The 228806-nt window shown below is 64.9% G+C and carries 215 protein-coding genes, 2 tRNA genes and 4 pseudogenes (1 of these 221 only partly in view); 128 read left to right on the top strand and 93 right to left on the bottom strand.

Translation table 11 applies throughout. The features are described 5' to 3' along the window. A protein-coding gene (gene hflK / locus H5V43_RS00235) for an FtsH protease activity modulator HflK (RefSeq protein WP_025548756.1) crosses the window boundary here: on the bottom strand, nt 1–488 show its start. The gene continues 640 nt to the left of window position 1, outside the view; 488 of the gene's 1128 nt are visible here — the first part of the coding sequence; its start codon is at nt 486–488; the stop codon falls past the left edge of the window. A gap of 334 nt (nt 489–822) precedes the next feature. Between hflK and H5V43_RS00240 the strand changes: the two genes are divergently transcribed. The 9 genes from H5V43_RS00240 (at nt 823) to H5V43_RS00280 (ending at nt 10846) form a co-directional block, all read left to right on the top strand. Next, nucleotides 823–1590: an Mrp/NBP35 family ATP-binding protein gene (locus H5V43_RS00240; protein ID WP_226869663.1), complete on the top strand. Its 768-nt coding sequence runs from the start codon at nt 823–825 to the stop codon at nt 1588–1590. Between the two features lie 171 nt (nt 1591–1761). After that, complete coding sequence (locus H5V43_RS00245) at nt 1762–2190, top strand: CoA-binding protein (protein WP_025548752.1); 429 nt, start codon at nt 1762–1764, stop codon at nt 2188–2190. Nucleotides 2191–2246: 56 nt separating this feature from the next. Next, the gene (locus H5V43_RS00250) at nt 2247–4514 is read left to right on the top strand and encodes a molybdopterin cofactor-binding domain-containing protein (RefSeq protein WP_193666718.1); all 2268 of its coding nucleotides are present in this window, start codon (nt 2247–2249) and stop codon (nt 4512–4514) included. 5 nt (nt 4515–4519) lie between these two features. Then, entirely contained in the window at nt 4520–5491 is a 972-nt protein-coding gene (hemH, locus tag H5V43_RS00255; protein WP_025548751.1) for a ferrochelatase, read from the top strand. Between the two features lie 36 nt (nt 5492–5527). Further along, nucleotides 5528–6250 (top strand): acetoacetyl-CoA reductase, encoded by a 723-nt coding sequence (gene phbB / locus H5V43_RS00260; RefSeq protein ID WP_025548750.1) that lies wholly within the window; start codon nt 5528–5530, stop codon nt 6248–6250. Further along, nucleotides 6250–6525, top strand: coding sequence for a ribbon-helix-helix domain-containing protein (locus H5V43_RS00265; protein ID WP_025548748.1), 276 nt, complete (start codon nt 6250–6252; stop codon nt 6523–6525). Before phbB ends, H5V43_RS00265 begins: the two co-directional genes overlap by 1 nt. Nucleotides 6526–6611: 86 nt before the next feature. Continuing rightward, on the top strand, nt 6612–9173 hold the full coding sequence (locus H5V43_RS00270; protein ID WP_025548747.1) for a TonB-dependent receptor: 2562 nt from the start codon (nt 6612–6614) through the stop codon (nt 9171–9173). A 175-nt stretch (nt 9174–9348) separates the two neighbouring features. Beyond that, entirely contained in the window at nt 9349–10113 is a 765-nt protein-coding gene (locus H5V43_RS00275; RefSeq protein ID WP_025548745.1) for an energy transducer TonB, read from the top strand. A gap of 49 nt (nt 10114–10162) precedes the next feature. Next, the gene (locus H5V43_RS00280; RefSeq protein WP_025548744.1) at nt 10163–10846 is read left to right on the top strand and encodes a Fe2+-dependent dioxygenase; all 684 of its coding nucleotides are present in this window, start codon (nt 10163–10165) and stop codon (nt 10844–10846) included. 175 nt (nt 10847–11021) lie between these two features. On the opposite strand, the gene H5V43_RS00285 is transcribed toward H5V43_RS00280, so the two are convergent. From H5V43_RS00285 to H5V43_RS00295, 3 genes are read right to left on the bottom strand one after another with little or no spacing between them, the layout of a single operon-like run. Beyond that, on the bottom strand, nt 11022–11669 hold the full coding sequence (locus H5V43_RS00285; RefSeq protein WP_048577144.1) for a heme exporter protein CcmB: 648 nt from the start codon (nt 11667–11669) through the stop codon (nt 11022–11024). Next, the gene (gene ccmA / locus H5V43_RS00290; protein WP_061940251.1) at nt 11666–12271 is read right to left on the bottom strand and encodes a heme ABC exporter ATP-binding protein CcmA; all 606 of its coding nucleotides are present in this window, start codon (nt 12269–12271) and stop codon (nt 11666–11668) included. Before ccmA ends, H5V43_RS00285 begins: the two co-directional genes overlap by 4 nt. Beyond that, on the bottom strand, nt 12268–12693 hold the full coding sequence (locus H5V43_RS00295) for a metallopeptidase family protein (protein WP_044663047.1): 426 nt from the start codon (nt 12691–12693) through the stop codon (nt 12268–12270). Before H5V43_RS00295 ends, ccmA begins: the two co-directional genes overlap by 4 nt. 86 nt (nt 12694–12779) lie before the next feature. On the opposite strand from H5V43_RS00295, the gene H5V43_RS00300 reads away from it, so the two are divergent. After that, on the top strand, nt 12780–13067 hold the full coding sequence (locus tag H5V43_RS00300) for a 4a-hydroxytetrahydrobiopterin dehydratase (RefSeq protein WP_099186206.1): 288 nt from the start codon (nt 12780–12782) through the stop codon (nt 13065–13067). Between the two features lie 4 nt (nt 13068–13071). Here the strand turns inward: H5V43_RS00300 and H5V43_RS00305 are convergent, their stop codons facing one another. From H5V43_RS00305 to H5V43_RS00315, 3 genes are all read right to left on the bottom strand, one after another. Further along, nucleotides 13072–13680 (bottom strand): hypothetical protein, encoded by a 609-nt coding sequence (locus tag H5V43_RS00305; protein WP_099186205.1) that lies wholly within the window; start codon nt 13678–13680, stop codon nt 13072–13074. Next, on the bottom strand, nt 13677–16010 hold the full coding sequence (locus tag H5V43_RS00310; RefSeq protein WP_099186204.1) for a patatin-like protein: 2334 nt from the start codon (nt 16008–16010) through the stop codon (nt 13677–13679). Before H5V43_RS00310 ends, H5V43_RS00305 begins: the two co-directional genes overlap by 4 nt. A gap of 115 nt (nt 16011–16125) precedes the next feature. Then, nucleotides 16126–16824 carry an endonuclease/exonuclease/phosphatase family protein gene (locus tag H5V43_RS00315; protein WP_171009986.1) on the bottom strand — a complete coding sequence of 233 codons (699 nt, stop codon included), beginning with the start codon at nt 16822–16824 and terminating at the stop codon, nt 16126–16128. 89 nt (nt 16825–16913) lie between these two features. Here H5V43_RS00315 and radA point away from each other — a divergent pair, with 89 nt between their 5' ends. The 4 genes from radA to H5V43_RS00335 all read left to right on the top strand — a co-directional run bounded on the left by radA (nt 16914) and on the right by H5V43_RS00335 (nt 20702). After that, on the top strand, nt 16914–18281 hold the full coding sequence (gene radA, locus H5V43_RS00320) for a DNA repair protein RadA (protein ID WP_044661660.1): 1368 nt from the start codon (nt 16914–16916) through the stop codon (nt 18279–18281). An 11-nt stretch (nt 18282–18292) separates the two neighbouring features. Further along, nucleotides 18293–18808, top strand: a complete 516-nt coding sequence (locus tag H5V43_RS00325; RefSeq protein ID WP_044661661.1) for a CvpA family protein — start codon at nt 18293–18295, stop codon at nt 18806–18808. 269 nt (nt 18809–19077) lie between these two features. After that, nucleotides 19078–19260, top strand: a complete 183-nt coding sequence (locus H5V43_RS00330) for a general stress protein CsbD (protein WP_025551144.1) — start codon at nt 19078–19080, stop codon at nt 19258–19260. Nucleotides 19261–19379: 119 nt separating this feature from the next. Continuing rightward, entirely contained in the window at nt 19380–20702 is a 1323-nt protein-coding gene (locus H5V43_RS00335) for an aminopeptidase P family protein (RefSeq protein WP_025551143.1), read from the top strand. Nucleotides 20703–21097: 395 nt separating this feature from the next. On the opposite strand, the gene H5V43_RS00340 is transcribed toward H5V43_RS00335, so the two are convergent. Then, nucleotides 21098–22471: an alanine/glycine:cation symporter family protein gene (locus tag H5V43_RS00340; RefSeq protein ID WP_025551141.1), complete on the bottom strand. Its 1374-nt coding sequence runs from the start codon at nt 22469–22471 to the stop codon at nt 21098–21100. Nucleotides 22472–22560: 89 nt separating this feature from the next. Here H5V43_RS00340 and glmM point away from each other — a divergent pair, with 89 nt between their 5' ends. The 5 genes from glmM (at nt 22561) to H5V43_RS00365 (ending at nt 26333) form a co-directional block, all read left to right on the top strand. Further along, nucleotides 22561–23901 carry a phosphoglucosamine mutase gene (glmM, locus tag H5V43_RS00345; RefSeq protein ID WP_025551139.1) on the top strand — a complete coding sequence of 447 codons (1341 nt, stop codon included), beginning with the start codon at nt 22561–22563 and terminating at the stop codon, nt 23899–23901. Between the two features lie 123 nt (nt 23902–24024). Beyond that, a complete protein-coding gene (locus tag H5V43_RS00350; protein ID WP_025551137.1) occupies nt 24025–24249 on the top strand; it encodes a DUF1272 domain-containing protein in 225 nt (74 codons plus the stop codon). Continuing rightward, entirely contained in the window at nt 24246–25007 is a 762-nt protein-coding gene (thiD, locus tag H5V43_RS00355; RefSeq protein WP_025551135.1) for a bifunctional hydroxymethylpyrimidine kinase/phosphomethylpyrimidine kinase, read from the top strand. The genes H5V43_RS00350 and thiD overlap by 4 nt, the downstream gene beginning before the upstream one ends. Continuing rightward, nucleotides 25000–25599, top strand: a complete 600-nt coding sequence (locus H5V43_RS00360; protein ID WP_025551133.1) for a ribonuclease HII — start codon at nt 25000–25002, stop codon at nt 25597–25599. The genes thiD and H5V43_RS00360 overlap by 8 nt, the downstream gene beginning before the upstream one ends. Nucleotides 25600–25691: 92 nt before the next feature. Continuing rightward, a complete protein-coding gene (locus H5V43_RS00365) occupies nt 25692–26333 on the top strand; it encodes a L,D-transpeptidase family protein (RefSeq protein ID WP_200887657.1) in 642 nt (213 codons plus the stop codon). 75 nt (nt 26334–26408) lie between these two features. Here the strand turns inward: H5V43_RS00365 and ahpF are convergent, their stop codons facing one another. The 3 genes and pseudogenes from ahpF to betI form a co-directional block, all read right to left on the bottom strand. Further along, complete coding sequence (gene ahpF, locus H5V43_RS00370; RefSeq protein WP_025551129.1) at nt 26409–27989, bottom strand: alkyl hydroperoxide reductase subunit F; 1581 nt, start codon at nt 27987–27989, stop codon at nt 26409–26411. A 204-nt stretch (nt 27990–28193) separates the two neighbouring features. Then, nucleotides 28194–28757: an alkyl hydroperoxide reductase subunit C gene (gene ahpC / locus H5V43_RS00375; RefSeq protein WP_013040906.1), complete on the bottom strand. Its 564-nt coding sequence runs from the start codon at nt 28755–28757 to the stop codon at nt 28194–28196. A 131-nt stretch (nt 28758–28888) separates the two neighbouring features. Further along, nucleotides 28889–29526: pseudogene (betI, locus tag H5V43_RS00380) on the bottom strand (transcriptional regulator BetI). 128 nt (nt 29527–29654) lie between these two features. Between betI and H5V43_RS00385 the strand changes: the two are divergent. After that, nucleotides 29655–30122 carry a hypothetical protein gene (locus H5V43_RS00385; RefSeq protein WP_025551127.1) on the top strand — a complete coding sequence of 156 codons (468 nt, stop codon included), beginning with the start codon at nt 29655–29657 and terminating at the stop codon, nt 30120–30122. 71 nt (nt 30123–30193) lie between these two features. Continuing rightward, on the top strand, nt 30194–30433 hold the full coding sequence (locus H5V43_RS00390; RefSeq protein ID WP_025551125.1) for a hypothetical protein: 240 nt from the start codon (nt 30194–30196) through the stop codon (nt 30431–30433). Between the two features lie 116 nt (nt 30434–30549). On the opposite strand, the gene H5V43_RS00395 is transcribed toward H5V43_RS00390, so the two are convergent. The 4 genes from H5V43_RS00395 to H5V43_RS00410 form a co-directional block, all read right to left on the bottom strand. After that, nucleotides 30550–31077 carry a CarD family transcriptional regulator gene (locus tag H5V43_RS00395; RefSeq protein ID WP_025551124.1) on the bottom strand — a complete coding sequence of 176 codons (528 nt, stop codon included), beginning with the start codon at nt 31075–31077 and terminating at the stop codon, nt 30550–30552. A gap of 279 nt (nt 31078–31356) precedes the next feature. After that, complete coding sequence (gene fdxA / locus H5V43_RS00400; RefSeq protein ID WP_025551122.1) at nt 31357–31695, bottom strand: ferredoxin FdxA; 339 nt, start codon at nt 31693–31695, stop codon at nt 31357–31359. 208 nt (nt 31696–31903) lie between these two features. Beyond that, nucleotides 31904–32200 (bottom strand): RNA-binding S4 domain-containing protein, encoded by a 297-nt coding sequence (locus H5V43_RS00405; protein WP_044661669.1) that lies wholly within the window; start codon nt 32198–32200, stop codon nt 31904–31906. Continuing rightward, on the bottom strand, nt 32193–34838 hold the full coding sequence (locus H5V43_RS00410) for a helicase-related protein (RefSeq protein ID WP_244968637.1): 2646 nt from the start codon (nt 34836–34838) through the stop codon (nt 32193–32195). Before H5V43_RS00410 ends, H5V43_RS00405 begins: the two co-directional genes overlap by 8 nt. A 379-nt stretch (nt 34839–35217) precedes the next feature. Here H5V43_RS00410 and H5V43_RS00415 point away from each other — a divergent pair, with 379 nt between their 5' ends. Together H5V43_RS00415 and H5V43_RS00420 are read left to right on the top strand one after the other, a co-directional pair. Then, entirely contained in the window at nt 35218–36747 is a 1530-nt protein-coding gene (locus H5V43_RS00415) for a M23 family metallopeptidase (protein ID WP_025551597.1), read from the top strand. Between the two features lie 36 nt (nt 36748–36783). Then, nucleotides 36784–37581, top strand: a complete 798-nt coding sequence (locus tag H5V43_RS00420; protein WP_025551598.1) for a nucleotidyltransferase family protein — start codon at nt 36784–36786, stop codon at nt 37579–37581. Between the two features lie 68 nt (nt 37582–37649). On the opposite strand, the gene H5V43_RS00425 is transcribed toward H5V43_RS00420, so the two are convergent. Further along, entirely contained in the window at nt 37650–37991 is a 342-nt protein-coding gene (locus H5V43_RS00425) for an ArsR/SmtB family transcription factor (protein ID WP_025551600.1), read from the bottom strand. Nucleotides 37992–38281: 290 nt separating this feature from the next. Between H5V43_RS00425 and H5V43_RS00430 the strand changes: the two genes are divergently transcribed. Both H5V43_RS00430 and folP read left to right on the top strand, forming a co-directional pair. Beyond that, entirely contained in the window at nt 38282–39406 is a 1125-nt protein-coding gene (locus H5V43_RS00430; RefSeq protein WP_025551601.1) for a site-specific DNA-methyltransferase, read from the top strand. A 44-nt stretch (nt 39407–39450) separates the two neighbouring features. After that, nucleotides 39451–40572, top strand: coding sequence for a dihydropteroate synthase (gene folP / locus H5V43_RS00435; RefSeq protein ID WP_099186199.1), 1122 nt, complete (start codon nt 39451–39453; stop codon nt 40570–40572). 80 nt (nt 40573–40652) lie between these two features. Here folP and H5V43_RS00440 read toward each other — a convergent pair whose 3' ends face one another. The 6 genes from H5V43_RS00440 to rplU all read right to left on the bottom strand — a co-directional run bounded on the left by H5V43_RS00440 (nt 40653) and on the right by rplU (nt 45507). After that, nucleotides 40653–41573 (bottom strand): NAD-dependent epimerase/dehydratase family protein, encoded by a 921-nt coding sequence (locus H5V43_RS00440; RefSeq protein ID WP_025551603.1) that lies wholly within the window; start codon nt 41571–41573, stop codon nt 40653–40655. 4 nt (nt 41574–41577) lie between these two features. Further along, the gene (gene proB, locus H5V43_RS00445; protein ID WP_025551605.1) at nt 41578–42708 is read right to left on the bottom strand and encodes a glutamate 5-kinase; all 1131 of its coding nucleotides are present in this window, start codon (nt 42706–42708) and stop codon (nt 41578–41580) included. A gap of 121 nt (nt 42709–42829) precedes the next feature. After that, nucleotides 42830–43924 carry a GTPase ObgE gene (obgE, locus tag H5V43_RS00450; RefSeq protein WP_025551607.1) on the bottom strand — a complete coding sequence of 365 codons (1095 nt, stop codon included), beginning with the start codon at nt 43922–43924 and terminating at the stop codon, nt 42830–42832. A gap of 122 nt (nt 43925–44046) precedes the next feature. Next, on the bottom strand, nt 44047–44637 hold the full coding sequence (locus tag H5V43_RS00455; protein WP_025551609.1) for a GNAT family N-acetyltransferase: 591 nt from the start codon (nt 44635–44637) through the stop codon (nt 44047–44049). Nucleotides 44638–44910: 273 nt separating this feature from the next. Then, nucleotides 44911–45180 carry a 50S ribosomal protein L27 gene (gene rpmA / locus H5V43_RS00460; protein WP_022683124.1) on the bottom strand — a complete coding sequence of 90 codons (270 nt, stop codon included), beginning with the start codon at nt 45178–45180 and terminating at the stop codon, nt 44911–44913. Between the two features lie 30 nt (nt 45181–45210). After that, on the bottom strand, nt 45211–45507 hold the full coding sequence (gene rplU / locus H5V43_RS00465) for a 50S ribosomal protein L21 (RefSeq protein WP_007683601.1): 297 nt from the start codon (nt 45505–45507) through the stop codon (nt 45211–45213). 188 nt (nt 45508–45695) lie between these two features. On the opposite strand from rplU, the gene H5V43_RS00470 reads away from it, so the two are divergent. The 3 genes from H5V43_RS00470 to ybaL are packed head-to-tail and all read left to right on the top strand — an operon-like array spanning nt 45696 to nt 47996. Further along, entirely contained in the window at nt 45696–46094 is a 399-nt protein-coding gene (locus tag H5V43_RS00470; protein ID WP_244968638.1) for a hypothetical protein, read from the top strand. A gap of 56 nt (nt 46095–46150) precedes the next feature. Further along, nucleotides 46151–46291, top strand: coding sequence for a hypothetical protein (locus H5V43_RS00475; RefSeq protein WP_173676453.1), 141 nt, complete (start codon nt 46151–46153; stop codon nt 46289–46291). A 58-nt stretch (nt 46292–46349) separates the two neighbouring features. Further along, nucleotides 46350–47996, top strand: a complete 1647-nt coding sequence (ybaL, locus tag H5V43_RS00480; RefSeq protein ID WP_025551612.1) for a YbaL family putative K(+) efflux transporter — start codon at nt 46350–46352, stop codon at nt 47994–47996. 145 nt (nt 47997–48141) lie between these two features. Here ybaL and H5V43_RS00485 read toward each other — a convergent pair whose 3' ends face one another. The 13 genes from H5V43_RS00485 to H5V43_RS00545 all read right to left on the bottom strand — a co-directional run bounded on the left by H5V43_RS00485 (nt 48142) and on the right by H5V43_RS00545 (nt 61169). Then, nucleotides 48142–49683 carry a cryptochrome/photolyase family protein gene (locus tag H5V43_RS00485; RefSeq protein ID WP_025550854.1) on the bottom strand — a complete coding sequence of 514 codons (1542 nt, stop codon included), beginning with the start codon at nt 49681–49683 and terminating at the stop codon, nt 48142–48144. A gap of 40 nt (nt 49684–49723) precedes the next feature. Next, nucleotides 49724–51472 (bottom strand): DEAD/DEAH box helicase, encoded by a 1749-nt coding sequence (locus tag H5V43_RS00490; protein ID WP_025550852.1) that lies wholly within the window; start codon nt 51470–51472, stop codon nt 49724–49726. Nucleotides 51473–51832: 360 nt separating this feature from the next. Then, nucleotides 51833–52531 (bottom strand): 50S ribosomal protein L1, encoded by a 699-nt coding sequence (rplA, locus tag H5V43_RS00495; protein ID WP_044661677.1) that lies wholly within the window; start codon nt 52529–52531, stop codon nt 51833–51835. Between the two features lie 4 nt (nt 52532–52535). Next, nucleotides 52536–52967 carry a 50S ribosomal protein L11 gene (gene rplK / locus H5V43_RS00500; protein WP_013040886.1) on the bottom strand — a complete coding sequence of 144 codons (432 nt, stop codon included), beginning with the start codon at nt 52965–52967 and terminating at the stop codon, nt 52536–52538. Nucleotides 52968–53154: 187 nt separating this feature from the next. Next, on the bottom strand, nt 53155–53691 hold the full coding sequence (nusG, locus tag H5V43_RS00505; protein ID WP_007683610.1) for a transcription termination/antitermination protein NusG: 537 nt from the start codon (nt 53689–53691) through the stop codon (nt 53155–53157). 29 nt (nt 53692–53720) lie between these two features. Then, complete coding sequence (gene secE / locus H5V43_RS00510; RefSeq protein ID WP_025550848.1) at nt 53721–53927, bottom strand: preprotein translocase subunit SecE; 207 nt, start codon at nt 53925–53927, stop codon at nt 53721–53723. A gap of 170 nt (nt 53928–54097) precedes the next feature. Continuing rightward, nucleotides 54098–54173, bottom strand: a tRNA-Trp gene (locus H5V43_RS00515). Nucleotides 54174–54342: 169 nt separating this feature from the next. Further along, a complete protein-coding gene (locus H5V43_RS00520) occupies nt 54343–55566 on the bottom strand; it encodes a dihydroorotase (protein WP_099186198.1) in 1224 nt (407 codons plus the stop codon). Between the two features lie 169 nt (nt 55567–55735). Further along, nucleotides 55736–56746, bottom strand: a complete 1011-nt coding sequence (locus H5V43_RS00525; RefSeq protein ID WP_025550847.1) for an aspartate carbamoyltransferase catalytic subunit — start codon at nt 56744–56746, stop codon at nt 55736–55738. Between the two features lie 64 nt (nt 56747–56810). Further along, nucleotides 56811–58421: a phytoene desaturase family protein gene (locus H5V43_RS00530; protein WP_025550846.1), complete on the bottom strand. Its 1611-nt coding sequence runs from the start codon at nt 58419–58421 to the stop codon at nt 56811–56813. Beyond that, nucleotides 58418–59590, bottom strand: coding sequence for an aromatic ring-hydroxylating oxygenase subunit alpha (locus H5V43_RS00535; RefSeq protein ID WP_373886285.1), 1173 nt, complete (start codon nt 59588–59590; stop codon nt 58418–58420). Before H5V43_RS00535 ends, H5V43_RS00530 begins: the two co-directional genes overlap by 4 nt. A 69-nt stretch (nt 59591–59659) precedes the next feature. Continuing rightward, on the bottom strand, nt 59660–60175 hold the full coding sequence (locus H5V43_RS00540) for a phosphoribosyltransferase (RefSeq protein WP_025550842.1): 516 nt from the start codon (nt 60173–60175) through the stop codon (nt 59660–59662). A 4-nt stretch (nt 60176–60179) separates the two neighbouring features. Continuing rightward, nucleotides 60180–61169 (bottom strand): bile acid:sodium symporter family protein, encoded by a 990-nt coding sequence (locus H5V43_RS00545; protein WP_025550840.1) that lies wholly within the window; start codon nt 61167–61169, stop codon nt 60180–60182. A gap of 138 nt (nt 61170–61307) precedes the next feature. Here H5V43_RS00545 and H5V43_RS00550 point away from each other — a divergent pair, with 138 nt between their 5' ends. After that, a complete protein-coding gene (locus H5V43_RS00550; protein WP_025550838.1) occupies nt 61308–62063 on the top strand; it encodes an enoyl-CoA hydratase-related protein in 756 nt (251 codons plus the stop codon). A 171-nt stretch (nt 62064–62234) separates the two neighbouring features. Here H5V43_RS00550 and H5V43_RS00555 read toward each other — a convergent pair whose 3' ends face one another. From H5V43_RS00555 to H5V43_RS00565, 3 genes are all read right to left on the bottom strand, one after another. Continuing rightward, nucleotides 62235–63119 (bottom strand): DMT family transporter, encoded by an 885-nt coding sequence (locus tag H5V43_RS00555; RefSeq protein ID WP_025550836.1) that lies wholly within the window; start codon nt 63117–63119, stop codon nt 62235–62237. Between the two features lie 106 nt (nt 63120–63225). Further along, nucleotides 63226–63540, bottom strand: coding sequence for a hypothetical protein (locus tag H5V43_RS00560; RefSeq protein ID WP_099186197.1), 315 nt, complete (start codon nt 63538–63540; stop codon nt 63226–63228). A gap of 74 nt (nt 63541–63614) precedes the next feature. Further along, nucleotides 63615–64136, bottom strand: coding sequence for a MarR family winged helix-turn-helix transcriptional regulator (locus H5V43_RS00565; protein ID WP_025550834.1), 522 nt, complete (start codon nt 64134–64136; stop codon nt 63615–63617). Nucleotides 64137–64264: 128 nt separating this feature from the next. On the opposite strand from H5V43_RS00565, the gene H5V43_RS00570 reads away from it, so the two are divergent. The 3 genes from H5V43_RS00570 (at nt 64265) to H5V43_RS00580 (ending at nt 66749) form a co-directional block, all read left to right on the top strand. Next, a tRNA-Gln gene (locus H5V43_RS00570) sits at nt 64265–64339 on the top strand. 163 nt (nt 64340–64502) lie between these two features. Further along, nucleotides 64503–65744 (top strand): tyrosine-type recombinase/integrase, encoded by a 1242-nt coding sequence (locus H5V43_RS00575; protein WP_128830839.1) that lies wholly within the window; start codon nt 64503–64505, stop codon nt 65742–65744. A 696-nt stretch (nt 65745–66440) separates the two neighbouring features. Next, nucleotides 66441–66749 carry a helix-turn-helix transcriptional regulator gene (locus H5V43_RS00580; protein WP_193666720.1) on the top strand — a complete coding sequence of 103 codons (309 nt, stop codon included), beginning with the start codon at nt 66441–66443 and terminating at the stop codon, nt 66747–66749. On the opposite strand, the gene H5V43_RS00585 is transcribed toward H5V43_RS00580, so the two are convergent. Together H5V43_RS00585 and H5V43_RS00590 are read right to left on the bottom strand one after the other, a co-directional pair. Next, the gene (locus tag H5V43_RS00585; protein WP_025552325.1) at nt 66700–67779 is read right to left on the bottom strand and encodes an IS630 family transposase; all 1080 of its coding nucleotides are present in this window, start codon (nt 67777–67779) and stop codon (nt 66700–66702) included. The genes H5V43_RS00580 and H5V43_RS00585 overlap by 50 nt on opposite strands. A gap of 335 nt (nt 67780–68114) precedes the next feature. Next, nucleotides 68115–68333: a hypothetical protein gene (locus H5V43_RS00590; RefSeq protein WP_025552276.1), complete on the bottom strand. Its 219-nt coding sequence runs from the start codon at nt 68331–68333 to the stop codon at nt 68115–68117. A gap of 309 nt (nt 68334–68642) precedes the next feature. Between H5V43_RS00590 and H5V43_RS00595 the strand changes: the two genes are divergently transcribed. From H5V43_RS00595 to H5V43_RS00605, 3 genes are all read left to right on the top strand, one after another. Further along, nucleotides 68643–69647 (top strand): HWE histidine kinase domain-containing protein, encoded by a 1005-nt coding sequence (locus tag H5V43_RS00595; protein ID WP_025552278.1) that lies wholly within the window; start codon nt 68643–68645, stop codon nt 69645–69647. A 6-nt stretch (nt 69648–69653) separates the two neighbouring features. Then, nucleotides 69654–70022, top strand: a complete 369-nt coding sequence (locus H5V43_RS00600) for a response regulator (protein WP_200887666.1) — start codon at nt 69654–69656, stop codon at nt 70020–70022. Nucleotides 70023–71006: 984 nt separating this feature from the next. Further along, on the top strand, nt 71007–72104 hold the full coding sequence (locus H5V43_RS00605) for a DUF2279 domain-containing protein (RefSeq protein ID WP_244968639.1): 1098 nt from the start codon (nt 71007–71009) through the stop codon (nt 72102–72104). A gap of 270 nt (nt 72105–72374) precedes the next feature. On the opposite strand, the gene H5V43_RS00610 is transcribed toward H5V43_RS00605, so the two are convergent. Together H5V43_RS00610 and H5V43_RS00615 are read right to left on the bottom strand one after the other, a co-directional pair. Beyond that, nucleotides 72375–72842 (bottom strand): PIN domain-containing protein, encoded by a 468-nt coding sequence (locus H5V43_RS00610; RefSeq protein WP_025551503.1) that lies wholly within the window; start codon nt 72840–72842, stop codon nt 72375–72377. Further along, nucleotides 72839–73069, bottom strand: a complete 231-nt coding sequence (locus H5V43_RS00615) for a type II toxin-antitoxin system Phd/YefM family antitoxin (RefSeq protein ID WP_025551504.1) — start codon at nt 73067–73069, stop codon at nt 72839–72841. Before H5V43_RS00615 ends, H5V43_RS00610 begins: the two co-directional genes overlap by 4 nt. 612 nt (nt 73070–73681) lie before the next feature. Between H5V43_RS00615 and H5V43_RS00620 the strand changes: the two genes are divergently transcribed. From H5V43_RS00620 to H5V43_RS00630, 3 genes are all read left to right on the top strand, one after another. Next, nucleotides 73682–74650: an ArdC family protein gene (locus H5V43_RS00620; protein ID WP_025551506.1), complete on the top strand. Its 969-nt coding sequence runs from the start codon at nt 73682–73684 to the stop codon at nt 74648–74650. Then, a complete protein-coding gene (locus H5V43_RS00625) occupies nt 74647–75087 on the top strand; it encodes a DUF2958 domain-containing protein (protein WP_193666721.1) in 441 nt (146 codons plus the stop codon). Before H5V43_RS00620 ends, H5V43_RS00625 begins: the two co-directional genes overlap by 4 nt. A 659-nt stretch (nt 75088–75746) precedes the next feature. Then, a complete protein-coding gene (locus H5V43_RS00630) occupies nt 75747–75962 on the top strand; it encodes a hypothetical protein (RefSeq protein ID WP_025551509.1) in 216 nt (71 codons plus the stop codon). Between the two features lie 104 nt (nt 75963–76066). On the opposite strand, the gene H5V43_RS00635 is transcribed toward H5V43_RS00630, so the two are convergent. Next, the gene (locus H5V43_RS00635) at nt 76067–76306 is read right to left on the bottom strand and encodes a hypothetical protein (protein ID WP_025551511.1); all 240 of its coding nucleotides are present in this window, start codon (nt 76304–76306) and stop codon (nt 76067–76069) included. Nucleotides 76307–76802: 496 nt separating this feature from the next. Here H5V43_RS00635 and H5V43_RS00640 point away from each other — a divergent pair, with 496 nt between their 5' ends. The 7 genes from H5V43_RS00640 to H5V43_RS00670 all read left to right on the top strand — a co-directional run bounded on the left by H5V43_RS00640 (nt 76803) and on the right by H5V43_RS00670 (nt 85142). Continuing rightward, a complete protein-coding gene (locus H5V43_RS00640) occupies nt 76803–77105 on the top strand; it encodes a hypothetical protein (protein WP_025551513.1) in 303 nt (100 codons plus the stop codon). Beyond that, a complete protein-coding gene (locus H5V43_RS00645) occupies nt 77102–79141 on the top strand; it encodes a type IV secretion system DNA-binding domain-containing protein (RefSeq protein WP_193666722.1) in 2040 nt (679 codons plus the stop codon). The genes H5V43_RS00640 and H5V43_RS00645 overlap by 4 nt, the downstream gene beginning before the upstream one ends. After that, on the top strand, nt 79138–82107 hold the full coding sequence (gene mobF, locus H5V43_RS00650) for a MobF family relaxase (protein ID WP_025551514.1): 2970 nt from the start codon (nt 79138–79140) through the stop codon (nt 82105–82107). Before H5V43_RS00645 ends, mobF begins: the two co-directional genes overlap by 4 nt. Before the next feature lie 918 nt (nt 82108–83025). Next, nucleotides 83026–83334, top strand: a complete 309-nt coding sequence (locus H5V43_RS00655) for a type II toxin-antitoxin system TacA family antitoxin (protein ID WP_025551515.1) — start codon at nt 83026–83028, stop codon at nt 83332–83334. Between the two features lie 20 nt (nt 83335–83354). Continuing rightward, nucleotides 83355–83870 carry a GNAT family N-acetyltransferase gene (locus tag H5V43_RS00660; RefSeq protein WP_193666723.1) on the top strand — a complete coding sequence of 172 codons (516 nt, stop codon included), beginning with the start codon at nt 83355–83357 and terminating at the stop codon, nt 83868–83870. 127 nt (nt 83871–83997) lie between these two features. Then, nucleotides 83998–84345, top strand: coding sequence for a transposase (locus tag H5V43_RS00665; protein ID WP_037484504.1), 348 nt, complete (start codon nt 83998–84000; stop codon nt 84343–84345). After that, nucleotides 84318–85142 carry an IS3 family transposase gene (locus tag H5V43_RS00670; RefSeq protein ID WP_242495903.1) on the top strand — a complete coding sequence of 275 codons (825 nt, stop codon included), beginning with the start codon at nt 84318–84320 and terminating at the stop codon, nt 85140–85142. The genes H5V43_RS00665 and H5V43_RS00670 overlap by 28 nt, the downstream gene beginning before the upstream one ends. A gap of 216 nt (nt 85143–85358) precedes the next feature. Here H5V43_RS00670 and istB read toward each other — a convergent pair whose 3' ends face one another. Then, nucleotides 85359–86087: an IS21-like element helper ATPase IstB gene (istB, locus tag H5V43_RS00675; RefSeq protein WP_025552238.1), complete on the bottom strand. Its 729-nt coding sequence runs from the start codon at nt 86085–86087 to the stop codon at nt 85359–85361. Beyond that, nucleotides 86074–86241, bottom strand: a pseudogene (locus H5V43_RS00680) (IS21 family transposase); the annotation flags it as partial. The gene istB and the pseudogene H5V43_RS00680, both read right to left, overlap by 14 nt. Nucleotides 86242–86425: 184 nt before the next feature. On the opposite strand from H5V43_RS00680, the gene H5V43_RS00685 reads away from it, so the two are divergent. The 3 genes and pseudogenes from H5V43_RS00685 (at nt 86426) to H5V43_RS00695 (ending at nt 88100) form a co-directional block, all read left to right on the top strand. Next, nucleotides 86426–86842, top strand: coding sequence for a hypothetical protein (locus H5V43_RS00685; protein ID WP_025552235.1), 417 nt, complete (start codon nt 86426–86428; stop codon nt 86840–86842). 177 nt (nt 86843–87019) lie between these two features. Beyond that, nucleotides 87020–87214: pseudogene (locus H5V43_RS23835) on the top strand (glycosyl hydrolase 108 family protein); the annotation flags it as partial. Nucleotides 87215–87551: 337 nt separating this feature from the next. Beyond that, complete coding sequence (locus tag H5V43_RS00695; protein ID WP_025552231.1) at nt 87552–88100, top strand: hypothetical protein; 549 nt, start codon at nt 87552–87554, stop codon at nt 88098–88100. A gap of 417 nt (nt 88101–88517) precedes the next feature. On the opposite strand, the gene H5V43_RS00700 is transcribed toward H5V43_RS00695, so the two are convergent. Together H5V43_RS00700 and H5V43_RS00705 are read right to left on the bottom strand one after the other, a co-directional pair. Continuing rightward, on the bottom strand, nt 88518–89366 hold the full coding sequence (locus H5V43_RS00700) for an IS3 family transposase (RefSeq protein ID WP_146032627.1): 849 nt from the start codon (nt 89364–89366) through the stop codon (nt 88518–88520). Continuing rightward, complete coding sequence (locus H5V43_RS00705) at nt 89315–89662, bottom strand: transposase (protein WP_037484504.1); 348 nt, start codon at nt 89660–89662, stop codon at nt 89315–89317. The genes H5V43_RS00700 and H5V43_RS00705 overlap by 52 nt, the downstream gene beginning before the upstream one ends. Nucleotides 89663–89750: 88 nt before the next feature. Between H5V43_RS00705 and H5V43_RS00710 the strand changes: the two genes are divergently transcribed. Further along, complete coding sequence (locus H5V43_RS00710; protein ID WP_162195971.1) at nt 89751–90050, top strand: DUF6894 family protein; 300 nt, start codon at nt 89751–89753, stop codon at nt 90048–90050. A gap of 46 nt (nt 90051–90096) precedes the next feature. Here H5V43_RS00710 and H5V43_RS00715 read toward each other — a convergent pair whose 3' ends face one another. Beyond that, nucleotides 90097–90489 (bottom strand): type II toxin-antitoxin system HicB family antitoxin, encoded by a 393-nt coding sequence (locus H5V43_RS00715; RefSeq protein WP_025547157.1) that lies wholly within the window; start codon nt 90487–90489, stop codon nt 90097–90099. Nucleotides 90490–90511: 22 nt separating this feature from the next. Beyond that, nucleotides 90512–90694: a type II toxin-antitoxin system HicA family toxin gene (locus H5V43_RS00720; protein ID WP_025547159.1), complete on the bottom strand. Its 183-nt coding sequence runs from the start codon at nt 90692–90694 to the stop codon at nt 90512–90514. A gap of 111 nt (nt 90695–90805) precedes the next feature. On the opposite strand from H5V43_RS00720, the gene H5V43_RS00725 reads away from it, so the two are divergent. Together H5V43_RS00725 and H5V43_RS00730 are read left to right on the top strand one after the other, a co-directional pair. Next, nucleotides 90806–91225, top strand: a complete 420-nt coding sequence (locus H5V43_RS00725) for an HIRAN domain-containing protein (protein WP_025547160.1) — start codon at nt 90806–90808, stop codon at nt 91223–91225. 6 nt (nt 91226–91231) lie between these two features. After that, nucleotides 91232–91963, top strand: a complete 732-nt coding sequence (locus H5V43_RS00730; RefSeq protein WP_025547162.1) for a Crp/Fnr family transcriptional regulator — start codon at nt 91232–91234, stop codon at nt 91961–91963. 139 nt (nt 91964–92102) lie between these two features. On the opposite strand, the gene H5V43_RS23515 is transcribed toward H5V43_RS00730, so the two are convergent. Beyond that, nucleotides 92103–92384, bottom strand: coding sequence for a DUF3363 domain-containing protein (locus H5V43_RS23515; RefSeq protein WP_025547164.1), 282 nt, complete (start codon nt 92382–92384; stop codon nt 92103–92105). Between the two features lie 561 nt (nt 92385–92945). On the opposite strand from H5V43_RS23515, the pseudogene H5V43_RS23885 reads away from it, so the two are divergent. Together H5V43_RS23885 and H5V43_RS23520 are read left to right on the top strand one after the other, a co-directional pair. Next, nucleotides 92946–93194 (top strand): annotated as a pseudogene (locus tag H5V43_RS23885) (integrase arm-type DNA-binding domain-containing protein); the annotation flags it as partial. Nucleotides 93195–93253: 59 nt separating this feature from the next. Beyond that, nucleotides 93254–93565 carry a hypothetical protein gene (locus H5V43_RS23520; protein ID WP_025547166.1) on the top strand — a complete coding sequence of 104 codons (312 nt, stop codon included), beginning with the start codon at nt 93254–93256 and terminating at the stop codon, nt 93563–93565. 679 nt (nt 93566–94244) lie between these two features. On the opposite strand, the gene H5V43_RS00745 is transcribed toward H5V43_RS23520, so the two are convergent. The 7 genes from H5V43_RS00745 to cofH form a co-directional block, all read right to left on the bottom strand. After that, entirely contained in the window at nt 94245–94877 is a 633-nt protein-coding gene (locus H5V43_RS00745; RefSeq protein WP_025547168.1) for a VOC family protein, read from the bottom strand. Between the two features lie 73 nt (nt 94878–94950). Then, nucleotides 94951–95535 (bottom strand): hypothetical protein, encoded by a 585-nt coding sequence (locus H5V43_RS00750; protein ID WP_025547170.1) that lies wholly within the window; start codon nt 95533–95535, stop codon nt 94951–94953. A 111-nt stretch (nt 95536–95646) separates the two neighbouring features. After that, nucleotides 95647–96438 (bottom strand): hypothetical protein, encoded by a 792-nt coding sequence (locus H5V43_RS00755; protein ID WP_025547172.1) that lies wholly within the window; start codon nt 96436–96438, stop codon nt 95647–95649. A gap of 56 nt (nt 96439–96494) precedes the next feature. Next, nucleotides 96495–97916 (bottom strand): phenylacetate--CoA ligase family protein, encoded by a 1422-nt coding sequence (locus H5V43_RS00760; RefSeq protein ID WP_025547173.1) that lies wholly within the window; start codon nt 97914–97916, stop codon nt 96495–96497. A 106-nt stretch (nt 97917–98022) separates the two neighbouring features. Beyond that, nucleotides 98023–99651, bottom strand: coding sequence for a spinster family MFS transporter (locus tag H5V43_RS00765; RefSeq protein WP_099186192.1), 1629 nt, complete (start codon nt 99649–99651; stop codon nt 98023–98025). Nucleotides 99652–99737: 86 nt separating this feature from the next. Further along, entirely contained in the window at nt 99738–100415 is a 678-nt protein-coding gene (gene npdG / locus H5V43_RS00770; RefSeq protein ID WP_025547176.1) for an NADPH-dependent F420 reductase, read from the bottom strand. After that, nucleotides 100412–102853 carry a 5-amino-6-(D-ribitylamino)uracil--L-tyrosine 4-hydroxyphenyl transferase CofH gene (gene cofH, locus H5V43_RS00775; RefSeq protein WP_099186988.1) on the bottom strand — a complete coding sequence of 814 codons (2442 nt, stop codon included), beginning with the start codon at nt 102851–102853 and terminating at the stop codon, nt 100412–100414. The genes npdG and cofH overlap by 4 nt, the downstream gene beginning before the upstream one ends. Before the next feature lie 242 nt (nt 102854–103095). Here cofH and H5V43_RS00780 point away from each other — a divergent pair, with 242 nt between their 5' ends. Further along, the gene (locus tag H5V43_RS00780; RefSeq protein WP_025547178.1) at nt 103096–103863 is read left to right on the top strand and encodes an SDR family NAD(P)-dependent oxidoreductase; all 768 of its coding nucleotides are present in this window, start codon (nt 103096–103098) and stop codon (nt 103861–103863) included. Between the two features lie 61 nt (nt 103864–103924). On the opposite strand, the gene H5V43_RS00785 is transcribed toward H5V43_RS00780, so the two are convergent. Continuing rightward, the gene (locus tag H5V43_RS00785) at nt 103925–105010 is read right to left on the bottom strand and encodes a LacI family DNA-binding transcriptional regulator (protein ID WP_200887603.1); all 1086 of its coding nucleotides are present in this window, start codon (nt 105008–105010) and stop codon (nt 103925–103927) included. Between the two features lie 291 nt (nt 105011–105301). Here H5V43_RS00785 and H5V43_RS00790 point away from each other — a divergent pair, with 291 nt between their 5' ends. The 4 genes from H5V43_RS00790 to H5V43_RS00805 all read left to right on the top strand — a co-directional run bounded on the left by H5V43_RS00790 (nt 105302) and on the right by H5V43_RS00805 (nt 110901). Then, nucleotides 105302–107473, top strand: coding sequence for a TonB-dependent receptor (locus H5V43_RS00790; RefSeq protein ID WP_257555680.1), 2172 nt, complete (start codon nt 105302–105304; stop codon nt 107471–107473). Between the two features lie 105 nt (nt 107474–107578). Beyond that, on the top strand, nt 107579–108082 hold the full coding sequence (locus H5V43_RS00795; protein ID WP_025547183.1) for a hypothetical protein: 504 nt from the start codon (nt 107579–107581) through the stop codon (nt 108080–108082). A gap of 237 nt (nt 108083–108319) precedes the next feature. Continuing rightward, entirely contained in the window at nt 108320–110446 is a 2127-nt protein-coding gene (locus H5V43_RS00800) for a PQQ-dependent dehydrogenase, methanol/ethanol family (RefSeq protein ID WP_099186189.1), read from the top strand. Nucleotides 110447–110490: 44 nt separating this feature from the next. Next, on the top strand, nt 110491–110901 hold the full coding sequence (locus H5V43_RS00805) for a nuclear transport factor 2 family protein (protein ID WP_025547189.1): 411 nt from the start codon (nt 110491–110493) through the stop codon (nt 110899–110901). A gap of 59 nt (nt 110902–110960) precedes the next feature. Here H5V43_RS00805 and H5V43_RS00810 read toward each other — a convergent pair whose 3' ends face one another. Continuing rightward, on the bottom strand, nt 110961–111713 hold the full coding sequence (locus H5V43_RS00810; RefSeq protein ID WP_025547191.1) for an SDR family NAD(P)-dependent oxidoreductase: 753 nt from the start codon (nt 111711–111713) through the stop codon (nt 110961–110963). Between the two features lie 505 nt (nt 111714–112218). Here H5V43_RS00810 and H5V43_RS00815 point away from each other — a divergent pair. The 16 genes from H5V43_RS00815 (at nt 112219) to H5V43_RS23525 (ending at nt 132782) form a co-directional block, all read left to right on the top strand. After that, nucleotides 112219–114264: a hydantoinase/oxoprolinase family protein gene (locus H5V43_RS00815; protein ID WP_099186188.1), complete on the top strand. Its 2046-nt coding sequence runs from the start codon at nt 112219–112221 to the stop codon at nt 114262–114264. 5 nt (nt 114265–114269) lie between these two features. After that, complete coding sequence (locus tag H5V43_RS00820; protein ID WP_025547193.1) at nt 114270–116003, top strand: hydantoinase B/oxoprolinase family protein; 1734 nt, start codon at nt 114270–114272, stop codon at nt 116001–116003. 14 nt (nt 116004–116017) lie between these two features. Further along, the gene (locus tag H5V43_RS00825) at nt 116018–117169 is read left to right on the top strand and encodes a CaiB/BaiF CoA transferase family protein (protein WP_025547195.1); all 1152 of its coding nucleotides are present in this window, start codon (nt 116018–116020) and stop codon (nt 117167–117169) included. Beyond that, nucleotides 117159–117968: an enoyl-CoA hydratase/isomerase family protein gene (locus H5V43_RS00830; protein WP_025547197.1), complete on the top strand. Its 810-nt coding sequence runs from the start codon at nt 117159–117161 to the stop codon at nt 117966–117968. The genes H5V43_RS00825 and H5V43_RS00830 overlap by 11 nt, the downstream gene beginning before the upstream one ends. Nucleotides 117969–117973: 5 nt before the next feature. Continuing rightward, entirely contained in the window at nt 117974–118912 is a 939-nt protein-coding gene (locus H5V43_RS00835) for a hydroxymethylglutaryl-CoA lyase (protein WP_025547199.1), read from the top strand. 85 nt (nt 118913–118997) lie between these two features. After that, nucleotides 118998–119450: a nuclear transport factor 2 family protein gene (locus tag H5V43_RS00840; RefSeq protein ID WP_025547200.1), complete on the top strand. Its 453-nt coding sequence runs from the start codon at nt 118998–119000 to the stop codon at nt 119448–119450. 50 nt (nt 119451–119500) lie between these two features. Continuing rightward, on the top strand, nt 119501–120178 hold the full coding sequence (locus H5V43_RS00845; protein WP_099186187.1) for a nitroreductase: 678 nt from the start codon (nt 119501–119503) through the stop codon (nt 120176–120178). Nucleotides 120179–120592: 414 nt separating this feature from the next. Then, nucleotides 120593–122953: a TonB-dependent receptor gene (locus H5V43_RS00850; protein ID WP_025547202.1), complete on the top strand. Its 2361-nt coding sequence runs from the start codon at nt 120593–120595 to the stop codon at nt 122951–122953. Next, nucleotides 122950–124698, top strand: coding sequence for a spinster family MFS transporter (locus H5V43_RS00855; protein ID WP_193666724.1), 1749 nt, complete (start codon nt 122950–122952; stop codon nt 124696–124698). The genes H5V43_RS00850 and H5V43_RS00855 overlap by 4 nt, the downstream gene beginning before the upstream one ends. After that, nucleotides 124695–126221, top strand: a complete 1527-nt coding sequence (locus H5V43_RS00860) for a class I adenylate-forming enzyme family protein (protein WP_025547205.1) — start codon at nt 124695–124697, stop codon at nt 126219–126221. The genes H5V43_RS00855 and H5V43_RS00860 overlap by 4 nt, the downstream gene beginning before the upstream one ends. A 30-nt stretch (nt 126222–126251) precedes the next feature. Then, entirely contained in the window at nt 126252–127040 is a 789-nt protein-coding gene (locus H5V43_RS00865) for an SDR family NAD(P)-dependent oxidoreductase (RefSeq protein ID WP_025547207.1), read from the top strand. A 156-nt stretch (nt 127041–127196) separates the two neighbouring features. After that, nucleotides 127197–128105 carry a TIGR03620 family F420-dependent LLM class oxidoreductase gene (locus tag H5V43_RS00870; protein ID WP_025547208.1) on the top strand — a complete coding sequence of 303 codons (909 nt, stop codon included), beginning with the start codon at nt 127197–127199 and terminating at the stop codon, nt 128103–128105. A gap of 133 nt (nt 128106–128238) precedes the next feature. Beyond that, complete coding sequence (locus H5V43_RS00875) at nt 128239–129846, top strand: long-chain fatty acid--CoA ligase (protein ID WP_025547209.1); 1608 nt, start codon at nt 128239–128241, stop codon at nt 129844–129846. Between the two features lie 1009 nt (nt 129847–130855). Then, entirely contained in the window at nt 130856–131722 is an 867-nt protein-coding gene (locus H5V43_RS00880; RefSeq protein WP_128830685.1) for a hypothetical protein, read from the top strand. After that, nucleotides 131719–132549 carry a transferrin-binding protein-like solute binding protein gene (locus H5V43_RS00885; RefSeq protein WP_025547211.1) on the top strand — a complete coding sequence of 277 codons (831 nt, stop codon included), beginning with the start codon at nt 131719–131721 and terminating at the stop codon, nt 132547–132549. The genes H5V43_RS00880 and H5V43_RS00885 overlap by 4 nt, the downstream gene beginning before the upstream one ends. Beyond that, on the top strand, nt 132546–132782 hold the full coding sequence (locus H5V43_RS23525; protein WP_025547213.1) for a hypothetical protein: 237 nt from the start codon (nt 132546–132548) through the stop codon (nt 132780–132782). Before H5V43_RS00885 ends, H5V43_RS23525 begins: the two co-directional genes overlap by 4 nt. A 311-nt stretch (nt 132783–133093) precedes the next feature. On the opposite strand, the gene H5V43_RS23530 is transcribed toward H5V43_RS23525, so the two are convergent. Continuing rightward, a complete protein-coding gene (locus tag H5V43_RS23530) occupies nt 133094–133279 on the bottom strand; it encodes a hypothetical protein (RefSeq protein WP_244968641.1) in 186 nt (61 codons plus the stop codon). Between the two features lie 78 nt (nt 133280–133357). On the opposite strand from H5V43_RS23530, the gene H5V43_RS23535 reads away from it, so the two are divergent. Next, nucleotides 133358–133855, top strand: a complete 498-nt coding sequence (locus H5V43_RS23535) for a surface lipoprotein assembly modifier (protein ID WP_244968642.1) — start codon at nt 133358–133360, stop codon at nt 133853–133855. A gap of 173 nt (nt 133856–134028) precedes the next feature. Here the strand turns inward: H5V43_RS23535 and H5V43_RS00895 are convergent, their stop codons facing one another. The 4 genes from H5V43_RS00895 to H5V43_RS00910 form a co-directional block, all read right to left on the bottom strand. Next, nucleotides 134029–135663 carry a saccharopine dehydrogenase family protein gene (locus H5V43_RS00895; protein WP_025547217.1) on the bottom strand — a complete coding sequence of 545 codons (1635 nt, stop codon included), beginning with the start codon at nt 135661–135663 and terminating at the stop codon, nt 134029–134031. Then, entirely contained in the window at nt 135660–136076 is a 417-nt protein-coding gene (locus tag H5V43_RS00900) for a thiol-disulfide oxidoreductase DCC family protein (protein WP_025547219.1), read from the bottom strand. Before H5V43_RS00900 ends, H5V43_RS00895 begins: the two co-directional genes overlap by 4 nt. After that, a complete protein-coding gene (locus tag H5V43_RS00905; RefSeq protein WP_025547221.1) occupies nt 136073–137305 on the bottom strand; it encodes an FAD-dependent oxidoreductase in 1233 nt (410 codons plus the stop codon). Before H5V43_RS00905 ends, H5V43_RS00900 begins: the two co-directional genes overlap by 4 nt. A gap of 88 nt (nt 137306–137393) precedes the next feature. After that, the gene (locus H5V43_RS00910) at nt 137394–139112 is read right to left on the bottom strand and encodes a histidine kinase famiy protein (RefSeq protein ID WP_037481508.1); all 1719 of its coding nucleotides are present in this window, start codon (nt 139110–139112) and stop codon (nt 137394–137396) included. Nucleotides 139113–139279: 167 nt separating this feature from the next. Here H5V43_RS00910 and H5V43_RS00915 point away from each other — a divergent pair, with 167 nt between their 5' ends. Then, on the top strand, nt 139280–141877 hold the full coding sequence (locus H5V43_RS00915) for a PAS domain S-box protein (RefSeq protein WP_025547223.1): 2598 nt from the start codon (nt 139280–139282) through the stop codon (nt 141875–141877). Nucleotides 141878–142006: 129 nt separating this feature from the next. Here H5V43_RS00915 and H5V43_RS00920 read toward each other — a convergent pair whose 3' ends face one another. After that, entirely contained in the window at nt 142007–142351 is a 345-nt protein-coding gene (locus tag H5V43_RS00920) for a DUF2332 family protein (RefSeq protein WP_099186184.1), read from the bottom strand. A 75-nt stretch (nt 142352–142426) separates the two neighbouring features. After that, nucleotides 142427–143614: a Na+/H+ antiporter NhaA gene (gene nhaA, locus H5V43_RS00925; RefSeq protein ID WP_025547225.1), complete on the bottom strand. Its 1188-nt coding sequence runs from the start codon at nt 143612–143614 to the stop codon at nt 142427–142429. Nucleotides 143615–143996: 382 nt separating this feature from the next. Here nhaA and H5V43_RS00930 point away from each other — a divergent pair, with 382 nt between their 5' ends. The 3 genes from H5V43_RS00930 (at nt 143997) to H5V43_RS00940 (ending at nt 147832) form a co-directional block, all read left to right on the top strand. Continuing rightward, nucleotides 143997–144515 carry an RNA polymerase sigma factor gene (locus tag H5V43_RS00930; protein WP_025547227.1) on the top strand — a complete coding sequence of 173 codons (519 nt, stop codon included), beginning with the start codon at nt 143997–143999 and terminating at the stop codon, nt 144513–144515. A 106-nt stretch (nt 144516–144621) separates the two neighbouring features. Further along, on the top strand, nt 144622–145569 hold the full coding sequence (locus tag H5V43_RS00935) for a FecR family protein (RefSeq protein WP_158230055.1): 948 nt from the start codon (nt 144622–144624) through the stop codon (nt 145567–145569). Then, nucleotides 145487–147832, top strand: a complete 2346-nt coding sequence (locus H5V43_RS00940) for a TonB-dependent receptor (protein ID WP_025547229.1) — start codon at nt 145487–145489, stop codon at nt 147830–147832. The genes H5V43_RS00935 and H5V43_RS00940 overlap by 83 nt, the downstream gene beginning before the upstream one ends. A gap of 131 nt (nt 147833–147963) precedes the next feature. Here the strand turns inward: H5V43_RS00940 and H5V43_RS00945 are convergent, their stop codons facing one another. After that, nucleotides 147964–149001 carry an endonuclease/exonuclease/phosphatase family protein gene (locus H5V43_RS00945; RefSeq protein ID WP_037481511.1) on the bottom strand — a complete coding sequence of 346 codons (1038 nt, stop codon included), beginning with the start codon at nt 148999–149001 and terminating at the stop codon, nt 147964–147966. Nucleotides 149002–149222: 221 nt separating this feature from the next. Here H5V43_RS00945 and H5V43_RS00950 point away from each other — a divergent pair, with 221 nt between their 5' ends. The 9 genes from H5V43_RS00950 to H5V43_RS00990 all read left to right on the top strand — a co-directional run bounded on the left by H5V43_RS00950 (nt 149223) and on the right by H5V43_RS00990 (nt 158262). Further along, nucleotides 149223–149960 (top strand): DUF2334 domain-containing protein, encoded by a 738-nt coding sequence (locus H5V43_RS00950; protein ID WP_025547232.1) that lies wholly within the window; start codon nt 149223–149225, stop codon nt 149958–149960. A gap of 1 nt (nt 149961) precedes the next feature. Further along, nucleotides 149962–151131, top strand: coding sequence for a glycosyltransferase (locus tag H5V43_RS00955; RefSeq protein ID WP_158230054.1), 1170 nt, complete (start codon nt 149962–149964; stop codon nt 151129–151131). Beyond that, entirely contained in the window at nt 151128–152072 is a 945-nt protein-coding gene (locus H5V43_RS00960; RefSeq protein ID WP_025547234.1) for a hypothetical protein, read from the top strand. The genes H5V43_RS00955 and H5V43_RS00960 overlap by 4 nt, the downstream gene beginning before the upstream one ends. Next, nucleotides 152069–152569: a DUF2141 domain-containing protein gene (locus H5V43_RS00965; protein WP_025547235.1), complete on the top strand. Its 501-nt coding sequence runs from the start codon at nt 152069–152071 to the stop codon at nt 152567–152569. The genes H5V43_RS00960 and H5V43_RS00965 overlap by 4 nt, the downstream gene beginning before the upstream one ends. Nucleotides 152570–152572: 3 nt before the next feature. Beyond that, nucleotides 152573–153745, top strand: coding sequence for a glycosyltransferase (locus tag H5V43_RS00970; protein WP_025547237.1), 1173 nt, complete (start codon nt 152573–152575; stop codon nt 153743–153745). A gap of 474 nt (nt 153746–154219) precedes the next feature. Then, entirely contained in the window at nt 154220–154651 is a 432-nt protein-coding gene (locus H5V43_RS00975; protein WP_226869815.1) for a Csu type fimbrial protein, read from the top strand. 14 nt (nt 154652–154665) lie between these two features. After that, nucleotides 154666–155403, top strand: a complete 738-nt coding sequence (locus tag H5V43_RS00980; protein WP_128830689.1) for a fimbrial biogenesis chaperone — start codon at nt 154666–154668, stop codon at nt 155401–155403. Between the two features lie 13 nt (nt 155404–155416). Further along, nucleotides 155417–157792 carry a fimbria/pilus outer membrane usher protein gene (locus tag H5V43_RS00985; RefSeq protein ID WP_193666725.1) on the top strand — a complete coding sequence of 792 codons (2376 nt, stop codon included), beginning with the start codon at nt 155417–155419 and terminating at the stop codon, nt 157790–157792. Continuing rightward, nucleotides 157789–158262 carry a Csu type fimbrial protein gene (locus H5V43_RS00990; protein ID WP_025547243.1) on the top strand — a complete coding sequence of 158 codons (474 nt, stop codon included), beginning with the start codon at nt 157789–157791 and terminating at the stop codon, nt 158260–158262. Before H5V43_RS00985 ends, H5V43_RS00990 begins: the two co-directional genes overlap by 4 nt. Here H5V43_RS00990 and H5V43_RS00995 read toward each other — a convergent pair. Continuing rightward, a complete protein-coding gene (locus H5V43_RS00995; protein WP_025547245.1) occupies nt 158252–159157 on the bottom strand; it encodes a PAS domain-containing protein in 906 nt (301 codons plus the stop codon). The two genes, H5V43_RS00990 and H5V43_RS00995, sit on opposite strands and share 11 nt — an antisense overlap. 407 nt (nt 159158–159564) lie before the next feature. Between H5V43_RS00995 and H5V43_RS01000 the strand changes: the two genes are divergently transcribed. Together H5V43_RS01000 and H5V43_RS01005 are read left to right on the top strand one after the other, a co-directional pair. Beyond that, nucleotides 159565–161454 (top strand): YadA family autotransporter adhesin, encoded by a 1890-nt coding sequence (locus H5V43_RS01000; protein WP_193666726.1) that lies wholly within the window; start codon nt 159565–159567, stop codon nt 161452–161454. Next, on the top strand, nt 161429–162232 hold the full coding sequence (locus H5V43_RS01005; protein WP_025552263.1) for an OmpA family protein: 804 nt from the start codon (nt 161429–161431) through the stop codon (nt 162230–162232). Before H5V43_RS01000 ends, H5V43_RS01005 begins: the two co-directional genes overlap by 26 nt. A 233-nt stretch (nt 162233–162465) precedes the next feature. On the opposite strand, the gene H5V43_RS01010 is transcribed toward H5V43_RS01005, so the two are convergent. Then, nucleotides 162466–162780, bottom strand: a complete 315-nt coding sequence (locus H5V43_RS01010; protein ID WP_128830812.1) for a hypothetical protein — start codon at nt 162778–162780, stop codon at nt 162466–162468. A gap of 101 nt (nt 162781–162881) precedes the next feature. Then, a complete protein-coding gene (locus H5V43_RS01015) occupies nt 162882–163721 on the bottom strand; it encodes a GntR family transcriptional regulator (protein WP_210769460.1) in 840 nt (279 codons plus the stop codon). Nucleotides 163722–163963: 242 nt separating this feature from the next. Between H5V43_RS01015 and H5V43_RS01020 the strand changes: the two genes are divergently transcribed. The 5 genes from H5V43_RS01020 to H5V43_RS01040 all read left to right on the top strand — a co-directional run bounded on the left by H5V43_RS01020 (nt 163964) and on the right by H5V43_RS01040 (nt 171052). Continuing rightward, nucleotides 163964–165223, top strand: a complete 1260-nt coding sequence (locus tag H5V43_RS01020) for an MFS transporter (protein WP_025550353.1) — start codon at nt 163964–163966, stop codon at nt 165221–165223. Between the two features lie 11 nt (nt 165224–165234). Beyond that, the gene (locus tag H5V43_RS01025; RefSeq protein WP_158230052.1) at nt 165235–165975 is read left to right on the top strand and encodes an HpcH/HpaI aldolase family protein; all 741 of its coding nucleotides are present in this window, start codon (nt 165235–165237) and stop codon (nt 165973–165975) included. Nucleotides 165976–166031: 56 nt separating this feature from the next. Next, the gene (locus H5V43_RS01030; RefSeq protein WP_128830815.1) at nt 166032–168287 is read left to right on the top strand and encodes a TonB-dependent receptor; all 2256 of its coding nucleotides are present in this window, start codon (nt 166032–166034) and stop codon (nt 168285–168287) included. An 88-nt stretch (nt 168288–168375) separates the two neighbouring features. Continuing rightward, a complete protein-coding gene (locus H5V43_RS01035; RefSeq protein ID WP_037483410.1) occupies nt 168376–169773 on the top strand; it encodes an FAD-binding oxidoreductase in 1398 nt (465 codons plus the stop codon). 76 nt (nt 169774–169849) lie between these two features. Continuing rightward, the gene (locus tag H5V43_RS01040) at nt 169850–171052 is read left to right on the top strand and encodes an alpha-hydroxy acid oxidase (RefSeq protein WP_025550359.1); all 1203 of its coding nucleotides are present in this window, start codon (nt 169850–169852) and stop codon (nt 171050–171052) included. A gap of 102 nt (nt 171053–171154) precedes the next feature. On the opposite strand, the gene H5V43_RS01045 is transcribed toward H5V43_RS01040, so the two are convergent. Continuing rightward, nucleotides 171155–171523 (bottom strand): YciI family protein, encoded by a 369-nt coding sequence (locus H5V43_RS01045; protein WP_025550361.1) that lies wholly within the window; start codon nt 171521–171523, stop codon nt 171155–171157. Nucleotides 171524–171814: 291 nt separating this feature from the next. Here H5V43_RS01045 and H5V43_RS01050 point away from each other — a divergent pair, with 291 nt between their 5' ends. Further along, nucleotides 171815–172333: a CYTH domain-containing protein gene (locus H5V43_RS01050; protein ID WP_229742455.1), complete on the top strand. Its 519-nt coding sequence runs from the start codon at nt 171815–171817 to the stop codon at nt 172331–172333. Nucleotides 172334–172376: 43 nt separating this feature from the next. Here the strand turns inward: H5V43_RS01050 and H5V43_RS01055 are convergent, their stop codons facing one another. The 5 genes from H5V43_RS01055 to H5V43_RS01075 all read right to left on the bottom strand — a co-directional run bounded on the left by H5V43_RS01055 (nt 172377) and on the right by H5V43_RS01075 (nt 180554). After that, on the bottom strand, nt 172377–173717 hold the full coding sequence (locus tag H5V43_RS01055) for an alkaline phosphatase family protein (RefSeq protein ID WP_099186169.1): 1341 nt from the start codon (nt 173715–173717) through the stop codon (nt 172377–172379). 4 nt (nt 173718–173721) lie between these two features. Further along, the gene (locus H5V43_RS01060; protein WP_025550365.1) at nt 173722–176040 is read right to left on the bottom strand and encodes a TonB-dependent receptor; all 2319 of its coding nucleotides are present in this window, start codon (nt 176038–176040) and stop codon (nt 173722–173724) included. 242 nt (nt 176041–176282) lie between these two features. Then, nucleotides 176283–177032: an SDR family NAD(P)-dependent oxidoreductase gene (locus H5V43_RS01065; protein WP_025550367.1), complete on the bottom strand. Its 750-nt coding sequence runs from the start codon at nt 177030–177032 to the stop codon at nt 176283–176285. Between the two features lie 70 nt (nt 177033–177102). Then, nucleotides 177103–179352, bottom strand: a complete 2250-nt coding sequence (locus H5V43_RS01070) for an amylo-alpha-1,6-glucosidase (protein ID WP_025550369.1) — start codon at nt 179350–179352, stop codon at nt 177103–177105. Nucleotides 179353–179459: 107 nt separating this feature from the next. After that, the gene (locus H5V43_RS01075; protein ID WP_025550370.1) at nt 179460–180554 is read right to left on the bottom strand and encodes a glycosyltransferase family 4 protein; all 1095 of its coding nucleotides are present in this window, start codon (nt 180552–180554) and stop codon (nt 179460–179462) included. A 288-nt stretch (nt 180555–180842) separates the two neighbouring features. Here H5V43_RS01075 and H5V43_RS01080 point away from each other — a divergent pair, with 288 nt between their 5' ends. The 9 genes from H5V43_RS01080 to epsC all read left to right on the top strand — a co-directional run bounded on the left by H5V43_RS01080 (nt 180843) and on the right by epsC (nt 189520). After that, nucleotides 180843–181367, top strand: coding sequence for a 3'-5' exonuclease (locus H5V43_RS01080; protein WP_025550372.1), 525 nt, complete (start codon nt 180843–180845; stop codon nt 181365–181367). 154 nt (nt 181368–181521) lie between these two features. Further along, nucleotides 181522–181974: a hypothetical protein gene (locus H5V43_RS01085; protein ID WP_025550374.1), complete on the top strand. Its 453-nt coding sequence runs from the start codon at nt 181522–181524 to the stop codon at nt 181972–181974. After that, nucleotides 181971–182681 (top strand): response regulator transcription factor, encoded by a 711-nt coding sequence (locus tag H5V43_RS01090; protein WP_025550376.1) that lies wholly within the window; start codon nt 181971–181973, stop codon nt 182679–182681. Before H5V43_RS01085 ends, H5V43_RS01090 begins: the two co-directional genes overlap by 4 nt. Before the next feature lie 206 nt (nt 182682–182887). Next, nucleotides 182888–183586: a carbonic anhydrase gene (locus H5V43_RS01095; protein WP_025550378.1), complete on the top strand. Its 699-nt coding sequence runs from the start codon at nt 182888–182890 to the stop codon at nt 183584–183586. A 4-nt stretch (nt 183587–183590) separates the two neighbouring features. Further along, on the top strand, nt 183591–185087 hold the full coding sequence (locus H5V43_RS01100) for a SulP family inorganic anion transporter (protein WP_061936878.1): 1497 nt from the start codon (nt 183591–183593) through the stop codon (nt 185085–185087). A 297-nt stretch (nt 185088–185384) separates the two neighbouring features. Then, nucleotides 185385–186230 (top strand): TorF family putative porin, encoded by an 846-nt coding sequence (locus tag H5V43_RS01105; RefSeq protein WP_025549718.1) that lies wholly within the window; start codon nt 185385–185387, stop codon nt 186228–186230. Between the two features lie 166 nt (nt 186231–186396). After that, on the top strand, nt 186397–187107 hold the full coding sequence (locus H5V43_RS01110; protein ID WP_025549717.1) for a response regulator: 711 nt from the start codon (nt 186397–186399) through the stop codon (nt 187105–187107). Then, nucleotides 187104–188423, top strand: a complete 1320-nt coding sequence (locus tag H5V43_RS01115) for an ATP-binding protein (protein WP_025549716.1) — start codon at nt 187104–187106, stop codon at nt 188421–188423. Before H5V43_RS01110 ends, H5V43_RS01115 begins: the two co-directional genes overlap by 4 nt. A 92-nt stretch (nt 188424–188515) precedes the next feature. Beyond that, a complete protein-coding gene (gene epsC, locus H5V43_RS01120; protein ID WP_025549715.1) occupies nt 188516–189520 on the top strand; it encodes a serine O-acetyltransferase EpsC in 1005 nt (334 codons plus the stop codon). A gap of 64 nt (nt 189521–189584) precedes the next feature. On the opposite strand, the gene H5V43_RS01125 is transcribed toward epsC, so the two are convergent. Continuing rightward, on the bottom strand, nt 189585–191237 hold the full coding sequence (locus H5V43_RS01125; RefSeq protein WP_025549714.1) for an alkaline phosphatase family protein: 1653 nt from the start codon (nt 191235–191237) through the stop codon (nt 189585–189587). 79 nt (nt 191238–191316) lie between these two features. Here H5V43_RS01125 and H5V43_RS01130 point away from each other — a divergent pair, with 79 nt between their 5' ends. The 9 genes from H5V43_RS01130 (at nt 191317) to H5V43_RS01170 (ending at nt 201251) form a co-directional block, all read left to right on the top strand. Beyond that, nucleotides 191317–193350, top strand: a complete 2034-nt coding sequence (locus tag H5V43_RS01130) for a protein-disulfide reductase DsbD family protein (protein WP_099186165.1) — start codon at nt 191317–191319, stop codon at nt 193348–193350. Beyond that, the gene (locus tag H5V43_RS01135; RefSeq protein WP_025549713.1) at nt 193350–194087 is read left to right on the top strand and encodes a TlyA family RNA methyltransferase; all 738 of its coding nucleotides are present in this window, start codon (nt 193350–193352) and stop codon (nt 194085–194087) included. The genes H5V43_RS01130 and H5V43_RS01135 overlap by 1 nt, the downstream gene beginning before the upstream one ends. Before the next feature lie 87 nt (nt 194088–194174). Beyond that, nucleotides 194175–195233, top strand: coding sequence for an efflux RND transporter periplasmic adaptor subunit (locus tag H5V43_RS01140; RefSeq protein WP_025549712.1), 1059 nt, complete (start codon nt 194175–194177; stop codon nt 195231–195233). A 12-nt stretch (nt 195234–195245) separates the two neighbouring features. Further along, entirely contained in the window at nt 195246–198350 is a 3105-nt protein-coding gene (locus H5V43_RS01145; RefSeq protein ID WP_025549711.1) for an efflux RND transporter permease subunit, read from the top strand. A 20-nt stretch (nt 198351–198370) separates the two neighbouring features. Further along, nucleotides 198371–198919 (top strand): TspO/MBR family protein, encoded by a 549-nt coding sequence (locus H5V43_RS01150; RefSeq protein ID WP_025549710.1) that lies wholly within the window; start codon nt 198371–198373, stop codon nt 198917–198919. Between the two features lie 45 nt (nt 198920–198964). Beyond that, on the top strand, nt 198965–199255 hold the full coding sequence (locus H5V43_RS01155) for an accessory factor UbiK family protein (RefSeq protein ID WP_007683948.1): 291 nt from the start codon (nt 198965–198967) through the stop codon (nt 199253–199255). A gap of 91 nt (nt 199256–199346) precedes the next feature. Then, nucleotides 199347–199853, top strand: a complete 507-nt coding sequence (locus tag H5V43_RS01160; RefSeq protein ID WP_025549709.1) for a type III secretion system chaperone family protein — start codon at nt 199347–199349, stop codon at nt 199851–199853. An 11-nt stretch (nt 199854–199864) separates the two neighbouring features. Then, nucleotides 199865–200677 carry a pyrroline-5-carboxylate reductase family protein gene (locus H5V43_RS01165; RefSeq protein WP_025549708.1) on the top strand — a complete coding sequence of 271 codons (813 nt, stop codon included), beginning with the start codon at nt 199865–199867 and terminating at the stop codon, nt 200675–200677. Between the two features lie 70 nt (nt 200678–200747). After that, nucleotides 200748–201251, top strand: coding sequence for an asparaginase domain-containing protein (locus H5V43_RS01170; protein ID WP_025549707.1), 504 nt, complete (start codon nt 200748–200750; stop codon nt 201249–201251). Nucleotides 201252–201327: 76 nt separating this feature from the next. Here H5V43_RS01170 and H5V43_RS01175 read toward each other — a convergent pair whose 3' ends face one another. Then, nucleotides 201328–201954, bottom strand: a complete 627-nt coding sequence (locus H5V43_RS01175; RefSeq protein ID WP_025549706.1) for a hypothetical protein — start codon at nt 201952–201954, stop codon at nt 201328–201330. A gap of 104 nt (nt 201955–202058) precedes the next feature. Further along, nucleotides 202059–203504, bottom strand: coding sequence for a sigma-54-dependent transcriptional regulator (locus tag H5V43_RS01180; RefSeq protein ID WP_044661720.1), 1446 nt, complete (start codon nt 203502–203504; stop codon nt 202059–202061). A gap of 151 nt (nt 203505–203655) precedes the next feature. Here H5V43_RS01180 and H5V43_RS01185 point away from each other — a divergent pair, with 151 nt between their 5' ends. From H5V43_RS01185 to H5V43_RS01215, 7 genes are all read left to right on the top strand, one after another. Next, nucleotides 203656–203781 (top strand): aa3-type cytochrome c oxidase subunit IV, encoded by a 126-nt coding sequence (locus H5V43_RS01185; protein WP_025549705.1) that lies wholly within the window; start codon nt 203656–203658, stop codon nt 203779–203781. Between the two features lie 29 nt (nt 203782–203810). Continuing rightward, a complete protein-coding gene (locus H5V43_RS01190) occupies nt 203811–204080 on the top strand; it encodes a proton-translocating transhydrogenase family protein (RefSeq protein WP_048577391.1) in 270 nt (89 codons plus the stop codon). Then, nucleotides 204080–204889: an NAD(P)(+) transhydrogenase (Re/Si-specific) subunit beta gene (locus H5V43_RS01195; RefSeq protein ID WP_025549703.1), complete on the top strand. Its 810-nt coding sequence runs from the start codon at nt 204080–204082 to the stop codon at nt 204887–204889. Before H5V43_RS01190 ends, H5V43_RS01195 begins: the two co-directional genes overlap by 1 nt. A gap of 59 nt (nt 204890–204948) precedes the next feature. Next, nucleotides 204949–205641, top strand: a complete 693-nt coding sequence (locus H5V43_RS01200) for an aspartate/glutamate racemase family protein (protein WP_025549702.1) — start codon at nt 204949–204951, stop codon at nt 205639–205641. Between the two features lie 305 nt (nt 205642–205946). Then, a complete protein-coding gene (gene guaB / locus H5V43_RS01205; RefSeq protein WP_025549701.1) occupies nt 205947–207404 on the top strand; it encodes an IMP dehydrogenase in 1458 nt (485 codons plus the stop codon). A gap of 46 nt (nt 207405–207450) precedes the next feature. Further along, on the top strand, nt 207451–208626 hold the full coding sequence (locus H5V43_RS01210) for an RsmB/NOP family class I SAM-dependent RNA methyltransferase (protein WP_025549700.1): 1176 nt from the start codon (nt 207451–207453) through the stop codon (nt 208624–208626). A 77-nt stretch (nt 208627–208703) separates the two neighbouring features. After that, a complete protein-coding gene (locus H5V43_RS01215; RefSeq protein ID WP_044663058.1) occupies nt 208704–209222 on the top strand; it encodes a tetratricopeptide repeat protein in 519 nt (172 codons plus the stop codon). Between the two features lie 370 nt (nt 209223–209592). Here H5V43_RS01215 and ndk read toward each other — a convergent pair whose 3' ends face one another. The 3 genes from ndk to H5V43_RS01230 form a co-directional block, all read right to left on the bottom strand. Next, nucleotides 209593–210015, bottom strand: coding sequence for a nucleoside-diphosphate kinase (gene ndk / locus H5V43_RS01220; protein WP_007684133.1), 423 nt, complete (start codon nt 210013–210015; stop codon nt 209593–209595). Nucleotides 210016–210108: 93 nt separating this feature from the next. After that, nucleotides 210109–210558: a DNA polymerase III subunit chi gene (locus H5V43_RS01225; protein ID WP_025549699.1), complete on the bottom strand. Its 450-nt coding sequence runs from the start codon at nt 210556–210558 to the stop codon at nt 210109–210111. A gap of 151 nt (nt 210559–210709) precedes the next feature. After that, the gene (locus tag H5V43_RS01230) at nt 210710–212155 is read right to left on the bottom strand and encodes a leucyl aminopeptidase (protein ID WP_025549698.1); all 1446 of its coding nucleotides are present in this window, start codon (nt 212153–212155) and stop codon (nt 210710–210712) included. 180 nt (nt 212156–212335) lie between these two features. Between H5V43_RS01230 and H5V43_RS01235 the strand changes: the two genes are divergently transcribed. The 4 genes from H5V43_RS01235 (at nt 212336) to rsmA (ending at nt 217938) form a co-directional block, all read left to right on the top strand. Further along, nucleotides 212336–214600 carry an LPS-assembly protein LptD gene (locus H5V43_RS01235; protein ID WP_061936928.1) on the top strand — a complete coding sequence of 755 codons (2265 nt, stop codon included), beginning with the start codon at nt 212336–212338 and terminating at the stop codon, nt 214598–214600. Nucleotides 214601–214686: 86 nt separating this feature from the next. Then, nucleotides 214687–216072 carry a peptidylprolyl isomerase gene (locus tag H5V43_RS01240; RefSeq protein WP_048578597.1) on the top strand — a complete coding sequence of 462 codons (1386 nt, stop codon included), beginning with the start codon at nt 214687–214689 and terminating at the stop codon, nt 216070–216072. After that, nucleotides 216050–217075: a 4-hydroxythreonine-4-phosphate dehydrogenase PdxA gene (gene pdxA, locus H5V43_RS01245; protein WP_025549697.1), complete on the top strand. Its 1026-nt coding sequence runs from the start codon at nt 216050–216052 to the stop codon at nt 217073–217075. The genes H5V43_RS01240 and pdxA overlap by 23 nt, the downstream gene beginning before the upstream one ends. Nucleotides 217076–217080: 5 nt before the next feature. Beyond that, nucleotides 217081–217938, top strand: coding sequence for a 16S rRNA (adenine(1518)-N(6)/adenine(1519)-N(6))-dimethyltransferase RsmA (gene rsmA, locus H5V43_RS01250; protein WP_025549696.1), 858 nt, complete (start codon nt 217081–217083; stop codon nt 217936–217938). Nucleotides 217939–218126: 188 nt separating this feature from the next. On the opposite strand, the gene H5V43_RS01255 is transcribed toward rsmA, so the two are convergent. Further along, nucleotides 218127–218801 carry a glutathione S-transferase family protein gene (locus H5V43_RS01255; protein WP_025549127.1) on the bottom strand — a complete coding sequence of 225 codons (675 nt, stop codon included), beginning with the start codon at nt 218799–218801 and terminating at the stop codon, nt 218127–218129. A gap of 331 nt (nt 218802–219132) precedes the next feature. Between H5V43_RS01255 and H5V43_RS01260 the strand changes: the two genes are divergently transcribed. Then, nucleotides 219133–219924 carry a sulfite exporter TauE/SafE family protein gene (locus tag H5V43_RS01260; protein ID WP_025549126.1) on the top strand — a complete coding sequence of 264 codons (792 nt, stop codon included), beginning with the start codon at nt 219133–219135 and terminating at the stop codon, nt 219922–219924. Between the two features lie 174 nt (nt 219925–220098). On the opposite strand, the gene H5V43_RS01265 is transcribed toward H5V43_RS01260, so the two are convergent. The 3 genes from H5V43_RS01265 to H5V43_RS01275 are packed head-to-tail and all read right to left on the bottom strand — an operon-like array spanning nt 220099 to nt 221740. Beyond that, nucleotides 220099–220674 (bottom strand): RNA polymerase sigma factor, encoded by a 576-nt coding sequence (locus H5V43_RS01265; protein ID WP_025549125.1) that lies wholly within the window; start codon nt 220672–220674, stop codon nt 220099–220101. Then, entirely contained in the window at nt 220668–221177 is a 510-nt protein-coding gene (locus tag H5V43_RS01270) for a sigma-70 family RNA polymerase sigma factor (RefSeq protein ID WP_128830743.1), read from the bottom strand. The genes H5V43_RS01265 and H5V43_RS01270 overlap by 7 nt, the downstream gene beginning before the upstream one ends. Then, nucleotides 221174–221740 (bottom strand): hypothetical protein, encoded by a 567-nt coding sequence (locus H5V43_RS01275; protein WP_244968643.1) that lies wholly within the window; start codon nt 221738–221740, stop codon nt 221174–221176. The genes H5V43_RS01270 and H5V43_RS01275 overlap by 4 nt, the downstream gene beginning before the upstream one ends. 204 nt (nt 221741–221944) lie before the next feature. Here H5V43_RS01275 and H5V43_RS01280 point away from each other — a divergent pair, with 204 nt between their 5' ends. Next, complete coding sequence (locus H5V43_RS01280) at nt 221945–223066, top strand: P63C domain-containing protein (protein ID WP_025549120.1); 1122 nt, start codon at nt 221945–221947, stop codon at nt 223064–223066. 1 nt (nt 223067) lies between these two features. Here the strand turns inward: H5V43_RS01280 and H5V43_RS01285 are convergent, their stop codons facing one another. The 6 genes from H5V43_RS01285 to H5V43_RS01310 all read right to left on the bottom strand — a co-directional run bounded on the left by H5V43_RS01285 (nt 223068) and on the right by H5V43_RS01310 (nt 227423). After that, on the bottom strand, nt 223068–223988 hold the full coding sequence (locus tag H5V43_RS01285) for a nucleotidyltransferase and HEPN domain-containing protein (protein WP_025549119.1): 921 nt from the start codon (nt 223986–223988) through the stop codon (nt 223068–223070). A gap of 148 nt (nt 223989–224136) precedes the next feature. Next, a complete protein-coding gene (locus H5V43_RS01290) occupies nt 224137–224391 on the bottom strand; it encodes a zincin-like metallopeptidase domain-containing protein (protein WP_025549117.1) in 255 nt (84 codons plus the stop codon). 335 nt (nt 224392–224726) lie between these two features. After that, nucleotides 224727–226073 carry a dihydrolipoyl dehydrogenase family protein gene (locus H5V43_RS01295; RefSeq protein WP_025549116.1) on the bottom strand — a complete coding sequence of 449 codons (1347 nt, stop codon included), beginning with the start codon at nt 226071–226073 and terminating at the stop codon, nt 224727–224729. Beyond that, the gene (merB, locus tag H5V43_RS01300) at nt 226055–226834 is read right to left on the bottom strand and encodes a mercuric reductase (protein WP_025549114.1); all 780 of its coding nucleotides are present in this window, start codon (nt 226832–226834) and stop codon (nt 226055–226057) included. Before merB ends, H5V43_RS01295 begins: the two co-directional genes overlap by 19 nt. A gap of 9 nt (nt 226835–226843) precedes the next feature. Then, a complete protein-coding gene (locus H5V43_RS01305; protein WP_025549113.1) occupies nt 226844–227071 on the bottom strand; it encodes a GDCCVxC domain-containing (seleno)protein in 228 nt (75 codons plus the stop codon). Next, nucleotides 227064–227423: a mercuric reductase gene (locus H5V43_RS01310; protein ID WP_025549111.1), complete on the bottom strand. Its 360-nt coding sequence runs from the start codon at nt 227421–227423 to the stop codon at nt 227064–227066. Before H5V43_RS01310 ends, H5V43_RS01305 begins: the two co-directional genes overlap by 8 nt. Nucleotides 227424–227497: 74 nt before the next feature. Here H5V43_RS01310 and H5V43_RS01315 point away from each other — a divergent pair, with 74 nt between their 5' ends. Continuing rightward, complete coding sequence (locus H5V43_RS01315; protein ID WP_025549110.1) at nt 227498–227914, top strand: MerR family transcriptional regulator; 417 nt, start codon at nt 227498–227500, stop codon at nt 227912–227914. A gap of 3 nt (nt 227915–227917) precedes the next feature. On the opposite strand, the gene H5V43_RS01320 is transcribed toward H5V43_RS01315, so the two are convergent. After that, on the bottom strand, nt 227918–228787 hold the full coding sequence (locus H5V43_RS01320; RefSeq protein WP_025549108.1) for an ArdC family protein: 870 nt from the start codon (nt 228785–228787) through the stop codon (nt 227918–227920). Nucleotides 228788–228806: the final 19 nt, after the last annotated feature.

The following is a 228806-nucleotide window of genomic DNA, read 5'->3' on the forward strand; positions in this document are numbered from 1 at the left end:
GTCGAGCCGATGTCGATGGTGCGGATTTCCTCGACGTCGACGGTCGTCACATTTTCCAGCGGGGCAGGCAGCGTCAGGCTGATGCCGGGGGACAGGGTGCGGCTGTATTTGCCCAGCAGGGTGACGACGCCGCGTTCCTGCGGGCCGACCCGGTGGAAGCAGGTCAGGACCAGCCACAGCACCACCAATATGCCGATGGCGGCCGGCCACAGCGCCTTGCCGGATGGGCGGGGCGGCAGATTGCCGAAGCCGCCACCCCCCTGGCCGAAGCTTTCCTTGCTGCGGCGGAGCAGTTCCTCGATCGCGGAAGGGCCCTTGGCGCCGGGGCGTCCCGGCTGGGTCCACGGGTTGCGCGGCCCGTCGCTGCCCTTGCCTTCGCCGCCCTTGCCCTGGCCGTCATTGCCGTCCGGACCGTCGCTCTTGCCGCCCCACGGACCCTGGGCCATGGCGCTCGCTATGCCCGGCATCCACCCGAAAAATCTCTTCATGCCTTCTCTATAGGTAGGCTCTCCGGCGAAAAACAGTGCCCTTCGCAACGATTATTGTTTCGAATGATGTCGATGGCCAAGAAAAACGGCGGCCTGCCGGTTTCGCCGGACGGGGAAAGTCCCTAGATGGCCTGCCATGACCCAGCTTGAAGATTTCGCCGCTCGACTCAAAACGCTGACCGACGGCCGCGCCAGCGCGCCGCGCCTCAAGGACGGGGTGATGTCGCTGGTGCTGGACGTGGCGGGCCTGTCGTCCGATCAGCGCGAAGCCGTGGCCGCCGCGATCCGGGAGGGCGCGCTGACCGTGCCCGGTGTCGAGGATGTGCGCATCGCCATGACGGCCGAGCGCAGGCCGCTGAAGATCGTCGCCGTCGCATCGGGCAAGGGCGGGGTGGGCAAATCCACGCTGTCGGCCAATCTCGCCGTCGCGCTGCAAAGGCTGGGGGTGAAGGTCGGGCTGGTCGACGCCGATATTTACGGCCCGTCGCAGGCGCGGCTGATGGCCAGCGAGGACAGGAAGCCGCAGGCGAAGGACAAGCAGCTCATCCCGGTGCAGAGCCCCTTTGGCGTTCCGATGCTTTCCATGGGCCATCTGGTCGAGCCGGGCAAGGCGCTCGCCTGGCGCGGGCCGATGGCGGGCAATGCGCTGGCCCAGCTGATCGAGGCGGATTGGGGCGATGCGGAGCTGCTGATCGTCGACATGCCGCCGGGCACGGGCGATGTGCAGCTGTCGATGGTGCAGAAGCACAAGCCGGCCGGCGCCGTCATCGTCTCCACGCCGCAGGACCTGGCGCTGATCGACGCGGTACGCGCGGTGAGCCTGTTCGAGCAGACGCAGGTGCCGATGATCGGCCTGGTCGAGAATATGGCGGGCTATGCCTGCCCCCATTGCGGGGAAGTGTCGGACCCCTTCGGTCAGGGCGGCGCGGAAGCGGCCGCCGGGGAAATGGGGATGCCCTTCCTTGGCCGGATACCGCTCGCCATCGACATTCGCCGCCGGTCCGATGCGGGCGATCCTCCGGCGGCGGGGGACGACGCGCATGGTGTGGCTTTCCGCACGATTGCGGAGAAGGTCGTTGCGTGGCTGCGGGGTGGGCGCTGACGTCTTCACCCTGTTCCTTCTTTCGTCGTCCCGGCGATAGCCGGACCTCGTGAGACTACTCCATGCCCTATCGCCTGAGATCCCGGCTTCCGTGGGGATGAAGGGGTTGGAGGGAACGGCTTGCGCCTCTCCAGCGTCCTTCCCATGTCTCGCGAATATGGAGGACCCCTCATGCCGCTTACCGATGCGCAGGATATAGCCGATCTGTTGAACGAAACCCGCACCATAGCGCTGGTCGGCATTTCCGACCGGCCCGACCGGCCGAGCTATGGCGTGATGAAGACCCTTCAGGATCACGGCTATCGCGTGCTGCCCGTCAATCCGCAGATCGCGGGCGAGCATGTCCATGGCGAATTCGTCTGGGCCAGCCTGTCCGACATCGGCGTGCCGATCGACATGGTCGACATCTTCCGCCGCAGCGACGCCGCGGGGGAGGTCGTGGACGATGCCATAGCGGCAGGGGCCAAGGCGGTCTGGATGCAGTTGGCCGTGGTCGATGAGGCCGCGGCGGCCCGGGCTGAGGCGGCCGGGCTCAAGGTGGTGATGGATCGCTGCCCCGCCATCGAGATACGCCGGCTCCAGCTCAGGCCCGTCGCCTGAACCTTCGGGCGCAATAGGGCTTTGCAGAGCTTCCAAGCCCCTCTATCAGCGATGGCATGGGGCGCGCACCGCGGAAGCAGGGTCAGCAGACGAAAAAGGGTTTGGACCGGCGCACCCTGCTGGTCGGCGGGGGCGCCACGGTGGGGCTGCTGCTGGCATGGGCCATATGGCCGCGCTCCTATCGCGCCAGTCTCAACACCGCGCCGGGCGAGACCGCGTTCAACGCTTTCCTGAAGATTGACCGGTCGGGCCAGGTCGTCGTCATCGTGCCCCAGACCGAGATGGGGCAGGGGGTCACGACCCTTCTGCCGCAGATACTGGCCGACGAACTGGGCGCGGACTGGCGGACCGTCGGCGTGCAGAGCGCGCCGATCGGGCCGCTCTACGCCAATATCCTGCTGGCGCGAGAATGGCTGGCCAATGACTGGAGCCGGCTGGCGGGCGAGGCGGGCGAATGGACCATCGATCAATATGCGACCCGCCGCGCCCTGATGCTGACGGGCGCGGGCACGTCGGTGCCGATGTTCCACCAGCCCTATCGGGAGGCGGGCGCGGCGGCGCGGGTGCTGCTGTGCAAGGCGGCGGCGGCGCGCTGGGACGTCGCCTGGGAAAGCTGCGACATCCAGAACGGCATCATTTCCGACGGCGGGCAGCGCCGGTTGAAGCTGGGCGAGGTGGTGGAGGATGCCGTGACCTTCGACCTGCCCGAGATATTGCCCTTCCGCCAGGCGGAGGTGGACCGGCTGGCGGGGCAGGAGCTTCCCCGGCTGGACACCCCGTCCAAGATCGACGGCAGCCATAATTTCGCCGCCGACATCCGCCTGCCCGACATGGTCTTCGCCTCCATCCGGCAGGGGCCGATCGGGGATGCCGTGCTGAAAAGCGTCAACGAGGGCGCGGCGAAATCCGTCACCGGCTTCCTGAAGCTGGTGCGGCGGGACCGGTGGGTCGCGGCGGTCGCCAGCAACTGGTGGGCGGCGAACAAGGCGCTCGATCTGGCCGATCCGGTCTTTACGCTTTCCGGCAGGCCGGTGGACAGCGCCGGGATGGAGGCGGCGCTGGAGCAGGCCTTTTCCGGCTCCGGCGAACGGCTTTATGCGCAGGGCGATCCGCAGCCGCTGTTCGGGGATGCGACCATCCTTGCCAGCGAATATCGGGTGCGGCCGGGCCTGCATCTGGCGCTGGAGCCGATGTGCGCCACCGCCCGGATCGGCGAGGACAGCGCGGAAATATGGATGGCGACGCAGGCGCCCGGCCTGGCCCGCGCCGCCATCGCCCGCGCGCTGGGGCTGTCGGCGGAAGCGGTGACGCTCTACCCGCTGCATGCCGGCGGAGGCTATGGCCGCCGCATGGATTTCGAGGCCGGCGTGCAGGCCGCGCTCCTCTCGCGCGAGATGGGGCGGCCGGTGCAACTGCTCTGGTCGCGGCTGGAGGATGTGATCCAGGACAGGCCCAGCGCCCCCGCCCATGCGCGCATGGCGGGCAAGCTGGGCCGCAACGGCGCGATCGAGGGCTGGTCGGCGAAGGTCGCCGCCCCCTGCGCCCTGACCCAGACATGGGCGCGCATCGCCCATGGCAAGCTGCCGCACGAGGCCGGCGCCGATGCGTCCGGCACGTCCACCCGGCTGGCGGTGGCGGGCATGGAGCTGCCCTATGCGGTGCCCAACTGGGCGGTCGATCACTTCCCCGCCGATGTCGGCCTGCCGCTGGGGTTCGCACGTGGCAACGCGCATCTGCACGGCGCCTTCTTCACCGAAAGTTTCATGGACGAGCTGGCGCATCAGGCGCAGATGGAGGCGATGTCCTTTCGTATCCAGATGCTGGGCGGCAATCCCCGGCTGGCGCATTGCCTGACCACCGTCGGCGCCATGGGCGGCTGGCAGGGCGGCATAGAAGGAAGCGGGCAGGGACTGGCGGCGCATGTGATGAACGGCGCCTTCATCGCCGTGATGGTGGAGGCGGGCATGGCCGAGGGCAAGTTGCAGGTCTCACGGATCGTCGCCGCGGTGGACGGCGGGGATCAGGTCAATCCGGACATTGCCCGGCAGCAGGTCGAAAGCGGCCTGATCCATGGGCTGGCATTCGCCATGGGGGCGTCCGTCCCCTATGCGAAGGGCATGCCGACGCGGGCGATGCTGGGCCGCATGGGTCTGCCGCGGCTGGGCGATGTCGGGGAAGTGACGGTCGAACTGATCCGCAGCACCGCGCCTCCCGCCGGGCTGACAGACCTGGGCGCGCCGCTGGTGGCGCCCGCCGTCGCCAATGCGCTGTTCACCACGGCGGGGCGGCGTTTCCGCACCCTGCCCCTGCTGATGGAAGGGTGAAATTCTTGGGCAAGATCGGCCTTCTCATCATCAATCTGGGCACGCCCGACGGTCCCGACCCGGCATCGGTGCGGCGCTATCTGGCCGAATTCCTTTCCGACCGGCGCGTCGTGGAAATTCCGCAACTGCTGTGGCAGCCGATCCTGCGCGGCCCGATCCTGCTGACCCGTCCGAAGAAATCCGCCCATGCCTATCGGCAGGTGTGGATGAAGGAGGGATCGCCGCTCGCCGTCTATACGCGCGACGCCGCCCGCGGGCTTCAGGAGCGGATGGGCGCTGGCGTTATGGTCGATTGGGCGATGCGCTATGGCAATCCGGCGATCGGCGCGCGGCTGGCGGCGATGGTCGCCGCAGGGTGCGACCGCATCCTGCTGGCTCCGCTCTATCCCCAATATTGCGCGGCGACGACGGCCACCGCGCTCGATGCCGCCTATGCGGCGCTGGCGAAGATGCGGGCGCAGCCGGCGATCCGCACGCTGCCGCCCTATCATGCCGATCCCGCCTATATCGAGGCGCTGCGCGCATCGACTCAGGCCCAGCTCGCCACGCTGGATTTCGCGCCGGACCTGCTGATCGCCAGCTTCCACGGCATGCCGGAGCGAACGCGGCAATTGGGCGATCCCTATCGCGACCAGTGCGTCGAAAGCGCAAGGCTGCTGGGCGAGGCGCTGGGGCGGGAGGTCCGGGTCACCTTCCAATCGCGTTTCGGCCCCGCGAAATGGCTGGGCCCGGCAACCGATGCGGTGCTGCGGCAGCTCCCTTCGGAAAATGTCCGGAATGTTGCCGTCCTGACCCCCGGCTTCTCGGCGGATTGCCTGGAAACCCTAGAGGAAATCGCCATTCGCGGCAAAGAGGATTTTATCGCTTCCGGTGGCAATAATTTTGTCCATTTGAGTTGTTTGAACGCCTCCCCGGACGCTATGAATCTGTGCGAGACTCTGGCCCGTCGCGAACTGGCTGGCTGGTTGGAGAGGTAAGTTTCGTCCCGTCAATATTCTTTGAGGAGAGCCACTATGAGCAAGGTTGCAGTCGTCACGGGCGGAACGCGTGGAATTGGCGAGGCGATCAGCCTGGCGCTCAAGGAGATGGGGTTCACGGTCGCCGCCAACTATGCCGGCAACGACGCCAAGGCGCAGGCCTTTTCGGACAAGACGGGCATAGCGTCCTTCAAATGGGACGTGGGCGATCACCAGGCCTGTCTGGACGGTTGCGCGCAGGTGGCCGAGGCGCTGGGGCCGATCGACGTCGTCGTCAACAATGCGGGCATCACCCGCGACGGCGTGCTGGCGAAGATGAGCTTCGACGACTGGAACGAGGTGATGCGTATCAATCTGGGCGGTTGCTTCAACATGGCCAAGGCGACCTTCGGCGGGATGCGGGAGCGCGGCTGGGGCCGTTTCGTCAATATCGGATCGATCAACGGGCAGGCGGGCCAATATGGCCAGGTCAACTATGCGGCCGCCAAGTCCGGCATCCATGGCTTCACCAAGGCGCTGGCACAGGAAGGCGCGAAATATGGCGTCACCGTCAATGCGATCGCGCCGGGCTATATCGACACCGACATGGTCGCGGCGGTGCCGCAGGCGGTGCTGGAGAAGATCGTCGCCAAGATACCGGTCGGCCGTCTGGGCCATGCCGATGAGATCGCCCGCGGCGTCGCCTTCTTCTGCAGCGAGGAGGCGGGCTTCGTGACCGGCAGCACGCTGTCGATCAACGGCGGCCAGCATATGTACTGATGGAAGGCGAGGGGCCTTCCATTGACGCTTCGGCGCCGGCGGCATCGCCCTTCGCTCCGCCCGTCAAGCGCAGCGTGACGATTGCGGGCCATCAGACCGCGATCAGCCTGGAACCGATATTCTGGCAAGCCCTGCGCGCGGCCGCCCTGCGGGAAGGTTTGCCCGTCAACGCCTTGATCGCGCGCATCGATGTCGCGCGCATGGCGGCGGCCGATCCGCCCAATCTGGCGAGCGCGATAAGATGCTGGCTTTTCAACGATAATATACAATCATAAAATAATAATTACTCGCAATAGCGTTGACTCTGCGAACAAGTCGCAATAGCAGACCCCTCAAGGTTCAAGAAAGGGGTTCTGTTTCCATGTCCAAAGCACTGTCACGACCGTCCTTCCTGGCGCTGAGTTGCGTCGGCGCGATCGCCTTTGCCTCGTCCGCGCAGGCGCAGGATGCAGCGCAGGGCGCCAAGCTTGGCGGGATGACGGTCACCGACACGGCGATCGACGAATCGCCCGTCAAGGTCGAAAAGGCGGAATCGCCCAAATATACCCGGCCGCTGCTCGATACGCCGCAGACCATCACGGTGATCGGCAAGGAAACCATCCAGCAGCAGAACCTGCTGACCCTGCGCGACGTGCTGTCGACCGTTCCCGGCATCACCTTCGGCGCGGGCGAGGGCGGCTTCGGCTATGGCGACCGCATCATCCTGCGCGGGCAGGACGCGAAGAACGACGTCACGGTCGACGGCGTGCGTTCCGGCGCGTTCCTGAACCGCAACGAAGTCTATAATATCGAGCAGGTCGAAGTCACCAACGGCGCCAATTCGGTCATGAACGGCGGCGGTTCGGTCGCTGGCACGATCAACCTGGTGACGAAGCGTCCGCTGGCCGACGACAAGACGATCCTGAACGCCGGGATCGGCACGGACAATTATTATCGGGCGACCATCGACGCGAACAAGCGCGTCAACGACCTGATCGCCGTGCGCCTCAACGCCGTCTATCACCGCAACGATGTGCCGGGCCGCGATGTCGAGGATTATGAGCGCTGGGGCGTGGCGCCCGCGATCACCATCGGCATCGACAGCCCCACCAGCCTGACGCTGCAGGGCGAATATCTGGATGACAAGGCGATGCCGCAATATGGCATCCGCTACTTCCCGGCGCTGGGGGGCATCGTCGACCAGTTCGACCGGTCGGGCTATTACGGCTTCGCCAATCTCGACCGCCAGGACAGCAAGACCAAGTCGCTGCAGGCGATCTTCAGCCATGCCTTCAGCGATACGGTCAAGGTCCGCAACCTGACGCGGTACGAACATATCCGCCAGGATACGGTGACCAGCCAGCCGAACGGCGTCTTCTGCCTCGACAACGGAACGGCGGGCGGCTTCAATCCGGACACCGGCGGCGCATGCACCCAGCGCATCGGCACGACCGCCGCCGGCGAAACGCTCACCATTCCAGTCGGCTATTACCTGCCGATCGGCGGCCGCGGCAACCAGCGCTTCATCACCAATGAAACCGCCTATAACCAGATCGACCTCAGCGCCGATTTCGACACCGGCGGCATCGGCCATACGCTGGTCGTCGGCGGTTCGGCCCTGTGGGAGCGCTACGATCAGTTGCAGGGCAGCCTGGGCCGCAGCGCCAACGGCTTCGATCCCTATGCCGCGCCTTTCACCGCGCCTGCCACCGGCGCCGGCGCCGCCAATCCGGCCTATAGCGCCGCCGCCAGCCTTGGTTTCTACCTGCCGCTGGTGAACATTGCCGATCCGTCGTCCGGCATCGTCGGCCCGGCGGCCACCACCGGCCTGGCCCGCGTCTATGGCAGCAACAATTATGTCGGGCCGGTCAACTTCATCCTGGGCACGCATAATGTCGGGGAACAGACCAGCTATGCCGCCTATCTGTTCGATACGATGAAGTTCACCGACTGGTTCGAGATCAACGGCGGCGTCCGCTATGAGAAGGTCAAGGGCTTCAACCGCACCTTCACCTACAACACGACGGGCGGTTCGGCGCAGCTTGGCCAGATCAGCACGGTCGGCACTCGGCTGGAGGTGGACGACAATCTCTTTTCCTTCCGCATCGGCGCGGTCGTGAAGCCGACGCCGGACACCAGCCTTTATGTCGCTTTCGGCAACTCCAAGCTGCCGTCCAAATCGTCGGTCGACGGAAGCTGCACCGCGGACAATGCCGCGGGCGGCAGCGGCACCTGCAATGTCAGGCCGGAAACCACGAAGAATTACGAGATCGGCGCCAAGGCCGACCTGTTCGACAAGCAGTTGCTGCTGACACTCGCGCTGTTCCGCAACGACCGCAACCAGATCAAGGTGGTGTCGGGCGATCCGCTGCTGCCCGATCAGGCGACGGATGGCCGCCAGCGGGTGGAGGGCGTGTCCTTCGGCGCGTCGGGCAACATCACCAGCAACTGGACGATTTCCGCCAATTACATGTACCTCAAGAGCAAGATCAAGCAGGGCGTTTCCGACTATTGCCTCGCCCATCCGGGCGCGACCGACCCGGCGGCCGGAACCTGCGCCAACAGCACGACCTTCCTTGATCCGACGGCTGGTTACGCGCTGACCAATACCCCGAAGCATTCGGGCAGCCTGTTTACCACCTACCGCTTCGGCTTCGGCCTGGAACTGGGCTATGGCCTGACCTATCAGGGCAGCTTCCTGTTGAACCAGCCGTCGCTCGCCCAACTGGTCGCCAACAGCTATGTCGGCTACCGGGTGCCAAGCTACACCATCCACCGTTTCATGGCCTCCTACCCGATCACGGAGAATCTGAAGGCGCAGGTGAATGTGCAGAACTTCACCAATGAGAAATATGTGACGACGGTGCGCAACAACATCAATAACAGTTGGGCGCAGCCTGCCCCGACCCGGTCGGCGGTGTTCAGCCTCAACTATATGTTCTGACCGATCCCTATCCCCCGGCACTCGTCCCTTGCCGGGGGAAGCGGGCGGGTGGCGATGCACTCCTATCCTCCTCGGGTCGCCACCCGTCCGGTCCCATGGCAAAGATGCGATTGAGTAGCATTAGGATTCGCGTTATGGACCGGTTTCGCCGGCAGGGCGGCAAAGGGGATCTGGCATGCTTCGCGTAGCAGATGGATATGTTGAAGAGGCGGCGGATGACGCGATCGTCCCATCCCCCGCCGTTCCGCTCTCCGTCCCCAGCGTAACCGTTCGATTCGAGGATGCTCCCGCCCGCTACGGCGCGCGGCGTGGGCCGAACGTTCCAGCCATTCTTGTCATCGTCCTGCTTCATGCCGTCCTTATCGCCGCGCTGGTCCAGGTCCGGCATCATGCGCAGCGCGTGCGGGAGGCGCGCCTGTCGGTCGTGAACCTCATGCCACCGCCTCCTCCGCCTCCATCCGCGGAGGCCCCGCCACCCCCGCCGCAGACCAAGATCGTCGCGCCGCCGCCACTGGTGAAAGTGCCCCAGCCGCCGGCGCCGGCCGTGGCGACCACGCCCGAGATCGTGCCGCCTGCGCCGCCTGCTCCTCCCGTCGCGCTTTCCTCACCCCCCGCGCCGCCCGCCGCATCCATGGGATCGAGCCTGGTCCAGGGCGGCGACCTGGGCGCGCAGATGATCGCCGGCAAGCCGCCCCGCTATCCGGTGGAGAGCCGTCGCAGGCGCGAACAGGGGACCGTCGTTCTGGCTCTGACGCTGGGTCTGGATGGCGCGGTGGAGAATCTCTCCATCGCGCAGAGCAGCGGTTTTCCCCGGCTCGACAATGCGGCGCGCGACGCGGTGCGCGGCTGGCGCTGGAAACCCGTGATGCGCGATGGCCAGGCGGTTCGGGTCAAGGGCGTGGTCGAAATTCCCTTCGTCCTGCGCGGCGGGGCGGCGTGACGGCAATGGGCCGCTTGCGCTTCATCCGTGCCTGTCCAGGTTCATCGGCATGCTGACTGTCATTCCCGAACTGCTGGATGGCCAGGCCGTCGCCCGGGTCCGCGCGCTGATCGACGCGGCGCAGTGGGTCGACGGCAATGTCACCTCCGGCCACCAGTCCGCGCTCGCCAAGCGCAACCTGCAACTGCCGGAGGATTGCGGCGAAGCGAAGCAGGCAGGGCAGATCGTGCTGGATGCTCTGGGCCGCTCGCCCCTGTTCATTGCCGCCGCGTTGCCGCTCAAGGTCTTCCCGCCGCTGTTCAACAGCTATGCAGGCGGTCAGGCCTTCGGCACCCATGTCGACAATGCAGTGCGGATGCAGGCCGGCACCGGCTTTCGCGTGCGCTCGGACCTGTCGATCACCGTCTTCCTGGAGGAGCCCGGCAGCTATGACGGCGGCGAACTGACGGTCGAGACCAATTTCGGCGTGCAGCAGGTGAAGCTGCCGGCCGGCCATGCGGTGCTCTATCCGTCATCGTCGCTGCATCGGGTGGAACCGGTGACGCGGGGGCGTCGGGTGGCCAGCTTCTTCTGGCTACAATCCATGGTGCGGGACGATGCCGCGCGGCAGATGCTATTCGATCTCGACAGCAGCGTTCAGGCGCTGGCGGGCGAACTGGGCCATGACAATGCGCAGGTCATCCGGTTGACCGGCGTGTATCACAATCTGCTGCGGCGATGGGCCGACGCGTGATCTGGTGGGAATTGGGCAATGGCGGACGTCAATGCTTCCCCTCCCCTTCAGGGGAGGGGACTGAGGGGTGGGGGCGTGCCCCACGGGAAAAGTTGACCTGTAAAGGCACGCCCCCACCCCAACCCCTCCCCTGAAGGGGAGGGGCTTAATGGCAAGAAACCACCCAACCCGTCTTTCACTCCCGCCCGGCGCGGATTGCCGCGCCGCCGGCAAAGGGGGTGATCGCGACCAGCAGCAGGGACGCTGCGCCCAGGAACTTGAGCGCTGCGCCGCTTCCGTCCCCCAGCGTCCCGGCGCCGAAGATCAGCAGCGGCACGGCGAGCGGCAGGGCCAGTAGTCCGGCGAGCGCCCCGCTGGAGCGCAGGCCTGCCGTCAGCGTCGCCACCAGCAGCCCCAGCGCCGCAAGGGCGGGCGTGCCGATCAGCAATCCGGCTTCCAGCAAGCCTATGGTCGCCCCGTCCAGCTTCAACAGTGCGGCGGCGGGCAGGGTGGCGATCATCAGCGCCGGGCCGAAGCCCAGCCAATGGGCGATCAGCCGGGCGAGCACGACCGTCTCCTCCCCGATCCCGCGCAGGGCTATCTGATCGAGAACGCCCGCATCCCGATCCGGCGCCACCAGCCGGTCCACGGGCAAAAGACTGGCCAGCAACGCCGCGATCCACAGCATGCCGCCGCCGCTCCGCTGCAGCAGCGCCGCGTCCGGCCCCACGGCAAAGGGATAGAGGCTGGCCACCAGCAACAGGAAGGCGACCGGCAGCCACAGCCCGGCGGATTGCCAGGACTGCCGCAAATCCCGCGCCGCGAGCGTCAGGAGGATGGTCATGCCTCCTCCTCCGCCCATGCATGGTCCTGCATCGCCACAATCACCGGCGTCGCCAGCGGCAGCGGCTGGTGCGACGCCGCCACGACGATCCCGCCCTTGGCCAGATGCCCCGCAACCGCCGTTCCGAGCAGGTCCAGTGCCGCTTCGTCCAGCCCGTTGCCCGGCTCGTCCAGCAGCCAGATCGGCGCGCCGCTGGCGATCACCCGTGCCAGCGCAGCCCGCTTGCGCTGCCCGGTCGACAGCATGCGCACCGGCACCTGGCGGAGGGGCTCCAGCGCCATTGCCGCCATCGCCGCGTCCAGTGCGTCCGACGCCACTGCATCCAACCGCGTCCAGAAACGGAGCGCCGCTTCGAGCGGTTGCTCCATGTCCAACGCCAGCCGCTCGTCCGCCAGCGCGATCCGGCCATGGCGATCGACCGTCCCCGCCGTTGCCCGCAGCAGCCCGGCGCAAATCCGCATCAGGCTGGACTTGCCGATGCCGTTCGGCCCCTTCAGCAAGGCGCTGCCGCCCGGCTCCATCGCCAGGTCGACGCCGCGGAACAGCAGCCGCCCGCCGCGCGCGCAGGCGACGCCCGACAGGTGCAATCCCGCCCGGCTCATAAAGTGACCATGTCCTCCAGCACATGCATGTCGAGATCGGACAGGCCGAAATGATGGCCGATCTCATGCACGACGACATGGGTGATCAGCATGTCGAGCGGCACGCCGGTTTCCACCCATTCGTCCAGCAGCGGGCGGCGGAAAAGATGGACCGTCGGCGGCAGGTCTCCGCTTTGCGCCGCTTCCCCGACGGGCCGGCCGGTGTAAAGGCCGGTCAGGCCGAAGGGATCGTCGATCTCCATTTCCTTGAGCACCTGCGGATCGGCAAATTCCTCGACAAACAGCACGACATTCGACAGGTGCGAACGAAACGGTTCCGGCAGGCGCGACAGGGCCGCCAGCGCCAGGCTTTCTATATCCTCGCGCGTCGGCGCAAATCGGGGCTGTTGACCGGCATCGTCCATGGGAGAGACATAAAGCATGTTCCGAATCGTCTGCAAACCGCCGACGCTTGGGAAAATGAGTTAACGCCGCCAGGAATCGGCCGGGCAAGGGACGGGAAAGACAAATGATCGCGAAACTGGATGGGGAGGAACGCGCGCTGGCGCTGAGGAATCTGCCGGAATGGGCGCCGGTGCAGGATCCAGACGGCATCCGCCGCCTTTTCACCTTTAAGGATTTCAACGCCGCCTTCGGCTTCATGACGCAGGTGGCGCTGCTTGCGGAAAAGGCGGATCATCATCCCGAATGGTCGAATGTCTACAACCGCGTCGACATCCTGCTCACCACCCATGATGCCGGCGGCCTGTCGCGCCGGGACATCGAACTCGCCGCCCAGATCGACGCCCTTTTATAAGGCCCTATTGCGACGCATTTCCTTCGATCCGGTCATCATAGCCGCTGAGCGCCGAGATGACCGCCGGGACATGGGCATAGCGGTGGCGCAGCAGCGCCAGCCGCGCATCGGTGCCGGTGCAGAGCGCCGCGATATTGTCCTGCAAATAGGCCAGCCGCTCCGGATCATAGGCTTCCTCGCCCCGGAAATGGTCGCAACTGTCGCGGTCGACCATGTAGCGCGTCACCTCATCGGGAAAGGGCTGGATGTCGGCCGCGCCGTCCGATGGCGGCAGGTCGGGGACATAGGGGGGCGGCGGGATGTTGACCACCGAAGGCTTCATCGGCAGCAGCCGCAATGGCACGGCGCTCGTCGGGTCGGCGTCTGCCTGCCGTCGGGCGTCTTGTCCGCCGGGGCGCGAAGGCGCGGCAGCGAGGGCGGAAGATGCGGGAAGCGTCTCCGCCGCCTCTTCCCGGCGCAAAGGCATGTCGGGTAGCGCGAGGGAACCGAGGGCGTCACGCGGCTCGCCGGGCCGTTCCCCCGCCTTTGCGCTCGTCTGTCCATCGGAGCCAGGAGAACAACCGGCGGCCAGTGCCAGCACCAGCATCGGAAACAGCGTCTTGCCTGCGTTCACCCGATCTCCTCTCTCAAGCTGGCGATCAGGTCGGCGGCATGGTCCAGCCGCTCCTCCTCCTCATCCAGAATCGCCATGAAAGCGGTTCGCCTATATTGATGCACCGCTTCCTGGGAAAGACGGCTTGCCGCGGGACATGCAGAAATCACGATGTCCAGCAGCCGCTCCACCCCATGAAGCCGCCCCCACAGATAGTCGTTCTCCCGATAGGCGCGGCTGAAGAAGGCGCCGAAATTATTGAATTCTACGCCTTTCAGCGTCGCTTCCGCCCCGCCGGAGCGGATCGCGCTGCAATCCTCCGGCGAGATGCGGTCGACCTTGACCGGATCATATTCGTCCATCCCATGCCCTTGCAGCAGCGGCAGGGTGGCGATGTCGTAGAAGGGGAAGCCGAGATAGGCGAGCAGCATGGTCCGACGCGCCGCCCTGGGCAGCGCCGCCAGGGCATCGGCCAGCATCATGTCCGCCGCTTCGTCCCGTTCGCGCAGGCCACGTAGCTGCGCCACCGCCTCTAGCGCTGCGCCGGGATCATTGGGGACTTCGCGCGCCGCCGCCTTGATTTCCCCATTGTAGAAGTCGGCGCCCTCGCATTCGGTATAGTGCGACAGGGCGGCGTAGATGGCGTCGTGCATCTTCTGGATGACGGCGTCGTCCGCGGCGCCCTCCACCTCCAGCGTTTCGGCCAGACGCCGGGCGAGGAAGCGCAGGCGGCGAATGCGGAAGGGCAGGTCATGCTGGCGGAAGAAGCCGACCGGGGCGGATGCCGGTCCGACATCCTCCGTCAACTGGTCCGCACCGATCGACCTGACATGGCCCCATAGCGCCTGGCGGTAGCTTTCGCGCATCAGCGCGCTTTCCTCCCCGCTCAGGTGGAACAGCAGGTCGGCCAGGTCCTCGACGATGCCGGACAGCTTGAGGTGGCCGTAAGCGGGGAAGGCGAAGCCGGCGGAACTGGCGGCCCGTTGCTGGGCCTTGCTGCGCCAGGCGGACAGCCGCGCCGGCGTCGGGCGATCCAGGAACAGCATGCCGCCGATGGCGCTTTCGACCTCCGCCTCTATGCCGGGCCGCAGAGCGGTCAATATGCGCGCCATGCGCCGGATGCGGGCGCTGTGCCGGTCTATGGCGTCCAGATTGTCGCGGATCGGCTGTTCGCGGGGAATGTCGCTGAGCGCGCCGAAAATGGTGCGGAAGAAGCCCGGCAGCGGCGCATCCTCGCCCGATGAGGCTTCCTCCGCCTCGCCGTGGCGGTTGAGCTGGATCGAGCGATGGCCGGGCTTGGGATCGATATAGACGAAGCGCCGGTCGACCTCCCGCCGGGAGGGGCGGTTCCTGAGCGCGCCGATGGCCTGGGCGAACGGGGCGTTGGCCAGCACCGAGCCGTCGATCAGCACCGCGTCCTCGGCGCGTCCGCGCGCCGCATGGCGGGGAAGGGCGCGCGCCAGAAAGGCGTCCCGCGTCGGCCAGGCGCGATAGCGGCGTTTCAGCACCCGGTCCAGCTCGCGCACGGTGAAGGGCGGAAAGGCGCCGGGAAAGCTGGCCGTGGCGCGGGCGGCGAAGACCAGTTCGGCGGGATCGGCAAGGTTGCGCTGTCCATGTCCGCGGGCGCGAAAGCCGATGGAGAGCCGATGTTCCGTCTCCACCACCTGTGGGGGGCTGTTGAGGTTCAGGCTCTGCGGATGCCCTTCGAAATCCGTGACGGTGACGAACAGGTCCAGCGGATGGCCGGGCGGCAGCAGCGCCGGGCCGCGCCCGGTCGCCTCCATCGCGTCGAAGGCGTCCAGGATCATGGCCGTGAAGATTTCCCCGCCGAAGGGAGGCTCGAACCAGCGGGAGCGGATGAAGTGCGACAGCTTGTGCCGAACCTCCTCCCGCGTATCGGGGGCGACGGTGCGCTCGACCGTATCTCCCGGATGCCGCGCCGCCATCCACACAAGCGGCGTCGCCCAGAATTTGGTGATCCGCCGGGCGGGGCGGGCATCGGGATCGAGCAGCTTTTCGACATCGGCATTGTCGAGCCACATATCGGTCAGCGGGTCCAGCGACTGGCCAGTCTCTATCGCCTGCGCCAGGAAGATGCCGTTGATGCCGCCGGCGCTGGCCCCGGCGATGATGTCGGGCATCACCCGCAATTTGACGCCGCAGGCCGTTTCCAGATCCTCCAGCAGCTTGCGATAGACCGCCTCGCTGCTGTTGCCGGACGGCACGCCGTCATGGAACGCCCGGCTGGCCCGGGCCAGATGCCAGATCTCCTTGGTGATGCCGTGCATGTAGACGGCCAGGCTGATCCCACCATAGCAGACCAGTGCGAGCCTGAGTTCCCGCTCTTTCATGGGGTTGAGAGTTGCAGAGCAAGGGGGGCTTGTCGAGGGGGCGCAGATGGACAGGCGCGTTTGCCCAAAGGGTTCGGTGCTCCCGCCTTCGCAGGAACATGATGGAGCTTCGCCGTCACCCCAGCTTGAATTCCGCCCAGATGGGCAGATGGTCGGACGCCTTTCGCGCTCCCGCGCTTTCATGCACGCCGCAATCGACCAGCTTCAACTGCCCGCAATGCATGATCCGGTCGAGCCGCGCCACCGGCCGTCGCGCATGGAAGGAACGGCCGCAGGGCGCGAAGCTGTAATGCCGTGCGAAATCCGCCAGGCACCCCCGTTCCGCGCTCCATTCGTTGAGGTCGCCCATCAGCACCGTCGGCATGGCGTCGCGCTGCCCTGCCGCGTGGATCACGGCGGCGGCCTGCTTGCGCCGCCAGAGCCCGGACAGGTCCAGATGCATGCCGAAGATGCGAAGATGCGTCTTGCCCAACGTGACCTCCGCCATGGTCGCGCCGCGCGGCTCCAGGCAGGGGAGGTGCAGAACGTCGTGCGCGCCGATCTCCACATCCTTGCGCACCAATATGGCGTTGCCGTGCCAGCCCATCGAATCGACCTGCACGTTGAGCGGCACCGGCTTATAGGGGCTGATGCTCTCCAGCAGCCAGGGCGGCAGCGCCGCCGAGCGGACGCCGAAGCGCCGGTCGGCCTCCTGCAGGGCGATGATGTCGGCGTCCAGTTCGTTCAGCACGTCGATCACCCGCTCGGGAACCCGGCGGCGGTCGGTGCCTATGGCCTTGCGGATATTGTAGCTCGCGACGCGAATGGTCTTCATGGCGAAACAATGCGCCACAGTGCGCCCGGTTTCCATGGCAAGATGCAAAGAGGATTTGTGTTCCGCATATGTTCTGATATGCGTGCCGGATGGCCAAGGCAAAGCGAAAATTCGTCTGTCAGCAATGCGGCACCGTCTCGGGCCGGTGGCAGGGGCAGTGCGACGATTGCGGCGAATGGAACAGCATTGTCGAGGAAGCGGCCGAAACGGTCTTTTCCGCCCGCCACGACCTGCATAGCGGCGGCAGGGCGCTGACGCTGGTGGGGCTGGACGACAAGGTCGAACTGCCGCCCCGCACCACCACCGGCATTGCGGAGTTCGATCGGGCGCTGGGCGGCGGCATCGTGTCCGGTTCCGCCACGCTGATCGGCGGCGATCCGGGCATAGGCAAGTCGACCCTGCTGTTGCAGGCGGCCGCGCGCATTGCGTCGGCCGGGCACAGCGTCGCCTATATCAGCGGCGAGGAAGCGTCGGATCAGGTGCGCCTGCGCGCGCAGCGGCTGGGGCTTGGCAATGCGCCCGTGCAGCTTGCCAGCGCCACTTCGGTGCGCGACATACTGACGACGCTGGGGGAGGGCGCGCCGCCCGCGCTGCTGATCATCGATTCGATCCAGACGATGCACAGCGACCTGATCGAGGGCGCGCCCGGCACGGTGAGCCAGGTGCGCGCGTCCAGCCAGGAACTGATCCGCTTCGCCAAGCAGCGCGGCACCGCCCTGATCCTTGTCGGTCATGTGACCAAGGACGGCAGCATCGCGGGCCCCCGCGTGCTGGAGCATATGGTCGATACGGTGCTGAGCTTCGAGGGAGAGCGCAGCCACCAATATCGCATCCTGCGCGCGATCAAGAACCGCTTCGGCGGCACGGACGAGATCGGCGTGTTCGCGATGGTGGCCGAGGGGCTGGAGGAGGTCGCCAATCCGTCCGCCCTGTTCCTGACCCATCGCGACGAGAATGTGACCGGCGCCACCGTCTTTCCGGCGCTGGAAGGGACGCGCCCGGTGCTGGTGGAGATCCAGGCGCTGGTCGTCCGCCTTTCGAGCGGGGCCACGCCCCGCCGGGCTGTCGTGGGTTGGGACAGCGGGCGGCTGGCCATGGTGCTGGCCGTGCTGGAGGCGCGCTGCGGCCTCAGCTTTTCGACCTGCGAAGTCTATCTGAACGTCGCGGGCGGCTATCGCCTGTCGGACCCGGCGGCCGACCTGGCGGTCGCGGCCGCGCTGATGTCGGCGCTGTCGGAGCGGCCGGTGCCCGCCGATGTCGTCCTGTTCGGGGAAATCGCCTTGTCCGGCGAAATCCGCCCGGTGGCCCATGCCCCGTTGCGGTTGCGCGAGGCGGCCAAGCTCGGTTTCAACCGCGCTTTCGTTCCCGCCGCCGTGGCCGATGGGGTCAAGGGCATTTCGGTCAGCGGTTATCGCGCCCTTGCGCAACTTGTTGACCAGATGCTCGGCCGCGGATAGCCAACAGCGCGATGAACGCGATCGACATTCTCGTCCTGCTGCTGATCGGCGGCTGCGCCATTTTCGGCCTGATGCGCGGTTTCGTGCAGGAAACCCTGTCGCTGATCGCCTGGGTGCTGGCGATCTTCGCGATCCGCCTTTTTCACGCTTCGGCGACGGAACTGGCGGCGCCCTTCGTCGGCAGCACCAGCGGCGCGGCGGTGCTTGCCTTCGCCTTGGTGTTCGGCATCACCTTCGGCGCGGGCAAGCTGCTGGCTCACGCCATCGGCCGGCGCACGCGGCAGTCGGTGCTGGGTCCCGTCGATCGGGTGCTGGGCGCGGGCTTCGGCGCGGTCAAGGGGCTGATCGGCGCGACGCTGGTCTTTCTGGCGTTCAGCCTGGTTTACGACACTTTCTACGGCAGCGGTGCGCGGCGGCCGGATTGGCTGTCCGATGCGCGGACCTATCCGCTGCTGAACGCCAGCGGTCAGGCGATCAGCGAATTCGTGGCGGAACGGCGGGCGCGCAAGCCATCCGAGACGGACTAGAGCCAATCGACATTCAGAAGATGACGAGCCGAAAATGATGGTTTTCCGTGACCCGGAGCGCAGCCTACTCATGGTAGGTGAGCACCGGAAGCAGGGAAAAGCATCATTTGCAGGCCCTCAGGGCTGAATGTCGATTGGCTCTAGCGGGCGATCCCCCGAGTCCGCCTGTCACCCTGTTTCCTCTTCCGTCCGTTCCGCCTGCGTATTGGAGGCAACTTTCGGTTCTGCCCATCCGTTTATCGGGCAACAGCAACTGAAGGAGACAACCGATGGGCGAGATGACCGACAAGGTGAAGGCGGCCGGCAACAAGGCGGCCGGTGCGATCAAGGAAGCGGCTGGGCGCAACCAGCGCGATCCCGATCTGGTCGCGGAGGGCAAGGCGCAGAAGGCCAAGGGCACGGCGCAGGACGTCAAGGGTTCGGTCAAGGGCGCGCTTGGCGACAAGATCTGAGCCCAAGTCCAAGAAGCTTCCATAGAATGGCCTCGCCTTTTTGGCGGGGCCTTTTACTGTATTATTGACATCATACGCCTCTTGCTGTTCCAATCCTTTCAGCAAGGGAGTTCAGGGACATGTGGGATCGACGGTCGATAATCGCGGGCGGGGCGGCTTCGTTCCTGTGCGCCGCCGGGTTGCGGGCGCAGGTCCTGCCGCCGCAGGGCTTTGCGACGCCTTCGGGCACCGTTCCCTTCGCGCCCGATGTGTTTCGCGAGCGCCGCCGCCGGGTGATGGAGGCGTTGAAGGACGGCGTCGCCGTCGTCCATGGCGCGGGGCCGGTGGAAAGCAGCGCGGCGGTGGCGCCGCCCTTCGTGCAGGATGGCGATTTCGCATGGCTCACCGGCATTGTCGACGAGCCGGACGCCGTGCTTGTCATGGCGCCCGCCGAACGCACGGTCAGGGAATGGCTGCTGCTGCCGTCGCGCGATGTGGAGTCGGAGCGGTGGGAGGTCGAGCGCCTGCCGCTGGGCACCGAAGTGGAGCGGCGCACGGGCTTTTCCCGGGTGGCGCGCACCGGCGGGCTGGGGAGCCTTGTCACCGCTTTGACCGAGCGGTCCAAGACCCTGCATTTCCTGGGGCCGATCGTCAGCGCGTCCGCGCCCGTGCCCAGGGCGCTGGAGCTTTACGGCAAGGTGATGCAGCGGGTGCCGGGCGTATCCCTGAAGGACGACAGCGGCCTTCTGCCCGCGCTGCGCATCGTCAAGGAGGCGCGCGAACTGGAGCTGATGCGCAAGGCGATGGCGGCGACGGCGCGCGGCCATCTCGCCGCGATGAAGCAGGTGCGGCCCGGCATGACCGAAAGGCAGTTGAAGGCGATATTGGAGGATGGTTTCCGCGCCGGGGGCGGCGACGGGCTGGCCTATGACAGCATCGTCGCCACCGGGCGCAACGCGGCGTCGCTGCACTATACCGGCGGCGGCGGGGTGATCGGGGAGAAGGACCTGATCCTGATCGACGCGGCGGCCTCCGTCGGGGGATATGCCTGCGACGTGACGCGCACCTTCCCCGCCGGCGGCAGGTTCACCGACGAACAGCGGGCATCCTATGAACTGGTCCTCGCCGCGCAGGCGGCGGCCGTCGCCAGGCTGAAGGCCGGGGTCTATTATGAGGATCTGGTCGAGGCGGCGAAGGACGTGTTCCGCAAGGCCGGGCGGGTGGACGACTTCACCCATGGGCTGGGGCATCTGGTCGGGCTGGACGTCCATGATGTGGGCGACATGTCGAAGCCGCTGCCGCCGGGCGCGGTGATCACCGTGGAGCCGGGGCTGTACGTCCAGTCCGCCAATTACGGCATCCGGATCGAGGATCTGTACCTGATCACGCCGACCGGTTCGCAGCGGCTGAGCGAAGCCGTGCCGCGCACCGTCGCGGAGATCGAGGCTGCGATGGGGCGGTAGGCTTGCTTTCCGGGCGGATGGAATCATCTGCTGACTTGGAAAAGGCGACAAAACGGAAACTTGAAGCAGTCGAGCCGATGCAGTCGGATTGGGATCTGCTCTGGGGTGTGTGGGCAAGTTCAAGACCTTCCTTCTCCCTTGAGGGAAGGATGGGAAGCGTTGGCGACGGAGGAGACGGGGCGGGGTTGGATGAGGGGGAGCGGGCCTGCGGCCCGCGCGATCCGTTGGATCGCAACCCCCTCACCCAGCTGCGACTAGGCAGCAAGCTGCCAAGTCTGCGCAGCCCTCTCCCTCGAGGGAGAGGGGTAAGGTGGGTGTCCGATTCCTTCCCACATCATGCGGGCTGGCGAGACTTGAACTTGTCCGTGCAGGAGCGCGGTTTGCTGAAATCGATTTTAATCCTCTTCGGGCGCGGCGAGATAGGCCCGCACGTCGCGTCGCAGTTCGCCCGCGCAGAGGTAGAGGGCGATGACATTGGGGATCGCCATCAGGAAGAAGCTGCTGTCGACGATGCCGACCACCCGGCCGAGGTCGATGGCGGCGGCGGGGGGCAAGGCGACGATATAGAGGATCTTGTAGGTCCATTGCGCCCGGGGACCGTTGCCGAACAGATAGCCCCAGGCCTGAAGCCCGTAAAAGCCCCACGCCACCAGCGTCGAATAGGCGAACAGCACCACGACCACCGCCAGCAGCCAGGGGAAGGAGGGCGAAACCTGCGCGAAGGCGGCGGAGGTGATGGCGATCCCCTCCAGCCCGCCATTCCATGTGCCCGCCACGACCAGCGCCAGCCCGCCCAGCGCGCAGACGATCATCGTGCCGAGCAGCGGTTCCAGCAGGGCGACCAGCCCCTCCGACACCGGGTGCCGCACCCGCGCCAGGCTGTGCGCCATCACCGCCGATCCCACGCCCGCCTCGCTGGCGAAAACGGCGCGCCGCATGCCCGCGACGAAGGCGCCCACCGCGCCGCCGGTCGCGGCCTGCCCGTTCCATGCGCCGTGCCAGATGTCCGCCAGCGCGCCCGGAATGGCGGCGGCGTGAAGGATCAGCACGGTCGCGACGCCGATCAGATAGACCGCGACCTTGAGCGGCGTCAGCCGCTTCGCCACCTCGCCCAGCCAGGCCGCGCCGCCCAGCGTCACCAGCGCCACCGCGCCGGCCAGCATCGTGCCATAGGCCCAGCCATTGGCGAAGCCGGTCACCACCTTCACCTGCGCGAAGCTCTGGTTGACCTGCACCATGGGGATGGCCCCGAACAGCGCGAAAAAGGCGTAGAAGCCGCCCAATATCAGCCCGATCTTCGGCCAGCCGCGCGCCGCGCCCACCGCCTTCAGCACATACATCGGCCCGCCATGCACATGGCCCTGCGCGTCGAAGACGCGATATTTGAGGCCCAGCGTCACTTCCGCCATCTTCACCGTCATGGCGAACCAGCCGATGATGAACATCCAGAGGATCGCGCCCGGCCCGCCCATCGTCAGCGCGACCGCGACGCCCGCGATGTTGCCGAGGCCGATGGTGCCCGACAGCGCCGTCGACAGCGCGCCCCACTGGCTGACGTCGCCCTTCGCCTCGCCCGCATGCGGCTGCGCCCTGAGGATGCGGAGCGCCCGGCCCACCGCGGTCAGGTTGGGAAAGCCGAGCCAGAGGGTGAAGAACAGCATCGGCAGCGCCAGATAGAGCACGATCAGCTCGATCTGCGCGCCGAGCACCGGCACCTTCATGAAGACCGCGCCGGAAAGGGCGTCGACCGCTGCATTGAATCCGTCCATTCGCAAGGGGATGGCCGGTCCTTGCTGGAAAGTCGAACAAAGATTGCTATGGGAAGCATGAGAGCTTCACCGCGGGGCGGGCAGGGACGATGAGCAGGAAATATTTCGGTACGGACGGCATTCGCGGGCGCACCAACCAATGGCCGATGACCGCCGAACTGGCGATGAAGGTCGGCATGGCGGCGGGCAAGCATTTCCAGCGCGGCACCCATCGCCATCGCGTGGTGATCGGCAAGGATACGCGGCTGTCGGGCTATATGGTCGAAAATGCGCTGGTCGCCGGGTTCACGGCGGTCGGCATGGACGTGGTACAGTTCGGGCCGATCCCGACGCCCGCCGTGGCGTTGCTGGCCCATTCGATGCGCGCCGACCTGGGCGTGATGATTTCGGCCAGCCACAATCCCTATTTCGACAATGGCATAAAATTATTCGGCCCGGACGGCTACAAGCTGTCGGACGAGGATGAGCTGAAGATCGAGGCGATGCTGGACCAGCAGATCCCGCTGGCCGCGTCGCAGGACATCGGCCGCGCCCGCCGCGTGGAGGATGCGCGCGGCCGCTATATCCATGCGGTCAAGTCCAGCTTTCCCGCCGATCTGCGGCTGGACGGGCTGAAGATCGTGGTCGATTGCGCCAATGGCGCGGCCTATCAGGTCGCCCCTTCCGCCCTGTGGGAATTGGGGGCGGAGGTGGTGGCGATCGGCGTCACGCCCAACGGCATCAACATCAACGACCAGTGCGGATCGACCGCGCCGCTGCTGTTGCAGGAAACGGTGGTGTCGTCGGGCGCCGACATCGGCATCGCGCTGGACGGCGATGCCGACCGGCTGATCGTGGTGGACGAGCATGGCGCGATCGTCGACGGCGACCAGATCATGGCCCTGATCGCGGGCAATTTCGCGAAGGCGGGGATGCTGCGCGGCGGCGGGCTGGTGGCGACGGTGATGTCGAACCTGGGGCTGGAGCGGTTTCTGGCCGGGCAGGGCATGGCGCTGGAGCGGACCAAGGTGGGCGACCGTTATGTGCTGGAGCGGATGCGCGAGGGCGGCTTCAATGTCGGGGGCGAGCAGTCGGGGCACATGATCCTGTCCGACTATGCGACGACCGGCGACGGCACGATGGCGGCGCTGCAGGTGCTGGCGGCGCTGGTGCGGTCCGGCAAGCCGGCGAGCGAGGTGCTGCACCAGTTCGATCCGGTGCCGCAATTGCTGAAGAATGTGCGCTTTTCCGGCGGCAGGCCGCTGGAGCATGAGGATGTGCGGAAGGTGATCGCGCAGGCGGAGGCGGAGCTGAACGGGTGCGGGCGGCTGGTGATCCGTCCGTCCGGCACGGAGCCGGTGATCCGGGTGATGGCGGAAGGCGACCGCGAGGAGCAGGTCAGGGACGTGGTGGAGCGCATCTGCGACGCCGTGGCGAAGGCGGCGGCGTGACGGCGTTGCGTTGCGGTTGTCCTTGCCGATATGGCGCTGCCTTTCCAGCGCGTCCGGGCCGGGGGAGGCGGCGGGAGATGGGTTCCCGCCTGCGCGCGAACGACGGACGGAGGGCGATCGTCCATGCTTGAGATGCGGCCCGATTGCGAACGCTGCGGCGTCGATCTGCCCGCCGACCAGCCGGGGGCGTTCATCTGTTCCTTCGAATGCAGCTTTTGCGCGCCCTGCGCGGAGGCGCTGGACGACCGCTGCCCCAATTGCGGCGGGGAGTTGATGGACCGGCCGACGCGGGTGGGGGATGCGTTGAAGCGGCATCCGGCTTCGGCGGAGCGGCGTTTCGGGGGATGAGCATCGCCCGCATCCTGATCGTCGCCGGGTCCGACAGCGGCGGCGGTGCCGGCATCCAGGCCGACATCCGCACCGTGACGCTGTTGGGCGGCCATGCCATGACGGCGATCACCGCGATCACCGCGCAGAACACGCTGGGCGTGCAGGGCGTCCATCCGGTGCCGGCCGACATGGTGATCGCGCAGATGGAAAGCGTGATCGGCGACATCGGGGTCGACGCGGTGAAGATCGGCATGATCGGATCGGCGGAGACGGCGGCGGCGGTGGCCGAGCGGCTGGCGGCGCTGGAAGGCGTGCCCATCGTCTTCGATCCGGTGATGGTGGCGACCAGCGGTTCGGCGCTGGCCGATGAGGCGACGGTGGCGGCGTTCGAGCGGCTGATGGCGCTGGCGGCGCTGGTGACGCCCAATATTCCGGAGCTGGACGCGCTGGGCGGGGAGGAGATCGCGGTCCGCTTCGCGACGCATGTGCTGGCCAAGGGCGGCCATGGCGAGGGGCCGATGCTGACCGACCGGCTGATCGGGCCGGGCGGCGTGGTGAAGGCCTGGAGCAATGCGCGGATCGACACGCGGCACAGCCATGGCACGGGCTGCACGCTGGCCAGCGCGATCGCGACCGGGCTGGGGCAGGGATGGGACATGATCGACGCGATCGAGCGGGCGCGCAAATATGTGCGGGAGGCGCTGGCGCTGGCGCCCGGCCTTGGCGGCGGACATGGGCCGATGGGCGCGCCGTTCGGATTTCATGACCATGCCTGATTTCGCCCATGAATTGCGGCATCATCCGGGGCTGGTCGCCGGGGTGGACGAGGCCGGGCGGGGGCCGCTGGCCGGGCCGGTGGTGGCGGCTGCGGTGATCCTGCGGCGGGAGGATTGCCCGGACGGGCTCAACGACAGCAAGCAGCTCAGCGCGGCGAAGCGGGCCGTGCTGGAGGGGGAGATCAAGGCGCGGGCGCTGTGCTGGGGCCTGGGGGTCGCTTCGGTCGAGGAGATCGACAGCCTCAACATCCTCTGGGCGACGATGCTGGCGATGACGCGGGCGGTGGAGGCGCTGACCCATGACTGCGCGCATGTGCTGGTGGATGGCAATCGCTGTCCGCAATGGCGCTGGGCGTCGACGGCGGTGGTCGAGGGCGACGCCAAATGCCTGTCCATCGCGGCGGCATCCATATTGGCGAAGGAGGCGCGCGACCGGATGATGATTGAGGCGGCGGCGGCGCACCCGCATTATGGCTGGGAAAGCAACAAGGGCTATGGCAGCGCCCGGCATCTGGCCGCGCTGCGCGAGCATGGGCCGACGCCGCTGCACCGCAGGAGCTTTGCGCCGGTCGCGCAGTTGAGCCTGCTTTAGGGACGCGCCGGGGCGGCGACCGTCCCGATCCGATACCGATGCGAGTCCGCCGGGGGCTGGCGCTGCGCCGTCTTATGGTTAAGAAGGTGTTTATGCGCGCCTTTCTGACCTTCCTGCTGTTGCTGACCTGTGCGGTGGCGCCGCCGGCCGGGGCGCAGGAGGCGCTGGGGCCGGGGGGCTATCGCTGGCTGGAGGAGGGGCCCTTTGCCGGGCCGCTCTATCTGGTCATCAGCATCGAGCGGCAGAGGGTGCATGTCTATGACGGCGACCGGCTGGTCGGGGTCGCCAGCGTGTCGACCGGCATGAAGGGGCATCGCACGCCCACCGGCGAGTTTCCGGTGTTGCAGAAGCGGGAATGGCATCGGTCGAACCTCTATTCCAACGCGCCCATGCCCTTCATGCAGCGGCTGACCTGGGACGGGATCGCGCTGCATGCCGGGCATAATCCCGGCTATCCGGCGAGCCATGGGTGCATTCGCCTGCCCCAGGCCTTCGCCCGCAAGCTGTTCGGGATGACGCAGATCGGCACGCTGGTCAGCGTGACGTCGGACCGGCTGAGCCCCGCGCTGATGGTGGATGCGTTGGTGGTGGGCGATCCGGGGAGCGCGGTCGCCACCTTCACGCCGCAGGCGCCGGTCGTGCTGGCGCAGCGCGACGATGCGGGGGTGGGAGCGGGCGCGCCGATGCTGGAGGTCGATCCGGGGATATTCCGGCTGAGGTTGATGCGGCGTTAGGGGCCCTTCGGACGGGGCAGGAAGGCGGCGGGTTCCTGCTAGATCCCGCCGCCTTCCTGTTTTCCGGCATTCCGATCAGGCCGCTTCCGCGGTTTCCTCCGTCGCGGGGAGGCGGATGAGATAGTCGAAGGCGGACAGCGCCGCCGTCGATCCGGCTCCCATGGCGATCACGATCTGCTTATAGGGCACGGTCGTGCAGTCGCCTGCCGCGAAGATGCCCGGCTGGCTGGTTTCGCCGCGCGCGTCGATCTCTATCTCTCCGCGCGGGGAGAGGGCGATCGCGTCCTTCAGCCATTCGGTGTTGGGGACGAGGCCGATCTGGACGAAAATGCCCTCCAGCTCGACATCATGCTCCGTGCCGCCGTTGCGGTCCTTGTAGCTGAGGCCGGTCACTTTCTCGCCATTGCCGTCGACCCTGGTCGTCAGGGCCGAGGTGATGATCCTGACATTGGGCAGGCTGGCGAGCTTGCGCTGGAGCACGGCGTCGGCGCGGAGCTGGCTGTCATATTCGATCAGCGTCACATGGGCGACGATGCCGGCGAGGTCGATCGCCGCCTCCACGCCGCTGTTGCCGCCGCCGATCACCGCGACGCGCTTGCCCTTGAACAGCGGACCGTCGCAATGGGGGCAGTAGGCGACGCCCTTGTTGCGATATTCATCCTCGCCGGGCACGCCCATCTGCCGCCAGCGGGCGCCGGTGGAGAGGATGACGGTGCGGCCCTTGAGCGACGCGCCATTTTCGAGGACGACTTCGTGATAGCCGCCTTCGGCCCTGGCCGGGATCAGTTTCGCCGCCTTCTGGAGGTTCATGATCTCGACATCATAGTCCTTCACATGCGCTTCCAGCGCGGAGGCGAGCTTGGGCCCTTCGGTGCGGCTGACCGAGATGAAATTCTCTATGTCCATGGTGTCGAGCACCTGGCCGCCGAAGCGTTCCGCCGCGACGCCGGTGCGGATGCCCTTGCGCGCCGCGTAGATGGCCGCCGCCGCGCCGGCGGGGCCGCCGCCCACCACCAGCACCTCGAACGGGTCCTGGGCCTTGATCTTCTCCGCCGCGCGGGCCGCCGCGCCGCTGTCGATCCTGGCGACGATCTGCTCCAGCTCCATGCGGCCGCTGGCGAAGGGTTCGCCGTTCAGGAAGACGGTGGGGACGGCCATGACCTTGCGCGCGTCGACCTCTTCCTTGAACAGCGCGCCGTCGATGGCGGTGTGGCTGATGCGCGGGTTGAGCACGCTCATCAGGTTCAGCGCCTGCACCACGTCGGGGCAGTTCTGGCAGGAGAGCGAGAAATAGGTTTCGAAGGCGAAGTCGCCGTCAATATCCCTGATCTGCTGGATCAGGTCCTGCGCCGCCTTCGACGGATGGCCGCCGACCTGGAGCAGCGCCAGCACGAGCGAGGTGAATTCATGCCCCATGGGCAGGCCGGCGAAGGTGACGCCGATGTCCGTGCCGGTGCGGCGGATCATGAAGCTGGGGACGCGGCTGGCGTTACCGGCGGCGATCGTCACCTTGTCCGACAGTTCGGCGATCTCATCCAGCAGCGTCTTGAGTTCGCGGCTCTTGGGGCTGTCGTCCAGCGATGCGACCAGCTCGATCGGCTGGGTGATGTTCGCCATATAGGCCTTGAGCTGGGCCTTCAGATTTGCGTCCAACATCTTCGGTCTCCTTGGGTTGGGCGCGCCTATCCGGGGCGCGGCTACATGTTCGCCGGAACGGTGCGACCCGAAGGTCCGGCGGTGTTTGCGATGATGCGATTTGACTTCGTCGTGCTCCTGCGAAGGCAGGAGCACGCGGCATGCAGAGGCGCTGCCGGATCAGGGAGGAACTCGACCCGATCCGGCAGACGCCCTTTCAGGTCTTCAGATCTTGCCGACCAGGTCGAGCGACGGAGCAAGGGTCGCTTCGCCTTCTTCCCACTTGGCCGGGCAGACTTCGCCGGGATTGGCGGCGACATATTGCGCGGCCTTGACCTTGCGGAGCAGTTCGGTCGCGTTGCGGCCGACGCCTTCCGAGGTGATTTCCATGAACTGGATCACGCCTTCGGGATCGACCAGGAAGGTCGCGCGGTCGGCAAGGCCCACGCCCGGGCGCATCACGTCGAAATTATTGGTGATCTGGCCCGACTGGTCGCCCAGCATATAATAGTTGATCTTGCCGATGGCCGGCGAGGTGTCGTGCCAGGCCTTGTGGCTGAAATGCGTGTCGGTCGACACCGAGTACACCTCTACGTTCAGCTTCTGCAGCGTCGGGTAGATGTCGGCCAGATCCTCCAGCTCCGTCGGGCAGACGAAGGTGAAGTCGGCGGGGTAGAAGAAGAAGACGGCCCACTTGCCCTTCACGTCGGCGTCGGTCACGTCGACGAACTTGCCTTCCTTGTAAGCGGTGGCCTTGAACGGCTTGATGGTCGTGTTGATAAGCGCCATGGGCTTTCCAGTTCCTTTTTAGGGGGTTGCTGTTGCCCGACCCATGTAGGGAAAGCGCAGGGCGCCGTGAAATTGGTTTTATCGACAAGGTTGATTGATAAAAACGATCACCGCCAGCTTCATTAATCGATCTAGCCGTTTCTCGGCTTTTGCAGGACGTAGTTCATCGCCTCCTCCAGCATGCCCAGCGCTTCCTCTATGGTGAAGGTGGAGGAGTCGAGGCACAGTTCCAGCCACAGGCCGTCGATCATCGCGGTAAGCCCGATGGCGGCGATGCGCGCGTCGGGACGGGGAATCTGGGGCGCCGCCTCGCGCAGCAGCACCTCCATGCGTTCGCGCCCGCCGCCATAGGTTTCGGCATGGGTGGCGGCGATGGCGGGATTGGTCTTGTTGAGGCTCCAGAAGGAAATCCAGGTCGCCAGCAGATCGGGGTCCAGCACGGGCGGCTGGAAGTTGGAGCGCAGATAGGCCCAGAGCCGTGCGCGGGGGCAGGAGCCGGCCTCCGCCACGGCGCGTTCCATGGCGGCGGCGACCTTTTCACCGACATCGCGATAGGTGGCCAGGATCAGCGCGTCGACGCCGTCGAAATAATGGGTGAGCAAACCGGCCGAAACGCCGGCATAGGCGCAGATCGCGCGGACGGAGGTGCCGCCCCGCCCTTTTCCGAAAGACAGCGCGCCGTCGCCTCGATCAGGGCCTGCCGCCGGACATCGGCGGATTCGCGAACGAACCGCGCCCTTTCCGGGCGCCCCTCAACCTTGTTCTCCATCTCTTTTCCCCGCCCATGATCCTGCCTTCCCGCCGCAGCCGCTGGCAAGCGGCTCCGCCCCCTGTCGGGAAATGGATCGAAGCCCCGCGTTCAGCGGTTTATCGGGTCAATTGCAAGGAGAAAGATGGATGAATCGTCGCAATCTGGGCCTGATTCTCCCGCTGATGGCGATGGGAGCGCTAACTTCCGGTTGCGCCAGGAGCGCCGACGAGGGCGGGGCCGCGAACAATGCCGCGCAGCCGGCCGATGTGGAGGCGATTGCCGAGCCCGATGCCGTCAATGCCGCCGCCAACGGGGCGGCGGGCCTGCCCACCGACGAGTGGGTCGGGCGGTGGAATGGGCCGGAGGGGCTGTTCCTGGACATCCAGCCGTCGCCCGATGGCCGGCCCGGACATTATGCCATCGCCAATCAGGACAATCTGGACCGGCAGGGAGACTATCCCGGCGTGGCCGAAGGGGCGACGATCCGCTTCGTGCGCGACGGCAGGGACCTGAGCATTCGTCCGGGCACGGGCGCGGAAACCGGGTTCAAGGATCTTGCCGGCCGGCAGGATTGCCTGATCGTGCTGCCGGGCCGGGAGGGCTATTGCCGCTGATCCGGTCAGGAACCCGCCCGCTCGCTTGCGCATTTATGCCGCCGGGTGGCGTGAAGACGAGGAGGATTTCTATGGCGGATTATCAGGATCGTCCGGCGACGACCACGATCATCGAGAAGCGTGGCGGCGGCGGAACCATGGTGGCGGTTCTCCTGCTGGTCGTGGTCGTGGCGATTGCCGCCTTCTTCCTGATCAGCAGCCAGAGCCGGAAGGACAGCGCAGTCGAGAGCGCGGCCACGCAGGTCGGCCAGGCGGCGAGCGATGTCGGAGATGCGGCGAAGGACGCGGCGGGCGCTGCGAAGGGCGAATAGGCCCGGCGCCGCACCGGCGGTCTCCCGCCGTTCGTCCGGTTGGATTGCAAAAAAAGGGCGCCCTGTTCGGGGCGCCCTTAATTCTGGCCTGCCGTTGTCGGCTCAGCCGGATGTCGTCAGCCTTCCACCTTCGCATGCCGGGGTGCGGCTTCGTTGAGGATGCGCAGGATCTTCTTGAGCGCGCTCGGTTCGTCCGTTTCCTCCATCGCCGCGAGTTCGCGGGCGAGGCGGCTGGACGCGGCTTCAAAGATCTGCCGTTCGGAATAGCTCTGTTCCGGCTGATCGTCGGCGCGGAACAGGTCGCGGGTCACTTCGGCGATCGACACCAGATCGCCCGAATTGATCTTCGCTTCATATTCCTGCGCGCGGCGCGACCACATGGTGCGCTTCACCTTGGGCTTGCCCTTCAGGGTTTCGACCGCTTCCTCCAGCGTCTTGTTGGAGGACAGCTTGCGCATGCCGACGCCCTCGGCCTTGTTCGTGGGCACGCGGAGCGTCATCCGCTCCTTTTCGAAGCGCAGGACATAGAGTTCCAGCTCCATGCCCGCAATCTGCTCCTTCTGCAGTTCTATGACGCGGCCAACGCCATGCTTGGGGTAAACAACATAATCACCTACGTCAAAGGACAGCGCCTTGGCAGCCATTTGAAACCTTTCCATGTCTTCGGGGGAGCGGTGGCATTCGCGTTGCAGGTGCGAAAAGGTGCACGAGCCAGGGAAGCGCGGCGCCACCATCATAACATCAGGCATTTGTCTCCGTAGTGGACGCGACCATGTCCACCTGTTGGCGCCTATTTAGCAGATTCGTAACAAAATTGCCACCCCCGGACACAAAATCCGGGAGTGGCGGTGCAAATTAAACGCAACAGCTAGTCTTCATGAGGATGCCGGCGGCGGTTCGCGACAGCCTTGCGGCGCGGCGCTTCAGCTGCCCGCGCCGGGCTCCGGCGAGAAGAATTTCTCCAGCTTGTTTTCGATGCCCTTCATCTCGTCGGCGTCGGCGGGGGCTTCACCCTTGACGGTGATGTTGGGCCATTCGGCGGAGAATTTCGTGTTCAGCTCCAGCCATTTTTCCAGGCCGTTCTCCGTATCGGGCAGAATCGCCTCGGCAGGGCATTCCGGTTCGCACACGCCGCAGTCGATGCACTCGTTCGGATTGATGACCAGCATGTTCTCGCCCTCGTAGAAACAGTCCACGGGGCAAACCTCGACGCAATCCATATATTTGCAGCGGATGCAGTTATCGGTCACGACATAGGTCATGGGTCAGCACTCTTGGTAGGGAGACAATCGGCGCCCTGCTATGCGCGGTCGGCGCGAAGGTCAATGAGGATATTGTTGGGGCGCGGGTAGTGGGCTTTTTCCCGTTATCCCTGTGGGGGCGGGGATTCATCTTCCCTGCCGATGAGCCGGGGGCGATGTTGGGAGATGGGTTCCCGCCTTCGCGGGAACGACAAAAGGGGGGGGGGCTTCAGGCGCCGACCGTCAGTTCCTCGTAGCAGGACTGGGCTTCGGGGGCGGGGCCTCGGCGGCCGGGGAGCTGGAGGATGCGGACGACCCGGACGCCGCTGGGATGGGGAAAGGTGATGAGATCGCCGGCCCGCACCGGCGCGTGCGAGCGTTCGATGCGGCGGCCGTTGAGGCGGATATGGCCGTCCTCCGCCATTTTCTGGGCGACCGAACGGCTCTTTGCGAGGCGCGCGAACCAGAGGAACTTGTCGATGCGCAGGCTGGGGCCGTGGGCCGCGACCAGGCCCGCGTCAGCCATTGCGGCCCAGCAGTTCGGCAAGGCCCGCAAAGGCATGGTTGCCGGTGGGGGCAGGGCCGGACGAGGCGGCGGGGCGCGGCCCCCGGTCGTTGCGGGGCTTGCCCTGGGCGGGCGCGCCGCGCTTTTCGCGGCCCGGATGCTGCTGGTGCGTCCGCGCCTTCTGCCGGCCACGGAAGGCCCAATTGGGTCCGCCCTCCGCAGGCGCCTCCACGGCGCGGAAGCCCGCGAGGCGCATCAGTTGCAGGAAGGCGTTCTCCGACAGGCCGAGCGAGACGATCTGCGGGCTCTGCGCGGTGAAGGCCTCGTTCCTGGCGATGGCTTCATGCGCGGTGCGGGCCATGCGTTCGGCCATGTCGATGCGCAGCATCTGTTCGCCAAAGCCGCGGAAGCCGGCGATGCGGGCGCCCATCTGCTCAGGCTTTTCGCCGGCCGGGATCAGGGTGAGGCCCGGGCCGGGCAGGGGCAGGCAGGGCTTGCCCAGGCGCGCGGCCAGCAGGGCGGCGCGCCAGCGGGCGGCGCCGGGCTTCAGCAGGCCGGGATGATAGATATCGAGCACGCCGATGTCGATGCCGGCGCGGCGCAGCAGATGGCGCTGGTCCTTGTCGAGATGGCCGAGCGCCGAATCGAGTTCGGTGCGCGCGATGACGCCGCCGGCATCGGCAAGCTGGGCGAAGACGGCGCGGACGACGGCGGGGACTTCGGGATCGGCGCTGCTGGCCACCATCCTGGTGAGGGGCAGCAGATGCTTTTCCTTCTGCGCGTCCATCCATGCGGCAAGGCGGGCCGCCACCTGCTTCTGCACATCCTGTCCCATTGCGAGGAGCGCGCGGTCCAGACGGATTTCCGGGGTCAGCAGCGCGGGGCCGCCGTGCAGCGTCGCCACCGGATCGCCCTTCCAGCTTATGCCGGGGGCCTGCCCTGCTTCGTCCATGAGCGCGAAATCGGTATCGGGTGCGCCCAGCAATTCGTCAGCCTTCACTCGCAATATCCTTCCAAGGCGCCGTTCAGCGGCCGCCAGCAGCATCTTCCTGTCCTGATGCCGGGTAGCGGGATCGACCGAGAAACGAAATCCGTCAAGTCGCCCGATCGTCTCGCCATCGACGCAGACTGTCCCGTCCTGTTCGATTTCGACCGGCAGATTGGCCGCGCTTTGGCCGATGTCCCTTAGCAGAACGGTGGTGCGCCGGTCCACGAAACGCTGCGTCAGCGCGGCGTGGAGCGCGTCGGAGAGCTTTTCTTCGAGGGCGCGGGTGCGCTCCGCCATTTCCGCCGGATGGGCGAGCCAGTCGGCGCGATGGGCGATGTAGGACCAGGTGCGGGCGGCGGCGATCCGGCCGGAGAGGGTGTCGATGTCGCCCTGAACCGAATCGAGTCGCGCAATCTGCTGGGCGAACCAGTCGCGGGGGATGTGGCCCGTCCCTTCGGACAGGAAGCGCCAGATGCGGCTGACGGCGCGGGCATGATGTTCGGCGCCCAGTTTCTGGAAATCGGGCAGGCCGCAGGCGGCCCAGAGCCGTTCGACCTGCTTCCTGCCGCGTGCCCGATCAATCACCAGCGGGTCGTCGGCGAGCCGCCTGAGCACGGCGAGGTCGACCGCTTCGGGCGCGGCGCGCAGTTCGGGGCGTTCGGGCTTCTGCTCCAGATCGGAAATGAGGTGATCCAGCCGGTCGGTGCGCGGCGTGCCGTTGCGCCAGAAAAGCTGCTCCACCGGCGGAAACCGGTGCGCCTCTATCGCCTCTATCTCCTCCGGCGTGAAGGCGGCGTCGCCATCCTCATGGCCCAGGCTGCCGAAGGTGCCGTCCTGGTGGTGGCGGCCGGCGCGACCGGCGATCTGCGCCATTTCCGCGACGGTCAGGCGGCGGGTGCGGCGGCCGTCATATTTGCGCAGCGAGGCGAAGGCGACATGCGCGACGTCGAGGTTGAGGCCCATGCCGATCGCGTCGGTGGCGACCAGATAGTCGACCTCTCCGTTCAGGAACATCTGCACCTGCGCATTGCGGGTGCGGGGCGAGAGCGCGCCCATCACCACCGCCGCGCCGCCCCGGAAGCGGCGGAGCATTTCCGCCACGGCATAGACCTCCTCGGCGGAGAAGGCGACGATGGCGGAACGCTTGGGCAGGCGGGAGAGCTTTTTCGCGCCGGCATAGCTGAGCGTCGAGAAACGCGGGCGGCCGATGATCTCCGCATCGGGGACCAACGCCTTCACCACCCGGCCGATGCTGGCCGAGCCGAGGATCATCGTTTCCTCCCGGCCCCTGGCGCGCAGGAGGCGGTCGGTGAAGACATGGCCGCGTTCCGGATCGGCGCCGAGCTGGGCTTCGTCCAGGGCGACGAAGGCGTAATCCGCCAGCCCCTCGTTCGCGGTCCCGGCCTGCCGACCGATCGGCATGGATTCCGCGGTGCAGAGGAAATAGCGGGCGCCGGGGGGCACGATCTTTTCCTCGCCGGTGATGAGGGCGACCTGCGCCGGGCCCTTCATGCCGGCCACCCGGTCATAGACTTCCCGCGCCAGCAGGCGCAGCGGGAAGCCCATCATCCCGGAGCTATGGCCGCACATGCGTTCGACGGCGAGGTGGGTCTTGCCGGTGTTGGTGGGGCCCAGGACGGCGGTGAGGGGCGATCGGGCGAACTGGGCCATGGTCCCTGCTATGTCGGGCATGGATCGGGGAAGGGCAAGGGGAAAGGCCCGGGCGGGAGGTCGAATTGGGGTGCGCGGGTCTTGCGGGTGGGCCGCCGGCCTTGCGGCGGGGGTGGGGGTGGGAGATGGATCCCCGCCTTCGCGGGGATGACGGGGAGGGGGTGGGGATGAACGGAGGAGGCGGGGGTGACGGGGAGAGGCGAGGATGAGGGGACGAGCGGCGGGGATTGGTCCGCCGGTCCTTTGCGGGGCACGGCCGGTCGCGGAAAAAGGGTTAAAAAAGGCGTGTTTATTTGACTTTAACCTTGTGCTTTTACAAAATTGCGGATGAACGCGCGGCGGGGGTCGGGCGATATTTGCCCCGGGGGCGTGTTTTACCGTGTTTCATGATGGTCAGATCAATGCCCAGCAGGGTGGCGCTTCCGCGTCCCTGTGGCTGACTGACTCGATCCGCAGGGCGGGACCGGCCGAGGATCGGCGCGACTGGCGGGAGAAGCTGCGCGACTGGGCCGAGGATGTGGAACTGGTTCCCGACCTCGGCCAGCGGGTGGGAAGTTTCACCTGGTTCCGGGGACTTGCGACCTGTTTCGGGCTGTGCGCGGCGGCGCTTTATCTGTCGCCGGGCTTTCATGCCCTGCCCGGCGCGCCGCAGCCGCTGATGCCGGCGAGGCAGTTCGACGAAGTGCGCAGCCAGATGATCATGCCGCTTGCCCTGGGCGCGGACAGCGGACGGCGCATGGGGCCGACCGACGCGGTGCAGCCGCTGCGCGAGACGCCGGAGCGGCCGCAGATCGAATTGCGCGCGCAGATCGGCGGCAGCGATTCGCTGGGCCGGGCGCTGGCGCGGGCGGGCGTGAGCGGCGGCGACGTGGCGACGGTGACGAGCCTGGTGGCGGGCGACACCGGCGCGGGATTGAAGCCGGGCACGCCGCTGGACATCGTGCTGGGCCGCCGGCCGAGCCGGGACGTGCCGCGGCCGCTGGACCGGCTGAGCTTCCGGGCGCGGCTCGATCTGGGGATCGAGATCGCGCGGGCCGGCGGGGTCCTGCAGGTGCAGCGGACGGCGATCCATGTGGACGAGACGCCGCTGCGCATCCAGGGCGTGGTGGGCGAGAGCCTCTATCGATCGGCGCGGGCCGCGGGCGCGCCGCCCAAGGCGATCCAGAGTTTCCTGCGCGTCGTCGCGCAGCAGGTCGATCTCGGATCGATCTCGGCGGGGGACCGCTATGACATCGTCACCGAATATCGGCGGGCCGACACGGGCGACGTAGAGGTGGGCGACCTGCTGTTCGCCGGGCTGCACCGGGCGAGCGGGCGCGGCATCGACATGCTGAAATGGACGCAGGACGGGCGGACCCAGTGGTTCGAGGCGTCGGGCGTCGGCCAGCGGCGTGGCGTGCTGTCGGCGCCGGTGGCGGGGCGCATGTCGTCCAGCTTCGGCATGCGGCGCCATCCGATCCTGGGTTATACCCGCATGCATGCGGGGATCGATTTTGCCGCCCATTATGGTTCGCCCATCTATGCGGCGACGGACGGCGTGGTGTCCTATGCCGGGCGGCATGGGGGGCATGGCAATTATGTGCGGCTGGAGCATGGCAACGGCCTTGCCACAGGCTATGCGCATATGAGCCGCATCGCCGCGTCGCCGGGGCAGCGGGTGCGGCAGGGGCAGGTGATCGGCTATGTCGGATCGTCGGGCCTGTCGACCGGGCCGCATCTGCATTATGAGCTGTACCGGAACGGACGGACGATCAATCCGCTGTCGGTGCGGTTCACCACGACATCGCAATTGGCGGGCAGGGAACTGGCGGCTTTCCGGCAGCGGCTGGTGCAGTTGAAGAGCCTGCGCATCGGCCTGCCCGTGCAGGTGGCGCAGAAGAGCGCGGCGCCGGCCGCGGCCGGGAAATAGCTTTTCGCGGGCGATTCCCTCCGCTAACGGGCGGGAATGAACGCAGCGGCTTCCGACATCACCGCGATCCTGCTGGCCGGGGCGCGGCCGATCCCCGATCCCCTGGCGGCGGCGGCCGGCGTGGCGGTCAAGCCGCTGGTGCCGGTGGCGGGGGAGCCGATGATCAACCGGCCGGCCCGCGCCCTGCTGGCGCATCCGGCGGTCGGGCGGCTGGTCGTGCTGACCCAGGCGCCGGAACTGTTCGCCGCCGATCCGGCGACCGCCTGGCTGGCGGAGCATCCCGAAGTGCGGTTCGAAAGGAGCGGGGGCGGAATCGCTTCCTCCCTCATCGCCTTGCTGGACCGGGGGGACCTGCCCTTTCCCCTGCTGATGACGACGGCGGATCATGTGCTGCTGGACGGGGCCATGCTGGACCAGATGGTGCGCGAGGCATCCGGCGCGGACATCGCCGTGGCGATGGTCGAGCGCAGGACATTGCTGGCGCGCTATCCGGGGTCGCGGCGGACCTGGCTCAAATTTCGCGACGGCGGGTGGTCGGGGGCGAATCTCTTCTGGTTCGGCAGCGGCAAGGCGCGGCCGGTGGTCGCGCTGTGGCAGGAGGTCGAGCAGGACCGGAAGAAGGGGTGGAAGATTCTGTCCGCCTTCGGACCGCTGGCCCTGCTGGGCGCGGTGCTGCGGATTTCGACGCTGCGGGGCGGGATCGCGCGGGTGGGGCGGCGCTTCGGGATCGTGGCGCGGCTGGTGGCGATGGAGAAGGCGGAGGCCTGCATCGACGCGGACAAGCCGGATGACGTGGCGCTGATCGAGGCGATCCTGGCGGGGTCTGTGCGATAGAAGCGGCGTGTTCCTGCCTGCGCAGGAGCACCTAATTCCATTTCCGCATGTTGTTCCATGTTCGAAAGTCAGTAGGCGTCCAGTTCCTCCAGCGCGGTGAAACGCTGCGACCAGAGCGCGCCGTAGACCGCCATCCACTGCACGACGGGCGCAAGGCCCTTGGCGCGGGCGGAATAATAGGTTTCGCGCCCGGCGCGGCGGGCCGTCACGAGGCTAGCGCGTTTCAGCTTGCCGAGATGGCGGGACACCATGGGTTGCGATACGCCGGAAATGGCGGTGAGGGCGTGGACGCTCTGTTCCCCTTCGCGCACCAGATATTCCAGCAGGGCGCGCCGGGTGCCGTCCGACAGGGCCTTGAACAGTTCGTCGCAGGAGGCCGATCGATCCCCCTTTAAAATATGGTCGGTCATGGACCCATTCATAATCATCGGGTTATCGATGGGTCAAGGTGAAGGCGGTTTTTACCCTTCCCAGCGGCGTTAACCAAAAAAACTTCGGGCCTGTTCTCCGCTGAGTCTTTTGAGTCACACTAGCCGATCTTGAGTCTTTCGAGTCGCTGTCGACTCAATATCTAGTGGCTACCCGGTTCGTTCTCCGTCATGTTAACCATTATGTGAGGCTTGAACCCTAAGTTGCTGATCTTGACGGCTGACTCCGGAGGACTCATCGCTGGGCCTCAGAAGGAAACGGGGGTCACGAAATGGGTGTCATGGAACGCGTCGCGCCGCGGCGGAAAAAGGCGGTTGCGCCCGTGGAGGTCGAGGCCGACCGCCTGCTGCGCGGCGACTGCATCGCGGAAATGGCGAAGCTGCCCGATGCGTGCATCGACATGATCTTCGCGGACCCGCCCTATAATCTCCAGCTTGGCGGCGACCTGTTCCGGCCCGAGGGCAGCCGGGTGGACGCGGTCGACAATGACTGGGACAAGTTCGATACGCTGGGTTCCTACGACCGTTTCACCAAGGCCTGGCTGCGGGAAGCGCGGCGCATATTGAAGCCGAACGGCACCATCTGGGTGATCGGCAGCTACCACAATATCTTCCGCGTCGGCACGGCGTTGCAGGACGAGGGCTTCTGGATCCTCAACGACATCATCTGGCGCAAGTCCAATCCCATGCCCAATTTCAAGGGCACGCGCTTCACCAACGCGCATGAGACGCTGATCTGGGCGAGCCAGGGCGAGGATGCGCGATATACGTTCAACTACAAGGCGATGAAGACGCTGAACGACGAGTTGCAGATGCGGTCCGACTGGGTGCTGCCGATCTGCGGCGGGCAGGAACGGCTGAAGCGCAACGGCACCAAGGCGCATCCGACGCAGAAGCCGGAGGCCCTGCTCTATCGCGTGCTGCTGGCCTGTACGAAGCCGGGCGACGTGGTGCTCGATCCCTTTTTCGGCACCGGGACGACGGGCGCGGTGGCCAAGCGCCTGGGCCGCAGGTGGATCGGCATCGAGCGCGAGGACGATTATATCGAGGTCGCGCTGGAGCGGATCGAGGCGGCGCTGCCGCTGGACGAAAGCGCGCTGACCATCATGCAGACGGCGCGGCAGCAGCCCAAGGTGGCGTTCGGCACGCTGGTCGAGACGGGCTATCTGCAGCCCGGCGCGGTGCTGACGGATTCGAAGCGGCGCTGGCAGGCGGTGGTGCGGGCGGACGGATCGCTGTCGGTGGGGGCGGATACCGGCTCGATCCACAAGATGGGCGCGACCTTGCAGGGTGCGCCGAGTTGCAATGGCTGGACCTTCTGGCATTGCGAGGTGGAGGGCGTGCTGAAGCCGATCGATGCGCTGCGGCAGACCTATTTGCTGGCGAACGAGCCTTAACGATCCCGGATTTCCTTTCGGGCTCTGGGCGACGGAGTTTGAAGATGTTGCCACAGCTTCCTGCCGATGCGCGGCTTTACCTGCGCCCCATCTGGTTCGTGCCGTCGCCCGTCGGTCTGGCCGACGGGTCGGCGGCGCGGATGGGCAATGGGTTGCTGTGGTTCCAGGCTTATGAGCTGACGGCGCGGAAGGACGGGCGGCGGGTGGCGCGGGCGACGGTGCCGGTCGCGGAATTTGCCGACGCCATTGCGGGGCTGCCCGATGCGCTGGCGGAGCGGGCGCAGCGGCTGGCGGCCAATATCTCTGCGCAGCGTCCGCCCCTGGTGCTGGGGGAACGCACCATCCGGTTCGACGCGCCGCAGGTGATGGCGATCCTGAACATCACGCCGGACAGCTTTTCCGACGGCGGCAGGCATATGGACGATCCGCAGGCGGCGGCCGATGCGGGCTTCGCCATGGCGGCGGCGGGGGCGGCGCTGATCGATGTGGGCGGCGAATCCACCCGGCCCAGGGCGCCGCGCCTGTGGGAAGGGGATGAGATCGCCCGCGTCGTGCCGGTGATCGAAAGGCTGGCGGCGGCGGGGATCCCCATGTCCATCGACACCCGTAAGGCGGCGGTGATGGAAGCCGCGCTGGCGGCGGGAGCGTCGGTCGTCAATGATGTGAGCGCGCTGCGGCATGATCCCCGCGCCATGGAAGTGACGGTTGCGGCGGGGTGCCCCGTCATCCTGATGCATGCGCCGTCGGCCGGGGACGATCCGCACGACAATGCCGGGGGTTATGGCGATGTCGTGGCCGATGTGTTCGACATGCTGGAGGCGCGGGTGGACGCCTGTCTGGCGGCGGGGGTGCCGCGCGGGAAGATCATGGTCGATCCGGGATTGGGATTCGGCAAGTCGCTGGGCGACAATCTGGCGCTGGTGAACGGGCTGGCGACGTTGCAGGGGCTGGGCGTGCCGCTGCTGTTCGCGGGCAGCCGCAAGCGCCTGATCGGGGCGCTGTCGAATGAGGCGCCGGCGGCGGAGCGGCTGGGCGGATCGGTGGCCCTGGTCTTTCGCGCCGCTGAACTGGGCGCGCAGATGGTGCGGGTGCATGATGTCGCGGAAAGCGTTCAGGCGCTGCACCTCTGGCGCGGTCTCGCGGATGCGGGCTTGGGCGCGGTTTAGAGCATCGTGCGGAGAAAGGGGAGGCGGTTTAGGCCTTGCCGGGAGAGTCCCCGTTCAGGCCGTGGCGGAGGCCGTGCCGCTTATCGCAGCCAGCCTTTCGCCCGATAGGCTTCGGCAGTGGCCTTCAATCCCTCTTCCGTCGGCACCCGGGGCACCCACAGCTTTTTGGGCGGTTGCCTGCGCTTCGTCACGACCCAGTCGGGGTGGCAGAAATAGCTGACCCGGTCGGGCGTCAGCCTGGCGTTCCTGCCGCGCACCAGCCGGTCGAGGCGCGCGCCCATGCCCAGCAGCCAGGCGGGCGTCGCGAAGGTCCGCACCGGCCGTCCGACGGCGCGTCCGATCGCCTGCGCGAAGTCCATATGGTCCCAGCCGCCGGGCGTGCCGTCATCGACCTCATAGACATGGGTCAGGCTCTTCATGTCCTTTTCGACCGCCAGCGTCAGGAACAGACGGGCGAGGTCGCCCACCTCGATCACCGACAGGCGTCCGCCGGGCGGCATCAGCATGATCCCGCGCCGGGCCATGCGGAACAGTTCCAGCATCTCCCGGTCGCCGGGGCCGTAGATGGCGGGCGGGCGGATGATCGTCCAGTCGAGGCCGCTCGCCTTCACATGCCGCTCCGCCAGTTCCTTCGACCAGCCATAGTCCGACAGTTCCGGTTCCCGCGCCGAAAGCGAGGAGACGTGGATCAGCCGCTTGACCCCGCGATGCCGCATCGCGTCGACCACCGCCATGGTGCCGCGCGCATTGCCCGTTTCGAAGCCTTCGCGGTCGGGCGCGTTCACCACGCCGGCGATGTGGATCACCACATCGGCGTCGCGCACCAGCGTGTTGAGCGCCGCCCGGTCCTCCAGCGCGCCGGGCACCCATTTGAGATGGGCGCGCGGCGGCTGCGCCCGGCGGGTGATGGCGCTGACATGATGTCCCGCCGCCAGAGCCTGATGGAGCGTTTCGGCGCCGACGAAACCCGTCGCGCCCGTCATCGCAATGCGCAGGGACATGGGATCAGACCATCGCCATATGATCGCGGTGGACCAGCACCGAGCGGGGCAGATGCCCCAGCAGCGCGGCGATGTCCTCGCTGCGCTTGCCGGCGATGCGGGAGGCTTCCTCGCTGTCATATTCGATGAGGCCGCGGGCGATCACCCGACCATCCTCGGCCAATATGTCGACCACATCGCCGCGGGCGAAGATGCCATCGACCCGCGCCACGCCGGCCGGGAGCAGGCTGTTGCCGCGGCCCAGGGCGGCCTCCGCCCCCGCATCGACCACGATACGACCGCGCACGGTGAGGCGGCCGGCGAGCCAGCCCTTGCGCGCGCCCCTGGCCTGTGCGGCGAGGAAGATCGAGCCCTTGCCGCCATCCGTCCAGTGCGACAGCGGCGAATCCACCTTGCCGGAGATGATCGCCAGATGCGCGCCGGCCCCGGTCGCGATCCGCGCCGCCTCGATCTTGGAGGTCATGCCCCCCGATCCCATGCCCGAGGCGGAGCCGCCGTCCGCCATCCCGGCGATGCGCGCATCGATGCGCTCGATTGTCTCTATCAGCATGGCGTCCGCATCGACATGCGGGTTGGCGGTGTAAAGCCCGTCGACGTCCGACAGCAGCACAACTGCGTCAGCCCGTGCCGCCTGTCCGATGCGCGCCGCCAGCCGGTCATTGTCGCCGAAGCGGATTTCCGCCGTGGCGACGCTGTCATTCTCGTTCACGACCGGCACGACGTCGAGCGCCATCAGCCGTTCCAGCGTGGCCGACGCATTGAGATAGCGGCGGCGGTTTTCCAGATCGTCCAGCGTCACCAGCATCTGCGCGGCGGTGATGCCCCTTTCGTGGAGCAGGCTGGCCCAGCATTGCGACAGCGCGATCTGGCCGGTGGCGGCGGCCGCCTGCGCGTCTTCGAGCGAGCCGCGTCCGCCCTTGGGCAGTTTCAGCCGCCGGGCCCCCAGGGCGATGGCGCCGGAGGAGACGATGATGATCTGCTGGCCCGCAGCCTTGCGCGCCGCGATGTCGGCCACCAGCGTGCGCAGCCAGGATTGGCGCACCTCGCCCTTCGGATCGACGAGCAGGGCGGAGCCGATCTTGATGACCAGGCGGCGGATTTGCGAAGGAGGGAAGCCGGAGAGGGAAGAAGTCATGAAGCGGTCCGAATGCGCTCCTCCCCTGCAGGGGAGGGGGTGGGGTGAGGAGGCAAGGCGGGGGAAGCCCTATCCGGCAAGCCCCCATCCCCGACCCCTTCCCTGAAGGGGAGGGGAGGAGTTACAGTGGCGACCACGGCTTCTCGTCTTCTTCTTCTGTCCCATCCTCATCATCCTCGCCGGGCTGGTCCAGCAGCGGCAGCACTGCGTCCAGCAGGGCCGGCACGCCTTCGCCGGTCGCGCCGGAGATGATGAACACATCGTCCACCCCGGCCTCGTCCCGAAGCTGGCCGGCAATGTCCTCCATCAGTTCCGGCCCCAGCAGGTCGCCCTTGTTGAGCGCCACGATCTGCGGCTTTTCGTCCAGCCCGCCGCCATAGGCCGCGAGTTCATCCTGCACGATGCGGAACTGTTCGACCGGGTCGTCGCCGGTCGCGTCGATCAGGTGCAGCAGCACCCGGCAGCGTTCGACATGGCCCAGGAAGCGGTCGCCGATCCCCGCGCCCTCGGCCGCGCCCTCGATCAGGCCCGGAATGTCGGCCAGCACGAATTCCCGGTCGCGATGCAGCACCACGCCCAGTTGCGGCTTGGTGGTGGTGAAGGCATAGGCGCCGACCTTCGCCTTGGTGTTGGTGACCTGGTTGATGAAGGTCGACTTGCCCGCATTGGGCATGCCCACAAGGCCCACATCGGCCAGCAGCTTCAGCCGCAGCCACACCCACATTTCCTGCCCCGGCCAACCCGTGCCATGCTGGCGCGGGGCGCGGTTGGTGCTGGTCTTGTAGGACAGGTTGCCGCGCCCGCCGTCGCCGCCGCGCAGCAGCACGATGCGTTGCCCCACCTGCGTGAAGTCGGCCAGCAGTTCCTGTTCATATTCCATCGTCCCGTCCTCATCCTCCGTACCGTCGACGGGCGTGGGATCGGACAGGATCTGCGTGCCCACCGGCACCTTGATGACGAGGTCTTCGCCGCCGGCGCCATAGCGGTTCTTGCCCGCGCCGGGCATGCCGCGCTGCGCCTTGAAATGCTGGGTGTAGCGGAAGTCGATCAGGGTGTTCAGCCCGGCTACCGCCTCGAAGATGATGTCGCCGCCCTTGCCGCCATTGCCGCCGTCGGGACCGCCATATTCGACATATTTTTCGCGCCGGAAACTGACCGCGCCGGGACCGCCCCAGCCGGACTTGATGAAAATCTTCGCTTGATCAAGAAAATGCATCGCGCGCCCATAGCGGTTTATGCGGCGGAATTAAACAGGCGCGCGGCAAAAGCGGCCGCTTGCCCGAAAAGCGGCCGGCGCCGGAGAAGGCGGCGCCGCGCCGCCATCCCCGGCAGCAGGGATCAGGCCGCCAGCGCGGGCAGCGAATCCCCGTAGAGGTCGGTCGACGAATCCGTCATCATGGGGCTGGCGCCCGCCTGTCCGGAGGCGCCTTCCTCGAAGACCAGGCAATCCGCCGCCGCGCCCCGGCCCAGGCTGAAGCGCCTTTCCATCCGGCCGGTATAGCGGAAGCCGAGCTTGCGCAGGACGTTGCCGGATGCCGGATTGTCCACGAAATGGGCGGCGCGCACATCGCGGACGCCCGAGGCGCGGGCCATGTGCATGACGGCGCTGGCCGCTTCGGTCGCGAAGCCGAGTCCCCAATAGGGGCGGGCGATCCAATAGCCCAGCTCCACCCTGCCATCAGCCGCTGCATGGAGGCCGCAGCCGCCGACAAGGCGCGGCGCGCCCTTGGTGCGGGTGAAGGCAAGCAGGCTGGGCAGGCGCGGGTCCTGCGGCTGGGCCAGGAACGCCTGCGCATCGGCCTGGCTGTAGGCGGCCGGTGCGCGGGTCAGGTTGCGCAGGACGGCCGCATCGCCGATCGCTTCGGCAAGGGCCGGCGCATCTTCCATCCAGCCGGGCCGCAGCAACAGGCGGGGGGTACGGGCGAACATCGAAAGTCTCCTAATCTCCGGCGCGCCAATGACCGCGAAAAGTTACGGCTTGACGACTATCTTCTCTGGCTGGGCCCCGCCCGCACGACGCGCGAGAAAGCGAGGGGTTCCAGAGAGTTGAGGGAAATTCAGGGGAGACGCCCGTCGATACGAAAAAGGGGCGCTCCCGGATGGGGCGCCCCTTGTTTCCCTCGAACTCTGGCGGTGTGACCAAAGTCGTTCCGCCAGGAGGATCGCCCCGATTGCGAGGGACGATCCGTCATCGATCGTCCGTTATTCGGCTGCTTCGGCCAGTGCGTCGACCGACACATATTTGCGGCCGAGCTTGCCGGTGTGGAATACCACGCGGCCTTCACCCAGCGCGAACAGCGTGTGGTCCTTGCCCATGCCGACATTGCGGCCCGGATAGACGCGGGTGCCGCGCTGGCGAATGATGATGTTGCCGCCGATCACTTCCTGACCGCCGAACTTCTTCACGCCAAGGCGCTTCGATTCCGAATCGCGACCGTTGCGCGACGAACCGCCAGCTTTCTTATGTGCCATGACTTAAACTCCTCGTGACTTTGCTGCGGCTCAGGCGATCGACACGATCTTGAGGATCGTGTGATTCTGGCGGTGGCCGTTGCGACGACGGTAGTTGTGCCGGCGGCGCTTCTTGAAAACGATGACCTTCTCGCCCTTCGCCTGCGCGACGATTTCGGCGGCGACGGTCAGCTTGGCTGCGTCCTTCACGTCGCTGCCTTCGCCGGCGAACAGGACGTCATCCAGGGTCACCTTGTCGCCAGCCTCACCGGCCAGCTTCTCGACGACGATCTTGTCTCCGGCGGCGACGCGATACTGCTTGCCGCCCGTGCGCACGACTGCGAACATGGCTCTTCTCTTCTCGTTCAAATCTGCTTTACGCAGATCGTCGAGGGACAATGCCCTGTTGGACCCGCGCGGGAATGTGGCCCGCTACTGGAATGACTCGCCCATGTCAACCGGCAAGCGCGGCATTCGGGGCTGGTTTTTGGCCTTGCGCGTCCCTATCTTGGCGCGGCGAAAGGATAGCATCACGCATGACGCCAGCGCCATACAGGAATGAAGCACTGGCCGCCCGGCTGCTGTTCATCCTGACCCTGTGGCTGTCGATCGGCGTGGCCCTGCTGAGCGCGCTCGCGCCCCTGGGGCCGCCATCCAGCCGGTTCACCGGCTCCGCCTTCAACCCGGCCACCACCGCCGTGGTGTTGAAGGCCCGCGCCCATGCGACCCCTGTCGCCGCGCAGGCCATCGAGCCGGATGGCGACGGGCGGGCGCCGTTTCCGGCGTTCGCCATGAGCGGGCCGATGGCCATCGCAATGCTGCCGGGCGTCGTCCTGCTGCGCGCCGGCGACCGATTCTCTCCCGCCTTCGTTTCTTTCCCGTCCTTCCACCTGCTTTCCCCCCGGCGGGCGCGGGCGCCCCCGGTCCTTTCCTGACGCATCGCCCTCTGGGCGGCCGTTCCAGGCCGCCATCAGGAAAAAGGAGCCTCTTCATGACCCGCAGAAGATCGAGACGCGGCAGCGCGGGCTCGTCCCGCCGCCGTCCGCCATGGTGGTTCATGCCGGCCGTCATGGCGGGACTGGGCGCGGCCGGCGCGCTGTTGTCGGCGGCGATGCTGACCGTCGCTGAATGAATATGATATGCCGCCGATGGAGGGCGTTCCTCCATCGGCGGTCAGGGAAAGACACTCCATGCCCCATCACACGCCCCTGATCGGAACGATCGTCGCGGGCCTTGTCGTCGCCTTCGTCATGGGCGCCATCGCCCATCGCTTGAAATTGTCGCCGCTTGTCGGCTATCTGATCGCCGGGATCATGGTCGGGCCGTTCACACCGGGCTTCGTCGCCAATGCCAGCCTGGCCAATGAACTGGCGGAGATCGGCGTCATCCTGCTGATGTTCGGCGTCGGCCTGCATTTCTCCCTGCGCGACCTTCTGTCGGTGAAGAACATCGCGGTGCCCGGCGCGCTGGGCCAGATCGCGGTGGCGACGCTGATGGGCATGGGCCTGGCGCATGTCATGGGCTGGCCGCTGCTGGGCGGGCTGGTCTTCGGCCTGGCGCTGTCGGTGGCGAGCACCGTCGTGCTGCTGCGCGCCCTGCAGGGGGCGGACCTGGTGGAAACGCGCCGGGGCCGGATCGCCGTCGGATGGCTGATCGTCGAGGATCTGGTGATGGTGCTGGCGCTGGTGCTGCTCCCCGCGCTTGCCGGGGTCATGAACAATGCCGATGCGGCGGGCGGGGCCAATGCCGGGGCCTTGCTGGCGCCGCTGCTGGGCACGCTGCTGAAGGTCGCGGGCTTCGTCGCGCTGATGCTGGTGGTCGGCCGCCGCGTCATTCCCTGGGCGTTGCACTGGGTCGTGCATAGCGGATCGCGCGAGCTGTTCCGCCTGGCCGTGCTGGCGATAGCGCTGGGCGTCGCGTTCGGCGCGGCGGTCGCCTTCGACGTGTCCTTCGCGCTGGGGGCGTTCTTCGCCGGCATGATCTTGGGCGAGACGCCGCTCAGCCGCCGCGCGACTGAGGAGACGCTGCCGCTGCGCGACGCCTTCGCCGTGCTCTTCTTCGTTTCCGTCGGCATGCTGTTCAATCCGGCGGTGCTGGTCGAGCAGCCGCTGCCGTTGCTGGCGACGGTGGCGATCATCATCGTCGGCAAGTCGATCGCCGCCTTCGCCATCGTCCGCGCCTTCGGCCATCCGGGCGACACGGCGCTCACCATCGCGGCGAGCCTGGCGCAGATCGGGGAATTCTCCTTCATCCTCGCCTCCTTGGGGACGGGATTGGGGGTCTTGCCGGCCGAGGCGCGCGACCTGATCCTTGCGGGCGCGATCGTTTCGATCTTCCTCAATCCGCTGATCTTCTCCCTGATCGTGCGCGGGCACAAGCAGGAGGAGGTGGAGGAAGAGGCGCAGGCCCAGAAGGCGAAGGCCAAGCCGCGCATCGGCCATGTCATCCTGGTCGGCTATGGCCGGGTGGGGAAGCTGATCGCGGATCGGCTGGCCGAGAAGGGCGCGCATTTCGTGGTGATCGAAGCCGATTCCGACCGGGCGGAAGAGGCGGAGGAGGCCGGCCTTACCGTGGTGCGGGGCAGCGCGCTGGAGGACCGGCATCTGCGGGCGGCCGGCATAAACGAGGCGCGGCGGCTGCTGATCGCCGTGCCCGAAGGGTTCGAGGGCGGCGCGATCCACGAACATGCGCGCCACCTCAATCCCCATCTTCAGGTCATCGCCCGCGCCCATTCCGATGCGGAGGTCAGGCATCTGGAGGGGCTGGGCGTGCCCCATGTGGTGATGGGGGAGCGGGAGCTGGCGGCGCGGATGCTGTCGCTCTGCGGGGCGGGTTAGGGTGTTGTCAAACGGAGCTTGGTCGATCGATGCGAAGGCATTCTAGAGCATCGTGCGCAAAAGTGGGAACCGGTCTTGCGCTTAAAAGGATGCGACAACAAAAGCTTGGAGCGCGCGGCCTGCGTAGGATTTAACGCAGCGCGCTCTAACCGTTGCCCAATCCGTCGAGGAACCGCGCCGCCTGTTTCCTGAGGGCGGCGCGGTCCTCCACGCTCATCCGGTTCCAGTTGCGATAGGGCATGGCGAGGCGCGGATTGCGCGCCAGCTTCCGCTCGTTGCGGGCCAGAAAGTCCCAGTAGAGGGCGTTGAAGGGGCAGGCGTCCTCGCCAAGGCGCTGCTTCACGTCATAGCGGCACCGGCCGCAATAATCCGACATGCGGTTGATATAGGCGCCGCCCGCCGCATAGGGTTTCGACCCCAGCAGGCCGCCGTCCGCGAACAGCGCCATGCCAATGGTGTTGGGCATTTCCACCCATTCATAGGCGTCGGCATAGACCTCCAGATACCAGACATGCACCTGCACGGGGTCGATCCCGGCGAGCAGGGCGAAATTGCCGGTGATCATCAGTCGCTGGATATGATGGGCGTAAGCGTGGTCGATGGTCTGGCCGACCGCCCGGGCCATGCAGTGCATGTCGGTCTTGCCCGTCCAGTAGAAGCCGGGCAGGTCGCGCGTCGCATCCAGCGCGTTGCGGCGGCCATAGCCGGGGCCTTCGTGCCAATAGACCCCGCGCACATATTCGCGCCAGCCGATGACCTGCCGGATGAAGCCCTCCGCCGCGTTGAGCGGGACCCTGCCGGCGCGGTATCGCCCCTCCACCGCCCGGCAGAGCGACAGCGGGTCGAGCAGTCCGGCGTTGATATAGGGCGAAAGGACCGAGTGCCAGAGGAATGGCTCATCGGTCAGCATCGCGTCCTGATAGTCCCCGAAGCGGGGCAGGGCCTGGTCGAGGAAATGGTCCTGCTGGCGTTGCGCATCCTCATGCGTGACGGCGAAGTGGAAATGGTCGAGCGAACCGATATGGTCTGAAAAACGCGCCGCGACCAGCGCCAGCACATCCCGCGTGATCGGGTCGGGGCGGAAGCGGAGCGGCTGCGGCATCAACAGGTCGCGCCGGGGCGGCGGTTTTCGGTTTTCCGCGTCGAAATTCCACTGGCCGCCTTCGGGTTCGCCCTCTTCCGTCAGCAACAGCCCGGTCCTGCGGCGCATGTCGCGGTAGAAAAATTCCATCCTGAGCTGCTGGCGCGCCGCCGCCCAGGCATCGAATTCGGCATGGGAGCAGAGGAAGCGGTCATCCTCATGGATGGTGACGGGGATGCCGAAGCGGCCTTCCCATTCCTCCAGCATCGCGCGGACGCGCCATTCGCCGCCCTCCGTGACGTGGATGGCGGAGGGACGGTGGCGTTCGATGGCGCGGGCGACCTCCCCGGTGAAGCTGCCGCTGTTTTCCGGCTGGTCGAGCTTCACATAGTCGACCGTCCATCCGAGCGCCCTCAACCGATCGGCATGATGGCGCATGGCGGAGAGGATGAAGGCGATCTTGGCCTTGTGATGGCGGACATAGGTGGTTTCGTCCGCCACCTCCATCATCAGCAGGATGCTGTTTGCCGGGTCGGCGTTCCGGAGCGACGCGATGCCGGGCGTCAGCTGGTCGCCGAGGATCGGGATGAGGAGGGGGGCAGCCATGGCTTTTCAATGCATGAAGGGCTGCCCGGCTCCCGCCCGGTCAACCGCGGGGCTTGCGGGGGCCAGCCTTGCGCGGGCCGCCCTTGAACGGCCGCGCGCCATAGGCGGGCCTGGGGCCGTGCCCTTCATTGGGGCGACCCTTGCCGCGCGGGCCGCCGTCGCGCCGGTTTTCGCGCGCCATTTCGCGGGGCTTGCCCTCGATCTGCTCGATCGCGACTTCGGCGCCCTCGTCGCTGGCCTGGCCGGTGCGTTTCACCGCGCCGACGAACTTCGCCGCGATGGCGGAAGGGATTTCGAACATCGTTTCATTGGCGGCGATGCGGATCGCGCCGATCTCCTGCCGCGACACATGGCCGCGGCGGCAGATGAGCGGCAATATCCAGCGCGGATCGGCATTCTGGTTGCGGCCGATGTCCATGCGGAACCAGACCGTATCCTCAAACCCCGGACGCGGTCCGTCGCGGCGGGCGGGCGCTTCGCTGGCGTCCAGCAGCTCCTCCGGCGCGGGAAGGGCGGCGCGGGCGCTCTTGACCAGCATGGCGGCGATTTCCTTGGGCGATTTTTCGGCCAGCAGTTCGGCGCCCAGCGCCCAGTCCTGCTCGTCCAGCTCGGCGCGTTCCATCAGCTTCTCGCGCAGGCGGGCATTGTCCTGTTCCTGTATCGCTTCCCGGCTGGGCGGGGTGCCCCATTCGACGGGGATCTTCGCGCCGCGCAGCATGGATTCGACCCGGCGGCGGCGCGGATAGGGGACGATCAGCACGGCCGTCCCCTTCTTGCCGGCGCGGCCGGTGCGGCCGGAGCGGTGCTGCATCGTTTCCGCGTCGCGCGGGATTTCGACATGGACGACGAGGCTGAGATTGGGGAGGTCGATGCCGCGCGCCGCGACGTCGGTCGCGACGCAGACGCGGGCGCGGCGGTCGCGCAGGGCCTGCAGCGCGTGGTTGCGCTCATTCTGGCTGTGTTCGCCCGACAGCGCCACCGCCGCGAAGCCGCGCTCCGTCAGGCTGGCGTGGAGGTGGCGGACGTTGTCGCGGGTTGCGCAGAAGAGGATCGCCGTTTCCGCCTCATGATAGCGCAGCAGGTTGACCACCGCGTTTTCGATGTCGGCGGGGGCGACGGTGACGGCCTGATAGCTGATGTCGCCATGGCCGCGCTCGTCGCTGACGGTGGAGATGCGCAGCGCGTCCTTCTGGTAGCGCCTGGCCAGCGCCACGATCGGCTTGGGCATGGTGGCGGAGAAAAGGAGCGTGCGGCGGCCTTCGGGCGCGCCGTCGAGGATTTCTTCCAGATCCTCGCGGAAGCCCATGTCGAGCATTTCGTCGGCTTCATCGAGCACCACCGTCCTGATCGCCGACAGGTCGAGCGCGCCGCGTTCGAGATGGTCGCGCAGGCGGCCCGGCGTGCCGACGACGATGTGCGCGCCGTGGGAAAGCGCGCGGCGTTCCTTGGCGGCGTCCATGCCGCCGACGCAGGTGGTGATGCGGGCGCGCGCCTCGCCATAGAGCCATTCCAGTTCGCGCGCGACCTGAAGCGCCAGTTCGCGGGTCGGCGCGATGGCGAGGGCCAGCGGCTGGGCGGCGACGGGCAGGCGGTTCTGTTCGCCCAGCAGTTCGGCGGCCATGGCGAGGCCGAAGGCGACCGTCTTGCCCGATCCGGTCTGCGCCGAGACGATGAGGTCGCGGCCTTCGGCTTGCGCCTGGGTGACTTCGGCCTGGACCGGGGTCAGGCTTTCATAGCCCTTTCGCGTCAGCGCGTCGGACAGGAGGGTGGGGAGATGTTCGAAAGACATTATATTTTCCATCGGTAAAGCGACCCGCCATTCCCGACGGATACGAAGGTGACCTCAATGCGCTCCGGGGGTTTTTGGAGCCGGGGTGCAAGGTCATGCACCCCGAAGTTCACACCGTTGCCGGGCGAGTCCGCCCAAGGTCACGGTGTCTGGTGATCGCGTTATAACATGCATGCCTGTCCTCCGTTCGCCCTGAGCTTGTCGAAGGGGCTTTTTTCTTTCCTTCAGGAAAAGAAGAGGGCTTCGACAGGCTCAGCCCGAACGGGTGAGAGGGCGTTTCATGGTGCCAAGTCTCTAAAAAGCGAAAGCCTCCTTCCCCGCATGGAGGAAGGAGGCTCCCCTATCTGTTTGTGCGTCGGATCAGGCCGAAGCGACTTCCGCCACGTCGACCTTCACGCCCGGGCCCATCGAGGACGACAGGGCGATCTTGCGGACGTACTTGCCCTTCGAACCCGACGGCTTCGCCTTGACGATGGCGTCGACGAAGGCGTCGAAATTCCTGCGCAGGTCTTCGGCCGAGAAGCTCGCCTTGCCGAGGCCGGCATGGATGATGCCCGCCTTTTCGACGCGGAATTCGATCTGGCCGCCCTTGGCGGCCTTGACCGCTTCGGCGACGTTCGGGGTGACGGTGCCCAGCTTCGGGTTCGGCATCAGGCCCTTGGGGCCCAGAACCTTGCCCAGGCGACCGACCAGACCCATCATGTCGGGGGTGGCGATCACGCGCTGGAAGTCGATATTGCCCGCCTGGATCGATTCGAGCAGGTCTTCGGCGCCCACCACGTCGGCGCCGGCGGCGGTCGCGGCTTCAGCCTTGTCGCCGCGGGCGAACACGGCGACGCGGACGTCCTTGCCGGTGCCGGCGGGGAGGGTCACGACGCCACGGACCATCTGGTCGGCGTGACGCGGATCGACGCCCAGGTTGATCGCGATTTCGACGCTTTCGTCGAACTTGGCGGTCGCATGGGTCTTGATCAGGCCCAGCGCCTCATCGACGCCGTGCAGCTTTTCGCGGTCAACGGCAGCGGCCAGGGCCTTCGCCTTCTTCGTCAGCTTTGCCATGGTCTTAGCCCTCCACCACTTCGAGGCCCATCGCGCGGGCGGAGCCTTCGATGATCTTCGTCGCTGCGTCGATGTCGTTCGCGTTCAGGTCGGCCATCTTGGCCTGCGCGATTTCGGCGAGCTGCGAGCGCTTGATCTTTCCGGCGGAAACCTTGCCCGGCTCCTTCGAGCCCGACTTCAGGTTGACGGCCTTCTTGATCAGGTAGGTGGCGGGCGGCTGCTTCGTGACGAAGCTGAACGAACGGTCCGCATAGACGGTGATGATGGTCGGCAGCGGGGTGCCCTTTTCCATCTTTTCCGTCGAGGCGTTGAACGCCTTGCAGAATTCCATGATGTTCACACCGCGCTGACCCAGCGCCGGACCGATCGGCGGCGAGGGGTTGGCGGCTCCAGCGGGCACCTGGAGCTTGATATAGCCCGTAATCTTCTTGGCCATTGTCACTCACTCTGTTGCTGGGCGTGCCCGAAGGCGCGCCCGGTTCAAGTTTAGCGGTATTGACGGATCACCGGAGCGATCCTCCCGCACTTTCCCTTGTCGTCATGCCAGCGGAAGCTGGCATCTCAGGCCGCAAGGGAACGGCCTGGGGCACGAGATCCCAGCTTTCGCTGGGATCTCGTGAAAATCACTTCGACAGTTCGACCTGTTCGAAGTCCAGTTCGACCGGAGTGGCGCGGCCGAAGATCGACACCGACACCTTGACCCGGTTCTTTTCGAAATCCAGTTCCTCGACCGTGCCGTTGAAGCTGGCGAAGGGGCCGTCCAGCACCTTGACGCTGTCGCCGATTTCGTAATCGACGTTGATCTTGTGCTTGGGCGCGGCTTCGGCGGCCTTCTGCGCGCCGAAATAGCGGGCGGCCTCCGCCTCGCTGATGGCCTGCGGCTTGCCGCTGGACCCCAGGAAACCCGTCACCTTCGGCGTGTTCTTGACGAGATGGTAGATGTCGTCGTTCATCGCCAGCTTGGCGAGGACATAGCCGGGCATGAACTTGCGCTCGACCTGCACCTTCTTGCCGCGCTTCACCTCCGTCACGGTCTCGGTGGGGACTTCCACCTGCTCGACCAGCTGGGAGAGGCCCATGCGCTCGGCTTCGGACAGGATCGATTCCTTGACCTTGTTCTCGAAGCCCGAATAGGCGTGGATGATGTACCAGCGCGCCATGTTATCCTGTCAAACTCCCAGTTTCGTCGTCAGGCCTGTCCGGCGGCGAACGCCAGCAGCCACTGGACGATCGCGCCGAAGAAGGTGTCGATGCCGAAGAAGAACAGGCCCAACAGCGAGGTCATGATGACCACCATCACGCCGGTCATGATCGTTTCGCGGCCCGTGGGCCACACGATCTTCGACGCTTCGGTCTTCACCTGATTGACGAATTCGCCCGGAGAAACCTTCGCCATCGCCCGCACCAAATCCTTCCAACAAACACCAAAGCGCGAAGCAACAGTCCGCCCTCCCGATCCCGCCCTGTTCGGCGTCCGGGGGTGCGGCCGCGCTCCGCGACCCATGCTTCGTCAAGCACAGCTAGCCGCGAACCCCCGATATTTCAAGGTTTCGCGGCCAGTTCGCTTGGCAGGAGTGGAGGGACTCGAACCCCCGGCATTCGGTTTTGGAGACCGACGCTCTACCAACTGAGCTACACTCCTGCACTGGCCGGGGCCAGCGAAGGAGGGCGCTTTAGCGTGGCCCGCCGGGGAGAGCAAGCGGGAAAACCGAGAGCATGTTCCGATTGGATGGAATCGGAACATGCCCTCGATTTTCCCTGCCTGCGGTGATTTCCGAACCTTGGAATGGGCCATTTCACTGGAGATCGCCCTAGAGGAAATTTCCCCCCTTCATGATCCTGCGCACGCGGCCCTGCACGGGCATGCGGTCGAACGGCGTGTTTCCGGCCTGGGCGGCCATCTTCCCCGAATCCACGATCCACGGCGCGTCCGGATCGATGAAGATCAGGTCGGCGGCGCTGCCTGCCGCGAAGCTGCCGCCGTTGACGCCCAATATCCTTGCCGGATTGGCGCTGAGCAGGGTCATCAGCCGGTTGAGCGTCACATGCCCGTCCCGCACCAGGTTGAGCGACAGGGCGAGCAGCGTTTCCGCGCCGGCCATGCCGGGGGCGGCGTCCGCGAAGGGCAGGCGCTTGTCCTCCGGCCCGCGGGGGTCGTGGCTGGACGTGATGACGTCGACGGTGCCGTCCGCGACCGCTTCGATCGCGGCCTTCCGGTCGTCCTCTGACCGCAGCGGCGGAGAGAGGCGCGCGAAGGTGCGGAAATCCGTCACCGCATTGTCGGAGAGGAAGAGATAGGCCGGGCTGATGCCGCAGGTGATCCTGAGGCCATCCGCCCTGGCCGCGCGGATCAGGTCGAAACCCGCCCGGGTCGTCACCAGCCGGAAATGGATCGCGCCGCCGGTCACCCGCGCCAGCATGATGTCGCGGGCGATGGCCATCGCTTCGGCGCAGGCGGGCGCGTGGGGCAGGCCGAGCCGCGTCGCCGTTTCGCCGCTGGTCGCCACGGCCTTGCCCGCAAGGCCGCTATCCTCCGCATGGGTGATGACGGTGAGGCCAAGGCCCGAGGCATAGGACAGCACGCGCATCATCACGCCGGAATCGGCGATCCACTGGCGTCCGGTGCCGACCGCCTTCGCCCCTGCGGCCTGCATCATGCCGATCTCCGCCAGCTCGGCCCCCTTCAGGCCGCGGGTGGCCGCCGCGATGGGGTGGACCCAGAAGTCGGGCTTGCCCGCCCGCGTCGCCTGGCGGATGAGGCCGGCATCGTCCAGCGGGGAGGATTGATCGGGCATCAGCGCGGCACGGGTGATGCCGCCGAAGTGGAAGGCCGGCTTGTCGGTGGCGAAGACGCCGAGGTCGACGAGGCCGGGCGCGACGACGAGGCCGTTTGCGTCGATGGTTTCGGCATCTTGCGGCACGGTGATGTCGCCGGTTGCGAGGATGCGGTCATCCTCGATCAGGATGACGCCGGTGGCGAGGTCATTGCCTGCGGGGTCGGCCAGCTTTCCGTTGATGATGGCGAGTTTGGTCATTTCGGATTCACCTTGCGGCCAATGCCGTCAATCCCCCTGCCTTGCGTTTTGGGATGGGGCGGGAGATGGGTCCCCGCCTTCGCGGGGATGACGGGTGAGGGGGCGGGGATGACTGAGGAGCGGGCGGACGTGGCGAAGGAACGGGCGGGGATGACGAGAGAGGGGCTCGTCATGCCCAACCCTCCACGCCGCGCGCGCCTCTGGTCAGCACGTCCAGGCAGGCCATGCGGATGGCGACGCCCATTTCCACCTGTTCCGTGATGGCGGAGCGTTGCGGGTGATCGGCGACGACGCTGGCGATCTCCACGCCCCGGTTCATCGGGCCGGGGTGCATCACCAGCGCGTCGGGTCTGGCGATGGCCAGCCGTTCCGGCGTCAGTCCGTAGAGCATGTGATATTCGCGCGGGGAGGGGATGAAGGCGCCGTCCATCCGTTCATTCTGGAGCCGCAGCATCATGACGACGTCCGCGCCCTCCAGCCCTTCGTCCATGCGGGTGTAGGGCGTCGCGCCCAGCATCTCGACCTCCGGCGGCATCAGCGTCGGCGGGGCGACGGCGCGGACCTGCGCGCCGAGGGCCGCGAGGCAGAGCATGTTCGAGCGCGCCACCCGGCTGTGCAGCACGTCGCCGCAGATCGCGACGATCAGCCCTTCGAACCCGCCCTTGCGCCGGCGGATGGTGAGGGCGTCGAGCAGGGCCTGGGTCGGATGCTGGTGCCAGCCGTCGCCCGCGTTCAGCACCGGGCAGTCGACCTTGTCCGCGATCAGCGCGACCGCGCCCGAACTGGCGTGGCGGATGACGATCACGTCGGCGGCCATGGCGTTGAGCGTCATGGCGGTGTCGATCAGCGTCTCGCCCTTCTTCACGCTGGACTGGCCGGCATGCATGTTGACGACGTCGGCGCCCAGGCGCTTGCCCGCGATCTCGAAGGACAGCAGCGTGCGCGTGCTGTTTTCGAAAAAGGCGTTGATCTGGGTCATGCCGGCGAGCCGGTCGTCATGCTTGCGCGCGCCGCCCCGGTTGCTCCTGGCCCAATGTTCCGCCTCATCGAGGAGAAAGCGGATTTCCCATGGCTTGAGGTCCGCGATGGAGAGCAGATGCCGATGCGGGAACAGCGCCCGGCCGGTCAGGTCGCCCCCTTCAAGATCGGACTGGGTGGAGGAAACGGGGATGTCGGGCATGAGCCGACGCTTTAGGCGAGGGTGGGGAAGAGGGCAAGTATGCTCCCCTTCCTGCGAGGCAGGTTCAGCCCCGTCCGAGCCAGCGGCCCAGCAGCGCGCCGTCCTTCATCACCTCCCGCGCGGCATTGTGGCCGGGCGCGCCGGTCACGCCGCCGCCCGGATGGGTGCCCGCGCCGCACATGTAGAGGCCCTTCAGGGGTCCGCGATAGGCGCCGTGGCCCAGGACCGGTCGCGCCGCCCAGAGCTGGTCCAGGGTCATGTTGCCATGCATGATGTCGCCGCCGACCAGCCCGAATTTCCGTTCGAGGTCGAGCGGGGAGAGAATGTCCCGCGCGATCACCGATCGGGCGAAGCCGGGCGCATGGGCGTCGACCGTGGCGACGATGCGATCCGCCGCCGCCTCCCGCTCATCGTCCCAACGGCGTCCGTCGGGCAGGACCGGCGCGAATTGCTGGCAGAAGAGGCTGGCCACATGGCAGCCGGCCGGGGCGAGGCTTTCGTCCACGGTCGAGGGGATCAGCATCTCCACGATCGGCTCGCGCGACCAGCCTTCGCGCTTCGCGTCCATATAGGCGCGGTCCATATAGTCGAGCGTGGGCGCGATGATGATGCCCGACTGGTGATGTTCGCCCATGCCGGGCAGGCAGGTGAAGTCGGGCAGGGACGACAGCGCGACATTCATGCGGAAGGTGCCCGACGCCGTTTTGAACCCGCGGATGCGCCTCAGGAAATCCGGCGGCAGGTCGGCGGGGTCCATCAGCCGCTCGTAGAGCAGTTTCGGCCCCACATTGGCGATGACGGCCCTGCCCATCACCTCCTCGCCGCTTTCCAGCCGGACGCCCACGGCGCGCGCGCCGTCGACCAGCACGGATGCGACCGGCGCCTCCAGGCTGATTTCCACGCCGAGGCCGCGCACCACCTGCGCCATGATCCGGGTGATCGTGCCCATGCCGCCGACGCTGTGGCCCCAGGCGCCCTTCTTCCCGTTCACCTCCCCGAAGACATGGTGCAGCAGCACATAGGCGCTGCCCGGCGCGTCGGGGGAGGCATAGTTGCCCACGATCGCGTCGAAGCCGAAGGCGGCCTTCACCGCCTCGCTCTCGAACCAGCCGTCGAGGAAGCCGCGTGCCGAGCGGGTGAACAGTTCCAGCACGTCGCGCTGCTGTTCCAGCGTCAGGCTGCCCATCCGCCGTCCCTGCCGGAGCGCGGCGGCGATCATCGCCAGCCCGTCGCCCGCATTGGGCGGCGCCTTCAGCGTCATGTCGCGCAGCAGGTCCGCCACCACCTCCAGCGCGTCATAATAGGCGGGGAGGGTGGCGGCGTCTTTCTGGCTGAACTTCGCGAATTCCGCCTGCGTCCGCTCCAGCCCGCCGCCCAGCTTCAGATAGCGGCCGTCCGGCTGGGGGAAGAAATTGCTGATCGGCCGTTCGAGCACGCGATAGCCATGTTCGGCCAGCCGCATGTCGCTTATCACCTTGGGGTGGAGCAGGCTGACCGTGTAGCTTGCCACCGAATTGCGGAAGCCGGGGTGGAACTCCTCCGTCACGGCGGCGCCGCCGGCGATGGCGCGCCGTTCCAGTATCCGCACCCGGTACCCCGCCCGCGCCAGATAGAAGGCGCAGACCAGCCCGTTATGCCCGCCGCCGATGATGACCGCGTCATAGGCCCCGGTCATGCCGCCCGGCTCCATCCCGGGGCCGGGGCGCGATGCAGCCGCGCCTGCGGAATGATCCGTCGCATCCGCGCGCAGAAATGGCGGAGCGCCACCTCCTGCGTCGACAGGGGGCCGACGGTGAAGCTGTCCGAGGAAAGGCCCGCCTGCACCCGGTCCAGCAGGGCGCTGTCCTCCGCATTCACCCGCCGGTTGATCCGCCAGTTGAGGTAGCGGGCGGCCTTCATTTCCCGCCGCTCGTCAGGAATCGCATAGGGAACCTCCCGGATCAGCGATCGGGTGGGGGACAGCGGCAGCCACTGCATGAAGTCCACCTGGTCGGGATATATGTCGAAGGCGATATTGGGCCACAGCCTGAAATAGGTCCAAAGCCGCTGCCGCTCATCCCCCAGATGCGGTATGCGCGGCAGGAAATGCTGATAGGCCCGCTCGGACGGGTTGGAGGAGGGCTGGCGGAGGATCGGCCCGCACATCCGGTCGGCATGGGCGCCGGTTTCCACCCGATAGCCCTCCCCCATCAGGCGCCGCAGTCCGGGATGCGCGACCGCGATATGCAGCCCGTCCGAATAATTGTCCCCGATGACCTTCCAGTTCACCGCGCGGGGCCGCAGCGTCATGCGCCCCATGGCCCTCAAGTCCGCGAAGCGATAGGCCGCGATCTCCTGACCATGGGGCGCCATCATCTCCGCTACGCGGGGGCCGCCGTCATCCTCCAGCCTGACGAAGAGAAAGCCGTGGAAATCCTCGACCTCCACGGCGTGGAGCCCATGGCGGGCGGGGTCGAAGTCGTAGCCGGCCTTCAGCGGCACCCCGGTCAGGCGGCCCCGGTCGTCATAGGTCCAGCCATGATAGGGGCAGGTGAGCTTCCTGGCGCAGCCCGCGGCGGCGTCCACGATCCGCGCGCCGCGATGGCGGCAGACATTGGCGAAGGCGCGGATGACGCCGTCCCCGCCCCGGATCAGGATGACGCTTTCCCCGATATAGTCCAGCGTGCGGAAATCGCCGGGAGCGGGAATGTCGCTTTCATGCGCCACGATCTGCCAGGAGGGGCGGAATATCCGGCGCAGCTCCAGCTCGAAAAATTCGGGATCGCGATAGGTCCATGCCGGCAGGCTCCATGCCGCGTCCGGGTCCGTCAGTTGCCCGCCTTCCTCCACTATCCCGCGCCCCACCCCAGCCGATAGATTTTACGTATGTATAACAACCTCGTTTTTCCGGCAATGGCGGCGGTCGGACCTGTCCTAAGCCGTTCTTTCCGGCACCTCGCCCCAGTCGGCCAATATGCTGTCCCGGCTGGCCACCGCCTCCCACGGAAAGACGAACCAGTCCTTCGTCGCGTCCCGGTCGATCGTTTCCGCGCGATAGTCCACCGTGGCGGCGGACCGGATATTGTCGATCAGGACCGCGAAGCGCACCCCTGCGGCGGGAGCGGGCGCCAGGGCATTGCGCACGGCATTGATCGTCCGTCCGCTGTCGTTGATGTCGTCGACGAACAGCAGCGTTTCGCCTGTCGCTGCGCGCTGCGCCAGGCCGGCCAGCAGCGCCTCTCCGAAATCGGGCAGCTTCGCCGACAGGTCGACCGACAGCATGGCGAGGCCGGTCGCATGGCTGAGATAGGTGGCGGGCACCAGGCCGCCGCGTCCGATGCCCACCAGATAATCGGGCCGCCATTGCGACGCCGCCAGGGCGCGGGCCAGCGCATCGATCTGGGCCAGGAACGCATCCATGGTGACGGGGGTCAGGATCGGCTGGCCCATCGCGTCAGCCCGCCGCCGCCAGACGGGTTTCGGCATCCGCCGCCGCGCCGTAGCGGCGGGCGAGGAAGGCGCAGGCCATCAACTGTATCTGGTGGAACAGCATGACCGGCAGCAGGATCGGCCCCACCGCACTGGCGGGGAACAGCACCCCGGCGATGGGCACGCCCGACGCCAGGCTTTTCTTCGATCCGCAGAATTGCAGCACGATCGCGTCCTCCCGCGACAGGCCGAGCAGCCGTCCCAGCAGGAAGGTGAAGACCAGCACGACGACCAGCATGGCGATGCAGATCGCGGCCAGCAGCAGCAATTCGCCGCGCGACACCTTCTGCCACAATCCTTCCACCACCGCCGCGCTGAAGGCGGAATAGACCACCAGCAGGATCGATCCGCGATCCACCCGCCCCAGCATCGCCTTGTGCCGGCTGACGAAGCCGCCGATCCATGGCCGGGACAGGTGGCCGATGACGAAGGGCAGCAGCAGTTGCAGCACGATGTCCTCGACCGAGGAGAGCGAGATCAGGCCGCCCGTCCCGTTCTTCTCCATCGTCAGCGCGACCAGCAGCGGCGTCAGGACGATGCCCAGCAGGTTGGAGAAGGATGCGCTGACCACCGCCGCCGCGACATTGCCCCGCGCAATGGCGGTGAAGGCGATCGAGGATTGCACCGTGGAGGGCAGCAGCGTCAGGAACAGCAGCCCCGCCCGCATCGAAGGCGGGATCGCCGCCGCCTGCTGAGTCGCCAGGCCGATCAGGGGAAAGACCGCGAAGGTCGTTCCCAGGGTCGCCAGATGCAGTTTCCAGGCCCGGGCGCCATTCCAGATCGCCTCCCGCGACAGCTTGGCGCCGTGCAGGAAGAAAAGCAGGACGATGCCCGCATCGGCGGCCGCCCCGGCCAGGCCGGCGGCTTCCCCGCGGGCGGGCAGCAGGGAGGCGAGCGCCACCGTGCCGATCAGCAGCAGCAGGAAGGGGTCCAGTATCTCGCGCAGGCGTTGCATGGGTCGCCTTTAGGCAGGATGGACGGAAAAGGATAGACGCGCTCGTGCCGATGCGCCAACAGTCGCGACGAACCAAGAGGCCCGCGACACCGGCGACATCCGTGACAAGGGCGGAAGAACAGCAAGGAGACTCCGGTCGTGAGCGAAGGGATAGCCATTGTCGAAAATCAGGGCGTCGTCGAAATCCACATCGACCGGCCGGAAAAGAAGAATGCGCTGACCGCCGACATGTACCGCACCATGACCGCCGCGCTGGCCGACGCATCCGCGCGGGACGGGATCGGCGCCGTGCTGTTCGCGGGCAAGGGCGACGCCTTCTGCGCGGGGAACGACCTTAAGGATTTCATGTCCGGTCCGCAGGGCGGGGAGGCGGCCTTCGCCTTCATCCGCGCCATCGCCGCCTTCGACAAGCCGGTGGTCGCCGCCGTGCAGGGTCTGGCCGTGGGGGTGGGGACGACCATGCTGTTCCATTGCGACCTGGTCTATGCGAGCCCCGACGTGCGGTTCATCATGCCCTTCGTCAATCTGGGGATCGTGCCGGAGGCGGGCTCCAGCCTGCTGGCGCCGGCCATATTGGGCTATGCCAAGGCGGCGTCGATGCTGCTTCTGGGCGAGCCGATGGATGCGCAGACCGCCGACCATGCGGGTTTCGTCACGGCGATCGTCCCGGCAGACGCGCTGCTGGACCATGCCCGGCAGAAGGCGGCGTTGCTGATGACCAAGCCGCCCCAGGCGCTTGCCGCGACGCGCCGGCTGATGAAGGGCGACCCGGCGGCGCTGAACCAGCGGATCGAGGAGGAGGCGCGCCTGTTCCAGCAGACGATGCAATCCGCCGAGGCGCAGGAGGCGTTCGCCGCCTTCTTCGAGAAGCGCGCGCCGGTGTTCCGCCGCTAGAGCGCGCTGCGTTAGATCCTGCGCAGGCCGTGCGCTCCAAGCTTTTGTTGTCGCATCGTGCGCAAAACCGGTTCCCACTTTTGCGCACGATGCTCTTAGTGTCCCGCCGCTGTGGCGGGTTCCTCTATGGCTGCATCGGATCGGCTGCGGGTCGGCTGCTCCCGGCGCGCTCTAAGGCTTGCCGAAGCGGATTTCGCTGACGATGACGGCGGCGACCACCAGCGCGCCGCCCAGCAGGGCGCTGGCGGGCAGGCGGTCGCCCGCGATCCAGCCGATCAGGCCCGCCCAGACGGGCTCTCCGGCATAGATCAGCGTTGCACGGGTGGCCGACACGCTGCGCTGCGCCCAGTTCATCACCAGCTGGATCAGCGCCGTCATCAGGCCCAGCCCGCAGGCCGACAGCATGACGATCCAGTTGATGGGCGGGACGGCCTCTCCGGCCGGAACCATGCAGGCGAAGGCGAGCAGGGACGTCACCGCCAACTGGATGAACGTCACCCGCGCCACATCGACGCGGCCCGCCCAGAGGCTGATGAAGATGATCTCCAGCGCGATGGCGAGCGTGCTGATGAGCGTCAGCGCCTCCCCCCGGCCGAGCGACAGCCCGTCCCGCGGCGCGGCGATCAGCAGCAGGCCGGCGAAGGCCAGCGCCACGCCGATCCAGCTTGCGAGGCGCGGCCGCCTGCGCAGGACGATCCATTGCAGGATGGGGACCAGCGGCACATAGGCCGCCGTGATGAAGGCGGAGGTGCTGCTGGGGATCGTCCGCAGGCCCCAGGTCTGGAGCGTATAGCCGGTGAAGATGCCGCAGCCGATCATCGTCCCCGCCAGCCATTCCCGCCGCGTGACGCCGCGCAAGACCGGCAGGGCGAGGGGGAGGGCGATCAGGGCGGCGGTGCCGAAGCGCAGTCCGACGAAGAACAGCGGTCCGCTGTGCCGCATCGCCTGATGCACGATCAGGAAGGTGCCGCCCCACAGCAGGGTGATGCCGATCAGCGCCAGTTCCGGGCGCCCGATCATCAGCCGGGAGGGGGTTTCGGGTGCGGCGCCGTGCATGCCGTCGCTGGTGCTGCGGATGGCCGCTCAGGTCAAGCGCCGCTCCCGTCCGGTCGGCAGGGCGCGGCGTTTTTCCGATCCCTTTCCCCAGTTCTTTTCCGTGCCGTCAGTCGTTGCGGATGTCGTTGCCCGCGCGTTCCATCGCCGCGCCGACATCCCGCTTCGCTTCGCGCGCCTCCCGCTCCGCATCGCGGGAGGCATTGTCCATGGCCGCGCCGAGGCGGCCGGAACCTTCGTCTATCGCATTGCCCGCCTCGTCCAGGCCCCGTTCGATCCTGTCGCCCGCCCGGTCGACCGTATTGCCGACGTCGCTGCCGATCGCGGAGCCGGCATTTTCCAGATTGTCGGCCGCCTTTTCCGAACAGGCCGATGCGCCGAGGACGGTCAGCGCCGACATGGCGGTCAGGAATGATGTGCGCATGGGTTCACCCTTATCTTGCCTTCAACAAAGAGCAGATAAGCGCCCCTGCGGCGATAAGGTTGCGTAACGATCCTTCACCGGCCGCGCAGGCCGAACACCATGGACCGGTCCTGATCGGGAATCAGCCCCTCCAGCACGCGCCAGAAGCCGGTGACGGAGCCCTGCCCCGCCTGGGCATAGGCGGCGGCCATCTTTTCCCGCAGGGCGCGGAACAGCTCCGCCTCCAGCGCGACGCCGGCCGGGCTCAGCCGCAGCAATTTCTGCCGCCGGTCGCTGGCGCCTTGCCGGGTTTCGATATAACCCTGCTCGATCAGGTCGTTGAGCACGCGGCCCAGCGACTGCTTGGTGATGGCGAGCAGGCGCAGCAGGTCCTTGACGGTCAGGTCGGGCTGGCGCGAGATGAAATAGAGGGCGCGGTGATGCGCCCGGCCCAGCCCCTGCGCGGCGAGCCCTTCGTCGATCGAGCGGGTCAGCGCGGAATAGCCGAAATAGAGCATCTCTATGCCGCGCCGGATCTCATCCTCGCGCAGGAAAAGCGGTGAAGCGGGCGCGATCTGGGATGTCGGGACGGGGGATGGGGAATGGGGCGCGGACATGCCGGTCGGTTCCAGGCTGAGAGGAAAGGGCGCGCGCATATTGGCGGTTCCGGAAAATAATGACTAGGCTTTCCTTTCGCGCAACAGGCGCTATATGGCGATCCGCGCCGGCGATGTCCGGGCGATGCTGGGGCGTAGCCAAGCGGTAAGGCAGCGGTTTTTGGTACCGCCATGCGCAGGTTCGAATCCTGCCGCCCCAGCCAGCTGAATCCTCTAGATTTGGCCCTTGTTTCAGTGACTTACAGCAGTATCGCTCCGCCACGAAGCTGGACCAGGCTTGCCTCGACAAGTCTGATTTGGACGCCTGTTGTATCATGATTTGTATCATGATTTTTGTCTGTAGGGGCCGGCAAAGGATGTCGGTGAATGACTCGCAAGCCCTTGTTTACTCCTTCGATGATTGACGCGTTGACCGGAGGCGCGCTCAAAGATCCATTGACGCCCGGGCTCTCGATTGAATTGCTCTCGAGCGGCAAAAAGGTGTGGAGATATGCCCGGCGCATCTCGGCGGGTGGGGCATTGCTCCGGCGAAGCCTGGGCAATTACCCTGCGTTCAATATTCCAGAAGCGAGAGCGTGGGCCTGCGCTCTCAATCAACAGGTGGAGGCAGGCGTCGATCCGCGTCACGCTGAACAGGAAGAGCGGCGGCGGGCCACGATGACGGTAAGCCGGGCGCATGCGATATATATGGAAGCTGTCCAGCAAGGACGCGCTTCTCGCGCCAAAAGGAGAAACAAACCACGAACGATTTCTGACAAGAAAACAATGTTTCAACGCGACATAGAGCCATCGTTGGGCAGCAAGATCATCTACGACGTAAGTGAAACCGAACTGATCAGTCTTGTCGAGCGCAAGGGCAAGACAGCTCCAGTGCGAGCCAACAGAGTAGCAGCGGAACTCAAGGTGTTCTTCGGATGGGCCGCTTCGCTCCGTGGCAGGGAAGTCGGGCTGGAGCATGACCCGGCCCGGCGGCTTGGCGACCTCCGATTTGTCGAGACTCCTCGATCGCGGAAGCTGGGGCTGGACGAGCTTGAGTGGTTCCTCCGCGGCCTTGCGGAAGAGCGGCGTGATATTCGGCGAGGCATGTTGCTCTGGCTTTTGACTGCAACCCGATTTTCGGAACTCGTGTGGGCGAAGTCATCAGAATTGGAGGGTGGGGTATGGACCATCCCTGCAGAACGCTCGAAGAATCATCAGGCCCACCGCATTGCGCTTGGGCCGTGGGGCCAGGCCTTGTTCCGATCAGAAGGCGAGTGGGTTTTTCCTGCCGACAAGGTTGAAGGCCCCAGAACACAAGGCTGGTATGAAGCGCGGGACCGTATCTTGCAGCGCATGAGCAAGATCGCAGGTAAGCCAGTCGCCCGGTTCACGCCGCATGATTTTCGCAGGACAGCGCGATCGAACACAAAGCGACTGAATGTCGACTACGAAACGGCGGAGGCGATGCTCAATCACATGAAAACGGGGTTGGAACGGATCTATGACCGATATGATCTGGAAGAAGAAAAGCGACGGTGGTTCTTGATGTGGGAAACAGAAATTGTGCAACTTGCGCGCCGAGCCGGTGTCGCAGGCCTACTAGATGCTCCCAATGAAGGCTACGTTTGAGAATTGACCCTTCATCGTCGGCGGCATCGACACGGCCAAGACGGAATCGCGATACATAAGGGAGGGTGTGTAGGGGTTCGATTTCCCTCGGATCCACCATTTCCCTTTGATTTCATTGGATGATTCCCCCCCTGGTGGGGTTTGGCCTAAGTTGGGGCCCAATTCCAGCGCGACGCATTTTGCCCGAGCATCTGCGATCTTCCAGCCGATGATAGCGCACATCGCGTTGTCCATGCACCGTGGCCAGTGTTCTCGATGTGCTTGGGAACACCTGCGATTAGGCGCATGAGAATTGGGAATGTTCCAAAGGCGGCTGGTCCGTGTCGTTCTCCGGCTTCGGTAAAAATATTTGTGGGAGAGGGGCGCATTGAAGGCGCCTTAGGTGTCAGCCTTTTGGGAATGTAAGGGTTGCTTCCTTTTCGGTCCATTTCGGCTTGCCGTAAATGTTGCCGGATCGGTGGCCGCCAGAGAGGTGGGGCGCCTAATCCCACGGCGTCATTTTAGCTGCCTCTGGAATTGAAGGGGCGCCGTTATGGCGGAGCGAGCTTGAGCGTGCGTGGCGAATCTGCAGGAGCCGAAAACGTAGCGATTGGTGTATATGCCATTGGTTCGGGAGCAGTGACCTCCGCGACGGTCCGAGGTCCGCGACGACCACCGCGTCTGGCTCCCTGGCAGGTTAGCTTGGCAAAGAGCCTTATGCGCCAACGGCTGGCGTCCACGGTTGCAATTGCCGATATAGCTATGAACTGCCGCCTGTCAGTCGGTTACTTCGAGCGGGCGTTCGCGAACTCCGTGGGAATTTCCCCCTATGCTTGGCTGCTGGAGCAGCGAGTCGCGCAGGCTAAAGCTTTCCTGTGCATCCCTGCCATCCCGATAGTGCGCATTGCGTTGGATTGTGGGTTCACGGACCAAGCTCATTTCACCAACACCTTCTCGCGCAAAGTGGGCATGACTCCTAGTGGATTGATTCCAACGTTTGGTGCCCGCGCCGAACGGCAGCGATGATATTGTCGGGATGAGCCTTCCAGACGAACGGGCGCGGTTCTTGGTTATGCTCGGTGATAAAGCGGTTGATGGCAGCCTGTAGGTCGACGACGGAGTGGAAGACGCCGTTTTTCAGGCGCCTCCTGGTCAGCTTGGCGAAGAAGCCTTCGACGGCATTGAGCCATGAGCACGAGGTCGGCACGAAGTGGAAGGTCCAGCGCGGACGTCTGGCCAGCCAGGCGCGGACCTTGGGCTGCTTGTGGGTCGCATAATTGTCGAGGATGACGTGGACGGCCTTGTCGGCCGGCAGTTCGGCTTCGACGGCGTTGAGGAACCGGATGAACTCCTGATGCCGGTGGCGCTGCATGTTGCGGCCGATCACCGAGCCGTCGAGGATATTGAGCGCGGCGAACAGGGTGGTGGTGCCGTTGCGCTTGTAATCGTGCGTCATGGTCGCCCCGCGGCCACGCTTCAGCGGCAGCCCCGGCTGCGTGCGATCGAGTGCCTGGATTTGGCTCTTTTCGTCAACCGACAGCACGATGGCGTGAGCCGGCGGCGAGACATAAAGCCCGACGACGTCGTGAAGCTTTTTGGCAAAGGCTTTGTCATTGGACAGCTTGAAGCTGCGCCAGCGGTGGGGAGCAAGGCCGTGGTCGTGCCAGATCTTCACGACCGAGGACGCGGCGATGCCAACTGCCTTGGCCATCGCGCGAACCGTCCAGTGCGTCGCTTCGTGAGCAGGCGGCTCCAGCGTCAACGCCACGACCTTGTCGACCAGCACGGCGTCGAGCGGCGCGATGCCCGGTGGCCGGGTCTTGTCGCGCAGCAAGCCCTCGACCCCCTCGGCCATGAAGCGTTCCTGCCAGCGCCACACGCAAGTCTTGGACTTGGCGGTGGCCGCCATGATCGCATTGGTTCCGAGACCCTGATCGGTCAGGAGAATGATCCGCGCTCGCCAAGCGTGCTTCTGCGGCGAGCTCCGCGCCGCAGCGATAGCCTCAAGCCGAGCCCTGTCCGAGGCCGTGACGGAAATGCTGATACCAGTACGCATTCCGCAGTGTCGCACGCCGCATCAGCGTCGGGAATCCCCAATAAGACTCGTCCGTTCCGATCAATCCACTAGACCGTTTGTTTCCGTCATTTCGAGATGGCATTATTTTGAGGACAGAAGGGGCGGCGCGGAGCCATCGGCTTAGCGCAGGGAAGCCCCTACCGTAAGGAAGGTCGAGCGACGGACGAAGGATTCGACTCGGATCCATCGGATCAGCAGCGGGCCACCTCAAGTGTGATTTTGCGTCAGGCACTGGTGGATAGGGGACGGTCGGCTATTGGCTTCAGACGATGGCTTGCGGATAGATTATGGACCGAATTTGCAAGATTTATGGGTTAGAAGCCGCCGAGTTTTTTCTGAACGGTGGAACAGTTCCGGCTCTTTACAACTTCCTTGTCGTAAATTTGAGTGGCCTCAGCTTCCGTTGCAACCTCCCAGGTTTCCCGCGTCCTAAGCGAGCGGATCAGGAAGACTTCCTCGGCAAAAGACGAACGCTGAAATAGCTGCACGCCTTCTTCCTGCTTTAATAGCCTCTTTATATCCACCACAGCCAACCTTGCGTTTTGCGCCCCTCATCAACGCTTCATGCAGCGGAAGCGTTGCGTCAAGCCATGCGGGGATAAACGTCTGCGATGATCCTCTACCCAGAGCACGCGACCATCGGATAGCGGTCGCCTGCCGCTGGGCAGCTTTCCAACCCTGAACCCGACCAGCAGGTTATCGGCGGTGCGATGTTATTCGCAGGCGATGAACGACGATGCTGTGTCTCGGTCTCGTTGTGGAGACACTAATCTGCGTAGCGAACATGCTCACGCCACCCGATCGATATTGTCTAATCCGTATTTCGGTGCGAAACACACTCTATGAACACCGACGATCTCTACCGCCTTCTTCGGACCAACCACGCCCAAGCGCAGGGCATCGTGGATACGGTGACCGAGCCGCTTCTCGTCTTGGACGCCAGTCTCTGCGTTCAAGCTGCGAGCCGGTCGTTCTTCAAAACGTTCGGGGTCAGCAGTTATGAGACAATCGGTCAGCCCATTTACGATCTGGGCAATGGCCAGTGGAATATCCCCGAGCTACGCCACCTGCTTGAGGAGGTGATCCCGAAGGCGACCGCGATCATCAATTACCAAGTGGAGCACGATTTTCCCTCCCTCGGCAAAAGAACGATGCTGCTGACCGCGCGCACCTTACATCAGCCGGATGGGGGCAGCCGTTCCATGTTGGTGTCCATCATGGACGCTACCGATCAGCATCGGCGGGATGTCGCCAAGGACCTGCTCTTTGGCGAACTCCGCCACCGCATGAAAAACTTGCTCGGAATAATACAATCGTTGGCCAGTCTCACAACGACAGAAGGCCGAACGGCTGAGGAATACCGTCACGCTCTTCTAGGGCGGCTTGCCGCCTTGATCGAGGCCGAGAACCTCGCCTTCGCGGAACAAGAAGATAGTGGCTTCGAGGAACTGCTAGGTAGGATATTCGCGCCCTTTTCAGCAAATCCCCATGCGGTCGTTATAGAGCCGGGCGAACCTGTGGTGCTGGCTCCGCACACGATCATGTCGTTGGGCCTCATCATGCATGAGATGGCAACAAACGCTGTGAAATACGGGGTGCTGTCGGTGCCGACCGGCCAAGTTCGGGTCAGTTGGCTGGTGGAGGATGGCGGTAAGATGCTAAGGATCAAGTGGACCGAAAGCGGCGGCCCTCCAGTGGCCACCCCAGCGGCCAGCGGCTATGGAACCCGCCTCATCCAATCGGCGGCAGCTTACAACCTGCACGGACAGGTGGAACTGGAATATGCCATCGACGGTTTAAAAGCCGAGATCGTCATTCCGCTGGGGAGTGCCTCTCCCGAAGACTGACAACGAATGATGCAGAAGACGGTCCTCATCGTTGAAGATGAATATCTCATAGCGATGGACCTCCAGCTTCTGCTTGAAAGACATGGATGGCGGGTCATTGGGCCGGTGGCGACCGTTGCAGACGCCCTTGCCTTATTAAAGATCGATCTGCCCACTGTTGCGCTCCTCGACGTCAATCTGGGCAGGGAACTCGTAACGCCTGTTGCGGTGGCGCTGAAAGCAAGCAGGATACCGTTCGCGGTCGCAACGGCTTACGCAAGCCCCGAACAATATGGCGGCGAGATTTTAGCGGGCGTCCCGAACGCCGGGAAGCCAACCAACGAACGTCGTGTGTTGGCTGTGTTGGATCAACTGCTCGGCTTCTATAAACCGTAAACGCCTCTCGCAATCTTGTCTGGAACTGGGTTATCGATTTCAACTCCTGAATGTCTGCAAATGGTCGCCTGCTGCCGGGCGGCTTTCCAATCCCGAACCGGACCAGCAGGTTATGAGCAAGGCGGAGCGATTCGCAGGCTGGGAGCGACGATCGCGGGTGGATTCGGGACCTTCCGCTATCGGTTGGTAAAGCGCTATACCGGACATACAAATTTTCCAATGAGGCCAGCGTGAGAATAATGATCGCAGCAGTGATGGGACTGTTGGCATCTGTCACTAGTTCAGCGAACGCCAGCAGCATTGTGGGCCCGGGACGGTTTTGCGGCTATTCACCGATTATCGACCTGCGAGATGGTGAGAAGGTCACGACGTTGGCAGGCGGGATATACGGGGGCAGCTTCCGCTGGGAAGGTGCTTTCGGGACCCTCGAAGTGCATGGAGTAGGATGGGCCAGACGTCCGAAGGGTCGGTTAGTTAAGGCCTGCTCTTCCAACAATCTCGCACGATTTGCACAAAAGCGAGTGGAAGGCCTTTACCATATAGCAATCTGGAACGGCGAGCACGGCGCTGCCTATTTCACATCGCCAAAATCGTTTACCCGTCCTCAATTGGATACAATTGATCGAGTAGAACTATTTGAGGAAGGTAAGTCCCCATCCAACTGCAAATTACGCACCATCTTCTCTTGGGAGTAAGGCACATTCGGCAGGTTTTGGTTGCGGTTTTATCCGATACTAACGGCAATGGTCGCCTGCCGCTGGGCGGCTTCCAAACCGTGAACCGGAACAGCAGGTTAAGGGCGGCACTAAGCGATTCGGATGTCATCAGCGACGATGGCGGATGGCTTTCGGAAGGGCGGCCTTGGGGAACGCTATCAGTATAAGCGCCAGTGCTGAAAAACTTGGATCCCTGTCTACCTCCTTGTCGCTCTTGCGATGCTTAGAAGCGGTCGGTACGACTATCTAAGATTGCTGAGGAGGAAGCATGCGCACAGCGTTTGCCATGTGGGGTGTAGCCTTACTTACGACTATGTCGTCAGCACATGCCGCTCTCGCTGATCCGCTTTTCACCGACCTTGTCGACGCTGACGGCGTGTCAGACGAAAATTCTGCGGTTTTTGATCTGGCTGCATACCGTCCAAAACCGCCACACGCAGTAATCGCAAATCCGACTGTTTCAGATCCGATCGAAGCTTGGCAGACGCAAAAGGCGTTCACCGCACCTGAGCCTGTATCGCTCTCATGGGTCATCATGTCGCCAACTGCCGCCTTTACGGAGAATGTCGAGGAAGGGACAGTCGCTTCTGAACCGCGACGGGAATATCGATCTCTAGGTAGCCGTATAGGTGCAGCCAAATGGGAAATGCTTGGAATTATGGCCTACACGACCACGATCCAGACGCAGCTTACACATCTCAACACCGGCTTTCACTTTCACGACGAGGGATGGTTCGGCAGGAACACAACCAATCTGGGCATCGATAAGCTGACGCACGCGTTCAACGGTTACCTATTTTCGGAATTTCTGGGGTGGCGCATCGCTCGTAAAACCGGCGATCGCGCGCGTGCGGCCATTCCTTCGGCGATAATGGGTTTCGGACTCCAGCTATACGGCGAAATGTTTGATGCCTTCAAGACCAGTAGCGGCTTTTCTGTACAGGACGTCGTCTTCAATGGATTGGGTGCCAGCTTCTCGGCGGCGCGCCATATTGTGCCTGGTCTTGCAAGTAAAATCGACTTCCGCCTGATGCTCATGCCCAATAAAAAGGGTTTTTCGCGCAGTGGGAAAAAGCATTATGAGCAGCAGCGCTTCCTATTGTCGCTGGAGCTTGCGGGCTTCAAAACGTTTGAAAACAGCCCGCTGCGATTTGTAGAACTACAAGTGGGCTATCGCGGCAAGAACTTCTCGAACCGCGACCGTGCGATGGGAATCAAGCCCGATCGTGACATTTTCTTCGGCGTTGCGCTCAATCTGAAGGAAATTTTTTTCAAGAACAGTCATTCCTTTGCCGGTCGGGCGATCGGGGCAGGTCTGGATTATTTCCAAATACCTTACACGGCTACTCATGCATTTGACGACTGACGCAAGCGAAGACACCGCGCCACTCGTCCCTGTTTGACCTTGCCCCGATCCAGACCAAATGAGATAAATCCTTTATCGGGATCCACGCGTCTGTGCCAAGGTCCACACTCAGCAAACGCCTTCGTGTGTGTACGGGCACGGCGACGTTCGCTCGTGAATAAGCGTCGGCTTTCGGGGACGGAAATTCGCCCCGGAATGACGAAAAATGGCGCTTTGCTAAATGGGTGTTAAGGTCCGAGTACTCCGGGGAATATCAAGTTGGGCAGATTCTTAGTGGGATGGCTCTAACAGCACAGCAAGTTTGGGATGCAGGGCATCCCGCAACGGATTGACAACCGTCAGCCCGCGCGTGAGGAAGCCATCCTGCATGTCTTCGGACAGCAGTAAAGCGCAGCCGGCCTCAGCCGCAGCGGTCACGATCAACGCATCCCAAAATTGCAGCCTGTGGTCGACGACCAAATCGGCAGCGGCCAGCGCAGTTCTGGTTTCCGATGCTGAACTGCCGAAAGCTTGCGCAAATTCGAGCAGGATAGCACGCGCTTCTTCTGCGCTCGCGCCTCCGCGGCGCAGCACGACGAAAAGTTCGCCCAGCGTTTGCGTAGGAGCAACAAGGCTAACCCCTTCGCTCAGCCGTCCGATCAGATTTCTGACTCGCTCTATCTTGGCGTCATCGCGCGCGTCTCGACTGACACCAGCGAGATAGGCCAGAATATTGGTATCAAGGGCGACGCGGGTCATTCGTATAGATCGTCGCGCGACCAGTTACCAGCATGACGGATGGGTAGGCCGGAGACAAAATTCAGCAGATACTGTATCGAACGTTGCTCGCGGTCACGATCAACGGGAAGCACCCGCGCCACCGCGCGTCCGCGCGACATGACCGTGAAGCTCTCGCCCTCGGCGACCTCGCGCAGGAGTTCCGAAAAACGTTGATTGGCATCGCTGGCGCTGATTGCTCGTTCCATGGATACAAATCTAGTGGATAACACTAAATCTTACAAGGAGAATTGCCGCGTCGAAACGCACCCTGCCCCCCTCATCGCGATGGCGCAGGAGGCCGAGAGCGAACAACCGTTGTGCGCGCCCCGGAAGCTTGGAATGCTCCACTATCTGTTGCTTCGAACGTGCCGCTTCACACGCATCAGGGCATCGAATCGAACCGCGAAAGCTCGTCATCGCACATCATGATCGGGCATCCTCCAAGCCGAAGAAGGCGCATGGCCGCAGGAAGTCGTAGAAGACCCAAACTGGTTCATTTCCATCCGGCGTTTACACCCGTCGCCGTGGACCATGTCCGTGCGGTCCGCTGCAAAGAGCAGCGCGAAGTGTCGACCAGCGGCCACCGCGCACGGGCGCGGTGACGTTTGACGGTTTTGACCAGCCTGCGGTGCGGCGGGGGTGGACGTCGCTGCCCTATAGGCCCATCGCGGCAAGCCGCAAGTCGGGGCTGCACCCCGACTCCTCCACTTTGTTTCGGTCCTTCGGATGCAACCCGCCTCATGCGGTGGGCCTGCCGGTTCGCTCCTGCCGCCCACCCCCGCCACTCCGGCGGCCGGTGCGCGAAGGGAGTAAGGACAATGGGATATCATGACAGAGCTCAGAGTGCCGGTTCCACCCTATATAGCGAGGTGACGGACCGGATCATTGCCGAACTGGAGGCGGGGACCCTGCCTTGGGTCAAGCCTTGGGATGATGGCAGGGCGCCGCTGGGCCTTCCCCGCAATGCCGGAACCGATCGGCGCTACTCAGGCATAAACGTTCTCATATTATGGCACACCCTTTTCGAGCGCGGCTATCAGTCACAACGCTGGCTGACTTATCGTCAGGCGGTCGCGCTGGGGGGGCATGTCCGCAAGGGCGAGCAGGGCACCACCGTCTGCTATGCCGACAAGTTCACACCCAAGGGCGGGGAGGAGGCGCGCGAGACGGATGGCGACCATCCCCGGCAGATTGCTTTCCTCAAGCGCTTCACGATCTTCAATGTCGACCAATGCGAGGGGCTTCCCGACGATTCGACAGACAGGATCACCACCCATAACGAAGCGGTCCTGATTCCCCGCGCCGAGGCCCTGATCGCCGCGACCGGCGCGGATATCAGGATTGGCGGCAGCGATGCCTATTATGCCCCTGCGACCGATCACATCTACGTGCCTCCGCAGGAAGTCTATTATGAACCGATCAACTGGTACCGGACGGTTCTGCACGAACTCGGTCATTTTTCGGGCCACCCAAAGCGCCTCGACCGCCTCCCGAAGACCGGATTTGGCTCGCCCGACTATGCGAGGGAAGAACTATGTGCCGAATTGATCAGCGCTTTTTTATGCGCCGAATTGGGGATCGTCCCGACCGTCCGGCACAGCGATTACCTGGGGGCGTGGCTGGGGGTTCTCAGAGAAGATGCCCGCGCCATCTTCCGCGCCGCCAGTCAGGCCAGCAAGGCCGCCGACTATCTGCTGAGCTTCCTTCCGGCACCCGATGAGGGGGAGGATGGGATAGCTACCGAAGGGAGGTTCTCCCCGGGCACGTGGCTAGGGAAAATGGCATGATCCTCCTTGAACCCCAGCATATCGCCGCCCTTGAAGCGAACACCGCCGCGCGGCGCGCGGCGCAGGCAGAGGGAAGGAGGGAACCGGACCCGGCACCGCTTGTCAAATTCTTCAATCCCATGGGCGCGGCGACGTGGCTTGTGACGGAGCTTTGCGAGGATGGCGACTCGCTGTTCGGACTTGCGGACCTTGGCTTTGGTTGTCCCGAACTGGGCTATTTCAGCCTGACGGAGATTGCCGCCATCCGACTTCCTTTCGGTCTCAGGATCGAGCGGGACATTGCGTTCAACAGCCTGACGCCGATTTCCATCTGGTCCGATTGGTCGCGGCGCACAGGGTCTATCATCATGGCGCAAGCGAAACTGGCCCAAGCGCCCCATCCGCTTCCGCCCGGTTTTGATCCCGAAATGATCGGCAAGCGCGGCCCGTCCCGTTGATCTGACAGCCCATAAACGAAAGGCCGGAGTCGCCTCAGCGATCCCGACCTCTCCCCCAAACCAATCCCAGAATTGGAGCATGACATGACCCAAAATCCCAACGGCACTACCGCCGATGGCGCAGACCCGCTTTCGACTATCCGGGCACGGCTTGAACGCACCGACGCCGAGGCGCAGCGAGGTTGCGGCCTCTCCTGACCTCTATGTCCGCCGCTTCAGCGCCGAGGCCGAATCGCTTCTGGGCGCGGTTGAGCCCGACCTGCGGAGGCGAGGCCGACGCGATTGCCGCCGCGCTCGGATATGGTGATGATGAGGCGGATGCCGACTATGGACCGGGCATCTGTTCGCTCACCGGTCCGGCTCGCTCGCGTGTCGCGCGGCCCGGCCAGACCGCGCGGCGCTACGCATCGACCGGCCCGGACAACAGCCAAACTCTCTCACAGACTTCCCATTGTGTCAGACCGCCTTCACCCGCCTCAAGGATCGGTGGTCCCCCCAATTTAGCCGCCGCCGCCGCCACGCTTCGCGCGGCAGCGGCGGCAACTAAATCGGTTCCCCCGCCGCCCGCTGCGCGGTCACCGGCTGCGCCGGCGCTCCTTGACCCGTGCTCGCCGGCCCGACGCGAAGCCTCCCGTCTTTTCGACATGAAGGAGGCTCCCATGCAGACGAACGCCGCTTACAACCACAGCGCCTTTCTTGCCGCGCTTCAAACCGCCGAGCGCCGCGCCGCTTGCAGCTATTACGACCAGCATGTCCTGGAGGATGGGGAGCAGGGCTATGTCACCATCGACGAGGGGGATTATGCCGAGCTGCCCCCGATGCTCATCGAGCGGATCGTCCACACCGTACCGGGCGCGCTTATCGACGAACTCTGATCCCAGGGAGGGCCAGCGCGGCCCTCCTACCTTTTCCTGTTCGAGACACGGCCATGGGGGCGTCGAACCCCCATGGCCGTCATGGCGAGGGGGACGGCTCGACTTCAGGATGGTCGGGGCGGCAGCGCCCTGAGGGCCTGAAGCGAGGCCGTGGACCCGGCCTTGATCGCGAGGCTGATGACGTCCCGAAAATCCCGCTCGGTCAGCAACTCCACCTCCAGCTCGGAGATGATGGCCGCATATTTGCCGCGCAGCGCAACGCGGGTCTGCTCTATCTCCTCGGCGATCTTGCGCTTGCGCTGCTCAAGCTCTGCCAGTCGTTCGCGGTCCGTCAATTTGGGCATGGTGACACCTTCTATGCAAGAAGGTCGGTCCGCCGCTCACGATGGTAGCAGGGGTGTCGGAAGCGGCAAGAAGGATCGCGGCCAGAATGGCGGCTTTTGCCGATCAGGCGGGAAAGGGGAAGGAGTGGGGATGCGACTTACCTCTCACGAAGGGACCCGCGCCTTCCGGCACGAGGTCGGCGCAGCGGACAAGCGCGCTGCGAAGAGGGGACGCACGCCCTTGGGCGTTTGTAATGCACCGTACGCACGGGTGCTGCGGGCGCAAAAGGCCAGCTTTTCTGCGGCATTCCGATGGCGCAAGGTGGCAGCCGTTTTGGCACAGCCCGGCAGCCGGCGGCAGCCACCACTTGAACCGAGACAGGCTAAGTCGCTGATCTGGCTCGGCACTTTGTGGCTGCCATCGGCAGTTTTCATAAACTATTGAGTTTGAACCATAATTAGGCTAAGAAGGCTGTGCTTCATCACGGTTTCGCGTGTCGGATAAGGAGTCCGGCGCGTGGCACGTATTACAATCCGAATAGATGACGACCTTCATGCGCGTCTCGCCAGTCAGGCGCGCAGCACCGGTGTTGGTACGGCAAGCTATTGTCGCGACATATTGGACCGGTTCGAGGGCGACGACCCGACCGGCTATCACGCCCGCTTCGACGAACTCCATGCGACGGTCATCCAGGCCTTCGCCATTCTCGCGACGTCGGTCGGTGAGCGTTCGCCCGAACTCCTCCAGAAAGGGCTGGTCGAGGCACGCCGTTTGCTTCGTGAAAGGGGGCTCCTCGATGCAGGCGAGGACCGGCCATGAGCATCTTTCGTCATGACACGCTCGGTTCCTGGACCAGGGGCGGGCAGGCCATCGTTCACAATGTGCGGATGACGACGCAGGTCTTCTACCAGACTTTCCTGGCAGGGTTCGTCATCTGGATTGGTGGCATCATCTGGTATGCCTGTGAGGCGTCCACTGATTATGAGCGGTTTGTCCTCCTGAAGATTGGGCAGGCGACGGTCATGGGGGATGCGGTCCCGGGCAACGTCACGCCGATCCTTTTCCGGACGCCAGATGGGCAGCAATATTGGACGAACCCCAAGGCCATCATCGAGTCAGGCGTCGCGCACAGGACGCTGGGTGCTTTCGAGACCTACCTGATTCACGGGGCGCTTATCTCCGGCGCCTTCGCACTACTCATGCTGTTCTGGGCCTGGTTCTATTTCACCCGGACGGGGAGGGGGCTGGGGTCCAACCAGTTCCTGCGCGGGGCGCGTTTCGGAACCGTCCGCCAGGTCCGCCGCGCGCTCTGGAGGCATGCCAAGGGCAGCTTCGATATCGGCGGCGTGAACGTGCCCGACATCTTTGAACCCGAACATATCCTCATCTGCGGGGCTCCCGGAACGGGGAAGACGAACATCATCGTCAAGATGCTTGAAGGGATCCGGCAGCGCAGGCGGCGGGCGATCGTCTACGATACGGCCGGCACCTTCGTGGAGAAATTCTACCGGCCCGGTATCGACGTTCTCCTCAACCCGCTAGATGCCCGTTCTGACTGTTGGTCACCCTGGGTCGATGTTCCGCGCGACTATCATTATGACCAGATCGCGGAGTCGACGATGCCCGACAAGGCGGGTGATCCCTTCTGGGCCAAGGCCGCGAGGGGGACACTGGTCGCCGTATTGCGCAAGCTTGCGCGGCAGGAACGGCCCCTCATTTCCATCCTTCTCGACATCCTGCTGCGCTCGAAGCTGAAGGATCTCGCCGCATTTGTGGACGGTACTGAGGCGGCTGCCTTCATCAGCCCAGAAGGAGAGCGCACCTCGGCGGGTGTCCAGGCGGAACTCGCCTCGGTCATGCGCAGCTTCTCCTATCTCGACGACACAGCAGATGGCCTTTCCATCCGTGACTGGGTCGCTCACGAGAAGGACGATAGCTGGCTTTTCATCACCGTGAAGTCGGATCAATTGCCGTCGCTGCGGCCCCTTATCACGGTGTGGCTCGACATCGCGATCAGTGCCATCATGAGCCTGACGCCTGATCGCAAACGGCGCCTCTATTGCGTGATCGACGAGCTGCCGACACTCCAGAAATTGCCTTCGCTTTCGGATTTCCTCGCCCGCGCCCGCAAATATGGCGGCTGCGGCGTTCTTGGCTTCCAGAGCTATCCGCAGCTCGAGGCGACCTACGGAATCCAGGATGCCGCCGCGATCACAGGCTATTGCTCGACCTGGGTCGCGCTCCGTGCCAACGACACACCGACCGCCAAGCATGTCAGCGAAAATCTCGGGCAGGTCGAGCAGGTCGAGGCCAATGAGGGCATGTCCTATGGCGTGAACGACATGCGCGACGGGGTGAACCTCTCGCGCATGCAGGTGACCCGTCCGCTGGTAATGCACACGGAGGTGACGAACCTTCCCAATCTGGCCGGCTATCTGCGATTCGGCAGGAGTCTCCCCGTCGTGCGGTTCGAGGATCGGTTCAACAAGGTTGCCTCCATTGCCACCGCCTTCGAAGAACGAATCGCTCCGCCCGTCAGGCTGGTCGAGGACGCGCCGGAGCCCGTTAGTGCCCGGTCCGCGCTACCACGATCTCCCCGCCCGACTCCGCCGAAAGCGAAATCGCGCAAGCCACGGATCATAGCTGAGGAAGCGGAACTGCCACTCCAGCCGCATCCGGAAGCGGATCCTGGGGAGGATAACGACCAGGCCGGGTCGCCGGCAAATGCCGGTGGTGTCGGGCCAGACGAATCGCCCGCAGTCCCCCAGCTTGAACTCTTCGGCAAACCTGCCGGCTTCCGCCTTCGGCAGCATGGCCGGCGCAACGGCCACCGTAACTCAGCGAGGCCGGCATGATCCATCCCCGCCGCCTCAAAGGCACATCCGCCAATATCGCCCGCTACTATACGGTGGGCGACTATTATACGAAGGGCGCCGACGAACATAGCGAATGGGGTGGGGCCATCGCGCGAGACCTCGGTCTCGCAGGGAAGGTGGATGGCGACATCTTCGCGGCCTTGCTGGAAGGGAAGGTCGCGGACCAGCAACTTGGCCGACATCGCGCCAACGGGGAAATCCAGCATCACCCCGGATGGGACTTTGCCGTGAACGCCCCCAAGTCGGTGTCGATCATGGCGCTCGTTGCCGGTGACACGCGAATCATTGAGGCGCATGAGAAGGCGGTCGGAACAGCGCTTTCCTGGATCGAGGAGCATGCCGCGACGAGGGCGCGCGTCAATGGCGAGATCACCGAGCGCACAACAGGGCGCCTTCTCTTCGCCCGGTTCACCGAACATGCCTCCCGCGAACTCGACCCCCATCTCCACACCCATGTCGTGGTGATGAACCTCACCAATGATGGGGCAGGCGAACGGTTCGTCAGTTTGGAGACGAGGGCCATGTACGCCGAGCAGATGGTGGCGGGGCAGATCTATCGCAATGAACTTGCGCATCTGCTGCGCGAGCGCGGCTATGATGTCGAGTTCGATCCGCGCAAGGGGCTGTTCGAGATTCGCGGCGTGCCCCGCGACCTGATCGCAGACATGTCGCAACGCGCCGAGCAGATCGAGGCCCATGCCAGGGAGCACGGCCTCACGGGACAGGCGGCGCGGCGCGTTTCCTTCTACGCGACTCGGGGGGCGAAGGAGAAAGTGTCGCTCGAGGTGCTGCATGATAAGTGGCGTTCCCGCCTTGGCAAACATGAGCAGGCGGTCGATGAGACCCGCTTCGCTGCGGAGAAGATCGGTGACCGATCGCTCGATGTCGCTCCCCAGCTGGCGGCCCGGTCCATGCTCTTCGGGCTTCGGCAGTCCGAGGGTAGGGAGGCAGTCAACAATCTGGGCCGGCTGCTCCAGGTTGCCCTGGCCTCCCATGTCGGGGAGGTTCGCCTGCAGGACATTCGTCCGTTGGCGCATGAGCATGAAGGCCGGCGGAAACTTTTGGCGACCAGCCATCAGACCGGCGACGATATCCTCACCCGCGGACGGACGACCCGGCGCACAGCGCGGCTGGAACTGGCCCTCTCGGATCACCTCGCTCTGGCCCTTCATGATGCCAAGCCTCTCGCATTGGCAGAGCAGCTCATCCTCCAGACGAAGGCGAACGGCCTCAATGCCGAGCAGCGTGCGGCCCTCCTGCATTTGGGAAGTAGCCAGCATCGGGTAATCGGCGTGCATGGAGTGGCGGGGGCGGGAAAGTCGACGCTCGTTGCCGCCCTGCGACAGGCGGCCGACCCCGAGGCAGTCCTGATCGCGCTCGCTCCGACATCATCGGCAGCGGCTGAGCTGGGCAAGCGGGCGGAGATCGAATCGCGGACCGTCGCGAGCCTGATAGCCGGGGGTGGCCGTGGTCTCGACGCGCGGTACACGCTCGTCGTCGACGAGGCCGGCCAACTTGGCAATCGCCAGGCGATTCGCCTCCTTGAAATCAGCCGCTTGAGCGGCGCCCGCCTCATCCTGCTCGGCGACAATCGCCAGACCGGAGCCATCGAGCAGGGCAAGCCCTTCTGGCTGATGCAGCGCCTGGGGCTGCCGAAAGTGGAGCTTGCCGAGTCGGTTCGCCAGCAGAACCGCGCCATGCGGATGGCCGTCGCCCAGGCGCGCCTGGGCAATTATGACGAATCGCTGGGGCATCTCGACAAGGTCGTGAGCGGCGAATCGAGTGACCAGCTTGCGGCGGGGCTGGTCGGCGAATGGACCCGGCTCAGTTCCGAAAGCCGGAGCAAGACGAATATCCTTGTTCTGGAGAATGCTACGCGACTTATCGTCAACACTAAGGTCCGCGAAGCGCTCAAGGCGGAAGGTGCGATAGCGGCGGAAGATGCGCGGCTCTTGATCCTGGCCCCGTCCGGCATGACCGATCAGGAGAAAAATTTCGCCCGCTTTTATGTTCGCGGACAGGTGGTGACCTTCTCCCGTGACAATGCCGGCCTCGGGATTGCCCGCGACGCCCAGTATAAGGTCGTTGGCCTGTCGCGCGACTCGCGCGGCCGGCAGAAGGTCAGCCTTGCCGACGAGAATGGACGGACGATCCAGTGGGATCCCCGACTCGGGCGCGCGTCGCAGATCAACGTGTTCAGGGAAGAAAACCGCGACCTTGCCGCCGGCGATCGCATCCAGTGGCGGCTGGTGAACCACGAACTCGGGCTGAAGAACGCCGAGCGGGGAACGGTTGAGCGTCTTGATGGGCCGATCGCCACCATTCGCTGGGACCGCGATGGCCAGGTACAGGCGGTCGACTTGTCCCGACACCGGACCTGGGATCATGGTTATGGGGAGACCGTCTACTCGGCGCAGTCCAAGACCTACGACCGGGTCTATGTCCTGGCGCCGGTCAACTCGCCGCTGGTCACAGGACAGAATTACTACACCGCCATCACCCGCGCCCGCTATGGCGTGAAGCTCTGGACTGAGGACGCAAAGCGACTCGCCGAGAAGCTCACCCTGAAGTCGGGCGAAAAGACGTCCTCACTTGAGGGGCTTGGGCGCCTCGATCGAAGCGGCATCAAGGGTCGGACCGGGCAGCATGGCGAGCGCCTTGAGAGATTGCGCGAGCAACAACTCGGGGATCGTGAAGCCCGCAAGATGCGGCTGGCTGCCTCGCGCGCGAATCGGGCGAGCGCGGAACCGGTTGGCCTGGCGGGACTCCTCGCGGGGAGAGCACAATCGGCCGCTCGGTCGCTGGATCGATGGCTCATGTCTCTCATTGACCGGGGCCGAATCGGCACTGGGTACGAGCATGGCTTGCCACAAGGGCAGGGGAACCCGCCGCCCACGCCCGCACATAACGATGATCACAATCGAGGAGGCGGCCGTGATCGCTGACCGAATTGGACGCCGCGTATCCTGCATTCTTCTCTTGTGCGTAAGCCAGCCTGCCCATTCGCGGCCGCCTCTTCCGCCAGATCATGAGGGCAGAATTGGGCAATGCATTCGTCAATCTGCCAACGGCAGGATCTGGCTCGAACGAACGCTATGGGGGCTGAGAGATCAGGAGAGCGGGTGGATCGGCGCTGAGATCGCCAACAGCGATGGCAGCCACGACCTGGGGCCGCTTCAGGTCAACAGTTTCTGGGTTCCCAGACTGTCCGCCATGATCGACCGACCTCCGTCACAGGTTCGTACTTGGCTCACGCATGACCCCTGTTTCAATGTGCAGGCAGCGCGATGGATCTTCCTGTCAGCGCTCGCAGCGACTCGCGACTATTGGAAGGCTGTCGGCATTTATCATAGCCCGACTGATTGGCGGCAGCGCAGATATGCGAGCCTCGTCGCGGCGAAACTCACCCAGCGTTTTGGTCCCTCCATCTTTCCTCGGGAGGCTGCTTATGTCGGACGGTAATAGCGGGAATCGGGTCTTGCGTAGGCTGCAACTCAACGCAAGCGATCGGATGATTACGGTTGAAGAATTTGCAGCCCTTGCAGGCATCTCGAGGCGCCAAATCGATCGTCTGAGAACGTGCCGGCCAGACGGATTTCCAACCGAGTTTGAGCTTGGTAGCGGAAAGAGCAAGTTTCGCCGCTGCCCTCGCTTCCGCATTTCAGAGGTTCAAGCCTGGCTCGACAGCCGCGCTCTCTGGTAAGTTGGATGTCCATTGTGTCTCGGCCTAGATTGCTGAAGGCGGCGCTGCCCTGGCCCTATAAGATCCGCGTAGCGTTCATCGCTGGACCTTTTGCGTGAAAGATTGTATTGCTGTTGTCATGACAATTTTGCCAGATTGTCGGCTGGTGAGGATGTGAGCGATGGCGCGGGCGGAGAGCCACGGACGGGAACGGCGTGCGACGGCGCGCAAGGATGATGTCATCCAGGTGCGTGCGATGGCGGGCACCAAGGCGCTGCTCAACCGCGCGGCGGCGATGCGCGGCCAGAAGCTGTCCGAGTTCATGCTGGAGAGCGCGCGGCGCGAAGCGGAGAATGCTCTCCTCGACCAGCGCACCTTCTTCCTTGACGACGAACGCCATGCCGCGTTCGTGGTGATGCTCGATGCACCCCACACGCCGTCCGAAAAGCTCAAGGAGCTGATGCATCGCAAGCCCGCCTGGGACCGCTGATCCGGGATCGTTGAGCGACGATGACGACACGCGCCGTTGCCGCGCCGACGCCGCTTCGTGCGGAGCATGATGCCGCCGCTTTTGCGTCCGGCCAACATGACACGCTCGATAGCTGGCTGAGGCAGCGCGCACTGACCAGCGAGGGCTTGTCGGCGCGCACCTATGTCATCTGCGATGCGGCCGCGCCGCAGCGGATTGTCGGCTATTACACGATCACCACCGCGATGGAGCAGCGCGCGGCGTTGCCGAGCGCAAAGCTCCGGCGAGCGATGCCCGAGCAGGTGCCGCTGCTGCTGGTCGCGCGGCTCGCGGTCGACCGCGAATGGCAAGGCCTGGGGCTGGGCGGGGATCTTCTGGGCGACGCCCTCCGGCGGTGCTTTGCGGCATCGGTGATCGCCGGCGCCCGCGGCATAGCGGTCCATGCGATCGATGAGGCCGCCGCCCGCTTCTATGAGCATCATGGTTTCCTGCGATCGCCGTTGGGGGAGCTGACCCTGATCCTCCCGATCGAGGCGCTGCGCGGGATTATTGACTGAAGGCCGCCTCACAGCCCAAGCCTGTCAACCGGCGCGCAAAGTTGACCCCCTATTGGAGTGGGCCCCTGGGGTCGGACAGGTGGGACCATAATGATTGACCGTGGGTTTGGCTTTTGGAGAAAAGCCAATGCGACACCGTTCCCACAGCATGGAGTTCAAACGTCAGGTCGTTCAGGAATATCTGGGCGGCGAAACATTGCATGGGCTGGCCAAGCGTCATGACGTTTCTCGCCAATTGATCCGGGTCTGGATTGAGAAGTATGAGGCGGGCGAGTTCGACGATGACGCGCAAGCGGCTGATCTCATCCAGCAATATGAGGCCCGCATCGCCGCGCTGGAACGCCTGGTAGGCAAGCAGGCTCTCGAACTGGAGTTTCTAAAGGGGGCTCTGCAAAGCGCACCGCGGCCGAGAAACGGGACTACATCCGTCATCACCGGCCCCTTGGCATCTCCGTCTCCCAGGGGTGCAGACTGATGGGTATCGCACGTTCAACCTATTATCATGGGCGGGTGAAGCGGGTTGACGAAGCCGATCTGCTGGCCGCAATCATGGCGATCTGCGATGAGTTTGAGGCTTATGGCTGGCGACGCGTACGGGCGGCCCTTCAGCACCAGGGCATCTGCGCAAATCATAAGCGCATCAAGCGTTTGATGCGGGAACACAGCCTTCAGCCGCGGAGACGGCGGAGATATGTCGCAACGACTGACAGTGATCACGATCTGCCGATCTTCCCGGACCTGGCAAAGGACGTCGCTCTGACAGGTGCGGATCAGCTCTGGGTCGCAGATCTGACCTATGTCGCGATTGCGAGTGGCTTTGCTTATGTGGCGATCATCCTAGACGCATGGTCAAGGCGGGTGGTTGGCTATGCCATCGGTCGGTCGATCGATGCCCGCCTCGCCATTGCCGCGCTTGAAACTGCTATCGCAAGTCGGCAGCCCTCACCGGGCCTCATTCATCATTCGGACCGTGGATCCCAGTACGCAGCCGCTTCCTACCGTGCGCTGCTGGCAGCCAATGGCATTACCGGATCGATGAGCCGGCGCGGAAATCCTTACGATAACGCCAAGGCGGAAAGCTTCATGAAAACGCTCAAGGTCGAGGCGGTCTACCCGATGGCGTTCGAGACTTTCGAGGATGTCGCCACCCATCTTCCACCGTTCATCGACCGCGTCTACAATGAACGCCGACTGCATTCCGCTCTGGGCTATTTGAGCCCGGTGCAGTTTGAGGAGTTACACACCAAAACTATGGTCAAATCCGCGGCCTGATACCTGTCCGACCCCAGGGGCCCACTCCATATCGGCGCCGAACATTGACCCCCTTAGCGGGAGTGCCGGCGGTTATCCCGGTAGTCATAGGGGGGACCCGCGGACGCCGACGCGCGCCGTCAGGAGCGCTGGCGGCGGCGTCCGCGGGAGGTACCTGTGGACCCACCGGGGTAACCGCCGGGGATGGGGGTCCGGGGGAAGGGGTTTTCCCTCGTCTCAGCTTCGATTTTTGAACCGCCAGCTGTCTTTGCCGGTCTCGATGATGTCGCAATGATGCGTGACACGGTCCAGCAGCGCCGTCGTCATTTTGGCATCCTGGAAGACGCTGGGCCATTCGCCGAAGGCGAGATTGGTGGTGATGATCACCGAGGTCTTTTCGTAGAGTTTGCTGACCAGGTGGAACAGCATCTGGCCTCCTGATCGGGCGAACGGCAGATTCCCGAGCTCGTCCAGAACCACGACGTCCAGGCGGGCCATCTGGGCGGCCAGGCTGCCGGCCTTGGCCTGCCGGGTTTCTTCCTCCAGACGATTGACCAGATCGACGGTATTGAAGAACCGGCCCCTGGCCCCGGCACGGACCGCCGCAGCGGTGATGGCGAGCGCGAGATGCCTCTTGCGGGTGCCCGTGCCGCCAACCAGCACGATATTGCGCCGTTCCGGCAGGAACGAGCCGGCATAGAGCGAGCGCACCAGGCTTTCGTTGATCGGTGTGTCGGCGAAGACAAAGCCGTCGAGATCCTTGATGGCCGGCAGTCTGGCCGCAGTCATGCGATACCGGATCGAGGCGGCTTCACGATGGGCCGTTTCGGCGCGCAGCAGATCGCCCAGCATCTCCATGGCGCTCCGGTCACGTCGGATGCCATTGGTGACGGCATCGTCGAACGCGGCGATCATGCCCTTCAGGCCCAGCCCCTTGAGGGCTGCCAGCATCTCATGCCGCTGCATTGAGGCCTCGCACCGTATCGTAGCGCGCGCAATCGGCAATGGGCGGATGCTTGAGCCTGAGATCGACGACAACATTGATCGCCTGCACGGGCTGTGGTTCGCGTCGGCGCGACAGGATGTTGAGAATGACCTCGTCATTGGCCGTGCCCCAGCTCGCGCCCACGTCGGAACTCGGCTCGCCCTTCAACCAGGCGATGGGCGTGATCACCGTCATGCGCAATGTCACCGATTTCTTCGATCGGGAAGTTGCGCGGGTCGAAGCAATGACCGTCCCGCCGGGTGACCCTGAGGCGTGACCGATACACGGCGCTAGTCTCACACAACAAGGAACATCGGCGATGACGCCAGGGGTTGAGGCGTTGATCGCCAAATATGGATGGATCTGGGTTGGCCTGACCTTTGGGCTGGCCGCGAAATATGCGCTGCTGATCAAGCGCGGGGTGAAGATAAAGGCATGGCTGGTCATCGCAGACATTCTGCTGCTGCCGATGGTCGCCCTGATAGCGTTCTGGATCGTCAAGCAGGCGGGCGTGGACGGAGAAGGGGCGGCGCTCCTCACTGCGGCTGCAACCGTCGGGGCCGACCGCGTCGTCAAGCTCTATACCGACAGGTTCCTGCGCCAGGTGGACGCCGCCCTGATAGAGACGGTTGCGCTGCGCAAGGCAGCAATCCGGGAAGAGATGCAGACAGAACTCAGCGCCGACCGCGTGGTGACCGACATCGCCAAGGGCAAGCGCCCGATCGGCGGCGAGTGAAGGGGAATGGTCCCCGCTCCGGGTGGGGGCTAAAGGGGGGCGACCGTGCCGGAGCGGAGTAAACCCTGAATAGGGCAATCCGGCGGGCAGGAATATCCGGGAAAACACCAACTCCACGCGGGCGCTTTCGAGCGCCCTTTTTCATGGGAGAAAGACATGGCCAAGACGCCGAAGGAGATGATCGACGACGTCATCGCCCGCGAGGGCGATTATGTGAACAACCCTGCCGATCGCGGCGGGCCGACGCGGTTCGGGATCATCCAGGACCTCGCTCGGTCGAATGGATACCAAGGCGATATGAGGGCCCTGCCCCGCTCGCTGGCTTTCGACATCTATTGGCGGCAGTTCGTCACGGCGACCGGCATCGATCTGCTCGCCAAGCGGGCGCCGGCGCTTGCTGCGGAGCCGCTGGACACCGGCGTCAACATGGGTGCTCCCTGGGGCGTCATGTTTCTTCAGCGCGCGCTCAACGCCTTCAACGAGGGCGGGAAGCTCTGGCCGGATCTGGCGAAGGTTGACGGCAACTATGGAGCGATGAGCGACGCGGCGCTTGCTGCATATATTGCCCATCCCCGTCGCGGCCGAATCGATGTCCTGCTGGAGGCCATGAACGCGCTTCAGGGCGAACGCTATCTGGGGATTGCCAGCGCAATCCGACGCAAGAGGCTTTCGTCTACAGTTGGCTTCTCAACCGCGTGGCGACCGCAGCATGAGCTGGACCACAGCATTGGGGCTCGCCCGTCGCCTCTGGTGGGCACCCGTCATCATCGGCCTGGTGGTCGCCCTCGCCCTGACATCGATGAAGGTCGATGTCCGCACGGCCGAGCGGGACAAGGCCCGGACCGACCTCAGCGCCGAACAACAGGCCCGCAAGCAGACCGTCGCCAACTATCGCGCGGCCAGTGCCGAAGCGCTGCGCCAGGCGGCCGAGAATGTGAAGCGCGTCAAGGCCGAACAGGCCACCATCACCGAAAGGAAGATCAATGACCTCCAGGCTCATTATGCCGCTGTTGATGCTCGCTATGAGCGTGTCCGCGTGCAACTCGCGGCCCGAACCGATCTCCGCAGTTCCGACCCGGCTCCAGTGTCCATCGCCAGCGAAGCCACCTGCCGAGCTTATGGAGGAACCAGTTGTGACGGACTTCTTGCCAAGCTCCGGATAGCCGAGCGGCAGGCCTGGAACCTAATTGAATTGCGCGAATGGGTCAGGCAGCAGGCGGCGGTGGACGTAACACCAGCAAGTGAAGCTGCCGATTAAGGGAAGGCTCCGCTCCTTTTGATAGAAGGCAGGAGGAACAGACGAGCCATTTCTTAATCTAGGGCAAATATAAAACCTCGCCGGAAAAGACAATAGATCAATGTAGGTAAAAATACTTGCTCGGTGTCCGATTTTTACAATCCGAATCGCCGGAAGGCGCGCAAGCCGTTAATGCGACCTGAAGGCTCTTAATTCAGCCTTCTCCTGGCCCGGTGGCTGATGCTGCCGGGCCGTTTTTCTGAGATGGTGAGGGTTGCCTCGCCCCGTTGGTTTGCGTGGCTAGAAGCCGGGGCGAGGCATCCCCAATACGCATGATGAATGGTCGAGTTCCGGTCAGCATAGATGCCGATTAGCCGATGTTTATGGAGCAGGTATATCTACGCTAACATGGAGTGGGCCCCTGGGGTCGGACAGGTATCAGGCCGCGGATTTGACCATAGTTTTGGTGTGTAACTCCTCAAACTGCACCGGGCTCAAATAGCCCAGAGCGGAATGCAGTCGGCGTTCATTGTAGACGCGGTCGATGAACGGTGGAAGATGGGTGGCGACATCCTCGAAAGTCTCGAACGCCATCGGGTAGACCGCCTCGACCTTGAGCGTTTTCATGAAGCTTTCCGCCTTGGCGTTATCGTAAGGATTTCCGCGCCGGCTCATCGATCCGGTAATGCCATTGGCTGCCAGCAGCGCACGGTAGGAAGCGGCTGCGTACTGGGATCCACGGTCCGAATGATGAATGAGGCCCGGTGAGGGCTGCCGACTTGCGATAGCAGTTTCAAGCGCGGCAATGGCGAGGCGGGCATCGATCGACCGACCGATGGCATAGCCAACCACCCGCCTTGACCATGCGTCTAGGATGATCGCCACATAAGCAAAGCCACTCGCAATCGCGACATAGGTCAGATCTGCGACCCAGAGCTGATCCGCACCTGTCAGAGCGACGTCCTTTGCCAGGTCCGGGAAGATCGGCAGATCGTGATCACTGTCAGTCGTTGCGACATATCTCCGCCGTCTCCGCGGCTGAAGGCTGTGTTCCCGCATCAAACGCTTGATGCGCTTATGATTTGCGCAGATGCCCTGGTGCTGAAGGGCCGCCCGTACGCGTCGCCAGCCATAAGCCTCAAACTCATCGCAGATCGCCATGATTGCGGCCAGCAGATCGGCTTCGTCAACCCGCTTCACCCGCCCATGATAATAGGTTGAACGTGCGATACCCATCAGTCTGCACCCCTGGGAGACGGAGATGCCAAGGGGCCGGTGATGACGGATGTAGTCCCGTTTCTCGGCCGCGGTGCGCTTTGCAGAGCCCCCTTTAGAAACTCCAGTTCGAGAGCCTGCTTGCCTACCAGGCGTTCCAGCGCGGCGATGCGGGCCTCATATTGCTGGATGAGATCAGCCGCTTGCGCGTCATCGTCGAACTCGCCCGCCTCATACTTCTCAATCCAGACCCGGATCAATTGGCGAGAAACGTCATGACGCTTGGCCAGCCCATGCAATGTTTCGCCGCCCAGATATTCCTGAACGACCTGACGTTTGAACTCCATGCTGTGGGAACGGTGTCGCATTGGCTTTTCTCCAAAAGCCAAACCCACGGTCAATCATTATGGTCCCACCTGTCCGACCCCAGGGGCCCACTCCAACATACGTGGAATTTTGGTCAGCCTTTGCGAAACAGAGGGCGTCGTCTCGTTTTCAGTGATGATGCCGAAATTTCGCTTCCAGATCGATGATGGCGTTGAGAACGATGATGCTTGGCTGGATCTCCCAGACCTTGACGCTGCGCGGATGGAGGCGGCCCGCTTCATGGGCGACATGGTGCGGGACAGCGCTGTGTCTCTCTGGCAGGCGGGCGTTTTGCAACTCACGGCCATGGATGAGAACGGCCTCTACCTTTTCGAGATAACGGTCATGTCCATGGACGCCCCCGCGTTGAGCAAAACACGCCGGAGTTAGCGCCGGGGGATTTCATAGTTCGAACTCCTGAGGCCGCTCCTGAGGATCAATGGCGGCCTTCGATTTCGTTCCTGGCCGCCTCCGCCATGAACGCACTGCGGGTCAGCTTCCGAAGCGCTGCCGCCTGATCGATGGCGTCGAGCATGCCCCGATCCAACGACAGATTGACGCGGGCGAGCTTGTTGGCCGATGTGATGCGCGGAACGGCAAGAAGGAAGGCGCCCTGCGCCAGATCCTCTTTCACCGCTTCGCGCACCTGATCGACCGGGCGCGGATCGACTTCCTCCGCATCCTCAAACCACAGTTCCAGCGCCTCCACCGCATTGGGGAGTACGTCTTCCTGACGGTCGGCCGCCGAGAAGCAACCCGGCAGATCGGGAAAGCTGACACCAAAGGCGCTGTCCGCATCCTTGTGAACGATGGCGTAAAAATATTTCATGACTTTGCCTTTCCGGGGCGGCTCACAGCCACCCCGCCATCTTTGCTATACTTCGTGCCGTTCCCAGCGGCAGGTCTTTCTTCGGGTGGGGCACGATGATCGTCCGGTCGCCCTTTCTGAACTTGTGGTGAGAGCCCTTCACCGAAACCTGTTCATAGCCCTCTTCCAGAAGCCGCCTGACGATCTTTTTGCTGTCCCGTTCCATGCGCAAATATATACACACGACTGTACCTTAGCGCAAGCGGCATTGCGCATTATTTTGCGCATCGGCAACAATGCGGCTTGCGATTCTTAGGGTTTACCATATTTCTATGTCATGGCCCGGCCGCCTCAGTCCATCGCCGTCAAGGGCGCAGACTACCCGAACAAGCGCGGCCCCGGCCGGCGCTTCGAAATAGCGATGTGCTTGCCCGGTGAACCTGTCGAGCTTCGGCGCGAGCCAAAGAACCCTGCCGACAGCAGGGCGATCGGCGTCTATTCCGCACGCGGCATCCAGATCGGCTATATCCCTGCCGACTATGCGCAGTGGCTCGGTGGGCAGTTGCAAACCGTGCGCGCGATTTTCCAGAGCGCCGAGACATGGGGCGCGGCGATCCGCGTGACGTTCGACGGTAGTGAGCCAGTGCTGCCGGTCGAGAAGCCGGCCGAGCGCCAGGTTCCTGCGCCTGATCCTGACGGCTATGGCGATGATGACTGGCTGCCGCGTGAGCCGGAGGACGATTTCGGGGGCATCTAGCGGGACATGGCAGAGATACCGATGCACCGGCTCACAGAGTTTGCCGGACCAAGCGCTGCAGATCTGGATTTTTTCAAAGGGCTCTGCGGACCTGAGCGAGCGCTGCCGCGTCGCAGCATCATCCGGGCGCAAGGCGATCCGGTTGAACAGATATATCTGTTGTCTGAGGGCTGGGTGACGAGCAGCGTGGACCTGCGAAATGGGGAGCGTCAAATCGTCAAGATACACATTCCCGGTGATGTGCTTGGCGCACCGAGCCTTGCGCTGGAAAGCGCTGCAGACACTCTCATTGCCGTGACCGATGTGAAGATACGGGCGATGCCGTTAAACGCGCTTGGGCGCATATTCAAAGAAACGCCCGCGCTGGCCGCAAGCCTGTTCCTCAGCGCTCAGCAGGAGCGCGTCTTCCTTATGGAGCGCCTCGCATCGGTCGGCCGAATGCCTGCAATGAACCGCCTCGTGGTGCTGCTTCTGCACGTCCATGATCGCTTGGTTGTGCTAGGTCATACGAAAGGATTGATCGAATGGCCACTGACGCAGACCGATATAGGTGATGCTCTGGGCCTGACGACTGTGCACGTAAATCGGATGATGCGAGCATTGAAGGGAGAGGGTCTTGTTGACCGGCGGGGATCGATCTTGCGGCTATACGACATTGAAGCCCTGCGACGTCTTGCTGGCCTGTCGGATCGCCACTGGATTAGCAGGCCAGATTGGCTCGCCAAGATCGCCCTGTGAGCAGGCCCTTCGCGAATGCCCGGTGCCCGGGGGGATGAGCGCCGAGTTGTGATCAAAGGGCACCCGGCGGTGGGGACGATTGCCGGTCGAGGGTGTCTGACATGCCCTCGGTCATAATCGTCGCTCCTTCATTGCTTGCTCAGCGGCTTCCCGGTCCACAGCCCAAGCCCCCGGTTACCGCGGAGCCCCCAATCGACGCTGCTGCCACGCCCCATCGTGCCGCTGATATACTGGCCGAGATGCTGGTCGAGGCCGGGCGCCAGGGCACGAGCTGGAAGCCGAGGCCATCGTCAATCATCGCGAACCGTCTCGATGCGAGCATCACCCGCTCGCGATAGATGCTGCTCACATAATCGCCTTCGGCCGATGGCTTGTGAGCAAGGCCGGTACGCGCGGTGATCGCATCGGCTTCCTGGTCCATCTCCCGCGTGCGACAAGCTGGCGATCGAGCCAAGTGGCCGGGCGCTGTGATCTGTTCACGCAGCGGAAGATCGGAGCGGGTTGCAAGCGAGAGCCGTCCATGGCCCTTGTCGTCCTGCCAGCATCGCACCTCGACGATTGCGCCGGACCTCTCACCCAGATCGTCGCGCTATGCAGAACGGCAGTACCAGGCTTTCAGGCCTATGGGGAACTGACCCCTACACAACTTCGCGTCTGTATCGCGATTTGTATCATGATTTTTCTTGCCTTCGTATCCAAGTGCGAGCAGGCTACAAGGAACCGCAGATTTCTGCGGTTTTCAGTGGGTTGGTCACGCAGCGAAATTTGAACCGAGCGGTTTTTGGTACCGCCATGCGCAGGTTCGAATCCTGCCGCCCCAGCCAGCTGAATCCTCTAGATTTGGCCCGTTTCCCATGACTTGTGTCAGAATCATCGTAGAAGAGAGTTGGCCCGGTTCGCCTCATTTGGGCCGGATTTGACTCCTCTTTTATCGCGCTTTCATCGAGGGAGGGGCCGACCAGGATATCGGGCTATGACTCGCATGCCTACGCTTACCCCCTCGCTGATCGATGGATTGGTGAAGGGTTCCCTTAATGCCCCCCTGACGCCCGGGCTTTCGGTCCAACTACTGCTGAGCGGCAGGAAGACATGGAATATATGCGCTGGATATCCCCGAAGCGCCTTTCTGAGGCGAACGCTCGATTCTTATCCGGCGTTTGCCATCGCGGCTGCACGGAAGTGGGCAGGGGAACTCAATGTCGCGATTGAAAGTGGTATTGATCCGCGCGATGCTTGGCGGGAGGCGGAGCGGCTTGCCACGATGGCGGTCAAGCGGGCCCATGATCTCGCATGGAAGCCGTCCGGAAGGGTCGAATTTCACGGTCCAAACGAAAGAACAAGCCGCGGACCATATCGGACAAGATCACCCTATTCGCCCGTTATGTCGAACCCAAGTTGGCCAAGGCCATTCATGACGTGACGAAGGACGATCTGATTGCCCTGGGGGAAGCGAAGGGGAAGACAGCGCAGGCTCGTGCGAACCGACCCGGCCGAACTGAAGGAGTTTTTGGATGGGCGGCATCTTTGCGCGACAAGGAAGTCGGTTTGGCGGTCGATCATGCTAGGGGCCTCAGCGACCTGCGCTTTCCTGAGACGCCATGAGTCCGCAAGCTCAGCCTGGAGGAACTGGAATGCGCAAAGTCGGCCACTGTGATCATGCGGTCATTTTGCTAGGGCGCTCTCCTCTCCAGCCGATCTCAACCGCTTGCCCAGCGTCGTCCTGAGGCCGGCGTCGCGCGATTATCATTGGCATCTCGAACATGCCGGGGGTGAAACGGCAAGCGTCACGCACGCGTCCCGGCTCGTGAACGACGACATGGCGACGCTGCGTTACGCGGTTCTGGCAGGGGGGTGGTGCAATTGCCGACCATTCCCGAAGGCGGTCAGTCATCCAGGCTTGAGCAGCCGGCCTGACAGCGGAATAGCTGCCGGTCGGCCGCCGACCAAAACGCGGTTATCCATGCCGCGCCGTCTGAGCGAGGCAGTCGCCTACTTTCTGTGGATCGCCAATAACGGCGGTGCCCATGCCGAAAGATCTGGAAGCGGAGTTGATTTTCCTCATCATGCCGTGACTATAGAGGCTCAGCTCTTCGAGCGGCTTCCGTACCTTGGGAAGAAAGCCGAGAGCCCAATGTCCGTAATGCGGGCAGTCGATGCGGCACATTCGGTAACGCAATGGCCGCCGGCCTCCAGTTCTGGTTCGGAGACATTCATCAACACTCCCTGAGACTTGCGCGTAGTCCTGGCACTCGACTTCGCCACCGGATCGTGCAAAGACGAGCTAAGGTTCTAATCCCAGAACCTTACCCATTTCCGCCATGTCCATGATCTCGATCACGGCCGGAGTCGTGCCGTCCCATTCCTCGTTCAATTGCTGAATGCGGTCGAAGGCGGGCACCATCGATGGATGGCGGACCTCGCTGATCTCATATTGTGGAAATCCGCCGCCGGGCAGGGAGAAATAAGCGATCCGGAACGGCGTGTCCTTCATCCGCCCCTCATGAACTACCTCCAGCCCGTTGCCGCAGAGATGCGCATAAGCCGCGTCATATTCCTCCGGTGAGGCGAATTGCGGCGAGACATGCTGCATGCCTTCCTGCCCGGCCGCGATATAGTCCAGAAAACCGCTGGGAGCATCGTTGAGCTGTTGGATGAGCTCGAACTGGATGGCTCCCGAATAGCCGAGCGCGAGGTCCACGACGGGGGGCTTCGACAAGCGGCCGCGATAGCGATAGTCATCGTCCAGGGCGAGGTTCCGGAAAACCACGAACGGGCCGACGCCGGTCAATTCGCTCCAATAGCGCATGGCGGCGTCGATGTCGCGGACGATGACGCCGATCTGCCGGATCGGGGCGGACAGCTTGTTGAGCGCCCTGACCCCGTTCGGCCATTCGGGCGTGGTGCTTCCAGTCATTATTGCATACTCCTATCGCGGTTTTCGACGTCGGCAGCCATTGGCGGCCGCTCGGCCCGTCGGTTGCGCCGGTTCAACCCGGCTCGGGAACCTTGTCGATCAGCGGCATGAGAATCCGATTGCACTCTTCGATGGTGATCACCTCGTCCGGCGGGCAGATGCGGTAGCTGGCGCCGCCGACCCAGATATTCTCGCCCGTCAGCTTGCAATCCTCATTATAGTCCCAGACCATGATCCGGTCGGTCGTCTGGATGACCATCTCGTCAAGCTGATGGGCTTCGATCGGAGCGCCGAAATGGATCGCGATCGCGGCCGGCATGAAGATATGGAAGGTGACCCTGGTGGAGAAACCTGTATCGTCGACGCGAAGCAGTTCATTTTCGAACATCATGACGCAGATATTGGTCTTGACCATCGAACCGTAGAGAGCTTCGACCCGGTCCCGGCCCTTATAGGGAACGGGCGCGCCGCCGACATACATCAGATAATCCGGGTTCTCGACCGTCAAATCTTCCGCCAGAATCTCCTCATACCGCCCGCAGACCTCCAAAATGGCGTGGCGGCGGTAGTTGATCAATATCTTGCGATGCCGGGGATTGGTGACTTTCCTGAGCAGATCGTCGGCCGCCTTGGTCAACAAGCGAATGTCATATTTCATGTCCGTCTCCTGAAATGCGATTTAAACCGTGAATCGTTTCATCATATCTGCTTCGCGCGCCGATGTCAGCTTGCCATTGGGGGGATGCGGGGCTGGCGGGGACTGCCGATGTCATCCTTTCGGCACGATGTCGTGGAGGCGCCAATCCGGGCGTTCGAGCGTGACGATGCTGATCAGATCCCGATAGGGCTCGACCCCATGCGCGAGCCTGCGTTTGTCCGGGTCCCATTCCAGCAGCGAAAGCGCGGCGGCACGAAAAATGCTCAATCGCGTGACATCGATCTCGAAGAAGCGTTCCCATATGAATTGCTGCGGCTCCCGGCTCGAAAGGTTCCGCAGAATATCCTCCGGCACATGCAATGTCCGGCTCGACCGGATGCGGAGCACGCCCTCGGTACGCGCCAGGCCCGCCAGGACATGATCGGTGAACCATCGGTCCGCCGCTTCTCCCCCCGTGGGGAAGCGGATCAGCCCGGTCCAGCGGAACGCCGCCGGTTCCTCGGTCGCGGAAGGATGATTGTCGATCCTGATCTGGGGAATGGCGGGCACCCAGGATTGGGCGATCGGATGGGGCCCATCCATGCTCCCCGACCAGCCGCCATGATAGGGGTCTTCAAGGGGGGTGTCGCTTTCCACGTCCTGCCCATCCCACCAGGTCAGCACGAGCGGGCGGTCCATGATCTCGAAGTCGTTGAACCAGAGTTCGGTCCAGCGATAATTATAATGACCGAGCGGGCTGAAGTCCTCCCGCTCCGGGATCGCCCGCCAACTCTGATAGCGGCGGAGCCATGGCCCCATAGCTTCCACGGCTTCGGGCGCATGATGACGCCAATACCATCTTTCCCAGCGCGGCAAGGCGTCGAGGGAATTGAGGTTCATCATATAGACGTTCCGGATCATCATGGCCTCTTTCGATTTTCTCTTCGACGTTGCGACGCAGGCAAGGGCGCTTCAGCCGGTCATGACAGGGTCGAGGTGAACGCGCCCAGTTTCGCAAACGCCTCCAGCATCGGCGCGCTGCTGATCTTGTCATTCCCGCCCTGATCCGCTTCGAGGCGGGCGATCGTCGCAAGGGTGTAAGGGCCTTCCCGCCCGCACGCGCAACCGCCATCGAAGTCGATCGTGACAAGATCTCCGGAGAGCGTGGCCGGCCAGAAACTTGTTGCCAGCAGGTCGTAGACGAGCAGCCTGCCCGTCTGTCTGCCCTTGCGCGGCCTGGCCTCTCCGGTTTGGGGGTCGAGCACCATGTTGATCCCCCAGGGCAGGGGATGAAAATGACCCTGGGAGCAACCTATCCCGCCCGATGTGGTCTCGCTCATCCCATAATTGTCCCTGATGGGATAAGGGAATATTTCGCGAAGCGTTTCTTGCCATCCATCGGGGAAGTCGAAGCCTTTGGTGCCGCCGGCGGTTATGATGACGCTGTCGGGCGACCATTCCGCCTTAATGCCGCGTTCCTTGCAGATCGCCGCCAGCTCGTGGAGCTTCTGGAGGAAGCTGAAGATGAGGACGCGCTTTCCCTTCTGTCCGACGATCGCTTCGTCGATGAAGGCGTTGGTCATGGCGTCCATGTTCCGCAGCCGTTCGTTGACCTGATGAGCGATCTGCTTTTCCGCGTCGGAGAGGATGATCTCCTCCCCCATGGTTTCGGCGCGGCGAAGCCGGCTGGCGAGACTCAATTCGTCGGCGGTCACGCGGCCCTTGGCAAAGGTCTTCACCAGATGTTCTTGGCCAGCATAGACGGTGCATCGCAGCAACTCTATGAAATAGCTGTAAGATTGCCGACCGCTGTCCGCAGGCCATGGCATCAGGAGCGTGACGTCGCCATCGCGAATGTCCATGCCGGGTTCGTCGCGATAGGGTTCGAACGACCGGACGAGCAAAGCGAGCTGGGCTGCGTCTTCCGGCAGGCCTCTTGGCAGGATCGATATTTTGCCGGTCGTTCCGGACGAGGATATGGGCCGCATCGACGTCGCCTCCTCGATGCGGCGAAGCCAGGATTCCAGGGACGCGCATTCGGAAACGTCGATATGCGAAAGGTCGAAAGCGGTCAGCGCGTCGAGCCAGGCGGTCAGGCGGTCATAGCGCCCTTCTTCGACATCTTGTGCGGAATAGGATTTATAGACCGTGTGAGGCAGGCCAAGCCTAGCCAGGTCGGAAAGATCGTTGATCTGCGTGATCCCGGCTTCGGAAGCGAGCCGATCGAGCAGGGCGATCCTGGGCCGCAATTCCTGAAAGCGGCGTTGCAGGAGCGAGAGTTGAATCGCCTCCAATTCTTCCCCGCCGATGGCGAAGAGGTCGGCGGTCGGCATTTCCAGGAAATATTCCGGTGCTTCGGACAATAATTTCGCCTGTTCTGCGAGGCGCTCTCCATGCTGCATGATTATTGCCTTTTCGTTTTTTGGACTGCCAAGCATCCCCGCCAGCGTTCCCTTGCGCTGTTGAATCGACAATAGCAGCAGCTCTCCAGTGGTGCAATGAAACGATTCATATTTGAGGGCGGGATTTCACGCGCGCGCCGGCATCTTCCGCATGCCCCGCTCTGGCGGCCTTCGAGCTTTCGGCTGCGGGAACCTGGCGACGGGCGATCCAGAGCAGTGCTAAGGCCGCGAGCGAAGCGGGCAGGCTAGCGAGGATGCCGATGGACAAGCTGCCTTGGGCGGCCGATACCTTGCCGACGAGATAGGGGCCGAACGCCGATCCGATGAAGGTGCTCATCAGGGACAGGATGGCCGCCGCCGTGCCGCGCATGCGGGGCATGACAAGCTCCTGGATGGTGGCGGCGCCCGCGGGCAGCCACATGATGCCGAAGAACACGACCGGGACGTTCAACAGGAAGAAGACCGTTGGATTCCGGGTGATGCACATGCCGATCACGAAGGGGATCGGGATGATGACGGAGGCCAGGCCGACATGAATCCGGCCTGCCGGGCTTCGGCGCAGCATCAGGTCCGCCAGTCGCCCGCCCGATATGACGCCCAGCATGCCGAATATGGTCGTGGTGAGGCCCAGCACGGTGCCGACGGTCGCTTTATCCAGGGCCATGGAGCGAAGGGCGAGCGGCGCGGTCCAGAAGCCGAGATTGATGGTCAGCATGGAAGCGAGGCTGAAGCCCAATGTCGCGCACATGAAGGCGGGCGTGCGCCAGGTCAGGGCATGGGCCGCCGGATCGCGGGTCCGCAAGATCTGCGCGGAGGAAAAGATGGCGTAGGATACCAAGCTGAGCGCAAGCCATTGCAGCACGTCGCCCGTCGCATGGATGAGCGTCCAACTCAGCAAGATGGCGAAAGCCGCGAAGAGGATGTTATGGCCGAATATGCGCGGCCCGCAGCGCGCCGTCTGATACAGGGTGAAGGGCGGGATCACGCTCGCGACATCGTCGAAGAAGCTTGACCAGAGGCCCGGCGTGCTTGGCCTTTCGATCCCGTCGGCCAGCCCCCGCAAGGGTTCGCGCAGCGCCGAGACGACCACCGCCAGCGCCATGCCCGGAATCGCCAATATCAGGAAGGCCGCCTGCCAGCCCTCTAGGCCGAATGGTCCCACTTTGCCGAAGGTCTCCGTCCAGCGGACCACCACGAAGGCGCCAGCGGTGAAGGCCAGGCCCTGACCGAGATAAAGGCCCGCGCCATATATGCCCAAGGCCATCCCGCGACGCGTGCGGGAGAACCAGTCGGACAGCAGCGAATAGGAGATCGGCGCCGCCGCGGCCTCTCCGATGCCCACGCCGATCCGCGCCACGACAAGCTGCCCGACATTCGCCGCCAGCCCGGAAAAGGCGGTCATGGCCGACCACAGGACCAGGCATACGGACATCAGGCGAACGCGCCTGCACTGATCGGCCAAGCGGCCCAGCGGATAGCCGAACAGGGCGTAGAACACGCCGAACGCCGTGCCGTGCAGGAAGCCGAGCTGGGCGTCGGTGAGCTGAAAATGCCGCTTAACGTCTTCGGCCAGGATCGAGAGGATCGTGCGATCCATCCAGGCGACGGAATATACGCCCAGAAGGACGAAAAGAACGAAATGGGCATAACGGCCATCCGCCAGATAGGGGGAAGCAGCCGGCCCGGAATGGCCTTTGCCGGAGATATGGCGCGGGCCGCTGACGGTCTCTCCCATTTTATTCGTCCTTTATCCGAACGGCGTCAGCCTGTTCACTTTGACACGAAGGCCGTCCGGTCGGGGACCGGCGCGGCGGAGAGCCTTCAATCCACCAGTTGCGCGATCGAGCCGGTGATGCAAATCCCCGCGCCATCGGCGGCGTAATTTTTGTTGATGAAGATCATCACGGAGGTGAGCGCTTCGGCCGCCGCCGAATTTGCGAGCGGCCCCGCATGGAGACCGCGCAGCCCGGCCGCTTCTGCAAGCGCCACGACGCGCGCCCGCGCTGCCTTCTGATCCCCGAATATGAGCACGTCGCAATCGACGTTTTCGTCGGTGGCGAGCTTGTGGGCCGCGACATTGTGAAAGGCCGACACCAACTGCGCATCGTCCCCCAGCATGCGTTGCGCGACCAGAGCGGCGCAGCCTTCGGGCGGGAGCTGCACCCGGGCGACTTTGGGCGGCATGAGGGGAACGGTCGTGTCCACGACCAGCTTGCCCGCGACCATCGGCCGTATGTCCTCCAATATCGCGGTCTGGGAGGCGAAAGGCACGGTGACGACGATGATGTCGGCCTGCCTTGCCGCCTCCCCATTGCTGGCTCCCCGCATCGCCGGAGAAGCCAGTTCCCCGTTCAGTCGGGAGGCTTCGGCTTCGGCTTTCGCCGCGTCGCGCGATCCGATGATCACCGGATAGCCGGCCTTGGCCCACCGCCGCGCGAGCGCCCAGCCCAGATTGCCCGTGCCGCCTACGACCGCAATGGTCGGCTTGTCTGTCGTCATAGTGAATTCCCGCAGGTCATGAGTTGGGAGGAGAGAGGGCTTTTCGGCTTGCGCGCCGCGCCATGCGGCGGCGTCAGCACCACCGGAGCGAGGGGGGCGGCGGCGAAGGCCTTTGCGCGCCGTTCCTCGCTCGCATCGGCATAGAGGGTGGTGCGAAGCCGGGGCCGGCGTCCGATCGAGCCGATCGCCGCTTCCATCTCGGGCGGCGAGAATTCCTGTCCATGCTGCGCGCCCGCGGCCCTTGAGATGCTCTCATTCATCAAGGTGCCGCCAAAGTCGTTGGCGCCCGCCCGGAGGCAGTGCAGCGCGCCTTCCAGTCCCATCTTCACCCACGACACCTGAATATTGGGCACCAGCGGATGAAGGACGAGCCGGCCGATCGCATGCATCAACACCGCCTCCCGGAATGTGGGGCCTTGGCGGGAGCGGCCCCGCAAGGCCATGGGCGCTTCCTTCGATACGAAGGGCAGAGGCACGAACTCCGTCAGTCCGCCAGTGCGCTGCTGAAGACGGCGCAGGGCAAGGATATGGCGCGCCCAATGCTCGTACCGGTCGACATGGCCGAACATGATGGTGGAGGTGGTGCGCAAACCCACCCGATGCGCGGTTTCGACGATGTCCAGCCATGAAGCGGTGGACAATTTGTCGGGACAGATCTGGGCGCGCACCTCATCGTCCAGGATCTCGGCGGCGGTGCCCGGCAGGCTGTACAGGCCGGCATCCTGCAATCTTTCGAGAAATGCCGCGGGGGAAATGCCAAGCGTTCCGGCGCCGTGATGGATTTCGAGCGGGGAGAAGGCGTGGATGTGGATGCCCGGCGCCGCGTCGCGGGCGGCGCGGCAAATGTCGAGATAGGTCTGTCCCGTATAATGCGGATGGATGCCGCCCTGCATGCAGACCTCGGTCGCGCCCCGGTTCCATGCTTCGGCGGTGCGCCGGGCGATCTCGTCCAGGTCGAGATTATAGGCGGGTCCGCCCAGCGCATCGTGGCGGCTGCCTTTCGAAAAGGCGCAGAAATGACAATGATAGCCGCAGATATTGGTATAGTTGATGTTGCGCGTCACGACGTAGGAGATCGCGTCGCCGGTGGTCTTTGCGCGCAGCCTGTCCGCCGCGTCGCAGATGCTCGCCAGATCATCGTCGCGGGCGGTGAACAGCCGGGCGACGTCATCCTCAGCCAGTTCGTCGCCCGCCATGGCTCGCTCGGTCAGAGAGAGGATCGAGGGGTGGGCGGACCGATGGCGCAAGGATGGCGCGGGAGGCGCAGGATGTCCGGCATCACCGACCGTCCAGCGGTCTTCCCGGGCAAAGCCGCCGCCATCGCTCCTGGCCAAGATGGCGGGCGTCAATGCCGGGTCGACCCACCGGTTCAGGTCGCGCAGGAAGTCGGGATAGAGAGGCAGGCGCGGAACCAGCGTCGCGCCTGCAGCGGCCGTATGATCGCGCAGTTTGGCGATATGGGGCCAGGGCGCCTCGGGATTGACATGGTCGATCGTGACGGGAGAGATGCCGCCCCAATCGTCGATCCCGGCGTCGAGCAGAAGCGGGTAATCGGACGCCGACAGGTTCGGCGGCGCCTGGATGTGCATTTGCGGCCCGAACATGATGCGGGCGGCGGCCAGCGTCCACAGCAGATCTTCCAGGTCCGGCTCTTGGGCCGTCGCCATCCTGGTCCCCGGCTTGGCGCGGAAGCTCTGGACGATGATCTCCTGGATATGGCCATGCCGCCGGTGCAATTCGCGGATCGCGCCCAGCGTTTCCAGCCGTTCGGCACGCGTCTCTCCGATGCCGATCAGTATGCCTGTGGTGAAGGGAATCCGCAGCTCGCCGGCAAGGGCGATGGTCGCCAGCCGGTTCGCAGGCGCCTTGTCCGGCGATCCATGATGCGGGCCGCCGGGCTGGCACAGTCGTTCCGATGTGCTTTCCAGCATCAGGCCCTGGGAAACGGACGTGGTTCTGAGCAACGCCATCTCGTCGCGGGAGAGGGTTCCGGGATTGGCATGCGGCAGCAGTCCTGTCTCTTCGAGGACGAGTCGCATGGCTTCGGCAAGATAGGATATGGTCGTTTCGTGGCCCAGTTCCGACAGGGCGTGGCGTGCCGCCGCATATCGCAGTTCCGGCTTTTCGCCCAGAGTGAACAGGGCTTCGGTGCAGCCGGCGTCGCGACCGGCGCGGGCGATCCGCAAAATCGCCTCGCGGTCCAGGAAGGCGGGCTCGCCGCGCCGGGGCGGCCTGGCGAAAGTGCAATAATGGCAGACGTCCCGGCAGAGATGCGTGAGCGGGATGAACACTTTCGGGGAGAAGGTGCGTATTCGGCCGTGACCCCCGTCGCGAATCCGGCGCGCCTGCGCCATCAAGGCGGGAAGCTCGCTGGAGAGCAGCCGATCGCCGGGATAAGAAACCGCGCTATCCGGGCCCGGATCGGGTTCAACTGACATGTGCATCTTCCTGTCGCATCCCATCTGAAGAGGGCATCGATTCCCGATTGTCGGGCGCAAGGGCTGGCGCCCCGTTCTTCAGCAGCGGGAGACCGTCACCTAGTAAATGAAACGATTCATTGCAAGATGGCGCGTGCGATGCTAGCCATGATGCGCGGGAATTTGAACGCCGCCTTGGTTTGAGCGCGTTTATCCCAGATCATTCAGGCACGCCCCGATGCGCGCAAGAAAAGGAGATCGGAATGTATCTTGAAAGGTTTCGCCTGGACGGGCGCCGGGCTTTGGTGACGGGTGGAGGGCGCGGGATCGGCGCGGAGATTGCGCGGGCGCTGGCGGAGGCGGGCGCGGAAGTCGTGATCGTCGACATCGATGGCGAAACCGCCGAGCAAACGGCGTCGGCCCTGGTCGCGGCCGGGCGGCTCGCGCATCATCGGCAGGCCGATCTGACGCAGGCCGATCGGGTGGAGGCATTGGCCGAGGATGTCGGCCCGATCGATATTCTGGTCAACAATGCGGGCATCGTGCTTGTCATGGACCCGCTCGAAACCACGGCGGCGGCATGGAAGCGCACGATGGAGGTGAATGTCGATGCCGTCTTCTACTGTTCGCAGGCTTTTGGGCGCCGCATGGTTGAAAGGGGGGCGGGATCGATCGTCAATATCGGCTCGCTGGCCGGTTTCGGTGGCCTGCGCCCGCAAAATCCGCTGCCCTATTGCACCAGCAAGGGGGCGGTGCACACCCTCACCAAATCGCTGGCGGTCGCCTTTGCGCCCCATAATGTGCGGGTGAATGCGGTCGCTCCAAGCTATATCGCCGCGCCGATGACCGATCCGGCGGAAATCGGCGGAGAGGTTCGCGCCTGGGCTGAGGTCTGGATGGACATGACGCCGATGGGGCGGTTCGGAAAGCAGGAGGAAGTGGCTGCGGCGGTCCTGTTCCTGGCGAGCGACGCGGCAAGCTATTGCACCGGCGCCATAGTGCCGGTCGACGGCGGATATGGGTCCGTGTGACGGTCTGCGGGCAGGCGGCGGTCGTTTAGGCCGCCGCCGGACGCGGTTCGCCCTTTCCCGTCTAAACTACCGCCGCCGTGTCTTTTTTCGGCTTTGCGGATTTGGGTTTGGGCTTGGCGGGTTCCGCCGCTCGCGGCGCGCCGATCGAAGGACGGGCGATATAATGTGTCGGCACGATCACATGCCGGGCCTCGCTTTCGGCGGTGCCGTTGATCCTGTCGAGCAAAAGGGTGGCCGCCAATCGGCCGACCTTGGCATAATCCCAATCGATCATGGCGATCGGGGGTGAATGCAGCTCCGCCAGGTCCGAATTGGCGGCGCCGATCACCGAAATATCCTCGGGAATGCGCAGGCCCCGGTCGTGCACGGCCCGAAGCACGCCCGAAAGCATGTCCATGCCGCCCGCCAATATGGCGGTGGGGGGCTCGGGCCGTTGCAGCATGTCGGTGGCGACGTCGTAGGCCGCGCTGGCGAGGAAGCTTTTCGAGGAGAGCAGGGTGGGATCGGGCGACAGGCCCATTTCCGCGAACGCCTCCTGATAGCCCTGCAGACGTTCGCGCGCCAGATAGAGGTGCTGATCGCCGGTGATGAGCGCGATGCGCCTGTGGCCCAGCTCCAGCAGGCTCTTGGTCGCCTGAAAAACGCCTGCACGATGGTCGACGATGACGGCGTCGAAAGATGCTTCGTTGCGATCGAACAGCACGATCGGCACGTTCAGTTCCAGTAGAAAATCCCGGAATTCCCCCACGATTGGCGTGTAGTTGCCGAATATGATCCCGTCGATCCGGCGCCGGGACAGGCTGGAAAGAAGGGTGCGCTCGCGTTCCTCGCGGCCTTCGGTGTTGGAGATGAGGAGCGAGAAGCCCGCCGCGTCCAACGTGTCGTGCGCGGCGCTGATGAACGCCATCAGCGGCGGGATGGTGAGATCGCGCAAGATGCAGCCGATCGTGCGAGTCGATCCCACGCGCATGCTCTGGGCGATCGCGTCGGGTTTGAAGCCGAGCTGGTCGATGGCCTCCAGCACTTTCTTGCGGATCGCCGGCTTGACGGAATTATGGTTGTTGAGGACGCGGGAAACGGTTCCAAGCGATACCTCCGCCAATGCGGCGACATGCCTGATCGTGGGTCTTGTATCCTGTTTCGCCACCTTATTCTTACCCGCATCTTCTCGGCATGTCGGCCCGATGGATGAGGGCCCGGCCGTTTATCGATCATGTGCCTGTCCCCCACGACATAGGGCGAAACCGGGATCGATGCAAACATCAGAAGCATCCCTTCCCGAGTCCCCTGGCGGGGGAGCAATCGATATTCAATGTTATATGAAACGTTTCATTGACAAGTTCGATTCGAACTGTATAGGTGCGCGAAACGGCTTCGCCATGTCTGAGCCAAGCTCGGCTGCGTAAAATCGACAATGAAAAAGGGGGAGGACGCGAATATGCGGTCACAGGCACTATATTCCGGTCGGACGGGCTCGCGCTCAAACATCGTGCGGTCCCGGCTGTTGCATGGCTCCTTGCTGGCGCTCTCCGCCGCATCGGCGCCTGCTGCCGCAAACGCCCAGTCAGCGACGTCGAGCGTACGCGAGGCCAGCCTATCGACGGGGCAGTTGGAAGAGATTGTGGTCACCGCCCAGCATCGCAGCGAGCGTCTTCAGGACGTGCCGATCGCTGTGACATCCCTGTCGGCGGCAGCTCTTTCGCAGCAAGGCGTGTCTAGCACTTCCGATCTCGCCCAGGCGACGCCAAGCCTGATCTTCAACAGTCAGGTCGGTGCCGCCAGCCCCTATATCCGGGGCGTCGGATCGGACCTCTTCGATCCCACATCGGAAGCCGCGGTCGCTATCTATGTCGACGATGTCTATATGGCGGCGCCGCTCGCCAATCTCTTTTCCCTGAAGGGCGTCAAGCAGATCGACGTGCTCAACGGGCCTCAGGGCACCTTGTTCGGCCGCAATGCGACGGGCGGCGTCATCCAGGTCCAGACGCTGGAGCCGACGCAAGAGCCCCATCTGGATTTCGCCGTGACATATGGCAATTACGAATATGTCAGCGCTTCGGTCTACGCCTCGACCGGTCTGAGCGATGCGGTATCGACCAGCATTTCGGCCTTGTATGAGGATCAGGGCCAAGGATATGGCCGCAATTTCTTCGACGGGTCGGAGATCAACAAGCAGGCGATCGGCAATATATCGGTCCGCAACAAATGGAAATTCGATCTGTCCGACGCGACGATCGTCCATGTCTCGGCCGACTATTCCGACATCGCCAATACGATCAGTTATCAGCGAATAGCTGGGTCTTCTTCCCCCCTTCCGGGTGCTTCCGAACCGATCGGTTATCCGGGAAAGTTCAATGCGAACATTAATCAACCCGATTCTCTCTCCGTCAAGTCAGGCGGCGTCTCGCTGAAAGTCGATCATGATTTCGACTGGGGCAATCTCACCAGCATTTCCGCCTATCGGAAATTGCGTAGCGTTTACGGGCTGGATCAGGATCAAACGGACTTGCCCGTCATCGACATCCTCTGGAATACGCGCTTCCGCAATTTTTCGCAGGAACTGAGGATCGCCGGCCAGGGCGATGCGGCCCTGAGCTGGATGGTTGGCGCATTCTATTATAATGCGCGGGGCTCCTATGACGATTTCGCGGTCAACGGCACGGTCTATGTGCCTTTCGACCAGCAGCGGACGGAATCCCTGGCCGGTTTCGCTCAGGCGACCGTTGAAGTCCTGCCCGGCCTGAAACTGACGGGTGGAGCGCGCTATACCTGGGAAAAGCAGAGATTCTTCTTTCCGGCGGGTGGATTGACCGATAGCCAAAGCGTGAAGAAGCCGACTTTCAGGGTCGCGCTTGATTATAAATTCACGCCGGACATTCTGGGCTATGTCTCCTTCAATACGGGCTTCAAGAGTGGCGGATATAATCTGCTTCAGCCCGGCGGAAAATTCGATCCGGAGAAACTGACATCCTATGAAGCTGGCCTGAAAACTGAATTGTTCAATCGCAAGCTTCGCTTGAACATTAACGGCTTCTATTATGACTATACGAATCAGCAGGTGAACGTTTCCGAATTTGGCGGGAATGTCGTCGATAACGCTGCCGGGTCGAGGATAAAGGGCTTTGAGGCGAATTTCGACTATGTTCCCGCTGCAAGACTGAAGCTCAGCGGGGCCCTGTCGATCATGGACGGTCATTATACGGATTATTTCAACTATCAGCCGAGGGACGCCAACGGCAACAATATTGGCGGCCCCATCAACGCAAAGGGCGAGACGACGGCTCGCACGCCGAAGTTCGTCGGCAATATGTCGGCTAGATACAGTCTGCCCACCCAAATCGGGGAAGTCGTTGCCAGTCTGGGCGTTCAGTATAATGACGGCTATTATTGGGTGGCGGACAAGCGGCTGCGCCAACATTCCTACACGTTGGTCAACGGCAGCATTTCCTGGACGCCCGGCGACGGCCCGCTGGACATCAGGCTGTGGGGCAAGAATCTGCTCGACAAATATTATTTCGTCATAGCGGGGCCTTCCGCCACGCCTGTTGGCGACAATCAGGTCCCGGCCGCGCCAAGAACGTTCGGCGCCACGCTGTCCTACCGCTATTGATTATATGAAACGTTTCATTGACGCGATGCCGGACGAAGGGTAAATATGGTCCAAGGTCGGCGGAATGCCGATGGCTTGCACCCCAATGGAGAGAGGCGAGAGAGGATGGCCGAAGGCAATATAGTGTCCACGGAGAATATGGACATCGAAGAGAAGCTGCGGATCGAGAAGAACACGCGCAAATGGGTCAAGCATTTCATCGATAATGTCGAAGGGCGGACTTACGAGGAAGTCCTGGATAAGATGACGCCCGACAGCTATTTCGTACTGCTAGGAAACACGCCCGTTTCGGGCAAGTTCAGCAAGGAAGAATGTTTCACCAAGATGGCCCCGCAATATGAGCGCTATCTTGTTCGGCCTACCATCAAATTCTCGCACATCATGGTCGATGGCGACATGGCGCTGTTGCGCGCGGTGGGGCAGGGCGGCAAGGCCCGCTACGGCAGCTATTCGCAGCCTTATTACGGCTATTGGTTCCGCGCCGTGGAAGAAGGCTATGCCGAGATCATCGAATGGAACGATCCGATCGAAATGGCGACCAAAATGTATGGCGCCGCGGTCGTGCCGCCGGAGGATGATCGGGACGTCTGGACCATGGCGGGCGCCTGAACGCGGCCTACCGTCCGGGGTAGAGCCGTTTCCCCGGCCGGCAATGCCCCTTTCGCCCGCATCCGCCGGCGCCTTGCCGCCGGAGTTCTTGCTCAGGCGTCGGTGACGGCGAAGGCGCTGCAATCCATTGAACGGGCCGGCGTGCCGCTGAAGGCATGCTGGCGCGCCGTCTGCCTGCGGCGCCGGTCTGGCTCGCGGATGCGGCCTATGCTTCAGTCATGGGGAAAGGGGATATTAATGCCGTGCCCAGCCGTTCGTCGAAAGAGCCGATGGGGCGGCTTTCTGCTCCTTGTCCCGCTGCTGGCCTTGCCGGCCTGCAACCGCTCGTCTGGCGCGCCGACCCAGGGGCGCGATGCCGACTGGGTCGGCTATGGCAATGGGCATGACGAGCAGCGTTTCGTGCCTGTCGCGCAGATCGACGACAAGAATGTCGGCCAGCTTGGACTCGTCTGGTCGCTTGATCTGGATGAGCAATCGGCGCTGGCGGCGACCCCGATCGAGGTGGGCGGGACGCTCTATTTCAGCGGCGCCTTCGGCCATATATATGCCGTCGATGCGCGGACAGGACGACTGCTGTGGACCTATGATCCGCAGGCCAATGAGGCGGCGCCGCGCGATATTCGGCGCGCATGGGCGACCAATCGCGGCGTGGCCTATGCGGACGGCAGGATTTTCGTGGCGACCCGCGATTGCAGGATGGTGGCGGTCGATGCGCGGACCGGCAAGCTCGTCTGGCAGAGCAGCTTCCTGGTTCCCGGCAGCAATTCGACCAGCACCGGCGCGCCGCGGGCCTTCAAGGGCAAGGTGATCATCGGCAACAGCGGATCGGAATTCGGAAGCCGGGGCTATGTGACCGCATTCGATGCGAAGACGGGCAAGCTCGCATGGCGCTTCTTCACCGTGCCCGGAGACCCCGCGAAGGGGTTTGAAAATGATGCGATGGCCATGGCCGCGAAAAGCTGGTCGGGGGAATGGTGGAAATATGGGGGCGGCGGCACGCCGTGGAACGCCATCACCTTTGACGAAAGCTTCAATCAGATACTGATCGGCACCGGCAATGGCGGCCCCTGGAACAACAAGTTCCGATCGAATGATCCCAAGGGCCAGGACAATCTGTTCCTGGCGTCGGTCGTCGCCGTCGATGCGGATAGCGGGGCATATAAATGGCACTATCAATATAATCCCAACGAGGTTTGGGATTATAAGGCGACCGCCGACATCATCCTGGCCGACATCGCCGTGCAGGGCAAGACGCGCAAGGTGATGATGCAGGCGCCGACCAACGGTTTCTTCTATGTCATAGATCGCGCCGACGGAAAACTGATTTCGGCCGGGAAGATCGGAAAGGTGACTTGGGCCGACCATATCGATCTGGCCACCGGCCGGCCGGTCGAGCGGCCCGGCATTCGCGGCGAAAAGGGGGCCGCGATCATCTATCCGGACAATTACGGCGCGCATAATTGGCAGGCCATGTCCTATAATCCCCGGACCGGCCTGGCCTATATTCCCTATATGCAGTCGGGCATGAAATATGGCCCTGCGCTGACCAGGGCGGAGGCCGTGGACGTCGATCCGAACGAAAAGCGGATCAGCTTCCGCATTGGCGCCGCCATTGAGCCCATGAAAGATCCCGGCGATCGGCTGGACGGTAAAGGGTCGCTGCTGGCCTGGGATCCGGTCGCGCAAAAGGTGCGATGGCGCGTGGATTATCCGACTTCGCTCAACGCCGGTACGTTGACGACTGGGGGCAATCTCGTTTTCCAGGGCACGAATACGGGAAAATTATACGCCTATTCCGCGACGACTGGGGAAAGACTTTGGAGCTTTGATACCAAGCTGGGCATTATCGCTCCGCCCATCAGCTATTCGGTGGACGGTCGCCAATATCTGTCTATCCTCGTGGGCTATGGCGCCATGGGCGGCATGGGTGGTCCGGGCCATGATCAGGGCTGGAAATATGGGCTTCAGCCGAGGCGGCTGCTGAGCTTCGCCCTGGGCGGAAAGGCGAACCTGCCTGCGACGCCGCCCCCGGATTTCGTGGTGCATAAGCTGGACGATCCGCGCCTTGCGCTCGACCCGAAACGGGTTCGGACCGGGGCGAAAGTCTACGCCATGCTGACATGTGGCATGTGTCACGGCGCCGCCGCGATCGCTTCGGGCAACGCGCCGGATTTGCGGGAGTCGGGCGTGGCGCTGGACCGGTCAGCATTCAAGGAGATTCTGAAAGGCGGAGCGCTCGTCTCGCGGGGAATGCCTCTGTTCGACGACCTTTCGGACCGGGAGATAGAGGATCTCTACCAATATATCCGCGCCCGCGCGCGTGCGCGGGACACGGAGCAAGCCGAGGTGAGAGGGGGGCTCTGAGATTGCACGGCAACGGCTTTCGGGGCGAACAAGGAGATGGCGATATGTGTGAAGCGACGCGTGAACTGGTCCGCCAATTCGCGGATCATCTTGAGTCCGGACGGCCTGAGCAGGCCTTCCGCATGCTCAATGCGGACGGGCGCTACATCCTGACGGGCACGACGCCCGCGTCGGGCGTTTATGAGGGGGTGGACGATCTTTTCACCCGCCTGGCGCCGCACCTTTCGCGCTTCACGGGCGCGCCGGACATCAAGGTCTCGGACGTGCTGGTGGATGGCGACAAGGCATTTCTGCGCGCGTCCGGGCGCGCGGCGGCCGCCTATGGAACATATGATCAGCCCTATTACGGCTTTTTCCTGCACGCCAAGGGCGATGGCTTTGCGGAAATAGTCGAGTTTCTCGACACGGTGCAGATCGAGGTCGCGCTTTTCGGCAAGAAGCTGGTGTCGGCATAGAGGATGGAGCAGGCGCAGGCGGATATGCCGCCTGCGCGCTTTGCCAAGGGCCGCCCCGGCTAAATCTGGGCGCGCCCGCCATCGACGAAAAGCTCCGAGCCGGTGACGTAGCTCGAATCGTCGGAGGCGAGGAAGAGGGCCACTTTCGCCACTTCCTCCGGCTCCCCGACGCGGCCGAGCGGCACCAGGCTGGCCATGCGGTCCAGCAGGGCCTGTTGCTGATCGGCGTCGGGGCCTGCCAGTCCGACCAGGGCAGGGGTGCGAATGGGACCGGGGCTGAGCGTATTGACCCGGATATGCCGGTCCTTCAGGTCCAATATCCAGTTGCGGGCGAAATTTCTGACGGCCGCCTTGCTGGCGCTGTAGACGCTGAACGACTCATTGCCCATGCTCCCCGCCGTCGATCCCACCAGGATGACGGACGCGCCCTCCACCAGCAGGGGCAAGGCGGCCTGGACGGTGAAGAACACGCCTTTGACATTGCGGTCGAAAACATCGTCGAAATGCCCTTCGGTCACGTCCGCGAGGGGGATGATTGCGCCGCCGCCGGCATTGGCGAACAGCACGTCGATCCGCCGCTTGTCCGCCGCGATCGTCCTGAACAATCTTTCCAGATCGTCCTTCCGGGCCGAGTCGGCCTGGATGCCGGCAACATTCCCGCCGATTTGCGCCACCGCGGCATCCAGTTCGGCCTTGCGGCGGCCGGTAATATAGACATAGGCGCCCGCCTCGACGAAGGCTTGCGCGGTGGCAAGGCCAATGCCGCTGCTTCCTCCCGTGACGACCGCAACCTTTCCGGCCAATTTGCTCATGCCTTCTTCTCCGTTCGCGGCGGTCAAAGCCGCCATTAATGGGCTGCGCGACAAGAAAGGTCCGGCGCCGATCTCCGCAGATGGGTGACGGAACGTCTCCGCGATTGGATCGTCTGCAAGGGAGGGAGAAATATCCGGTCCCGCGCCGGGCGCATTCCCTGGATCACGGGATATAGGCATGCATGGCATAGTGTCAATGAAACGATTCATATTAAAATGCTCCGCATCCGCTTCCCGTCGGCTTCGGCGCGAGCGATAGGGTGCTTCTCCCAGAATAACGGCGGCCGAAGGGCATGCGGGAGCCGGGCTTCATGCAAACGCCACAATAAATATGAAACGTTTCATTGACAGTCGCCATGGGGTGCGGTAGGGGCAGGAGCAGCGCGGATAGCGGGAAGATTCCAATGGGCTTCTTGCCGCGGGGCGGCGGAGACAGCGGTTAGGTGTAAGATGGTCTCGTCCGATCGGCGCAAAAAGAAATTCGAATTCAACTGAGGATGTTGGCATGAGGCGAGTGGGTATCGATGTTGGCGGAACCTTCACGGACGTCGTTCTCATCGACGATGAGTTGGACCGTCACTGGTCGGTGAAGGTCCCAACCACGCCCGCCGACCGCGTCATAGGGGCGATCGAGGGTTTTAAGGCGATCCTGGAGATCAGCGCCTATAAGAGCGAGGACATCGATTTCGTCGGTCATGGCACGACCATGGCGACCAACATGGTGGTCGAGCATAAGGGGGCCAGGACCGCCCTGGTGACGACCAAGGGGTTCCGCGACATATTGGAGATCCGCCGGGTGTCGCGGCATGATCGCGCCGATCTGTACGATCTTCAGTTCGAGGCGCCCCGCGAACTGGTCAAACGGCGCTGGCGGCTGGAGGTCGACGAACGCATCGACGCCAAAGGCAATATCGCCAAGCCGTTGGACGAGGAGGAGGTGAAGGCGCTGGCCGACCAGCTCGCCGGATCGGACATCGAGGCTGTCGCCGTGTGCCTGCTTCACTCCTACACCAATCCCGCGCATGAACTGCGCGTGGCGGAGATATTGCGAGAGAGGCTGCCGGATCGCTTCATCACCACCTCCCACGAGGTCAATCCGGAACTGATGGAATATGAGCGCACCAGCACCGTCGTTATGAACGCGATGCTGGGTCCGGTGTGCAGCCGCTATATCCGCACCTTCAAGGGCGCGCTACGCGAACTCGGCTTCGGCGGCGAGCTGCTGTTCATGCAGTCGAACGGCGGCCTGGCCCATCCCGACTTCGTGGAGGCGCGGCCGGTCGTGCTGCTCGAATCCGGGCCTGCGGGCGGCGTGAGCGCGACCACCCGCGTGACGGAGCGGCTTGGCCTTTCGAACTCGATCCTGGGCGACATGGGGGGCACGACCTTCGACGTGTCGCTGATCCGCGACAGCAAGCCGGAGCTTCGCACTTCGGGCCTGCTTCATTCCTATACCGTTCGGTCTCCGACGATCGATATCGACTCGGTCGGCGCCGGCGGCGGGTCCATCGCCTGGATCGATGTGGGCGGCGGCGTGCGCATCGGCCCCGAAAGCGCGGCGGCGGACCCAGGCCCGGCCTGCTATGGGCGCGGCGGCACGCGGCCGACCGTGACCGACTGCAACCTCGTGCTTGGCTATATCGATCCGGACAGCTTCCTGAACGGCACTTTCCCGCTGGATGTCGAGGCGGCGCGGCGGGCGATCGAAAAGCATCTTGCCGAACCTCTCGGCACCTCCGTCCTGGAGGCAGCGCGGACCGTCCGGGCGGTGGCCAACGCCTTGATGGCGCAGGCGATGCGGCTGATGACGGTCGAGCGGGGCTATGATCCGCGGGACTTCGTCTATGTCTGCTATGGCGGCGCCGGCCCTGTCCACGCCATCGACCTCGCCAGCGAGCTGGAGATCAGGAAGGTCGTCGTGCCTGCGTTGCCGGGTCTGTTCAGCGCCTTCGGCATGACCGTCGCGGATCAGTCGATCGACAGGCAGACCTCGATCGAGAGCGAACTGGCCGCGCTTGATCCCGAAGCACTGGCGGCGATGTTCGCCTCGCTCGAGGATGAGGTGCGGGCCGACCTGTCATCCTATGTCAGCGGCGGCGCCGACATCCGGGTGACGCGGCGGGTCGATTGCCGATATGCCGGTCAGCCGGAGGCGATGACGGTCGACATCGGGGAAGGCGCGGTGGACGTGGCGGGCATCCGCGCCGCTTTCGAGGCCGCGCATATGCGGCAGTGGAATTTCATCAAGCCGGATCAGCCGATCATCTGCGTCAACATCCGGGCGCGCGCCGAAGCGGAGACGGGTTGGCGCGGAACCATAAGGTCGAGCGACGGGACATCCGATCTCGAACCGCTGCAGACTTCGCGCGTGCGCCGCCTCTATCTGGGCGGGGAGATGATCGACGTTCCCGTCTTCAAGCGCGGCAGGCTTCGCGACGGCGACCGGGTGCACGGCCCGGCCGTGATCGAGGAAGCGAGCAGTTGCCTCGTCGTCGACACCGGGCACGTGGCTTACCTCGATGCCTTCAGCAACCTCATTGTAGAGCTCTGACAGCGATGGATACCATAACCTACGAAATCATCCGCAGCAGCCTGTATGCGATCGCGCGCGAGATGAAGATCGCCATGACCCGCACGGCGGGAAGCCCCATCATCCATTCCGGCGGGGACGCATCGGCCGCGATCTTCGACGATGAGATGCAACTGGTCGCGCAGGGCAATGACATACCCACGATGCTCGGCGCGGCGGTCATCTCGACCAAGGCCACCGTCCAGGCGATCGGCGCGGACAATCTGCGGCCCGGCGACGTCATCATCAGCAACGACGTCTATCTGGGGGGCGGCAATCATCACCCGGACGTGCAGTTCACCAGACCCGTCTTCGCGGGCGACAGGATCGTCGCCTATGTGATGACCAAGGGGCATTGGAGCGACATAGGCGGCCAGTCCCCCGGCAGCTTCGCGGCGGAGACCTGGGACATTTTTGGCGAGGGTGTTCGCATTCCTCCCGTCCGGCTCTATCGCGACGACCGGGTGGTCGAGGATGTGAAGACCCTGATCCTGCAAAATACGCGCGATCCCGAGACGCGGCTGCTGGACATGCAGGCGCAATATGCCGGCTGCTTCGTCGGCGGCCAGCGCATATTGACTCTGGTCGAGCGCTATGGCGCCGACGCCCTGAAGTCCGCCATGTCGCGATCGCTGGACCATTCCGAGGCGCTGATGCGCCAGGCGCTCGAAGCGATGCCCGATGGCGTGTATCTGGGCGAGGATGAGATCGACGCCGTCTACGAGGTCGACGGCGAGCGGCCCTTGATCCCTATTCGGGTCAAGATCACCAAGCAGGGCGACACGATCGAATTCGACTATAGCGGCAGCGGAGCGCAGGTGCGCGGCGGCATCAACTGCCCCTTGTCGGTCACCTACAACAGCACCTGGTTCACGGTGAAGGCGATCACCGACAACATGATCCCCATCAACCAGGGCTGCTATCGGCCGGTGAAGGTGATCGCGCCGGAAGGCAGCGTCCTCAACTGCAGCTTTCCCGCCTCCGTCGTGTCCGGCGTGACGGAAACGTCGCCGCGGGTGATCGACATGCTGCTGAAAGCCCTCGCGCCTGCGGTGCCCCAGCGCGTCACGGCGCAGAGCAACTGCGCGGCGTGCGCGGGAATCTTCGCCGGTTCCGATCCGGATGAGGATCGGGTGGCGCGGACCGGCCGGCGCTTCGCCAGCCTGTTCGACGTGCATGCGGGCGGCATGGGCGCGCGCAGTGACAAGGACGGCGTGAGCGCGATCCGCGTCTATGTCGGCAATGCGGGCGCGCAATCGGTGGAGGCCATAGAGCAGGCCTATCCGTTGCGCATAGACGAATGGAGCCTGGTGGCGGACAGCGGCGGCGCGGGCCGCCATCGCGGCGGCCTGGCCGCGCGGCGGGTCTATCGCGTCGATTATGACGAAGCGACCTTCACCGTCGCCGGAGAGCGCGAGCGTCAGGTGCCCGACGGTCTGGAGGGCGGCCTGCCGGGCAGTTGCTTCAAATGCGAGATCGAACGGTCCGACGGCACGGTCGAGACGGTTCCCGCGCGCGGCAGCCATGTCATCGTGCGGAAGGGCGACCGGGTTCTGGTGCAACCGGCCGGCAGCGGCGGTTTCGGGAAGCCGGAGGACCGCGATCAGGCGGCGATCGCCGCCGATCTGGCCGACGGTTACGTGACGGCGGCCGCTGCGCGCCGGGACTATCGCCAGGCGGCGCCGGATAGCGGTTCCGCGACCGGGAAGGCAGCCGTTTGATGGGGGACCAGCACATGACGCGTCCCCTTCCGCTGGCGGGCGTGAAGGTGGTCGAGATCGGCCACAGCCTGTCGGCGCCCTATGCCGGCCATATTCTGGGCCAGCTTGGCGCGACCGTCACCAAGATCGAGAATGCGGGGATGGGCGATCACGCCCGCGCATGGGGTTCGGTGCGCCATGGCGACGCGGCGATCATGTTCCACGCCGTCAATCTGGGCAAGGAGAGCGTCACCGCCGATCTTCGCGACAGCCGGTCGGTCGGGCAGATCGCGGATCTGATCCTGGGCGAAGCCGACATCGTCGTTCAGAATCTCAAGCGGGGCATCGTCGAGCGCGTCGGCCTGGACGCGGCGACGCTGCGCGCGGCCAAGCCCGCGCTCATCTATTGCAACATCACCGCTTTCGGCTCGACCGGGCCGTTGCGCGATCATCCCGGCTATGATCCGCTGATCCAGGCGGTGAGCGGCATGATGAGCCTGCTGGGCCGCGCCGGCGATCCCAGCATCCGCATTCCGATCTCGGTGAATGACATGGGCACGGGAATGTGGGCGTGCATGGGCATATTGTCCGCCTATATCGAGCGGTCGAAGACGGGCGTCGGCGCGACGATCGACACGTCCCTCTATGAAACCGCGCTCGCCTGGCAGACGGTCCAGATTTCGGACTATCTGAATTCCGGCGAAGCGCCCGAAAGGCATGGTTCGGGCAATGCCAACATCGTGCCCTATCAGACCTTCTTCTGCCGCAATGGCGAAGAGCTGATGATTTCGGCGGGCAACGACAAATTGTTCCGTTCGCTTTGTTCCGTGCTTGGCGCGCCCGAGCTGGGCGGCGACCCGCGTTTCGCCACCAACGACATGCGCGTCCGCAACCGAAGCGCGCTTCTTCCCATGCTGCAGGCCATGATCTGCGAACGCAACCGACCGAATCTGGAGAAGGAGCTGGAGGGCGCCGGCGTCCCCTGCGGCCGGGTGAACAGCATCGATCAGGTGATGGGCAGCGCGCAGGTCGGCGCGTTGGGCATCATCGGCGCCACCTCCGGCAATGAGTTAAAGACGGTCGGCCTTCCGCTCGCCTTTGACAGTTGCCGCCCGCCGCTCGGCCGGCCCGGCCCCCGGCTGGGCGCGCACGATCCCCTGGAAACGCGGAGTCATCATGGCGCATGAACTCAGCTTCGACGGTCTGGAAACCGTCCGCCTCGATCATCCCGGCGATCATATGCTGCGCATCACGCTTGCAAGGGCGGGCCGCGGCAATTCGCTGAACACCAGGATGGGCGAGGAGCTTGTCCGGATCTTCGGCGCTCTGGAGGCGAAACCGTCCCTCTATCGGTGCATAATCCTGACGGCTGAAGGCGATCGCATCTTCTGCGCCGGCGCCGACCTCAAGGAACGCAACGGCATGGACGATGCGGCGTTTCAGGAACAGCATTATCTGTTCGAGCGGATGGTGCGCGCGATCAGCGACTGCCCGATCCCGACGATCGCGGTCGTCAATGGGGCGGCGCTTGCGGGCGGGCTGGAACTGATGCTCGGATGCGATTTCGCCTATGCCGCGGATCATGCCCGCTTCGGCTTTCCCGAAGTGATGCGGGGCATCATGCCTGGCGGCGGCGGCACGCAGCATCTGGCCCGGATCGTCGGCGCCCCCCGCGCCAAGGAACTCATCCTGAGCGGCGCCATTTTCGGGGCGGCCGAAGCGCTGGAATGGGGGCTGGTGAACAAGATCATGCCCGGCGCGGCCATCATGGCGGCCGCGCTGGAGACCGCGGCGACGATTTGCGCCAACGCGCCGATCGCGATCGCGCAAGCGAAGAAGTCGATTGGCTTTGGCCTGCAGATGGATTTGCGGACGGGGCTGTTCTTTGAGGTCGAGGCCTATAGCCGCCTGATCGGGACGGAAGACCGGCGCGAGGGGATAGCGGCCTTCAACGAGAAGCGCCCGCCGGTGTTTCAGGGGCGGTGAGCGCGATGGACCCTGTCGTCATTCGGCCTGTCGTCATTCGGGAAGTCGGGCTTAGGGACGGTCTTCAGATGCTGGCCGCCGGTCCGACGACCGGGCAGAAGCAAGCCTGGATCGACGCCGAACGCGCGGCTGGACTGCGGGAGATGGAGGTCTGCTCCTTCGTACCCGCGACGCTCATGCCGCAATTTGCCGACGCGGCCGACATCGTCCGCTACGCCCGGGGGGTTGAGGGATTGACGGTGACAGCGCTCGCGCCCAATCTCAGGGGCGCGCAGCTCGCCGCCGAAGCGGGCGTCGACAAGATCAACTTCGTCATCTCGGTGAGCGAAAGCCATAATCTGGCCAATGTCCGCCGCACGCCCCATGAATCGATTGGCCAATTGCGCGAGATCGTGGCGATGCTGGCAAGCCTTCCGCCGGATGGTCGCCCCGGGATCGATGTCGGATTGTCGACCGCGTTCGGCTGTTCGATCGAAGGCAGGGTCGATCCCGAGGCGACCCTCCGGCTGGCTGAAGAGGTCGCCGCCGCCGGCGTCGACGGCATCACCATAGCCGACACGGTGGGCTATGCCGATCCGATCGCGGTCGCCGGGTTGAGCGCGGCGATGCTGGAACGCTTTGCCGATTTGCCCATCGCCATCCACCTGCACGATACGCGTGGGCTGGCGCTTGCCAACGCCTTTTCAGCCTATCGGGCGGGCATCCGTATCTTCGATGGGTCGCTCGGCGGACTGGGCGGCTGTCCGCATGCGCCGGGGGCGACGGGCAATGTCGCGATCGAGGACCTCATATTCATGTTCGAGCTGATGGGGGTGGATACCGGGATCGATCTCGCCCGGCTGCTGGCTGCGCGATCGGCCGTCGCCGCGATGTTGCCGCCCGGCGCGCTTGGCGGCCAGCTCGCCCGCGCGGGCCTGCCCAAGACGATGCGCGTCGCGTCTTGATGTATGGCTGGAAAGTGAGATATGAAACGTTTCATAATTTGGTGAGGCGCGGTATCCCCGCCATGGGCCGTTTGGGAGAGATGACATGCTTGATTATAGTCTGAGCCTCGAAGAGCGGGCGGTCGCGGAGAAGAAGACCCGCGCACTGGTCGATCGCTTCATAGAGCGTGATGTGGCCGGGGATTTCGAAGCTTGCTACCGCATGCTCAATGCGGATGCGGTGTATACGCTTATAGGCGAATCCCCGGTATCGGGCACCTATTATGGCCCGGACGACACGATGGAGCGGCTGGCGCCCCTGCTCGTGCATTTCACGGTGCGTCCGCAGATGACGTTCTCGGAAATCATGATCGACGGCTATCGCGCCTTTTTGCGGGCGTCCAGCACCGGCGGCGCGGGCAAATATGGTCCCTATGCCCAGCCCTTCTACGGTTTCTACCTGCGTGTCGAGGGCGAGGGTTTTGCCGAGCTTGTCGAATTTCTGGACCCGCTTCAACTGGACGTCGCCTTGTTCGGAAAACGACTGGTAGACGCTTGACGAACGGCGTCTGGCGGTATCCGCTTCTGTCTCAATAAGGTGAACTTGCGATGGATGAGAGCAAATTGTTTCACGATGTCGTTCGCGAACGGCGGTCCGTTCGGGCCTTTCTTCCGACGCCCGTGCCGGACGCGTTGATGCAGGCGGTGGTCGATGATGCGCGCCATGCCCCATCGAACGCCAATATCCAGCCCTGGTCGGTGCATATCGTCTCCGGCGCGAAGCGCGACGAGCTGAGCAAGGCGATGCTGGAGGCGGAGGCGGCGGGACGGCTGACGCCTGATTTTCCGTTTGGATATGATGAACTTTACGGCGTCTACAGCGACCGCCAGAAGGCCCAGGCCGCCGCTTATTACGAAGCGCTGGGCGTCGCGCGCGAGGCGTTCGACGAGCGTCGCATGACGATGCTGCGGAATCTCGAATTCTTTGGTGCGCCGCATGCCTGCCTGCTGTTCATGCCGTCATTCTACGACAGCGTCCGGATCGCCGGCGATGTGGGCATGTATGCTCAGACGTTCCTGCTTTCGCTTGCGGCCCACGGCCTGGGGGGCGTGCCCCAGACCTTGCTCGGCTTTTTCGCGGAAACGGCCCGCGAGGTGCTGGGCATCGATCCGTCGCTCAAGATGCTTTTCGGCATATCCTTCGGCTATCCCGACCTAGATTCGGCGGCCAGCCGCTACTGGATCGGCAAGACGGCCATTCAGGATCATGTCACTTTTCATAAATGAAACGTTTCATTGACACGCGCCGGCCTGTGTCCTAAGATACGAATCGATAATGAAGAGGTCGATTGCGCATAAAGCCCGAAAGATGTCGGGAAGTTCAGATCGGCCTCCAGGACCAGGACGGGAGAGATGGACGATAGCTGTGGAAAATCCATGCCATGGATATTCGTGAAGCAGAGAAATCTCTCTTCGTCGAAGATCGTTGAATAGCGCGACCTCAAAATATCCTGAAATCGCGGTGCGCGATGACGGAAGGGGCGTGTTCTGTACCTATATTAAATTTGTTCTGCCCGTGGCCGGGAGGACGTTTGTCCGGATCGGCCTGAATGGCGATCCGTTTCGAAACGGACCCGAGCCACAGCATCGAAAAGCGCGCGACGGCGACGAGACCGGCGCATCATAAGGAGGGGAAAGAGGATGATCGCAATGGGAAAATGGCATATCGCGGCGGCCAAGGCACTGGCGGGGGTTTCCGCCGTGGCGTTGGCGGCCGGGGCGGTGCAGGCGCAGGAAGCTCCCCAGGCGGCGGGCGCGGACCAGGCCGCGGGCGGCGGCTCATCGGTTGGCGACATTGTCGTGACGGCGCGCAAGCGTTCCGAAAGCCTTCGCGACGTTCCCGTGGCGATCACCGCCTTGAGCGGCGAGACTTTGCAGCGGCAGAATATCACGCAGATGATCGACATCGGCAAGATCACGCCCAGCTTCAACTACACCTATGGCGCCGCGAACAGCGTGGCGGTCATCCGCGGGTTCGGGTCGGGCGGCAATGCGGGTTTCGAACAAGCCGTCGGTAAATTCGTCGACAACGTCTCCTACGGCCGCGACCAGGAAGCCCGCATTCCGATCTTCGATGTCGAGCGGGTGGAAGTGCTGAAGGGGCCGCAGGTGCTGACGTTCGGCAACAGCGCCACGGCCGGCGCGCTCAATATCTCGACCAAGAAGCCCGGCGACGAATTCGAGGCTGACGGTTCGATCGGCTACGAATTTTATGGCCGCGAATTTCAGGCGCAGACCGGCGTCACCGTTCCGCTCAGCGAGGGCATGAGTCTGCGCGTGGCGGGGCTTTTCCAGAATCTGGACCGGGGACGATATGACAATCCGGTCAAGGGCGAACGCGAACCCGAAACGCGCAACTATGCGATACGTCCGTCGCTGCGGCTGCAGCCGGTCGACGGGCTGGACATCGTGCTGCGCGCCGAGCTTGACCGGATCAAGGACCGCGGCAACACGCTGGTGCCGACCAACCAGCCGCTGGTGGGCAATACCTCGCTCTATCCCGTGGTGGGCGACAAGGACACGCGCTACGTCAACACCAATGTCGCGCCGTTCTTCACCGACGAATTGGCGGAGCTGGAAGCGCAACTTTATCAGGCCGACATCAATTACGACATTGCGGGCGGGACGCTGACCTCGACCACGGCATGGCGGAAGAGCGACGGCGTCGTGATATACGGCACCGACGGCATCAACCACAGTCCCGCATTCGTGAACGGGCAATGGACCCACTATAAGCAGTTCAGCCAGGAACTGCGCTTTGGCGGCACTTTCGGCAAGCTGGACGCCACCGTCGGCGGCTATTATCAGCGCGACACCCTGGCGATCGACGCGAACCAGGAACTGAATCTGGGCGCCCTGGGGCTTACCGGAACCGCGGCGACGCCTTTCTCGCGGAACTTCACCTTCGATCAGAAGAACCGGGTCTTTTCGGCTTTCGTGGATCTCACCTACCATCTGACCGATCAGTTGAGCCTGTCCGGCGGCGTCCGCTATTCCGACACGCGGAAAAAGGCCGGGCAGAGCATGTTCGCGGCGCGCATCATTCCGAACATCGATCTTGACACCTCGCGCGCCGCGCTGCTGGCCGCGCGCGACCCCTCGCTGGACGGAGTCCTTGCGGCGGTGCTCGGCGGAATCCAGCACGCCTTCCCCATGGGCACCTTCCATCTGGTCGACCGCCAGTGGCAGCCGCAGGCGATCGTGCAGTATAAATTCTCCCCCAATAACATGGCCTATGTGAAATATGTGAAGGGGGCCAAGGTCGGCGGTTTCGACTATACCTATACCACCAGCCCGGCCAATGACGGGTTCGGGTCCGAAAAGGCATGGATGGTCGAGGCCGGGATAAAGGGACTTCTGCTCGACAACCGCCTCGATTATTCGATCGCGGTGTTCCGCGAGGAATTTAACGGCCTGCAGCAATCGGTGCGGCAGGGCTTCAACCTGGTCGTGTCGAACATCGGCAAGGCGCGGTCGCAGGGCGTCGAGCTGGACCTCAATTATCAGGTTACCGACAATTTGCGGCTGGGCTTCAACGGCGCCTATCTGGACGCCAAATATATTTCCTTCGTGGGGGCAGCCTGCAACACGCTGCAAAATGCGCGGCTGGCGCCCGGCTGTGTCGGCGGCGCGCAGGATCTTTCCGGGACGCCGACGCCCTATTCGTCCAAATGGACGGGCTCCTTCAATGTCGAATATGTGCAGCCGGTCGGGAACGGCAATCAGATCGCGGCCGGCGCGTCCGTCTTTGCGCGCACCAAATATAATGCGGGATCGTTCAACGATCCGCGCATGGTGCAGAACGGTTATGCCCAACTGGACGCGCATATCGATTTCGGGCCGGAGGATGGCCGCTGGGCGATGTCGCTGTTCGGCCGGAATCTGACTGACAAGCGGCTGCTGGAAGTCGACTATACGGGCGTGGGGTCTTCGACATCGACGTTCGGCTCCTATTCGCGCGGCCGGCAGATCGGCCTGAAGCTGCGATATAATATCCAGTGACGTTCAAGGGTAGCCGGCTTGCCGTCGTGCAGCCGGTCGCCCTTCAGCGACGTTATGAGCGGGCGGGTGAAGGAGGAACGGGTTTGGAAGCCAGCAGCGCATCGCTTGCACCGGACAACAGGGTCATGGGCGGAGCCGCGGCGGAACGGAATGCGGTCGACGGTCCCTATGCCCGTTATGTTCTGATGGTGCTTGTCGGAGTCTATACCCTGACCTGGATGGACCGCACCATCCTCTCGATCCTGGCCGAAGACATCAAGGCGCATTTCGGGCTCAGCGACGCGGAGCTTGGTTTCCTGCACGGAACCGCTTTCGGCGTCTTCTATGCCCTGTTCGGTTTTCCGTTCGGCCGTCTGGCGGACCGGTGGAAGCGGGTGCGCTTATTGTCCATCTGCATCTCGATCTGGTCGATGATGACGGTGTTTTGCGGATTGGCCGGCAGCGTCGGCCAGTTGGTCGCCGCCCGCATCGGCGTCGGCATTGGAGAGGCGTCCGCCGTTCCTTCCGCCTATTCGCTTTTATCCGACTGGTTCTCTCGCGGGCGGCGCGGGACGGCGCTGGGCATCTTCAGCACCGGCTTCTATCTCGGTCAGGGCCTGGCGTTCGCGATCGGGGGGCTGGTCGTGGCTTCGTGGCTCTCGTCCTTCGGGGAGGCCGGACCCTTCGGCCTGCGGGGATGGCAGGCGGCCTTCATGGTCGTCGGTCTCCCGGGCCTGCTGATCGCGATCCTCGTCTCGACCCTGCGCGAACCGAGGAGGGGGTTGTCCGACGGCACTTATCCTCCGGCGGAAAAGGACATCTGGCTGCGCCTGTTCGACGATATTGCCAGCGTCATTCCTCCTTTCACCTTTTACCAGGCTGCCCGCACCGGTCCGAAAGTCCTTGCGGTCAACATCGCGGCGGCCCTGATCGTGGCGTCGGCGGCATGGGGGCTGATCGCCGCTTCGGGCGACAGGATGCAATGGATCGCGATCGCCATCGGATGGTATGCCGCCTTCACCGCCGCCCAGATGCTGCGGGCGCGCGATCCCGCGACCTTTGCGCTGACGTGGAAGGCGCCGGCCTTTCTCTACACGACGATCGGCTTCGGCTTCTCCTCCATGCTGGTGCTGAACATGGGCTTCTGGACGGCTCCTCTGGCTTTGCGTTCGCTGCCGGTCGACAAGGCGACGGTGGGCATGGTTCTGGGCGCTTCGGCGGCCATTTGCGGCATGGCGGGCGTCTTCGTCGGCGGCCGCCTGTCGGACATCATGTTGCGTCGGCACGCGGCGGGGCGAATCCATGTCGGCATCGCGTCCACGGTGATCCCGGTTCCCTTCGTGATCGGCATGTGCCTGACGCACAATCCCTGGATCTTCTTCCTTCTGAACCTTCCCGTCATATTCGTCGGCATCATGTGGATGGCGGCCGGCGCCGCCACCATTCAGGAAATCGTCATGCCGCGCATGCGCGGAACGGCGTCGGTCACCTATATCCTTGTCAGCACGCTCGTGGGTTCGGCCTTGGGCCCCTATCTGGTCGGCAAGGTTTCCGCCGCGCAGGGCAGTCTGGCCACCGGGCTGATGGCGGGCCTGCTGGCGGTGCCGATCGCGGTGGCCGCCCTGTGGATGGCGGCCCGGCACGTCCAGTCGGCGGAGGCGACGAAGGTCGAGCGGGCGCGGGCAGCGGGCGAAGCGGTCGAGCAGGAGCCCGTCGGCGTCCCCGCCCATGCAGAGCATCGGCAATTCGAAAGGCAGCTATCGTGATCAATCTGGCAAGCGACCATCTTCGCAGGGCGGCCCAATCCTTTCCGCAGGGGGTGGCGATCGTCGACGGCGATCGCGAAATCCTCTGGTCGGATTTCGATCGGGCCGTGGAGCGTCTGGCGCGGCGGCTCACCACCGCCGGACTCGCGCCGGGGCAGAGCGTGCTCATCATGAGCGGCAATTGCGCGGAGTTCCTGATACTCAGCTTCGCCGTGTGGCGCGCGGGCGGCGTGATGGCGGTCGTCCACGCTTCTACGGGGCCCAATGAGCTCGACTATGCGCTGACCAATGCCGAGCCGCATTTCCTGTTTGCGGAAGGGGAGAGCCAGACCGCTGCGGCGGCCGCCGTCAGCAGGACAGGCTCGCGCACGGAAATCTTCGATCTTGTCTGCAACGCGGAACTCATCCCCCACATCGCGCCGTTCGCCGGGGATTTGCCGCAGGTCGATTGCGACGCGGTCGGCGTCATCGGCTATACCTCCGGGACGACGGGCGTGCCCAAGCCGGTTGCGCATTCGCACCGCTCGATCGCGGAGGGAACGGATGGTGTGGCGGACATCTGGCGGATCGACGCTGCCGACACGATCCTGGTCGCCGTGCCGCTTTCCTGGATGATGGGGCTTGTCATCCTCTCGCTGACCGCCACCACCCGCGCCGCCAGAATCCATCTGATGCGCGAATTTTCCCCGGATGGCGTGCTGGACGCGATGCTGGGACATGGCATCACCTTCTTCGCGGGGTCGACCAGCATGTATGTGAAGATCGCCAATGCCTGGCATCGGCGCGACGCGGTGCCGGACTTCCATCTGCGCTGCTGCATTTCCGGCGGAGAGGCGCGCAACGAAGCCGTTTTCGAGGATTGGCGCCGCATCACCGGAACGCCCGTGCTGGATGCCTATGCGGCGTTCGAATGCTGGCCCCTTGTCATGAACGACCCGGCGGGCGTTCCCCCGCCGACCGGATCGGCCGGGAAGATCGCGCCGGGCGCGCGGATGCGCTTCCTCGGGCCGGACGGGCGGGAAGTCGCGCCGGGCGAAGTGGGCGAGGCGCAGGGGCGCGGGCCGGCGATGATGATGGGCTATTGGAAGGAGCCCGACCTCACCGGAAAGGCGATCACGCCGGACGGCTGGTATCGCACGGGCGATTATGCCCGCATCGACGAGCATGGCTATGTCTATGTCCTGGGCCGCGCCAGCGACCTCATCAACCGGGACGGAAGGCCGATCTACGCGGCCGAGGTCGAGCAGGTCTTGAGTGAACTGGATTATGTGGCGCAGGCGGCCGTGGTCGGCCTTCCCGACGCGGATCACGGCCAGATGGTGGCGGCGGCCATCGTGCCGATGCCGGGCGCCGCGCCCAGCGAAGCGGCGATCCAGGAGCATTGCGCGGCCCGGCTGGCGGCGGTCAAGGTGCCCGGCATGATCCGGATAGTCGAGGCGCTGCCGCATAACATGTCGGGCAAGGTTTTGCGGCGGGAGGTGATTCCGATGCTGTTGCGCATGCGCGAAGCCGAGGACGCATGAAGACGATCAACGTCCAAATGGGATGGAAATATGAGCTCTGATCTTTCGACCAAATCCATCATCGTCACCGGTTCCGGGCGCGGCATCGGCCGGGCGATGGCGCGGGCGCTGGCCGCCGACGGCGCGCAATTGACGATTGCGGACATCGATCATGCCGCCGCGTCCGCCGTCGCCGCCGAGATTGAGGAAGCTGGCGGCCGGGCGATCGCCGTGAAGGTGGACGTGACCGACCGGGCGAGCGTGCGCGCCATGATTGCGCAGGCCATTGCCCAATTCGGCAGGCTCGACGTCATGTTCAACAATGCCGGCACCGCTCAGGGAAAGCCCTTCCTCTCGATCACCGAGGAGGATTGGCACAGGATGATGACGGTGAACGGCCTGAGCGTGCTGATATGCATGCAGGAGGTCGCGGCCCGGATGATCGAGCAGGGACAGGGCGGAAAGATCGTCAACACGGGGTCGATCGCCTCGAAACAATGTCACGAACCTCTGGTCCATTATGGCGCCAGCAAATTCGCCGTGGCCGCCTTGACCCAGGGCGGGGCGCGCGCGTTCGGACAGCATGGGATCACCGTCAACGCCATCGGCCCCGGTGTCGTGAAGACGGACCTTTGGGATAGCATAGAGGGGGATTTCCGCGCCGAGGGGCTAACCCGGGAGCGTGACGAGGCGATGGACAATCTCATTCCCCAGATCACGCTGGGCCGCGCGTCGGTTCCCGAAGATCTGGCCGGAGTGGCGCGGTTCCTCGCCTCTTCCGGCTCCGACTATATGACCGGGCAATGCCTGATGGTCGACGGCGGTTTCGTCTTTCTGTGAGGCAGGCTGGCCCGTTGCGGGGCCGCACAGGGACGAACAAGCCGGATTTCGGGAGGCGGCCCGCGCCCTGTCGCGCGGGGCTTTGCCGGGCCGACGGCTGGGGGGGAAGCGCTTTCCCGGCGCGATGAGATACAGCTTTAGCAAGGAGAACTGATTATGGCGGAATCCACCTTTGCCTCCCGCATGGGGCCGCTCGGTGTCTTTGCCTTCACGGATTTGATGCCCGCCGCCGAAGCGGCGAAATTCGCGCAGCGCGTTGAAAATTGGGGCTATCGAACACTCTGGGTGCCGGACGTGTCCGCCGGGCGCGACAGCCTGGTCCATTCCTCCTGGATGCTGGCGAACACGCGGGAACTGAACATGGTGACCGGCATCGTCAACATCTACGGCCGCGATCATGTCTCGATGAGGGGCGCCCAGATCGCCCTGGCCGAACAATCCGGCAACCGCTTCCTCCTTGGCCTTGGCGTCTCGCATCCCGAACTGGTGGAGGAATTGCGCGGCGAGACCTACAGCAGGAAGCCGGTCGCCACGATGAAGGCCTATCTGGAAGCCATGGAACGCTTCAGAATGGATTCGACCGTCTTGCCCAGCGAACGGCCGCTGACCGTCCTGGCGGCGCTTGGCCCCAAGATGATCGAGCTTTCGGCGTCCCATGCCGACGGCGCCTACACCAATAATTCGCCGCCCGCCCATACCGCCATGGCCCGCGCCATATTGGGACCGGACAAGCTGCTGTGCGTCAACCTTCTGGTTTCGCTGGAAAGCGATCCCGATGAAGCGCGCGCCACCGGGCGCCGGGCTTTGGCCTGGAACCTAACCTTTCCCAATTATCGCAACAATTGGAAGCGGCTGGGCTTTGACGATGATGATTTCACGGACGGCGGATCGGACCGGCTGATCGACGCGATCGTCGCCTGGGGCGATGAACGGACCATCCGCGCCCGGATTCAGGAACATTGGGACGCTGGCGCGGACCATGTCTGCATCTTCGGCCTGAACCCGGCGGGCGCCTATGAAAATCCGGAAGAGGCGCCTTTGGCGCTGCTCGCGCCGGCAAGATAGGCGGAGGACCGCAGGCGACCTTACGCCCGCGGCAAAAGCGCGCGCCAACCATGGAGAATAACGTGCCGCCATTGCGTGAACGCCGGCAGGAGCAGCATCGCCGGTCCAAAAACAAGCCAGGGGAGGGGAAGGCATGATCGAAGGCCTCATGCAGCGGACTCCCCTGATGATCGGGGACATATTACGCCATTGCGCCACCGCGCACGGCGACCGGGAGATCGTCTCGCGTCTCGTCGGGGAACCGGCCTGGCGCTATGACAATCGCGGACTGCGCCGCCGCGCGGGCCAGGCTGTGCTGGCGCTGGCGCGGCGCGGCATCCAGCCCGGCGACCGGGTCGCCTCGCTGGCTTGGAACACCCATCGGCATCTTGAGCTGTTCTACGCGGTTCCCGGCATGGGCGCCGTTCTGCACACGGTAAACCCGCGCTTCTCCGACGATCAGATCGTCTACACGATCAACCATGCGGGCAGCCGCCTTCTTTTCGTCGACAGGAGCTTCCTGCCGCTGATCCACAGGCTGCGCGACCGGATTCCGGCGGTGGAGGCGGTCATATTGCTCGCCAGCGCCCCGGATGAGGGGTTTGAGAGCTATGAGGAACTGATCGCGGGCGAAGCGGACGGCTATGATTGGCCGAGCTTCGACGAGAACAGCGCCGCCGTCCTATGCTATACGTCAGGGACCACCGGGGATCCGAAGGGCGTTCTCTACAGCCATCGGTCAATCGTGCTCCATGCGCTCGCCAACGGCCTTCCGGGCGCGCTTGGCCTTTCGGCCTTCGACTGCATCATGCCATGCGTGCCGATGTACCATGCGACGGCATGGGGCATGCCCTATATGGCGGCGATCAACGGCTGCAAGCTTGCCTTGCCCTGCGACCGCATGGATGGGGAGAGCCTCCATTCCCTCATCAGGGACGAAGGCGTGACCTTCTCCGGCGGGGTGCCGACGGTCTGGACCATGTATCTGGACCATCTGGCGCGCACCGGCGAGGATAGCGGCACCCTGGACCGCATCATGATCGGCGGCTCCGCGGTTCCGCGCGCCATGGCGGAGACGTTCGAGCGTCGCCATGGCGTCAAGGTCCGCCAGGTATGGGGCATGACCGAACTGAGCCCGCTGGGCGTCATATCGACTCCGACTCCGCAGATCACGCATCTGGGTCAGGAAGCGGAAGAAGAGATACTCTGGACCCGCCAGGGCCGCGTGCAGTTCGGCGTCGAACTGCGCATCGTCGGAGAGGATGGGGCGGCGCTGCCGCATGACGGCGCCACGCCTGGTGGGTTGCAGGCGAGAGGGCCGTGGACCGTGCAGCGCTATTTCCGAAGCGAGAAGGACGCCACATCCGACGACCGCTGGTTCGACACCGGGGACATCGCCACGATCGATGAGCATGGCTTCCTGCGGATCACCGACCGCAGCAAGGATGTGATCAAATCGGGCGGCGAGTGGATCAGTTCGATCGACATAGAGAATGTCGCGGCCGCCTGTGCCGGGGTGAAGGTCGCCGCGGTCATCGGCGTCCGTCATCCCCAATGGGAGGAGCGTCCGATCCTCATCATAGAGGGACATGACGGCGCGCAACTTCAGCAGCAGGTCATCCTGGATCATCTGGCGTCGCAAATCGCCAAATGGTGGATGCCCGACAAGGTCATATTCGCTCCCGTCCCCCTGACGGCAACGGGAAAGATCGACAAGAAACGGCTGAGGGAAAGATTTGCCGACGAGCTGTCGCGGATATGAGCGATGTTTCGCGTGATAAGGATGGGTCAGTAGGGGCCGTGCGCGCCCGGCAGGTGAAGGTGGCAACCCCCGCCTGCTACGATGGATCAGCGCCCGGATCTCGGATTGCGGTAGCGCCAAGATGGTGCGCTGATCAGTAAGAAGGCCGGAGCTTGCATCTAGGACGGCTTGTTCGAGCTCTGGCGCCGGGAGCCGAAGCGCAGGAATTTTGGCCACTGCATCCTCTGCGGGCAGTGTCATGCTAGACACATGATAGCGGCAGCGCCGCTGCTGCTTGACCGCGTGGCTGGGCGATATCGGCCGGTCAGCATGATCCTGAATCATGCTGGTTAGGAGGCTGCTATGCGGACTATTGCCAAGATCACGCTTCGTTCCGATGCCAGCCTGCCGCTTCGCCTGCACCGCATCTCATAGATCTGCCGATATAGATGGGGTTGGAGAGGACATGGTAGAGCGGTCCCCGGACAAAGGGCTATCAGCGGCAGCTGAATGCCGGCGCCGAGAAACCACATAACTTGCCGGCCGCATGGAAAAGCGCCGCGCAAAATCATCCATCGTTATTTCGGTGCCCCCGCCTTCCTCGCTCATCTTCTGGATGATTGTCCAGTCATCTGGTGGGCGCCAGAGGGGTTTGTCGTTTTCTGGCGTAAAACCGGGGAAAGACGCATTGGTCTCAGATAATGTTCGACATAATGTTCCTGCTTTGCGAATCCGCGAAAACGAACATGAACGGCCATCTTTTCGACGGCCCTACGGCATCGTCCATTCTTATCCCATAAACTGCTGTTTGCACCGGGGTTGTCTGTAAACTATTGACCGGTCGGATAGCTGGAGCATGATTTGGCTAGTCCCGAGATGCACAACTGTGAGCTCCGCGTCCCTCAAGCATCACCCGACTATGCGCAGAAATCCAGTAATCGCCATTTGGGGCCTTTTCCTCCGCGAGTAGGCGTTAAACTATTGACGTTGTTATATGATTGTTTAACGCATGCCCGGAATAGGGGGTATCATGCGAAACAAAATCACGGCCGTAACGCTATTTTTGCTGCTCGGCGGGTGTGGAGGCGGCGGGGTTGGCAATATGCCTGCGCCCCCTCCGTCTACCAACAATATGATCACGGACCTGAAAGTCAGCCAGGCTTTCCAGAATGATGCTGCGGGTATGAAGCTTGGACTCGACCTCGCCACCAGTACGGAAATCAGCCGGCAAATCCGTCCAAACAGTCTCACAGTGAATTATGACGCTGGTACCAAAAGCTATAGCGTGAGTGCTGATGGGTGGAGCCAACGCTTCGCACCCGAAAACATCCAGTCCAATGCCAACGGTGAGACTATCTATCAGAAGACCGGCGGTACGGATCGCAGCTATCTGACGATAGCCACGACGCCTTATACCAACAGCAAGTCGAACCAATATGTCGGCTTGGCATTCTGGCAGGAAAATGCCGTGTCCGGGACGCGCCAGGACATGGATTTCTATATCTTCACCTATGGTTTGCCCACTTCTGCCGCGACCGTGCCGCGAAGCGGCGTGGCGGGTTTCAGGACCGATACATTCGGCGCGGTTTCGACGCCCGGACAGGAGCCACGCTCTTTTCAGGGCCAAGGCGACTTCAGCGTCGATTTTGCTGCGGGCGTGTTCGCAACCCACAGCTATCTCAACGAGACGACTCTCGTAACGGACCAGGGTGTGTCCGGCGGTGGAATCGAGTTCACCGGGGCGGGACATCTCTCGTCGAGCAGCGGAACCTTTTCGGGCAATGCGCTAATGAGGGCTGGTTTGGATCGGCCGCCGGTCCTCTCGCCGGGCGCTTCTATGGCCCCAATGGAGAGGAACTGGGTGGCGCCTTTTCGGGGGCGAACGGGAACGGTATGACCGTCGCGGGGGGCTTCACCGGCCAGCGCGACGCAACCGTCCAGGCTCAGAATTTGACGCTGATCAATCTTACCAGTTCGCAACATTTCTATGTCCAGTATCTCAACAACCTTGTTGGCGGGCTAAACCAGCAGAATGCCGAGACTCTCAGCTTTGGACCGCCCACCTCCGATCTGTATGGCGGGCAGTTCACCATCAATGACAAGGTGGCGGGCAGCGATCTCAATTTCATGGAATATCGCAAGACGTTCAGCAGCAGCTATGATACGCAGGACGTGACCCTGAAGCTCTACAAGCCAGGCGGCGGCAACAGCGAACTGGCACTCACCTATGCGAGCTTCGTTCATTATTCGACCACTGTGCCGTTTGGCACAGGACGGCAGCGCGTTGATCAATATGGCGCCTATGGGCTGGGGACGCCGTCGGGATTGCTCGCGGGCAAGACCGGCACGGGCAGCTATCGCGGCATCCTCTATGGGACCGGTCGACAATATCCGTCCAACATCTTCTACGACGTGAAGGGGACTTCCCAATTTGCCGTCGACTTTGGCGCACAGAGCTACACCGGCGCGCTCGCGATGAAGGGCACCCCCTCGGACGGGAGCGGGGTGATCGACTTCGGCAGCTATGACGTGGCAGGACGGCTGACCAACACAGGCGTCACGGGCGTGTTGACACGCGCGGGTGTCGAGACGGGCCAGTTCGCCCCTCGCTTTTATGGCCCCGATGGCGAGGAAATCGTTGCGCCCTTCTCGGTGACGGCGCCCACCGGCGCGGCAGGCGCCGGGATCACGATCCAGGGTGTTGCGGCTGCGAAGCGGCAGTGATCCGACATTTTGGGCTGGCGCTCGCGCTGGCGGTCGCTGCTCCGGCGGTGTCCGCGCGGGCGCAGACGCATATCGACCATCTTTCCGCCGTCGATCTATTCGGCTTGGCTGATCGTGCGCGAGCCGCAGGCCAGATCGACGACGCGGCAACCTTTTACGACGCGCTCGCCAGAGACCCGGATATGCAGGTTCGCGCGGGAGGCGCGGTTTCGCAAGGGGATGATGTTCGCTGACGCCGAGCGTTGGCAGGACGCGGCCATTGCATTCCGCGCTCTGCTCGACGAGCAACCCAACGCGCCCCGCGTCCGGTTGGAGCTTGCACGCGCTCTGGCGGCAATCGGCGATGATGGGGGCGCCCGGAGACAGATACGCCAGGCCCAGGCCGCGGGGCTGCCGCCTGAAGTGGCCGTAACTGTCGGCCGATTCGATCGCGCGCTGCGTTCGCGCAAGCCATGGGGCGGCACATTTGAACTCGCGTTGGCTCCCGATTCCAATATCAATCGAGCAACTCAGGCGCGTGTACTCGATACGATCATCGCGCCCCTCACACTTTCCGAGGATGCGCGCGCGCAATCCGGGCATGGCGTGCGTCTTGCTGGCCAAGCCACGTATCGGCCTCGCCAAGGATCTCGCGCTCGTGCCAAGGCTCGCCGGACTTGTGAATTTGTACCGCAATCATGAATTCAACGATGTGTCCGGGTCGGCTCTGATCGGGATCGAATGGTTGCATGGGCGCGATCGGTTGAGTGTTTAGGCAGGTCCGACCCGGCGCTGGTATGGGGGACAGCGCTATGCAGATACTGACGCCGTGACCATCGACTGGCTGCATGGACTGGGCCGGACCTCGCAGCTTGTCGCCACGGCGAGCGTGAGTGACGTCACCTATGCACGCAATAATTTGCAGGACGGAACCATCTACGATCTGGGCCTGTCGTTCGAGCGAGCCCTGTCGGCACGTGCGGGAGCCAGCGTAACATTCTCTGGAACGCGCCAAACTGCGCGTGATCCGGGCTATGCCACTGCGGCGGGCGGGTTGACGTTGACCGGCTGGCGGGAGGCTGGACATACTACTCTGTTTGTTTCGACTGGCATCAGGCGAACTGAGGCCGATGCCGCGCTATTCCTGTTTGGGGCACGTCGGCAAGAATGGCTGATGAGCGCCCGTACCGGCGCGACGTTCCGTGGCCTGGCCTATCGTGGTTTCGCGCCGTACGTCCGGCTCGCCTATGAACGCAATATCTCCACGACAGCCCTCTATGAATATCGCCGCGCCGCCACTGAAATCGGGATCACCCGAGCGTTCTAGAGGTTCGGTAGCTTGCACCGTAACTGATCGACAAAAGGTCCGCATTTAACCAGTTAAGGAGGTAGACTTTTGCGAAAGCAAAGGGTCGGCACCTGGGGAATGAAAATCGAAGACTGAGCGTCCGATAAGGATCGATGTTCCAAATTGCAGCCAGTGGTCGAAAGCGTGGTCTGCTATCGGATTGTCGCCGGTTCCAGCCATCCGCGATAATGGACCAGCCGCCCGATCAGGGGCAATGCGATGGGCACATCGAAATGGAAGCGCCCGCCTTCGGCCCATTCGCGGGCGGGCGAACGCGGGGCAAGCCATGTTGGCAGGGGCAGGGGACCGATCCACCAACGCCGCATGACCATGGTCAATCCCTGAGCGTCGCCGGGAAGATCGAAGGCGAAGCGGAACGGGCCGAAGCGTTCGACAAGCCAGCGGCCCCGTTGGCTGAGGTGGCTCTGAAAGCGTCGCCCTCCAAAATTGCGGGTCCAGCTTTCGCGGGCGTCGGCTTCATGGAAATGAACATGTAGGCGATGAGTACCGGCTTTGGGAAAGCCCACGATCCGCGCGATCAATGCCGCGGCCGGGTTCGACGCGCCGGTCACCGTGGCTTCGCCCGCTGCGCCGCCATCGCGAAACACATCATGAATGGCGCGCACCTCCGGTGGGAGCTGTCCGAAGCGATCACCCATGATGCGGTCATATAGGGGCGGCGGAGCAGGCAGTTCCGCCCTATCATGATGGATGGCCAGATTTCCGAAGGCATCGGCATAATCGCTCAGCGTCAGCGCCTCTGCGGCATCGCGGGCGCCTGCGGCTTCCTGTCCCGACAGGATGCGCGCTACGATGGGCACCACGGACAATGTCGGTATTTCCGGGCCATCGCCCCGGTCGGCGATCAGCGTCCATCGGCGCTCGACCTTTTGGCCAGCCACGTCACCGAACAGGTGCACGATCATGGCGGAGCGATCGCTCCCCAGCGACCGGGTCAGGGATTGGAGAGGGTGAAGGAAGCGCGCGAGCGGCGCGAGAGTCGCGACGAGCCGCCAACGCACCAGCCAGCTGGCTAGCCAGAGCGCCCAATTCTGGAACCGGAGTTCCGTACCCGCCCGGAAGGTGACGGCTGGGCGTCCCGCCAACCTTTCGGGCAGAAGGGCGAGGTCGGGCACATCGACAAGCGCGACCTTGCGACCTGTGATCGCCTCCGTTCCCGCGCATCGGAACTGGACGGAACGCATCTCCTGCCATCCGAAGGCTTTCGCCCAGTGCTGACCGCGCCAGATGCGCAGGGGCTGGCCGACCTGTCCTGCTATGGCGGCGGAAACCGCCGGACCTGCCGTCGCCTTGTTGGATGCGCTGATCGCCATCTCGACCGCGCGCACCCTGTCCATGCCTTGCGCCAGATGACGCACCGCCGCGCCCGACAGCGCCGGCACGCTCGAAGCGCCGGAGAGGAGGATGACGCCTGCGGCTCTGGCGGCATCGTCCAACGCCCCGATGCCGCACACGAAATCGCGGCTGTCGGCGATGTCGACATAGTGAACCCCGGCAGCAATGCAGGCTTTGGCGATGGCATGATCCATCGCCTGAAAGGGGCCTGAGGCATCCACCACCATGTCCGGCCTATGCTCCTCCAATGCGGTGGCGATCCGACTGCGATCCAGTCCCAGCGGCATCAGGCTGGGCGCATCCCCGCAAAAGGCGCGGGCCTTGTCGATGGACCGTCCAGCGACCAGCACCTCATGCCCTGCGGCGGCGAGACGCCGCGCGATGCGCCCGCCAAAGCCGCCATAGCCGCCAAGGAGCAAGATCCGGCTCACAGAATGCGGCGTGCCTGTTCCGTCGTCGGGACCCAGCAGGTCGATCGCTTCCCGAACAGCCGATAACGATGGCGCGCAATCCAGCGATAGACGGGATCGCGCAGCCAGCGCGGAACGATACGGAATGCCGCCAGCCCATCCCAGGGGCGGTCCAGACCCGCCCAAATGGCCAGCACCGCATCGCTGTCCCGCAAGGCGCGGCCATCTTCCACCACGATCAAGCTTTCCGGATTGGCCGGGTCGATCCCGAACCGGCGGTTGAGCGCGGCCCCAATGTCACCTTGCATGGACGCGAGCCGAAAGCGACCGGCGCGGTCATGGCGCAGCACGAAAGCGGCATTGGCCGAGCAGAGCACGCACATGGCGTCGAAGACGATGATGGGGCCGTCGCTATCGCTCGACGCATCGTTCATGCAGCCTCCGCCATGGGCATCCCAACCGTCCAATCGCCATCCAGCCCCAGTGGCGGCAGGGGATTGCCGACCAGCCCGCTGACCATCGCCGCCTGTATGGCGGTGGCCGGCCAGAGCTTGGACAAGGGGCCGACCACGCGGTCGCGGATCAACGGCAGCAGACGGCTGTCCGATTGATAGACCGGGGTGAACAGTGCGGTGAGCCATTGATAGGTCAGCACATGGCGACGGCGCAGTTCAATGGCGTGCCGAATCCCTTCATCGACACCATTCTTCTTTGCTAAACCCTGGGCCAGCGCCCAGGCGTCGAGCAACGCCATGTTGGCGCCCTGTCCCAGCTGAGGGCTGGCGGAGTGCCAGGCATCGCCGATATGGACCAGCGCCGGTCCCACTGGAGCCGCAAGGGTCCGATGGGCGTAGCGGGCGAAGGTCAGTTGGTCAGCATCATGAATCTGATCGAGCAGCGGCATGCAGTCGGGCCATAGCTTGGCAACCTGCGCCTTCCATGGCGCCAGCCCGGCCTCGCGCCAGTCGTCCAGCCGGTCCGCGCGGAGCGACCAGAAGAAAGCAGCCTTGGGCATCGTCGCGCCGGGCGGCGTTCCGATGGGCAGGACTCCCGCCATGATGCTGGCGCGCTCGTAACGCTGCGCGAGTGCGTGGGGATCGAATGCGGCGGTCTGCGGCCAGTCGAGGCTTGCCCACAGCGCGCCATAGGCCAGTTCCCGGCCCGTGGGCGGCGCCAGCGCTGTGCGCGTGCCCAGCGCATCGACGACGAGATCATAGGGGCCACTCGTCTCTCCATCGGCAAAATGTAGCGCGCGCTTCAGCCCGACCGGGGCGCTCCCCGTCAGCGTGCGGCCGGTATGGACGGCTATTCCCGCCTGCAGGACGGCTTCGTGCAGGATCGCGAACAGGCTGGCACGATGGATGCCAATGCCGAACATTTCCCGGTGGCGAAGGGCTGCATAATGGACGTCGAGGACGATCCGCCTGCCCGCCTTGCCGAAAAGGCGATCGACCCGCGCGCCCCGCGCCAGAGCCTCCTCCAGCAATCCCAATTGAAACAAGACCGCCATGCCCGTGGGCTGGAGCATCAAGCCGGACCCGATGGGTCGAGGCGTATCGAAGCGTTCGAACAGCGTTACATGATGTCCGGCACGATGAAGCAGCAGCGCCGCCGCCAGTCCGCACGGCCCGCAGCCCGCGATCGCAATGTCCAGCCCCCGCATGGTCGCTGTCTAGCTGAGGATACCGTCCTATCCAATAGGATTGCCACAAGCTTAATCAGCATTCTAGGGCGTGTGGGGATTCAGCCCATCACCCCTCCTTGGCGCCAAACGGACTTTCCTCCCGCCTGACGACGGTGCGGCGTGACAGAGCCGTCCTTACGCGATCCGCCAGCTCCTCGCGGCGATAGGGCTTGCCGATCACGTCGAGCCGCGTGCCGCGCGGGATGTCGGCGACCAGATCCTCATTATAGCCCGTGGTCATAAGCACTGGCGTTTCCGGATATAGTTCGTTGAACTTCTCGACCAGTTCCAGGCCGCTCATGCCACCCGGCATGACCATATCGGTGAAGAGCAGGTCGACCTTGATATTCTCAAGCTTCAGGAGCGCTTCCTCGCCGCTTGCGACAGGAATGACCCGGTACCCGATCGCAGCCAGTTGCTCGCTCGCCAGCGCGCGGACATCGTCACTGTCTTCGACCAGCAGGATCGTCTGTCCTCCGGCATCGCCTGAAATCGCCGGCGCTGGCATGGGCCGCACGGGGCCGGACACGGCCTCTTCGGGCGGCGCGACGGGAAAGAGCAGCCGCATCGTCGTTCCCTGCCCCGGCTCGGAGTCGATTTCCAGACGGCCGAGCGACTGCTGCACAAAGCCGTGGACCATTGCCAGGCCAAGGCCGGTGCCGCGCTCCTTGCCCTTGGTGCTGAAGAACGGCTCGGTGGCGCGCTGGCGAACCTCGGCGCTCATGCCATGGCCTTCGTCGCGGATGCTCAATACGACATAATCCCCTTCGGGAAGGCCATGCGCCGCCGCGTTGCCGTTCAGCTTCCAAAGCTCGGTCGCGATCGTCACGGTGCCGCCGCCCGGCATCGCGTCGCGAGCGTTGATCAGGATGTTGAGCACCGCCATCTCAAGATGCGTGGGGTCGATCTGCACCGCCGGGAGCCGACGCTCCAGCGCGGTGACCAGCCTGATCTGCGGCCCCACGGTATTGTCGATCAGATCGCCGAATTCGTGGATCAGCTCGTTCATGTTGATCCGGCGCGGCTCGAGCCGGGTCTTGCGCGCGAAGGCAAGCAATTGGCGCGTCAGCCTCGCGCCGCGCTCGGCAGCGCGGGCAGCATTGCCCAGCATCCGTCGCTGGGCATCGTTCAGATCGTCTCCGAGCACGATGTCGAGATTGCCTGTCACCACCTGCAGCAGGTTGTTGAAATCATGCGCCAGGCCGGCAGTCAGTTGTCCGATCGCCTCCATCTTTTGCGCCTGACGAAAAGCCTGTTCAGAGGAGCGCCGACGCGTGACGTCAAGCTGGCTGGCGAAGAAATAGAGGAGCGTGCCGTCGTCATCATAGACGGGCGCCACGAACACCGCGTTCCAGAAGGGACTGCCGTCGCGGCGATAGTTCAGGATTTCGGTGGAAATCGCTTCCTGCGCCCTTACGGCTTCGCGAAGGGCGCGGACGGTTTCCCTGTCGGTGTCGGCCCCCTGCAGGAAACGGCAATTGCGGCCGAAGACTTCGCTTTCCTCATAGCCTGTCAGATCGAGAAACGCTTTGTTGGCGAAGACGATGGGATTGTCGTCCTGGCGCGGATCGGTAAGGATCATCGGCATCCGCGTCATCTGCAAGGCAGCGAAGAACACCGTACCGCGCTGGTCGAGCCCAGGTTCCGCCACGGTCGATCGCTTCCAGTGATGCGTCGGTCGGGCGCCTGTCGGACTATAGGAGCTGGTGTCTTCCAGATCGCCGGCTGGCTCGCCGGTCGCTTCGTTGGGATTGACGGGCGCTTCTGCGCCATCCTTGTCGGCCACGGGCTACCTCAAATCAGTTTCAACATCGCAATAAATCTTCACCGGCGATCTGGTTGCCATGAGTCTTCGATCGAGATTATCGGCCCGGTCCCACCGTCCCGTCTGCAACCAGTTCAGGCGTTTTGCGTTTGCGTCCAGCATCAGAAGAATTTTTTCCCGGGGGATCGATGAAAAAGCCAGAACCGTCGCGCGCGATCAGCGCTGACGAATGGCGCCAGATCGTCGATGGCGCGGTTGGCACGGCGATCGTCACCACCGATCTCGAAGGCCGGGTGACGAGTTGGAACGAGGGCGCGTCCCGGATGCTGGGCTGGACCGCCTCTGAGGTTCTGGGCGAGACGCTGGAGCGCCTGTTCCCCCCCGGAGAGGGCGCCTCGGCGCTCCGACAAGAGATGACCGACGCGCTGACCGTCGGCCGTGGCGGCGGAACGGAAGGTTGGCGCATTTGCCGCGACGGATCGCAGATATGGGCCGTAGGCGAAATGTCCCCGATCCGCGATCAGGCCGGTTCCGTGGTCGGATTCACGAAGATTTTGCACGATCGCACGAAAAGCAGGGAAGCGCAGGAGGCGATCTCCGAAGAGCGGCGCGCGCTGGAGATACTCAATCGGGCCGGCTCCGCGCTGGCGGCCAAGACCGATCTTCAGGAACTCGTCCAGATCGTCACCGATGCGGGGGTCGAACTGACCGGCGCCGAATTCGGCGCCTTCTTCTACAATGTCGAGAATGAGGCCGGGGAGAGCTACATGCTCTACACCCTGTCCGGGGCGCCGGCCGAGGCCTTCTCCAAATTTCCGATGCCGCGCAACACATCGGTGTTCGCGCCGACCTTCTCAGGCGAAGGGATCGTTCGCTCCGACGATATCACCAGGGACCCGCGTTACGGGCGGAATGCGCCACGCAAGGGCATGCCTGAGGGACATCTGCCCGTGCGCAGCTATCTGGCCGTGCCGGTCATTTCGCGTAGCGGAGAGGTGATCGGGGGCCTGTTCTTCGGCCATGCCGATATCGGCGTCTTCGACGATCGGTCGGAACGGGGCCTGGAAGGCCTGGCGGCCGAGGCGGCCGTCGCAATCGATAATGCCAGGCTGTTTCAGGCGCTCGAACGCGAACTTGCACAACGGCGGAAGGCGGAGAGCGAGCTGGCCGACAGCGAAGCGCGCTTGCGGCTGGCCACTGAAGCGGCTGAAATCGGCACCTGGGACTACCACCCCGCCTCGAACGAACTTCGGTGGGACGTTCGGTGCAAGCAACTCTTCGGTTTATCCCCGGAGGCGGCAGTCACCTATGCGGGCTCCTTCATCGCGGGAATTCATCCGGACGACCGGGAGCGCGCGGATGAGGCCGTCCGAAGAGCGATCGATCCCGAGGGCATGGGCCGCTACGACATAGAATATCGCACCATCGGTATCGAGGATGGACGGCAGCGGTGGATTTCCGCGAACGGCCGCGCGCTCTTCGATACCGACCAGGGAACGCGGTTTGTCGGGACCGTGATCGACATTACCGAGCGGAAGGCGACCGAGGACAGGTTGCACCAGCTTAACGAGCGGCTGGAAGAACAGGTCGAGGCCGAAATCCGCAAACGCGCGGAAGCGGAAGAGGCGCTGCGCCAGTCGCAGAAGATGGAGGCGATAGGACAACTCACCGGCGGGATCGCCCACGACTTCAATAACCTGTTGGCAGGCATCATCGGCAGCCTGGAAATCATCGAAAGGCGCATTTCCGAAGGCCGGACCGAGGGTATAGAGCGCTTCATCAACGGTGCGCAGACCTCCGCCCGACGCGCCGCGGCGCTGACCCAGCGGCTCCTCGCCTTCTCTCGTCGCCAGACCCTCGATCCCAAACCGACCGACGTGAACCGGCTGGTCTTCGGCATGGAGGACCTCATCGCCCGCACCGTCGGCCCGGCCATCAAGGTCGAGGTCGTCGGCGCCGCGGGCCTCTGGCCAACCAGGATCGACACCGTCCAGCTTGAAAGCGCGCTCCTCAATCTCGCCATCAACGCTCGCGACGCCATGCCCGACGGCGGCAAACTGACGATCGAGACCGCGAACAAGTGGCTGGACAATCGCGCCGGGCGGGAACGCGACCTGCCGCCGGGACAGTATATCTCGGTGTGCGTCACCGACACGGGGACGGGCATACCGAAAGACATCGCCGACCGGATCTTCGATCCGTTCTTCACGACCAAGCCGATCGGTCAGGGCACGGGTCTGGGTCTTTCGATGATCCATGGTTTCGTGCGGCAGTCGGGCGGCCAGGTTCGCGTCTACAGCGAAGCGGGGCAGGGAACGACGATGTGCCTCTATCTGCCCCGCTACTCCGGCGATGTCGCGGACGATGCCGCGGCGGCGGAGTCGCCGATCCCGGAAACGGGCGCCGGGGAAACCGTGCTCGTGATCGACGACGAACCGACCGTTCGCATGCTCATAGTAGAGGTGCTCGAAGAGGCTGGATATGTCGCACTCGAAGCCGAAGATGGCCCCTCAGGGTTGAAAATCCTGCAGTCCGACGTCCGGGTCGACCTGCTCATCACCGATGTCGGATTACCCGGAGGCATGAATGGCCGACAGATCGCCGACGCGGCCCGCGTCGGTCGCCCGGACCTGAAGGTCCTTTTCGTAACCGGGTTCGCGGAGAATGCCGCTGTCGGCAATGGTCATCTTGAGAGGGGCATGGAGGTTATCACCAAACCATTTGTGATGACCGAACTCGCGAACAAGATCACCGACATGATCGAACATCGGCACCTCGGCGCCTGATCGACGCCGATCTCCGGCCGCATCGGTCAAAGGTCATCTTGAGGGGCGTGGCATGAGATAGCTGACCGTCCGGACCTGAGGACCGAAAATTGGCGATAGCGCGTTGTTTTCGTCTGTTTCGATGGCTGATTACTGCCAGACGGCATATTCACCATGGGGATGGACGACAGCCAGCAGCCGGTCGTGCCCCGGCCCCGACCATAGCCGCAGTTCGAACTGCCGCGCGGTCTCGTTCAGTTCCATCCGGAGCCAGAAGAACGGCGCATCGGCCGTCGCGGCAGCGGCATGGCTCTCCAACGTCGCAAGGATTTGCGCCTGCTCGACCGGCAGGATATATTGCCGGACCACCGAGAAGCCCGTCTTAGGTGCCGCGCGCTGCACGAAACGCGCTGCATTCTCCGCCTCGACCACCAGCGAACCGCTTTGATCCAGCGCGACCGCCGCCTGCAGGCGTTCCCATCGATGGCGCGAAATTCCCTGCTAAACGCCCTCCGGCAGGGAAAACTAACCGGAGACGGGTTCGCTCTGGACCGCGTCCCCGGCAACGCTTCAAGCCTCCATGCGGTCCGGCGTGTCTCCCTTGGTGACCCGCAGCAGCAGATAGCCCAGCAAGCCGGAAAGCAGGGAGCCGGCGAGGATGCCGATCTTGGCTTCGGCCTGGAGCATCGCGTCGTTCGAAAAGGCGAGAAGCGTGATGAACAGGCTCATCGTGAACCCGATCCCGCACAGCAGCGCCGTGCCCAGCATCTGGAGGCGGCCCGCATGAGCAGGCATGTCGGCCATGCCGAGCCGGACGGCGAGCATCGATGCGCCGAACACACCCACCACCTTGCCGACCAGCAGGCCTAGCCCGACGCCCAGCGTGACCGGCGCGACAAGGGCCTCCGCCCGAAGGCCGAGAAGGGGAACGCCCGCATTCACCAGCCCGAAGAGCGGCACGATCAGGAACCCCACCGGCCAGTGCAGCAGATGTTCGAGTCGGTGGAGCGGGCTATGTTCCTCCAGATCCGGTTTGCCGGGCGTCCCTTGCAGCGGAATGGCGAAGGCGAGGATCACGCCCGCCAATGTCGCATGGATGCCCGAGCGCAGGACGAAGAGCCACAATAGCGTGCCGATGAGCAGATAGGGAATGAGCCGGCGCACGCCGGAACGATTGAGCGCGAACAACAGGATGGTGACAGCCGCCGCGCCGCCGAGGTCGATCAGCGAGAGCTTTGCCGTGTAGAAGAAGGCGATGATGACGACCGCGCCGAGATCGTCGATGATGGCGAGCGCCGTCAGGAAGACGCGCAAGGAAATGGGAACGCGGTTGCCCAACAGCGCGATCACGCCCAGTGCGAAGGCGATGTCCGTCGCCGCCGGGATCGCCCATCCCCGCGCGGTCGCACCGCCGTTGAACGCCAGATAGACGAGCGCGGGCACCGCCATGCCGCCCGCCGCCGCAATGCCGGGCAATATTCGACGGGGCCAGGTGGAGAGTTGCCCGTCCATCACCTCCCGCTTGATCTCCAGCCCGACGAGCAGGAAGAAGACCGCCATCAGCCCGTCATTGACCCAGTGATGCAGGGACAATGGGCCAATCCGGCTGTGCAGCAGATGTTCATAAGCCCGACCGAGGGGTGAATTGGCGATCAGCATCGCCAGCGCGGCCGCGACCATGAGAATGATTCCGCCGGAGGCCTGTCCTTTGAGAAACTGGCGCAGGGCGCTGAGCGGCTTCACACGCAAGAGGGCCATCGAGAAAACTCCCGGCAAGTCATCAGCCCGCTGGCGGCCCGACCAACGGCTATCAACCTGCCCGCCCGACAGCCGAAGCGAACACCCGTCGCCGCTATGGCAAATGCGCTCGCGGCGCACAACCGTATCCGAAGTCAGGCAGCGGGTCGCGGAGGATGAGGAGGGAGCATGGGGCGCTTTCCTGATCCCTGAACCGGGCGCGGCAACCGAATCGACGCTGTCGCCTCTTCCGCATGCAATGGATTGTGCTCGATCAATGATGATCGGCCCAACGGTCTGCTACCCTTGCCGGGCAGGTGGGGCAGAAGATTACAGCCAATTAAATTGCGCAATCCCGCTGGAGGGGCGAAGGAGGGGCATCGGATCGGAAAGGCGCCCAAGGATGGAAGGCGGGCTGGAGACTGTCTATCATAGCTGCCGCGCCGAACTGCTGCGCTTTCTGCTGGCGCGCACCGGCAGTGCGGCGGAGGCCGAGGATATTCTGCAGGACATATGGCTGCGGGTCGGTCAGGGCCGAAGCGGTCCTGTCGCCAATGGGCGCGCCTATCTCTATCGGGTCGCGCAGAATCTGGTGCTGGACCGCCTGCGGGAGGCGCGGCGGCGCGCGGTGCGGGAGCAGGGTTGGATGGAGATGGCCGCCGGCGTGGACCTGCGGCATGCCGATCCCGCCGATCCGAACGCCGATGCGCTGGCGCAGATGACCGAGCGGGAGGAGGTGGCGCGGCTTGCTTCCGCGATCGCCAACCTGCCTGCCGGGGCGCGACGCGCCTTCCAGTTGCACAAGCTGGAGGGGCTGTCGCATGACGAGGTGGCGCAGCGGCTGGGGATCAGCAGGAGCGGGGTCGAGAAACATATGGCGGTTGCGATGAAATATCTGCGCCGGGCCCTGTGCGAGGACTGAGGCGGAGCGGGCATGATGGCGTCACAGCGGGACACAGGAGCATGAGCGGGAGGCGGTGCCCCGAATGGGCGGGCTTCGATGGGACCGGCTTTGGTGGGATAGGGCCATGACGGAGACGATCCTCGACCAGGCGATCGCCTGGCACCGCGCGCAGGATGATGCGGATTTCGACTGGGACGGCTTTACGCTGTGGCTGGAGGCCGATCCCGCGCATCGAACCGCGTTCGATTCCATTGCGCTGGTCGATGCCCGGATCGTCGAGCATCGTGCGACGCTGGCGGCGCTGGTGCCGCCGGTGGATATGCCGGGTCCGGCCATCGCGGCGGAGGCGCCGCGCCGGCGACGGCGGTGGGTGGGCGGTGGAGTCGCGGCGGCGCTCGCGCTTGCCGTCGCCATTCCCGCCTTGCGATCGCCCGCGCCGCAACCGGCGGACTATCGCACCGGGCCGGGGCAGGGGCGCACCATCCTGCTCAAGGACGGCTCCCGGATCGCGCTTGCCGCCTCCAGCCATTTGCGCGTGGAGGGCGCGGCGCAGGACCGGCTGGCGCTGGAGGGCAGCGCCCTGTTCGACATTCCTCATCGGCCCGGGCGGACGATGACGATCGAGGCGGGCGGGCAGCGGATCAGCGACATCGGCACGCGTTTCGACATATTGGCCGACGCCCGGACGATGCGGGTGGCCGTGGCGGAGGGCAGGATCAGCATCGCGCCGCGCGATGGCGGGGATGCGATCCCATTGCCGGCCGGGCGGCAACTGCTGGTCGATCGGGTGACGCATCGCGGCGCGACCAGCGCGGTATCGCCCGGCACCGTCGGCAGCTGGCGGCAGGGACGGCTGGTCTATGAGGCCGTGCCGCTCTCTCTGGTGGCGTCCGATCTCAGCCGCTATGCAGGGGTGCCTGTCAGGGTCGGGGCCGATGTCGCCGACCGGCCATTTTCCGGTGTGTTGATCGTGGGGGACGGATCGGGCCTTGTCGGGGAAGTCGCGCAGTTCATGGACCTTCGCACCGTACATCAGGGCGGCGCTGTGCTGCTGCGCGCTGGCGCCCGCTAGCGTCGGAGCGCAGGAGCGGCCGATCCATGTCGAACCCGCGCCGCTGGCCGAGGCGCTGACGGCGCTGTCGCGGCAGACCGGGATAGCGATCGGCTTCGAAGGCCGCCTGCCCGGCCTTCGGTCGCGCCACGTCGACGGGCGGATGACGGTGGAGCAGGCGCTGGCGCGGATGCTGGAGGGAACGGGGCTGGAGGCGCGGCGTCTCTCCCCCACCGCCTATCGCCTGGTGCAAGCCGCGCCGCCGGCATCGCGCCGCGACCCCGTCCGGCCAGCGCCTCCGCTTCCGCCGGAGGGGTCGGTGGATATCATCGTCACCGGCACCAAGCGGGAGGAGCCTCTTGCCCGGCTGCCGATTTCGGTTGCGATCGTGCAGGCGCCCGGCGAACAGGGCGGCGCGCTGCTTCCGGGCACAGAGGAGGTTGCGCAGCGGCTGGACGGCCTGACGCTCACCAATCTGGGACCGGGGCGCAATCGCCAGTTCATCCGCGGCGTGGCGGACAGTCCCTTCAACGGAAACAGCCAGTCGACCGTCGCCATCCTGATCAACGATGCGCGCGCCACCTATAATGCGCCCGATCCCGACCTGAAGCTGGTCGATGTCGAGCGCGTGGAACTTTTGAAGGGACCGCAGGGGTCGCTTTACGGCACCGGCACGCTGGGGGGCGTCTATCATATCGTCACGCGCCCGCCCGATGCGGGGTCGTTCGCGGCAATGGCGGGCATGGGCGCATCACTGGCCACCCACGGCGAAATGGGCGGCAGCGCGGAGGCGATGGTCAACCTGCCGGTCGTGGCGGACCGGCTGGCGTTGCGCGCCGTGGCCTATGCGGTCCGCGAGCCGGGATGGATCGACACGGCGGGCCGGGGGGATGCGAACCGGGGCGAGTTGCGCGGCGGGCGCGTGGCGTTGCGCGCGCTGGCGGGGGACTGGGCCGTCGATCTCAACGGCATGGCCCAGATGCGGGACGTGGCCGACAGCCAATATGTCTATGCCCGCCATGCGTTGGAGCGGCCCGCCCAGCCTGCCGAGCCGCACGACAATGATTTTGCCCTGATGGCGCTGCGCGTCGCGGGAAAGCTGGGCGCTGCGGACCTGGTCTATGCCGGCAACTGGGTCGATCATGACGTATCGAGCACGCTGGACGCGAGCGATCTTTCCGCCTCCGCCTTCGGCATTGCTCCCCCGGCGCTTTATCTGGAGCAGCGTCGCAATCGCCTGTTCGACCAGGAAGTGCGTCTGTCGCAGACGCGGGATGACGGTCTGTCCTGGCTGGCGGGTCTCTCCTTCGTGGATGTGCGCAACCATCTCTCCGGCGCGGTCCGGGGCGTGCGGGATGAGACGGTCGGGACCGGCATACAGGGCGTGGTCGAATTTTCGGCTTTCGGCGACATGCGCATGCCGCTGACCGGGGCGCTGTCGCTCAGCGTCGGCGGCCGCCTGTTCCATTCCCGCATAGAGGAGGAGCAGGGCGCGCGCCACGCACGGATCGAGGCGTCGGTTGCGCGCAGCGGCTTTACGCCTTCGCTGGCCCTGTCCTGGCAGGCGGGCGCGCATGATTTCCTCTATGCGCGTTATGCCGGGGCGCTGCGGCCCGGAGGCCTTAGCCGGACCGGCGCCGCTTCGGCCGAGCGGTTCGAATCCGACGAGCTGCAGACGGTCGAGATGGGCTGGCGGCATTCGGCCTCCGCCTGGCTGACGGTCAATCTCGACGCCTTCCTGACGACATGGTCGCATATGCAGTCGGATTATCTGCTGGCCGACGGGTTGATCGGTACGCGCAATGTAGGCGATGCCCGCATCCGGGGGGTCGAGGCGTCGGTGGACTGGAAACCGGCCGCCGGATGGGCGATCAGCGCCGGGCTGGTCGGGCAGAGCGCGCTGTTGACCCGCACGAACGAGGGCTTGCGGCTGGAGGACCGGCATTTGCCTGTCGTTCCCGACTGGAAGGCGCGGCTGGGGGTGAACCGCCATTTCGATCTGTCCGGCTGGAGCGGCAGCATGGGCGTGAACCTTGCCTATCTCGGTCCTTCCCGTCTCAGTTTCGATCCGGGCATCGACCGGCGGATGGGCGACTATGCACTGGCGAATGCCGATCTGGCGCTGCGCCGGAAGGATTGGAGCATCCGGCTGTCGGGCAGCAATCTGCTGGACTGCAAGGCGGACAGCTTCGCCTTCGGCAATCCCTTCGCGCTCGCCAGGGGCACGCAATATACGCCGCTGCGGCCGCGGCAATGGGCGATCGGGTTCACGAAAAACTGGTGACCGGCCTTCGCCCTGGAGCCAATCGGCATTCAGAAGATGACGAGCCGAAAATAGGGGTTTTCCGTGACCCGGAGCGCAGCCTGCTCAAGGTAGGTGAGCACCGGAAGCACGGAAGCGTCATTTGCAGGCCGTCAGGGCTGAATGTCGATTGGCTCTAGCGCATAGGTGGCGGTGTAGCCGACATGGTCTGAAAGCATGGTGCCGTCCGCCCCATGGCCGAAGGGAATGTCGATCCGGCGCAGCGTCAGAGTCATCTGCCGGCCCGACGCGAAAAACTCCCAGTCGCGGGCGCGCCGTTCCGACAGGCGGGCATCGGCGGAGAAGGGCAGGTGCAGCCCCTCGGCAGCGGCATAGGCATTGTCCATGGGCGTGCCGAAACTCCAGTCCCGCGCCGCATGGTCCATAAGGTCGACGCGCCGCTCGACCGCCTGGCCTGCATTGAAATCGCCGCCGACGATCAGCGGGTCGTGAGGGTCGTGCCATTGGCGGATGAAGGCGGTGAGGCTGGCGATCTGAAGGCTGTGGGCATGGTTGGAGCGGGCATCCGGCACGTCGGAGGCGCGACGGCTGTTGAGATGCGTAGTGACTATATCGATCGGCCCGGGCTGGCCGGGAAGGCTGATCCGCACCAGCATGGCGCCCTTGTTCGCCAGGCAATCGAACCCGGCACAGGCGAAGCGCGGAAAGGCCATGCGGTGGACCGCGACGATGGGAAAGTCGGACAGGATCTGCAGGCCGCTGCCGACATATTTGCCGATGCCCTCGCCGTGGAGCGGGCTCTCGCCGGCGACGAAGCGCTGCTCCGTGACCGCCGGTCGCGCATCGTTCGTCGTCCGGTCGTCCGGGCCGTCCGCGACATAGGCATAGCCGGCCGCCCGTCCGATCGCCCTCGCATCGTCGGTAAAGGCTTCCTGCAACAGCACGACATGGGGATTGCGCCCCTCCGCGCGCATGTCGCGCAGCGTCGTTGCGATGCGGTCGAAATCGGCTTCGCGCCCCCAGGCCAGCGGCCAGGGCAGGCCATGGACATTATAGGTCATGACCGACAGGGCGCCATCGAAGCCGATGGGGACGGGCGGCGGCGGGAGGGCGCGCGTGTCAGCCGGAGGCGCCGCCGCGATCAGTGCGGCGACGGCGATCATGCGGAAAGTCCATGTCGGAATGCGCACAGCTTCTTCTCCTGTGGCGCAACGACGATGCCGGCAGAGCAACACCGCAGTTGTCGCCGGGCGATAAAAATATTCATGCAGCAACTGCGGTCCTTTGCGGCGATGGCGTCTTCCCGATGAGGGCGAAAGGCGGATATGGCGCAAATTGTCACAGGCAGGTCATCACCCGGCATCATAGCGGCGCTCGATAGGCGCAGGCGTGCTGGGGGTGTGGACCTGTCATGAAACGACTTCTTCTTTCCCTTCATGATGTTGGTCCATGTTTCGAGGGTGAAGTCGATCGCCTGCTGGATCGGCTTTCGATGCACGCCGCGCCCGGCACGCTTGCGATGCTGGTGGTGCCCAATCATTGGGGCGTGCACCCGCTGCTGCCCGGATCGCCCTTCGCGACGCGGCTGCGTGGCTGGGCGGAGGCCGGCGTCAGCATGTTCGCCCATGGATGGTTCCACAGGGACATGGCGACCCATGACAATGCCCTGGATCGGTTCAAGGCGCGGCGCATGACCGCCGGGGAGGGCGAGTTTCTGGGTCTGGACGGGGCGACCGCTGCACGGCGGATGACCGACGGCCGCGATCTGATCGAACAGGTTACGGGCCTGCCGGTGGCGGGCTTCGTCGCGCCCGCCTGGCTTTACGGCAGCCCTGCGCGCGCCGCGCTTGGCCGGTGCGGATTCGCCTTGGCGGAGGATCATATGAAGGTGTGGCATCCGCCATCGGGCAGGATATTGGCCCGTGGACCGGTCATCACCTGGGCCAGCCGCAGCCGGGCGCGCATCGCCTCCTCCCTGCTGGCGGCGCGGCTGTTGCCGCCTGTCCTGCGCCATGCGCCGGTCGCGCGGGTCGCGGTGCATCCGGGCGACGCGCATGTGCCCGCCCTGCTCGACAGCATCGACCGGGTGGTGCGGCGTCTGGGGCGGACCCACCGCCCGGCGCGCTATGGCGATCTGCTGGCTGGCTGAAATGCGTATCCTGACCTTCCTCCACAGTTTCGAGCCGGGCGGCGTCGAGCGGGTCGCGCTGCGGCTGGTGCGCCGCTGGCGGGACCAGGGCATCGACGCGCCACTGTTCCTGGGGCGCGGCGATGGCGCGATGGGCGCTGAACTGGGCCATGACCTTGACCCTCATGTGCCGCGCGGGCCGGGCTTTTCCGTTGCCGGGTTCGAGACCCTGTGGATGATCATGACATTGCCGGGCTTCATCCGCCGGACGCGGCCGGACGCGATGTTCTGCGCGGGCAACAGCTATGCGGTGGTCGCCGTGGCGATGAAGCTGCTGCTGGGACGCCATTGCCCGCCCGTCCTGGCGAAGATCAGCAATGACCTGGAGCGGCGGGACATGGTCTGGCCGGTGCGTACCGCCTACCGGTTGTGGCTGCGCATCCAGGGGCGGTTCATCGATCATTTCGTCGCCATGGCGCCGGGGCTGGAGCGCGAGATTGCCGCGCTCGTCCGGCCGGGAGCCGGGGCGATCAGCATCATCCCCGATCCGGCGCTGTCGCTGGACCAGATCGACCGGCTGCGCGCCGTCCGGCGGAAGAGGGCGGGCAAGGGGCGCTGGTTCGTCGCCATCGGCCGGCTGGCGCGACAGAAGAATTTCGGGTTGATGCTGGACGCCTTCGCGCGGGCCGCGGGCCCCGACGATCGTCTGCTGATCTTCGGCGAGGGCCCGGAACGCGGCAGGCTCGCCGCGCGGTCCCGCCGGCTTGGCATTGCCGGACGCCTTTGCTTCATGGGCCATGTTCCCGATCCCGCCCTCAGGATCGGGCAGGCCGACGCCTTCCTCCTCTCGTCCGATTATGAAGGAGTTCCCGCCGTGGTGCTGGAAGCGCTGGCGGTCGGCCTGCCGGTCATCGCGACGGAGTGCAGCGCCGCGATGCGGTCCTTGTTGGGCGACGGCGCGTTGGGGAGGCTGGTGCCGGCAGGTGATCTTGCCGCCTTCGCAAGGGTTCTGGCCGACGCGCCGGGGCCCCAGCATGCCGCCGCCAGTCTGGCCCAGGCGCGGCACTTCACGCTGGAGGCGGCCGCCCCCGCCTATCTGGACAGCTTCGCCCGAATTGCCGCGCGACCGACTGAGGCGTTCCTCATTGCGTGTCGTCAACCCATCCCGTCCACAATGACGAGTTCCTTATGACCGGCAACAGCTCCACCGGCCTGCTTCCTCCTCCCGTCGTGCCGCTCGACCCGCCGGTGCTCGACCCCAAGCCGCTGATCCAGTCGGGCCGCAACTGGACCCGCTGGGCCGGGCCGCTGGTGTCGGTGCTGATCCTGGTCGTCGCGCTGCACCAGTTCCATGGAATCGACCCGTCCAGCCTGTGGGCGATGCTGCCCGGCAGCATCGCCTTCTGGGCGGCGTTCGCGCTTTACTATCTGGCCGGGCCGCTTTCCGAATGGGTGATCTTCCGTCGTCTCTGGGCGATCCCGGCAGACGGCTTCGCAGCGCTGCTGCGCAAGCTGGTCAGCAACGAGATACTGCTCGGCTATCTCGGCGAAGTCTATTTCTACGCCTGGGCGCGGCGCAGCGGGAAGATCACGACCGCGCCGTTCGGCGCGATCAAGGATGTGACGATCCTTTCCGCGCTGGTCGGCAACGGCGTCACATTGGTCATGGTCGCCTTCGCCGTGCCGCTGCTGGGGGCGGTGGACGCGCGGCTCAACAGTTGGGAAGTGGGCGGGTCGATCCTGTTCGTGCTGGCGACATCGCTGGTGGCGATGCTGCTGCGCAGGCGGCTGTTCACCCTGCCGCGCGCGGAATTGCGGGTCGTTGCGGGCATCCATCTGGCCCGCATCGTCGCGACCACGGTGCTGGCGGCGATGATGTGGCACATGCTGCTGCCCGACATCGAACTCAGCTGGTGGATCCTGCTCGGCACGCTGCGCCAACTGGTATCCCGCCTGCCCTTCCTGCCGAACAAGGATGTGGTGTTCGCAGGCATGGCCGCCTTCCTGATCGGGCGCGACAGCGAGATCGTGTCGGCGATGGCGTTGATGGCCTCGCTCATCCTGGTGGCGCATCTGCTGGTCGGCATGGCGCTGGGCGCGACGGGCCTCGTGAAGGAGAGCGAGGCGCAATGATCGCGACGCTGCTGCTCGCCGCCGCCATCCCCTCCACTCCCGACCTTGGCAAGGCGGAGGGCCAGTGCCGGGTGGATGAAAAGGGCCCGTCCTTTCTGGTCGACGTCAACGGCCTCAAGGACCGCAAGGGACGGCTGAAGCTGGAACTGTACCCCGCGGACGACGCGGACTTCCTGGCCGACGACAATCTGCTGGTCGCGGCCGGCAAGCCCTTCCGCCGGGTGGAGGTGGCGGTCCCGGCCACCGGGCCCGTGCAGCTCTGCATCCGCGCGCCCGGTCCCGGCACCTATGCGCTCAGCCTGCTGCACGACCGCGACGCCAACCGCCGTTTCTCGCTTTCGGTCGACGGGATCGGCTTTCCCGGCAATCCGAAGCTGGGCTGGTCCAGACCGTCCGCCGCCGCCGCCAGGGCGGTCGTCGGCAGCGGCCCCGCCCATATCGGCATCATCGTCAATTATCGCCGGGGGCTGCTGTCCTTCGGCCCGGTGGAGAAATAGGCCATGCGCATCGTCGACGTCTGCGCCTTCTACGCGCCCAGCGGCGGCGGGGTGAAAACCTATGTCGAGCGCAAGCTGCGCGCCGGGGCGCTGGCCGGGCATGAGGTCATCATCCTCGCGCCGTCCGACAGCGATCGGGTGGTGGAGGCGGGCGGCGGCAGGATCGTCATGCTGCCCGCGCGCCGCTTTCCGCTGGACCGGCGCTATTCCTATTTCGACGACGAAGCGTCGCTCCATGCCATGCTCGACCGGTTGCAGCCCGATCTGGTCGAGGCATCCTCGCCCTGGGCCAGCGCGGCGATGGTGGCGCGGTGGCGGGGCGGCGCGCCGCGCGCGCTCATCATGCACGCCGATCCGCTGTCGGCCTATGCCTATCGCTGGTTCGGATCGGTGCTGAGCCGCGAGGCGATCGACCGGGGGTTCGACTGGTTCTGGCGCCACCTGCGCCGGCTGGACGAGCGGTTCGATCTGGTGGTCAGCGCCAGCGACAGCCTGTCGCGCCGGCTGGAGGCGGGACGGCTCCGGCGGGTGATGACGCTGCCCATGGGCGTCGAGCCGGGGCATTTCAGCCCCGCGCATCGGCATGAGGGGCTGCGCGCCCGCCTGCTGGAGCGCTGCGGGCTGGGGCCGGAGGCGACGCTGCTGCTGGGTGTTGGCCGTCACGCCCCGGAAAAGCGCTGGCCGATGGTGATCGATGCGGTGACGTCGGCGGGCTTTTCGACGCCGGTCGGTCTGGTGCTGGTCGGTGACGGGCGGGAGAGAGGGCGGGTGCGCCGGGCGTCGGCCCATAATCCGCACATCCAGCTGCTGGCGCCGATGCATTCCCGCCCGGCGCTGGCCGAACTGCTCGCCAGCGCCGACGCGCTCGTCCATGGCTGCGAGGCGGAGACCTTCTGCATGGTCGCGGCCGAAGCGCGCGCCAGCGGCCTGCCGGTCATCGTGCCCGACGAAGGCGGCGCGTCCGATCAGGCGCGCAGCGGCGGCGGACTGCTCTATCGCGCGGGACAGGCGGACAGTCTGGCCGGCGTGATCGCGAAATTCGCGCGCGCCGATGCAGTGACGCGGCGCCGGGCGGCGCTGGAGTCTGCGCCGGCCGTCATGACCATGGACGACCATTTCGACCGGCTGTTTGCGGCCTATGACGATATTGCAGGGGCACGACGCCATGTTGCTTGACCGACGCATCACCCGCCCCCTGCGCCCGCACATTCCCTTTCCGGCCTTTCGGAAATCGCCGCAGGATGCGGTGGAAGTCCATCCCTGCGGCCTGCGCCATCGATCGACTTGCGAGTGCTGGTCGTTCGTGGCCGCCATTCTTTGGTGGTTGTTGCGTGCCGATCGGCAACATGGGAAGCGGCCGGGACAACCCTGACCGCGGCATCAGGTCGCGCGGGAGCCAATTCCTGACATTCAAATAAAGATAATCGGTCTTCTTCGATATTTCGAAAGTTATATATCCATCCCGCAAATTGTGATCGGAAGTGAATATAATCCCCTTTTCATCGGAAACAGTAAACACTGCTAACGTTTCTCTAACCTTTCCTGCTCCAATATTGGTTCAGATCAATAGGTGTCGAAATCACCGGAGGGGGAAACGTCATGCGCAAATATTGTGCGTTGTTCCTTTTGGGTCTCTTGCCGAATGCGGCGATGGCAACGGATGCCACAACGACGATGGGCGTGTCGGCCACGGTATTGAACGTCTGCCTGGTATCGGCGACGAACATGGCGTTTGGCAGCTATGATCCGACATCGGCGTCTCCGACCGATGCGACCAGCACGATCAATGTCACCTGCACGCCGGGCACATTGTTCAACATAGGATTGAACGCCGGAAGCGCCGTCGGAGCGACGGTATCGACCCGGAAGATGCTGAGCGGCGCCAATCCGCTCGGCTACGCGCTCTACAGCAATTCGGGACGCAGCACGAACTGGGGCAACTCGGTGGGGTCGGACACGGTCGCCCAGACCGCGTCGACGATCCTGCCGGCGGCGTTCACCGTTTATGGCCGCATCCCCGCCCAGCAGAGCGTGGCCGCCGGCAGCTACACCGACACGGTGACGATCACCGTCAGCTACTGAAGGCAGGCCCGGTCATGACAATCAGGCGGCATGGCGCAGGACCCGGACGGGTTCTGGCGGTGATGGTCGGCGCCCTGTTCTGGGGGATCGCGCCGTCGGCGAATGCGGGCGCGCTGCGCATCCTGCCGGTGCGGATCGAAATGGCGGCCGAGAAACAGTTTTGCAGCCTGACCATCGCCAATGATGACAAGGCACCCGCGACTGTCCAGGTCAGGGGTTTTGGCTGGCGCAAGGATGCGAACGGCGTCGACCTGCTGGACCCGGACGGGGGGCCGGTCGTCAATCCCTCCATTCTCAGCATTCCCGGCGGGTCGAGCCGGCTGGTCCGGTGCAGCCTGCCGGCGCGCAGCGGGTCGCGTGAAGAGAGCTACCGCCTGATCATCGATGAATTGCCGATGGCGACGGTTGCTCCCGGTACCGTGCGGACGTTGCTTCGCATCAGCATGCCGATATTCCGCGCGCCGTCCGGCGCGGCGCCCCTGCTTCGCTGGTCGGTCGGAAAGGGCGCGGATGGACGGCGGACGCTCATTCTGTTCAACCAGGGCGACCGGCATGTCCAGGTCACGGCGATCGACATGACGCCTGCCGGAGCTGGCGGGAAAGTCACGCGGCTCGACCGTGGTTTCTACCTGCTGGCGGGCGGGCGCATCGACCTGCCGCTTGAATCCCCGGATGGCGATGCGATCAGCGGAGTGCAGGTGGAGACGGCCACTGGCCCACTCGCCGCGTCAACCGCCGTCGCCGAGCGGTGAGGGTGGATGATCGATGCCGCTCGCTGCTGCATTGTCCGGCGCAGGGCAGGCCGGCTGGCGGCCGGGCAGGGCATCGGTCCTGCTATGGCTGTCGCTGGCGCAACCGGCGGCGGCGTCCGATCTTCCGTTGGCACTCGCGGTTCCGGTGGCGGTCGAGCCGGACGGCAGTCCGCGCCCCATGCCCGTGGGCGTCGTCATCAATGGCCAGCCGCTTGAAGAGACGGGCCTTGTCGTGCTGAGCGCGGGCCGCCTGTTCGTCCGGCAGGACATGCTGAGCCAATGGGGTTTGCGGTTGCCCGCGCCGCTTCGGCAAATGGAGGTGGGCGGCTGCAGCTATGCCTTGCTGGACGGGCTGCCCGGCCTTTCGGTGAAACTCGACGGTTCCGGCGGAACCCTGCTGATCGACGCCGGGCCGTCCTTCTTCCCGACCGCCCATATCGGCCCGGAACAGCGCGGACGGCCGGTGATGGAAGCGGTGCCGGTGCAATTTGCCGGCTATGATCTGTCGGTCGCGCGCTGGGGCGGCGGCTGGGCCGCTTCCGCCCTGCTGGATGCCGGGATGTCGGGCGGCTGGGGCGTCGCCGGCATCACCGCCCTGATGCAGCAGGGCGGCGGCGGGCCGGCGGCGGTTCGTCTCGACAGCAATGTCATCCGCGATTTTCAGGATCGGCGTTTGCGGCTGGTCCTGGGCGACACATTGACGCGCGGCGCCGACTGGAACCGGCCGGTCCGGTTCGCCGGGGTGAGGCTGGGGACCGATTTCTCGTTGACGCCGGAAGCCGTCACCTATCCGGTGCCCCGGCTTTCCGGCTCCGCCGCCTTGCCCTCGGTCGTGGACCTTGCGGCGACCAGCAGCCGCCAGAGCATGGCGGTTCAGCCCGGCGATTTCAAAATCGATTATCAGCCCGTCTTTACCGGCGCGGGCGAAGTGACGATGACGATCAGGGACGCCAATGGCGCCGCCCGCACCGTCACGCAAAGCTTCTACACCAGTCCGCGGCTGTTGCGGGAAGGGCTGGACGATTTTTCGCTGGAGGCAGGGTTTTTGCGCAGGGACTTCGGTGCGCGCAGCTTTTCCTATGGGGCTCCCTTCGCCGCTGGTTTCTGGCGGCATGGGCTGGGCGACGGCCTGACGCTTTCCGGCCGCATGGAGGCAAGCGAGGATGGGCAGATGGCCGGGCTGGGATTTGGCGCGCTTCTGTCTTCCTGGGGCGAAATATCGTTGGCGGCGGCGGGGTCGCATGGCCGTTCGGGTGATGGTTTCCTGTGGCGCGCGCAGGTGCAGCGGATCACGGCCCGCTATTCCGTGACCGCCAGCTACATGCAGGAAGATGCGCATTTCACGCAGGTCGGGGAGGATGATCCAGTGCCCGCCGGTCGCCGGGAATGGGTCGTGGCGGGAAGCCTGGCCCTTGGCGGGCGCGGCACCGTCAATGCCCATTATCTCGACAGTGAGGGCGGCCAAGGCGACCGCTTCTCCACCGGTTCCCTTTCCTATGCGGCCAGCCTGGGGGCGGCCTGGGTCACGCTGGGCGCGCGGCGGACGCGCTTTTCGGACAGCCGGACCAACGGCCTTTTCGGATCGCTGACCCTTCCCCTCGGCGCGGGGTCGAGCGCGGGCCTGTTCGTGGAGGGTGGCCGCACCGCCGCCAGCTTCAGCCAGAACCCGCCGCCGGACGCGGGGTGGGGCTATCGCTTTCTGGCGTCGCGTCAGGCGGATGCGCCAGTACAGATGGAAGGCGGCGTGACATGGCGCACGGCGGCCGGCGATGTCGATCTGTCGGCGTCGCGCATGGGGGAAATGGAAGGGATGCGGTTCCAGGCCCGCGGGGCGTTGCTGCGGGTAGGGGGGCGGATCATCGCGACACCGCAGCTCGATTACGCCTTTGCGGTGGTGGATGTGGCCGCCGATCAGGACGTGACGGTCTTCTTCGAAAACCGGCCGGTCGCGCGCAAGGCGGAACCGGGCAGGCCCGCGATCGTCACGGGGTTGCAGCCCTATGCGGCCAACCGGATCGCGATCGACCTGGATGCCCTGCCGATCGACACTGTCGTGACATCGGCGGAGCAGGTCGCGGTTCCGGGATACCGGCAGGCGGTGAGGATCGGTTTTGGGGGTGCGGCCGCTCACCCCGTCACCTTGCGGCTGGTCGACGGCGGCGGCGCGGCCATTGCGGAAGGACTGACCGTCACCATGGAGGGAGCGGCACCCGGCATTTCCGGACATGGCGGCGAAGTGTATCTGGCCGATGCGCATGAAGGGCAGGAAATCCTGCTGTCCGGCCCGGCGGTCGCCTGCCGCGCGATCGTCCCGGCCCTGCCGGGCAACGCCGGTGCGGCACGGATGGGGCCGGTACGCTGTGTGCCGGATCGGGAGGGGAAGCGATGAAAGCTGCGGGATTCGTTCTGGCCGCGCTGGCCGGCATGGGGCTGGCGACGCCGGCATGGGGCTGCACCCTGTGCAGTTGTTCGGCGTCGACAACGGGGATCGGCTTTGGCGGCTACGATCCCACTTCGCCCGCGCCCAAGGACGCCGCGGGCAGCGTGACGCTCAGTTGCACGGGCCTGGTCTCGCTGGCGGGGACCATCGACATCGCGATCAGCCCGGGCTCGTCGGGCGATGCGCTGGCGCGCCAGATGACGCAGGGTGGCGCACGGCTCAACTACAACCTCTATACAAATGCCAGCCGCACGACCGTCTGGGGAACCGGATCGTCGGGGACCGGCACGGTCACCGCCTCGTTGAACGGGCTGCTGTCCTTCAGCCAGACCGTGTCCGTCTATGGCCGCATCGCGGCGGGACAATGGCCGCAGGCGGGGGCCTATGCCGACAGCCTGATCGTCACCATCAGCTACTGATGCCGACCGGCTTCGTTCCCATCATGAAGACGCCGCCCGCCTGCCCGTCGGCGGACAAGAGCGGCGCGGCATTGACCCAGACGGTCTGGCCGTCGGGACGGCCGCCCACCAATGCCGCCGCCATGCCGAACGGTTTCCCCACGGTCAGCAACTCTTCCACGGCATCGCTGATCGTGCCGCGGTTGGAAGCCCCGAACAGGGTCGCAAATCGGGTGCCGACGATCCGGCTCTTCTCCGTCCCGACCAGCTCCGCGAGCGCGGGCGAAATATCGGTGACGATGGCCCGGACATTGAAGGTTCCGCGGGCCAGTCCGGGCAGCCGGTCGATCAGATCCTCATAGGCGGCGATCCGCGCATCCTGGGCGCGCAGGGTCACGCGATCCGCGATTTCATCGGCAAGCACGGCAAAACCGCCCGGAAAGGCCGCAGCCTGGACGCGATGGACGAGCGGCGGCGGCCCGGCGGCGTTCTGCTCGAACGCTTCCGGAATGCCCGTGTCGCGTACGCGTTCAAGCGCCCGCAACAGGGAATGGGAGTCGGAGCCCGCCAGCATCTGCGCCAGGGGGACTCCCAGCACCTGCTTCTCGCTGACGCCAAAGCGGCGGCGTGCGGCCAGATTGATCCGGGAGAGTTTCAGATCCCGATCCGTCAGGATCACCTGCGTGGGGATCATGTCCAGCAGGATGTCCAGTTGCGTTTCCGGATGATCCGGTCCGCTGGAGCATTTCCGGCCACTGGCCAGACGCTGGAACAGGTCCGTCGCAAGGAGCGTCAGGCCGACATGGCCATGGTTCATGATATGGATGGGTTCGCCCATTGCCTGTCGCGAATGCACGGCGAAATGCCGAATCAGCGCCGTGGCCGTGACGACCTGACCGGGCGGTAAATCATCCACCGGCTTGCTCCCCTTTTCCCATCATCCCGTCGGTGTCCGCATAATGCGTACAATATCGGGCCTGTCATTAAAACGGAATCGTAACGAGTGCGCTGCCGCCGATCAAATGCTTCCTCAACCCATTGTGTTGCCGGACGAATATGGGCGGGGTCGGGGAAGGGAAAAATCCTGCGGGCCGTGCCGATACATATATTGCGTAAAATTCCCTGTCTTCGCCTTCGCGCGCCCTTAGCCGTGGCGCTTCCATCTTCCGTCCGGGGACGTGGGATGCCGGGCTTGCGCTACCGCTGGACGGGCGCGTGGGGGGCACCCGTTCAGGGGACGGATCCATGAGGCGCGACGCATCGCGATATTCATCCGGGATTGCCGGAATAGCGAACCCGGCGGAGGGGCGAGGCAGGAAGGCCATGCGATGGCTGACGGGCGCTTTGCTGCTGGCGGGCGCGGGGTCGGGCGTGACCGCCCGAGCCAATGTGGTCAGCGCCTGCTCCGGCGTCAGCCTGCCCAAATCGGTGCTGACGCAGACCATCGGCGATGTCATCACGCCCGTTCTGGCGCCGGTGGAATCGACGCTGAGCATCCTGACCTTCGGATCGGTCGACCTCGGCATCAACGCCGCATTGTCCAATGCGGCGTCGGGCGCGCCGATCAATCTCAATGTGCTCGACATCAACGGCAATGCCGTCGACCTGCTCTCCGACCCGAGTTGCGAAACGACCTCCGACAGTTTCAGCCTTCTTACGCCCAGGGGCATTTCCTTTGGCGGCAATAAGATCACCGGTCTGGGTACGCCGGGTCTTGAAGCCAGCGCGGGCGAGCTGGACGCCATCGCCATCGGCAACCTCGCCAGCACGGCCACGGGCGCCTATGAGGCGGTGGCGATCGGCGCGGGGGCATCTGCCACCCACATGCGCAGCGTGGCATTGGGTGCGGGATCGGTCGCCAACGGCCTCAGCCTGAACCTGCCCGCCTATCTGGTCGGCGGCACTGCCAGCGCGGAGGTGAATATCGGCGGCCGCCGCCTGACCGGGCTCGCGGCCGGGGCGAATCCGACCGATGGGGTCAATGTCGCGCAATTGCAGGCCGTCAACGACGCGCTGGGCACCCTGGCCGGCAACGCGGTGCAATATGACGGCAGCGCGCGGTCGATGGTCACGCTGCAGGGCGCGACCGGCACCGGCATCACCAACCTTAGCGCGGGAGCGGTGAACGCCACCAGCACCGATGCGGTCAACGGCTCGCAATTGCAGGCGACGAACGACCTTGTCGCCCAGAACAGCGCGGCCATCGTCCAGCTAGGCTATGATCTTGCGATATTGAACGATCTGGCCGTCAAATATCAGGATGGGACGAAATCCTCCATCATCCTCGGCGGCGCAGGCGGCACGGCCATCACCAATCTGGCCGCCGGCACCACGAGCAGCGACGCGGTCAACCTGTCGCAGTTGAGCAGTTCGGGGAGCGGCGGAGGCGGCGGCGGTGGCGGTGCGGCGCAGGACGCGCTGCCCTATGATCCGGCGATCCAGGCCTATAATGCCGCGCGCGGCGGCGTCGACCAGAAGATCGGCGGCGTTGCCGCGGGCGAACTGAGCGCGGCATCGGCTGAGGCGGTCAATGGCGCGCAACTCTACGCGACCAATGTGCAACTGGCCTATAATGTGACCGCCATCGCCGACCTTCAGGAAGCAAGGGCAGGGTATCTCCAGGTCAACAACAGCTCCGGCCATGCCAAGCCCGTCGCGAGCGGCGCGGACACGCTGGCCGCGGGGGCAGGCGCCGTGGCGTCCGGCAGCGGCAGCCTGGCCCTGGGCACGCAGGCGCAGGCGATTGCGCCGGGCAGCGTCGCGCTTGGCTATGCTTCTGTCGCCGACCGGGCCAATACGGTGTCGGTCGGCAGCGCTGGGGCGGAGCGGCAGATCACCCATGTCGCCGACGGCATGGCGCCGACCGACGCGGTCAATCTGCGCCAGCTGCAAGGCGGAATGGGGCAAGCGGTCGATGCCGCCAACGCCTATACGGATGTGCGCTTCAATCTGTTCGACAGCGGCCTGCGCAATTTGCGCCGCGATGCGGAGGGCGGCATCGCCGCGTCCATGGCGATGGCTGGCATACCGCAATTTTCCGAAGCCGGCGGCGGCACCCTGGGCCTGGGCGTCAGCACGTGGCAGGGGGAACATGCGGTCGCCATGGGAATATCGAAGGTGTCGGATAATGGCCGTTTCATCATGCGGGCGTCCGCAACCTATAACAGCCGCAATCAGGGAGGCGCCAATGCCGGCATGGGCATCGCGTTCTGAAAGACGCCGGTATCTGGCCCTGCTGGCACTGGTCCTTTGTCCGTCGCCCGCGGCGGCGGCCGAGCCGGACTTTCTGCCGGACATCGCGCCCCTGTCGGATTTCCCCGATCCCGGTCGCGCCACCCGCCGCGAGGGTGTGTTTCTGTTGCCCCAGACGCCGCGCCTGTTAACGCCCGGCATGACCAAGCGGCAGGTCTATGCCTTGCTGGGCGTGCCCCATTTCCATGAGGGTTTGATCGGTGAGCGGCGCTGGAACTATATCCTTGATTTCTATACCGGTTCTGGAACGGAATATCGGATTTGCCGCCTGCAATTGCATTGGGACCGCAGGATGCGCCTCGAAAAAATGGCCTGGAGCGACAAGGTGTGCCGGGACATGGTCTACGCGCCGCCGCAACCGCTGGCCGGCGATCCGCAACGCCCGGTTACGGTGCGGAAGCTGCCGACGCTCACGGTCTATTTCGATTTCGACAAGGCCGATGTGCGCGAAGACGCGCATCGCGAACTGACCGCATTCCTACAGGGGAATGAGCGAAGCATCCAAAAGCTGTCGGTGACGGGTTTTACCGACAGCGCGGGACCGGATGCCTATAATGACCGGCTGAGCCTGATGCGGGCGGATGCCGTGGCCAGGGATCTGGTGGCGATGGGGGTGCCCCTGTCGAACCTCCAGGTCTCCGGAGCGGGGGAGCGCACGCCCGCGCACCGGTCCGAGGGAGGCGCTGCCGATCCTCTCAACCGGCGGGTGCTGGTCCGCATGATGTCGAATGACGAATGATGATATATCCCTGCGCTTCGCAGCCGGATCGCTGGCATGTCCGGCAAAGCCGGCGCGCGGGAGCGATGGTCGCTGCGTCCCGCCGAAAGGCTAGAGCCATCGACATTCAGCCCTGACGGCCTGCAAATGACGCTTTTCCGTGCTTCCGGTGCTCACCTACTTTGAGTAGGCTGCGCTCCGGGTCACGGAAAACCGCCATTTTCGGCTCATCATCATCTGAATGTCGATTGGCTCTAGGCGTCAGTTGGGCCTCGCGCCGATTTCAGGGTGACGGGACGCAGGCTTTCCTTGTCCTCCGGAGCGACCGTTGCATGAATGTCGGGCCGGTAATGTTCGTCCGCGCGTTGCGATCCATCGGGATGTTCGGGACCTTCCAGATCGACCGGACGATGTCCCACTTCGCCGGGAGCGTCGGCCCGTTGCCGATGCGCTGCGGTCTGTTCATCGTGCTCCGCTGCTGAATCCCGGTTTCCTGTAATGGGCGTGGACCAGGTTGGGCGTCCGCCTTTCAAGAGTTGCCGCCCGGCCAAGGCCGCGACGCCGAGCAATGCCAAAGTCCTCAACATGACAGGTCTCCTTCGTGATGAAGGAACGCGGCGGAGGAGATAGGTTTCCCATGGCGTTCGATGCCCTTTGTTCGATCCGGCGCTCAGGCCGGGTCGTCATCGTGCAAGGGAATGATGTGATCTGCCGGGTTCATGGAAAAGAAGACATGCTCTTCCCACAGGCGCAGAAGGTCGGCGGCGCGGCCGCTTTGCTGGGCGTTCAGCAATTCCGTCAGCAATTCCTCATGCATGACCGCCTGGTCCTGCAAGACACGGCCGTGCAAATCCTCGACCGAGAGCATGGCGAACCGAATTTGATCTCTCAGTTGGTCGTAGCGTGAGATCAATCGCGGAAGTCCGGTGAGCCGGACCAGCGTCATATGGAATTCGATGTCCAGCGCCGAGATGGTTTCCACATCGGAATTGGCCTGCGCCGCCCGCATTCCATCCACCACGGCGGCTAGCGGACCGAGATCGGTCTTGCGCTGCACGAGGATGCGAATGGCCAATATCTCGTCAGCCGCCCGAAGCGCGGCCAGTTCGGGCATGTCGCCCGGCGCGGACGGAGCAACGACATAGGATCGATTATGCGCCTTCACGATCAGTCCGGATTGTTCGAGCAACCGAAGCGCTTCGCGCACGGGGGCGCGGCTGACGGCCATCCCCGTCGCGAGCACGGACTCCCGCAACGGTTGCCCGGCGAGGAATTCCCCCGACAGCAGCTTTTCCCTGATCTGGGCATATACCTCGCTGACGATCGAGCTGGTTCGAACTGCGGTGAAATTCATGTCATCAGTGCTCGCGCGTGCCATTGCCGTTCCACCGCCTTTATGACGATTTCCATCCGATCGTCTCACATTGAGGTGCTGGCTGTAAGATAAGGTCCTTGTCCTGTTCAAGGTCGAACGGCAAGCCAGGCCTTCGCCTGACAATGGACGGATCATTGTCATGTCATATGCTTGCATATCGAATCGAGGAAATAGGGCTGAAGCCCTCAGCTATGCTTTTCCGGCTTGCGACGGCGCCCGGCGCGGAATCAGCGCTCTTCGAGAGTAATCGATTGAAATAAAATGATCTTTCTGGGGCTTCGGGCTTCCTCCTCTCAGCGTTCGAAAAAGCAAAAAACTGTCGACAGTCTACAGTCGATAAGATATGCATGCGTACAAATATAAACAGGAGGGGCGAGTTGGAGAAATCTCCGGTCGATCTCGCGGCGCGGCATATTCTGCCGACGCTGGCGCTGTGCGTTTTCGTGAATATCGTCGATCGCACCAATGTGGGCATCGCCGCCCTCAACATGCGCGCGGATATCGGCCTGTCGGCATCGGCTTACGGGATGGGGGCGGGCCTCTTCTACATCGGCTTCTTCTTCGCCGGCGTACCCGCCAACCTGCTGCTCGCCCGAATAGGCGCGCGCCGGTGGATCGCGGCCCTGCTGGTCGCCTGGGGCCTTATCGCGATTGCCACCGGGTTCATATCCGATGTCGGAAGCTTCTATGCGGTTCGTCTGGCCCTGGGCATTGCTGAAGCGGGGTTCGTGCCTGCCATCGTCTATTATCTCGCGCAATGGTTCGACCGGCGCGCAATGTCGAAGGTCATGGGGCTGATGATCGCGATGATGCCAGCGTCGCTGGCGATTTGCGCGCCGCTGACCACGGGTCTCCTGATGGCGGTGGATTGGCGTTGGCTGTTCATCATCGAAGGCGCGCCGGCGTTTCTCGTCGCCATTCTGGTGCTGAAATCGCTGCCCGAGCGCATCGACGACGCGCCCTGGCTTTCCGACGATCAGAAAAAGGCCCTGTCCGCCCGGCTGATGGCGGACGGCGCCCATCGTCAGGCCGGGTCCTGGCGGGACGCATTGACGCATCCCCAGGTGCTCCTGCTCAGCCTGCAATATTTCTGCATAGGGCTGAGCAGCCAGGCCATCATCTTCTGGTTCCCCCAGATCATCCGGTCGACCGGCATGTCGACGCTCGAGTCCGGGCTGTTCAGCACTGTGCCATGGGTGCTTGCGGCTCTGCTCACGCCGCTCTGGGCCTGGCATTCAGCCTCGACCAACGAGCGTTATTGGCACGCCATCCTGCCCTGCTTGGCGTCGGGAGCGATCACGATCGCCGGCGCGCTGCTCCTTGACGACAGCGCGCTTTCCGGGTTGTGGCTGCTGTCGCTGGGCGTTGCGCTGAGTTCGATGGCGTCCGCATCCTATTGGGCCATTCCGCGGGTCCATGTCTTTGGCGCGGCAGCCGCAGCGGCGGGTGCGCTCACCAATTCTTTCGGCAATCTTGCCGGTTTCGTGGCGCCGGTCGCCGTCGGCATTTCAAAGGATATGACCGGCGAATTCAGGCTGGTGCTCATCCTGCTGGCCATGCCCGCCTTCCTCGCGGCCCTGTGTTCCACCTTTGCCGGCCGAATGGCCGACCCGGTGGACCGGCGTTCGATCCCATGAGGCTGCACCGCATGCGCGATCGATTGAGGCAGGGCGGTCTGATCGGCATGTTCATCTCCCTGCCTGCTCCCTCGCTGGTCGAATCCCTGGGCGGCATCGGCTTCGATGCGCTGGTGCTCGACGCCGAACATGCCGCGTTCGGCATTGCGGAGCTTGAGGCGCTGATCCGCGCCGCCGACGTCGCCGGTCTGCCCGCGCTGGTCCGCGTGGCGGCGATCGGTCCGGACATCGGCAGAGCCCTGGACCTGGGGGCGGCGGGCGTCATAGTGCCGCGCGTGGAAAGCGTCGCCCAGGCCGAAAGGATCGTCGCTGAAGTCCGTTTCCCGCCGGACGGCGCGCGGGGCGCTGGGGCAGTCCGCGCATGCGACTATGGGGCTTCGCTGCAGCCATATCTGGAACAGGCAAATGATCATCTGGCCGCGATCGTTCAGATCGAGACACTGGCCGGACTGGACATGGTGGAGCAGATCGCCGCTGTTCCGGGCATCGACGGCCTGTGCATGGGACCGTTCGACCTTGCCGTGTCGATCGGCCATCCGGTGGGGTCGCCGGCGCATGCCGCCGCGATGGACCGGATCTGCCGCGCGGCGCGCGATGCAGCCATTGCCGGCATCGCCGTGTGCGCCACCGCCCGGCAGGTCCGGCATGCCCGCGATGCCGGAGCAAAGCTGGCGATCTTCGGCATGGATCGGATGTTCGCGCTTCAGGCGGCCGCGGCGGCTGCCGCATCCATCGAGGCTAAACCCGGATAGACGCACCGAAAAAGACGCGGCCTTGCCCGCGACGAATATCAACAAGGGGAGGTATCATGACAAAAAGGACGATCCACCGGACAATATTGGTCTGCGCCAGCCTGATCGCCATGCCGGCCATGGCGCAGGGGACGACCGAGGCGGGGCAAGAGGGGGCAAGCCTGGCCGACATCGTCGTCACGGCGCAACGCCGGTCGGAAAATCTGCAGAACGTCCCGATCTCGGTAACGGCCATCACGTCGGAACAGGCGATCAAGCTGGGCATCACCCAGCCGGACGTGATCGCTCAGATGGTTCCCGGCCTGCAACTGAACCACTCCGCCTGGGGCCTTACGCCGTTTCTTCGCGGGGTGGGCACCAATTCGGTCGCCATCGGCAATGAGCCTGCGGTGGCGCTGTTCGTGGACGACGTTTATCTGCCGACCGGTTCGGCTGGTGTCTTCCAGCTCAATTCGATCAGCTCGATCGAGGTTCTCAAGGGCCCTCAGGGCACCTTGTTCGGGCGGAATGCGACGGGCGGCGTGATCCACATCCGCACCAGAGACCCAAGCTTCGACCCCTCCGCCACCGCGACCGCCAGCTATGGAAATTACGACACGATCTCTGGCCAGCTCTATGGATCGACCGGTCTTACCGACACCGTCGCGATCAATTTCGCCCTGCAGGGCATCGACCAGCGCAAGGGCTGGGGCGTCAACGGCACGACAGGGAACGAAGCCAACAGCATGTCGGGCTGGGGAGGGCGCACCAAGCTGCTCTGGAACATGGGCGAAGAGACGTCGCTGCTGGTCGCGGGCAGCTATGACCGGCGCAGTTCCGATCAGGGGCAGCCGGGGCGCTCGATTGCAGGAACCTTTACGCGGGACGGTTACAGCGCGGATGCGGCGGGACTGGGATTCTACGACGTCATGTCCAATCTCGACACCGTGCAAAAGTCGACCACCCGATCCCTGAGCGGCAAGTTGACGCATGATTTCGGATCTGCGCGGCTCGTGCTGATAAGCGCATTCAGCAAGACCGTCGTCGATCCCGTGGTCAGCGACAGCGACGGATCGCCCAGCCCCTTCTTCCAGACGCGCGAATTCGCCATGGGCGGGCGCACGTTCACGCAGGAAGTGCAACTGCTCTCGCCCGAAGGCTCCGCGGTCAAATGGATTTTGGGCGCCTTCTACCTGCATGACCGGTCCTTCATGGACGCGACCTATGAGGGGCAGGCGTTCGGCACCTCCAAATCGCATACCGACGCGGTTCAGCGGACCAATTCGATCGCCGGCTTCGGGCAGGTGACAACGGAAATCCTGCCGAGGACCAACCTGACGCTGGGCTTGCGCTATACTTCGGACCGCCGGTCGCTGGATGCCGTTGCCCGATTGCTGCCGGCCACGGGCGCGGCTGTCACATTCGGCCCGTTCGAGGATGCAAAGACATTCAACAGCGTGACCGGCCGGGCTTCGATCGATCATCATTTCTCCGACGATCTCATGGGCTATATTGCGTATAATCGAGGCTTCAAATCGGGCATATATAATTTTACCGGCATCGTCGCGGGCACGACCACTCTGCCTCCGCCGGTAAATCCGGAGACGCTGGATGCCTATACGATAGGTTTCAAGTCCGAATTCCTCAATCGCCGCCTGCGCGTGAATGCTGAAGCCTTCCTCTATGAATATTCAGACCTTCAGGTGCAGATCGTCCTGCCGACGGGAACGACCCTCACCAATGCGAGCAAGGCCACCATCAAGGGGATCGACTTCGAAATATCCGCGATCCCGGTCCGCAATCTGACGGTCAGCGCCTCCATCGGATTGCTGGACGGGCGGTACAAGGATTTCCGGAATGCCCCTTCCTTCTTCCTGCTGCCGCCAAATGCGCCCACGCCCTATGATCCCGCCAGATGTAGTGGACCCAATCCCTATCCCGCGGTCCAGGGTTCCGCCCCGGCGACGCAACGAAGCTGCGACGTATCGGGCAACAGGCTGATCCAGGCTCCGCCCTTCTCCAGCAATCTTCAGCTTCTCTATACGCTGCCGACCGACCTTGGGGATTTCGACCTGTCGGCATCCTGGGCGCATGGCGGCAATTATGAATATGACGTCTTCAGCAGTCCGCTGACGCGCCAGCCCAGGACGGACATCGTCAATGGATCGGTCCAGTGGACCGCGCCGGGCGGCACTTTCAACGTGCGGTTGTGGGCGAACAACCTGACGGGCGAGAAATATTACACCATCGCCACGACCGGGTCGACGGCCGGCGCCAAATATGCGGCCGCCGCACCCCGCACCTATGGCGTCACGCTGGGCGCGAACTTTTGAGGTCGAGGCGGCTTGCGGGGCAAGTTCCCGGAAGCCGCCCCTGGCTCAGTCCAGGGAAATATTCGCTGAAAGGAAGCCAGTTCTCGTGATGGATCATAGGGAAGAACTTCGATCCATCGTCGGCAGGGCCCATTGCTTTGCCGGGGATGAAATCGACCAGCGCTATCGAACGGACCTGCTTGGCCTCTACACCTGCTCTCCATCCTGCGTCGTCCGCCCGGGAAGCGCGGGGGAGGTGGCGCGGGTGATGGAGGCGGCGCGCAAGGCACGCATCGCGGTCACCGTTCTGGGCGGCGGAACGGGGGGCGTCGGCGGCACGGCCTGCACGGATGGCGGCATCATCCTGTCGCTCGAACGGATGAACAGGGTCCTTGAGATCGACGAGGATGCCATGACCATCACCGCCGAAGCCGGCGTCACTCTCCAGTCCTTGCAGGAGGCGGCCGCCGGCAAGGGCCTGCTGATGCCGCTGGACATCGGATCGCGCGGCAGCGCGACGATCGGCGGCAACATAGCGACCAATGCGGGCGGCCTCAGAACCCTGCGCTGGGGCATGATGCGCGATATGGTGCTGGGGCTGGAAGCGGTCCTTGCCGATGGCACGGTGGTGTCGAGATTGGGCAAGGTGCTGAAGGACAATGCCGGCTATGACTGGAAGCATCTCTTCATCGGCAGCGAGGGCACGCTGGCCATCGTCACCCAGGCGGTCCTGCGGCTGCGGCCGCTTCCCACGACGGCGCAGACCGCCCTGTTGGCGTTCGATACGGTCGAGCAGGCAAGCCGGCTGCTTCGCCGGTTGCAACGGGATCTGGACGGGCGGCTGTCCAGCTTCGAACTGATGTGGAGGGATTTCTTCAACGTCATCGGCCAGGCGCAATCGGCCCGCCGTCCCTTGCCCATGTCGCCGGAATATCGGCTATATGCGATAGTCGAAGCGCTGGGTTCTCACCCGGAGCGCGATCGGCAGGTGTTCGAGGAAGTTCTGTCGGCCATATTCGACGGCGGGGTCGTCCATGATGTCGTCATTGCCCAATCAGAGCGTGAAAGGCAGAATATCTGGGCCTTGCGGGAAGATCTGCTCGAACCGCTGGCGGCCCTCTCCCCTTTTGCAGGCTTCGACATCAGTCTTTCGCTGCTCGATATGGACCGGTTCATCGAGCAGACCGATGCGAAAATGGGCGAGATGCTGCCGGGCGCCGTGGTCCTGCACTATGGACATGGCGGCGACGGCAACATGCACCTGATCGTGAGCCACCCCGCCTTGCATGATCCGCAGGTCATGCATGCGACCGAATGCCTGGTCTATGACGCCATCCGTCAATATCGCGGTTCGATAGCCGCCGAACATGGCATCGGACAGGCGAAGCTGGAATTTCTCGATCGATCGCGCTCCCGGGAGGAAATCGCGCTGATGCGGTCGCTCAAACAGGCTCTCGACCCGCTGAACCTGCTGAACCCCGGCAAGGTTTTCCCTGCCGCCGGATAAGGCCGGGCAGGTCGGCCCGGCGGCCTTCCGGCGCGGGCATGGGGACGATGCGGTCAGGCGCAGATTTGGAGATTCAATGACGTTTCGATATGCTTGGCGGGATTTCAGCGCGCTGCAGAACATAGAGGATTACCGGAAGCGGGCGCGCCGCATCCTTCCCGACATGATCTGGACATATGTGGAAAGCGGTGCGGGAGATCATCTGACGCGGCTCGACAATGAGGCCGCCTTCACCCGCTGGAAATTGCGGCAGCGCTGTCTGACAGCACAGGCGGCGCCATCCTTGGGCACGATCATGTGCGGCGTCGACGTCAGCCTTCCGGTCGCGCTGGCGCCGACCGGGCTGGCCGGCGCCTCGCATTGGAGCGGGGATGTCGCAGCCGCGCGCGCTGCGGAGGCGGCGGGCACCCGACTGGCGCTGAGCACGGCGTCCTGCTATTCGATCGAGGAGGTCGCGCAGGCCACGAAGAGCAACCACTGGTTTCAGCTCTATCCCTTTGCCGACCGGCCGGTGGCGTCCTGGTTGATGCGGCGCGCGAGCGATGCGGGCTATGGCGCCCTGATCGTCACCGTCGACGTGCCCGTGCCGGGAAATCGCGAAGGCGAGCGCCGAGCCGGAATAGGCATGCCTACGGTCCTTACACCCGCGCGCATTCTGGACATCGCGCGCCGGCCCCGATGGATGGCGAACGCGCTGCTGCATCGCCGCAATGTGCCGGTTCATTATGTCGAGGCAGAAAGGTTGCGGTTCGACGGGGCGGCTGGGGCAAGGCAGGCTTGGCGCGCCATGCAGCAGGATCTGGGCTGGGACGACCTGCGATGGATGCGGGACCAGTGGCGGGGACGCTTCTACATCAAGGGCATTCTGGACGCCGATGACGCGGAAAAGGCGATCGATCTTGTCGGCGCCGATGGTATTGTCGTGTCCAACCATGGCGGGCGTCAGCTCGATCGGGCCATGGCCTCGATCGATGCATTGCCGGCCATTTCCGACAGGATCGGCGGTCGGGCCGAAATCTATCTGGATGGCGGGGTAAGGCGGGCGGCGGATATTGTGACGGCCCTGTGCCTTGGCGCGACCGGCGTCTTCCTGGGCCGCCCCTATCTTTACGGTTTGGCGGTGGCTGGAGAAAAGGGTGTTGGGGAGATCATCGAGCTGTTGCGATCGGATTTGCATCGCACGCTCATTTTGATGGGATGCCGTTCGGTCCGCGATCTGGACCGATCCTGGATATTGAAAACAGGCGAAGAGATTCCGCAACTCCGCCATCGCGGATAGAGCCCGGCAGCTTCGAACCGCTCCCTGCCACGGGCCCCTGGCGCGGGGGGAGGGGATATGCGCCCTTCCCGTCGAATCCTTGACCTGTTGCCACCCGGCATCTCAGGAAAGATCGGCCAGGTCGTAAATCGGCCGGATTTCGATCTCGCTCGGTCCCGGCATGGGGTTGGGGCAGCGCTTCGCCCAGGCGACGGCCTCTTCCATGTCCTTGACTTCCCACAGCCAGAAGCCGGCGACCAGTTCGCGGGCCTGTGCGAAAGGGCCGTCGATGACCGTCCGGTTCGGACCGTTGAAGGCGATCCGCTTGCCTTGGGAAGAGGGCGTCAGGCCGTCGGCGGCGAGCAGGATGCCGGCCTCCGCCAGTTCGTCGTTGAACCGGCCCATGGCTTCCATCGCCGCCCGAGTCTCCGGAGTCGCGACGAAACCTCGTTCGCTGTCCTCAGTGGCCTTTACGAGCACCATCACGCGCATGGCTTTTCTCCTGTCAGGGCTGGCTGTCGATACAGCCTATATGCTGCCGTTCCGTCCTGGAGCATCGTGCAGAAAAGTGGGAAAGGGGTTTCTGCCTGAAAGGATGCGGCAACGGAGACCGGGAGGACCTGCCCCCGATTTAACGCAGCGTGCCTTAGAATGTACGAGAAAGCGCGCCGGATCAACCTATGACCGCATGGGGCGGCCGCCCTTCCATGCCGGCCGGTCCGGGAAGAGTCATTGCTCAATCGCGACGAACCGACTCCCGTTCATGTCCGACATGCGCTAAACATGGATCAGTTCGCCGGCCGCTGGCGATCCTTCGTCGGAGCGTTCATGGCAGTCGAGATCGAACGGAAATTCCTGGTCGTGAGCGATGAATGGCGGGCGATGGCGGACGCGGGGCGGGACTTGCGGCAGGGTTATGTCGCGCATGGCGGCCATGCCAGCGTGCGGGTGCGCCTGTCGGCGGACGGGGCCTGGCTTACCGTCAAGAGTGCGCGGGCAGGCTTGGTCCGGGACGAGTTCGAATATGCGATACCCGCGGCGGATGCGGAGGACATGCTCGACCGGCTCTGCGTCGATACGCTGATCAGGAAGACCCGCTATCGCGTGCCGCATGATGGCAAGGTCTGGGAAGTCGACGTCTTTGCCGGGGCGGCGGAAGGGCTGGTCCTGGCGGAGGTCGAGATGCGGTCGATTGACGAACGCTTCGACCTGCCGGACTGGGTGGGGGACGAGGTGACCAGCGACCCCCGCTTCCGCAACTCGGCCATCGCGCTGATGCGGGGGTTCGAGGCGGCGGTCTGACCCTGAGGATCAGACTAAGGACTCATCCGCCATCGCCGCCGGGTCAGGGGCGCAGATCGATCGCCGGCTTTTCGGCATCGGGCAGACTGGCGCCCATGATCCGCGCCAGGGTGGGGGCGATGGCCCGCATGTCGATCTGTCCCAGCTTCCGCCCGGCGGGTACGCCTTCGCCCATCAGCAGGAAGGTCGATTGCAGATTGGCCGGTCCCGGAAAATAGCCATGCATGCCCCTGATCGGGGCGGGCGCCACCAGGGGCGCGGCGGGGCCGCGGAAGATGTCGGTCACGAAGCCGGGCTGGAGATCGACGTAGAAGGCCGCCTGCGGATTGCCGCCCATGCGGGCGATCCGTTCGCGGTCGGCGATATCGGCAATGCCATGGGCGGGATCGGCGGCCAGCCTGTCGAGCAGCGCCCCGACCCGCGCGGCGAGTGCCTCATCCTCCGGCCGGGCCAGCATGATCGCGGCCGATCCGCCGGAAATCCAGGGCATGGCCAGCCAGGATGCGACCTTGCCGTCCTTGTCCAGCACGATCAGCTTTTCGTCGATAAAGGGGCGGAACAGGTTGACGGCGCTGTGCGTCGCCTGGAAGCCATGGTCGCTGACCAGCGCGATCACCGCATCGGGATGCGCCTTGCGCTCCGCCGCGACGATCCGGCCGACGATGCCGTCGATCCTTTCCAGCACGGTCTTCGCTTCGGCCGTGTCCGGGCCCTTCGCATGTTGCTCATGGTCCAGCGCGGTCAGGTAGACGGTCAGGAAACCGGGTCTGTGGCTTTCGATCAGGGCGGTGGCGAAGCGGCCGCGATTTTCATCGCCCGACAGGCTTTCATCGATCCCCATGGCATAGGGCGTGCCGGTCGCGCGTTCCAGTTCCGCCCTGAGGCCCGGCGTCGCCAGCGCGTCGAGCAGCTTCACGTCGTCGGCATGGCCGGTGCGCCAGATCTGCGGCAGGTTCCAGGTCACGCCGCTGGCCGCGACGCTGACCGGCCAATGGACGTTGCCGGTGGTGAGCCCTGCCTTGGTCGCCGCTTCCCACAATGTCGGCACCCGGATGTCGGAGGCGTACCAGGTCCAGCCGCCCTGGTTGATGCCATTGGGATCGAAGCTGTTATTGGCGGTGATCCCGTGCCGCGCGGGCGCAACGCCGGTGATCAGCGTCGTATGGCTGGGGTAGGTGAGGGTGGGCAGCACCCCCGTCACGCCCGAAGCGGAGGCCCCCTCCTTCACGAAGCGGCGCAGATTGGGGATGGCAAGGCCGCGCCTGTCCGCTTCCAGCACGTCGCCCGGGCGCAGCCCGTCTATGGAGATCAGCAGGACCGGGTTCGCCAGCGCCGCGCCCGGAAGGGCGGCGAGGGCGGCGAGGAGCAGCGCGGCCTTGTTCATCGCCTTAGAATCCCGCCTTCAAGGTGGCGAAGAATTGCGAGGGAGCGCCGACCAGCAGGGTCTGCGCATCGCCGCTATTGCCGAAACCGCCCGAGCCGATGGTGCTGACATAGCGCTTGTCCAGCAGGTTGGTGGCGTTGAGCTGCAATTCCAGATTCTCGTTGAAATGATAGCCGACGCTGGCGTCCACGATCACCCGGCCCGGCACCGATTGATCGTTGGTGTAGGTGTAATAGCGGCGCGACATGTAGTTGACGCCGATCCGGCCGAACGCGCCCTCATGGTCGTAGCTGATCTCGCCCCGGGCGATATGCTTGGGGCTGTCGACGACGGTCCTGCCCTTGATCGGCGTGACGGCGCCGCTGTCGTCCACCACATCGTCGCGATAGGTGGAGTCGGTGTAGCTGTAGGAGCCATAGAGGCTGAAACCGCCGCCCAGCGTCAGCGTGCCCGCCGCTTCCACGCCGATCGCGCGGACATTGCCGACATTCTGGAGCGCCGAGGCGAAGCCCTGAATGGGGCTGCCGACCTGCACCGCGAGAAGGCGGTTGCGGAAGTTGACCAGATAGGCGCCGATCACGCCGTTGAAGATGCCGTCATGGTAGCGCAGGCCCAGTTCATAGGTGTCCGATGCTTCGGGCTTCAGCCTGCCCTTGATCGCGTCGAAGCCGGTCTGGTTGGTCGAGAAGGGACCGGTGGTCGTCGCGCTGGCGAAGGCGCGGGTCGCCTGGGTGAAGCCGCCGAAGACCTCCGCGTTTTGAGACAGTTCGACCGCGAAACCGGCATGGGGCTGGAACCAGTCCTCGGCCTTGATGCGGCCCTCCGGGAAGCTGGCCTGCACCACGGCGTCGGCTTCGTTCGTGACCTTGAACCCCTTCCAGCCCAGGTCGATCTTCACCATGCCAAGGTCGATCCTGTCCTGGACATGATATTGGATGGTGTCGGTGGTGAAGTCGAATTCCCACTGGGTCGCGAAGGGGTTCTTCGGATAGTCGCGGAAGCTGAGGCCCGGCTCGGTCCGGCTGGCGAAGGCGTAGAAGCGGCGGGCCTGGTTGAATTCGTTGTTCTCATACCAGCCGCCGACCGTGAAATTCTGGATGCCCAGCGCGAAGTCGACGCTGCCGAAGACGCCGATCCGGTCCATTTCATATTCGGTGGTGCGGACCGACATCGGCACGCCGTTGGGGCTGGGGACATAGGGCGTCGCCCACAGGCCCATGCCCTTGTTGTGGTGATAATAGCCCTTGAGCTTGAAGCTGGCCCGCTCGCCCAGCGGGGCGGCGATGCCCAGAGCGCCCAGCCAGTCCTTGCGCAGGCCGGCGGCGTCATAATAGGCGTCGTCCGCGCTGGTGACGTTGCCGGGATAGACCTGCCCGCCGGAAACGAGCGCGCCGCTATAGTCGTAGCGGCCATCGGGGAAGGGCGACCCGCCGCTGTTGCTGACCCGATCGACATCGTTCAGGCGGCTGGCATAGTCGATGGCGCGGGCATAATCGGGATAGGTGTTGTCCCAATCCCAGCCCAGCCGCCGGATCATCGACATCGACATGTCCTGATAATCCTGTTCCCGCCGGTCGGAATAGCTGAGCCAGCCATCGACCGTCACGTCGCCGACAGGGATCACGACCTTGGCATTGCCCATATGCTGGTCCTGCGTGCCATTGCCCTTATATTTGTCGGTCGAGCCATAGGCGTAGGAGACATAGCCCCGGATGCCGTCGCGGCTGCCCAGCGCCAGACGGGCGAAGCCGCGCCAGCTTTCGTCGCTGCCATAGGTGAGGTTGCCCTGGCCGGCCAGCGCGCCGCCGGTCAGATAGTCGGCTGGATCGGCGGAGAAATGTTCGATCGTGCCGCCCAGCGCATTGGTCGCCTGGGTGCCGATGGAGCCGGCGCCCTGCGACACGCGCACGCTGCCGATATTTTCGGAGCTGATCGCGCGGGTGATGTGCAGGCCGTTGTGATTGCCGTAGCTCATGTCGCCCAGCGGAATGCCGTCGAAGGTGAAGCCGAGCTGGTTCTGGCTGAAGCTGCGGATGGTGACGCGCTGCGACCATTCATAGTTGCCGAAGGGATCGGCCGACTGGAAATTGACGCTGGGCAGCTTTTCAATGGCCTTCAGCGGGTTGGTGCCGGGCGTCAGGGTGACGATGTCCTGCGCCTGGATTTCCTGAACCTGACGGGTTTCGCCCCGGCCGAAGACGATGATGTTCGCACCCTCGACCGCCGCGTCGGCGGCGGACGGAACGGGCGCGGCTTCCTGCGCGAAGGCTGGCATGGCGGCCATGGCCGTCGAGGCCATCAGCAGGGCGGTGGCGATACGCATGTGGACTTCCCCTTTTTCCGCAATCGTGGATTGGGGGGCGCCCTAGCGGTTCAATGTTGCACTGCGATGTGGGCTGTTTGACTGGAGGGAGACGTTTTTGTGACGGGGATGTCACAATGGCGTGGCGTGATGGGCAAGTTGACGGATGAGGGAATAGGTTCCCGGCCGCGTGGACGAATTCGGAATGTCTTGCAGCCACCCGATCAATCAGTCCGGCGAGGTCATGAACATGTCCACGCTGCCTAGCCCTCGCGAGCGACCTGGAAGCCGGCGAAGGACTGGGTGACCGGCATCAGTTCGATGCGGTTGAGGTTCAGATGGGGCGGCTGGCTGGCGACCCAGAACAGGGTTTCCGCAATATCTTCCGCCGTCATCGGATTGGCGGAGCCATAGAGCGCGTCCGATGCCGCCTGGCTGCCAGTGCGGACCAGGGTGAATTCGGTTTCGACCATGCCCGGTTCGATGGACGTCACGCGGACCCCCGTGCCATGCAGGTCCGACCGCAGCCCCAGCGAGAACTGGCTGACGAACGCCTTGGTCCCGCCATAGACGTTGCCGCCCGCATAGGGATAGGTCGCCGCGACCGAGCTGATGTTGATGATCGCGCCCCTGCGCTCGATCAGGCGGGGCAGCAGCTTGTGGGTTATGGTGACGAGGCTGGTGACATTGGTGTCGATCATCTGGCGCCACTGGTCGAGATCGGCCTGCTGCGCCGGCGCCGTGCCCAATGCCAGTCCCGCATTGTTGATCAGCAGGTCGACATCGGCAAAGCCCGGTGGCAGGGCGGCCAACGCCGCGTCGATGGCGGCTTCGTCGCGCATGTCGAAGCTGATCGCATGCACCCTGTCCGCGCCCAGTTCCTCAACCAGCGCGTCCAGCCGTTCGGCGCGGCGCCCGGTGACTATCGCCTTCCACCCGGCGGCGACGAAACGCCGCGCCGATGCGGCGCCTATGCCCGCGGTTGCTCCGGTGATCAGCGCCGTCCCTGCCATGCTTCATTCCATCCTGTCAGCCAATGGCCGGGGATGTAAGCCCATTTGCGGCAATGCCAAGCGCCATTTGTCAGGCAATGGTCACGACGCGCGCATGCCCCTTCCGGTCGAGCGGCTTCACCACCACCTTGTCGCCCATCCGGTCGAAGGCGATGTCCACCGCCGCGTCCCCGAGGCGCAGGCCGTAGAGCGTCAGCTCGTCGATGAAGCGGGGCAGGGTGGGATCGCGCAGGGCAATCTCCGCCCCCGCGACATCGAAGGTCAGGCCCAGGCTCGACTGGATCAGCGACAGGGGCGCCGCCGCGGACCAGGCTTGCGGGCTGCACGCCACGGGATAGAATGTCGGCCCCTGCGCCCGCCGCCGGGGAAAGCCGCAGAACAGTTCGGGCAGCCGCATCAGGTCGACATAGGTCGCGGCCGCGAACAGCCCCTCGAAGATCTGGGCCGCCTGCGTCCGGTAGCCATAGCGGGAAAAGCCCGCCGCGATCAGCGCATTGTCATGCGGCCAGATCGATCCGTTATGATAGCTCATCGGATTGTAGCGCGCCTCGGTCGAGGCGATGGTCCGCACGCCCCAGCCGGAAAAGGAGGCCGGCGCCATCAGCGTGTGCACCACCATGTCGGCGCGCGCCTCCTTCGCGAGGCCGGTGAACAGCACGTGCCCGGCATTGGAGGAGCGGACGCGGCACGGCCTCTTATCCCCATCCAGCGCCAGCACATAGGTGCCGATCCCGGCGTCGAAGAAGGCGGCGTCGAAACGATCGCGCAGATCGTCCGCCCGCGCGCGGTGGTTCACCGCCCTGTCCGGATCGCCCAGGGCGGTGAAGATCGCCTCCGCCGCTCGCCACGCGCCATAGACATAGGCCTGCACCTCCGCCAGCGCGATCGGGCCGCGCGCAATGCTGCCATCGGCATGGAAGACCGAATCATGGCTGTCCTTCCATCCCTGATTGACAAGCCCCTGGTCGGTCAGCCGCCCATATTCGACGAACCCGTCGCCGTCGCGGTCGCCATGCTCGTCTATCCACCTCAGCGCAGCCTCGACATGGGGCAGGATGGAGGCGATGAAGCCGCTGTCGCCCGTTCTTTCCAGATAGGCCCCGGCCAGCATCACGAACAGAGGCGTCGAATCGATGCTGCCATAATAATGGCGGAAGGGGACTTCGCCCAGTTCCGCCATTTCGCCATGGCGCACTTCATGCAGGATCTTGCCCGGTTCGGCATCGGCGGCGGCGTCATATTCGGTTGCCTGATGCGCGGCCAGATAGCCGAGCACGCCGCGGCTGATCGCCGGGTCCAGCCACAGCGTCTCCAGCGCGGTGATGATCGCGTCGCGACCGAAGACGGTGCTGAACCAGGGAATGCCGGCATAGGGATAGGGCCCATATTCGGTGTCGGTCGACAACATCGTGATGTCGGCCACGGATCGTCGGGCCACCTCGTTGAAAAGCTGGTTGGAGGAGCGCACGGTCGCCCCGCGCGTGCGCGCCTGCTTCAGCGCCTGCATGGATTCGCGCAGCGTCTTCAGGAAATGCTTGGACAGGTCGCCCACCGGCTCGTCATCCTGCGGCTGGCAGCAGATTTGCAGATATAGCGTGCGGCGCTCGCCGGGCGGCACGGCCACCTCGAAGCGTGCGCGGCTTTCCGTCAGGATCTGGGGAGCGGGATCGAAGCGCAGCAGCGTTTCGCGCCGCTTGTCGTCGCGCCCGTCATAGCCCAGCAGCACGGACTTTGGGCCGATCACAGGTTCCCGCACGGCGCCGCGCCGCAGACGGGTCATGCCGCGTATCTCGAACAGGTCCGCGAAATCGGCGGCGAAACCGATATTCACCGCCACGGTGCGGACCTCCGTGTCGAAATTGCGGATCGTGATCCGTTCATGCACCGCGCCTTCCCACAGGAAACGGGTGCGGCGCAGGTGGATGAGATCGTGTTCGACCGCCACCCGGCCGTCCCCGCCCGGAAAATCGGGATTGGTGAGGTCGCAGGTCAGCATCGCATTGTCGTCGCGAAGGCCAGAACTCAGCAGGATCGGCCGGGTGTCGTTGATGGTGAGGTAGAGATGCGACAGATGCCGGGTGTCGCGATGATAGAGTCCTTCCGGACTACCCGGACCGGCAATCGCGTCGCCGCTATGGTCGAAGACGGCGAAGCTGTCCCCATGTTTCAGCGTTCGCGGCCGCCGCTCATGCAGCGACGCCGTCGCCGGGATGAAGAATTGCGTCTGCGCCTGCGACAGCGCCTGTCCCGGATCGACGCCGTGACCGGCGTTCGGGACCGAAGGGCTGGGGTTTTCCGGCTGCAACTGGCTTGCCGTCATGCCTCTCTCCTGATGCCGGAGCGTTTTCACGACGGGTGAAAACGCTCTTGTCCTTTGATGCCGCATTTTCCGGGCTGTCGACCGTAAACGGTCCAGTTGAAAATGCCCTATCCCACGACCTGAAGTTCCGAACCTTCTCCGCGTAGCCGGCGCAGCATCGCGGCCTGCGTCCGCGCGCCGGGAAGATCATGATAAAGCTGAACATAATCGGCCGCCATCCGCTCTGCCGTGAAGCGTGCGTCAAAGGCGGCGCGCACCTGTGCGCGGTCGAGTTCGTGGAGTCGGCGGACCGCCGCGACCGCTTCATCCTCGCTCTCGACGATATAGCCCGACTGGCCATGGTCGATCACCTCGGGGACGGAGCCGCAGCGGAAGGCGACGACCGGCGTGGCGCAGGCCATGGCCTCTATCATCACCAGGCCGAAGGGTTCGGGCCAGTCGATGGGGAACAGCAGGGCGCTTGCCCGGCCCAGGAATTCGGCCTTCTGCGCCTCGTTGATCTCCCCGATATAGTGGATATTGGGATAGCGTTCGACCAGCGGCGCGATCTCCTCCTCCCAATAGGCGCGGTCCACCGCATCGATCTTCGCCGCGATCCGCAGCGGCAGTCCGGCGCGGGCGGCAATGCGGATCGCCCGGTCGGGGCGTTTTTCGGGCGAAATCCGTCCCAGAAAGGCAAGGTAGCCGTCGCTGGGGCCGGTGCGGGGCGGCAGCAGGTCGGCCGGCAGCCCGTGGTGGATCGTCCTTGCCCAGTTCACCGGCGGCATCGGCAGCCGCTGATGGTCGGAAATCGACACCAGGCTGTGATCGGGAAAGGCGCGGTAGAAGGCGGGAAGATCGGGCAGGTCCAGCCGGCCGTGCAGCGTCGTCACCGTGCGGCCGATGAAATCCTGGACCAGCGGCATGTGCAGCAGGTCGATATGGAAATGCAGCGCGTCGAATTCGTCGGCCCGGCGGCGCACGGCGTCCAGCAGGATCATGTGATAGGGAATGGGGTCGCGCACGTCGGGATTGAGCCGCAGCGCCATGTCTGTCACCGGCACCAGTTCCGCCGCGGTCACGGAGTCGCCACTGGCGAACAGCGTCACCTCATGACCCTGACGCACCAGTTCCTCCGTCAGGTAGGACACGATGCGTTCGGTACCGCCATAGAGGCGCGGCGGCACGCTTTCGGCAAGCGGAGCAATCTGTGCAATTTTCATGGTCGGGCATCCCTTCGAAGATCGCGCCGCCACCGATCCCCCGACCTGCGGTGGGCGCCCCCGTTAAAAGCGTGAAAGGCCCGCAGGTTGCATGGCGATTGCGCTTCCATGTCGGGATTTTCCGGTGGGCGGGCGTTTTTCGGCCGGTCGACGGAAAGCGCCCGTCCGCATCATTTTTCGCGCCGCTGACTTCGGACTGACATAGTCGCCGCTTAGGTGAGCGACAGCGAAAATCTGGCCGGCCGGTCTGAAGTGGGGCGGACATGGCCTTGAAATATGGAGAGCAATTTGACGGTCATCACGATCGATTTCGAGGCGTCGTGCCTGCCCCGGCACGGCCTGTCCTATCCCATCGAAGTCGGTATCGCCCGCAAGGGCCAGGCGCGAAGCTGGCTGATCCGGCCGCATGACGATTGGGCCGGATGGCATTGGTCGGCCGAGGCGGAGGCGCTGCACGGCCTGAGCCGCGACCGGGTGGAGCGCGAAGGCCTGCCCGTCGAAACCGTGCTGGCCGAACTGGCCGACGCCTGCGCGGGGCAGCGGATGGTGGCCGACAGCATGATCGACCAATATTGGCTGGACACGCTGGCCGACGCGGCGGGGCAGGCGACGCCCTTCCTCATCGATCATGTCTCGCTGCTGCTCGACGAGCATCGCGCGGGCGAGCGGCAGATCATGGAAGCGGTCGCCCTTGCCGACTCGGTCCAGCCGCATCGCCACCGCGCGGCGAGCGATGCGCTGTGGCTGGCGTCGCTGCTGGATCATATCGCCGGCCGGACGATCCATGCCCCCGCCCTGATGCGCATGGCCTGACCCGTCCTCCCATCGGAAGACCGGGAGGAGTTCCATGCGCCTGCCGCAACCGGAAAATGCTTGAGCAACAATTTGTAACGCTCGGCAAATTTCGGAGACATTCAGTGCGCCTAAACCCTGACCGACCATGTCCGGTCGTCAGGGAGAAGGCCCCATGTTGCTCATTCTCGCATCCGGCGCGGCGGCCCTTGCCGTCGCCACGCCCATCCACAGCGCTGAAATCACCCATGCTTCGAACGCCTATCGGGCGAGTTACGAGACCGAATCGACGGTCCGCTTCCGCGAGGTCGAATCCCGCTTCGCCAACCGGCCGTCTATGCCGGTGTGCCGCTGGCAGGCCGAACTGGTCGTGAACCGGGACGTTGCGACGCAGGGCCGCACGCTGGCCGCCGTCGCCAAGCCGATCCATCGCTTCGCCCCGCTGTCGGGCAGCCATGCCGGCGGCTGCACTGCCGCGCGCGATGAGATCGAGGCGGAAGTCGCCCGCCACGCCAGCGCTCGCGCCGCCGAAGCGGTCGCCGTGGCGCAGCGGGACCGTTCGGTATTGCTGGGCGAGCTTGACGGCATTCATGCGCTGTCCGCGAAGGACGCCGTAACCGGCGGATGAGTCCACCGCTGATATTGATCGCGGAGGCCCAGCAGGATGTGCGCCATGAAGTGCGCCAGTCGCTGGAGGAAAGCGGGTTTCGGGCCCTGGCCGCCGCCTCTGCGAACGAAATCTGGAATGCCATGGACAGCATGCCCGTGGGAGCGGTCGTGCTGGACGCCGCGCTGCGTGGCCCGGACGGCATGGACCTGTGCCGCGACGTCCGGGACCGCAGCGACGTGCCGATCATCCTGGTGGGCGCCAACAGCAGCGAGGTCGACCGGGTGGTCGGGCTGGAACTGGGCGCCGACGATTATATGGCGAAGCCCTATTCGACCCGCGAACTGGCCGCCCGGCTGCGCGCGGTGCTGCGCCGTGGGCGCAACGAGCGCGCCCTTGGCGTGCGCCGCCCGGCCGAGGCGCGGTTCGAAGGATGGGTGGTGGATTCCTCCCGGCGCGAAGTTCTCGATCCCGACGGCGCGCAGGTCGATCTGACCGCCGCCGAATTTTCGTTGCTGCTCGTGTTGCTCGACCATCCGCAGGTGGTGATCGCCCGTCCGCGCCTGATGGAACTGGCCGGCGTGCGGGACGCGCCCTCGTCAGACCGCAGCGTCGACGTGCTGGTCAGCCGGTTGCGGCGCAAGCTCAGCCATGGCGGCCGGCCCGCGCCCATCGTTACGGTGCGGGGCGGCGGATATATGTTCAGCGCCGTGGTCGACCGGCGCTGAGCCGATTCGGCGCGGTCGAATGTTTCCCATCCATTGCATTGATTCCGTTGGAAAATCGGACGAGCCGTCCTGTCGATCGCGCTTTCCATCGCTCAGACATATTATTTAACAAAGCCGCTGCGACGCAGCAAAAACGCTTCCCTATTGTGCATCCTCAAGGCCGGTCTGCCCCCTGACCGGCCATCAGATAAGAAGGATGCAACGACATGAACGATCTGATCGGTCGCGTCTTCAGCTTCGAAAGCCATGTCTTTCCGAACCAGAGCGCGCTTTACAACCGCCTCGCCAGCGACGGGCAGAGCCCCAAGGCGCTGATGATCTCCTGCGCGGATTCGCGCATCGTGCCGGAACATATCATGCAGGCCGATCCGGGCGACCTGTTCGTCTGCCGCAATGCCGGCAACATCGTGCCGCCCCATGCGACGCAGAATGGCGGCGTGACCTCCACGGTCGAATATGCCGTCATGGTGCTGGGCGTGCGCGACATCATAGTATGCGGCCACAGCGATTGCGGCGCGATGAAGGCGCTGTCCACCAATGCCGACCTGAGCGCCATGCCCAATGTCGCCGCCTGGCTGCGCCACAGCCATGCCGCGCAGAAGGTGTGTCGCGAAAGCTACCCCGCCGACCTCAGCGATGCGGAAAAGCTGCGCAACATGGCGCTGGAGAATGTGGTGGCGCAGCTCGCCCATCTGCGCACCCATCCCTCGGTGGCGTCGGGCATCGCCCGCGGCGAGATCGCGCTGCACGGCTGGTATGTCGACATCCATGCCGGCCAGGTTCTGGGTCTTGACGGCGAGACCGGCCGTTTCCTGCCGCTCCGCGAAGGCCAGCCGCTGCCCGTGGCGCTGCCCCATGCCAGGCGTCTGGCGGTCGACATCGCCTATGCCGAGGCCGCGGAGTAAGCTCATGCTCAAGGCATTTTCCGGCGGCACCTTCAGCCGCGACTTCACGGCGTCCATCGTCGTCTTCCTGGTGGCGATGCCGCTCTGCATGGGTATTGCCATTGCTTCCGGGGTGCCGCCGGAAAAGGGCCTGATCACCGGCATGATCGGCGGCCTGATCGTCGGCCTGCTGGCGGGTTCGCCCCTTCAGGTCAGCGGCCCGGCGGCGGGGTTGGCGGTCATCGTCTTCGAAATCGTGCAGAAACAGGGACTGTCCGCCCTTGGGCCGATCCTGATCCTGGCCGGCGCCATTCAGGTGATCGCCGGGCTGCTGCGGGTCGGGGGCTGGTTCCGCGCGATCTCGCCCGCGGTGGTGCACGGCATGCTGGCGGGCATCGGCGTGCTGATCGTCGTCGGTCAGTTCCACGTGCTGTTCGACGACAAGCCGCTTTCCAGCGGCCTTGCCAATCTGATCGCCATGCCGGGGCAGATTTTCGGCCTCAGCAACCAGGACGCGGCCACCGCCTTCGCGGTCGGCCTTGTCACCATCGGCGGCATGCTGGGGTGGGAAAAGCTGCGTCCGGCCTCCATGAAGCTGCTTCCCGGCGCTCTGGTGGGCGTGGTGCTGGCGACGCTGGTCGCCTTCTTCCTCGGCCTTCCCGTCGCGCGCGTCGTGGTGCCGGAATCGATCGTCTCGGCCATTTCGCTGCCGGGCGACAATCTGGTCCAGCAGCTCCTGAACCCGACGATCATCACCACGGCCATCGCCATCGCCTTCATCGCCAGCGCGGAAACGTTGCTGTCGGCGGCGGCGGTCGACCGCATGCATGACGGCGTGCGCACCAATTACAACCGCGAACTCAGCGCGCAGGGCGTGGGCAACCTGCTTTGCGGCGTGGCCGGCGCGCTGCCCATGACGGGCGTCATCGTCCGCAGTTCGGCCAACGTCCAGGCCGGCGCCAGGACGCGGCTGTCGACGATCCTGCACGGCATCTGGATTCTGGGTTTCGTCGCCCTGCTTCCGTGGCTGTTGCGGGAAATCCCGATGGCGGCGCTGGCGGGCATCCTGGTGGTGACCGGCGTGCGTCTGGTCAGCGTGGACCATGTGAAGCATCTCCTCCACCGCTATGGGCCGCTGCCGGCCGTGGTCTGGGCAGCGACGCTGATCTGCGTCGTGGCGACCGACCTGCTGACCGGCGTTCTGGTCGGCATCGGCCTCTCGCTGATCGAGCTTCTGCCCCATGCCCGACGTCTCCGCCTGGGCGTGGACGAGGAAGCACGCGACGACGCGCATGAAGTCGCGCTGCACGGCACCGCCACCTTCCTCAACCTGCCGAAGCTGTCGGCCAGGCTGGAGGCGCTTCCCGCCGGGCGGCTCGTCATCCTGAATGTCGAGCGGCTCAGCCATATCGACCATACTTGCGCGGAAATGGTCCGCGAATGGGTCGACCGCCGCCGCGGGACCGGTGCGCAGGTCGAACTGTTCGGCGCCACCGGCCGCATGCGCCACCTCGCCGCCTGATCCTTCACCCCCTCGTCAGGCGTTGAACGAACCGCCGCATCACCCTTGGGCGATGCGGCGATTTTTCGTTAAGATGCAAACTGGAAACACAATAGAAATATTCAGAAGACTGCAAGACAATAATCGTGTTGCGGACATCACAGTGCCTTCATGTCCTTTCGCATTTGCGAAAAAGCCATTTCCCCAATTCGCCTTATCCCCATAACCTGCTCTCGATCCGCCGGTATCGAAGACGATAAGACAAGAGATCTTCGGACGGAGCGGACGCAGGACGGAACATTCTTACGTAAAAGGGGAATGTTCATGAAGTATCAGATTGCCTGTGCCGCGCTTGCGCTGCTTTCCAGCGCTCCGGCTTTCGCTCAGGAAGAGCCCGCAGGCCCCGTCACCGTCACTGGCAGCGTCGGCCTGGTTTCCGACTATCGTTTCCGCGGCGTGTCGCAGAGCGACCGTGGCATGGCCATTCAGGGCGGCATCACTGCCACGCATGAAAGCGGCTTCTATGTCGGCACCTGGGGTTCGAGCCTTGGCGGCTGGGGCCGTTTCGGCGGGGCGAACATGGAACTCGACCTGGTCGCCGGCTATTCCGCCGCGCTGGGCGAGGGCACCACGGTCGACGTCGGCCTGACCTGGTACATGTATCCGTCGGGCGCCGACAAGACGGACTTCGCCGAACCCTATGTGAAGCTGTCCCACCAGTTCGGCCCGGTCAAGGGCCTGGTCGGCGTCGCCTATGCTCCCAAGCAGGAAGCGCTTGGCAAGTGGCAGAGCAGCGCCACCAGCGGCATCGACGATCCGGGCGACAAGGAAGACAATTTCTACGTCTGGGGGGATCTGAGCGCCGCGGTTCCCAACACCCCCGTCACGCTGAAGGCCCATATGGGCTGGTCGAACGGCAATTCGGGCCTGGGGCCCAACGGCACCTCGATCGCGCCGACCGGCAAATATCTCGACTGGCTGGTCGGCGCCGACCTGGCCATTCCCGGCACGCCGCTGACCGTGGGCGTCGCCTATGTCGACACCGATATCGCCAGGGTCGAGGAAGAATATCTGCGCCCGAACTTCATGGTCAATGACAGCAAGGACTTCGGCAAGTCGATCGCGCGCAGCACGATCCTCTTCTCGCTGAGCGCCGCTTTCTGATCCCATGCGCCGGGCCCGGTTCGCCGGGCCCGGCGCATGCTTCTTTCCCGGTCGTGACAAATTGTTTCTGCTGTCGCATCCGGGCGCTTCCCGCCGGCCCTGCGGTTGACCCGGGGTCCGGCCGTCCTTATCCCGCTGTCATGCCCATAGCCGTGCCGACATTTTCATGACCGCGCCGACCATCATCCTTGTCGAAGACGACCCGCCGCTGCGCACCCTGACGGCGCGGGCGTTGCAGGAGCATGGCTATCAGGTCCGCCCGGCGTCCTCCGGGCCGGAGATGTGGGTGGCGTTCGACGCCGGGCCGGTCGACCTTGTCGTGCTGGACGTCATGCTGCCGGGCACCAACGGCATCGATCTCTGCCGCCAGATCCGCCGCAAGAGCGACGTACCCATCATCTTCATCAGCGCCAAGGGCAGCGAGACCGACCGCATCGTCGGGCTGGAGCTGGGCGCGGACGACTATCTGCCCAAGCCCTTCGGCACGCGCGAGCTGATCGCCCGCATCCGCGCCATATTGCGCCGCGTCGGCGTGGAGCGCGGGCCGGACGAGCATCGCGAGAATGAGGCGCGCTTCGACGGCTGGATCGTCAACTTCCCCCGGCGGGAACTGCGTTCGCCGACCGGCGCCATCGTCGACCTGACCGGCGCGGAGTTCGACCTGCTGGGCAGCTTCCTCAGCCATCCGCAGCGCGTCATCGCCCGTGAGCGGCTGATCGAGCTTTCGCGCACCCGCATGGGCGACAGCAGCGACCGCAGCATCGACGTGCTGGTCAGCCGCCTGCGCCGCAAGCTGTCGACGCAGGATCGCACGGCGCCGATCACCACCGTTCGCGGCGTCGGCTATATGTTCAACGCGGAGGTCAGCCGCGCTTGAGACGGCATGTCAGCCTGGTCGGCCAGATTTTCGCGATCCTGCTGCTGACCCTGACGCTGGAATTCGCCGTCGGCATCTTCCTGAACGAACGGTCCAACCACCTCTCGCTACAGGATGACGAGGCCCGGCGCCTGGCCGAACATCTGGTCATCGCGCGCAAGCTGCTGACCGAACATCCGCCGGACGAGCGGCATGCGCTGTCGCTGCAACTCACCACCGATCGCTACGACGTGCACTGGACCCCGTCCTCGCCGCCGCCGCCGGCCCTGGCGCCGGGGCTGGAGCGGATGCGCCGGCAGATCGTAAACTGGGAACCGACGCTGGAACAGTCGGGCCTGTGGCTGCGCCTCGCCTCGCCCGGCCGGGTTTCGGAGATCAATGGCGGCCTGCGCCTGGCAGACGGAAGCTGGCTTTATTTCGGCATGCGCCATAGCGGCGGCAAATGGACCTTCGCCATCGGCCGCATGGGGCTGGCGCTGATCCCGGTGCTGGCGCTGCTGATCGTCGGCGGCATCATGATCCGGCGGACGCTGGCGCCGCTGCGCGACCTGACCCGCGCGACCGAGCGCATTGGCCTGAGCGACGAAGTGATCGTGGAGGAGGGCGGGTCCAATGACGTCCGCAACCTCATCCGCGCCTTCAACGCCATGCAGAAGCGCATCCATCGCCTGATCACCGAACGGACGGAGACTTTGGCGGCGGTCGGCCACGACATGCGGACCCCGCTCGCCCGGTTGCGGCTGCGGCTGGAGAACCTGCCCGACAACGAAGCGCGGGAGGCGATCGAGGGCGACCTCGCGGAAATGGGCGAGATGATCGATTCGCTGCTTGCCTTCCTGGGCGGCGAGAAGAATGGCGAACCGCCGGTGCGCACCGACCTGGCCGTGCTGGTGGCGACGGTGGTCGACGCCTTCCAGGATCAGGGCAGGCAGGTCGATTATGCGGGGCCCGACCATCTGGAAATGGCCGTGCGGTCGCTCACCCTGCGCCGGGCGATCGTCAACCTGATCGAAAATGCGCTGCACTATGGCAGCCGCGCCCGCGTCACGCTGGAGCGCCGGGACCGGGAAGTGCTGATCCGGGTCGACGATGACGGACCCGGCATCCCGCGCGACAAGCTGGACGAGGTGTTGAAGCCCTTTGCGCGTCTGGACGAGGCGCGGCAGCGCAACACGCGCGGGCTTGGCCTGGGTCTGGCCATCGTCGCGCGGGCCGTGGAACTGGAGGGGGGCGAACTGACCCTCGCCAACCGGCCCGAAGGGGGATTGCGGGCGGAAATCTGCCTGCATCTTCCGGCCGATGCCCAGAAGCGCTGACAAAAGAGAATCTGCCTGCCCCCAAGCAAAACTCATTTACTGGCGGGCGGGATGCCGCGCTATGCCGGGCGTCTGTATGAAAAGAGGCGCTTATGACGGCAGAAGGCGAAAAGGAAATCGCCCAGGGTTATTGGGATATAGACAGGCTGGCGACCGAGCTGGGCGCGGTGCGGCGGCGCTGGCGGCAGGGGCAGGACCACCACGCCGAATATGGCGCGGAGGGATTTCCGTCGCGCGCCACGCTGACCAAGATCATGGAGGCGCTGTGCGGTGCGCTGTTTCCGCTGCGCCTTGGCCCCAGCTTCGTGCGCCTGCATAATGAGGACGCCTATGTCGCCCAGACGCTGCAGACGGTGCTCAGCCGGCTTTACGGACAGATCAGGCTGGAACTGATCTATGCGATGAAGGACGAGCCGATCGCGCATGTGGACCGGGAAGCGTCGCGCATCATCGGCGCTTTCGCGGAAAGCCTGCCGGCCCTGCGCGAACTGCTCGACAGCGATGTGGAGGCGGCCTTTCTGGGCGATCCCGCCGCGCGCAGCGTGGATGAGGTGCTGATCTGCTATCCCTCGATGATGGCGATCACGCACCATCGTCTGGCGCACCGGCTTTATCAGCTGGGCGCGCCGCTGGTGGCGCGGATCATCTCCGAAATCGCGCATGGCAGCACCGGGATAGACATTCATCCAGGTGCGAGGATCGGGCACAGCTTCTTCATCGATCATGGCACCGGCGTGGTCATCGGGGAAACGGCGATCGTCGGGGACCGGGTGCGCGTCTATCAGGGCGTGACGCTGGGCGCGCGCAGCTTTCCGGCCGATGAGAAGGGCGCACTGGAAAAGGCCCTGCCGCGCCATCCGATCATCGAGGACGATGTGGTGATCTATGCCGGCGCGACGATATTGGGGCGCATCATCATCGGCAGCCGGTCGGTGATCGGCGGCAATGTCTGGCTGACCGACAGCGTGCCCGCGGACAGCAACGTCCGCCAGGCCAAGGCGCATTATGAAGTCACCAGCCGCGTGGAAGTGTCCGCGCCCCATCGCGTCCACGCGCTGCTGGAGGAAGGGCGCGACGGGATAGCGGAGAATATCTGAGGCGGCAGCGAGCCTTCAAAAACTTCGTCATTCCTGCCTTCGCGGGAATGACAGGTTTATTCATTTACTCCGCCGCGCAGCTATCCCCGTCCCCGGCGATCAGGTCGAGGCAGCGTCCGTCGATCTGGTCCTTCGGCACCGGCAATTCGATCAGCGCGGCCAGCGTCGGCATGATGTCCACCGTTTCCACGCCGAGCGGCTGTTCGAAATGGGCCAGCCCCTTGCGCCAGAACAGGATCGGCACGCGGCGGTCGGTATCCCAGGGTGAGCCATGGGTCGCGACCGATCCCATCACCGCCGCTTCGGGGATCGACATGACGCGCGGTTTCAGCAGCAGCAGCAGGTCGCCCGAACGCTGCGGGTCGAAGCTGGCGCGGGCTTCCTGGATCAGCGACCAGCTTTCCGGGGGCCCGGAGGGGGAGGGGGTGGCGGCGATTTCCGCCCTGGTGAAGACGGTCTGCACCTGGGGGTGAGCGCGGAGAAGGGCCAGGGCGGCCGCTTCCACCCTGTCGCGCTGGGCGGCGGTCAGGCTGCGGTCGAAATAGAGGTCGCCCGCTGGGCCATCGCCCCAGATCAGCGTCTTGCCCATGATGCCGGTCCTTTCCGCGACCGCCGCCGACAATGCCTTGGGCGTGAGCGCCCTGTCTACGCGCTGCTCCATCGGCATGGCGTTCATCCGGTGCCGCTCGGGCAGGTCATGGCCGCCATGGTCGGCGGTCAGCACCACGGCATAGTCGATGCCATCCTTGTCCAGCCGGTCGAAGAAGGCGCCCAGTTCGCGGTCCAGCCGGTCGACCTGGATGCAGCTTTCCGTACCCTCCGTGCCGTAGGTGTGGCCGATATAGTCCGTCGCGGACAGGCCGATGGAGATGATGTCGGTCTGCGCCTGCCGGCCCAGGGCCATGTTCTCGATGGCGGCGGCGGCGAAGGCGAGGGTCATTGCATCCTGCTCCGGCGAGATGCGGAAGGCCTTGTAATCGCCCGCCTCCCGCGCGAAACGGCCGGTGCCGACGATCCGGTCGCCCGCCTTCACCGGAAAATCCTTGGCCGCGCATTGCGGCGGCAGTTCGAAGCCGGGATTGCCCTCTGCCAGACGCTGGGCCATCACCTCATTGACCCTGGCGACCAGCGGCGGCGTCGCCACGCCCTTGTAGCTGACATAGCCCTTCGGCCCGCCCAGCCACCAGACCTGATCGGCCGTCGGTCCGCCCATCATGATCGCCGCGCGGTCCTTGCCCGCGACCGATACGACGCGCGTCGCCGGATTGGCCGCCTTCATCCGCCCGCCCAGCGTCGGCACCCTGAGATGCGTGGGCGAAGCCTGGTAATTTTCGCTGTCGGTGCCCGGCTGCGTCTCATCCTCCGCGCAATAGACCAGCTTGTCGGCGCGGGCGGTGCGCAGGTCGAACCAGCTATTGGCGATGATGCCGGTGCGCGACGGGCGGCTGCCGGTCAGGATGGTGCTGTGGCCGGGGCAGGTTTCGGTCGCGGCATGGCTTTGATAACCGCGCGGGAAGACGATGCCCTGTTCCGTCAGCCGCTTGAGGCCGCCGCTATAATATTGGCGATATTCGCTGAACAGATCGGCGGAAAACTGGTCGATGGCGATGGCGACGATCAGCCTGGGCGGGGCGGAAGGCGTGGGGGTGGCCGCTGGTTGGGCCAGCGCGGGCAGCGAACTGGCGATGAGCAGGGCGGCGGCGACTTTTTTGAACATGGGGGAGGAGACCTTCTGATGCCTTGACGGCGCATGCAAGCGGACCTAGCCCCCTTGCGTCCACCGGAACAGAGGCCCGATGCGGATTTTTCATGTCCTTCTGATGACAGTGCTTTTGCTGTTCGCGCCAGCCATGGCGCGGGCGCAGGGCGCGTTCGGCGGGGGCGCGCCGCATATCGCGGCGGAACTGGCCGCCGAAAGCGCCGTGCCGAGGCCGGGCGAGGGGCAGGCGTCGGGCACGACGATCGCCTTTTCCATGACGCCGGAGCCGGGCTGGCACGGCTATTGGGAAAATCCGGGCGATGCGGGGCTGGGCATGACCGTCAAATGGACGCTGCCCAAGGGGGTCGCCATCGGCCCGCTGCGCTATCCGGTGCCGGAGACATTGTTGATCTCCGGCCTCATGAACCATGTCTATGAGGGCCCCTATGGCGTGCTGGCGAAGCTGACCGTCGCGCCGGACGTGCCCAAGGGCACGAAGCTGCCGATCCGCGTCCGCGCCGACTGGCTGGCCTGCACAGACAAGGTCTGCGTGCCCGAGGGGGCGGAACTGGCGCTGGACCTGATGGCGGGTGACGGCTCCATCCTGCCGGGCAGCAGGGCGCAGTTCGACGGCTGGCGCAGCCACCTCCCGCGTCCGCTGGGCAGCGAGGCGGCCTATGCCATGGCTGACGGTCGCCTGCGCCTGTCCATTCCTTTCCCCGCGGCGGCGAGCGTCCGCGACGTCCATCTTTTCGCGCTGGCCGACGGCCTCATCCGCTATGCCGCCCCGCAAAGCGTCATGCGGCAGGGCGATCGGCTGCTGATCGAAACCGAAGCCGGACAAGGCATGAGATCCGGGCCGGTCCAGGCCGTCCTGCGCACCGGCGACCATGTCGGTTTCCTGCTGACGGCCCGGCCCGGCGCGGTTGCCGCCGCGCGGCCCGCCACCTTCCAGACGGTCCTCCTCGCGCTGGGCGGCGCGCTGGTCGGCGGCCTGCTGCTCAACATCATGCCCTGCGTCTTTCCGATCCTGGGGCTGAAGGCGATGAAGCTCGCCCGCGCGGGGGGCGATGAGCATGTCGTCCGGCGGGAGGCGCTGGCCTACAGCCTTGGCATCATCCTCACCTGCCTCGCGCTGGGCGGCGTGCTGCTGGGCCTGCGCGCGGCGGGCGCGGCCGTGGGCTGGGCGTTCCAGTTGCAGGACCCGCGCATCATCCTGCTGCTGTTGCTGCTGGTGACGGCGATCACGCTCAACCTCGCCGGGCTGTTCGAACTCAGCGCCTTCGGCGGCGGCGACAGGCTGGCGGACAAGGGGGGCGCATCCGGCGCCTTCTGGACCGGCGCGCTGGTCGCCTTCGTCGCCACGCCCTGCACCGGGCCGTTCATGGGCGCCGCCATGGGCGCGGCGCTGGTCCTGCCGCTCGGCGCGGCGCTGGCGATCTTCGCGGGGCTTGGCCTTGGCCTGGCGCTGCCCTTTCTGGCGCTGGCCTATATCCCGCCGCTCCGCACGCGTTTGCCCAGGCCAGGCGCGTGGATGGGGCGGCTTCAGAAGATCCTCGCCATCCCGATGGCGTTGACCGCGCTGGGCCTGCTGTGGCTGCTCGGCCAGCAGCGCGGCGTTACGGCCATCGTGCTGGGCGTTGGCGCGGCGCTGATCCTCGGCGCCGGCCTGTGGTGGCTTGGGCGCAGGCAGCGTCACGGCCGGCGCGGCGGGCTTGCCATGATCTGCGCTGCGCTCATCCTCTTCGCAGGAGCCGCCATTTTGTTGCCGGCGCATGCGCCGGCCGCCGCAGCATCGGCCCATGGCGTCCCCTTCGACGAAGCCCGCCTCGCCAGCCTTCGCGCCGCGAAAAAGCCGGTTTTCCTTTATTTTACCGCCGACTGGTGCCTGACCTGCAAGGCCAATGAAGCCGCCGCCATCGATCGCGAAGAGACCCGCGCGGCCTTCAAAAGGGCGGGCGTCACGGTGATGGTGGGCGACTGGACCAATGCCGACCCCGCCATCACCCGCTTCCTGGAAGGGCAGGGGCGTTCCGGCGTCCCGCTCTACCTCTGGTATGCGCCTGGCCGGGAGGCGCAGACATTGCCGCAGCTTCTGACGCCCGCCACGCTGACGGCGCTGGTGCCCTGATGGCCAAGGTCCGCGCCGATCAGCTGCTCGTCGACAGCGGCCTTGCCGAAAGCCGGGCGCGCGCGCAGGCGCTGATCCTGGCCGGCCTCGTCTTCCTGGGCGACCGGAAGATCGACAAGGCCGGGCAGCAGGTCGCCGCCGACGCCGGGCTGGAGGTGAAGGGCCGCGACCATCCCTGGGTGTCGCGGGGCGGCATCAAGCTGGCCCATGCGCTGGAGCATTTCCATATCGACGTGACCGGCGCCGTCGCCATCGACGTCGGCAGTTCGACCGGAGGCTTCACCGACGTCCTGCTGACCCATGGCGCGGCGCGGGTCTATGCGGTGGACAGCGGCACCAACCAGCTTGCCTGGAAGCTGCGTTCCGACCCCCGCGTCATCGTCCATGAACAGACCAGCGCCCGCATCCTGACCGCCGATCACATCCCGGAGCCGGTGGACATCATCGTCTGCGACGCCAGCTTCATAGCGCTCGCCAAGGTGTTGGACCGGCCCTTGAGCTTCGCCCGTCCCGGCGCGCGCCTGGTCGCCCTCATCAAGCCGCAGTTCGAGGCGGGGCGGGAGGAAGTCGGCAAGGGCGGTGTCGTGCGCGATCCCGCGATCCATGAACGGGTGTGCAACGACGTCCGGGAATGGGTGTTGTCACGCGGGTGGCAGGTCGAAGGCATAACCGCCAGCCCGATTACCGGCCCACAGGGCAATGTCGAATTTCTCCTCTTCGCAATATTTGGCGGATAATCCCATCCTGTTCGTTTCGCCGCTATAGTCATCATCTGCGACAAATGCCCATTTGAGTCGCTTGCAAAGGCCGATTAGCCCGATCCCATGCGCACCATCCTGCCTGTCTTCCTGATCGCGCTGACCCTTTCCGCCTGTGGCGGTCAAAAGGAAAAGAAGCCGCGTCCTTCCGCACTGGTCGAAGCCGCGCCCATATTGCGCGAAACCTTCACCGACAATCTGGACGCGGTCGGCACCGCCTTCGCCAATGAGCAGGTGGTGTTGTCTGCCCCGGTGACGGAGCGGATCATCTCTCTCAATTTCAGCGACGGCGGCTATGTCGGCAAGGGGCAGGTGATCGCGTCCCTGGCCGTGGGTCAGGAGAAGGCGGAACTCGCCGCCGCCCAGGCGCAGGCGCTTCAGGCGCAGCAGCAACTGGAGCGCATCAAGGCGTTGAAGGAGCGGGGCTTCGCAACCGCCGCCAGCCTCGACAGCCAGGTCGCGCTGGCCAATGCCGCCCGCGCCAGCGCGCAGCAGGCCCGCGCCTCCATCGGGGACCGCGTGGTGCGCGCACCCTTCTCCGGCTGGGTCAGCCTGCGCATGGTGTCGCCCGGCGCCATCGTCACCGCCGGCACGCCGATCGCCACGGTCAGCGACATTTCGCGGATCAAGCTGGACTTCACCATCCCCGAAACCCGCCTGGCGCTGGTGCGGGAGGGGCAGCCGATCAGGGCGGTCTCCGCCGCCTGGCCCGACCGGCCCTTCACCGGCACCATCGCCACCATCGATCCGGTGATCGACCCCGCCACCCGCGCCGTCCGGATACGCGCCATCCTGCCCAATCCCGACCGCGCGCTGAAGCCCGGCATGCTGCTGACGGTGAATGTGCTTGCGAAGCAGCGCCAGTCGCTGGCCGTGCCCGAGCTGGCGGTCGTGGGCGATGGTGAGGATCGCTTCGTCTTCCTGGTGGAGGATGGCAAGGCCAGGCGGACCAGGGTCGATACCGGCATCCGCCAGAACGGGCTGGTCGAGATATTGGGCGGGGTGAAGCCGGGCCAGACGGTCGTCACCGACGGCGTCGTCAAGCTGACCGACGGCGTGCCCGTCCGCCTGCCCGGCGACAAGCCGGAAGCGAAAAGCGCCAGCGCCGGCCGGGCGGCCGGTTAGGGAGGCGCGGCCATGCAGCTTTCGGACCTGTCCGTCCGTCGCCCGGTCTTCGCGGCGGTCGTCGCGGTGCTGCTTTGCATCGTCGGGATGGTCGGCTATCTCAGCCTTTCCATTCGCGAATATCCCGATACCGATCCGCCCATCGTGTCGGTGGAGACGACCTATACCGGTGCGGCGGCGTCGGTGGTGGAAACCCGCATCACCCAGATCATCGAGGATGGCGTCGCGGGCGTACAGGGCATACAGAACATCACCTCGACCTCGCGCGACGGCGTCTCCTCGATCAGCATCGAATTCGATCCGTCGCGCGACATCGATTCCGCCGCGAACGACGTGCGCGACCGCGTGGGCGGCGTGGTGGAGGATTTGCCGGAGGATGCGCTCGCGCCCGAAATCCGCAAGGTCGATGCGGATGCTCGGTCGATATTGTTCATCGTGTTCACCAGGGACGGCTGGACCCCGACGCAGATTGCCGACTATCTCGACCGCAATGTGCTGGACCGTTTCTCGGCCATTGACGGCGTCGCCCGCGTCACCGGCGGCGGCGACGAACGGCCCTCCACCCGCATCTGGCTGAATGCGGAGAAGCTGACCGCCTTCGGCATCACGCCGGGCGACATAGAGGCCGCCCTGCGCGCGCAGAATGTCGAACTGCCCGCCGGGCGCTTCGAATCGAAGGACCAGAACCAGACGCTGCGCGTCGAGCGCGCCTTTTCCACGCCCGAACAATTCGCCCAGCTTGTCGTCGGGCGCGGTGCGGACGGTTATCAGGTGAAGCTGGGCGATGTCGCGCGGATCGAGCAGGGCGCGGAAAACCCCTATACCTCCTTCCGCTCCAACGCCGCGACAGGCGTCGGCGTGGGCATCATCCGCCAGTCGGGCGCGAACACGCTGGAGGTCGCGGAAAAGGCGAAGGCGCTGATCGCTGAACTGCGGCCCACGCTTCCCGCGGGCATGAAAGTCACCATCGGATCGGACGAATCGCTGTTCATCAGCCGCGCCATCGACAATGTCTACGACACGCTGGCCGAAGCGGCGCTGCTGGTCGTGCTGGTCATCTTCCTCTTCCTCGGCTCCCTGCGCGCGACGATCATTCCGTCGGTCACAGTGCCGATCTGCCTGCTGGCGACCTGCGCGGTCATGTGGCTGCTGGGGCTGTCGATCAATCTGCTGACCTTGCTCGCCTTCGTGCTGGCCATCGGCCTGGTGGTGGACGACGCCATCGTCGTGCTGGAGAATGTCTATCACCGCATCGAACAGGGGGAGGACCCGCTGGTCGCCTCCTATCTCGGCACGCGGCAGGTGGGCTTCGCCATCATTTCGACCACGCTGGTGGTCTGCGCGGTGTTCGTGCCGGTGATGTTCCTCGCCGGGCAGACGGGCCTGCTCTTCCGCGAACTCGCCATCGCGATGATCGCCGCCATCGCCTTTTCGGGCTTCATTTCCCTGAGCCTCGCGCCGATGCTCTGTTCGAAGCTGTTGCGCCATTCCGAACGGTCACGCCTGTCGCGCTGGGTCGACGACCGGTTCCAGCGGCTGGAGGCGGGCTATGCGCGGCTGCTGGACCGTGTGCTGAAACGGCCCGTCCTCGCTCTCGTGCCCGTGCTGCTGTTCCTGGCGGGGACGGGCGTGCTGTTCACCACGCTGCCGACCGAACTGGCCCCGGCGGAGGATACCGGCGTCGTCGATGGGCAGGTGACTGCGCCCGAAGGCACCGGGTTCGACCGCATGAACGCCTATATGCAGAGGATCGAGACCGATCTTCAGCCGTTGCGCGATGAAGGCACGCTGCAGGTGCTGAACATCCGTGCACCCGCCGGCTTCGGCACCAGCGACGATTTCAACGGCGGCAACATCATCGCCTTCCTGCGGCCCTGGGAGGACCGCACGATCACCACGGCGCAGGTGGCCGACACCATCAACAAGGTGATCGCCAACCAGCCGGGGGTGCGCGGCAATGTCGCGCCGCGTTCCGGGCTTGGCCGTGGCCGTGGCCTGCCGGTCAATCTGGTGCTGGCCGGTGCGACCTATGAGGGGCTGGTGGCCGCGCGCGACCGCATCATGGCCGCCGCCGCGACCAATCCGGGCCTCATCAACCTCGATTCCGACTATAAGGAGACCAAGCCGCAGATGCGGATCGAGGTGGATCAGCAGCGGGCGGGCGACCTGGGCGTGTCTGCCAACGACATCAGCCAGGCCTTGCAGACGCTGCTCGGTTCCCGCCGCGTCACCACCTATGTCGACCGGGGCGAGGAATATCGCGTGCTGGTGCAGGCAGAGCGGGAGGGGCGGCAGACCCAGGCGGACCTCGAACGCATCAATGTGCGCAGCCGCACCGGCGTCCTCGTGCCGCTGTCCGCCGTAGTCACCGTCCGCGAGGTCGCCGGTCCGCGCCAGCTCAACCGCTACAACAAGCTGCGTGCCATCACGCTGACGGCCGCGCTCGCGCCGGGCTATTCGCTGGGCGAGGCGCTGGGTTTCCTGGAGGAACAGGCGCGCCAGTCGCCTGAGGTGCTGGCGCTCGGCTATCGGGGCGAGAGCCAGTCGCTGCGCGAGACCGGCGGGTCGATCTGGCTCGTCTTCGGGCTCACCATATTGATCGTCTATCTGCTGCTAGCCGCGCAGTTCGAAAGCTTCGTCCATCCCGGCGTCATCATCGCCACCGTGCCGCTGGCGGTGGCGGGCGGCGTGCTGGGGCTGGCGCTGACGGGCGGATCGGTCAATCTCTACAGCCAGATCGGCATCGTCATGCTGGTGGGGCTGGCGGCGAAGAACGGCATATTGATCGTCGAATTCGCCAACCAGCTGCGCGACGAGGGGCTGGAGATCGGCGCGGCCATCCGTCAGGCCGCCGCCCGGCGCCTGCGCCCGATCCTGATGACCTCCATCGCGACGGTCATCGGCGCAATGCCGCTGGTCATTCGCGGCGGCGCGGGCGCGGCGGCGCGCCATTCCATCGGCGTGGTGGTGGTTTCGGGCGTCAGCCTGGCGACGCTGATCACGCTGTTCCTGATCCCGATCCTCTATTCGCGGGTTGCAGGACGAACCGTTTCACCGCAAACCGTCAGTCGGCGGCTTGACTCGGCCTTGAAGGATTCGCCGGAAGCCGCCGAATAAAAGGTGGAGCTTCGTTGCCGATGAACGAGATTGCGTCTCCGGGTCAATTACGTCTTGCCTATGCGCGCTGGGCGCTGGTTACTGTGCCTGCGATTGTTTTCCTTGGCTTTCTTTCGGGCAAGCTCGCCAATAGTGGCTATGGCAATCGCTGGTTCGCCGCCCTCGCCAAGCCGGAGCTGATCCCGCCCGGCTGGGTCTTCGGCCTTGCCTGGACCGTGCTCTACATATTGATGGCGCTCGCGTTCGCCATCGTCCTGCACGCGCGGGGCGCACGAGGGCGGGGCATCGCGATTGCGGCCTTCATCGTGCAACTGGGCCTCAACCTCCTCTGGTCCCCGCTTTTCTTCCGCGCGCATCTGGTGGACCAGGCGCTGCTGCTGATCGTCCTGCTGTTCCTGCTCGTCGCCGTCACGACCGCGCTGTTCTGGCGCGTCCGCCGCGTCGCGGGCCTGCTGCTGCTGCCCTATCTGTGCTGGCTGGCCTTCGCCTCCTACCTCAACTATGAGATCGGCCGCCTCAATCCGGACGCGGAAAGCCTTGGCAAACCCGCGCTCCAGACTCAGATATGATTTTTGGCGCCGCCCATCGCGGCGCCGCACGGAAGGATAAGCATCATGCAGAGCGAAAACCGCTTTTTCGACGACCTTGCCAAGCTGGTGAACGGCGCGGCCGGAACCGTCGCGGGCATGAGCCGGGAATTCGAGACCAATGCCCGCGAAAAAGCCAAGCAGTGGATCGGCGGCATGGATTTCGTCAGCCGCGACGAATTCGACGCGGTCAAGGCGTTGGCCGCCGCCGCCCGGGAGGAGGTGGAATTGCTGAAGGCCCGGCTCGACGCGCTGGAGGGCAAGGCGTCCGAACCGGTCAAGCAGACGGTCCGGGCCAAGCCCAGGGACGGTGAATAACCGGCTGATTTCCGGCGGAAGCGGAGTTGTCCACGCATTTTCCATGCCGCCCCGGTTTCCACCGGCGCAAAAAATGCTTTAAGGCGCGCAGATGATGGACAGCGACGAATATGAAAATGGCGGTCAGGAGGCCGCGCCGATCGACATGCTGGCCGCCTATTTCGAGGCGCATGGCTGGAGCTACGATCAGGTCGGTGAGGATGAGATCGTCGCCAGCACCCAGGGGTCCTGGGCGCAATATGAGCTGCGCGGCATCTGGCGCGACGAGGACCAGGTGCTGCAGATGCTCGCCCTGCCCGACATCAGGGTGAATGAGGACAAGCGCAGCGCCATCTACGAAACGCTGGGCCTGATCAACGAACAGCTTTGGCTCGGCCATTTCGAACTCTGGTCTTCCAGCGGCATCGTGCTGTTCCGCCACGGCGCGCTGCTGGGGGCGGGCGGCACGCTGACGCTCGACCAGGCGCAGATATTGGTGGAAACCGCCATAGACGAATGCGAGCGCTTCTATCCGGTGTTCCAGTTCGTCCTCTGGGGCGGCAAGACCCCGACGGAGGCGATTTCCGCCAGCCTCATCGAAACGCGCGGCGAAGCCTGAGACCCTTTCCCATGACCGACATCTGGCCCGACCATCTTTTCCTTGTCGGCTGCGGCAATATGGCGGGGCAGATGCTGCGGCGCTGGCTCGCCTGCGGCCTCGATCCGGCGCGGGTGGTCGTGTTGCGTCCCAGCGGCAAGGCGGTGGCGGAAGGGGTGAGGGTCGTCACCGACTATCCCGCCTCCCTGCCCGCCGGCACCACCATCCTGCTGGGCATGAAGCCCTATCAGCTTGGCGATGTCGCGGGCCAGCTTGCGCCGCTTTGCAGCGCCGATATGCGGATCGTTTCGATCCTTGCGGGAACGCGGCTGGCGGATCTGCGCGCCGCTTTCCCCGCGGCGGCGGAAATCGTCCGCGCCATGCCCAACCTGCCGGTGGGCATAGGGGAGGGTGTCACCGCGCTCCATGCGGATGCCGCATTCCCGGCGGCGTCGCGCAAGGCGGTGGATGCGTTCATCGCCCCGCTAGGCCTTGCCGAATGGATTGCGGATGAAGGCCAGTTCAACGAAGTCACCGCGCTGTCCGGCTGCGGACCCGCCTTTCTGTTCCGCTTCGTCGATGCCCTTGCGCGGGCGGGCGAGGCGATCGGCCTCTCCGCCGAGCAGGCCGGGCGCATGGCGCTCGCCACCGTGCGCGGCTCTGCCAGCATGGCTGCCATGGCGAGCGAAAGCCCGGCCGTGCTGGCGGATCGCGTGGCCAGCCCCGGCGGCATGACCCGGCAGGGTCTGAACGTGCTCGATGCCGACGACCGGTTGCTGAAGCTGCTCACCGATACGCTGGTCGCCGCGCGCGACCGGGGCGAGGCGATGGCCCGGGGCGAATAGGGCCGGGGCGGTTCACCTCTTCCTGCAAATCCCTTAGAGAAACGACATTTCCCTCCCTTGGAGTCCTGCGATGCTGTCCCCCGAAACGTCCATCCTTGTCCTCACCACCGGGGGGACGATCGACAAGATCTATTTCGATGCGCTGTCGGACTATCAGGTGGGCGAAACGGTGGTGGCGAAGCTGCTGGACATCGCCCGCGTCAAGCGGCCCTTCCGCATCGAGGAAGTGGTGCGCAAGGACAGCCTGGAACTGGACGATGCCGACCGCGCCCTGATCCGCGACCGTGTGGCCGCCGCGTCTGAAAGCCATATCGTCATCACCCACGGCACCGACACGATGACGGAGACGGCGAAGCTGCTTTCCGCCATCGCCGGCAAGACGGTCGTGCTGGTGGGCGCGCTCGCACCGGCACGTTTCGGGGAAAGCGACGCCAGCTTCAACCTCGGCATGGCCTTTGCGACGGTGCAGCTTGCCGCGCCGGGCGTTTACATCACGATGAGCGGGTCGGTCTTCCGGGCCGACAGGGTGGTGAAGGATCGGGAAAAGGGCGCCTTCGTCCCGATTGGCGAGTGAGTTTGCGCTGGGGGTGTTCCTGGTCGATCAGAGGACGTTTCCCCTCTCGCCCATGATCCCTTCATGACCGGCCGCTTCAGCGCGTGCCGGCATTCTCCGCCGCCACGGGAACCGCGCCGCCCTCCGGCGTCTGCGCCTTGGGCGCGAAGATGCGGAGGCTGTCGAGCGTCTTTTCCGCCATCGCCTGATATTGCTCGCTCAGCATTTCAGGATAGACGAAGCTGGCCGTTACGATGGAGCCGTCCGGCTGTTTCATCAGCCGCAGCGCGACATTGTTGCCCTCGCCGTCATTGGCGGTGCCGCGATATTCGTTATCGCCGATATAGTCGCCGCTCACCCCTTCGGAGCCTTCGCTCACCGTCTCGACGATCTGTTGCAGCGTCTGGTCGCCCTCCTTCTTCTGCCAGAAGATGCGGACGTCCGCGCCCGCGCCGGGGTCCTGATAGACCACGCCGTCCGCATTGCTGGAGGCCGCGTCCTTCTGCCAGCCTTCGGGGAAGGTGATGGAAAAGCCGCGCTCGACATTGACATAGTTGCGGGATGCGGGCGTGTCGGCCTTTGCTTCGGCCATCGCCCTGGCCGCGGCGGCATTGGCGGCGGCGGCGAGTTCGTCCTGGCTTGGGAGGTCCTCCACCGGTTCCGCGCGGCCGCAGGCGACCAGCAGGAGGAGGGGCATGGCGGCGGCGAGGATGGCGCTTTTCATCGCTCCCCCAAAGCATAGCCGCCGCGACATTTCAACGCCGCAACCGCGTGTGGCGCGATGGGACGACGGCAGTGCGGGGCGTCCGCCCCCGTCAGCCGGTCCGATCAGGCAGCGCTGTCGATGCCCAGTTCGGCGAGCTTGCGGTAGAGGGTCGAGCGGCCGATGCCCAGCCGCCGGGCCACTTCGGTCATGCGCCCGCGATAATGGCCGATGGCCAGGCGGATGACGTCCGCTTCGATCTCCGCCAGTTGGCGGACATGGCCGTCGCCTTCGAACAGGGTGATGCCGGCGGCCTCCCGATGCGGCTGCGGCACGGCATGAAGCCGGCCACGGGACTCGCCATGACCGCGCCCGCGAATATGGGCGGCGATCTGTGGAAAATCCTGGGGCGTAAGAGCATCGCCCTCGCACAGCACCGCGGCGCGGAACAGGGCGTTCTGAAGCTGACGCACATTGCCCGGCCAGTCATGCTGCATCAGCAGCGCCAGCGCGTCGTCGGTAAGGCCAAGGCCGCGCAATCCCGGCTGGGTCGCGATGCGGGCGAGCAGATGGCGGCACAGCGCCGGCACATCGCCCAGACGTTCGCGCAGCGGCGGAATGGTGAGCTGCACGACGTTGAGGCGGTAATATAGGTCTTCGCGGAAGCGCCCCGCCTCGATTTCGTCATGCAGCCGCTTGTTGGTGGCGGCGATGACGCGGACATCGACATGGATCGGGCGGCGCGCGCCTATGGGCTGGACTTCGCCGTCCTGAAGCACGCGCAGCAGCTTCACCTGCGCGTCCAGCGGCATTTCGCTCACTTCGTCGAGGAAGATCGTGCCCATGTCGGCGGCGACGAATTTGCCGACCTGCCGGTCGAAGGCGCCGGTGAAGGCGCCGCGTTCATGGCCGAACAGGTCGGATTCCACCAGATTGGCCGGGATCGCGCCGCAATTGACGGTGATCATCGCCTGCTTGTGGCGGGGGGAAGCGGCGTGGATCGCGCGGGCGATCACATCCTTGCCGACGCCGCTTTCGCCCTCGATCAGCACGGGGACGCGGGCGCGGGCCGCCTTGGCCGCGATGGCGAGCGCGGCGCGGAACTGCGGCGCGGCGCCGACCACATCCTCGAAGGACAGGGCGGCAGGGATCTTTTCGGTCAGCGGGCGCAACTCGCCCTTGCCATGTTCGCCGTTCAGCGTGGCGTTGAGCGCGGCGAGCAGCCGCTCAGGCGCGATCGGCTTGGCGAGATAGTCGGTGGCGCCGGCCCGCATCGCCTCCACCGCGACGGCGACATTGTTATGCGCGGTGAGGATCAATATGGGCAGGGCCGGCCGGCGGGCACGCAGTTCGCGGATCAGGCCGGTCGGCTCATAGCTCGGGCTCCACTGGTCGAGCAGCACGGCGTCGAGCCGCATGCCGTCCTGCGTGCCCAGCATCGCAATCGCGGTGTCGCCGTCATTGGCGAAGATGGTGCGCCATCCCGCACGGGCGGCGAGAGCCGACACCAGCCTGCGCTGCGCCGGCTCGTCGTCGATCAACATCAGCATCGGAACGCCGTCGCGCGCCATCCTTACCCCTCATAAGCGAACTGGTGCCGAAGGTAGGGAAGAGGGGTAAAGACCGGCTTAACCGGAAAAATTTTCTTGTCCGCTGACGGCTTGAGGGGGAGAGGGCTTGGCGATAAGAGGATGCCGCGAAACGGACAGAGAGGGACAGTGCATGGCTTCGGACGGAAATATGAACAGCGCAACCCAGACCTATGAAGGGTTCGTGGCCCTCATCAAATGGGGAACCATCGCCAGCGCCGTCGTCGCCGCTCTGGTCGTGCTGCTGATCGCCAGCTAAGCCAGGCTTGATCGCTGAAGGGGGAGCAGATGATGCCGTTCCTTCTCCCCTGCTTTTTGACGGCCTGCATCGTCGGGGCGCTCGTTGCATGGCGGGCGCGGCTGGACGAGGGCTGGGCGCTCGTTTCCGTTCTTCAGATGCTGTCATCCGCCATTCTGGTCGGCGCGCTGACCGTGGCGGCGGAGGCGGGCAGCAGTATCGCCCGGACATTGGGCCTGCTGGCGATAGTGGCGGGCAGCGCCGGGTTTTGCGGCGGTTTGGTGGCGGCGCGGCGGATCGGCATGCCGCCGCGGCCATGATGGAAGGCGTGAACGCGACGATCCTCGCCGGCTGGTCGCTGGCCGCCTTATTGTTCGCGGCGGCTCTGCTGGCCCCGCTTGGCGGCGGGTTGCGGCGGGGCGCGCATCTGGCAGGCGCCGCGATGATGGTTGCGGGCGCCGTGACCCTCTACAGCCATGATGTCATGGCCCTGCCGCAAATCTGCGCGGCGCTGATCGCGGGAAGCGCGATCGGGCTGGCATTGGGGCGCGGCATGCCGCGATCCGCGCTTCCATCGCTGATGAGCGGTCTCATCGGACAGGCCGGCCTGGCGGCCGTCTTCATCGGCGGAGCGGCCTTGCGCGATCCGCATGCCTTCGGCCTGCTGGACGATGCGACGGACCGGCTGCGTATCGAGGGCGCCGCTGCGATCGGCGCAGCCGTCGCCTGCGGAGCCATGGCCTGCGCGGGGGCGGCGGCGGTCCTGTGGCGCGGGGCGGCGGGGCGGTGGCATCCGCTCGTGGCGGCTGCCATGCTGCCGGCGACCGGCGGGCTGGTCGCGGCCTTCATAGCGACTCCGGACCTGGGCAGGCTTCTTGCCTGCATCGGAGCCGCATGGCTTGCGGGCTGGACGGTTGTGAAATGGGCCTTGTCGTGGGGAACCGGACCTGCGCTGGCGCTGGTGGGCGGCTTTGCCGGCTGGTCGCTGGCGGCGTCCGCTTTCCTGATGGAAAATATGCCGATGGCCGTCGCGGGAGGGCTGGCGGGCGCGGCGGGCAGCCTGTTCGGCGCGCGCCTTTGCGGCGGTGCGGGCAGGAAGGGGCTTGCCGATGCGGGACGCCGTCCCTAACGATTTGGGCGAGGGACAAGCCTGTCCGGCTTTGTCGGCGCATGGGGATAAGCGGATTCATGAAGAAGCTCGGCCTGATAGGCGGTCTCAGTTGGACGTCGACGGCGCGCTATTATCAGATCATCAACCAGGCGGTGTATCGCGCCCGGGGCGGCCAGCATAGCGCTCCGCTGCTGATCGAAAGCCTCGATTTCGCGGACATAGGCCGTTCCATCACCGAAGAGGAATGGGCCCATGCGGCCGATGTGCTGACCGCGTCCGCCAGGCGGCTGGAGCAGGGCGGGGCGGCGGCCTTGCTGATCTGCGCCAATTCCATGCACCGCGTCTATGACGATGTGCAGGCAGGCGTCGACATTCCGATCGTCAACATCGCCGAAGCCGTAGGGCGCAAGATGCAGGCCGACGGCATCGAAAAGGCCGCGCTGATCGGCACCCGCAATGTGATGACGGAGAAATTCTATCGCCAGCGGCTGGTGGCGCACGGCATATCGCTGCTGCCCCCGGACATGGAACTGGCCGAGCGGATCGACCGGATCGTCTATGACGAACTGACCATCGGCAAGGTCAGCCGCGAGTCGGAACGCTATATGAAGTCCGAACTCACCGACATCGCCAAGGAGAATGTGCAGGCGGCGATCCTTGCGTGCACCGAATTGGAGATGATCGTCGATGTGAAGGCGAACGTCCTGCCGATCTATGACGGCACCAGCATCCATGCACGTGCGGGCGTGGACGTGATCCTGGGGGATTGAGGCGTCTGGACCTTTAGCGGGCCAGGCCCCAATCCTCCCTCCGCGCAGCGGACGATGGAGCGAAACGCGCCGGCGTCGAGACGCCGGACGCCCGCCAATCCGGGGCAGCGACGGGAATCGCCTGCTTCTCTCGAACCTTCACCTTCCACCCCGTTGCGCGCCGCGCAGGGATTTTCTCGCCTCCGCAATAAAATGCTTTCGGGGGTCTGGCTGTTTTGCCGGTTAATGGTTACATGGGCCGCCACGAATCCCCCAGCGATCATGCCAGGCCCCCGCATGAAACGCGCAGCAGAAAGTGGCTTCACATGGACATCCGCCTTGGCCTCACCTTTGACGACGTGCTTTTGCAGCCCGCCGAATCCGATGTGCTGCCCAGTCAGGCGGACACCAGCACCCATGTGACCCGCGCAATCAAGCTCAACATCCCGATCCTCTCCTCCGCCATGGACACGGTGACGGAGGCGGACATGGCGATCGTCATGGCCCAGCTGGGCGGCCTTGGCGTGTTGCACCGCAACCTGTCGGTCGAGGAACAGGCCGACGCGGTACGCGCGGTCAAGCGCTTCGAAAGCGGCATGGTGGTCAATCCGATCACCATCACGCCCAATGCGACGCTGGCCGATGCGCAGATGCTGATGACCCGCCACAAGATCAGCGGCATTCCGGTGGTCGAGGCGTCGGGCAAGCTGGTCGGCATCCTCACCAATCGCGACGTGCGCTTTGCGGAGAACCCCGCCCAGCCGGTCAGCGAACTCATGACCCGCGACAATCTGGCCACGGTGAAGACCGGGGTGGGCCAGGACGAAGCGATGCGCCTGCTGCATCAGCGCCGCATCGAAAAGCTGCTGGTGGTGGACGATAATTATCATTGCGTCGGCCTGATCACCGTCAAGGACATCGAAAAGGCCGTCACCTATCCGCAGGCGACCAAGGACGCTTCGGGCCGCCTGCGCGTGGCGGCGGCGTCGACCGTCGGCGACAAGGGGCTGGAACGCAGCAAGGCGCTGATCGACGCGGAATGCGACCTGATCGTCATCGACACGGCCCATGGCCACAGCCGCCAGGTCGCCGTCGCGGTCGAGGCGGTGAAGAAGCTGTCCAACCATGTCCAGGTGGTCGCCGGCAATGTCGCCACCGCCGAAGCGACCAAGGCGCTGATCGGCGCGGGCGCGGACTGCGTGAAGGTCGGGATCGGGCCGGGTTCCATCTGCACCACCCGCGTCGTCGCGGGCGTGGGCGTGCCGCAGCTGACCGCCGTCATGGATTCGGCCGAGGAAGCCGCGAAGCAGGGCGTGCCGGTGATCGCGGATGGCGGCCTGCGCACCTCCGGCGACGTGGCGAAGGCGCTGGCGGCGGGCGCGGGCTGCGTCATGGTGGGCTCCCTGCTCGCCGGTACGACGGAAGCTCCGGGCGAGACCTTCCTCTATCAGGGCCGCGCCTATAAGAGCTATCGCGGCATGGGCAGCGTCGGCGCCATGGCGCGGGGTTCCGCCGACCGCTATTTCCAGGCGGACATCAAGGACCAGATGAAGCTGGTGCCCGAGGGGATCGAAGGCCAGGTGCCGTTCAAGGGGCCGGCGAAGGACGTCATCCACCAGCTTGTCGGTGGCGTGAAGGCGGCCATGGGCTATACCGGCAGCGCCACGATCAAGGACCTTCAGGAACGGGCGCGCTTCGTCCAGATCACCAATGCCGGCCTGTCGGAAAGCCATGTCCACGACGTGACGATCACGCGGGAAGCACCCAATTATCCGACGCGGTAAGGCCCTTTTTCCATTCTCTTCCTTTCCCGTGATGGGGGAGTAGCGCATGACCCCGTCCGCACGCGTCCAGGCCGCGATTGAGTTGCTCGACGCCATCATATCGTCGGCGCGTGACGGCGGGCCGGCGGCGGATACGCTGATTGCCCGCTATTTCAAGGATCGGCGCTATGCCGGATCGCGGGACCGGCGGGCGGTGCGCGATCATGTCTATGACGCCGTGCGCCGCGCGGCCGAGCGGCCCGAAAGCGGGCGCGCCGCGATGGTGGGGCTGGCCCGCGAGCGGCCGGAACTGGCGGAACTGTTCAATGGATCGGCCCATGGGCCGGCGCCGATTTCCGCGGACGAGGCGGGAACGGCGGCAGGCGTCGTGCCCGGCTGGATCGACCCTCTGCTGGCCGCGCCCGTGGAGCGCGAGGCCCTGTTGGGCCGGGCGCCGGTCGACCTGCGCATCAACCGGCTGAAGGCCGACCCGGACAGGGTGGCGTCCTTCTATCCCGATGCGGTGCGTCTGTCCGGCCTGCCCGAGGCCTTGCGCCTGCCCGAAGGCGCGCCGGTCGAGCAGAGCGATCCCTGGAAATGGGGGCAGGTCGAGGTGCAGGATGCCGGCAGCCAATGGATCTCCGCCGCCTGCGGGGCGCAGCCGGGCATGACCGTGATCGATCTCTGCGCCGGGGCGGGGGGCAAGACGCTGGCGCTGGCGAGCGCCATGGCGGGCAAGGGCACGCTGATCGCCGCCGACACCATCCGGTCGCGGCTGTCGCGGCTCGACCCGCGGGCGGAGCGGGCCGGGGCGACCTTCATCGAGACGCTGCTGCTGGATCAGGGGCATGAGGCGGGCGCGCTGCAAAGCCTGCATGGCCGCGCCGATGTGGTGCTGGTCGACGCGCCCTGTTCGGGCACCGGCACCTGGCGCCGCAATCCGGAGGCGCGCTGGCGGCTGACCCCCGCGCGGCTCGACCGGTTGGTGGCGGAGCAGGCGCGAATCCTGGATTTCGCCGCGCCTTTGCTGGCGCCGGGCGGCCTGCTGGTCTATGCTACCTGCGCGCTGACGGACCGGGAGGGGCGGGATCAGGTGCGGGCATTTCTGGCACGGCATGAGGGATGGATGGCCGAACCGGTCGATGTGCCGACGGGCCGTGCCCATGGCGACGGGCTGCTGCTGACGCCGGCGCATGACGGGACGGACGGTTTCTATTTCGCGCGGCTGCGACGGACGGCGTGAAAGAGTCGATGGACAAGCGCCCGCAAAATCGCGAGACTTGGACGGAATCAGCGCCTGAAACATGGCTGGAGTTGTGCATGCGTTTTACCCCCGCTTCGATCGCCCTGGCCGTCCTGTTGACCACCGTTTCCAGCGTCGGGCTGACGCAGCGCCCGGATTCGCAGATTTCGCCGCTGTCCATCGAGTGGCAGAAGGCGGGCGAAGCAGCGCGCAAGGCGGGCAATTATCAGGGCGCCACCGATGCGCTGGAGAGCGCGCTGGCGGTCGATCCCCGCAACCGCATGGCCTATATCGAGCTGGCCGAAGTCGCGCGGGCCCAGGGATTGCAGGGCAAGGCGATCCGGCTGTATCGCGAGGCGCTGTTGCTGGAGCCCAATGACGTCGCGGCCCTGGTCGGTCAGGGCGAGGCGATGGTCGAGAAGGGCGCCATTGCCAAGGCGAAGGAAAATCTCGCCCAGGCGCAGGGGCTGTGCAAGGTGAACTGCGCGGCGGTCGGACAACTGGCGGCGGCGATAGAGAAGGGGCCGCCCGCGACGGTGCTGAGCGCGAAGGACAAGGTGCCCGCGCCCAAGGCGGCGGAAACCGAGACGCCCTGACCCGTTTCCGCGGGACTGCTCCCAAATCTTTTACACCGAAGTTCACACCATATGCGCGCGCGTGCCTACGCGCGCGTGGGCGGGTGCGTGTGGTTTACCGGATGTTTCACGGAAGGAAGCGGGATAGGCCCGTGGATGCGGAATAGGACAGGCCGAAATCATGTTTCGGTCGAAAATAGGATGCTTTTTGGTCGGCCTGTGGCGATCGGGTTACGGGTGATCCTGGGTGAAGTCATTCCGGTTCCGGGTTTGGCGGGTTGGATCATTTGAAGGGGGTCTGGCTTAAAATCCGGTTCCCACCCAAGATTCCAAAAGAAAAGGGCCGGCAGGCTTGTCGCCCCCGGCCCGTTTCCAATCCGACTATGCCGGATCAGCCGACGATTTCGTCCGGCTTGAAGAAATAGGCGATCTCGATCGCGGCATTTTCCTCGCTGTCGGAACCATGGACCGAATTGGCTTCGATCGATTCGGCATATTCCTTGCGGATGGTGCCCTCATCGGCATTGGCGGGGTTGGTGGCGCCCATGATGTCGCGGTTGCGCTTCACGGCGTCCTCGCCTTCAAGGACCTGCACGACCACCGGGCCGGAGATCATGAACGCGACCAGATCGGCGAAGAAGGGGCGTTCCTTGTGCACGGCGTAGAAGCCCTCGGCCTGCTCGCGGCTCATGCGGATGCGTTTGGAAGCGACGACGCGCAGGCCCGCTTCCTCCAGCTTCTTGGTCACGGCGCCCGTCAGGTTGCGACGGGTCGCGTCGGGCTTGATGATCGAAAAGGTGCGGGTCACGGCCATAAGGCTCAAAAGCTCCGAATTGTTGGGATAAGTTGGCGCGCCCTTTAGACCGGGCCGCAGCCTATCGCAAGAGGGCTGATTTTTGGCCCATGCTTATGGACCTTGCACCCATTTGCGGCCTTCCTGCCGCCAGAATCGTGGCGTGACGCCATCGCGTTTGGCGAGATCGCGCCAGCTTGCCCGCGCGCCTTCGACGGTTTCCGCGTCGAAGAAGTAAAAGGCCCGCTCGAAACCCAGCGCCTCTTCGCGCCAGAGGCCATCGGCCAATGCGACATGCCGTGCCCCATTGGCGGTCAGATCGACGCTTGGGCAATCCTGCGCCAGCAGCACCGGCTGCACCGATTCGCCGCCCTCGCCCGCCCGGCCATGCGCCAGGAAGCTTTCCGGCGGCCCCGCCCACAGCCCGGCGGAGATTCGCTCCAGCCGTTCAGGCTCGCGCGCCACCACCAGCAGCCGCTCGCCCATGCCCAGGATACGGCCCGCTATGGCGGGCAGCACCTGTTCCACCGGATCGCGGCTGAGCTGGTAGAAATCGACTTGCATTCTTCACGCTCTAACCGTTCGCCCCGGGCTTGTCGAACCGAAGGTCGGCGAGGCCAACGGCTTCGACAGGCTCAGCCCGAACGGGGCGGGGTTTTAGCCAGACAATGCTTGCCCTCGGTCCGGACCAAATCAAACCGAACGGGAAGAAAGATCAGCTCTCGAACTTGTCCGCGACATAGCGGTCGAGCAGCCGCACGCCATAGCCGGTCGCGCCCTTGTCCCATGTCGCGCCGGGCTTGTCGGCCCAGACCATGCCCGCAATGTCGAGATGCGCCCATTTCACGCCCTCATCGACGAAGCGCTTGATGAACTGCGCCGCCGTGATCGACCCGCCATAGCGCGGCCCGATATTCTTCATGTCGGCAATCGGGCTGTCGATCAGCTTGTTGTAGGCGTCGCCCAGCGGGAAGCGCCACAACTGGTCGCCCGCCGCCTTGCCCGCCGCGATCAGATCGTCGGCCAGCCCGTCGTCATTGGAGAAGATGCCCGCATATTCATTGCCGAGCGAGATGATCATCGCCCCGGTCAGCGTAGCAAGGTCGATGATCACCTCCGGCGCATAGGTCTTCTGCGCCCAGGTGATGACGTCGCACAGCACCAGACGCCCTTCGGCATCGGTGTTCAGCACCTCGATCGTCTGCCCGGACATGGAGGTCACGATGTCGCCCGGCCGCTGCGCATTGCCGTCCGGCATATTCTCGACCAGCCCGCAAATGCCGACGACGCGCACCTTCGCCTTGCGCCCGGCCAGCGCCTTGATAGCGCCCGCGACAGCGCCCGCGCCGCCCATGTCCCATTTCATGTCTTCCATGCCCGGCCCGGGCTTCAAGGAAATGCCGCCCGTGTCGAAGGTCACGCCCTTGCCGACGAAGACCAGCGGCTTTTCGGTCGCGCCACCCGTTCCGTCCCATTCCATGGCCAGCAGGCGCGGCTCGCGCACCGAACCCTGCGCCACGCCCAGCAGCGCGCCCATGCCCAGATCCGCCATCGCCGCCTTGTCCAGCACGGTGATCTTGACGCCCAGCTCCTCCAGAGGCTTGCAGCGCTCGACGAAGCTTTCGGGGTAGAGGATGTTCGCCGGTTCCGACACCAGCTCGCGGGTGAAGGCCACGCCCGCCGCGACCGCCGACCGGCTTTCCCAGGCCGCCCCGGCGTCGCTCGAAACCAGCGTGATCTGCTTGAGCGTCGGCTTGGCCTTTTCCGCCTGCCGCGTGCGATAGGTGTCGATCCGCCAGCCGCGCAGCGACGCGCCGAAGGCCAGCGCCGCCGCCTTGTCCCCACTCGCGCCGCCGAAGAATTCGACCGCCGCATGGGTCGCGCCGCTGGTCGACAGGCGCGCCGTCAGCGCACTGCCCGCTCGCTCATAATCCGCATCGCTGCCCGCGCCGGTGCCGACCAGCACCACGCGCAGCACCCTGCCGCCCTCTTCCACGAAGCTCTCGAAGCTCGACCCCGCTTCGCCCGTGAAGCGCGCCGCGGCGGCGCCCGCCGCCAGCACGGGCGCGGCGCTCAGGGGCAAGGCGTCGAAACCGCCCTTCGGCACGGCGAAGACCAGCGTATCGGCTTCGGGACGGACGGGGCTGAACGCGATTTCCATCTAGGGTCCTTTATTTCCTGCAAGGCTTGTATCTCTATGGCCAGATAGTGCGGCTTACCCTGTCTGGCAAAGCCGTTCGACTGATTTTCCCGCAAAACTCTTGGCGGAGACGATTGCAGCGCAGACAAAGCAGTGCGATAGGCGGGAAACAAAGCGCCCCGTCAAAGAGGCCCCATCCTTTTGCAGAACAGCCCTTTCCCCTTGCGTTTGAAACCTCTCCTGGCCGCCGGCGCCGCCTTTCCGTGCCTGGTCGCCGTCCCGCATGCCACGGCCCAGCAACTCCAGGAACCGCAGGCGACGATCAGCGCGCCCGACGCCCCCGTGCCCGAAAGCGACGAACAGATCGGCTTCGCCGCCGACGCGCTGGAATATGACAGCAACAGCGAGGTCGTGACCGCCAGCGGCAATGTGCAGTTGCTGCGGGAGGGCAACCGGCTGCGCGCCGACAAGGTCGTCTGGAACCGCACCACGGGGAAGGTGGAGGCGAACGGCAATGTCTCCGTCACCGATCCGGAAGGCAATATCGCCTATGGCGACCGGTTCGACGTCACCGATTCCCTGCAGGACGGCATGGTCCAGAACATGCTGCTGGTGCTGCAATCGGGCGGGCGGCTGGCCGCCGCCAGCGGCCAGCGGGTGAACGGGGTCTATACGCTGCGCAAGGCCGCCTATACCGGCTGCGTGGTGGAGGATCATGAGGGCTGCCCCAAGGAGCCCACCTGGCAGATCAAGGCGGTCAGGGTCGTCTATGACCCGGTCAAGGCCCGCGTCAAATATACCAATGCCAGCGTGGAACTGTTCGGCCTGCCGCTGATCCCGCTGCCCGGCTTCTCCCATCCGGTGGGCGACAATGGCGGCAGCGGCCTGCTGGTGCCCAATCTTCGCTACGACCGCACCAACGGGTTCGAGGTCGCGCTGCCTTATTATCTGAAGCTGGCGCCCAATCGCGATCTCACCGTCACGCCGCATGTCTATACCGACACGCTGCCGATGCTGGAGACCAACTACCGCCACTTATGGGACCGGGGCGCCTACCAGATCACCGGCTATGCGACCTATGGCAGCCGCGTCGCCACCGGCAATGCCTCTTCCACCACCCCGGCGGGATCGGAAAGGGATTTCCGCGGCTATCTCGACGCCAGCGGCGCGCTGCAACTGACGCCGGAATGGAGCATCGGCGGGTCGATCCGCGCCGCGACCGACCGCACCTTCCTGCGCCGCTACGACATCAGCCGGGACGACCGGCTGCGTTCTACGCTCAACGCCCAGCGAATCGGGGAGAACAGCTATTTCTCCATCGCCGGCTGGGCGGTGCAGACGCTGCGCACCGGCGATTCGCAGGGGCAGATGCCGATTGCGCTGCCCGTCATCGACTATCGCCTGCGGATGAAGGACCCGCTGCTGGGCGGCGTGGCGCAGTTCCAGGCGAACAGCCTGGCCATCACCCGCACCCATGGCCAGGACACGCAGCGCGCCTTTGCCGCCTTCGAATGGAACCTGCGCAAGCTGACGCCGATGGGTCAGGAACTGACCTTCACCACCTATTTGCGCGGCGACGTCTATCACAGCAGCGACAATCTGATGAACAGCATCGTCAGCTATGCCGGCGATCCGGGCTGGAAGGCGCGCGGCATCGCGGCGGCGGCCATCGACATGCGCTGGCCCTTCATGGGCGAGGCGTTCGGCGGCGTGCAGCGCATCGCCCCCCGCGTCCAGATCGTCGCCGCGCCCAAGATCGCCAATCTCTCCGTCCCCAATGAGGATGCGCGCGCCATCGACCTGGAGGACAGCAACCTCTTCGCGCTCAACCGCTTTTCCGGATATGACCGGTTCGAGGATTCGACCCGCGTCACCTATGGCATGGAATATAGCCTGTCGCTTCCGGACTTCTCGCTGGAAAGCGTGGTGGGGCAAAGCTACCGCCTCGACAAGCGAGAGAGCATCCTGCCGGAAGGAACCGGCCTGTCGGACCGCCTGTCCGACGTCGTCGGGCGCACCACCGTCCGCTACAAGGATTTCATCAGCTTCACCCACCGCTTCCGGCTGGACAAGGACAATCTGTCGGTCCGCCGCAACGAGATCGACGCCACCATCGGCAGCCGCAAGACCTATGCGACGGTCGGCTATCTGCGCCTCAACCGCGATGCGAACCTCAATCTGGAGGATTTGCAGGACCGCGAGGAACTGCGCCTGGGCGGCCGCGTCCAGTTCGCGCGCTTCTGGTCGGTCTTCGGCTCGACCGTCATCGACCTGACCGACACGAAGGAAGATCCGCTGTCCGTCGCGGATGGCTATGAACCCGTGCGCCATCGTCTGGGGATAGCCTATGAAGACGATTGCCTGACGCTCGGCCTCACCTGGCGGCGCGACTATCAGGTGCTGGGCGACGCACGAAAGGGCAACAGCTTCCAGCTTCGGCTGGCTTTTCGCAATATTGGCATATAAGGATCAGCCTTCCCGCTTCCTGCTCAGGGTCGGTTAAGGCGGATCGGCGCATCTCGTGCCGAACCGATTGGAGAGTTTTGTCGACGATGCAGCCTGTCGTTTCCCCGTTTTCCCGCATTGGCAGCACGGCCTACAGGGGCCTGCGGACCGTGCTTCTGTCCTCGGCGCTGCTGGCTACCGGCGTCAGCGGAAGCCTGGCCCAGACGGTCGCCGACGATGACAATGTCGCCACGCAACAGCTCAACCTGCCCAGGGATGTGACCGTCTTCGGCAAGAGCGACCCCAATGTCCGCAAGGCGACGGCCATCGTCAACGGCCGGATCATCACCGGCACGGACGTCGACCAGCGCCTGGCCCTCATCATCACGGCCAATGGCGGCAAGGTGTCGGACGAGGAAAAGGAAAGGCTGCGCGTCCAGGTGCTGCGCAACCTGATCGACGAGACGCTCCAGATCCAGGAAGCCGCCGCCAACGACATCAAGGTGGACAAGGCCGAGATCGACCAGAGCTATGAGCGGGTCGCGGCCAATTTCCGCCAGTCTCCCGCCCAGTTCGATCAATATCTGCGCCAGCAGGGCAGCTCCGCCGCCAGCATCAGGCGCCAGATCGAGGGCGAGCTGGCCTGGAGCCGCCTGCTCCGCCGCAACATCCAGCCCTTCGTCAACGTGTCGGAGGATGAGGTGAAATCGGTGGTCGACCGCATGAACGCGGCCAAGGGCAGCGACGAGTTCCGCATCGGCGAGATCTACCTGTCGGCCACGCCGGAAAACCAGCAGCAGATCATCGCGAACGCCCGCAACATCATCGAACAGATCAAGCAGGGCGGCAGCTTCGCCGCTTATGCGCGGCAATTTTCCGAAGCCTCCACGGCGGCGGTCGGCGGCGATCTGGGCTGGGTCCGCCCTGTCCAGCTGCCCGACGAACTGGCGCAGGCGGCGGCCGAAATGCAGGTCGGCCAGATCGCCGGCCCCATCGGCGTGCCGGGCGGCGTCTCGATCATCTATGTCATGGACAAGCGCAAGGTGCTGACCGCCGATCCGCGCGATGCGCTGCTCAGCCTCAAGCAGCTCTCCGTCAGCTTCCCCGCCGGCACGACCAAGGAACAGGCGAGCACCAGGGCGGCCGCCTTCGCCGCGCAGGTCAAGACGATCAAGGGCTGCGGCCAGGCCAATGAACTGGGCGGCAAGATCGGCGCCGACGTGGTCGACAACGACAATGTGAAGCTGCGCGACCTGCCCCCGCAATTGCAGGACATCCTCCTGAACCTCCAGGTCGGTGAGGCGACGCCGCCCTTCGGCTCGATCAACGACGGCGTGCGCGTGCTGGTCGTCTGCGGCCGTGACGAAGCCTCCTCCGCCGCCGCGCCCAATGCCGAACAGATCATGGCGCAGTTGGAAGAAGAACGGGTCAACAAGCGCGCCCGCATCTATCTGCGCGATCTCCGCCGCGATGCCGTTATCGACTATAACTGATCCGGCGGATATGCCGCCATTCGCCGTGTCGCTCGGTGATCCGGCGGGAATCGGGCCGGAAATCGTCGCCAAAAGCTGGGTCATGCGGGAGGCGCGGGGCCTGTCGCCCTTTTTCGCCGTGGGCGACGCCGCGTCCCTGCGCGCCGTCTGGCTCGGCCCGGTCGAGCCGGTCAGCACGCCGGAGGAAGCGGTGGAGGTCTTCGACAAGGCCCTGCCATGCCTGCAGGTGGCGGAGGCGGGCGAGATCACGCCCGGCACGCCCAGCATGGATGGCGCGCGCACGGCCTTTCAGGCGCTGGAGGTCGCGGTCGGCCTCGCCCGCAGCGGTTCGGCGGCCGGGATCGTCACCGCCCCGGTGGGCAAGGAACAGCTCTACGGCGTCGGCTTCACCCATCCGGGACAGACCGAATTCATCGCGGAACGCTGCGGCGTCGCGCCCCACAATGCCGTGATGATGCTGGCGGGGCCGTCGCTGAAGGTCGTGCCGATCACCATCCACATCCCCCTGGCAGAGGTGTCGTCCGTGCTCACGGTCGACCTGATCCGCGCCCGCGCCATCACCACGGCAAAGGGGCTCCAGCGCAATTTCGGCATCGGCCGTCCCCGTCTGGTCGTCGCGGGCCTCAATCCCCATGCGGGCGAAGGCGGGGCGCTGGGGCGGGAGGAGATCGACGTCATCCGTCCCGCCGTGGAGTCGCTCCAGGCGGAAGGCTACGACATTCAGGGGCCGCTCGCCGCCGACGCCCTGTTCCACAGCCGCGCCCGCGAAACCTATGACGCGGCGCTCTGCATGTATCACGATCAGGCGCTGATCCCGATCAAGACGCTGAATTTCGACGAGGGGGTGAACATCACCCTGGGCCTTCCCATCGTGCGCACCTCGCCCGACCATGGCACCGCCTTCGGCATTGCGGGCAAGGACAGCGCCAATCCCAGCGCGATGATGGCCGCGATCAGGATGGCCGCCGAAGCGACACGCGCCCGGCTGACCCCCGGCTGCTGAGGCTCATGGCCGCCGATACCCGCCCCAAGCTCCCGCCGCCCAAGCTCCCGCCGCTGCGCGACGTCATCGCCGCCCACGGATTGCAGGCCAGCAAGGCGCTCGGCCAGAATTTCCTGCTGGACGAACAGTTGCTGGACCGGATCGCGGCCATCCCCGGCCCGCTGGAGGATCAGCCCGCCTTCGAGGTCGGCCCCGGTCCCGGCGGCCTGACCCGCGCGATCCTGCGCGCCGGGGCAAGGCTGGTGGCGGTCGAGCGCGACCGGCGCTGCCTGCCCGCGCTTTCCGAACTGTCAGAGGCCTTTCCCGGCCAGTTCCGGGTGATTTCCGGCGACGCGATGGCGGTCGACGCCCGCGCCGAGGCAGGCGAAGGCGCGCATATCATCGCCAACCTGCCCTATAATGTGGGCACCGCCCTCCTCATCGGCTGGCTTTCCGCGGACTGGTCTCCACTCCCCTGGTGGTCGAGCCTGACGCTCATGTTCCAGATGGAGGTTGCCGAGCGGATCGTGGCGAAACCCAATGGCGATCATTATGGCCGCCTCGCCGTGCTGTCCCAATGGCGCAGCGACGCCCGCATCGCGATGAAGGTCCACCGCAGCGCCTTCACGCCCCCGCCCAAGGTCATGTCGGCGGTCGTCCACATCACGCCCAGACCCGCCCCCGAAGGCGTGCAGTTGAAGCATCTCGAACGCCTCACCGCCGCCGCCTTCGGCCAGCGCCGCAAGATGCTGCGCCAGAGCCTCAAGGGCCTGCCCGGCGCCCTCGAAGCGCTGGAGGCGGTCGGCATAGACCCGCAACGCCGCGCGGAAACCGTCAGCGTCGAGGAATTCGTGGAAACAGCGCGCGTTCTGGGACGCCTTTAGCCCTAAAAGCCCGGCTTAGGTGGAATCAGGACATTCCCCTCCCGCAGGCGGGAGGGGGCTAGGGGGTGGGCTGGCGCGACATCAGCGTGAGTTTTCAACGGCTAAGCTGGAAGCTCGCTGCGCTCGCACCCACCCCTAACCCCTCCCGCCTGCGGGAGGGGAATGTCTTGGATTGGCCAAAACCGGCCTCACCCCAATTGCGGCGGTGTTTCGAACTTGTCGATCACCCATTCTTCCGCCTGGGCGCCGCCGATCCATTCCTGCATCCAGGGATGGTTGATGACCGCGCGCATATAAGCCTCCGCAAAGCGCGGCACGGGCAGTTGATAGGTGATGAAGCGCGTCACGACCGGCGCGAACATCACATCGACCGCACTGAAGTCTCCGAACAGGAATTCCCCCTCGCCGCCATGGCGGGCGCGGGCCTGCGCCCAGAGCTGCATGATGCGCGCTATGTCCTGAGTCACCGCTTCGGACGGCGGGACGGGGGCATAGATCTGGCGGATGTTCATGCTGTGCTCGCGGCGCAACGCGGCGAAGCTTGAATGCATTTCCGCCGCCATCGAACGGGCCATGGCCCGCGCGGCGGTATCGGCCGGCCAGAATCTGTCGCCGCCCGACTTTTCATTCAGATATTCGACGATCGCCAGGCTGTCCCACACGACGATGTCATCGCCGTCCCACAATATGGGCACCTTGCCGGAAGAGGGCGCGAATTCGTCGCCTTCGCGCCGCTTCTCCCATGCCTCGTCATAAAGCGGCACGACCACTTCCTCGAAGGGAAGGCCGGACAGCTTGCACGCCAGCCAGCCGCGCAGCGACCAGCTCGAATAGGCCTTGTTGCCAATGAACAGCTTCATCATGCCCCTGTCTTTAGAGCCTGTTTGGAAATGCGCGAAAGAGCCAATTTCGATGCGGCGCCGGCTCTCTGCCCCTCCCACCCGCTCATATCAGGATGCCGCTGGGTGGCCGGGAGGCGAAAAGGGCCGACGACGCCATGCACCATGAAGGCGCATTGTCCAATGGTCTTTAGACGAGGCGGGCGCGGAAAGTCGAGGGGATCGCGCCATTCATGCATTCAACAGCATTTGTTTTGGCGACGATAAATTTCCAATCCAAAAGGGGGCTGGCTGGCATGGTTTTTCGGCCTTACACGTCGGTCGATTTCACGACGTAATGAGTTTGGGGCGGAATATGGATTGGTTGCACGCGATCGCGGGCCTTTTTGTCGGCCTGATGGTTGGCATGACCGGCGTGGGGGGCGGATCGCTGATGGCGCCGATCCTGATCCTGCTGTTCGGCGTCGCGCCCACCACGGCGGTCGGCACCGACCTGTGGTTCGCATCGATCACCAAGGCAGTCGGGGGCGCGGTGCACCACCATCAGGGCGGCGCGGACGGCGGCCCGGACTATGATGTGGTAAAGCGCCTGATGATCGGCAGCATTCCCGCATCGCTGATCGTCCTGGCGATCCTGTCGCAGATGCATCTCGGGCAGATCAAGACCGGCGTGATCACGGGTGCGCTGGGCGTGGTGCTGATCGGCACGGCGGTCGCGACCCTGCTGCGCGGGCGGTTCCATCAATGGGCGCTGGCCCGCCGGGTCGGCACGGCCGACCGCTTTACCCGCTGGCAGCCGGCATTGACCGTGCTGGCGGGGGCGTTGCTGGGCGCGATGGTGACGCTGACTTCGGTCGGGGCAGGAGCGATCGGGGCGACGCTGCTGCTGGCGCTCTACCCGCTGCGCATGCGGATGCAGCGGCTGGTGGCGACCGACATCGTCCATGCCGTGCCGCTGACCCTGGTGGCCGGGCTTGGCCATTTGTGGATCGGCAACGTCAACCCGGTGCTGCTGGTCAACCTGCTGGCAGGATCGCTGCCGGGCATCGTGATCGGGTCTCTGCTGGCGACGCGCACGTCGGACCGCGTGCTTCAGCCCTTGCTGGCGGCGGTGCTGGTGGTGGTGGGATGGCGTTTGATCGCCTGACGGGGAAATTGTCTGCCGAGCCGGAATCGAATAGATCAAGATTTTTAGTTTAATTACAAATAGATGTATCTAAGCGTGGTCTTCGGGTGCCCCCACTTAGGCCCCGAGAATTTTTTCCTTCAGAGGTAATCGAACCGACTCCCAAGTGCATTACGCAGTAGTGGATGCGCGATGCTATTCCCGATGCGCGAGCGCGACTCTGCGACACCGTGCGAGTGCGCGTCCGATATGCTTCTCAACGGCCTTATTGCTGATCCCAAGTTCGTCGGCGATATTCCGATATGTCATGCCGCGCAGGCGGTGCATCAGGAAGATGCGCCGGGTCTTTCGCGACAGGGGGCGAAGCGCGCGCCGGTAGGCCCTCCGCAATTCCATTGCTTCAACATGCCGTTCCTGCTCGGGCGCCACGGGTGCATCGCAGGTTTCGTCGAACTGACAGGCGGTGCCTCCCTCGCGCATAATCTTGCGCGCTCGCTCGATCAGCAGATTGTGCGCTATTCGCGCCAGATAGGGGCGCGGATATTCGACCCGATCGAACGCGCCACTGCGAAGCAGCCGTGTGAACGCTTCCTGCACAAGATCGGGCGCGGCATCACGCCCGATCCTCCTCCGGAAATAATGGAACAACCACCCTCGCTCAGCGCGATAGAAGGCCGCGAAATCAGTCCCCGAACCGGGCGAGGCACGAGTTTCCGCCTGTTCTCGAACGTCGGCGGCGGGCTCGCACCCGACATATGTGCCGATCACCATTGTGCGGCAACCGCAGCGCGGCAGCGCGCGAGGGCCTGCACCATATGGTATTCGACGGTCGCGATGCTGATATCGAGCCTCGCCGCGATCTCCTTGTAGGTCATGCGCTTCACCCGGCGCATGACAAAGACCCGCCGCGTCTTCGGCGGCATGGCGCGAACGGTCTGCCGATAGAGGCGGAACAGGTCGATCGCTTCGATCCGCCATGTCTGGTCGGCACGCGACGACGCGTCGCGCTCGTCGTCGAAAGGAAATAGGATCGGCATGCCGTGCCGTTTCCGGCGCGTGCGATCGATCAGCAGGTTGCGGGTGATCCGGGAAAGATAGGCGGCCGGGTTTTCCACGCGGCCCAGCGCCTCGCTGCGCAGAAAGCGCACGAACACCTCTTGCACCAGATCGGGCGCCTCGTCGGAGCCGACCCCGCGCCGCAGCTTACGCAACAAGCGCCGATACTCGGTGCGATATAGGTCCTCGAAGGCGGCGGTCGAAGCGGGCGCGATCATGCCCGCACTCCCTTGCGTTCGCGCTCGTTGAGCGGCGCATCGCGCGAGGCCCGGTAAAGGGTGATGCCTGCTTCGATCCGGTCGAGGATGAAAGTGTCACGCTCGGCCTTGGCGATGCGAATGTCGGCGCGGGAATAGAGTTCGAGGCTGACCGCGCAGCGATCGCCAAGCTCGCTGCCGATGATTTCGCGGGCGCGAGTCCAGCAACATTCCTCTTTGAAGAGCGGATGATTGACGACGATCCACAGTTCGTAATCGGAAAAGTTGATCGTCTGGTCGTCTTCATACCACGACCGCCGCGCATAGGGGCCGATCAGGATGATCCGCCTGATCTGGCCCGGCTCGGGTGTCTGCACCTGATCGGGATCGAAGAAGGCGCGCAGGATGCGCGTGATGCGCTCGATCTCGCCCTGCTTGCGGCGGATGAGATGGTCGACGCGCGCCATCACGACTTCGCGCGCGTAGAAGTCCTTCGGTTTTGGGAGTGTCATTTGCAGCTCGCACAGCGGCGGTCCGCGCAATTGTGCGCGGATGTGCAAGCGGTGTCCGCTGCGCGCCGCCAATGCGGTCTACAGCAACTGCCCGACCCTCGGCCGGACCTACATGATGCTGGCAGGATAATCCTCGGGATGGCCGCCAGTCACTCCATCCCGTGGGCAGAATATGTCAGAATCGGGGAGTCCCGGCAAGAGTAGCACGCAATCCTTCAGCGGGCGCCGAGGGTAAGGCGGTGATAGTGGTTTCAGGAGGCGTAAGGGGCTGCAAGCATGCCTGAGATTCTTTTCAATTCTATGCTTGCGATTCCCAGCAAGCATATTTATCAATGTCCTATTGCAAGCATGGAGGCTCAGTTGGCGCGCAGCATTCAATCAGCGGGCGGAGATGCACGGGCGAAGTCGCTCTCCACGGAACGACGGCGCGAAATCGCGAAGCAGGCGGCACAGGCGCGCTGGGCGAAGATCAACGATCCCAATACGCTCCCGACGACGAGCCACCTTGGGTCGCTCACGATCGGCGAAATTTCCGTCGATGCCTATCGTCTCCGCGATGGGCGGCGTGTTATTTCTAAGAAGGGCATGGCAGATATTCTCGGGCTGAAAAGCTCCGGGGGTAATGCCTTTCTAAGGACCATGACCCGTAAGGGAGTACGATCCGAAATACCCGATGAAACATGGGAGAAGATCGAAAACCCTATATTTTTCAAGATTATCGAACTCGATTCAAAAACGGACGCGGGAGTAACGGCTGACGGCTATGAGGCAGACACCCTGATCGATTGCTGCAAGGCGATTGTCGCTGCTCAGCAAACTGAAAAGCTGCATGGCAGTCAGTATTTCCTTTACGTGCGGGCCGAAGTTATTATCCGAGCGGCTGCTAAGCTCGGCATCACGGCACTCGTCGATGCAGCAGTGCAGTACACGCCGGATCATCGGCGCGGCGAATACCAAGCCCTTTTTGAACGCTTCATTCTCGATGAATGCCGAGAGTGGGAGCAGGAATTTCCCCGTAAATACCTGGATATGATTTATAATCTATACGGTTTGAAACGCATCGATCCAGATAGCACAAGGACGCCGAGGTTCTTCGGAAAGTTCACGCGCAAATATATCTATGCGCCACTAGCCCACAGCAAAGGCGCGATCCTTGAGGAGCTCGATAAGAAGAATCCAGTCGTCTACACAAATGGGGGACGTCGGTATAAGATGCACTCTTTCCTGTCGGATGAGATTGGCTTGCCCGCCCTAAGGCAGCACTTATGGCAGGTGATCGGCATCGGAAGCATCTGCAATTCTCGGGACCAGTTTGAGCGAAATTTCTATCGCGCGTTCCCCGAAGCAACTCCTATTGGCCACCAATGGGACCTTCTCGATGGAGACATCGACGTCTGAGCTATCTGCGCGTTCCGGCTTCGAGCTCGGCGATCCTATCGGTGCAGACATGGTGGACGACGCGGCCGAGTTCCTCGACGCGTTCACCGAGCCAAGTCAGCTCTTCTTCGCTGATCTTGTAATGTTTTGAATAGCGAGCCTTGGTGTAGGCCTCCTTCAGCTTCTGAAACATTGCGCGTTCGCGATGAGTCCCCTCTGGCCAAATGCCGAACAGGCGACGGTCCAATCCTTCTGCGAGCGAACGCAAGAAGGCGATGTTGTGGTTATACGGTGTGTAAAATGTCAGCGTAAGGAGGAGGCCTTGGTAGAGCCGCTCGGTGGCTTGATGTAAATCGAAAGCCGCCTTTTTCAGCTTTCCGCGGGCTTGGGCGTCCTTGAAGCCCTCATAAAAGTCAACGGAGCCGGAAATCTCTTCTGCGAAATACTCCCGCGCCGCTGTCAAAGCCTGATCCGGCGTCTTAGGCTTGGGCGTCGCCAACTCACTGCCATCGGTTTCGTAAACCGCGATGCCATCCTTCGCGACTTCCATGAAGAAGACGCGGCCATGCGCGAGCCCATCGTTCACTTCGTGCAGCGAATGGACGATAAAGTTGACTGGCGTCTGAAGCGTTTTCTCGATCGTGTAAGCCCGGATCAACCGCTCCTCGGCCTTTGCCCAATAGGCAGCGCGGTCGGTCAGTTCCTTCTGGCTGACGATGACGAGAATATCGTAGTCGGATTTATACTGGTTCGCCGATGTCGGTGCATCGACCCAATCGCCGCGCGCATAGCTACCGAACAGGATAATCTTGAGAATGCGCGCGCCCCTTCGCGGGCCGGTCGCATTTTCAGTCGCCGCACCGAATTCGTCGAAGATGATCGCGACGATGCGCTCAAGCTCGCGCTGCTTCGCGGCAGGAAGATGATCGATGTCGGTGCGCATAGACCTGCGAATCTTCGAGCAATCGCTGACCATTAGCAAGAGTTATCGCGACCAGGCCGCGACCGAAGGGAGCGGCCTGCGCACGGGATTGGGTGGGAGGGCAATCGGAGTGGCCGCCCCTGTCTGGGGCGGCCTAGCCGATCGGCGGCTATGCCGCCTCTTTCACGTCCTCGGGGTTCGCCAGTTGATGAAGATAGGCAACGGCGCGCTCGGCATGGGCGGCAGCGTGCACGATGGCGCGCGTATCGTTTTGCAGCACCTTGATCCAGCTCGCGATGTAGCTGGCATGATCGGGACGCGGCTCGATGCAAAGCCCAAGGTCGGCGGCAAGGAAAGCGGCGCCCAGCTCGGCGACATATCCTGACAGTCCAGCCCCAATCCGGGGTTCGAGGAAGAAAACCATCGGCTGCCTCCAGCACTGCCCAAAAACCGCATCGGCCTCCCCCGAGGCGGGGGTGGGCGGCGAGAGCGACCGAAGAGGCCCGTTCGAGCGGCGGGCTGCACCCGCAGGGGCGAAATGCAATGGAGCAGCCCGGCGAAGCCGGGGCTTGCAGCCCGCCGTGGCGGGCCTAGCAGGGAGCGCCGACCACCTCCGCGTCGGAAGGGAGGCCCAATAAGTAGCGCCGCCGCGTCAGCGGCGTCCGCAGATCAGGCGGGCGACAGCCCGCTATCGTCTTTCGCGACAGGCTGCCGCCCGCCCGCGGGCGAGCGCTGGTGACGGATCGTGCGCGGCGTCGCCTAGAGCATGTAGCCGATATCCGAGGCGCCGGTTGGATAGGCAAACATGGTGGAGCGTAGATCGGCCGCAGTGAGGCCGTGGCGGATGGCGAGGCCGAAAAGGTTGATCACCTCGTCGGCGTTCGGCCCGACGAGATGCGCGCCGAGGACGAGGTCCGTCCGCTCGTCGATCAGAACCTTGTGGCCATAGACCGGCTCGGCGAGCCGGCGGGCGGTGAACCAGTCCGGCGTCGAGGCCGCGTTAACCCGGAACTTGAGGCCGCTGCGGCGCGCCGCCTCTTCCGAAAGTCCGACGGCGGCGATCGGCGGCACGGTGAAGGCGACGCTCGGAACACCGCGATAGTCGGGCTCGCGCGATGGACCTTGCAGGAGGTTCGCGGCGACGATCTTCGCGTCGTGGCTCGACACCGGGGTCAGGGGCGGCCCGACGCCGGCGGCGTCACCGGCGGCATAGACCCGCGGGTTGGAAATGCTGCGCAGATGCGCATCGAGCTGCAGTCGTCCGTCTTGCACCGCGACCTGCCCGGTGGACAGGTCGAGGCTGTCGAGATCGGGACGACGCCCGGCAGCATGAACGACGAGATCGCAGGCGACCTCCAGGTCCGGCGCTCCCTGGCGAGAGGCATGCACCTGCAGACCGTCCCCGTTCCGCTCGACCCGTGTGACCGCGGTGCCGGTCTCCATGCGGATGCCGAGCGCCGTGAACCGCGGTGTGAGCCAGCCCACCAGGTCGGGATCGAAATGCGGCAGCAGCCGGCTAGCGCGCTGCAGGATCGTGACTTCGGCGCCAGCGCGCGCGGCCAGATGCGAGAACTCCGCGGCGACATAGCCGCCGCCGATCAGCACGATCCGGCGCGGCAGCGTCTCCAGCTCGAGGAAAGCGTCGCTCGTGCTGACCAGCTCCTCGCCTGGAATGCCGAGCGGGATCGGCCCCGCGCCGGTTGCGATCAGGATATGCCGGGCCTGCAACGTCCGACCGTCGACCGCGACCGCGTCCGGGCTTGCGAAGCGGGCCGGCCCGTGGAAGGCGTCGACGCTCAGCTTGGCGTAGCGGCGTTCCTGCTTGGCGGGGATCGGATCGGTGAAGCTGCGCTTGAACGCCATCAGGCTCGGCCAATCGATCGCCAGGTCGCCGCCGACACCATGCCCGGCCATGCGAGCAGCGGCATCGATCGCCTCTTCGCCGCTGACCAGCATCTTCTTGGGATCGCAGCCCCGTAGCGCACACGTGCCGCCGAACGGGCGGTGGTCGATGACGGCGACGGACCATCCGGCGGCGCGGACCTGACCGATCGCGACCTGGGCGGCTGTTCCGCTGCCGATGACGATCAGGTCGTAATGGGCCATGGCAATATCCCTCCGAGCATCGGTGCAAAGATCGCGCGGCCGACCTGGAGGGCCTCGCGCAGGGTCAGGCGAATGCCGTCGCGGGCGGTCACGGAACCGTCCATACGCCAGGCTTCGAGATGATCGGCATGGCAGAAGAAAGCCTGCTGAGTGCAGAGCGAAGACGCTGCACAGCCGCCGGTGTAGCGATGACCGGACCAGACGAGAATCCCCTCGGGCACGACGTCGCCCAGGGTGCAGCCCCGGTCGTGGACATGGATCGCAAGCGAGCGCCGGCATTGGCGGCATGACGAGCGGATGAGGCTGGCGTGCGGTGCGATCGTGCAGATCCCCAGCGCGTCGAGGGCGCACATGGCTCCCATCGTGATACCCGCGGCCTCCACCTGATGCTCACTGGGAGCATCGGTGAAAGGATAGGCGCCGCTCACTCGGCCGTCGCCGTCGAGGACCACGAGATCGCGTCCGGCGAGCCGGTGGAGCGCTGCGGCCACGTCGCCGGGCGGGAGCGCAACCGCGGCAGCGATCTCCACCGGCGCCGGCGCGTGGCCCTGGGTGACATAGGCCCGGAGGATGGCACGCCGCACCTCGTCCTCGGTGCTGTCGATGCCATGCCACCTGCGGCCGATAAATGCCGCGAACAGCGCTGTCAGGGCCGAATGGGCGCTTGGCGCGGTGACCGCAGTCCAGTCCGGGACGACGGTGCCGTCGGGGAATGCAACCGTCGGTTCAGGGGCAGCGTCAGCGGGGGTGGCAAGCGTCACGGCTTGTCTTCAGCCGCAGCAGGACGCGCCCTTGCCCTCGATCTGGATCGGCGGACACGGAACGTCGCCATAGGAACAAAAGACGCAGCAATCGCCCTGCTTGGGCTTGAGGACGGCGCCGCAGCCCCGGCAGTCATAGAAAAACTGGCATGCGTTGGTCGGCATCGTCTCGGTCGCCTGATGTCCGCAGTGTGGACAGGTCAGGGTCGAGTGCAGCTCCGGAACGACGTCAGACATAGCTATAACCCGCCCAGAGCAGTGCCGCGCCGAGCAACAGGCCGGCGAGAGTGAGGATGCGCGTCCAGCGCGGCGTGCACACGCCGTCCGGGCCGCAGCGCATGGCGGCGAGCTGCTGGCGCAACAGCAGCGCGGCGCCGGCGCCGAGGCATAATGCGCCGATCACGAGGAGCGGCGTGCGATAGGGCGCGGAGATGACGGCCACGCCGCCGAGCCAGGCGGCGCCGATGCCGGCGGATGCCAAGAGGATCGGCAGCGCGCAGCAGGCAGCGACGCCGAACGCGGCGGCGATCCCCGCCAGGGTAAGCGCGGCGGTGCTTATCCCCTTGGGCGGGCTTGGTGTCTGGGTCACGGGCGACTCCTTGTGGCGGGCATGCAGCTGTCCTACCATCTGTAGCGACTACAGACTCAAGAGGTATTTTGACGATGGCCGCAACCGCCGCGATCCAGATCGGCGAACTCTCGCGCCGTACCAGCTGCAACATCGAGACGATCCGCTATTACGAGCGGATCGGGCTGCTGCCCGTTCCGCCGCGGCGGGGCCGTTACCGCAGCTACGGTCGGGAGGACGTGGCTCGCCTGGGCTTCGTGCGCCGTGCGAGGGAGCTGGGCTTCACCCTTGACGAGGTGCGCGCCTTGCTCGGACTCGCGGCCGGCGGCCAGGCCTCCTGCACCGAGGTCCGCGAGCTCGCGGCGTCGCATCTGCAGGATGTGCGCGCGCGGATCACGGACCTCAGGCGGATGGAACGGGTTCTGGCAGACTCGGTACGAGCCTGCGATGCCGGTCAGGATCCGGGCTGTCCGCTGCTCGATGCGCTCGGCGCCGACGTGCGGGCCGCGTGAGCGTCACGGCTGCTGGGCGTGCATCCAATCGGCCGCCGCCTGCGCCTTGCTGGCCGCAGTGAAGATCGCGCGGCTGTCGTTCTTCAGCACCTGAAGCCAGGATGCGATATAGGCGGCATGATCGGGACGCGGATCGTGCGCGATGCCGAGGTCGGCAAGCAGGAACGAGGCGGTCAGCTCGGCGGTCGCTTCCTCCATCGCGAGCGCGTCCTTGGTCCACCTGGCGCTGAAATCCCGGTCGAGCCGATGCGCCGCGCCGCTGGCATGGGCACACTCGTGGATATGGGTGCCGTAGAATCCATGCGCGCTACGGAAGGTTGCGAAGTGCGGCATGTAGATGCGGTCTTCGCCGAGATGGTAATAGGCGCTGCTCGACCCGTAGACCGTGTCGATGCCGAGCGCGGCGATGAAGGCCTCGGCGGCCGCAAGGCGCTCGCTCTCGGGCAGGACCGGCCCGGGCTCGGGCGCGTAGCCGTCGACCTGATCGGCGTTGAACAGGCTGAACGCCCGGGCGAAGAGCCGCCGTCCCTTGCCGCCATCTTCGTCATCCTGCTCGTCGTCGCGCCGGCTGATCTCCTTCCAGAGGACGCCGAGGCTGGCCTGCTCGCCCTTGCGGACCTGGGCGCCGCGGTCCTGCCACTGACGATAAGTGCCCCAGACCCCGCTCGCATAGCCGCCGCCATAGGCCGCCGCCCAGAGCGACACCGTGTTGATGCCGCGATAGGGCTTGCCGCTGGCGACGTTGGTCGGCCGGGTGACATCGGCGCCGCTGTGATGCCATGGCACGCGCCAGCTGCCCGTACCGGCTTCGATCGCTGCAATGATCGCCTCGGTGACCCGAGTGTAGACGTCGGCTCGTACCTGGGTTGGCATGATCTGAACTCCGCTTGCC

The organism is Sphingobium fuliginis, assembly GCF_015074805.1.
Classification (GTDB): domain Bacteria; phylum Pseudomonadota; class Alphaproteobacteria; order Sphingomonadales; family Sphingomonadaceae; genus Sphingobium; species Sphingobium fuliginis.

Coding starts and splice junctions, on each gene's coding strand:
- H5V43_RS00240 (WP_226869663.1), top strand. CDS start 823: ATGACGGCCGAGCGCAGGCCGCTGAAGATCGTCGCCGTCGCATCGGGC.
- H5V43_RS00245 (WP_025548752.1), top strand. CDS start 1,762: ATGCCGCTTACCGATGCGCAGGATATAGCCGATCTGTTGAACGAAACC.
- H5V43_RS00250 (WP_193666718.1), top strand. CDS start 2,247: ATGGGGCGCGCACCGCGGAAGCAGGGTCAGCAGACGAAAAAGGGTTTG.
- phbB (WP_025548750.1), top strand. CDS start 5,528: ATGAGCAAGGTTGCAGTCGTCACGGGCGGAACGCGTGGAATTGGCGAG.
- H5V43_RS00265 (WP_025548748.1), top strand. CDS start 6,250: ATGGAAGGCGAGGGGCCTTCCATTGACGCTTCGGCGCCGGCGGCATCG.
- H5V43_RS00270 (WP_025548747.1), top strand. CDS start 6,612: ATGTCCAAAGCACTGTCACGACCGTCCTTCCTGGCGCTGAGTTGCGTC.
- H5V43_RS00275 (WP_025548745.1), top strand. CDS start 9,349: ATGCTTCGCGTAGCAGATGGATATGTTGAAGAGGCGGCGGATGACGCG.
- H5V43_RS00280 (WP_025548744.1), top strand. CDS start 10,163: ATGCTGACTGTCATTCCCGAACTGCTGGATGGCCAGGCCGTCGCCCGG.
- H5V43_RS00285 (WP_048577144.1), bottom strand. CDS start 11,669: ATGACCATCCTCCTGACGCTCGCGGCGCGGGATTTGCGGCAGTCCTGG.
- ccmA (WP_061940251.1), bottom strand. CDS start 12,271: ATGAGCCGGGCGGGATTGCACCTGTCGGGCGTCGCCTGCGCGCGCGGC.
- H5V43_RS00295 (WP_044663047.1), bottom strand. CDS start 12,693: ATGCTTTATGTCTCTCCCATGGACGATGCCGGTCAACAGCCCCGATTT.
- H5V43_RS00300 (WP_099186206.1), top strand. CDS start 12,780: ATGATCGCGAAACTGGATGGGGAGGAACGCGCGCTGGCGCTGAGGAAT.
- H5V43_RS00310 (WP_099186204.1), bottom strand. CDS start 16,010: ATGAAAGAGCGGGAACTCAGGCTCGCACTGGTCTGCTATGGTGGGATC.
- H5V43_RS00315 (WP_171009986.1), bottom strand. CDS start 16,824: ATGAAGACCATTCGCGTCGCGAGCTACAATATCCGCAAGGCCATAGGC.
- radA (WP_044661660.1), top strand. CDS start 16,914: ATGGCCAAGGCAAAGCGAAAATTCGTCTGTCAGCAATGCGGCACCGTC.
- H5V43_RS00325 (WP_044661661.1), top strand. CDS start 18,293: ATGAACGCGATCGACATTCTCGTCCTGCTGCTGATCGGCGGCTGCGCC.
- H5V43_RS00330 (WP_025551144.1), top strand. CDS start 19,078: ATGGGCGAGATGACCGACAAGGTGAAGGCGGCCGGCAACAAGGCGGCC.
- H5V43_RS00335 (WP_025551143.1), top strand. CDS start 19,380: ATGTGGGATCGACGGTCGATAATCGCGGGCGGGGCGGCTTCGTTCCTG.
- H5V43_RS00340 (WP_025551141.1), bottom strand. CDS start 22,471: ATGGACGGATTCAATGCAGCGGTCGACGCCCTTTCCGGCGCGGTCTTC.
- glmM (WP_025551139.1), top strand. CDS start 22,561: ATGAGCAGGAAATATTTCGGTACGGACGGCATTCGCGGGCGCACCAAC.
- H5V43_RS00350 (WP_025551137.1), top strand. CDS start 24,025: ATGCTTGAGATGCGGCCCGATTGCGAACGCTGCGGCGTCGATCTGCCC.
- thiD (WP_025551135.1), top strand. CDS start 24,246: ATGAGCATCGCCCGCATCCTGATCGTCGCCGGGTCCGACAGCGGCGGC.
- H5V43_RS00360 (WP_025551133.1), top strand. CDS start 25,000: ATGCCTGATTTCGCCCATGAATTGCGGCATCATCCGGGGCTGGTCGCC.
- H5V43_RS00365 (WP_200887657.1), top strand. CDS start 25,692: ATGCGCGCCTTTCTGACCTTCCTGCTGTTGCTGACCTGTGCGGTGGCG.
- ahpF (WP_025551129.1), bottom strand. CDS start 27,989: ATGTTGGACGCAAATCTGAAGGCCCAGCTCAAGGCCTATATGGCGAAC.
- ahpC (WP_013040906.1), bottom strand. CDS start 28,757: ATGGCGCTTATCAACACGACCATCAAGCCGTTCAAGGCCACCGCTTAC.
- H5V43_RS00385 (WP_025551127.1), top strand. CDS start 29,655: ATGAATCGTCGCAATCTGGGCCTGATTCTCCCGCTGATGGCGATGGGA.
- H5V43_RS00390 (WP_025551125.1), top strand. CDS start 30,194: ATGGCGGATTATCAGGATCGTCCGGCGACGACCACGATCATCGAGAAG.
- H5V43_RS00395 (WP_025551124.1), bottom strand. CDS start 31,077: ATGGCTGCCAAGGCGCTGTCCTTTGACGTAGGTGATTATGTTGTTTAC.
- fdxA (WP_025551122.1), bottom strand. CDS start 31,695: ATGACCTATGTCGTGACCGATAACTGCATCCGCTGCAAATATATGGAT.
- H5V43_RS00405 (WP_044661669.1), bottom strand. CDS start 32,200: ATGGCTGACGCGGGCCTGGTCGCGGCCCACGGCCCCAGCCTGCGCATC.
- H5V43_RS00410 (WP_244968637.1), bottom strand. CDS start 34,838: ATGGCCCAGTTCGCCCGATCGCCCCTCACCGCCGTCCTGGGCCCCACC.
- H5V43_RS00420 (WP_025551598.1), top strand. CDS start 36,784: ATGAACGCAGCGGCTTCCGACATCACCGCGATCCTGCTGGCCGGGGCG.
- H5V43_RS00425 (WP_025551600.1), bottom strand. CDS start 37,991: ATGACCGACCATATTTTAAAGGGGGATCGATCGGCCTCCTGCGACGAA.
- H5V43_RS00430 (WP_025551601.1), top strand. CDS start 38,282: ATGGGTGTCATGGAACGCGTCGCGCCGCGGCGGAAAAAGGCGGTTGCG.
- folP (WP_099186199.1), top strand. CDS start 39,451: ATGTTGCCACAGCTTCCTGCCGATGCGCGGCTTTACCTGCGCCCCATC.
- H5V43_RS00440 (WP_025551603.1), bottom strand. CDS start 41,573: ATGTCCCTGCGCATTGCGATGACGGGCGCGACGGGTTTCGTCGGCGCC.
- proB (WP_025551605.1), bottom strand. CDS start 42,708: ATGACTTCTTCCCTCTCCGGCTTCCCTCCTTCGCAAATCCGCCGCCTG.
- obgE (WP_025551607.1), bottom strand. CDS start 43,924: ATGCATTTTCTTGATCAAGCGAAGATTTTCATCAAGTCCGGCTGGGGC.
- H5V43_RS00455 (WP_025551609.1), bottom strand. CDS start 44,637: ATGTTCGCCCGTACCCCCCGCCTGTTGCTGCGGCCCGGCTGGATGGAA.
- rpmA (WP_022683124.1), bottom strand. CDS start 45,180: ATGGCACATAAGAAAGCTGGCGGTTCGTCGCGCAACGGTCGCGATTCG.
- rplU (WP_007683601.1), bottom strand. CDS start 45,507: ATGTTCGCAGTCGTGCGCACGGGCGGCAAGCAGTATCGCGTCGCCGCC.
- H5V43_RS00470 (WP_244968638.1), top strand. CDS start 45,696: ATGACGCCAGCGCCATACAGGAATGAAGCACTGGCCGCCCGGCTGCTG.
- H5V43_RS00475 (WP_173676453.1), top strand. CDS start 46,151: ATGACCCGCAGAAGATCGAGACGCGGCAGCGCGGGCTCGTCCCGCCGC.
- ybaL (WP_025551612.1), top strand. CDS start 46,350: ATGCCCCATCACACGCCCCTGATCGGAACGATCGTCGCGGGCCTTGTC.
- H5V43_RS00485 (WP_025550854.1), bottom strand. CDS start 49,683: ATGGCTGCCCCCCTCCTCATCCCGATCCTCGGCGACCAGCTGACGCCC.
- H5V43_RS00490 (WP_025550852.1), bottom strand. CDS start 51,472: ATGTCTTTCGAACATCTCCCCACCCTCCTGTCCGACGCGCTGACGCGA.
- rplA (WP_044661677.1), bottom strand. CDS start 52,531: ATGGCAAAGCTGACGAAGAAGGCGAAGGCCCTGGCCGCTGCCGTTGAC.
- rplK (WP_013040886.1), bottom strand. CDS start 52,967: ATGGCCAAGAAGATTACGGGCTATATCAAGCTCCAGGTGCCCGCTGGA.
- nusG (WP_007683610.1), bottom strand. CDS start 53,691: ATGGCGCGCTGGTACATCATCCACGCCTATTCGGGCTTCGAGAACAAG.
- secE (WP_025550848.1), bottom strand. CDS start 53,927: ATGGCGAAGGTTTCTCCGGGCGAATTCGTCAATCAGGTGAAGACCGAA.
- H5V43_RS00520 (WP_099186198.1), bottom strand. CDS start 55,566: ATGACCAAACTCGCCATCATCAACGGAAAGCTGGCCGACCCCGCAGGC.
- H5V43_RS00525 (WP_025550847.1), bottom strand. CDS start 56,746: ATGCCCGACATCCCCGTTTCCTCCACCCAGTCCGATCTTGAAGGGGGC.
- H5V43_RS00530 (WP_025550846.1), bottom strand. CDS start 58,421: ATGACCGGGGCCTATGACGCGGTCATCATCGGCGGCGGGCATAACGGG.
- H5V43_RS00540 (WP_025550842.1), bottom strand. CDS start 60,175: ATGGGCCAGCCGATCCTGACCCCCGTCACCATGGATGCGTTCCTGGCC.
- H5V43_RS00545 (WP_025550840.1), bottom strand. CDS start 61,169: ATGCAACGCCTGCGCGAGATACTGGACCCCTTCCTGCTGCTGCTGATC.
- H5V43_RS00555 (WP_025550836.1), bottom strand. CDS start 63,119: ATGCACGGCGCCGCACCCGAAACCCCCTCCCGGCTGATGATCGGGCGC.
- H5V43_RS00560 (WP_099186197.1), bottom strand. CDS start 63,540: ATGCGCACATCATTCCTGACCGCCATGTCGGCGCTGACCGTCCTCGGC.
- H5V43_RS00565 (WP_025550834.1), bottom strand. CDS start 64,136: ATGTCCGCGCCCCATTCCCCATCCCCCGTCCCGACATCCCAGATCGCG.
- H5V43_RS00575 (WP_128830839.1), top strand. CDS start 64,503: ATGACTCGCAAGCCCTTGTTTACTCCTTCGATGATTGACGCGTTGACC.
- H5V43_RS00580 (WP_193666720.1), top strand. CDS start 66,441: ATGCGCCAACGGCTGGCGTCCACGGTTGCAATTGCCGATATAGCTATG.
- H5V43_RS00585 (WP_025552325.1), bottom strand. CDS start 67,779: ATGCGTACTGGTATCAGCATTTCCGTCACGGCCTCGGACAGGGCTCGG.
- H5V43_RS00595 (WP_025552278.1), top strand. CDS start 68,643: ATGAACACCGACGATCTCTACCGCCTTCTTCGGACCAACCACGCCCAA.
- H5V43_RS00600 (WP_200887666.1), top strand. CDS start 69,654: ATGATGCAGAAGACGGTCCTCATCGTTGAAGATGAATATCTCATAGCG.
- H5V43_RS00605 (WP_244968639.1), top strand. CDS start 71,007: ATGCGCACAGCGTTTGCCATGTGGGGTGTAGCCTTACTTACGACTATG.
- H5V43_RS00610 (WP_025551503.1), bottom strand. CDS start 72,842: ATGACCCGCGTCGCCCTTGATACCAATATTCTGGCCTATCTCGCTGGT.
- H5V43_RS00615 (WP_025551504.1), bottom strand. CDS start 73,069: ATGGAACGAGCAATCAGCGCCAGCGATGCCAATCAACGTTTTTCGGAA.
- H5V43_RS00620 (WP_025551506.1), top strand. CDS start 73,682: ATGGGATATCATGACAGAGCTCAGAGTGCCGGTTCCACCCTATATAGC.
- H5V43_RS00625 (WP_193666721.1), top strand. CDS start 74,647: ATGATCCTCCTTGAACCCCAGCATATCGCCGCCCTTGAAGCGAACACC.
- H5V43_RS00630 (WP_025551509.1), top strand. CDS start 75,747: ATGCAGACGAACGCCGCTTACAACCACAGCGCCTTTCTTGCCGCGCTT.
- H5V43_RS00635 (WP_025551511.1), bottom strand. CDS start 76,306: ATGCCCAAATTGACGGACCGCGAACGACTGGCAGAGCTTGAGCAGCGC.
- H5V43_RS00645 (WP_193666722.1), top strand. CDS start 77,102: ATGAGCATCTTTCGTCATGACACGCTCGGTTCCTGGACCAGGGGCGGG.
- mobF (WP_025551514.1), top strand. CDS start 79,138: ATGATCCATCCCCGCCGCCTCAAAGGCACATCCGCCAATATCGCCCGC.
- H5V43_RS00655 (WP_025551515.1), top strand. CDS start 83,026: ATGGCGCGGGCGGAGAGCCACGGACGGGAACGGCGTGCGACGGCGCGC.
- H5V43_RS00660 (WP_193666723.1), top strand. CDS start 83,355: ATGACGACACGCGCCGTTGCCGCGCCGACGCCGCTTCGTGCGGAGCAT.
- H5V43_RS00665 (WP_037484504.1), top strand. CDS start 83,998: ATGCGACACCGTTCCCACAGCATGGAGTTCAAACGTCAGGTCGTTCAG.
- istB (WP_025552238.1), bottom strand. CDS start 86,087: ATGCAGCGGCATGAGATGCTGGCAGCCCTCAAGGGGCTGGGCCTGAAG.
- H5V43_RS00685 (WP_025552235.1), top strand. CDS start 86,426: ATGACGCCAGGGGTTGAGGCGTTGATCGCCAAATATGGATGGATCTGG.
- H5V43_RS00695 (WP_025552231.1), top strand. CDS start 87,552: ATGAGCTGGACCACAGCATTGGGGCTCGCCCGTCGCCTCTGGTGGGCA.
- H5V43_RS00705 (WP_037484504.1), bottom strand. CDS start 89,662: ATGCGACACCGTTCCCACAGCATGGAGTTCAAACGTCAGGTCGTTCAG.
- H5V43_RS00715 (WP_025547157.1), bottom strand. CDS start 90,489: ATGAAATATTTTTACGCCATCGTTCACAAGGATGCGGACAGCGCCTTT.
- H5V43_RS00720 (WP_025547159.1), bottom strand. CDS start 90,694: ATGGAACGGGACAGCAAAAAGATCGTCAGGCGGCTTCTGGAAGAGGGC.
- H5V43_RS00725 (WP_025547160.1), top strand. CDS start 90,806: ATGGCCCGGCCGCCTCAGTCCATCGCCGTCAAGGGCGCAGACTACCCG.
- H5V43_RS00730 (WP_025547162.1), top strand. CDS start 91,232: ATGGCAGAGATACCGATGCACCGGCTCACAGAGTTTGCCGGACCAAGC.
- H5V43_RS23515 (WP_025547164.1), bottom strand. CDS start 92,384: ATGGACCAGGAAGCCGATGCGATCACCGCGCGTACCGGCCTTGCTCAC.
- H5V43_RS23520 (WP_025547166.1), top strand. CDS start 93,254: ATGGAAGCCGTCCGGAAGGGTCGAATTTCACGGTCCAAACGAAAGAAC.
- H5V43_RS00745 (WP_025547168.1), bottom strand. CDS start 94,877: ATGACTGGAAGCACCACGCCCGAATGGCCGAACGGGGTCAGGGCGCTC.
- H5V43_RS00750 (WP_025547170.1), bottom strand. CDS start 95,535: ATGAAATATGACATTCGCTTGTTGACCAAGGCGGCCGACGATCTGCTC.
- H5V43_RS00755 (WP_025547172.1), bottom strand. CDS start 96,438: ATGATGATCCGGAACGTCTATATGATGAACCTCAATTCCCTCGACGCC.
- H5V43_RS00760 (WP_025547173.1), bottom strand. CDS start 97,916: ATGCAGCATGGAGAGCGCCTCGCAGAACAGGCGAAATTATTGTCCGAA.
- H5V43_RS00765 (WP_099186192.1), bottom strand. CDS start 99,651: ATGGGAGAGACCGTCAGCGGCCCGCGCCATATCTCCGGCAAAGGCCAT.
- npdG (WP_025547176.1), bottom strand. CDS start 100,415: ATGACGACAGACAAGCCGACCATTGCGGTCGTAGGCGGCACGGGCAAT.
- cofH (WP_099186988.1), bottom strand. CDS start 102,853: ATGTCAGTTGAACCCGATCCGGGCCCGGATAGCGCGGTTTCTTATCCC.
- H5V43_RS00780 (WP_025547178.1), top strand. CDS start 103,096: ATGTATCTTGAAAGGTTTCGCCTGGACGGGCGCCGGGCTTTGGTGACG.
- H5V43_RS00790 (WP_257555680.1), top strand. CDS start 105,302: ATGCGGTCACAGGCACTATATTCCGGTCGGACGGGCTCGCGCTCAAAC.
- H5V43_RS00795 (WP_025547183.1), top strand. CDS start 107,579: ATGGCCGAAGGCAATATAGTGTCCACGGAGAATATGGACATCGAAGAG.
- H5V43_RS00800 (WP_099186189.1), top strand. CDS start 108,320: ATGCCGTGCCCAGCCGTTCGTCGAAAGAGCCGATGGGGCGGCTTTCTG.
- H5V43_RS00805 (WP_025547189.1), top strand. CDS start 110,491: ATGTGTGAAGCGACGCGTGAACTGGTCCGCCAATTCGCGGATCATCTT.
- H5V43_RS00810 (WP_025547191.1), bottom strand. CDS start 111,713: ATGAGCAAATTGGCCGGAAAGGTTGCGGTCGTCACGGGAGGAAGCAGC.
- H5V43_RS00815 (WP_099186188.1), top strand. CDS start 112,219: ATGAGGCGAGTGGGTATCGATGTTGGCGGAACCTTCACGGACGTCGTT.
- H5V43_RS00820 (WP_025547193.1), top strand. CDS start 114,270: ATGGATACCATAACCTACGAAATCATCCGCAGCAGCCTGTATGCGATC.
- H5V43_RS00825 (WP_025547195.1), top strand. CDS start 116,018: ATGACGCGTCCCCTTCCGCTGGCGGGCGTGAAGGTGGTCGAGATCGGC.
- H5V43_RS00830 (WP_025547197.1), top strand. CDS start 117,159: ATGGCGCATGAACTCAGCTTCGACGGTCTGGAAACCGTCCGCCTCGAT.
- H5V43_RS00835 (WP_025547199.1), top strand. CDS start 117,974: ATGGACCCTGTCGTCATTCGGCCTGTCGTCATTCGGGAAGTCGGGCTT.
- H5V43_RS00840 (WP_025547200.1), top strand. CDS start 118,998: ATGCTTGATTATAGTCTGAGCCTCGAAGAGCGGGCGGTCGCGGAGAAG.
- H5V43_RS00845 (WP_099186187.1), top strand. CDS start 119,501: ATGGATGAGAGCAAATTGTTTCACGATGTCGTTCGCGAACGGCGGTCC.
- H5V43_RS00850 (WP_025547202.1), top strand. CDS start 120,593: ATGATCGCAATGGGAAAATGGCATATCGCGGCGGCCAAGGCACTGGCG.
- H5V43_RS00865 (WP_025547207.1), top strand. CDS start 126,252: ATGAGCTCTGATCTTTCGACCAAATCCATCATCGTCACCGGTTCCGGG.
- H5V43_RS00870 (WP_025547208.1), top strand. CDS start 127,197: ATGGCGGAATCCACCTTTGCCTCCCGCATGGGGCCGCTCGGTGTCTTT.
- H5V43_RS00875 (WP_025547209.1), top strand. CDS start 128,239: ATGATCGAAGGCCTCATGCAGCGGACTCCCCTGATGATCGGGGACATA.
- H5V43_RS00880 (WP_128830685.1), top strand. CDS start 130,856: ATGCGAAACAAAATCACGGCCGTAACGCTATTTTTGCTGCTCGGCGGG.
- H5V43_RS00885 (WP_025547211.1), top strand. CDS start 131,719: ATGACCGTCGCGGGGGGCTTCACCGGCCAGCGCGACGCAACCGTCCAG.
- H5V43_RS23530 (WP_244968641.1), bottom strand. CDS start 133,279: ATGCAACCATTCGATCCCGATCAGAGCCGACCCGGACACATCGTTGAA.
- H5V43_RS00900 (WP_025547219.1), bottom strand. CDS start 136,076: ATGAACGATGCGTCGAGCGATAGCGACGGCCCCATCATCGTCTTCGAC.
- H5V43_RS00905 (WP_025547221.1), bottom strand. CDS start 137,305: ATGCGGGGGCTGGACATTGCGATCGCGGGCTGCGGGCCGTGCGGACTG.
- H5V43_RS00915 (WP_025547223.1), top strand. CDS start 139,280: ATGAAAAAGCCAGAACCGTCGCGCGCGATCAGCGCTGACGAATGGCGC.
- nhaA (WP_025547225.1), bottom strand. CDS start 143,614: ATGGCCCTCTTGCGTGTGAAGCCGCTCAGCGCCCTGCGCCAGTTTCTC.
- H5V43_RS00930 (WP_025547227.1), top strand. CDS start 143,997: ATGGAAGGCGGGCTGGAGACTGTCTATCATAGCTGCCGCGCCGAACTG.
- H5V43_RS00935 (WP_158230055.1), top strand. CDS start 144,622: ATGACGGAGACGATCCTCGACCAGGCGATCGCCTGGCACCGCGCGCAG.
- H5V43_RS00950 (WP_025547232.1), top strand. CDS start 149,223: ATGAAACGACTTCTTCTTTCCCTTCATGATGTTGGTCCATGTTTCGAG.
- H5V43_RS00955 (WP_158230054.1), top strand. CDS start 149,962: ATGCGTATCCTGACCTTCCTCCACAGTTTCGAGCCGGGCGGCGTCGAG.
- H5V43_RS00960 (WP_025547234.1), top strand. CDS start 151,128: ATGACCGGCAACAGCTCCACCGGCCTGCTTCCTCCTCCCGTCGTGCCG.
- H5V43_RS00965 (WP_025547235.1), top strand. CDS start 152,069: ATGATCGCGACGCTGCTGCTCGCCGCCGCCATCCCCTCCACTCCCGAC.
- H5V43_RS00970 (WP_025547237.1), top strand. CDS start 152,573: ATGCGCATCGTCGACGTCTGCGCCTTCTACGCGCCCAGCGGCGGCGGG.
- H5V43_RS00975 (WP_226869815.1), top strand. CDS start 154,220: ATGGCAACGGATGCCACAACGACGATGGGCGTGTCGGCCACGGTATTG.
- H5V43_RS00980 (WP_128830689.1), top strand. CDS start 154,666: ATGACAATCAGGCGGCATGGCGCAGGACCCGGACGGGTTCTGGCGGTG.
- H5V43_RS00985 (WP_193666725.1), top strand. CDS start 155,417: ATGCCGCTCGCTGCTGCATTGTCCGGCGCAGGGCAGGCCGGCTGGCGG.
- H5V43_RS00990 (WP_025547243.1), top strand. CDS start 157,789: ATGAAAGCTGCGGGATTCGTTCTGGCCGCGCTGGCCGGCATGGGGCTG.
- H5V43_RS01000 (WP_193666726.1), top strand. CDS start 159,565: ATGCGATGGCTGACGGGCGCTTTGCTGCTGGCGGGCGCGGGGTCGGGC.
- H5V43_RS01005 (WP_025552263.1), top strand. CDS start 161,429: ATGCCGGCATGGGCATCGCGTTCTGAAAGACGCCGGTATCTGGCCCTG.
- H5V43_RS01015 (WP_210769460.1), bottom strand. CDS start 163,721: ATGATCCGTCCATTGTCAGGCGAAGGCCTGGCTTGCCGTTCGACCTTG.
- H5V43_RS01025 (WP_158230052.1), top strand. CDS start 165,235: ATGCGCGATCGATTGAGGCAGGGCGGTCTGATCGGCATGTTCATCTCC.
- H5V43_RS01030 (WP_128830815.1), top strand. CDS start 166,032: ATGACAAAAAGGACGATCCACCGGACAATATTGGTCTGCGCCAGCCTG.
- H5V43_RS01035 (WP_037483410.1), top strand. CDS start 168,376: ATGGATCATAGGGAAGAACTTCGATCCATCGTCGGCAGGGCCCATTGC.
- H5V43_RS01040 (WP_025550359.1), top strand. CDS start 169,850: ATGACGTTTCGATATGCTTGGCGGGATTTCAGCGCGCTGCAGAACATA.
- H5V43_RS01045 (WP_025550361.1), bottom strand. CDS start 171,523: ATGCGCGTGATGGTGCTCGTAAAGGCCACTGAGGACAGCGAACGAGGT.
- H5V43_RS01050 (WP_229742455.1), top strand. CDS start 171,815: ATGGATCAGTTCGCCGGCCGCTGGCGATCCTTCGTCGGAGCGTTCATG.
- H5V43_RS01055 (WP_099186169.1), bottom strand. CDS start 173,717: ATGAACAAGGCCGCGCTGCTCCTCGCCGCCCTCGCCGCCCTTCCGGGC.
- H5V43_RS01060 (WP_025550365.1), bottom strand. CDS start 176,040: ATGCGTATCGCCACCGCCCTGCTGATGGCCTCGACGGCCATGGCCGCC.
- H5V43_RS01065 (WP_025550367.1), bottom strand. CDS start 177,032: ATGGCAGGGACGGCGCTGATCACCGGAGCAACCGCGGGCATAGGCGCC.
- H5V43_RS01070 (WP_025550369.1), bottom strand. CDS start 179,352: ATGACGGCAAGCCAGTTGCAGCCGGAAAACCCCAGCCCTTCGGTCCCG.
- H5V43_RS01075 (WP_025550370.1), bottom strand. CDS start 180,554: ATGAAAATTGCACAGATTGCTCCGCTTGCCGAAAGCGTGCCGCCGCGC.
- H5V43_RS01085 (WP_025550374.1), top strand. CDS start 181,522: ATGTTGCTCATTCTCGCATCCGGCGCGGCGGCCCTTGCCGTCGCCACG.
- H5V43_RS01090 (WP_025550376.1), top strand. CDS start 181,971: ATGAGTCCACCGCTGATATTGATCGCGGAGGCCCAGCAGGATGTGCGC.
- H5V43_RS01095 (WP_025550378.1), top strand. CDS start 182,888: ATGAACGATCTGATCGGTCGCGTCTTCAGCTTCGAAAGCCATGTCTTT.
- H5V43_RS01100 (WP_061936878.1), top strand. CDS start 183,591: ATGCTCAAGGCATTTTCCGGCGGCACCTTCAGCCGCGACTTCACGGCG.
- H5V43_RS01105 (WP_025549718.1), top strand. CDS start 185,385: ATGTTCATGAAGTATCAGATTGCCTGTGCCGCGCTTGCGCTGCTTTCC.
- H5V43_RS01110 (WP_025549717.1), top strand. CDS start 186,397: ATGACCGCGCCGACCATCATCCTTGTCGAAGACGACCCGCCGCTGCGC.
- epsC (WP_025549715.1), top strand. CDS start 188,516: ATGACGGCAGAAGGCGAAAAGGAAATCGCCCAGGGTTATTGGGATATA.
- H5V43_RS01125 (WP_025549714.1), bottom strand. CDS start 191,237: ATGTTCAAAAAAGTCGCCGCCGCCCTGCTCATCGCCAGTTCGCTGCCC.
- H5V43_RS01130 (WP_099186165.1), top strand. CDS start 191,317: ATGCGGATTTTTCATGTCCTTCTGATGACAGTGCTTTTGCTGTTCGCG.
- H5V43_RS01135 (WP_025549713.1), top strand. CDS start 193,350: ATGGCCAAGGTCCGCGCCGATCAGCTGCTCGTCGACAGCGGCCTTGCC.
- H5V43_RS01140 (WP_025549712.1), top strand. CDS start 194,175: ATGCGCACCATCCTGCCTGTCTTCCTGATCGCGCTGACCCTTTCCGCC.
- H5V43_RS01145 (WP_025549711.1), top strand. CDS start 195,246: ATGCAGCTTTCGGACCTGTCCGTCCGTCGCCCGGTCTTCGCGGCGGTC.
- H5V43_RS01150 (WP_025549710.1), top strand. CDS start 198,371: ATGAACGAGATTGCGTCTCCGGGTCAATTACGTCTTGCCTATGCGCGC.
- H5V43_RS01155 (WP_007683948.1), top strand. CDS start 198,965: ATGCAGAGCGAAAACCGCTTTTTCGACGACCTTGCCAAGCTGGTGAAC.
- H5V43_RS01160 (WP_025549709.1), top strand. CDS start 199,347: ATGATGGACAGCGACGAATATGAAAATGGCGGTCAGGAGGCCGCGCCG.
- H5V43_RS01165 (WP_025549708.1), top strand. CDS start 199,865: ATGACCGACATCTGGCCCGACCATCTTTTCCTTGTCGGCTGCGGCAAT.
- H5V43_RS01170 (WP_025549707.1), top strand. CDS start 200,748: ATGCTGTCCCCCGAAACGTCCATCCTTGTCCTCACCACCGGGGGGACG.
- H5V43_RS01175 (WP_025549706.1), bottom strand. CDS start 201,954: ATGAAAAGCGCCATCCTCGCCGCCGCCATGCCCCTCCTCCTGCTGGTC.
- H5V43_RS01180 (WP_044661720.1), bottom strand. CDS start 203,504: ATGGCGCGCGACGGCGTTCCGATGCTGATGTTGATCGACGACGAGCCG.
- H5V43_RS01185 (WP_025549705.1), top strand. CDS start 203,656: ATGGCTTCGGACGGAAATATGAACAGCGCAACCCAGACCTATGAAGGG.
- H5V43_RS01190 (WP_048577391.1), top strand. CDS start 203,811: ATGATGCCGTTCCTTCTCCCCTGCTTTTTGACGGCCTGCATCGTCGGG.
- H5V43_RS01195 (WP_025549703.1), top strand. CDS start 204,080: ATGGAAGGCGTGAACGCGACGATCCTCGCCGGCTGGTCGCTGGCCGCC.
- H5V43_RS01200 (WP_025549702.1), top strand. CDS start 204,949: ATGAAGAAGCTCGGCCTGATAGGCGGTCTCAGTTGGACGTCGACGGCG.
- guaB (WP_025549701.1), top strand. CDS start 205,947: ATGGACATCCGCCTTGGCCTCACCTTTGACGACGTGCTTTTGCAGCCC.
- H5V43_RS01210 (WP_025549700.1), top strand. CDS start 207,451: ATGACCCCGTCCGCACGCGTCCAGGCCGCGATTGAGTTGCTCGACGCC.
- H5V43_RS01215 (WP_044663058.1), top strand. CDS start 208,704: ATGCGTTTTACCCCCGCTTCGATCGCCCTGGCCGTCCTGTTGACCACC.
- ndk (WP_007684133.1), bottom strand. CDS start 210,015: ATGGCCGTGACCCGCACCTTTTCGATCATCAAGCCCGACGCGACCCGT.
- H5V43_RS01225 (WP_025549699.1), bottom strand. CDS start 210,558: ATGCAAGTCGATTTCTACCAGCTCAGCCGCGATCCGGTGGAACAGGTG.
- H5V43_RS01230 (WP_025549698.1), bottom strand. CDS start 212,155: ATGGAAATCGCGTTCAGCCCCGTCCGTCCCGAAGCCGATACGCTGGTC.
- H5V43_RS01240 (WP_048578597.1), top strand. CDS start 214,687: ATGCAGCCTGTCGTTTCCCCGTTTTCCCGCATTGGCAGCACGGCCTAC.
- pdxA (WP_025549697.1), top strand. CDS start 216,050: ATGCCGTTATCGACTATAACTGATCCGGCGGATATGCCGCCATTCGCC.
- rsmA (WP_025549696.1), top strand. CDS start 217,081: ATGGCCGCCGATACCCGCCCCAAGCTCCCGCCGCCCAAGCTCCCGCCG.
- H5V43_RS01255 (WP_025549127.1), bottom strand. CDS start 218,801: ATGATGAAGCTGTTCATTGGCAACAAGGCCTATTCGAGCTGGTCGCTG.
- H5V43_RS01260 (WP_025549126.1), top strand. CDS start 219,133: ATGGATTGGTTGCACGCGATCGCGGGCCTTTTTGTCGGCCTGATGGTT.
- H5V43_RS01265 (WP_025549125.1), bottom strand. CDS start 220,674: ATGGTGATCGGCACATATGTCGGGTGCGAGCCCGCCGCCGACGTTCGA.
- H5V43_RS01270 (WP_128830743.1), bottom strand. CDS start 221,177: ATGATCGCGCCCGCTTCGACCGCCGCCTTCGAGGACCTATATCGCACC.
- H5V43_RS01280 (WP_025549120.1), top strand. CDS start 221,945: ATGCCTGAGATTCTTTTCAATTCTATGCTTGCGATTCCCAGCAAGCAT.
- H5V43_RS01285 (WP_025549119.1), bottom strand. CDS start 223,988: ATGCGCACCGACATCGATCATCTTCCTGCCGCGAAGCAGCGCGAGCTT.
- H5V43_RS01290 (WP_025549117.1), bottom strand. CDS start 224,391: ATGGTTTTCTTCCTCGAACCCCGGATTGGGGCTGGACTGTCAGGATAT.
- H5V43_RS01295 (WP_025549116.1), bottom strand. CDS start 226,073: ATGGCCCATTACGACCTGATCGTCATCGGCAGCGGAACAGCCGCCCAG.
- H5V43_RS01305 (WP_025549113.1), bottom strand. CDS start 227,071: ATGTCTGACGTCGTTCCGGAGCTGCACTCGACCCTGACCTGTCCACAC.
- H5V43_RS01315 (WP_025549110.1), top strand. CDS start 227,498: ATGGCCGCAACCGCCGCGATCCAGATCGGCGAACTCTCGCGCCGTACC.
- H5V43_RS01320 (WP_025549108.1), bottom strand. CDS start 228,787: ATGCCAACCCAGGTACGAGCCGACGTCTACACTCGGGTCACCGAGGCG.